Source organism: Actinophytocola algeriensis, from assembly GCF_014203735.1.
GTDB classification, from domain to species: domain Bacteria; phylum Actinomycetota; class Actinomycetes; order Mycobacteriales; family Pseudonocardiaceae; genus Actinophytocola; species Actinophytocola algeriensis.
Genome location: NZ_JACHJQ010000001.1, coordinates 115,344 through 342,553 on the forward strand (window position 1 = coordinate 115,344; position 227,210 = coordinate 342,553).

The 227,210-nt window shown below is 70.2% G+C and carries 215 protein-coding genes (1 of these 215 only partly in view); 98 read left to right on the plus strand and 117 right to left on the minus strand.

From position 1 onward, the window contains the following. Window positions 1-321: 321 nt before the first annotated feature. The 5 genes from FHR82_RS00555 to FHR82_RS00575 form a co-directional block, all read right to left on the minus strand. A complete protein-coding gene (locus tag FHR82_RS00555) occupies window positions 322-498 on the minus strand; it encodes a hypothetical protein (protein ID WP_184808226.1) in 177 nt (58 codons plus the stop codon). Window positions 499-559: 61 nt separating this feature from the next. Next, a complete protein-coding gene (locus FHR82_RS00560; protein ID WP_184808227.1) occupies window positions 560-1,165 on the minus strand; it encodes a hypothetical protein in 606 nt (201 codons plus the stop codon). Then, the gene (locus tag FHR82_RS00565; protein WP_184808228.1) at window positions 1,162-1,842 is read right to left on the minus strand and encodes a TIGR03089 family protein; all 681 of its coding nucleotides are present in this window, start codon (window positions 1,840-1,842) and stop codon (window positions 1,162-1,164) included. The genes FHR82_RS00560 and FHR82_RS00565 overlap by 4 nt, the downstream gene beginning before the upstream one ends. 10 nt (window positions 1,843-1,852) lie before the next feature. Beyond that, on the minus strand, window positions 1,853-3,265 hold the full coding sequence (locus FHR82_RS00570; RefSeq protein WP_225943985.1) for an LCP family protein: 1,413 nt from the start codon (window positions 3,263-3,265) through the stop codon (window positions 1,853-1,855). Window positions 3,266-3,363: 98 nt separating this feature from the next. Next, window positions 3,364-4,854, minus strand: a complete 1,491-nt coding sequence (locus FHR82_RS00575) for an LCP family protein (RefSeq protein WP_184808229.1) — start codon at window positions 4,852-4,854, stop codon at window positions 3,364-3,366. A gap of 237 nt (window positions 4,855-5,091) precedes the next feature. Here FHR82_RS00575 and rfbB point away from each other — a divergent pair, with 237 nt between their 5' ends. Next, window positions 5,092-6,084 carry a dTDP-glucose 4,6-dehydratase gene (rfbB, locus tag FHR82_RS00580; RefSeq protein ID WP_184808230.1) on the plus strand — a complete coding sequence of 331 codons (993 nt, stop codon included), beginning with the start codon at window positions 5,092-5,094 and terminating at the stop codon, window positions 6,082-6,084. After that, window positions 6,084-6,980, plus strand: a complete 897-nt coding sequence (gene rfbD, locus FHR82_RS00585; protein ID WP_184808231.1) for a dTDP-4-dehydrorhamnose reductase — start codon at window positions 6,084-6,086, stop codon at window positions 6,978-6,980. Before rfbB ends, rfbD begins: the two co-directional genes overlap by 1 nt. Before the next feature lie 12 nt (window positions 6,981-6,992). On the opposite strand, the gene FHR82_RS00590 is transcribed toward rfbD, so the two are convergent. Together FHR82_RS00590 and FHR82_RS00595 are read right to left on the minus strand one after the other, a co-directional pair. Then, complete coding sequence (locus FHR82_RS00590) at window positions 6,993-7,919, minus strand: hypothetical protein (RefSeq protein WP_221463236.1); 927 nt, start codon at window positions 7,917-7,919, stop codon at window positions 6,993-6,995. Further along, on the minus strand, window positions 7,903-8,460 hold the full coding sequence (locus FHR82_RS00595) for a TetR/AcrR family transcriptional regulator (protein WP_225943984.1): 558 nt from the start codon (window positions 8,458-8,460) through the stop codon (window positions 7,903-7,905). Before FHR82_RS00595 ends, FHR82_RS00590 begins: the two co-directional genes overlap by 17 nt. Window positions 8,461-8,514: 54 nt before the next feature. Here FHR82_RS00595 and FHR82_RS00600 point away from each other — a divergent pair, with 54 nt between their 5' ends. Together FHR82_RS00600 and FHR82_RS00605 are read left to right on the plus strand one after the other, a co-directional pair. Further along, a complete protein-coding gene (locus tag FHR82_RS00600; protein WP_184809221.1) occupies window positions 8,515-9,156 on the plus strand; it encodes an FMN-dependent NADH-azoreductase in 642 nt (213 codons plus the stop codon). Next, window positions 9,153-9,467 carry a DMT family transporter gene (locus FHR82_RS00605; protein ID WP_184808233.1) on the plus strand — a complete coding sequence of 105 codons (315 nt, stop codon included), beginning with the start codon at window positions 9,153-9,155 and terminating at the stop codon, window positions 9,465-9,467. Before FHR82_RS00600 ends, FHR82_RS00605 begins: the two co-directional genes overlap by 4 nt. Window positions 9,468-9,497: 30 nt before the next feature. Here FHR82_RS00605 and FHR82_RS00610 read toward each other — a convergent pair whose 3' ends face one another. From FHR82_RS00610 to FHR82_RS00620, 3 genes are all read right to left on the minus strand, one after another. Beyond that, window positions 9,498-10,577 (minus strand): glycosyltransferase family 4 protein, encoded by a 1,080-nt coding sequence (locus FHR82_RS00610; protein WP_184808234.1) that lies wholly within the window; start codon window positions 10,575-10,577, stop codon window positions 9,498-9,500. After that, window positions 10,570-13,092: a glycosyltransferase gene (locus tag FHR82_RS00615; protein ID WP_184808235.1), complete on the minus strand. Its 2,523-nt coding sequence runs from the start codon at window positions 13,090-13,092 to the stop codon at window positions 10,570-10,572. Before FHR82_RS00615 ends, FHR82_RS00610 begins: the two co-directional genes overlap by 8 nt. 63 nt (window positions 13,093-13,155) lie before the next feature. Continuing rightward, on the minus strand, window positions 13,156-14,121 hold the full coding sequence (locus tag FHR82_RS00620) for a glycosyltransferase family 2 protein (RefSeq protein WP_184808236.1): 966 nt from the start codon (window positions 14,119-14,121) through the stop codon (window positions 13,156-13,158). A 36-nt stretch (window positions 14,122-14,157) separates the two neighbouring features. Between FHR82_RS00620 and FHR82_RS00625 the strand changes: the two genes are divergently transcribed. The 3 genes from FHR82_RS00625 to FHR82_RS00635 all read left to right on the plus strand — a co-directional run bounded on the left by FHR82_RS00625 (window position 14,158) and on the right by FHR82_RS00635 (window position 17,385). Further along, complete coding sequence (locus FHR82_RS00625; protein WP_311770810.1) at window positions 14,158-15,288, plus strand: glycosyltransferase family 4 protein; 1,131 nt, start codon at window positions 14,158-14,160, stop codon at window positions 15,286-15,288. 69 nt (window positions 15,289-15,357) lie between these two features. Continuing rightward, window positions 15,358-16,506 carry a glycosyltransferase family 4 protein gene (locus FHR82_RS00630; RefSeq protein ID WP_184808238.1) on the plus strand — a complete coding sequence of 383 codons (1,149 nt, stop codon included), beginning with the start codon at window positions 15,358-15,360 and terminating at the stop codon, window positions 16,504-16,506. Window positions 16,507-16,524: 18 nt separating this feature from the next. Beyond that, window positions 16,525-17,385 (plus strand): glycosyltransferase family 2 protein, encoded by an 861-nt coding sequence (locus FHR82_RS00635; protein WP_184808239.1) that lies wholly within the window; start codon window positions 16,525-16,527, stop codon window positions 17,383-17,385. 76 nt (window positions 17,386-17,461) lie between these two features. On the opposite strand, the gene FHR82_RS00640 is transcribed toward FHR82_RS00635, so the two are convergent. Both FHR82_RS00640 and FHR82_RS00645 read right to left on the minus strand, forming a co-directional pair. Continuing rightward, window positions 17,462-17,857, minus strand: coding sequence for a hypothetical protein (locus FHR82_RS00640; protein WP_184808240.1), 396 nt, complete (start codon window positions 17,855-17,857; stop codon window positions 17,462-17,464). 85 nt (window positions 17,858-17,942) lie between these two features. Then, window positions 17,943-19,046, minus strand: a complete 1,104-nt coding sequence (locus FHR82_RS00645) for a mannose-1-phosphate guanylyltransferase (RefSeq protein ID WP_184808241.1) — start codon at window positions 19,044-19,046, stop codon at window positions 17,943-17,945. Window positions 19,047-19,079: 33 nt separating this feature from the next. Here FHR82_RS00645 and FHR82_RS00650 point away from each other — a divergent pair, with 33 nt between their 5' ends. Continuing rightward, window positions 19,080-19,991: a DNA-3-methyladenine glycosylase family protein gene (locus tag FHR82_RS00650; protein ID WP_184808242.1), complete on the plus strand. Its 912-nt coding sequence runs from the start codon at window positions 19,080-19,082 to the stop codon at window positions 19,989-19,991. Between the two features lie 373 nt (window positions 19,992-20,364). Here FHR82_RS00650 and FHR82_RS00655 read toward each other — a convergent pair whose 3' ends face one another. Genes FHR82_RS00655 through FHR82_RS00670 form a run of 4 tightly spaced genes read right to left on the minus strand, consistent with a single transcriptional unit; the run spans window position 20,365 to window position 23,872 of the window. Then, window positions 20,365-20,901 (minus strand): NUDIX hydrolase, encoded by a 537-nt coding sequence (locus FHR82_RS00655; protein ID WP_184808243.1) that lies wholly within the window; start codon window positions 20,899-20,901, stop codon window positions 20,365-20,367. Continuing rightward, window positions 20,898-22,067, minus strand: a complete 1,170-nt coding sequence (locus FHR82_RS00660; RefSeq protein WP_184808244.1) for a coenzyme F420-0:L-glutamate ligase — start codon at window positions 22,065-22,067, stop codon at window positions 20,898-20,900. The genes FHR82_RS00655 and FHR82_RS00660 overlap by 4 nt, the downstream gene beginning before the upstream one ends. Beyond that, window positions 22,064-23,050, minus strand: coding sequence for a 2-phospho-L-lactate transferase (gene cofD, locus FHR82_RS00665; protein ID WP_184808245.1), 987 nt, complete (start codon window positions 23,048-23,050; stop codon window positions 22,064-22,066). Before cofD ends, FHR82_RS00660 begins: the two co-directional genes overlap by 4 nt. Before the next feature lie 15 nt (window positions 23,051-23,065). Continuing rightward, window positions 23,066-23,872: a site-2 protease family protein gene (locus tag FHR82_RS00670; RefSeq protein ID WP_184808246.1), complete on the minus strand. Its 807-nt coding sequence runs from the start codon at window positions 23,870-23,872 to the stop codon at window positions 23,066-23,068. Window positions 23,873-24,158: 286 nt separating this feature from the next. Between FHR82_RS00670 and FHR82_RS00675 the strand changes: the two genes are divergently transcribed. Further along, entirely contained in the window at window positions 24,159-24,491 is a 333-nt protein-coding gene (locus tag FHR82_RS00675; RefSeq protein WP_184808247.1) for a WhiB family transcriptional regulator, read from the plus strand. 36 nt (window positions 24,492-24,527) lie between these two features. Beyond that, window positions 24,528-27,902, plus strand: a complete 3,375-nt coding sequence (locus FHR82_RS00680; protein ID WP_184808248.1) for a glycosyltransferase — start codon at window positions 24,528-24,530, stop codon at window positions 27,900-27,902. On the opposite strand, the gene FHR82_RS00685 is transcribed toward FHR82_RS00680, so the two are convergent. Then, entirely contained in the window at window positions 27,860-28,333 is a 474-nt protein-coding gene (locus FHR82_RS00685; protein ID WP_311770811.1) for a metallopeptidase family protein, read from the minus strand. The two genes, FHR82_RS00680 and FHR82_RS00685, sit on opposite strands and share 43 nt — an antisense overlap. A gap of 148 nt (window positions 28,334-28,481) precedes the next feature. Between FHR82_RS00685 and FHR82_RS00690 the strand changes: the two genes are divergently transcribed. The 8 genes from FHR82_RS00690 (at window position 28,482) to FHR82_RS00725 (ending at window position 36,819) form a co-directional block, all read left to right on the plus strand. Continuing rightward, a complete protein-coding gene (locus FHR82_RS00690; protein WP_184808249.1) occupies window positions 28,482-28,847 on the plus strand; it encodes a DUF3499 domain-containing protein in 366 nt (121 codons plus the stop codon). A gap of 205 nt (window positions 28,848-29,052) precedes the next feature. Next, on the plus strand, window positions 29,053-30,408 hold the full coding sequence (locus tag FHR82_RS00695) for a phosphomannomutase/phosphoglucomutase (RefSeq protein WP_184808250.1): 1,356 nt from the start codon (window positions 29,053-29,055) through the stop codon (window positions 30,406-30,408). A gap of 12 nt (window positions 30,409-30,420) precedes the next feature. Further along, window positions 30,421-30,648, plus strand: a complete 228-nt coding sequence (locus FHR82_RS00700) for a Trm112 family protein (RefSeq protein WP_184808251.1) — start codon at window positions 30,421-30,423, stop codon at window positions 30,646-30,648. Then, window positions 30,645-31,745: a phosphoheptose isomerase family protein gene (locus FHR82_RS00705; protein ID WP_184808252.1), complete on the plus strand. Its 1,101-nt coding sequence runs from the start codon at window positions 30,645-30,647 to the stop codon at window positions 31,743-31,745. The genes FHR82_RS00700 and FHR82_RS00705 overlap by 4 nt, the downstream gene beginning before the upstream one ends. A gap of 2 nt (window positions 31,746-31,747) precedes the next feature. Further along, window positions 31,748-32,950 (plus strand): mannose-6-phosphate isomerase, class I, encoded by a 1,203-nt coding sequence (gene manA / locus FHR82_RS00710; protein ID WP_184808253.1) that lies wholly within the window; start codon window positions 31,748-31,750, stop codon window positions 32,948-32,950. Window positions 32,951-33,106: 156 nt separating this feature from the next. Then, window positions 33,107-34,027, plus strand: coding sequence for a cation diffusion facilitator family transporter (locus FHR82_RS00715; protein WP_184808254.1), 921 nt, complete (start codon window positions 33,107-33,109; stop codon window positions 34,025-34,027). A 57-nt stretch (window positions 34,028-34,084) separates the two neighbouring features. After that, entirely contained in the window at window positions 34,085-35,569 is a 1,485-nt protein-coding gene (locus FHR82_RS00720) for an amino acid permease (RefSeq protein WP_184808255.1), read from the plus strand. Continuing rightward, complete coding sequence (locus FHR82_RS00725) at window positions 35,566-36,819, plus strand: glutamate mutase L (protein WP_184808256.1); 1,254 nt, start codon at window positions 35,566-35,568, stop codon at window positions 36,817-36,819. Before FHR82_RS00720 ends, FHR82_RS00725 begins: the two co-directional genes overlap by 4 nt. A 299-nt stretch (window positions 36,820-37,118) precedes the next feature. Here the strand turns inward: FHR82_RS00725 and FHR82_RS00730 are convergent, their stop codons facing one another. Beyond that, window positions 37,119-39,422 (minus strand): hypothetical protein, encoded by a 2,304-nt coding sequence (locus FHR82_RS00730; protein ID WP_225943983.1) that lies wholly within the window; start codon window positions 39,420-39,422, stop codon window positions 37,119-37,121. A gap of 95 nt (window positions 39,423-39,517) precedes the next feature. On the opposite strand from FHR82_RS00730, the gene ahcY reads away from it, so the two are divergent. Then, on the plus strand, window positions 39,518-41,008 hold the full coding sequence (gene ahcY, locus FHR82_RS00735; protein WP_184808257.1) for an adenosylhomocysteinase: 1,491 nt from the start codon (window positions 39,518-39,520) through the stop codon (window positions 41,006-41,008). 360 nt (window positions 41,009-41,368) lie between these two features. Here the strand turns inward: ahcY and FHR82_RS00740 are convergent, their stop codons facing one another. Both FHR82_RS00740 and FHR82_RS00745 read right to left on the minus strand, forming a co-directional pair. Continuing rightward, entirely contained in the window at window positions 41,369-41,938 is a 570-nt protein-coding gene (locus FHR82_RS00740; RefSeq protein ID WP_184808258.1) for a YdeI/OmpD-associated family protein, read from the minus strand. Then, window positions 41,928-42,713 carry an META domain-containing protein gene (locus FHR82_RS00745; RefSeq protein ID WP_184808259.1) on the minus strand — a complete coding sequence of 262 codons (786 nt, stop codon included), beginning with the start codon at window positions 42,711-42,713 and terminating at the stop codon, window positions 41,928-41,930. The genes FHR82_RS00740 and FHR82_RS00745 overlap by 11 nt, the downstream gene beginning before the upstream one ends. Window positions 42,714-42,796: 83 nt before the next feature. Between FHR82_RS00745 and FHR82_RS00750 the strand changes: the two genes are divergently transcribed. Further along, window positions 42,797-43,522, plus strand: coding sequence for a DUF1266 domain-containing protein (locus FHR82_RS00750; protein WP_192772870.1), 726 nt, complete (start codon window positions 42,797-42,799; stop codon window positions 43,520-43,522). Between the two features lie 10 nt (window positions 43,523-43,532). Next, window positions 43,533-44,165: a dTMP kinase gene (locus FHR82_RS00755; protein ID WP_184808261.1), complete on the plus strand. Its 633-nt coding sequence runs from the start codon at window positions 43,533-43,535 to the stop codon at window positions 44,163-44,165. A gap of 322 nt (window positions 44,166-44,487) precedes the next feature. Here FHR82_RS00755 and FHR82_RS00760 read toward each other — a convergent pair whose 3' ends face one another. After that, window positions 44,488-44,967: a VOC family protein gene (locus tag FHR82_RS00760; RefSeq protein ID WP_184808262.1), complete on the minus strand. Its 480-nt coding sequence runs from the start codon at window positions 44,965-44,967 to the stop codon at window positions 44,488-44,490. Between the two features lie 155 nt (window positions 44,968-45,122). Here FHR82_RS00760 and mtrA point away from each other — a divergent pair, with 155 nt between their 5' ends. The 3 genes from mtrA to FHR82_RS00775 are packed head-to-tail and all read left to right on the plus strand — an operon-like array spanning window position 45,123 to window position 49,304. After that, complete coding sequence (gene mtrA, locus FHR82_RS00765) at window positions 45,123-45,800, plus strand: MtrAB system response regulator MtrA (RefSeq protein WP_075123969.1); 678 nt, start codon at window positions 45,123-45,125, stop codon at window positions 45,798-45,800. A 13-nt stretch (window positions 45,801-45,813) separates the two neighbouring features. After that, window positions 45,814-47,556 (plus strand): MtrAB system histidine kinase MtrB, encoded by a 1,743-nt coding sequence (gene mtrB / locus FHR82_RS00770; RefSeq protein ID WP_184808263.1) that lies wholly within the window; start codon window positions 45,814-45,816, stop codon window positions 47,554-47,556. After that, window positions 47,553-49,304: an LpqB family beta-propeller domain-containing protein gene (locus FHR82_RS00775; protein ID WP_184808264.1), complete on the plus strand. Its 1,752-nt coding sequence runs from the start codon at window positions 47,553-47,555 to the stop codon at window positions 49,302-49,304. Before mtrB ends, FHR82_RS00775 begins: the two co-directional genes overlap by 4 nt. 150 nt (window positions 49,305-49,454) lie before the next feature. Here the strand turns inward: FHR82_RS00775 and FHR82_RS00780 are convergent, their stop codons facing one another. Continuing rightward, on the minus strand, window positions 49,455-50,072 hold the full coding sequence (locus FHR82_RS00780; protein ID WP_225943982.1) for a ComF family protein: 618 nt from the start codon (window positions 50,070-50,072) through the stop codon (window positions 49,455-49,457). A gap of 529 nt (window positions 50,073-50,601) precedes the next feature. Between FHR82_RS00780 and hpf the strand changes: the two genes are divergently transcribed. From hpf to secA, 3 genes are all read left to right on the plus strand, one after another. Then, window positions 50,602-51,267: a ribosome hibernation-promoting factor, HPF/YfiA family gene (hpf, locus tag FHR82_RS00785; protein ID WP_184808266.1), complete on the plus strand. Its 666-nt coding sequence runs from the start codon at window positions 50,602-50,604 to the stop codon at window positions 51,265-51,267. Window positions 51,268-51,364: 97 nt separating this feature from the next. Beyond that, window positions 51,365-51,829, plus strand: a complete 465-nt coding sequence (locus FHR82_RS00790; RefSeq protein WP_184808267.1) for a hypothetical protein — start codon at window positions 51,365-51,367, stop codon at window positions 51,827-51,829. A gap of 98 nt (window positions 51,830-51,927) precedes the next feature. Continuing rightward, on the plus strand, window positions 51,928-54,831 hold the full coding sequence (gene secA / locus FHR82_RS00795; protein ID WP_184808268.1) for a preprotein translocase subunit SecA: 2,904 nt from the start codon (window positions 51,928-51,930) through the stop codon (window positions 54,829-54,831). A gap of 96 nt (window positions 54,832-54,927) precedes the next feature. Here the strand turns inward: secA and FHR82_RS00800 are convergent, their stop codons facing one another. Continuing rightward, window positions 54,928-55,434 carry a DUF6912 family protein gene (locus FHR82_RS00800; RefSeq protein ID WP_184808269.1) on the minus strand — a complete coding sequence of 169 codons (507 nt, stop codon included), beginning with the start codon at window positions 55,432-55,434 and terminating at the stop codon, window positions 54,928-54,930. Window positions 55,435-55,505: 71 nt separating this feature from the next. Between FHR82_RS00800 and FHR82_RS00805 the strand changes: the two genes are divergently transcribed. Both FHR82_RS00805 and FHR82_RS00810 read left to right on the plus strand, forming a co-directional pair. Further along, window positions 55,506-56,255, plus strand: a complete 750-nt coding sequence (locus FHR82_RS00805; RefSeq protein ID WP_184808270.1) for a TrmH family RNA methyltransferase — start codon at window positions 55,506-55,508, stop codon at window positions 56,253-56,255. A gap of 60 nt (window positions 56,256-56,315) precedes the next feature. Then, window positions 56,316-56,813: an Rv3235 family protein gene (locus FHR82_RS00810; RefSeq protein ID WP_184808271.1), complete on the plus strand. Its 498-nt coding sequence runs from the start codon at window positions 56,316-56,318 to the stop codon at window positions 56,811-56,813. A gap of 271 nt (window positions 56,814-57,084) precedes the next feature. Here the strand turns inward: FHR82_RS00810 and FHR82_RS00815 are convergent, their stop codons facing one another. Continuing rightward, entirely contained in the window at window positions 57,085-58,086 is a 1,002-nt protein-coding gene (locus FHR82_RS00815; RefSeq protein ID WP_184808272.1) for a medium chain dehydrogenase/reductase family protein, read from the minus strand. Between the two features lie 158 nt (window positions 58,087-58,244). On the opposite strand from FHR82_RS00815, the gene pruA reads away from it, so the two are divergent. After that, window positions 58,245-59,873 carry an L-glutamate gamma-semialdehyde dehydrogenase gene (gene pruA, locus FHR82_RS00820; RefSeq protein ID WP_184808273.1) on the plus strand — a complete coding sequence of 543 codons (1,629 nt, stop codon included), beginning with the start codon at window positions 58,245-58,247 and terminating at the stop codon, window positions 59,871-59,873. Here pruA and FHR82_RS00825 read toward each other — a convergent pair whose 3' ends face one another. The 3 genes from FHR82_RS00825 to FHR82_RS00835 all read right to left on the minus strand — a co-directional run bounded on the left by FHR82_RS00825 (window position 59,874) and on the right by FHR82_RS00835 (window position 64,810). Further along, on the minus strand, window positions 59,874-60,842 hold the full coding sequence (locus tag FHR82_RS00825; protein WP_184808274.1) for an LCP family protein: 969 nt from the start codon (window positions 60,840-60,842) through the stop codon (window positions 59,874-59,876). Beyond that, complete coding sequence (locus FHR82_RS00830; RefSeq protein ID WP_376706388.1) at window positions 60,839-61,273, minus strand: sigma-70 family RNA polymerase sigma factor; 435 nt, start codon at window positions 61,271-61,273, stop codon at window positions 60,839-60,841. The genes FHR82_RS00825 and FHR82_RS00830 overlap by 4 nt, the downstream gene beginning before the upstream one ends. Before the next feature lie 150 nt (window positions 61,274-61,423). Next, the gene (locus FHR82_RS00835) at window positions 61,424-64,810 is read right to left on the minus strand and encodes an NACHT domain-containing protein (RefSeq protein WP_184808276.1); all 3,387 of its coding nucleotides are present in this window, start codon (window positions 64,808-64,810) and stop codon (window positions 61,424-61,426) included. Window positions 64,811-64,941: 131 nt separating this feature from the next. On the opposite strand from FHR82_RS00835, the gene FHR82_RS00840 reads away from it, so the two are divergent. From FHR82_RS00840 to FHR82_RS00850, 3 genes are all read left to right on the plus strand, one after another. Next, entirely contained in the window at window positions 64,942-68,187 is a 3,246-nt protein-coding gene (locus FHR82_RS00840; protein WP_184808277.1) for a S8 family serine peptidase, read from the plus strand. Between the two features lie 61 nt (window positions 68,188-68,248). Further along, window positions 68,249-71,443 (plus strand): S8 family serine peptidase, encoded by a 3,195-nt coding sequence (locus FHR82_RS00845; protein ID WP_184808278.1) that lies wholly within the window; start codon window positions 68,249-68,251, stop codon window positions 71,441-71,443. A gap of 59 nt (window positions 71,444-71,502) precedes the next feature. After that, window positions 71,503-72,285, plus strand: coding sequence for an alpha/beta fold hydrolase (locus FHR82_RS00850; RefSeq protein WP_221463240.1), 783 nt, complete (start codon window positions 71,503-71,505; stop codon window positions 72,283-72,285). Window positions 72,286-72,357: 72 nt separating this feature from the next. Here the strand turns inward: FHR82_RS00850 and FHR82_RS00855 are convergent, their stop codons facing one another. From FHR82_RS00855 to aroA, 3 genes are all read right to left on the minus strand, one after another. Then, a complete protein-coding gene (locus tag FHR82_RS00855; RefSeq protein WP_184808279.1) occupies window positions 72,358-73,200 on the minus strand; it encodes an SCO4651 family lipoprotein in 843 nt (280 codons plus the stop codon). A 424-nt stretch (window positions 73,201-73,624) separates the two neighbouring features. Beyond that, a complete protein-coding gene (gene rsgA / locus FHR82_RS00860) occupies window positions 73,625-74,650 on the minus strand; it encodes a ribosome small subunit-dependent GTPase A (RefSeq protein ID WP_184808280.1) in 1,026 nt (341 codons plus the stop codon). Window positions 74,651-74,654: 4 nt separating this feature from the next. Further along, window positions 74,655-75,944: a 3-phosphoshikimate 1-carboxyvinyltransferase gene (gene aroA, locus FHR82_RS00865; RefSeq protein ID WP_184808281.1), complete on the minus strand. Its 1,290-nt coding sequence runs from the start codon at window positions 75,942-75,944 to the stop codon at window positions 74,655-74,657. 82 nt (window positions 75,945-76,026) lie between these two features. Between aroA and FHR82_RS00870 the strand changes: the two genes are divergently transcribed. The 5 genes from FHR82_RS00870 to FHR82_RS00890 all read left to right on the plus strand — a co-directional run bounded on the left by FHR82_RS00870 (window position 76,027) and on the right by FHR82_RS00890 (window position 79,914). Then, window positions 76,027-76,785: an SOS response-associated peptidase gene (locus tag FHR82_RS00870; RefSeq protein WP_184808282.1), complete on the plus strand. Its 759-nt coding sequence runs from the start codon at window positions 76,027-76,029 to the stop codon at window positions 76,783-76,785. Then, window positions 76,782-77,393, plus strand: coding sequence for an alpha/beta hydrolase family protein (locus tag FHR82_RS00875; protein ID WP_184808283.1), 612 nt, complete (start codon window positions 76,782-76,784; stop codon window positions 77,391-77,393). Before FHR82_RS00870 ends, FHR82_RS00875 begins: the two co-directional genes overlap by 4 nt. Before the next feature lie 89 nt (window positions 77,394-77,482). Further along, window positions 77,483-78,139, plus strand: a complete 657-nt coding sequence (locus FHR82_RS00880; protein WP_184808284.1) for a sigma-70 family RNA polymerase sigma factor — start codon at window positions 77,483-77,485, stop codon at window positions 78,137-78,139. Continuing rightward, complete coding sequence (gene rsrA / locus FHR82_RS00885; protein ID WP_184808285.1) at window positions 78,136-78,420, plus strand: mycothiol system anti-sigma-R factor; 285 nt, start codon at window positions 78,136-78,138, stop codon at window positions 78,418-78,420. The genes FHR82_RS00880 and rsrA overlap by 4 nt, the downstream gene beginning before the upstream one ends. Before the next feature lie 3 nt (window positions 78,421-78,423). Beyond that, window positions 78,424-79,914 carry a sensor histidine kinase gene (locus tag FHR82_RS00890; protein ID WP_184808286.1) on the plus strand — a complete coding sequence of 497 codons (1,491 nt, stop codon included), beginning with the start codon at window positions 78,424-78,426 and terminating at the stop codon, window positions 79,912-79,914. A 275-nt stretch (window positions 79,915-80,189) separates the two neighbouring features. Here FHR82_RS00890 and FHR82_RS00895 read toward each other — a convergent pair whose 3' ends face one another. After that, window positions 80,190-80,444, minus strand: a complete 255-nt coding sequence (locus FHR82_RS00895; protein WP_184808287.1) for a WhiB family transcriptional regulator — start codon at window positions 80,442-80,444, stop codon at window positions 80,190-80,192. Window positions 80,445-80,672: 228 nt separating this feature from the next. After that, window positions 80,673-81,608 carry a diacylglycerol/lipid kinase family protein gene (locus FHR82_RS00900; RefSeq protein ID WP_184808288.1) on the minus strand — a complete coding sequence of 312 codons (936 nt, stop codon included), beginning with the start codon at window positions 81,606-81,608 and terminating at the stop codon, window positions 80,673-80,675. 60 nt (window positions 81,609-81,668) lie between these two features. Here FHR82_RS00900 and FHR82_RS00905 point away from each other — a divergent pair, with 60 nt between their 5' ends. Next, window positions 81,669-82,079: a hypothetical protein gene (locus tag FHR82_RS00905; RefSeq protein ID WP_184808289.1), complete on the plus strand. Its 411-nt coding sequence runs from the start codon at window positions 81,669-81,671 to the stop codon at window positions 82,077-82,079. A gap of 95 nt (window positions 82,080-82,174) precedes the next feature. After that, window positions 82,175-82,909, plus strand: coding sequence for a S1 family peptidase (locus tag FHR82_RS00910; RefSeq protein ID WP_184808290.1), 735 nt, complete (start codon window positions 82,175-82,177; stop codon window positions 82,907-82,909). A gap of 71 nt (window positions 82,910-82,980) precedes the next feature. Here FHR82_RS00910 and FHR82_RS00915 read toward each other — a convergent pair whose 3' ends face one another. Genes FHR82_RS00915 through FHR82_RS00925 form a run of 3 tightly spaced genes read right to left on the minus strand, consistent with a single transcriptional unit; the run spans window position 82,981 to window position 84,406 of the window. Continuing rightward, window positions 82,981-83,454, minus strand: a complete 474-nt coding sequence (locus tag FHR82_RS00915) for a GNAT family N-acetyltransferase (RefSeq protein ID WP_184808291.1) — start codon at window positions 83,452-83,454, stop codon at window positions 82,981-82,983. Continuing rightward, the gene (locus FHR82_RS00920) at window positions 83,447-84,058 is read right to left on the minus strand and encodes an acid phosphatase (RefSeq protein WP_184808292.1); all 612 of its coding nucleotides are present in this window, start codon (window positions 84,056-84,058) and stop codon (window positions 83,447-83,449) included. The genes FHR82_RS00915 and FHR82_RS00920 overlap by 8 nt, the downstream gene beginning before the upstream one ends. Window positions 84,059-84,061: 3 nt before the next feature. Beyond that, window positions 84,062-84,406, minus strand: a complete 345-nt coding sequence (locus tag FHR82_RS00925) for a winged helix-turn-helix transcriptional regulator (RefSeq protein WP_184808293.1) — start codon at window positions 84,404-84,406, stop codon at window positions 84,062-84,064. Between the two features lie 83 nt (window positions 84,407-84,489). On the opposite strand from FHR82_RS00925, the gene FHR82_RS00930 reads away from it, so the two are divergent. The 4 genes from FHR82_RS00930 to FHR82_RS47215 are packed head-to-tail and all read left to right on the plus strand — an operon-like array spanning window position 84,490 to window position 87,151. Beyond that, on the plus strand, window positions 84,490-85,326 hold the full coding sequence (locus FHR82_RS00930) for an NAD(P)-dependent oxidoreductase (protein WP_311770814.1): 837 nt from the start codon (window positions 84,490-84,492) through the stop codon (window positions 85,324-85,326). Next, window positions 85,323-86,195: an LLM class flavin-dependent oxidoreductase gene (locus FHR82_RS00935; RefSeq protein WP_184808294.1), complete on the plus strand. Its 873-nt coding sequence runs from the start codon at window positions 85,323-85,325 to the stop codon at window positions 86,193-86,195. The genes FHR82_RS00930 and FHR82_RS00935 overlap by 4 nt, the downstream gene beginning before the upstream one ends. A 36-nt stretch (window positions 86,196-86,231) precedes the next feature. Continuing rightward, window positions 86,232-86,666: an SRPBCC domain-containing protein gene (locus FHR82_RS00940; protein ID WP_184808295.1), complete on the plus strand. Its 435-nt coding sequence runs from the start codon at window positions 86,232-86,234 to the stop codon at window positions 86,664-86,666. Further along, on the plus strand, window positions 86,663-87,151 hold the full coding sequence (locus tag FHR82_RS47215) for a TetR/AcrR family transcriptional regulator (protein WP_184808296.1): 489 nt from the start codon (window positions 86,663-86,665) through the stop codon (window positions 87,149-87,151). The genes FHR82_RS00940 and FHR82_RS47215 overlap by 4 nt, the downstream gene beginning before the upstream one ends. Before the next feature lie 65 nt (window positions 87,152-87,216). Here FHR82_RS47215 and FHR82_RS00950 read toward each other — a convergent pair whose 3' ends face one another. The 11 genes from FHR82_RS00950 to FHR82_RS01000 form a co-directional block, all read right to left on the minus strand. Continuing rightward, entirely contained in the window at window positions 87,217-87,795 is a 579-nt protein-coding gene (locus FHR82_RS00950; protein ID WP_221463241.1) for an AAA family ATPase, read from the minus strand. Between the two features lie 130 nt (window positions 87,796-87,925). After that, the gene (locus FHR82_RS00955; RefSeq protein WP_311770815.1) at window positions 87,926-89,113 is read right to left on the minus strand and encodes a tyrosine-type recombinase/integrase; all 1,188 of its coding nucleotides are present in this window, start codon (window positions 89,111-89,113) and stop codon (window positions 87,926-87,928) included. Between the two features lie 105 nt (window positions 89,114-89,218). After that, the gene (locus FHR82_RS00960) at window positions 89,219-89,401 is read right to left on the minus strand and encodes a helix-turn-helix domain-containing protein (protein WP_184808298.1); all 183 of its coding nucleotides are present in this window, start codon (window positions 89,399-89,401) and stop codon (window positions 89,219-89,221) included. Next, the gene (locus tag FHR82_RS00965; protein WP_184808299.1) at window positions 89,398-91,008 is read right to left on the minus strand and encodes a replication initiator; all 1,611 of its coding nucleotides are present in this window, start codon (window positions 91,006-91,008) and stop codon (window positions 89,398-89,400) included. The genes FHR82_RS00960 and FHR82_RS00965 overlap by 4 nt, the downstream gene beginning before the upstream one ends. After that, window positions 91,008-91,439, minus strand: coding sequence for a hypothetical protein (locus FHR82_RS00970; RefSeq protein ID WP_184808300.1), 432 nt, complete (start codon window positions 91,437-91,439; stop codon window positions 91,008-91,010). Before FHR82_RS00970 ends, FHR82_RS00965 begins: the two co-directional genes overlap by 1 nt. 28 nt (window positions 91,440-91,467) lie before the next feature. Next, entirely contained in the window at window positions 91,468-93,066 is a 1,599-nt protein-coding gene (locus FHR82_RS00975) for an FtsK/SpoIIIE domain-containing protein (protein WP_184808301.1), read from the minus strand. Window positions 93,067-93,390: 324 nt separating this feature from the next. Continuing rightward, complete coding sequence (locus FHR82_RS00980; protein ID WP_184808302.1) at window positions 93,391-93,930, minus strand: helix-turn-helix domain-containing protein; 540 nt, start codon at window positions 93,928-93,930, stop codon at window positions 93,391-93,393. Window positions 93,931-93,948: 18 nt separating this feature from the next. Next, entirely contained in the window at window positions 93,949-94,200 is a 252-nt protein-coding gene (locus FHR82_RS00985; protein WP_184808303.1) for an AMED_5909 family protein, read from the minus strand. Beyond that, window positions 94,200-94,493 (minus strand): hypothetical protein, encoded by a 294-nt coding sequence (locus FHR82_RS00990; RefSeq protein ID WP_184808304.1) that lies wholly within the window; start codon window positions 94,491-94,493, stop codon window positions 94,200-94,202. Before FHR82_RS00990 ends, FHR82_RS00985 begins: the two co-directional genes overlap by 1 nt. Before the next feature lie 3 nt (window positions 94,494-94,496). After that, window positions 94,497-94,706 (minus strand): hypothetical protein, encoded by a 210-nt coding sequence (locus tag FHR82_RS00995; protein WP_184808305.1) that lies wholly within the window; start codon window positions 94,704-94,706, stop codon window positions 94,497-94,499. Between the two features lie 17 nt (window positions 94,707-94,723). Then, entirely contained in the window at window positions 94,724-95,140 is a 417-nt protein-coding gene (locus FHR82_RS01000; protein ID WP_184808306.1) for a plasmid replication, integration and excision activator, read from the minus strand. A gap of 154 nt (window positions 95,141-95,294) precedes the next feature. Here FHR82_RS01000 and FHR82_RS01005 point away from each other — a divergent pair, with 154 nt between their 5' ends. Then, window positions 95,295-96,038 (plus strand): DUF5919 domain-containing protein, encoded by a 744-nt coding sequence (locus tag FHR82_RS01005; RefSeq protein WP_184808307.1) that lies wholly within the window; start codon window positions 95,295-95,297, stop codon window positions 96,036-96,038. A 9-nt stretch (window positions 96,039-96,047) separates the two neighbouring features. Next, window positions 96,048-96,518 carry an NUDIX hydrolase gene (locus FHR82_RS01010; protein ID WP_184808308.1) on the plus strand — a complete coding sequence of 157 codons (471 nt, stop codon included), beginning with the start codon at window positions 96,048-96,050 and terminating at the stop codon, window positions 96,516-96,518. Here the strand turns inward: FHR82_RS01010 and FHR82_RS01015 are convergent. The 5 genes from FHR82_RS01015 to sodN form a co-directional block, all read right to left on the minus strand. Next, window positions 96,509-97,072: an HD domain-containing protein gene (locus FHR82_RS01015; RefSeq protein ID WP_184808309.1), complete on the minus strand. Its 564-nt coding sequence runs from the start codon at window positions 97,070-97,072 to the stop codon at window positions 96,509-96,511. The two genes, FHR82_RS01010 and FHR82_RS01015, sit on opposite strands and share 10 nt — an antisense overlap. Window positions 97,073-97,104: 32 nt before the next feature. Further along, on the minus strand, window positions 97,105-98,145 hold the full coding sequence (locus FHR82_RS01020; RefSeq protein ID WP_184808310.1) for a HEPN domain-containing protein: 1,041 nt from the start codon (window positions 98,143-98,145) through the stop codon (window positions 97,105-97,107). 11 nt (window positions 98,146-98,156) lie between these two features. Further along, entirely contained in the window at window positions 98,157-99,458 is a 1,302-nt protein-coding gene (locus FHR82_RS01025; protein ID WP_221463242.1) for a DUF262 domain-containing protein, read from the minus strand. A 12-nt stretch (window positions 99,459-99,470) separates the two neighbouring features. After that, the gene (locus FHR82_RS01030; RefSeq protein ID WP_221463243.1) at window positions 99,471-100,640 is read right to left on the minus strand and encodes a DNA methyltransferase; all 1,170 of its coding nucleotides are present in this window, start codon (window positions 100,638-100,640) and stop codon (window positions 99,471-99,473) included. 558 nt (window positions 100,641-101,198) lie between these two features. Further along, window positions 101,199-101,606 carry a superoxide dismutase, Ni gene (gene sodN / locus FHR82_RS01035; RefSeq protein ID WP_184808311.1) on the minus strand — a complete coding sequence of 136 codons (408 nt, stop codon included), beginning with the start codon at window positions 101,604-101,606 and terminating at the stop codon, window positions 101,199-101,201. An 83-nt stretch (window positions 101,607-101,689) separates the two neighbouring features. Between sodN and FHR82_RS01040 the strand changes: the two genes are divergently transcribed. Beyond that, window positions 101,690-102,010: a S26 family signal peptidase gene (locus FHR82_RS01040; RefSeq protein ID WP_184808312.1), complete on the plus strand. Its 321-nt coding sequence runs from the start codon at window positions 101,690-101,692 to the stop codon at window positions 102,008-102,010. Here the strand turns inward: FHR82_RS01040 and FHR82_RS01045 are convergent. Next, on the minus strand, window positions 101,983-102,588 hold the full coding sequence (locus FHR82_RS01045; protein ID WP_184808313.1) for a dTDP-4-dehydrorhamnose 3,5-epimerase family protein: 606 nt from the start codon (window positions 102,586-102,588) through the stop codon (window positions 101,983-101,985). The two genes, FHR82_RS01040 and FHR82_RS01045, sit on opposite strands and share 28 nt — an antisense overlap. 215 nt (window positions 102,589-102,803) lie before the next feature. Between FHR82_RS01045 and FHR82_RS01050 the strand changes: the two genes are divergently transcribed. From FHR82_RS01050 to FHR82_RS01080, 7 genes are all read left to right on the plus strand, one after another. Further along, window positions 102,804-103,997, plus strand: coding sequence for an NAD(P)-dependent malic enzyme (locus tag FHR82_RS01050; RefSeq protein ID WP_184808314.1), 1,194 nt, complete (start codon window positions 102,804-102,806; stop codon window positions 103,995-103,997). A gap of 55 nt (window positions 103,998-104,052) precedes the next feature. Continuing rightward, window positions 104,053-106,611, plus strand: coding sequence for a sensor domain-containing protein (locus tag FHR82_RS01055; RefSeq protein ID WP_184808315.1), 2,559 nt, complete (start codon window positions 104,053-104,055; stop codon window positions 106,609-106,611). A gap of 168 nt (window positions 106,612-106,779) precedes the next feature. Further along, window positions 106,780-107,886 carry an ABC transporter ATP-binding protein gene (locus FHR82_RS01060; protein ID WP_184808316.1) on the plus strand — a complete coding sequence of 369 codons (1,107 nt, stop codon included), beginning with the start codon at window positions 106,780-106,782 and terminating at the stop codon, window positions 107,884-107,886. Continuing rightward, window positions 107,883-108,551: an ABC transporter permease gene (locus FHR82_RS01065; RefSeq protein WP_184808317.1), complete on the plus strand. Its 669-nt coding sequence runs from the start codon at window positions 107,883-107,885 to the stop codon at window positions 108,549-108,551. Before FHR82_RS01060 ends, FHR82_RS01065 begins: the two co-directional genes overlap by 4 nt. After that, a complete protein-coding gene (locus FHR82_RS01070; RefSeq protein ID WP_184808318.1) occupies window positions 108,548-109,285 on the plus strand; it encodes an ABC transporter permease in 738 nt (245 codons plus the stop codon). Before FHR82_RS01065 ends, FHR82_RS01070 begins: the two co-directional genes overlap by 4 nt. A gap of 13 nt (window positions 109,286-109,298) precedes the next feature. Next, window positions 109,299-110,210: an ABC transporter substrate-binding protein gene (locus FHR82_RS01075; RefSeq protein WP_184808319.1), complete on the plus strand. Its 912-nt coding sequence runs from the start codon at window positions 109,299-109,301 to the stop codon at window positions 110,208-110,210. 142 nt (window positions 110,211-110,352) lie between these two features. Beyond that, window positions 110,353-111,012, plus strand: coding sequence for a hypothetical protein (locus FHR82_RS01080; RefSeq protein WP_184808320.1), 660 nt, complete (start codon window positions 110,353-110,355; stop codon window positions 111,010-111,012). Here FHR82_RS01080 and FHR82_RS01085 read toward each other — a convergent pair. Then, on the minus strand, window positions 111,001-111,777 hold the full coding sequence (locus FHR82_RS01085) for an IclR family transcriptional regulator (protein ID WP_184808321.1): 777 nt from the start codon (window positions 111,775-111,777) through the stop codon (window positions 111,001-111,003). The genes FHR82_RS01080 and FHR82_RS01085 overlap by 12 nt on opposite strands. Window positions 111,778-111,850: 73 nt before the next feature. Here FHR82_RS01085 and hutH point away from each other — a divergent pair, with 73 nt between their 5' ends. From hutH to hutI, 5 genes are all read left to right on the plus strand, one after another. Continuing rightward, entirely contained in the window at window positions 111,851-113,347 is a 1,497-nt protein-coding gene (gene hutH, locus FHR82_RS01090; RefSeq protein ID WP_376706376.1) for a histidine ammonia-lyase, read from the plus strand. Between the two features lie 133 nt (window positions 113,348-113,480). After that, the gene (gene hutU / locus FHR82_RS01095) at window positions 113,481-115,133 is read left to right on the plus strand and encodes a urocanate hydratase (protein WP_184808323.1); all 1,653 of its coding nucleotides are present in this window, start codon (window positions 113,481-113,483) and stop codon (window positions 115,131-115,133) included. 116 nt (window positions 115,134-115,249) lie between these two features. After that, window positions 115,250-116,422, plus strand: a complete 1,173-nt coding sequence (locus tag FHR82_RS01100; RefSeq protein WP_311770906.1) for an allantoate amidohydrolase — start codon at window positions 115,250-115,252, stop codon at window positions 116,420-116,422. Continuing rightward, the gene (locus FHR82_RS01105; protein ID WP_184808325.1) at window positions 116,419-117,762 is read left to right on the plus strand and encodes a formimidoylglutamate deiminase; all 1,344 of its coding nucleotides are present in this window, start codon (window positions 116,419-116,421) and stop codon (window positions 117,760-117,762) included. The genes FHR82_RS01100 and FHR82_RS01105 overlap by 4 nt, the downstream gene beginning before the upstream one ends. Then, window positions 117,759-118,898 carry an imidazolonepropionase gene (hutI, locus tag FHR82_RS01110; protein WP_184808326.1) on the plus strand — a complete coding sequence of 380 codons (1,140 nt, stop codon included), beginning with the start codon at window positions 117,759-117,761 and terminating at the stop codon, window positions 118,896-118,898. Before FHR82_RS01105 ends, hutI begins: the two co-directional genes overlap by 4 nt. Here hutI and FHR82_RS01115 read toward each other — a convergent pair. From FHR82_RS01115 to FHR82_RS01125, 3 genes are all read right to left on the minus strand, one after another. Beyond that, window positions 118,895-119,080, minus strand: a complete 186-nt coding sequence (locus FHR82_RS01115; protein WP_184808327.1) for a hypothetical protein — start codon at window positions 119,078-119,080, stop codon at window positions 118,895-118,897. The two genes, hutI and FHR82_RS01115, sit on opposite strands and share 4 nt — an antisense overlap. Window positions 119,081-119,180: 100 nt before the next feature. After that, complete coding sequence (locus FHR82_RS01120) at window positions 119,181-119,360, minus strand: hypothetical protein (RefSeq protein WP_184808328.1); 180 nt, start codon at window positions 119,358-119,360, stop codon at window positions 119,181-119,183. A 17-nt stretch (window positions 119,361-119,377) separates the two neighbouring features. Next, entirely contained in the window at window positions 119,378-121,402 is a 2,025-nt protein-coding gene (locus FHR82_RS01125) for a glycogen debranching N-terminal domain-containing protein (protein ID WP_184808329.1), read from the minus strand. Here FHR82_RS01125 and FHR82_RS01130 point away from each other — a divergent pair. After that, window positions 121,401-122,393, plus strand: coding sequence for an aldo/keto reductase (locus tag FHR82_RS01130; protein ID WP_184808330.1), 993 nt, complete (start codon window positions 121,401-121,403; stop codon window positions 122,391-122,393). The two genes, FHR82_RS01125 and FHR82_RS01130, sit on opposite strands and share 2 nt — an antisense overlap. 63 nt (window positions 122,394-122,456) lie before the next feature. Here the strand turns inward: FHR82_RS01130 and FHR82_RS01135 are convergent, their stop codons facing one another. From FHR82_RS01135 to FHR82_RS01190, 12 genes are all read right to left on the minus strand, one after another. Then, entirely contained in the window at window positions 122,457-123,422 is a 966-nt protein-coding gene (locus FHR82_RS01135; RefSeq protein ID WP_184808331.1) for a hypothetical protein, read from the minus strand. Window positions 123,423-123,453: 31 nt separating this feature from the next. Beyond that, complete coding sequence (locus FHR82_RS01140) at window positions 123,454-123,813, minus strand: hypothetical protein (RefSeq protein WP_184808332.1); 360 nt, start codon at window positions 123,811-123,813, stop codon at window positions 123,454-123,456. Window positions 123,814-124,881: 1,068 nt separating this feature from the next. Continuing rightward, window positions 124,882-125,058 (minus strand): DUF6104 family protein, encoded by a 177-nt coding sequence (locus FHR82_RS01145; RefSeq protein WP_184808333.1) that lies wholly within the window; start codon window positions 125,056-125,058, stop codon window positions 124,882-124,884. A 4-nt stretch (window positions 125,059-125,062) separates the two neighbouring features. After that, complete coding sequence (locus FHR82_RS01150; protein WP_184808334.1) at window positions 125,063-128,788, minus strand: multifunctional oxoglutarate decarboxylase/oxoglutarate dehydrogenase thiamine pyrophosphate-binding subunit/dihydrolipoyllysine-residue succinyltransferase subunit; 3,726 nt, start codon at window positions 128,786-128,788, stop codon at window positions 125,063-125,065. A 679-nt stretch (window positions 128,789-129,467) separates the two neighbouring features. Further along, complete coding sequence (locus FHR82_RS01155) at window positions 129,468-133,238, minus strand: ABC transporter ATP-binding protein (protein WP_311770907.1); 3,771 nt, start codon at window positions 133,236-133,238, stop codon at window positions 129,468-129,470. Window positions 133,239-133,411: 173 nt separating this feature from the next. After that, entirely contained in the window at window positions 133,412-134,314 is a 903-nt protein-coding gene (locus FHR82_RS01160; RefSeq protein ID WP_184808336.1) for an ABC transporter permease, read from the minus strand. Next, a complete protein-coding gene (locus FHR82_RS01165) occupies window positions 134,314-135,681 on the minus strand; it encodes an ABC transporter ATP-binding protein (protein ID WP_184808337.1) in 1,368 nt (455 codons plus the stop codon). Before FHR82_RS01165 ends, FHR82_RS01160 begins: the two co-directional genes overlap by 1 nt. Before the next feature lie 88 nt (window positions 135,682-135,769). Continuing rightward, window positions 135,770-136,105 carry a hypothetical protein gene (locus FHR82_RS01170; RefSeq protein WP_184808338.1) on the minus strand — a complete coding sequence of 112 codons (336 nt, stop codon included), beginning with the start codon at window positions 136,103-136,105 and terminating at the stop codon, window positions 135,770-135,772. After that, window positions 136,105-136,227, minus strand: a complete 123-nt coding sequence (locus tag FHR82_RS45590; protein ID WP_260417850.1) for a hypothetical protein — start codon at window positions 136,225-136,227, stop codon at window positions 136,105-136,107. The genes FHR82_RS01170 and FHR82_RS45590 overlap by 1 nt, the downstream gene beginning before the upstream one ends. A gap of 647 nt (window positions 136,228-136,874) precedes the next feature. After that, window positions 136,875-137,990, minus strand: coding sequence for an alanine dehydrogenase (ald, locus tag FHR82_RS01180; protein WP_184808340.1), 1,116 nt, complete (start codon window positions 137,988-137,990; stop codon window positions 136,875-136,877). A 125-nt stretch (window positions 137,991-138,115) separates the two neighbouring features. Then, on the minus strand, window positions 138,116-139,651 hold the full coding sequence (locus tag FHR82_RS01185) for a PucR family transcriptional regulator (RefSeq protein ID WP_184808341.1): 1,536 nt from the start codon (window positions 139,649-139,651) through the stop codon (window positions 138,116-138,118). Between the two features lie 22 nt (window positions 139,652-139,673). Continuing rightward, on the minus strand, window positions 139,674-140,045 hold the full coding sequence (locus tag FHR82_RS01190) for a transcriptional regulator (protein ID WP_225943980.1): 372 nt from the start codon (window positions 140,043-140,045) through the stop codon (window positions 139,674-139,676). Window positions 140,046-140,322: 277 nt separating this feature from the next. On the opposite strand from FHR82_RS01190, the gene FHR82_RS01195 reads away from it, so the two are divergent. Beyond that, window positions 140,323-140,718, plus strand: a complete 396-nt coding sequence (locus FHR82_RS01195) for a glyoxalase superfamily protein (protein ID WP_184808342.1) — start codon at window positions 140,323-140,325, stop codon at window positions 140,716-140,718. Here FHR82_RS01195 and FHR82_RS01200 read toward each other — a convergent pair. From FHR82_RS01200 to FHR82_RS01215, 4 genes are all read right to left on the minus strand, one after another. Then, window positions 140,715-141,113, minus strand: coding sequence for a hypothetical protein (locus tag FHR82_RS01200; RefSeq protein ID WP_184809230.1), 399 nt, complete (start codon window positions 141,111-141,113; stop codon window positions 140,715-140,717). The two genes, FHR82_RS01195 and FHR82_RS01200, sit on opposite strands and share 4 nt — an antisense overlap. Window positions 141,114-141,147: 34 nt before the next feature. Further along, complete coding sequence (locus FHR82_RS01205; RefSeq protein WP_184808343.1) at window positions 141,148-143,169, minus strand: diguanylate cyclase domain-containing protein; 2,022 nt, start codon at window positions 143,167-143,169, stop codon at window positions 141,148-141,150. A 102-nt stretch (window positions 143,170-143,271) separates the two neighbouring features. After that, the gene (locus tag FHR82_RS01210) at window positions 143,272-144,069 is read right to left on the minus strand and encodes an SAM-dependent methyltransferase (protein ID WP_184808344.1); all 798 of its coding nucleotides are present in this window, start codon (window positions 144,067-144,069) and stop codon (window positions 143,272-143,274) included. 125 nt (window positions 144,070-144,194) lie between these two features. Next, window positions 144,195-144,764: an SACE_7040 family transcriptional regulator gene (locus FHR82_RS01215; RefSeq protein WP_184808345.1), complete on the minus strand. Its 570-nt coding sequence runs from the start codon at window positions 144,762-144,764 to the stop codon at window positions 144,195-144,197. A 169-nt stretch (window positions 144,765-144,933) separates the two neighbouring features. Between FHR82_RS01215 and FHR82_RS01220 the strand changes: the two genes are divergently transcribed. The 8 genes from FHR82_RS01220 to FHR82_RS01255 all read left to right on the plus strand — a co-directional run bounded on the left by FHR82_RS01220 (window position 144,934) and on the right by FHR82_RS01255 (window position 156,345). After that, window positions 144,934-145,746 carry an SGNH/GDSL hydrolase family protein gene (locus FHR82_RS01220; protein ID WP_184808346.1) on the plus strand — a complete coding sequence of 271 codons (813 nt, stop codon included), beginning with the start codon at window positions 144,934-144,936 and terminating at the stop codon, window positions 145,744-145,746. Between the two features lie 144 nt (window positions 145,747-145,890). Further along, on the plus strand, window positions 145,891-147,495 hold the full coding sequence (locus FHR82_RS01225) for a carboxyl transferase domain-containing protein (RefSeq protein WP_184808347.1): 1,605 nt from the start codon (window positions 145,891-145,893) through the stop codon (window positions 147,493-147,495). 35 nt (window positions 147,496-147,530) lie between these two features. Then, on the plus strand, window positions 147,531-149,492 hold the full coding sequence (locus FHR82_RS01230; RefSeq protein WP_184808348.1) for an acetyl/propionyl/methylcrotonyl-CoA carboxylase subunit alpha: 1,962 nt from the start codon (window positions 147,531-147,533) through the stop codon (window positions 149,490-149,492). Then, entirely contained in the window at window positions 149,492-150,646 is a 1,155-nt protein-coding gene (locus tag FHR82_RS01235; RefSeq protein ID WP_184808349.1) for an acyl-CoA dehydrogenase family protein, read from the plus strand. The genes FHR82_RS01230 and FHR82_RS01235 overlap by 1 nt, the downstream gene beginning before the upstream one ends. 54 nt (window positions 150,647-150,700) lie before the next feature. Beyond that, window positions 150,701-152,542 (plus strand): Xaa-Pro dipeptidyl-peptidase, encoded by a 1,842-nt coding sequence (locus FHR82_RS01240; RefSeq protein WP_184808350.1) that lies wholly within the window; start codon window positions 150,701-150,703, stop codon window positions 152,540-152,542. Then, complete coding sequence (locus FHR82_RS01245; RefSeq protein ID WP_184808351.1) at window positions 152,539-153,342, plus strand: hypothetical protein; 804 nt, start codon at window positions 152,539-152,541, stop codon at window positions 153,340-153,342. The genes FHR82_RS01240 and FHR82_RS01245 overlap by 4 nt, the downstream gene beginning before the upstream one ends. A 391-nt stretch (window positions 153,343-153,733) precedes the next feature. Continuing rightward, window positions 153,734-155,101, plus strand: a complete 1,368-nt coding sequence (locus FHR82_RS01250; RefSeq protein WP_184808352.1) for an FAD-binding oxidoreductase — start codon at window positions 153,734-153,736, stop codon at window positions 155,099-155,101. 14 nt (window positions 155,102-155,115) lie between these two features. Then, a complete protein-coding gene (locus FHR82_RS01255) occupies window positions 155,116-156,345 on the plus strand; it encodes an SAM-dependent methyltransferase (protein WP_184808353.1) in 1,230 nt (409 codons plus the stop codon). An 11-nt stretch (window positions 156,346-156,356) separates the two neighbouring features. Here FHR82_RS01255 and FHR82_RS01260 read toward each other — a convergent pair whose 3' ends face one another. After that, window positions 156,357-157,157 (minus strand): SAM-dependent methyltransferase, encoded by an 801-nt coding sequence (locus FHR82_RS01260; protein ID WP_184808354.1) that lies wholly within the window; start codon window positions 157,155-157,157, stop codon window positions 156,357-156,359. Window positions 157,158-157,206: 49 nt separating this feature from the next. On the opposite strand from FHR82_RS01260, the gene FHR82_RS01265 reads away from it, so the two are divergent. Continuing rightward, the gene (locus FHR82_RS01265) at window positions 157,207-158,238 is read left to right on the plus strand and encodes a polyhydroxyalkanoate synthase family protein (protein ID WP_184809231.1); all 1,032 of its coding nucleotides are present in this window, start codon (window positions 157,207-157,209) and stop codon (window positions 158,236-158,238) included. A gap of 143 nt (window positions 158,239-158,381) precedes the next feature. Here FHR82_RS01265 and FHR82_RS01270 read toward each other — a convergent pair whose 3' ends face one another. The 9 genes from FHR82_RS01270 to FHR82_RS01310 form a co-directional block, all read right to left on the minus strand. Beyond that, window positions 158,382-158,939 carry an SMI1/KNR4 family protein gene (locus tag FHR82_RS01270; protein ID WP_184808355.1) on the minus strand — a complete coding sequence of 186 codons (558 nt, stop codon included), beginning with the start codon at window positions 158,937-158,939 and terminating at the stop codon, window positions 158,382-158,384. A gap of 124 nt (window positions 158,940-159,063) precedes the next feature. Next, a complete protein-coding gene (locus tag FHR82_RS01275; protein ID WP_184808356.1) occupies window positions 159,064-159,549 on the minus strand; it encodes a nuclear transport factor 2 family protein in 486 nt (161 codons plus the stop codon). After that, a complete protein-coding gene (locus tag FHR82_RS01280) occupies window positions 159,536-160,168 on the minus strand; it encodes a TetR/AcrR family transcriptional regulator (RefSeq protein WP_184808357.1) in 633 nt (210 codons plus the stop codon). Before FHR82_RS01280 ends, FHR82_RS01275 begins: the two co-directional genes overlap by 14 nt. 33 nt (window positions 160,169-160,201) lie before the next feature. Further along, window positions 160,202-161,359 (minus strand): lipid-transfer protein, encoded by a 1,158-nt coding sequence (locus FHR82_RS01285; protein ID WP_184808358.1) that lies wholly within the window; start codon window positions 161,357-161,359, stop codon window positions 160,202-160,204. Next, window positions 161,359-161,742, minus strand: coding sequence for a MaoC family dehydratase (locus FHR82_RS01290; RefSeq protein WP_184809232.1), 384 nt, complete (start codon window positions 161,740-161,742; stop codon window positions 161,359-161,361). The genes FHR82_RS01285 and FHR82_RS01290 overlap by 1 nt, the downstream gene beginning before the upstream one ends. Beyond that, entirely contained in the window at window positions 161,739-162,611 is an 873-nt protein-coding gene (locus tag FHR82_RS01295) for a bifunctional MaoC family dehydratase N-terminal/OB-fold nucleic acid binding domain-containing protein (protein ID WP_184808359.1), read from the minus strand. Before FHR82_RS01295 ends, FHR82_RS01290 begins: the two co-directional genes overlap by 4 nt. Further along, on the minus strand, window positions 162,608-163,777 hold the full coding sequence (locus tag FHR82_RS01300; protein WP_184808360.1) for an acyl-CoA dehydrogenase family protein: 1,170 nt from the start codon (window positions 163,775-163,777) through the stop codon (window positions 162,608-162,610). Before FHR82_RS01300 ends, FHR82_RS01295 begins: the two co-directional genes overlap by 4 nt. A 1-nt stretch (window position 163,778) precedes the next feature. Beyond that, window positions 163,779-164,717, minus strand: coding sequence for an acyl-CoA dehydrogenase family protein (locus FHR82_RS01305; RefSeq protein ID WP_184808361.1), 939 nt, complete (start codon window positions 164,715-164,717; stop codon window positions 163,779-163,781). A 2-nt stretch (window positions 164,718-164,719) separates the two neighbouring features. Further along, a complete protein-coding gene (locus FHR82_RS01310; protein ID WP_184809233.1) occupies window positions 164,720-166,774 on the minus strand; it encodes an acyl-CoA dehydrogenase family protein in 2,055 nt (684 codons plus the stop codon). Window positions 166,775-166,977: 203 nt separating this feature from the next. On the opposite strand from FHR82_RS01310, the gene kstR reads away from it, so the two are divergent. After that, complete coding sequence (kstR, locus tag FHR82_RS01315; RefSeq protein WP_184808362.1) at window positions 166,978-167,616, plus strand: cholesterol catabolism transcriptional regulator KstR; 639 nt, start codon at window positions 166,978-166,980, stop codon at window positions 167,614-167,616. Between the two features lie 46 nt (window positions 167,617-167,662). Beyond that, on the plus strand, window positions 167,663-168,268 hold the full coding sequence (locus tag FHR82_RS01320) for a class I SAM-dependent DNA methyltransferase (protein ID WP_184808363.1): 606 nt from the start codon (window positions 167,663-167,665) through the stop codon (window positions 168,266-168,268). Between the two features lie 13 nt (window positions 168,269-168,281). Here the strand turns inward: FHR82_RS01320 and shbA are convergent, their stop codons facing one another. After that, window positions 168,282-168,881 (minus strand): RNA polymerase sigma factor ShbA, encoded by a 600-nt coding sequence (shbA, locus tag FHR82_RS01325; protein ID WP_184809234.1) that lies wholly within the window; start codon window positions 168,879-168,881, stop codon window positions 168,282-168,284. 322 nt (window positions 168,882-169,203) lie between these two features. On the opposite strand from shbA, the gene FHR82_RS01330 reads away from it, so the two are divergent. Further along, the gene (locus FHR82_RS01330; protein ID WP_184808364.1) at window positions 169,204-169,890 is read left to right on the plus strand and encodes a GAF and ANTAR domain-containing protein; all 687 of its coding nucleotides are present in this window, start codon (window positions 169,204-169,206) and stop codon (window positions 169,888-169,890) included. Here FHR82_RS01330 and FHR82_RS01335 read toward each other — a convergent pair. From FHR82_RS01335 to FHR82_RS01350, 4 genes are read right to left on the minus strand one after another with little or no spacing between them, the layout of a single operon-like run. Continuing rightward, the gene (locus tag FHR82_RS01335; RefSeq protein ID WP_184808365.1) at window positions 169,880-170,545 is read right to left on the minus strand and encodes a GntR family transcriptional regulator; all 666 of its coding nucleotides are present in this window, start codon (window positions 170,543-170,545) and stop codon (window positions 169,880-169,882) included. The genes FHR82_RS01330 and FHR82_RS01335 overlap by 11 nt on opposite strands. Before the next feature lie 2 nt (window positions 170,546-170,547). Continuing rightward, a complete protein-coding gene (locus FHR82_RS01340; protein ID WP_184808366.1) occupies window positions 170,548-171,273 on the minus strand; it encodes a maleate cis-trans isomerase family protein in 726 nt (241 codons plus the stop codon). A gap of 16 nt (window positions 171,274-171,289) precedes the next feature. Then, window positions 171,290-172,057, minus strand: coding sequence for a maleate cis-trans isomerase family protein (locus tag FHR82_RS01345; RefSeq protein WP_184808367.1), 768 nt, complete (start codon window positions 172,055-172,057; stop codon window positions 171,290-171,292). A gap of 10 nt (window positions 172,058-172,067) precedes the next feature. Continuing rightward, on the minus strand, window positions 172,068-172,562 hold the full coding sequence (locus FHR82_RS01350; RefSeq protein WP_221463248.1) for a DUF3830 family protein: 495 nt from the start codon (window positions 172,560-172,562) through the stop codon (window positions 172,068-172,070). Window positions 172,563-172,674: 112 nt separating this feature from the next. Between FHR82_RS01350 and FHR82_RS01355 the strand changes: the two genes are divergently transcribed. The 6 genes from FHR82_RS01355 (at window position 172,675) to FHR82_RS01380 (ending at window position 178,806) form a co-directional block, all read left to right on the plus strand. Then, window positions 172,675-173,670, plus strand: a complete 996-nt coding sequence (locus tag FHR82_RS01355) for a D-2-hydroxyacid dehydrogenase (protein ID WP_184808368.1) — start codon at window positions 172,675-172,677, stop codon at window positions 173,668-173,670. Then, window positions 173,667-175,064 (plus strand): amidase, encoded by a 1,398-nt coding sequence (locus tag FHR82_RS01360; RefSeq protein WP_184808369.1) that lies wholly within the window; start codon window positions 173,667-173,669, stop codon window positions 175,062-175,064. The genes FHR82_RS01355 and FHR82_RS01360 overlap by 4 nt, the downstream gene beginning before the upstream one ends. Before the next feature lie 140 nt (window positions 175,065-175,204). After that, entirely contained in the window at window positions 175,205-176,470 is a 1,266-nt protein-coding gene (locus tag FHR82_RS01365; protein WP_376706389.1) for an acyl-CoA dehydrogenase family protein, read from the plus strand. Further along, window positions 176,467-177,657, plus strand: coding sequence for an acyl-CoA dehydrogenase family protein (locus FHR82_RS01370; protein ID WP_184808370.1), 1,191 nt, complete (start codon window positions 176,467-176,469; stop codon window positions 177,655-177,657). Before FHR82_RS01365 ends, FHR82_RS01370 begins: the two co-directional genes overlap by 4 nt. Before the next feature lie 33 nt (window positions 177,658-177,690). Then, window positions 177,691-178,386 carry a hypothetical protein gene (locus FHR82_RS01375; RefSeq protein WP_184808371.1) on the plus strand — a complete coding sequence of 232 codons (696 nt, stop codon included), beginning with the start codon at window positions 177,691-177,693 and terminating at the stop codon, window positions 178,384-178,386. A gap of 9 nt (window positions 178,387-178,395) precedes the next feature. Next, a complete protein-coding gene (locus FHR82_RS01380) occupies window positions 178,396-178,806 on the plus strand; it encodes an Imm10 family immunity protein (protein ID WP_184808372.1) in 411 nt (136 codons plus the stop codon). 120 nt (window positions 178,807-178,926) lie between these two features. Here the strand turns inward: FHR82_RS01380 and FHR82_RS01385 are convergent, their stop codons facing one another. The 6 genes from FHR82_RS01385 to kstD are packed head-to-tail and all read right to left on the minus strand — an operon-like array spanning window position 178,927 to window position 184,396. Further along, window positions 178,927-179,400, minus strand: a complete 474-nt coding sequence (locus tag FHR82_RS01385; protein WP_184808373.1) for a hypothetical protein — start codon at window positions 179,398-179,400, stop codon at window positions 178,927-178,929. Continuing rightward, complete coding sequence (gene chsH3 / locus FHR82_RS01390) at window positions 179,397-180,257, minus strand: enoyl-CoA hydratase ChsH3 (RefSeq protein ID WP_184808374.1); 861 nt, start codon at window positions 180,255-180,257, stop codon at window positions 179,397-179,399. Before chsH3 ends, FHR82_RS01385 begins: the two co-directional genes overlap by 4 nt. 7 nt (window positions 180,258-180,264) lie before the next feature. Further along, the gene (locus tag FHR82_RS01395; RefSeq protein WP_376706377.1) at window positions 180,265-181,275 is read right to left on the minus strand and encodes a 2Fe-2S iron-sulfur cluster-binding protein; all 1,011 of its coding nucleotides are present in this window, start codon (window positions 181,273-181,275) and stop codon (window positions 180,265-180,267) included. A 54-nt stretch (window positions 181,276-181,329) separates the two neighbouring features. Beyond that, on the minus strand, window positions 181,330-181,647 hold the full coding sequence (locus FHR82_RS01400; RefSeq protein WP_184808376.1) for a hypothetical protein: 318 nt from the start codon (window positions 181,645-181,647) through the stop codon (window positions 181,330-181,332). Then, on the minus strand, window positions 181,644-182,768 hold the full coding sequence (locus tag FHR82_RS01405; protein ID WP_184808377.1) for a 3-ketosteroid-9-alpha-monooxygenase, oxygenase component: 1,125 nt from the start codon (window positions 182,766-182,768) through the stop codon (window positions 181,644-181,646). Before FHR82_RS01405 ends, FHR82_RS01400 begins: the two co-directional genes overlap by 4 nt. Further along, window positions 182,765-184,396 (minus strand): 3-oxosteroid 1-dehydrogenase, encoded by a 1,632-nt coding sequence (gene kstD / locus FHR82_RS01410; protein ID WP_184808378.1) that lies wholly within the window; start codon window positions 184,394-184,396, stop codon window positions 182,765-182,767. The genes FHR82_RS01405 and kstD overlap by 4 nt, the downstream gene beginning before the upstream one ends. Before the next feature lie 25 nt (window positions 184,397-184,421). Between kstD and FHR82_RS01415 the strand changes: the two genes are divergently transcribed. Continuing rightward, entirely contained in the window at window positions 184,422-185,963 is a 1,542-nt protein-coding gene (locus FHR82_RS01415) for an FAD-binding protein (protein ID WP_184808379.1), read from the plus strand. On the opposite strand, the gene FHR82_RS01420 is transcribed toward FHR82_RS01415, so the two are convergent. After that, window positions 185,960-186,268: a hypothetical protein gene (locus FHR82_RS01420; RefSeq protein WP_184808380.1), complete on the minus strand. Its 309-nt coding sequence runs from the start codon at window positions 186,266-186,268 to the stop codon at window positions 185,960-185,962. The genes FHR82_RS01415 and FHR82_RS01420 overlap by 4 nt on opposite strands. A gap of 152 nt (window positions 186,269-186,420) precedes the next feature. On the opposite strand from FHR82_RS01420, the gene hsaA reads away from it, so the two are divergent. Genes hsaA through FHR82_RS01445 form a run of 5 tightly spaced genes read left to right on the plus strand, consistent with a single transcriptional unit; the run spans window position 186,421 to window position 190,762 of the window. Beyond that, a complete protein-coding gene (gene hsaA / locus FHR82_RS01425) occupies window positions 186,421-187,584 on the plus strand; it encodes a 3-hydroxy-9,10-secoandrosta-1,3,5(10)-triene-9,17-dione monooxygenase oxygenase subunit (protein ID WP_184808381.1) in 1,164 nt (387 codons plus the stop codon). After that, window positions 187,581-188,408, plus strand: coding sequence for a 4,5:9,10-diseco-3-hydroxy-5,9,17-trioxoandrosta-1(10),2-diene-4-oate hydrolase (gene hsaD, locus FHR82_RS01430; RefSeq protein WP_184808382.1), 828 nt, complete (start codon window positions 187,581-187,583; stop codon window positions 188,406-188,408). Before hsaA ends, hsaD begins: the two co-directional genes overlap by 4 nt. After that, window positions 188,408-189,307, plus strand: a complete 900-nt coding sequence (gene hsaC, locus FHR82_RS01435) for an iron-dependent extradiol dioxygenase HsaC (RefSeq protein ID WP_184808383.1) — start codon at window positions 188,408-188,410, stop codon at window positions 189,305-189,307. The genes hsaD and hsaC overlap by 1 nt, the downstream gene beginning before the upstream one ends. A 2-nt stretch (window positions 189,308-189,309) precedes the next feature. After that, window positions 189,310-189,885: a 3-hydroxy-9,10-secoandrosta-1,3,5(10)-triene-9,17-dione monooxygenase reductase subunit gene (hsaB, locus tag FHR82_RS01440; RefSeq protein WP_376706378.1), complete on the plus strand. Its 576-nt coding sequence runs from the start codon at window positions 189,310-189,312 to the stop codon at window positions 189,883-189,885. A gap of 10 nt (window positions 189,886-189,895) precedes the next feature. Further along, on the plus strand, window positions 189,896-190,762 hold the full coding sequence (locus FHR82_RS01445; protein WP_184808384.1) for an alpha/beta fold hydrolase: 867 nt from the start codon (window positions 189,896-189,898) through the stop codon (window positions 190,760-190,762). On the opposite strand, the gene FHR82_RS01450 is transcribed toward FHR82_RS01445, so the two are convergent. From FHR82_RS01450 to FHR82_RS01460, 3 genes are all read right to left on the minus strand, one after another. Continuing rightward, a complete protein-coding gene (locus FHR82_RS01450) occupies window positions 190,752-191,504 on the minus strand; it encodes a hypothetical protein (protein ID WP_184808385.1) in 753 nt (250 codons plus the stop codon). The two genes, FHR82_RS01445 and FHR82_RS01450, sit on opposite strands and share 11 nt — an antisense overlap. Next, window positions 191,501-192,037 carry a SigE family RNA polymerase sigma factor gene (locus FHR82_RS01455; protein WP_184808386.1) on the minus strand — a complete coding sequence of 179 codons (537 nt, stop codon included), beginning with the start codon at window positions 192,035-192,037 and terminating at the stop codon, window positions 191,501-191,503. Before FHR82_RS01455 ends, FHR82_RS01450 begins: the two co-directional genes overlap by 4 nt. 98 nt (window positions 192,038-192,135) lie before the next feature. Then, window positions 192,136-193,077, minus strand: coding sequence for an acyl-CoA dehydrogenase family protein (locus FHR82_RS01460; protein WP_311770817.1), 942 nt, complete (start codon window positions 193,075-193,077; stop codon window positions 192,136-192,138). Between the two features lie 113 nt (window positions 193,078-193,190). Between FHR82_RS01460 and FHR82_RS01465 the strand changes: the two genes are divergently transcribed. Next, a complete protein-coding gene (locus tag FHR82_RS01465; RefSeq protein WP_225943979.1) occupies window positions 193,191-194,735 on the plus strand; it encodes a serine/threonine-protein kinase in 1,545 nt (514 codons plus the stop codon). Here the strand turns inward: FHR82_RS01465 and FHR82_RS01470 are convergent. The 3 genes from FHR82_RS01470 to FHR82_RS01480 are packed head-to-tail and all read right to left on the minus strand — an operon-like array spanning window position 194,713 to window position 197,565. Further along, complete coding sequence (locus FHR82_RS01470; RefSeq protein ID WP_184808387.1) at window positions 194,713-195,594, minus strand: acyl-CoA dehydrogenase family protein; 882 nt, start codon at window positions 195,592-195,594, stop codon at window positions 194,713-194,715. The two genes, FHR82_RS01465 and FHR82_RS01470, sit on opposite strands and share 23 nt — an antisense overlap. Continuing rightward, window positions 195,591-196,733 (minus strand): acyl-CoA dehydrogenase family protein, encoded by a 1,143-nt coding sequence (locus FHR82_RS01475; RefSeq protein WP_184808388.1) that lies wholly within the window; start codon window positions 196,731-196,733, stop codon window positions 195,591-195,593. Before FHR82_RS01475 ends, FHR82_RS01470 begins: the two co-directional genes overlap by 4 nt. Beyond that, entirely contained in the window at window positions 196,723-197,565 is an 843-nt protein-coding gene (locus tag FHR82_RS01480; RefSeq protein WP_184808389.1) for an enoyl-CoA hydratase, read from the minus strand. The genes FHR82_RS01475 and FHR82_RS01480 overlap by 11 nt, the downstream gene beginning before the upstream one ends. A 41-nt stretch (window positions 197,566-197,606) precedes the next feature. Between FHR82_RS01480 and FHR82_RS01485 the strand changes: the two genes are divergently transcribed. Together FHR82_RS01485 and FHR82_RS01490 are read left to right on the plus strand one after the other, a co-directional pair. Beyond that, window positions 197,607-198,737 carry an acyl-CoA dehydrogenase family protein gene (locus tag FHR82_RS01485; RefSeq protein ID WP_184808390.1) on the plus strand — a complete coding sequence of 377 codons (1,131 nt, stop codon included), beginning with the start codon at window positions 197,607-197,609 and terminating at the stop codon, window positions 198,735-198,737. Further along, window positions 198,734-199,474: an SDR family oxidoreductase gene (locus FHR82_RS01490; RefSeq protein WP_184808391.1), complete on the plus strand. Its 741-nt coding sequence runs from the start codon at window positions 198,734-198,736 to the stop codon at window positions 199,472-199,474. The genes FHR82_RS01485 and FHR82_RS01490 overlap by 4 nt, the downstream gene beginning before the upstream one ends. 63 nt (window positions 199,475-199,537) lie before the next feature. Here FHR82_RS01490 and FHR82_RS01495 read toward each other — a convergent pair whose 3' ends face one another. Then, on the minus strand, window positions 199,538-200,641 hold the full coding sequence (locus tag FHR82_RS01495; RefSeq protein ID WP_184808392.1) for a glycosyltransferase: 1,104 nt from the start codon (window positions 200,639-200,641) through the stop codon (window positions 199,538-199,540). A gap of 43 nt (window positions 200,642-200,684) precedes the next feature. On the opposite strand from FHR82_RS01495, the gene FHR82_RS01500 reads away from it, so the two are divergent. After that, a complete protein-coding gene (locus FHR82_RS01500; RefSeq protein ID WP_184808393.1) occupies window positions 200,685-202,058 on the plus strand; it encodes a WS/DGAT/MGAT family O-acyltransferase in 1,374 nt (457 codons plus the stop codon). A gap of 59 nt (window positions 202,059-202,117) precedes the next feature. Here the strand turns inward: FHR82_RS01500 and FHR82_RS01505 are convergent, their stop codons facing one another. From FHR82_RS01505 to FHR82_RS01540, 8 genes are all read right to left on the minus strand, one after another. Next, window positions 202,118-202,732, minus strand: a complete 615-nt coding sequence (locus tag FHR82_RS01505) for an 8-oxoguanine DNA glycosylase OGG fold protein (RefSeq protein WP_184808394.1) — start codon at window positions 202,730-202,732, stop codon at window positions 202,118-202,120. Window positions 202,733-202,814: 82 nt separating this feature from the next. Beyond that, on the minus strand, window positions 202,815-205,454 hold the full coding sequence (locus tag FHR82_RS01510; RefSeq protein ID WP_184808395.1) for a poly(A) polymerase: 2,640 nt from the start codon (window positions 205,452-205,454) through the stop codon (window positions 202,815-202,817). Then, complete coding sequence (locus FHR82_RS01515; protein WP_184808396.1) at window positions 205,454-207,058, minus strand: RNA ligase family protein; 1,605 nt, start codon at window positions 207,056-207,058, stop codon at window positions 205,454-205,456. Before FHR82_RS01515 ends, FHR82_RS01510 begins: the two co-directional genes overlap by 1 nt. Before the next feature lie 193 nt (window positions 207,059-207,251). Further along, on the minus strand, window positions 207,252-208,295 hold the full coding sequence (locus tag FHR82_RS01520; protein ID WP_184808397.1) for an NAD(P)H-dependent flavin oxidoreductase: 1,044 nt from the start codon (window positions 208,293-208,295) through the stop codon (window positions 207,252-207,254). Then, window positions 208,295-208,972 carry a CoA-transferase subunit beta gene (locus tag FHR82_RS01525; RefSeq protein ID WP_184808398.1) on the minus strand — a complete coding sequence of 226 codons (678 nt, stop codon included), beginning with the start codon at window positions 208,970-208,972 and terminating at the stop codon, window positions 208,295-208,297. Before FHR82_RS01525 ends, FHR82_RS01520 begins: the two co-directional genes overlap by 1 nt. Beyond that, window positions 208,969-209,775 (minus strand): CoA transferase subunit A, encoded by an 807-nt coding sequence (locus FHR82_RS01530; RefSeq protein ID WP_184808399.1) that lies wholly within the window; start codon window positions 209,773-209,775, stop codon window positions 208,969-208,971. The genes FHR82_RS01525 and FHR82_RS01530 overlap by 4 nt, the downstream gene beginning before the upstream one ends. Window positions 209,776-209,787: 12 nt before the next feature. After that, a complete protein-coding gene (locus FHR82_RS01535; protein ID WP_184808400.1) occupies window positions 209,788-210,528 on the minus strand; it encodes an enoyl-CoA hydratase family protein in 741 nt (246 codons plus the stop codon). Window position 210,529: 1 nt separating this feature from the next. Continuing rightward, on the minus strand, window positions 210,530-211,648 hold the full coding sequence (locus FHR82_RS01540; protein ID WP_184808401.1) for a steroid 3-ketoacyl-CoA thiolase: 1,119 nt from the start codon (window positions 211,646-211,648) through the stop codon (window positions 210,530-210,532). Between the two features lie 106 nt (window positions 211,649-211,754). On the opposite strand from FHR82_RS01540, the gene FHR82_RS01545 reads away from it, so the two are divergent. Beyond that, window positions 211,755-212,972 (plus strand): cytochrome P450, encoded by a 1,218-nt coding sequence (locus tag FHR82_RS01545; RefSeq protein ID WP_184808402.1) that lies wholly within the window; start codon window positions 211,755-211,757, stop codon window positions 212,970-212,972. Window positions 212,973-213,512: 540 nt separating this feature from the next. Here FHR82_RS01545 and FHR82_RS01550 read toward each other — a convergent pair. Next, on the minus strand, window positions 213,513-213,995 hold the full coding sequence (locus FHR82_RS01550; RefSeq protein ID WP_184808403.1) for a MarR family transcriptional regulator: 483 nt from the start codon (window positions 213,993-213,995) through the stop codon (window positions 213,513-213,515). Between the two features lie 55 nt (window positions 213,996-214,050). Between FHR82_RS01550 and FHR82_RS01555 the strand changes: the two genes are divergently transcribed. Next, on the plus strand, window positions 214,051-214,683 hold the full coding sequence (locus FHR82_RS01555; protein ID WP_184808404.1) for an NAD(P)-dependent oxidoreductase: 633 nt from the start codon (window positions 214,051-214,053) through the stop codon (window positions 214,681-214,683). 85 nt (window positions 214,684-214,768) lie between these two features. Further along, a complete protein-coding gene (locus FHR82_RS01560; protein ID WP_184808405.1) occupies window positions 214,769-215,149 on the plus strand; it encodes a hypothetical protein in 381 nt (126 codons plus the stop codon). Here the strand turns inward: FHR82_RS01560 and FHR82_RS01565 are convergent. From FHR82_RS01565 to FHR82_RS01585, 5 genes are all read right to left on the minus strand, one after another. Continuing rightward, complete coding sequence (locus FHR82_RS01565) at window positions 215,130-215,567, minus strand: nuclear transport factor 2 family protein (protein WP_184808406.1); 438 nt, start codon at window positions 215,565-215,567, stop codon at window positions 215,130-215,132. The two genes, FHR82_RS01560 and FHR82_RS01565, sit on opposite strands and share 20 nt — an antisense overlap. Beyond that, window positions 215,564-216,430 carry a TIGR03619 family F420-dependent LLM class oxidoreductase gene (locus FHR82_RS01570; protein ID WP_184808407.1) on the minus strand — a complete coding sequence of 289 codons (867 nt, stop codon included), beginning with the start codon at window positions 216,428-216,430 and terminating at the stop codon, window positions 215,564-215,566. The genes FHR82_RS01565 and FHR82_RS01570 overlap by 4 nt, the downstream gene beginning before the upstream one ends. A gap of 73 nt (window positions 216,431-216,503) precedes the next feature. Next, a complete protein-coding gene (locus FHR82_RS01575) occupies window positions 216,504-217,658 on the minus strand; it encodes a thiolase family protein (RefSeq protein WP_184808408.1) in 1,155 nt (384 codons plus the stop codon). Continuing rightward, a complete protein-coding gene (locus FHR82_RS01580; protein ID WP_184808409.1) occupies window positions 217,658-218,668 on the minus strand; it encodes a thiolase family protein in 1,011 nt (336 codons plus the stop codon). Before FHR82_RS01580 ends, FHR82_RS01575 begins: the two co-directional genes overlap by 1 nt. Further along, window positions 218,665-219,606 carry a Zn-ribbon domain-containing OB-fold protein gene (locus FHR82_RS01585; RefSeq protein WP_184808410.1) on the minus strand — a complete coding sequence of 314 codons (942 nt, stop codon included), beginning with the start codon at window positions 219,604-219,606 and terminating at the stop codon, window positions 218,665-218,667. Before FHR82_RS01585 ends, FHR82_RS01580 begins: the two co-directional genes overlap by 4 nt. A gap of 252 nt (window positions 219,607-219,858) precedes the next feature. Here FHR82_RS01585 and FHR82_RS01590 point away from each other — a divergent pair, with 252 nt between their 5' ends. The 3 genes from FHR82_RS01590 to FHR82_RS01600 are packed head-to-tail and all read left to right on the plus strand — an operon-like array spanning window position 219,859 to window position 222,856. Beyond that, window positions 219,859-220,224, plus strand: coding sequence for a hypothetical protein (locus FHR82_RS01590; protein ID WP_184808411.1), 366 nt, complete (start codon window positions 219,859-219,861; stop codon window positions 220,222-220,224). Window positions 220,225-220,255: 31 nt separating this feature from the next. Beyond that, window positions 220,256-221,296, plus strand: a complete 1,041-nt coding sequence (locus tag FHR82_RS01595) for an LLM class F420-dependent oxidoreductase (RefSeq protein ID WP_184808412.1) — start codon at window positions 220,256-220,258, stop codon at window positions 221,294-221,296. A 21-nt stretch (window positions 221,297-221,317) separates the two neighbouring features. Next, window positions 221,318-222,856, plus strand: a complete 1,539-nt coding sequence (locus tag FHR82_RS01600; protein ID WP_184808413.1) for an acyl-CoA synthetase — start codon at window positions 221,318-221,320, stop codon at window positions 222,854-222,856. On the opposite strand, the gene FHR82_RS01605 is transcribed toward FHR82_RS01600, so the two are convergent. Further along, window positions 222,857-223,315 carry a hypothetical protein gene (locus tag FHR82_RS01605; RefSeq protein WP_184808414.1) on the minus strand — a complete coding sequence of 153 codons (459 nt, stop codon included), beginning with the start codon at window positions 223,313-223,315 and terminating at the stop codon, window positions 222,857-222,859. Between the two features lie 19 nt (window positions 223,316-223,334). Beyond that, window positions 223,335-224,105: a crotonase/enoyl-CoA hydratase family protein gene (locus FHR82_RS01610; RefSeq protein ID WP_184808415.1), complete on the minus strand. Its 771-nt coding sequence runs from the start codon at window positions 224,103-224,105 to the stop codon at window positions 223,335-223,337. 57 nt (window positions 224,106-224,162) lie between these two features. Between FHR82_RS01610 and FHR82_RS01615 the strand changes: the two genes are divergently transcribed. The 3 genes in view from FHR82_RS01615 to FHR82_RS01625 are tightly spaced (each overlapping or abutting the next) and all read left to right on the plus strand, a layout consistent with a single transcriptional unit that may run on beyond the window. Next, window positions 224,163-225,779, plus strand: a complete 1,617-nt coding sequence (locus FHR82_RS01615; protein WP_184808416.1) for an acyl-CoA synthetase — start codon at window positions 224,163-224,165, stop codon at window positions 225,777-225,779. Beyond that, window positions 225,766-226,863 carry an NAD(P)H-dependent flavin oxidoreductase gene (locus FHR82_RS01620; RefSeq protein WP_184808417.1) on the plus strand — a complete coding sequence of 366 codons (1,098 nt, stop codon included), beginning with the start codon at window positions 225,766-225,768 and terminating at the stop codon, window positions 226,861-226,863. Before FHR82_RS01615 ends, FHR82_RS01620 begins: the two co-directional genes overlap by 14 nt. After that, window positions 226,860-227,210, plus strand: the 5' portion of a protein-coding gene (locus FHR82_RS01625) for an NUDIX domain-containing protein (RefSeq protein WP_311770818.1). The gene runs 180 nt beyond the window's last position; the window shows 351 of its 531 coding nt (coding positions 1-351); it begins with the start codon at window positions 226,860-226,862; the stop codon falls past the right edge of the window. Before FHR82_RS01620 ends, FHR82_RS01625 begins: the two co-directional genes overlap by 4 nt.

The window sequence follows — 227,210 nt, forward strand, 5'->3', positions numbered from 1 at the left end:
CCGCGGCCGTATGGTCGGCGGATTCGGGCGGGGTTGCTTTGAGACGCTTCGGGTCACTCGGCCTGTGTGGTTTGTCCTCGCCGGACGGGCAGGTCTCTCCGGGGTGGCGGGGGCGTTGTTTGGCTGCGGTTGGGTGCGGGTCTGCCTGCCATCCCGTCGACCTCCCTACGGGCTATCACACCGGCTCAAGGGGGCGGTTCCGAGTTTTGCCGCCGGTTCCGTTGGTGGTGCCCCCTTGATCCGGTGTGATCGGGCTTCGCCAGGTCGACGGGATGGCAGGGAGCCCCTTGTGGCGGGCTTCCGCCTTTGCTCGGTTGGCCTTCATGCCGTGAGAGGCGCCTTCGGGACGTCGCCCGGTGTCATGAAGGGGCCCTTCGTCACGCCGGGTGTTACGAAGGGGTCCTTCATCGCACCGAGCGCAATGAAGGGGTCCTTCATCGCACCGGGCGCAATGAGGGGGCCCTTCATCACGGTGAGCGCAACGAAGGGGTCCTTCATCACGCCGGGCGTTACGAAAGGGTCCTTTGGGACGTTGAGGGTGTCCGCGGGTGTGGCGAGTTCACCGTGTTCGGGCGGTCGTCGCGAGGGTGATAAAACGTGTGAGCCGGTGTAGTTCCGTCGAGTGCATCAGGGTTTCGCCGCGGGTGGTGCGGATTCTCCGGCGTAGTTCGGCGGTCAGGTCTGCCAGCAGGGAACGCTGGTCCTCCGTCAGGGCCCGGGTTTTCAGCGTGATCGTCACCAGGGTCAGCACATCCGATGCCACGTCGTCCGACAACGGGGGGAACAGGCCTCGGGTCTGGCGGAACGACAGGGCGTGCACGGCCGCGGTCTGGGAGGCGCCGTACCACTGGTCCGGGGCGTGGCTGGGGTTCGGGTCCTGGGGGCGCGGGGTGCGTTCACCGCGGGACTTGGCTTCGCGGCGGGTCGACGCGTAGTCGGTCACCGCGGTCTTCCACAGTTCGCGGCTTTCCGTCAGGCAGTCGACCGCGCGTAGCAGCGCGGAGGAGTCCGAGCGGTAGGGGCCCGCGAGGTGTTCCAGGAAACTCAGCGTCGCCAGGAAGCCCAGTGGGTGGTAGCGCTGCACGCACGAATGCAGTCCGGCCACCCTGCGGCCGTGCGGCAACTCGGTGTTCCTGGCTTTCCTTGCGTCTACCGCGAAGCTCACGACAGTACGACAGAAGTGCGTTCTGTTTCCGCGTGCTTGCGCAGCTTCTCCGAGTCGGCGTTCGTGACCTGTACGAGGCTGGCGCCCGCGGCCAGGACCGTTACCAGGCCCTCCATGGCGCCGGCCGGCCAGTCCAGTGTGGACAGGACGCGGGTGCCGGAGGCGATGCCCAGGGTTTCCGCGTGGGACACCGCCTTCTCCGTCACCTCGTCCACTGTGGCGCCCAGGAAGCACGGGGTGTCGCCGGGGACCGAAGAGGCGTAGTCGTCGCCGAAGAGGCGGGCGTCGCCGATGTAGTCCAGGGTGCCGGGCGGCACGTCACCGCGTAGGTCTCGGCCCATCGGGTCCAGTGAGGCGATCGCCGTGAAGTCGGCGCCCGGGGCCGTCGCGCCCGGCGGGATGAAGGCGACCTTCGCGTCGCCCGTGGTCACGACCTCGGCGCCGCACCACCACGCGCCCAGGAACACCGCCGCCGTCTGCCAGTGTGCGGGCAGCAGCACCGCAACGCGGTCACCCGGTTCGACGTCCAGCTCGTCCACCAGCCAGTTCGCGGTCTTCGCCGCCCAGTTGCGCATCGTCGCCACGGACAGCTCAACGCGGGTGTCCTCGGCGTCGTCGTAGTGGGTGATCAGCGGTTGGGCAGGCGCGCCGCGCAGAAGGCGGTCCGTGAGACTCACGGGGAGCACGCTAGTCCACGCACGGCACCGTCGGTTGCGCGGCTTTCGCGGCCGCGGGCGCGGTCCGGCCGAACTCCTCCGGCGCGACCATTCCCGCTGGTTGCGGCGGCTGCGGGGTCAGCAGGTCCGTCACGAACCGGTGCACCTTCGGCAGGTCGACCACGATGATGCTCTGCCCCCGGTCGTTGCGGGCGCCGACGGCCTCGACCGGGATGGTGACGAACTGGACGTTGCCCGACGCGAGCGCCTGCGCCTGGTTCACCAGCTCCAGGAAGTGCAGCCCGTCGTCCATGACCACGGTCTTCGACACCGCGTCCTCGAGCGCGTTCAGCTTCGCGTTGTCGGTCAGCAACCCGCCGGACAGCACCTTCTGCATCGCCGACGACAGGAACGTCTGCTGCCGCACGATGCGGTCCAGGTCGCCGCGCGGCAGGTTCTTGCGCTGCCGCACGAACGCGACCGCGTCCCCGCCCCGCACGGTCTGCGGGCCCTTCGCGAACGAGGCACCCGAGTCGGGATCGCTCGTCGAGTGGTTCAGGCACACGTCGACACCGTCGATGACCTCGGTCAACAGGTAGAACCCGTACAGGCTGACCTCGGTGTAGTGGTCGATCCGCACGCCGGTCAGCACCTGCACCGCCTGGATCAGCGACGCGCGGCCCGCGTCGTCGGAGTCGCGGTTGATCTTGGCGCGGTCCTTCTCGCCCTCGCCGACCATCTTCTCCATCACGCCGGCCTTGGTGATGCCGAAGGCGCCGTTGATCTTCTCCTCGCGGCCCAGGTTCGGCACCATCACCGACGTGTCGCGCGGGATGGAGATGGCCGAGCCGCGGCTGCCGTCGCGGGGGATCCGCAGCAGGATCAGCGTGTCGGTGTTCAGCGTCTCCGTCGCCTCGGTGCGCAGCTCACGCAGCAGTTTCTCCGACAGCGGGCGGCCCTGCATGTCGGTGCGGCTGTCGTTGCCGACGATCAGGATGTCGTTGGCGCCGTCGTCCTCGGCCGCGGCCGGGCCCGAGTCCTCCTGCGCTGCCGAGATCGCGTCGGTGGTGTTCTTGCTGTCGTCGAGCGCGTCGACCCGCAGCCACACGAGCGACATGGCCGCCAGCGCCGCCGCCGACACCAGGCCCATGACCACGCGGCCCGCGATCAGCAGGCCGGACGTCCTGCGCCGCGCCCTGGTCGGGCCCGTCGGCTCCGTCGACTCGGTCGGTTCGTCGTCGTCCACGGCGAGGTCGTCCGGGAACGCGCCGGACTCCGGTGACGCGGCCGGTGGCACCGGCGACCGCACCGCGGGGGACACGTCCACCGTGCCCACCGCCGGGGCGTACGTCGTCGGCTCGTCGACATCACTACCGTCGGTGTCCACGACGTTGCCGTCATCGCCGCCGTCATCGTCGTCGGGCTTCCCGTGTTTCCCGGCCATCGGTCACCTCCCCCTGCGCGGCCCCGGACAAGGCTAACCGCTCCCACCGACAGATCCGGCCAGTCCGCCCTGATCAACCCGCATGGAGGAGGTGTCGGCTAGTTCACACAGTTCAGGCCTTCGGCGTTGATCTGCGGGACCGGTTTGCCCGGCGTGGACGAGGAGCCCGCAAACCCGGACGGCCCGGACGGCTCGGAAGGCCCGGACGGCCCTGTGGGCTGCGCACGCAGCCTGTTGGCCGCGCCCGGCTGGTAGTCGGTGCCGACCACGACCGTCAGCTCGTTCGCGGTGAGCGAGCTGTCCTCCAGGAACGCGAACTGCCCACCCAGCTCACCCGCCGCGTGCTCGGCGAGGTTCCGCTCGCCTGGCGCGTGCCGGATCGTCGACCCGGCCTGCACCGACGGGGCGTCACCGATGTCGCCGCCCTGGAAACCCCGGTCCACCAACATGTCCCGCACCGTCGACGCCAGGCCGCCCGTGGTCGAGCCGTTGAGCACGTCGACGCTGACGAGGCCGAGCGCGGGCCGGTCGCCCTCGTCGGGGGGTGTGGTGGTGGTCGTCGTGGTCTCGCCCGGTACCGGTGAGCCGGACGTGGGCTCCGGTGTGCCCTGTTCGTCGGTGACCAGCGACGACACGAACGAGGCGACCTGTGCCGGGTCGACCCGCAGCACGTCCGCGCCGCCGATGTTCGCGTCGCCGAGCGTGGGGATCGTGTAGAAGTCGATACCGTCCGTGGTCAGGCCGGACATCTGCGACGCGAACGTCGAGAGCTGCCAGCCATCGGACAGGATCACCGACCGCTGCACCGCGCTGATCAGCTGCTGCACCTTCGACGGGCTGGTCAGCATGTCCGCGGACAGCACCTTGTCCGCGAGCGCGCCGAGGAAGACCTGCTGCCGCACGATCCGGTCCAGGTCGCCGTTGGGCAGCTCGTGGCGCTGGCGGACGAACGCGAGCGCGTCCCGGCCCGCCACCGTCTGCCGCCCGGCGGGGAAGCGCGCGCCGGACAGCCGCTCGTCCACCGGGTTGTTCAGGCACACCTCGACGCCGCCGATGGCGTTGGTGACCTCGAAGAACGACAGGAGGTTGACCTCGGCGTACCGGTCGATGGTGACCGATTCGCCGATCAGGTTCTGGATGGTCGCGATCAGGTTCTTTCTGCCCTCGACCTTGGCCAGGTTGTCGAGCGTGCGCTCGTCGGGGGCGGTGTCGACGTTCTCCTCGCGCGCGTTGTTGTACGCGTAGGCGAACGCCGAGTTGAGCCGGTGGTTGCCGAAGTCGCCGGCGAGCTCGACCCACGAGTCGCGCGGGAAGGAGATCGCGACCGCGCGGGTGCCGTCCACCGGGATGTGGACGAGGATCATGGTGTCGGTGTTGCGCTCGCCGTCGCTCACGCCCCCGTTGAGCATGTCCATGACCTCTTGCGGCAGCGGGTTGCCGTACGCGTCGGTGCGGCTGTCTATGCCGACCAGCAGCAGGTCCACTGCTCCATCGAGGGGAATGCGCTGGTCCTCGACGTCCTGCGCGATCACGTCCGTGGTGACGGTGTCGTCGTCGACCTCACCGAACGCCCACCAGCCGTAACCCATTGTGCCCAGAGTGATGGCAGAGACGAGTGCGACAAGAGCCCGTCCTGTCGCCAGGCCGGCCTTCTGCCAGCCAGAACGACCTTGCGCACGCCCCGTCACGGACGCTCCTCCCCAACCCCCGTCAGAACTGCCCGTTAGGATACCGAGTCGTGACCTCGCCGGACGGGGTCTTGTTTATCGATTAGGACGCAATAGTGTCCGTCCCGGGTTGACTTCCCCGTGAGGAATGGGAGCTACATGCGAGTGCTGGTCACCGGCGGTGCCGGGTTCATCGGATCGCACTACGTCCGCAAGGCACTCGGTGGTGCGTACGCGTCGCTGTCCGACGCCGAGATCGTCGTGTTCGACAAGCTCACCTACGCGGGCAACGAAGCCAACCTGGCGCCGGTCAGGGACGACCCCCGGCTGCGGTTCGTCCGCGGTGACATCTGCGACGCCGACGCGGTCCGGCAGGTCATGGCGGGCGTCGACCTGGTCGTGCACTTCGCCGCCGAGTCGCATGTGGACCGCTCGATCCTCGGCGCGGCCGACTTCGTGATGACGAACGTGGTCGGCACGCAGAACCTGTTGCAGGCGGCGGTCGACGCGGGCGTCGGCAAGTTCGTGCACGTCTCCACCGACGAGGTGTACGGCTCGATCGAGTCGGGCTCGTGGCCGGAGACCCACCCGCTGGAGCCGAACTCGCCGTACTCGGCGTCGAAGGCGTCCTCGGACCTGCTGGCGCGGTCGTTCTACCGCACGCACGGGCTGCCGGTGTGCATCACGCGCTGCTCCAACAACTACGGGCCGTACCAGTTCCCGGAGAAGGTCATCCCGCTGTTCGTCACGAACCTGATGGACGGCAAGAAGGTCCCGCTGTACGGCGACGGTCTCAACGTGCGCGACTGGCTGCACGTCGACGACCACTGCCACGGCATCCAGCTGGTCGCCGACGGCGGCAGGGCGGGTGAGGTCTACAACATCGGCGGCGGCACCGAGCTGACCAACCTCGAGCTGACCAACCGGCTGCTGGTCGCGTTCGGTGTCGGCGACGAGATGGTCGAGCCCGTCGAGGACCGCAAGGCCCACGACCGCCGCTACTCCGTGGACATCACGAAGATCGCCGACGAGCTGGGTTACCAGCCGCTGATGTCGTTCGAGGAGGGGCTCGCGGGCACCATCGAGTGGTACCAGGAGAACCGCTCGTGGTGGGAGCCGCTGAAGGACCGCGCGAGGCTGCCCGGTAACTGATGCTGTCGCTACTGGTGCCCGGCGGGCACGGTCAGTTGGGTCGGGAGCTGGCGGCGCGCGCCGAGGTCGTGCGCGCGCCCGGCTCGGCGGAGCTGGATGTCACGAACGCGGGCGCGGTCGTCGAGGCGGTGAAGACACTCGCGTCCTCGGCCGCCGACAACGGCCTGTCACCGGTGGTGGTGAACTGCGCCGCCTACAACGCGGTCGACGCCGCGGAGACCGACGCGTCCCGGGCGTTCGCGATCAACGGCGACGGTCCCCGGCTGCTGGCGGCCGCGTGTGCCGCGCACAACGTGCCGCTGATCCACGTGTCGACCGACTACGTGTTCCCCGGCGACGGCGACCGCCCGTACGAGGTGACGGACCCCGTCCGGCCGAAATCCGCTTATGGCGCAACGAAAGCGGCCGGTGAGGACGCCGTACTCGGGTCCGGTGCGCGGGCCTGGGTCGTGCGGACGTCGTGGGTGTACGGCGCGTTCGGCGGCAACTTCGTGAAGACCATGGCGAAGCTGGCCGCGTCCCGCGACACGCTGTCCGTTGTGGACGACCAGCGCGGGTGCCCGACGTGGACCGGTGACCTGGCGAACGGGTTGCTGGAGCTGGCTTCCCTGGCGGGGACGGACAAGGCGCCGTCGTCCCGGCTGCTGCACTGCACGGGTACCGGTGACACCACGTGGTGCGCTTTCGCGCGCGCCGTGTTCGAGGAGCTGGGGCTCGACCCGGAGCGCGTGCACCCGTGCACGACCGAGGAGTTCCCCCGGCCTGCGCCGCGGCCCGCGTACTCCGTGCTGTCCGACCGCGCGTGGCGGGAGGCCGGGCTGACACCGATGCGTCCGTGGCGCGAGGCACTGGCCGTCGCCTTCACCGAGCACGGCGACCACTTCCGCAACCCGTAGGAACCGGTCGGCTCAGCGCCAGCCCTGCGGCGGGTAGCCCTGCTGCGGATACCCGTACGGCTGGGGATGTCCGTACGGCTGCTGGGGGTACGGCTGCGGTGGGTACGGCTGCTGCGGGTAGTACGGCTGCTGCGGCTGCGGATAGTAGGGCTGCGGCTGTGGTGGATAGCCCTGCTGCGGGTAAGGCTGCTGGTACTGCGGTTGTGGGTACTGCGGTTGCTGGTACTGCGGCTGGGGTTGCTGCTGCGGCGCGGGTGCCTGCTGCTGGACCTGCTGCTGTGGTGCCGGTGCCGGGTTGCCGGTGCCCCACAGGTGCGGCGGGATCACGGACATCAGCCGGCCCAGCTCACCGACCTTCGCCGACAGCTCCTCCGGCTTCACGCGGCCGAAGATCGGGTGCTTCACACACACGAGCTGGTCGCCCCACGTGGCCCAGTTGTGCAGCTTGTACTGCTTCATGACCGCGGTGATCTGCGGCGTCAACAGCTGCGTCGCGACCTGCGGGTCCGTGTCGACCAGCAGGTACGAGCGGTTCACCTTCTGGTCCGCGGTCTGCGGCGGCAGCGCGCCGTCCTTGTCGAAGTTCGGCTCGGCGTTGTCGAAGACCTGGAACTTCGGCAGCGTCGCCGGCAGCGTCAGCACCCACACGGTGTCGATGAGGATCGTGTCGACCGACATCGTGGTGACACCGAGCGACTTGTAGTTCGTCACCCTCGGCCGCCGGTGGTAGTCGAACGCGGTGAACGCGACCCCACCGGCCAGCCCGGACACGACGCCGAACGCCATGCGCTTGTCGCCGACCTCCGTGAACGGCTTCAGCGGCCATTTGTCCAGCAGCTCCGGCGCGTCCTGCGCGAAGCCCCACCCCTGGCTCGACGCGAGCGCCTGGCGCTCGTAGTTCGTCGCCTGGATCCGTTTCGCCTCATGGGTGTCCACCACGCCCGGAGAGTACCCCGGCCGCCAGCGCCGCCAGTGCGGAACGCTGCCGTTCGAGATCGACACCGAGGGATCGCTGGTGTGCGAACACATCCGGGGCCAGCGGGGCGAGCAGCACGTCGACGAGCGCGTCCGGATCCGGCAGGTCCGTGATCAGCGACCGCACGTGCGCGCGCCAGAACCCGTACGCCCCGGTCGCGAACCGGGACGCGCCGACCTCCGTGCCGAGGACGAGGTGCACGTGCCGGTCGAGCAGGCCGAGCATCGCGTCGTAGAAGGCGGCCAGTCGCTCGGCGCCCGGCGCGCCGGGCCCGAGCGGTGGCGGCCCCTCGATGAGCTGGGCCTGGAGGTCCTTCTCGTGCTGGTCGAGCAGGGCCACCGCGATCGACGCGCGGTCGGGGAAGCGCCGGTAGAGCGTGCCGCGGCCGACGCCTGCGGCCTTGGCGATGTCGTCCATGGTGACGTCGGCGGCGCCGCGGGTGGCGAACAGCTCCTGCGCCGCGGCGAGCACCTTCGCCTGGTTCCTGGCGGCATCGGCTCTCATGGCGGCCAGCCTAGGGGAATAAGCGGACATCGTGCCCGGTTCGAACTGGACATGATGTCCACTTTGCTGCACCTCGACGCCAGCGCGCGTACCCGTTCCTTCTCCCGCCGCCTCTCCGCGCGGTTCGCGTCGTCCTGGCGCACCGCCCATCCGTCCGGCCGGTACCTGTACCGCGACCTCGCCGCCGAGCCGGTCCCGCACGTCACCGAGGCGTGGACCGAGCTGTGCGACGCCGTGCTCGGCGCCGGGATCACCGACATCGGCCGCTACCGGGAGGTCGTCCGCACCCCCGCGCAGCGGGCGGCGTGGGCGGTCCTGGCGCCGCTGCTCGACGAGCTGGTCGCCGCCGACACCGTGCTGATCGGCACGCCCATGTACAACTTCTCCGTGCCCGCCGCGCTGAAGGCGTGGATCGACCAGGTGACGTTCCCGAGGATGTCCTTGCGGGGCAAGCGGTTCGTGGTCGCGGGTGCGCGCGGTGGGACGTACCTGCCCGGTACGCCGCGGGCACCGTTCGACCACGAGGAGCGCTACCTGCGCGACTTCTTCGCGGGCCACTTCGACGTGCCGGACGTGGAGTTCGTGCACGCCGAACTGACCAACGCGCTCGTCGACCCACGGCTGGCCTCGCGGCGGGACGAGCAGGAGGCCTCCCTCGCGGCCGCGCTGGCCCGCATGGACGAGGTGGCGACGTGAACTGGCTGCTGCTCCTCAGCGCCGGGGTCGTGGAGGTCGCGTGGGCGCAGAGCATCAGGCCGACGGAGAACTTCACGCGGCCGCTGCCGACGCTCGTGTGCTTCGTGCTGTGCGCGGCCGCGGTGTACCTGCTGTCGCTCGCGATGCGGACCGTGCCAGTGGGCACGGCGTACGCGGTGTTCACCGGCATCGGCGCCGTCGGCGCGGTCGCGCTCGGGGTGGTGCTGTACCGCGATCCGCTGACGTGGAGCCGGCTCCTCGCGCTCGCGCTGATCGTGGGCGGAGTCGTGCTGACCCGCGCGACGGGGTGAGGGAGGCGAGGACCCGGCGGAGGGCGCGGCTCAGCCGATGGCTTGGCGGTACGCCGCGACCGTCAGTTCCGCGGTGCGCCGCCACGTGAAGCCGGCGGCATGGGTGCGGCGTGCGGTGAGGGCAGTCGGGGACAGGGGCTCGGCCAGTGCCTCGGTGAGGGCCGAGCCCATCGCCTCCACGTTCCCGAACGGCACGAGCGTCGCGTGCCCGCCCGCCACCTCACGCAGCGCGGGCACGTCCGAGCACACCACCGGCACGTCGCACGCCAGCGCCTCCAGCACCGGCAACCCGAAGCCTTCGTCCCGTGACGGCAGGACCAGCGCCGACGCGCCCGCCACGACGCTCCGCAGGTCCACATCGGACAGGTAGCCGATCGTCGTCACCGTGCTGTCGGCCCGGTTGTGACCCGGTCCGGCGAGCACGAGCGGCGGCAGGTCCGGGGTGTTCTCGTGTGCCTTCTGCAGCCAGTCCAGCGCCTTGCGCGGCCCGGCGGCCCCGACGAACAGCAGGTACTCCTTCGGCAGCCCGACCCGGCGCCGCAGCGCCTCGCTCGGCGGCCGGGCGGTGAACCACGCCAGGTCGATGCCCAGCGGGGTCACCACCACCTTGTCCGTCGCCAGCCCGAACCGGTCGATCACCACGTCGGCGACGGCCCTCGTCGGCGTGCACACGACGTCCGCGCGGGCGGCCGACTTCGCCACCAGCAGCGGCAGCTGCTCGTCCGACGGCGGCAGGTCGCCGGGGGAGTCCAGGAAGTCGAGGTCGTGGATCGTCAGCACCCCGGCGGCCCGCAACGCGGGCGGGAGCACGAAGTTGGTGCCGTGCACGACATCCGTCAGTCCGGCGAACAGCTCGATCGGCGGGAACGGGGCCCGCAGCCAGCAGCGCCGCAGCAGCCGCGCCGACACCGGCATGCCCCGCGACCGGGCGCCGTGCGGGAGGACCTTGCGCAGCTTCCGCCAGCCCCGCAACGTGAACGCCACCGCCCGCATGTCCACTTCGGACATCGACGCCAGCTCCTCCGCCAGCGCGGCCGTGTACCGGCCGATGCCGGTCCGGGAACCGAGAAGCGGGGTGCCGTCCAGCAGCACCTTGACGGGCCTAGTCATCGCCGCGGCCCTTCCGCAGGCGTTCCGCCGCGAGGCGTTTCACCCGGCCCGCCGCGCGGCGGGTCAGCTCCGCCGGGCCGCCGTTGTCCAGGTAGGACCGCACCAGGTCCAGGTCCCGGCGGAACGTGCCGCCCACGCCCAGCGGCTTGTTGCGCACCAGCGGGGCCGTGCCCGGCAGCCGGTCCGCCGACGGGGACGGGTTGCGGCAGAACGACACCAGCGGCGCCAGTGCCGTCTCCCACGTGAAGCGCTCCCGCACGACGGCGATCCGCATCCGGGCGGCGTCCGCGAACTCCTTGTCGTACAACACCTTCTCCAGCGCGTCCGCCAGTGCGTCCGGGTCCTCGGCGGGCACCACCACACCGAGCTGCTCGGTGCGGACCAGGTCGGCGAACGCGTCGCCGTCGGTCGTCACGATCGGCAGGCCGGTCCACAGGTAGTCGAGGACCCTGGTGCGGAACGCGAACGTCGTCTCGACGTGCTCGTAGTGCGTGGTGACCCCGCAGTCCGAGTCCAGCAGCCAGTTCTGCCGTTCCGCGTAGGGGACCCACGTCTCGTTGAAGAACACGTGCTTGCCGGTCAGGTCGAGCCGCCCGGCCAGCGCCCTGGTCCGGGCGCCGATGTCCATGTCCGGCACCTCGGGGTTCGGGTGTTTCATGCCGAGGAACAGCAGCCGCACGTCCGGTTGCCGCCGCGACAGCCGGTCCACGGCGTGCAGCAGCGTCAGCGGGTCGAACCAGCTGTACACCCCGCCCGCCCAGATGATCACCTTGTCGGCGTCGCCGACGAGCCTGCCGCGGATCGGGGACGCCGTGCGCTGCGGTGGCTTGCCCGGCAGCCCGAACGGCGCCACCGCCAGCAGCGACCGGACCGTCGGGTCGCTGTCGTACAGCGACGGGGTCAGCCTGCCCAGCGCGGTCAGGTGGCCGAGCCAGAAGTGCCGCTGCCGCTCCGACGCGCACAGGAAGAAGTCGCCGCGCTCCAGCTGCGCGTTGAGGACGTTCGTGACACCGATGAGGTCCAGCTCGCGCTGCTCGTCGGTGTCGTCCTTGCCCTGTTCGAGCAGCTCGAGGTGCATCGGGTCGTACATGTCGCAGACCACGATCTTGGTGTTGGCGGCCTTCTTCAGCTCCGGCACCATCTCCAGCGCGTGGCCCTGGAGCACCACGACGTCGGCCCACGCGACGTGCGGGGACAGGTCGCGCTGCTTCGCCTGCGCCACCGCGAACGGCGCCTCGGGCGGCGCGAACAGCGGGTTGACCGTGACGAGCCGGACCTCGTGCTCCCCGGCGAGCACGTCGGCCATGTTCCACGCGCGGATCGCCGGGCCCGCCATGCGTTCGGTGAGCGCGTCACCGGTGACGACGAGGACCTTCCGCCGCGCGCCGAACGCCTCCTCCAGGCCGAACACCTCGACGAGCACGTCGTGCGCGGCGAGGTAGCGCGGCAGCGGGTAGGCGGGCTCCATCGCCCTGCGCATCAACGGGATCAGGTCCGCGTCGGACCGCACGCGGGCGGCCTGCTCGGTCTGCCGCGACGCCGCCAGTGACGGCAGCAGCTCCACGAACTGATCGATGGCGAGGATCCCGGCGAGGGTGGTGCGGGGGATCTCGACGGTGGCCGACCCTGTGTCCGGCTTGCCGATCTCGAGCTGGGTCGGGTCGATGTCGCCGCGGGCGGTCGCGCGGCGGACCGCGAGCGCGAGGGCCGCGGGCAGGGCCTTCGCGAGCGTCGAGTCGGAGACGTTCTTGTACAGGGCCGCGAGCGCGTTGCGCTCCAGCAGGTACAGCTCCCGCGCGTTGTCCGGGGAGTCCACTTTGGACATCGAGGCGTGGTGGCGGTGGAAGGTGAGCGAACGGGGCTCGTAGCGCACCCGCCAGCCCCGCAGGTTCAGCCGCCAGCCGAGGTCGACGTCCTCGTAGAACATGAAGAACCGCTCGTCGAACCCGCCGAGCCGCCGGTACACCTCGGCCCGCACGAACATCGCGGAGCCGGTCGCGAACAGGACGTCCTTCGCGACGTCGTGCGAGCCGGCCGGGAAATCGCTGACCGGCTGGCCCGCGTGCCGCTTGTAGCCCATGCCGAACCAGGTCAGCCCGGCGTCGACGAAGTCGATGTGCTCGCCGTCCCAGTCGAGGACCTTGCTGGCGACGGCGGCGACGGTCGGCTCGGCCTTCAGCACGTCGACGGCCGCGGTCACCCAGTCGCGGTGCGGGCGGGCGTCGTTGTTGAGGAACGCGAGGACGGTGCCGGTCGCGTGCCGCGCGCCGACGTTGCAGCCGCCCGCGAAGCCCAGGTTGGCGCCCGACTCGACGACCTCGACGCCGGGCACCTGTTGCCTGATCCGCTCCGCGCTGCCGTCGCCGGACGCGTTGTCCACGCAGACGAGCTGCAGCCGCTCCGCGGGGTAGTCCAGTTCCTCGCGCAGGGCGCGCAGGCAGGTGATCGTGTCCTCGGCGCCGCGGTAGTTCACGACGATGACCGAGACGACGGGTCGTAGCGCCGGATCGGGCACTCGTGCTCCTCGGGGTTTGTGCAGTGGGGTCCAGCCTGCCCCATCACACCATGTGACGAGCGGTCAACCGGGCGAGTTCAACGATCTTGCTACCCGCCACACCGCCGAACGGGGGATTTCGGCGAGGTCGGTGACGGCCTTGCGTTCGCGAAGAAGTTGCGGGAGCGAACCGGCGAGCTCCCCGAGCACCCGCAGCCGCAACCGGACCCGGAAGTTCCACGGCGTCCCCGGCCGTCTTTCCGGGCGTCGGGCCAGCCTGCGGAGCGGGAGCAGGGCGGTGATGGCCGCGAACCGCGCGACCTCGCGCACCGCGACGCCGCCGGGCGCGCAGCGGATGAGCATGGCGAGCCGGTTGCGTTCGTTCCACAGGTGGAACAGCCGCGACCCCGGCTGTGTGCTCGCGCCGTGCCGGTGGGTCACCCGCGCGGTGGGTACCGACACGATCGTGTGATTCGCCAGCCGCAGTCGCCACGCGGTGTCGGTGTCCTCGTAGTAGCAGAAGAACCGGGCCGGTACGCCACCCGCGTGCCGCAGCGCCTCGGTCCGCAACAGCACCGCGCCACCGCAGAACCCGAACACCGGCCTGGGCCCGGCTGCCTCGTCGACCAGGTCCACGCCGTGCCCGTCCGCCGTGAGCCCGACGCCGATCGAGAGCACCGCGCCGTCGAGCCCGGCCATCCGCGACCCGGCCGCCGCGGCCTGTTCGTCCTGGTCGAGCGCGTCCTCGAGGGCCGCGAGCCAGTCCGGCGCGGGCTCGGCGTCGTCGTTGAGCCACGCCGTGAACTCGGTGCCGACCGCGGCGTGCCGGTCGACCGCGGCGAGCGCGCCCGCGTACCCGGTGTTGGTCGGCAGCCGCAGCACCTCGGGCCTGGCCGGGTGGGCCGCGAGGATCTCCTCGGTGCCGTCGTCGGAGGCGTTGTCGACCACCAGCAGCCGGTGCGGCCGGGTCTGTGCGGCCACGGCGTCCAGACAGGCGCTGACATGGCCCTTCCCCCGCCAGGTGACGACCACGATCGTGCTGCGTGTCATCGGGCCGGTCACAGCGCGAAACCGTACCCTGAGCCGGTGCCAGAGCTCGTCGTGCTCACCGAGCAGCTCCTCGCGCCCGTCCCCGGCGGGACCGGGCGCTACACCCGCGAGCTGCTCACCGCGATGGCTGTCGCCGCGCCGTCCGACTGGACCGTGGCGACGGTGACCGCGACGCACCGCGACCTCGCGCCCGCGGTGGTGCCGAACATCGCGGGCCCGCGTGCGCTGCCGCTGCCGCGCCGCGGCCTCACCGCCCTGTGGGAACGCGGCGTGCACCTGTGGCCCGGCGGCGATGCCGTCCACGCGCCGACCCCGCTGGCCCCGCCTGCCGTCAAACGCGGCCGCAGCCTCATCGTGACCGTCCACGACACCGTGCCGTTCACCCATCCGGAGACGCTGACCCGCCGCGGCGCGGCGTGGCACCAGGCCGCCATCCGTCGCGCCGCGGAACGCGCGAACGCGATCGTCGTGCCGACCGCCGCGGTCGCCGAGGAGCTGCACGAGTACGCGCCGGGCCCGGCGACGGTCGCGGTCGTCGGCCACGGCGTGCCGGAGGTGTTCCGCCAGCACATGGACCCGGGCCTGGCCGCGCTGAAGACCGGCAGGCTGCGGCTGCCGGAGAACTACGTGCTCGCGGTCGGCACGGTCGAGCCCCGCAAGGGCCTCGACGTGCTGGTCCGCGCGATGGCGCGGTCGCACGCGCCGGACCTGCCGCTCGTGGTGGTCGGCCCGCGCGGCTGGGGCGAGGTGAACCTGGTGGAGCTGGCCGCCGAACACGGCCTCCCCGCCAACCGCCTGTACGTGCTGGGCCGCGTCGACGACGAGGACCTGTCGGCGATCCTGCGGCGCGCGAGCGTGCTGGCGGTGCCGAGCCGCGCCGAGGGCTTCGGCCTGCCGGTGCTGGAGGCCATGGCGGTGGGGACGCCGGTGGTGCACACGGACGTGCCGGCGCTGGTCGAGGTGGCGGGTGGCACCGGCCTGACCGTGCCGAGGGGGAACGCGGACGCGCTCGCGAGTGCGCTGCGGGAGGTCGTGGACTCGTCGGTGGCGACGTCCGAGCGGGTCACGCAGGGGTTGCTCCGGGCCGCCGCGTTCACGTGGGAGCACGCCGCGGCCGAGCTGTGGCGGTTGCACGTGCGATTTTTCGACATGGCCAACGCACGGTGACCATGACGTCGGTGGGTTTTTCACCCAGTCGTGATAGCTGGCGGTGGCGGCAGTCGTAGTCTGCTACCCGTGGCTGATCCCCGCGTACTGATCGACGCGACCGCTGTGCCCGCGGATCGTGGTGGCGTCGGCAGGTACGTGGACTCGCTCGTGTACGCCCTCGACTCGGACGGCGCGCCGATCACCGTCGTCTGCCAGCCGAGGGACGTCGAGCTGTACGGCAGGCTGGCGCCGCACTCGCGGATCGTGCCGACGTCGGAGTCCAACGCGACGCGTACCGCACGGCTGACGTGGGAGCAGACGACGCTGCCGAGGCTCGTGCGCAGGCTGGGTGTCGACGTGCTGCACTCCCCGCACTACACGACCGCCCTGGCCAACCCGGTGGCGTCGGTGGTCACCCTGCACGACGCGACGTTCTTCACCGACGCGGTGCTGCACCACTCGATCAAGGCCCGCTTCTTCCGCGCGTGGACCCGCACGGCGCTCGCGAGGGCGTCCCTGTGCGTGGTCCCGTCCGCCGCGACCGCCGCCGAGCTGGGCCGCGTCGCGAGCGCGAAGCCGGACCGACTGGAGATCATCCAGCACGGTGTCGACAACGACAGGTTCCACGTGCCGACGCTGGAGGAGGTGTCGGCGGCGCGGCGCCTGGTCGGGCTGGGTCCGGACACCCCGTACGTGGCCTTCCTCGGCGCGCTGGAGCCGCGCAAGAACGTCCCGTCCCTGATCCGCGGCTTCGCGGCCGCGTGCCGGGGCAGGTCTGAGCCGCCCGCGCTGGTCCTGGCAGGTCAGCCGGGCTGGGACCGCCAGGTGGAGCGCGCGCTGGACGACGTGCCGCACCGGTTGCGGGTCATCCGGGCCGGGTATCTGCCGTTCGACAACCTGGCGGGTTTCCTGGGCGGCGCGACCCTGGTGGCGTACCCGTCGCTCGGCGAGGGCTTCGGCCTGCCGGTCCTGGAAGCCATGGCGTGCGGCGCGTGCGTGCTGACCACCCGCAGGCTGGCGCTGCCGGAGGTGGGTGGCGACGCGGTGGCGTACTGCGGCGTCGGCGCGGGCGACATCGCGGCGGCCCTGACAGAACTGCTGGACGACGCCGCTCTCCGGGCCAGTCTCGCCACCGCGGCGCAGCGGCGGGCGAAGGAGTTCTCGTGGCTGACGAGCGCCGAGGGACACCGGGTGGCGTACGAGAAGGCGTACCGGGCGCACCGCCGTTCGCGGTGACGGGCAGAATGTTCCGGCGTGTCTGAGGATTATGGCCAGGAGCTGGCAGTCGTCATCGTGACCTACTCGCCGGGCGAGACGCTCGAGCGGTGCCTCGACACGCTGGAGAAGGCCACGACCAGGCCGTATCAGGTCATCCTGGCGGACAACGGCTCGGTCGACGGCGCGCCGGAGAAGGCCGCGTCCCGGTCGAACGTGACGTTGCTCCACACCGGCGGCAACCTCGGGTACGGCACCGCGGCCAACCGCGGCGTCGAGACCCTGGGCCCGGAGTACGGGTGGATCGTGGTGGCGAACCCGGACCTGGAGTTCGGCGCCGGGTCGCTGGACGAGTTGTTCTCCGCCGCTTCCCGCTGGCCTCGCGGCGGGGCGTTCGGGCCGTTGATCCGGGAGCCGTCCGGGAAGGTCTACCCGTCGGCGCGGCTGGTGCCGTCCATCGGCAAGGGGATCGGGCACGCCGTGGTCGGCCGGGTGTGGGCCGCCAACCCGTGGACCAGGGCGTACAAGCAGTCGTCGGAGTCAGTGGTGGAGCGGGAAGCCGGGTGGCTGTCCGGGTCCTGCCTGCTGATGCGACGCGCGGCGTTCGATTCCGTCGACGGGTTCGACCCCCGGTACTTCATGTACTTCGAGGACGTGGACCTCGGGGACCGGCTGGGGCGGGCCGGGTGGCAGAACGTGTACGTGCCGTCGGCCGAGGTGGTGCACATTCAGGGGCACTCGACCGCGCGCGCTTCCGAGCGGATGTTGGCTGTGCACCACGAGAGTGCGTACCGGTTCATCGCCGACCGGCACCAGGGGGCGCGGTGGGCGCCGGTCCGGGCCGGGGTCAAGGCCGGTTTGGCGCTGCGGTTGAAGGCGGAGACCCGCAAGAAGGCCTGACGCCCGCCACCTGACAATTGGCCTTACCAGACAACAAAAGGCACACCCGTCCCGGCCCAGCCCGGCCAGCCGGACCTCAGCCCTCGAGCCGCTGGGACAGGCTCCCAGTCGTCGGCGGCTCCTTGAGCGTGGGCACGAGCCCTTCAACCTCTTCGGGCTCTCTCGTGGCGGCCTCCCGGGCAGCCAGCATGTTCTGGTGCTGCTCCAGCCGCCGCTGCCGGGACCGAGGCCCGGGATGCGGCACGGCAACCACGTCGGTCAGTGCTTCTTGCGCGATCGCAGGCAGCTCAGCCGCGGGGACGACCATCGTCTGCTCGGGGTCCCGCTCGTCGGCCGCTGCTACCACGGCTCGCGGGATCTGCAGCGTGTTCGCGGCGTCCATCGGCGATACGGCGCTCTCCGGAGTCACCACGAAGGCGCCTCGCGCTCGGGCCCGCGCCAGGATGGCGTCGGCCCGCTCACGGGGGTCCATACGTCGACCTCATCCCTGTCGCGTCGTCGATGTTGGGGTCCAGGGTATTCCTAATTCGGCTCCGCGTCAGCGAAGATCCGGGAAATCACACGTGGGCGGCGTGACCCTTTTCCCTTAGCAACTCTGTGAGCTTCTTGATGTCCTGCGCCCGGTCGCGCCGGCAGACCAGCACGGCGTCGGCCGTGTCGACCACGATCAGGTCCCGTACGCCCAGCGTGGCGATCACCCTGGACGAGCACGGGACCGCGATGACCCCGTCGCCGTCGATGACCACGACCGGGGGCCGGTCGCCCTGGACGTCGACCACGCGGGCGCCGCCGTCGATGTCCCGGCCCAGCAGTTCACCGAGCGTCTCGAAGTCACCGATGTCGTTCCAGCCGAAGTCACCGGGAACCGTGGCGACCTTGCCCTCCGCCGCGGCCGGTTCCATCACCGCGTACTCGACCGCCACCTTCGGGATCGTGGGCCACAGCTCGCCCAGCACCGCCTCCTGCGCGTCGGTGTCCCACGCGCGGGCGATCTCGCGGACCGGGTCGTGCACGTCCGGGCGCCGCGCCGCCAGCTCGGCCAGGAAGACCTCGGTGCGCCACAGGAACATGCTCGCGTTCCACAGGTACTCGCCCGACGCGACGTACTCCGTGGCCACCTGGTGGGTCGGCTTCTCCTTGAACTCCAGCACCCGCTGCCGCTGCCCGGCCACCGAGGGCGCCGACAGCTGCAGGTAGCCGTAGCCGGTCTCCGGCCTGGTCGGGGTGATGCCGATGGTCATCAGCTTGCCGTCGCGCGCACCGGCGATGGCGTCCCGCACGACGTCGGAGAACGCGGCGGTGTCGGCGATGAGGTGGTCCGCGGCGAACGACGCCATCACGCCACCCGGCGCGCGCTGTTCGATCACGGCCGCGGCCAGTGCGATCGCGGCGCAGGAGTCGCGGGCGAAGGGCTCGACGAGGATGTTGCGCTCCGGCAGCTCCGGCAGCTGTCGCGCCACCGAGGTCGCGTGCGCGACACCCGTCACCACCAGCAGGTTCTGCGCCGTGCACAGCGGGGCGAGCCGGTCGAAGGTCGCCTGCAGCAGTGAGCGGTCGGTGCCCGTCAGCGCGTGCAGGAACTTCGGGTTCGCGGCTCGGGACAGCGGCCACAGCCGGGTGCCGCTGCCGCCCGCGGGCACCACCATGTGCAGGTCGCTCATCTGTCCAACATAACGGGGGTACCGTGGCGGCTCGTGCAGGCATCTCGTGAGCGCACCTGGCGGCCGGACTTCCCGCTGGACCTGGGTGCCGTGCTGCGCCCGCTGCGCAGGGGCGTCTCCGACCCGGCGTTCTGCACCACACCGACGGGCGTGACCTGGATGGCCGCCAACACCCCGGCGGGCGTCGGCACGCTCGCGCTGCGCTGGGTGGGCGGCGCGGTCCGCGCGACCGCGTGGGGCGACGGTGCACAGGTCCTCCTCGACGGCGTGCCCGCGATGCTCGGCGCCGAGGACGACGACTCCGACTTCGAGGCCCACCACCCGCTGATCCGCGAACTGCGGCGGCGGATGCCCGCGCTGCGGCTCGGCGCGACCGGCCGGGTGTGGGACCTGGTGGTGCCGTCCGTGCTGGAACAGCGGGTCACCAGCACCGAGGCCCGCCGCTCGTGGCGCGACCTGTGCCGCCGCTACGGCACCCCGGCACCCGGCCCCGCCCCGAAGGGCATGTACGCGCCCCCGCTCCCGCGGACCATCGACGACATCCCGGACTGGGTGTGGCACCGGGCGGGCGTGGACCTGTCCCGCCGCAAGGCGATCGTGGCCGCGGCCCGCGTGGCGCACCGCCTGGAGAAGGCCGCCGAACTACGCGGCCGAGCGGGCCGCGACCTGCTGCGCACGGTGCCGGGCATCGGTTTCTGGACCGCCGCCGAGATCGCACAACGCGCCTGGGGCGACGCGGACGCGGTCAGCGTCGGCGACTTCCACATCCCGGGGCTGGTCGGCCACGCACTGCTGGGCCGCAAGGTCGACGACGAGGGCATGCTCGAGGTGCTGCGCCCGTACGCCCCGCACCGGCACCGCGTCGTCCGCTACATCGAGGCCGGCGGCCCCGGCAAACCCCGCTACGGCCCACGCTTCGCGCCGACGGACTACCGCGATATCTGATGAGCCTGGATCCATCTCTGGTCTCGGTTGCTTCGGCGGGTGGGTGTGCCCTCCGGGGGCTCCTCGCCGGAGGGGCACGTCTCTGGGATCGCAGGGAGCCCCTTGGTGGCGGGCTTCCGCCGCGTGCTCGGTTGGCCTTCGTGCCGTGAAAGGCGCTTTCGGGACGTGGACCGTTGTGATGAAGGGGTCCTTCATCGCGCCGGGCGTTACGAAGGGGCCCTTCATCGCAGTGAGCGCAATGAAGGGGTCCTTCGTCACACCGGGCGCAATGAAGGGGTCCTTCGTCACGGTGAGCGCAATGAAGGGGTCCTTCATCACGCCGGGCGTTACGAAGGGGTCCTTCGTGGCATCGCTGCTGTCTCGACAGCGGCTTTCAGGGTATTGCCGCCAGCATCGCGTCCAAGCCCGTCGTGCCCGTGGGGTCCGGCGGCAGCGCGTGCACCGGCCACCAGCGCAGGTCGAGTGACTCGTCACTGCGGACCGTCACCGCGCCCTCGGGTGCGGTGACGACGAACCGTACGTCGAAGTGCCTGGTCGGCACGCCAAGCGAGCACGTGATCGGGTGGACGTCCACGTGCAGCGGCGTCTTCTCGATCACCAGGCCCTCGATGCCCGACTCCTCCGAGGCCTCCCGCAGGGCGGCGCCCACCAGCGTCTCATCGGTCTCCTCGCAGTGGCCGCCCAGCTGCAGCCACGCGCCGACGCGCGGGTGCAACGTCAGCAGCACCTCGGATCCCGTCGAGTCGAGGACCAGCGCCGACGCGGTGATGTGCCCTGGTTCGCAGGAGCGCATGCAGGCGTCCGGTCGGGCCGCAAGGAAACCGAGGAACGCCTCCCGCAGCGACCGCTGACCGGGATTTCCCGGCCGCCAGTCGGTCAATGTGGTGAACGCGTCGTCGTGCAGGGTCATCGCTGAATGAACCGTTCGTCGAGGTCGGCGGGTGGCTGGGGAACGAGCGGGTCGACCGGGTGGCCCAGCGCGACCGCGCCGAGCGGCGCCCACGGCAGGTCCAGCATCGACCGCACCGGCTCCGGGTCCGGGATCGGCACCCAGTACGCGCCGAGGCCCGCCGCGGCGAGCGCCACCAGGAGGCCACGCACCGCGGCACCCGCCTCGAACGCGGCACCGGACACGAGCACGACCTCCGGCGCGTCGATCGCCAGCTCGTCCAGCAGCCGCTTGCGCTGCTCGGCGACGTGCGCGAACCGGACCGGCCCGGCTGTGGTGAGCGCCGCTGCCACCGCGTCCCGCAGCACGTCCTCTGCCACGGGCTCGTCGGAGAACGACCGCGTGCCCGCCAGCAGCACCGCCTCGCGCCTGCCCTGTGCGATGGCCTCCTCGGTGCCCAGGCGGAACAGGTCCTCGTCGACCGGGCGGATCAGGTCGCGGGCCGTGGACGTCTCCGAGCCGATCGTCAGCCCGCGCACGACCGCGACCGGCAGCGCACCGAGCTTGCCCTTCACCAGGTCCGCGGCCGCCGCGACCTCGTCCGCCACCGCGATCTCGGTGACCGCCAGCTCGTTGCCCTGCCGGTCGACCTGCCCCCGGTAGCCGTGCAGCACCCGCAGGCCCGACGACCCGATCGCGGCGTCGGTCTGCCCGACCCGCCACGCGCGGCCCATCGTGTCGGTGATCACGACCGCCACCTCGACCCCGAGCCGCTCGGCCAGCCCGCGCCGCAGCGCGAGCGCCGACGCGTCCGGGTCGGCGGGCAGCAGCGCCAGCTCGTCGGTCGCCACGTTGGACGCGTCGATGCCGGATGCGGCCTGGACGATGCCGAGGCGGTTCTCGGTGATGAGCGTCCGCGCCTTGCGCGCGATGATCCGCACCGACTCCTCGAACACCAGCCGGCGCCGGATCCGGTCCCGCTCATCGGGATCGGCGGGCACCCGCACCAGCCGTCCCTCCACTTTGGACACGACCTTGCTCGTCACGACGACGATGTCGCCGGACCGCAACCAGCGCGCCGCGTTCGCGATCGCACCGGAGAGGTCGTCCCCCGGCCGGAACTCCGGCAGTCCCGCGACCGGCAGGATCTCGACCTTGCCCTCGGCGGCGTGATCACCCGCGATCATGGTTCGCTCCGCGAGCTCCGCTCACCGGAGACCCCGGCGAGGTCGAAGGCGGCACGCACCATCGCGGCCGTGGCGTCCACATCGGACATCAGGAGCGGCACCGCGCGCACCTCGACGTCCGGCACGGACGCGGTGTCACCGGTGTGCACGAGCCAGCCGTCGAGGATCCCGTCCGCGCCGGACCGGGCGCCGTAGTGCCGCCCGACCGCCTCGGCGGTGGTCGCCACGCCGATCGCGGTGAGGCACGCGTCGGCCATGCCGCGCACCGGCTTGTCGTTCACGATCGGCGAGATCCCGACGACCTTCGCGCCCGCCTTGACCAGCGCGGTCCGCACGCCCGGCACGGCGAGGATCGTGCCGACGCTCACCACCGGGTTCGACGGCGCGAGCAGGATCACGTCCGCCTGCGCGATGGCGTCCAGCACACCCGGCGCGGGCGTCGCCTCGTCGGCGCCGATCGGCGCGATCGAGTGCGCGGGCAGCGCGGCCCGGTGCCTGATCCACCACTCCTGGAAGTGCACGGCCGCGCGCTCACCGGTGTCCGGGTCGTCGATCACGACGTGCGTCTCGACCCGGTCGTCGGTCATCGGCAGCAGCCGCACCCCGGGCTGCCACCGGGCACACAGGGCCTCGGTGACCTGCGACAACGGGTAGCCCGCGCGCAGCATCCGCGAGCGGACCAGGTGGGTGGCGATGTCCTTGTCGCCCAGCCCGAACCACTCCGAGCCCGCGTCGTAGGCCGCCAGCTCGTCCTTGACGGTCCACGTCTCGCCGACCCGGCCCCAGCCGCGTTCGGTGTCGATCCCGCCGCCGAGGGTGTACATGCAGGTGTCCAGGTCCGGGCAGATCCGCAGGCCGTGCAGCCACACGTCGTCACCGGTGTTCACGATCGCCGTGATCTCGTGCCCGGGTCCGAGCGCGTGCTTCACCCCCTGCAGGAATCGCGCCCCACCGACACCACCGACCAGCACCACAACATTCACGGTGCCAATCGTGCCTCACGACCAGAAACGGAACGCGTCCGATCCGAATGCCGGGAGGTTGAAGAGGTAGCCGAAGGCGGCGTACTGCTCGTTGATGGCGTCGCCGCCGATGGCCCCGTACAGGCTGTAGGCCACGTCGAAGAAGGCCCTGCCGACCGTGGGCAGCCCGATCAGCACGGCGAACAGGATCAGCGGCGCCCACGGCCGGGCCTTCGCGCCGAACCGCTGCGCCTGTGGCGAGAGCCACGGCTCGAGCGCGCCCCAGCCGTCCAGGCCCGGGATCGGGAGGATGTTCAGCACGAACGCGATGATCTGCAGCATCGCCAGGTAGGACAGCGCGGCGGCGAGCCAGAACGTGGGCTGGAACACGGCCACGGCGATCATCAACAGGATCCCGAGCAGCAGGTTGAAGAACGGGCCCGCGAGCGACACGGCGGATTCGACGCGCTTGTTCCGCAACGAGTGGTGGTTGATGAACACCGCACCGCCCGGCAGCGGGATGCCGCCGATCGCGAGGATCAGCAACGGCAGCACGATGCTGAACACCGGGTCGGTGTACTTGCGGGGGTCCAGGGTCAGGTAGCCCTTGAAGTAGACCTCGCGGTCGCCGCCCCGGTACGCGACGTAGGCGTGGCCGAACTCGTGGAGGCACAGGGAGACACCCCAGCCCGCGAGCACCAGCAGGAAGGTGCCCGCGCTCACCGTCACATCCGGTTGGCCGTACGGTTCCGCGTTGCTGAACGCGACGAGCACCCCGCCGCCGATGGTGAGGGCGAGGATGGCGAGGAACACGGGCGAAGGCCGGACCGATGATCGCTGCACACCACGAGTCTGCCAGTACCCGTTTCGGCCCCTGCGCTCCTCCGCGTCGCTACGCTCCCCAAAGCGCGGTGTCCGGTCGCCGTGCGGGTGTTGGGTTTTCCTGATATTGCGACATCTTGTCGAGCGATTTCCGTTTGCCCCATAGGGCATCACCCGCCCGGGTGCTTCGCTTGACGCGCCGCGATTACACGGGTGTAATCACATCGATGTCATTCGCCACGAGTGGAGTAGTGGTGGGTGGTGTCCGCCAACCCGGGGAGCGCGAAAGGCGAGGAGGCGGACGGGCATGCAGGGAATCGAACTGAACGATCTGACCAGTGGGAGTGGTGGCGTCGTGGAGTGGGGGGAACGCCCGTCGGAGGAGTTGGGCGTGCTCGCCGAGTTGTTCGACGACGCGGACGAGCAGGAGTGGCAGGAGCGCGCACTGTGCGCGCAGACAGACCCGGAGGCGTTCTTCCCGGAGAAGGGTGGGTCAACCCGGGAAGCCAAGCGCATCTGCCAGGGATGTGACGTCCGCGCGGAGTGCCTCGAGTACGCACTCGGGCACGACGAGCGGTTCGGCATCTGGGGCGGACTGTCGGAGCGGGAGCGGCGCAAGCTGAAGAAACGCGCGGTGTAGCGGCAAAACCGAACCGGTTCATGGCATCTTGTGCGAATGCCACGAATCGGCTCTCGGGGGACCACCCCGGTGCTGCGCACCGCACCAGTGCTCGCGGTACTCGTCTGCCATGACGGCGAGGAGTGGCTGCCGACGGCTCTGTCGGCGTTGCGTGCGTCGGCGCCGAGGCCACGGCATGTGCTTGCCGTGGACACGGGCTCGGTCGACGGCACGCCACGCCTGCTGAGCGACGCCGCGCGCGGTGAGGACCGCGTCCTCGACGGGGTGCTCACACGCGACCGCGAAACCGGTTTCGCGGCGGCCGTCCAGGACGCGGTGTCCGCCGCGATCGAACGCTGGGGCGACCCCGGCGGCTGGATCTGGGTGCTGCACGACGACTGCGCGCCGGACCCGGAGTGCCTCGCGACGTTGCTGACCGCGGCCGAGGCGTCGCCGTCGGCCGGCGTGCTCGGTCCGCTGGCGCTCGACTGGGACGACCCCCGGCTGGTGGTGGAGGCGGGCCTGTCGACCGACGCGTCCGGGCACCGGCAGACCGGGCTCGGACCGTCCGAAGTGGACTGGGCGCGGCTGGGGCAGGAGATCAGGCAGAGCACCGAGGTGCTCGCCGTGCCGTCCGCGGGGATGCTGGTGCGGCGCGAGCTGTGGGAGCGGCTCGGCGGGTTCGACGCGGAAATCACGTTGCTGCGTGAGGACATCGACTTCGGCTGGCGTGCCAACCGCGCCGACAGCGTGGTGCTGTGCGTGCCCGCCGCGCGGATGCGGCACGCGCGTGCGGTGACCACCGGGCTGCGGCGGGTCGACGCGCCACGCGCGTCCGTGGCGGCCGTCGAACGGGCACAGGCGGTGCGGACGTTCCTCGTGAACTGCTCGCTGCCGTCGTTCCTCATCGGCGTGCCGCGGCTGGTGCTGCTGTCGCTCGTGCGCGCGCTCGGGTTCGGCATGCAGCGGCGGCTCGTCGAGGCGCGTGCCGAACTCGGCGCGGCCGGGTTCCTGCTGAGCGGCGCCGCCGGGCTGCTCGAAGGCAGAACGCTGCGGCGCGCCACCGTGCGGATCCGCGGTGTGCACGGACTGTTCACCTCCCGGTTGACCCGACTGCGCAACGGGATGCGGGCGACGGTCGCGCACCTCGTGCGGCGGCGGCTGCAGGCGGACGCGGCGCTCGGGCGGCTGCCGGACGCGGTGGTGGTGCCCGCGGAAGCACCGGTGGCGCCCACGCACATCGAGTCGATCCGGTTACCGGTCGGGCCCGCCGCGCTGCCGGCGGGCGCGACCGGACGCATGCGCAGACCGGCCGGGCTGCGCCGACCGCCGACCGCGGTGGCCGTGGCGCTGACCGTGCCGGACGCGGAGACGCCGTACGGGTTGCGGCCCAGCCCGCACCGGCGGCCGTCGCCGGTCCCGCGCGACGGGTCCGGTGTGCGGAAGCCGGACCTGGTGCTCGTGGAGGTGGACCGGGCGCGGCTCGCGCGGCAGGTGTTCCTCGCGCCGCCGGTCCTGCTGTTCTTCGGGCTGCTCGCGGTGGCCCTGTACGTCAACTGGGGGCGGCTCGGGCTCGACCTCGCCGGCGGGCGGCTGCTCCCGGTGCCGGACCTCGCCGCGACCTGGTCGTCCTACCTCGCGACCTGGCACCCGGTGGCCGGCGGCACCGCGTCGCCAGCGCCGGCCGCGCTCGCGATCATCGGCGGTCTGGGCGCGCTGCTCGCGCCCGTTGGCGGCACACCGGCGGCCGTCGCGGTGCTCCTGCTCGGCAGCATGCCGCTGTCGGGTCTGCTCGCCTATGTCGCCACGCGGCGGCTGCCGGTGCACCGCTGGGTGCGGGCGCTGGTGGCGGCCGCGTACGCGTTGCTGCCGCCCGCGACCGCCGCGGTCGCGCAGGGCAGGCTCGACGTGGTCGTCGCGCACCTGCTGGTGCCGCCGGTGACGGCCGGGATCGTCGCGCTGCTCGGGCGGTCGCGGACGAACTCGTCCGCGTGGCTGTCGACGGCCGCGTCCTCGGCGTTCGGGCTCGCGGTCATCGGCGCGTTCTCCCCGCTCGTGCACCTGCTGCTGCTCGCGTACGCGCTGGCGGGGTTCGTGGTCGTGCCCGGCTACCGGGGGACCGGCAAGCGGCGCGTCGCCGCGTTGTTCGTGGTGGTGCTGATGCCGCTCGCGCTGCTGCTGCCGTGGCCGGCGGTGGTGATCCAGCACCCGGGTGTCGTAGTGCACGGGCTCGGCGCGCTCGTGCCGACCCCGGTCGCGTCGCTCGTGGACCTGATGGCGCTCAACCCCGGCGGGCCCGGCGCGTGGCCCGTGGTCGGGCTGGTCGTCGCGGTGTTCGCGGTGGTCGGGATCGTGGTGCGGCCGCGGCGGACGGCCATCCCCGGGATGGCGCTGGCGGTGCTCGGCGGCTGCGCGGTGGCGCTGGTGCACTTCATGGGCGCGACCCCGATCACCGGCGGGACCGCCATGTTCGGGTGGACGGGCGCCGCGCTGGTGGTGGCCGGGTGGGGACTGCTGAGCGCGCTGCTCGGGGTGTGCCGGACCGGTGGGCCGGTGATCTCATGGGTGCGGCCCGCGGCGGTGCTGGGCGTGCTGGGCGTGCTCGGCCTCGCGGTCGGCGCGGTCGGCGCGGGCCCGGCAGGCCCGCTGACGGCGGACGCGCCGCGCCTGGCGAGCACGCTGCAGCGGGAGCTGGCGGACACCGGCCGGTGGGTGCTGGTGCTGGCCGACGGCGATCCCCTCGAACCGCGCATGACGGCCGGGCGCATGCCGTCGTTCGGCGACGACGACCTCGCGCCGGTCGACGACGCGAGCGGGATCCGGGGCCTGTCGGAGGTGCTGCGCGCGGACCCGAAGGTGGGTGTCGCGCAGGCGGCGGCGTCGGGTGTGCTGTTCGTGGTGGTGCCGACCGAGGCCGAGGCGACCCAGCTGCGTGAGTCGGCGGGTGACCTGGTGGCGGAGGCGCCGCCGATGTCCGACGGCAGGCCGGTGCTGCGGCTGCAGCCCGCGGCAGGACAGGTGACGCTGCTGTCGCCGGAGCTGGCGCGGCGGGCGGTCACCGGCGGCGAGCCGCCGACGGACCTCGGCGCGGCGGGCATCGTGCCGGTGGAGGCGGCGCCGCCGTCGGTGGCGGTGCGGGTGTCGGACGGCCCGGCCGGGCGGCTGCTGGTGCTCGCCGCGGAGGAGGAACCGGGCTGGAAGGCGACGATCGACGGCGAGCCGGTGCCGATCGTCCGCGCGTGGAACCACCTGGTGGCGGTGTCACTGCCGACGAGGTCGGCGGAGGTGCGGCTGGAACAGCCGACGGCGCTGCGCAGCGTGCTGCTGCTGACCCAGGCGGCGATGGTCTTGTTCACGGTGCTGACGGCGATCCCGAGCCGCCAGGGCCGTCAGGGCCCGCCCTCGATGATGGTCGGGTCGACGCCGAGGTAGTTCGCCACCTGGTCGACGAGGACGTGGTGGACGAGGTCGGCGAGGTCGCCGCCGTCGCGAGCCCTGGCCTCGAGCGGGCGGCGGAACAGCACGATCCGCGCCTTCGTCGGCATGCCGCGGCGGTCCATGCCGGCCGGGACCAGCCGGGCGAGCGGCACGCCGGCGTCGGTGAGCGTGCCGTCGGACTCGATGTCCGGGTCGTCACCGCGGACGTCCGGGACGTCGTCGACGGCGATGTCGAGCTTCGTCAGCTCGGTCCGCCAGCGGGCCTCGATCGGCTCCAGCGCGGCGAGCACGAGCGCGTCGAACCGCTCGGCCCGCGTGGACGCGGCGGGCAGCGTCGAGGGGTACAACGCCCCGCGCAGCCCGCGGCCGTGACGGTCCCGGTTGGGGCGCCGCCGCCGCTTCAGCCTGCCGCGAGTCGAGGTCACGGAGTCGAGCGTATCGAGAGCGTGAAGACACGCGGGAGCGGAGGGAGCGAAGCGACCCGTCCAACGCGAAGCGCAGGAGCGAAGCGACCCGATCAAACACGGTGTGGCGAGGGGCCTTTTCCATCCGGACGCGCTATCGTCCACCTTCGTGCGGAGCGTGCGGAAGTGTTCGCGAACCGGGTGCGGCCACCCGGCAGTGGCGACGCTGACCTACGCGTACGCCGACTCGACCGCCGTCGTCGGACCGCTCGCCACCTACTCCGAACCGCACAGCTACGACCTGTGCGAGGAGCACGCGCTGCGCCTCACCGTCCCCCGCGGCTGGGAGGTCGTCCGCCACGACGGCGAGTTCGCCGTCCCCGAGCCGTCGGTCGACGACCTGACCGCGCTCGCCGAGGCCGTCCGCGAGGCCGGCCGCCCGGACCGGCCGATCGAGCCGCCCGAGCCGGAGCGCCAGAACACCGGCGGCCGCCGCGGCCACCTGCGCGTGCTGCCGAACCCGGTCACCGAGTAACGCCGCCGGGTCCGCCACCCACGGGTGCTGCCCGGTCTTGGATCGACCAGCGGAGCGTGACGGCAGCCAGCTCTCCGCGACTGGTCGCTCGGTACGCGACCAGCACTTTTGAATTCGGGGAGGCGGGCTGGCAACACCTCACTCCCACATACGGCCGGACCAGTAGGCTCGCCTGAGGCAATCCGCAGACCTCTCGGGAGCACTGGTGCGTGACCTGTCCGGCGTCTTCAAGGCCTACGACATCCGTGGTGTTGTCGGCGAACAGCTCGACGCGGACCTGGTCCGTGACATCGGCGCGGCGTTCGCCCGCCAGGTGACCGATGCGGGCGGGATCGTGATCGGGCACGACATGCGTGCCTCCTCGCCCGGCCTCGCGAGCGCGTTCGCCGAAGGCGCGACCAGGGAGGGCGTCGACGTCGTGATGATCGGCCTCGCGTCCACCGACATGCTGTACTTCGCCTCCGGGCACCTGAACCTGCCGGGCGCGATGTTCACCGCGAGCCACAACCCGGCCAAGTACAACGGGATCAAGCTGTGCCGCGCCGGGGCCGCGCCCGTCGGCCAGGACACCGGGCTGACCGAGATCCAGCGCGAGGTGGAGGCGGAGACGCCGCCGACGGAGGGCGGGACCGCGGGCAGGCTCGAGACCCGCGACATGCTCACCGAGTACGTCGCGTACCTGCGGGGCCTGGTGGACCTGTCCGCCAGCCGTCCGCTGAAGGTCGTCGTCGACGCGGGCAACGGCATGGGCGGCCACACCGTGCCCGCCATGTTCGACGGCCTGCCGATCGACGTCGTGCCGATGTACTTCGAGCTCGACGGCAGCTTCCCCAACCACGAGGCCAACCCGCTGGACCCGAAGAACATCGTCGACCTGCAGGCGAAGGTCCGCGAGGTCGACGCCGACGCGGGGCTGGCGTTCGACGGGGACGCCGACCGCTGCTTCGTCGTCGACGAGCGGGGTGAGCCGGTGCCGCCGAGCGCGGTGACCGCGCTGGTCGCGGTGCGCGAGCTGAAGAAGGACCCTGGCGGGGCCGTGATCCACAACCTGATCACGTCCAAGGCGGTGCCGGAGATCGTCGCCGAGCACGGCGGCAAGCCGGTCCGCACCCGCGTCGGCCACTCGTTCATCAAGGCCGAGATGGCGAAGACGGACGCGATCTTCGGCGGCGAGCACTCGGCCCACTACTACTTCCGCGACTTCTGGCGCGCCGACACCGGCATGCTCGCCGCGCTGCACGTGCTCGCCGCGCTCGGTGAGCAGGAGCGGCCGCTGTCCGAGCTGACCGCCGAGTACTCGCGCTACGCCGCGTCCGGCGAGATCAACTCGACGGTCGATGACCAGGCCGGCCGCATGGCCGCGGTCAAGGAGACGTTCGCGAGCCGTGACGGCGTCACCATCGACGAGCTGGACGGTCTCACCGTCGAGTTGCCGAGCGGCGGCTGGTTCAACATCCGGCCGTCCAACACCGAGCCGTTGCTGCGCCTGAACATCGAGGCCGTGGACGAGGCGGCCGTCGCGGCCATCCGCGACGAGGTCCTCGCGATCGTCCGCGCCTGAGGAGGGACCGACATGGCGGTAGAGCTGGACCCGAGGCTCCTGGAGATCCTCGCGTGCCCGTCCGACGACCACGCGCCGCTGCGCCCCGGCACGCCGACCGACCCGGAGGCCGACATGCTCACGTGCACGTCGTGCGGCCGCCAGTACCGGGTCGAGGACGGCATCCCGGTGCTGCTGCTGGACGAGGCGATCGAGCCGGGGGCGGAGGCACCGGACAAGGAAGAGGGCGCCGACACGTGAGTGCCGCTGTCGACGACACCCTGCTGGACGACACCGGCAGGCTGTCCGACGTCGACGTCGAAGGGCTCCTGCCCGCGGCCGCGCGGGCGGGCGCCCAGGTGCGTGCCACGCTCGAGGCGGGTCGCGACGCGGGCATCGCGCGGCTCGCCGGGAACCGGCCGCGCGCGCTCGTGCTGCTCACCCGGCCCGGTCTCGGCCCGCACGCCGCCAAGCTGCTGATGCTGCTGCTGGGCCGCGCGTGCCCGGTGCCGGTGGTGCTGACCGACACCGCGCCGCCGTGGCTCGGCCCGCTCGACGTCGTGGTGGCGCACACCGACGACGCGGGCGACACCGAGCTGGCCGAGTCGATCGCCCGCGCGGGCCGCTACGGCGCGGGGGTCGTGCTGACCGCGCCGGAGGACGGCCCGGTCGCCGCCGCGGCCGCGGGCAAGGCCGTGCTGATCACGCCGCGGGTGCCGGTGCCACCCGGTTTCGGGTTCCCGCGCGCGCTCGCCGCCGGGCTGCTGGCCGCCACCACCCTCGAACTGCTGCGCACGGACCTCGACATGGTCGCCGACGAGCTGGACCGCGAGGCCGAGCGCGACCACATGCAGCACGAGTCGTTCGTCAACCCGGCCAAGGCGCTCGCGCTGCGGCTGGCCGAGCGCACGCCGTTGCTGTGGGGCCTGGACGACGTGGCGACCGGTGTCGCCTGGTACGCGGCGCAGGTGCTCGCCACGCACACCGACGTGGTGTGCGACGTGGCCGCCTACCAGCAGGCCGCGAGCCGCACCGCGCTGCACCGGGCCGCCGCGCAGGCCGCGTCGGGCACCGACATCTTCGCCGACCCGGACGACCTCGACCCGTCGGCGGCGACGCCGCTGCGGGCGTTCCTGCTGGCCGTCAGCGCGCAGCAGACCGATCCGATGCGCAGGATGGCCGCCGACATGCTGCCGGACGCGGACCTGATCACCCCCGCCGAGGAGATCACCGCGGACGTGACCGCGTGCGCCGCCGTGCTCGCACTGCGGTTCGAGATGGCCGCCCTGTACCTGGGGTTCGCGGCGGGCACGATCGGCGGCGCCACCCGCTACGCACCCGCGCGGCCGAGGGAGTGAGCGTGGAACTGCTGGAAAACCCCATCCGGCCCTACGCGTGGGGCTCGCGGACCACCATCGCCGACCTCGTCGGCAGGCCGGTGCCCGCGCCGCACCCGGAGGCCGAGCTGTGGATGGGCGCCCACCCCGGCGACCCGTCGCGCATCGGGGCGACCCCGCTGGTGGACGTCCTGGCAAGGGACCCGGCCGGTCAGCTGGGCGCGGAGATCGCCGAGCGCTGGGCGGGCAGGCTGCCGTTCCTGATGAAGGTGCTGGCCGCCGAGGAGCCGCTCAGCCTGCAGGCGCACCCGTCGGCAGAGCAGGCCGCCGAGGGCTACGCGCGCGAGGAGAGGCAGGGCATCCCCCGCGACGCGGCCACCCGCAACTACCCGGACCCGACGCCCAAGCCCGAACTGCTCTGCGCGCTGACGGAGTTCCACGCGCTGGCCGGTTTCCGCGACCCGCACCGCACGGTCGAGCTGCTGCGCGCGGTCGAGACGCCGGGCTTGTCGCCGTACGTCGAGCTGCTGGCCGCGGACCCGAACCGCGAAGGCCTGCGCGCACTGTTCACGACGTGGATCACGCTGCCGCAGCCCGCGATCGACGCGCTGATGCCGGAGCTGCTCGACGAGTGCGTGCGGCACGTGAAGGACCACGGCCCGTTCGAGCTGGAGTGCCGGACGGCGCTGGAGCTGGGCGAGAGCTACCCGGGCGACGCGGGCGTGCTGGCGGGGCTGCTGCTGAACCGGCTGGTCCTCGGCCCCGGCGAAGCGATCTTCCTGCCTGCCGGCAACCTGCACGCATACCTGCGCGGCACCGCACTCGAGGTGCTGGCGAACTCGGACAACGTGCTGCGCGGCGGTCTCACCCCCAAGCACGTCGACGTCCCGGAACTGTTGCGCGTACTGGACTTCAGCTACGGCGACATGACCGTCACGACCGGCGAGCCGGCGGGCGCCCGCCACGTGTACCGGACGACCGCCGCGGAGTTCGAACTGTCCCGCCTGGAATGGCACGGCGACGCCACCCCGGCCCGCCTGCCGGGCGGCACCCCACGCATCCTCGCGACACTCGACGGCGAGCTGACCGTGGCGGCCGCGGAGGAGAAGGTCGTCCTGCCGAGGGGCCGCGCGATGTGGATCCCGGCGAGCGACCCGGAGGTCACGCTCACCCCGGCGGACACGTGGACGCGTGCCTTCGCCGCCACTCCGGGCCACGCCCGCTGACATCTCATTGAGGCGGATTGTCCGTTTCGCGTTGTTTAATCCTATTTGCGCGAAATGACATGCCCGCAATTGTGGGCGGGTGAGACAACACCGCCCATGATTCTCTAGGCTGCTCTCGGATTTCCGGCAATACCGACATGGCATGAGGAGCGAGCGGTGAGCGCAGGGGGCGGTACCAAGGCGATTCTCGCGGCGTTGGTGGCGAACGCGGGTATCGCGGTGGCCAAGTTCGTCGGGTTCGCGATCACCGGCGCGTCGTCGATGCTCGCCGAGGCGGTGCACTCGGTCGCGGACACCTCGAACCAGGGTCTGCTGCTGCTCGGTCAGAAGACGTCGAAGCGCAAGGCCACCAAGGAGCACCCGTTCGGCTTCGGCCGCGACCGGTACTTCTACTCGTTCATCGTCGCGCTGATGCTGTTCACGCTCGGGGCGGCCTTCGCGTTCTACGAGGGCATCCACAAGCTGCAGCACCCCGAGCCGCTGACCTCGCCGATGGTCGCGGTGGTCATCCTGGTGGTCGCGATCGGGCTGGAGATCTACAGCTTCCGCACGGCCATCGTCGAGTCGCGCAAGATCAAGGGCGACGCCAGCTGGTGGGGCTTCATCCGCCAGTCGCGCACCCCCGAGCTGCCGGTCGTCCTGCTGGAGGACGCGGGCGCGCTGTTCGGCCTGGTGTTCGCGTTGTTCGGCGTCGGCCTCGCGGTCATCACCGGCGACCCGGTGTTCGACGCCATCGGCACGCTGATGATCGGTGCGCTGCTCGGTGTGATCGCCATCATCCTGATCATCGAGATGAAGAGCCTGCTGATCGGTGAGGGCGCCACGAGCCCCGAGCTGGACCGCATCGAGAAGGCCGTCGTCGCGGGCCGGGTGCAGCGCCTGATCCACATCCGCACCCAGTACATCGGACCGGACGAGCTGCTGGTCGCGGCGAAGATCGCGCTCGAGCCGGGGCTGTCGCTCGCGGACGTGGCGGCCGAGATCGACGCGGTGGAGAAGCGCATCCGCGAGGACGTGCCCGCAGCCCGCCTGATCTACCTCGAGCCGGATCTGGACCGCACGCCCGCCAACACCTGAGCCCGTTCCGGCGTTATCGTCAGCTGGCATTGTTGACGTGACGGGGAGGGGTGTGGCGTGCCGGGGTCGGGGTTGGCGCGAACCAAGTCGGTCGAGCAATCCATCAAGGACACCGATGAGCCGGGCGCACGGCTGAGGAAGAACCTCAGCGCGTGGGACCTGACGGTGTTCGGGGTCGCGGTCGTCATCGGCGCGGGCATCTTCACGCTCACCGCGCGCACCGCGGGTGACCTCACAGGTCCGTCGGTGTCGCTCGCGTTCGTGCTGGCGGCGATCGCCTGCGGCCTCGCGGGGTTGTGCTACGCGGAGTTCGCGTCGACGGTGCCGGTCGCGGGCAGCGCGTACACGTTCTCCTACGCCACGTTCGGCGAGTTCGTCGCGTGGATCATCGGCTGGGACCTGGTGCTGGAGTTCGCGGTCGGCTCGGCCGCGGTCGCCACCGGCTGGTCGGAGTACCTCAAGACGGTGCTCGCGTACATGTATGGCGACGGGGTGTCGACGTCGTTCGACATCGGCGGCGTGACGGTCAACTGGGGCGCGCTGCTGCTGGTGGCCGTGCTGACGGTGCTGCTGGCGGTGGGCACGAAGCTGTCGTCGCGGGTCAGCATGGTGATCACCGGCATCAAGGTCGCGATCGTGCTGTTCGTGATCATCTTCGGCTTCTTCTTCATCAAGGCGGCGAACTACAGCCCGTACGTGCCACCGGGTGAGACCGGTGGCGACGCCGCGTCGACCGGCGTCGACCAGACGGTCTTCTCGTGGCTCGCAGGCGGCACCAGCTCGGCGTTCGGCGTGTTCGGGCTCCTGGCCGGCGCGTCGCTGGTGTTCTTCGCGTTCATCGGCTTCGACGTGGTCGCGACGACGGCCGAGGAGACGAGGAACCCGAAGCGCGCCATCCCGCGCGGCATCCTCGGCTCGCTCGCGATCGTCACCGTGCTGTACGTGCTGGTGTCGCTGGTGCTGACGGGCATGGTCAACTACACGGAGCTGGCGAGCGAGGACGGCGAGCACAAGACTCTCGCGACGGCGTTCGCGCTGAACGACGTGGACTGGGCCGCGAACGTCATCTCGATCGGCGCGCTCGCCGGTCTGACGACGGTCGTGATGGTGCTGATGCTGGGCCAGATCCGCGTCCTGTTCGCGATGTCCCGCGACGGCCTCCTGCCTCGGGCGCTGTCCCGCACCGGTGAGCGCGGCACCCCGGTCCGCGCGACGATCCTGGTCGGTGGCCTGGTCGCGGCGGCCGCGACGTTCTTCCCGGCGGGCAAGCTGGAGGAGATGGTGAACGTGGGCACGCTGTTCGCGTTCATCCTGGTGTCGGCGGGGGTGATGGTGCTGCGCCGCACGCGTCCTGACCTGGAGCGTTCGTTCAAGGTGCCCGCACTGCCGGTGATCGGTGTGCTGGCGATCCTCGCGTGCCTGTGGCTGATGCTGAACCTGACCATCCTGACGTGGGTGCGGTTCTTCGCGTGGATGGCGATCGGGGTCATCGTGTACTTCGTGTACGGCAGGAGGCACTCGTTGCTGGGCAAGGAGAAGTGACGTTCCTCTGCCTGGACGTCGGTTCCACGTGGACGAAGGGCGCGCTGGTGGCCGCCGACGGTTCGCTGGTGGGCACCGCCCAGCACGAGACGACGCCGCCGGAGGTCCTGGACGGGGTGGCGGCGGTGACCGCCGCCCTGTCCGCCTCTTCCGCCGAGGTCCTGGCGTGCTCGTCGGCGGGCGGCGGACTGCGGCTCGCGGTGGTGGGCCAGGAACGCCTGGTCAGCACGGAAGCCGGGCACCGGGTGGCCCTGTCGGCGGGCGCCAAGGTGGTACACGTGTCGGCAGGCGAGATACCGAACGTGCACGCGGTCCGCGCCGCCCGCCCGGACGTGGTGCTGCTGGTGGGCGGCACGGACGGCGGCGACGAGAAAGTGTTGCTGCACAACGCGACGAAGCTGGCCCTGGCCCGGGTTAAGGTGCCGATAGTGCTGGCGGGCAACACCTCCGCCCGTTCGGCCGCGCTGTCCATACTGGACGGCAGAACGGTGGTGCCGACGGACAACGTGCTGCCGGACGTGGGTGAGCTGGCGCCGGGCCCGGCGCGAGCGGCGATCCGCGAGGTGTTCCTGTCCCACGTGATCGGCGGCAAGGGGCTGTCGAGAGGCCCACGGTTCCGGGAGCTGGTACGCACGGTCACGCCGGACGCGGTGCTGTCCGGGGTGGCGGTACTGGCGGCGCAAGAGGAGGACGGCGCGGTCCTGGTGGTGGACGTGGGCGGCGCCACGACGGATGTCTACTCTGCGGTGTCCATATTGGACGACACGCCGGCGGCCACGGTGGCCCTGCCACCCGACCGCAGGACGGTCGAGGGCGACATCGGCATGCGGGTGAGCGCCCCGGGCGTGATCGCGGAGGCGATCACCGAACGCCTGCTGCCGGCGGACACGAACCTGACGGAGAAGGCACGCGACCGCAACGAGAACGTCGACTTCATCCCGACGACGGACGAGGAGCGGGAAACGGACCTGCGCATCGCGGAACTGGCGGCGACCATCGCGATCCGCCGCCACCTCCGCATGATCGGCGGCCGCCTCGGCCCGAAGGGCGCGGCCACCCTGGTCCTGTCAGGAGGCGTGTTCCGCCACGCACCCTCGACGGCCCGAACGGAAAAGTCGCTGCGCGAAACCCTGGGCCCCATCCTCCGCGACGCCCGAGTGGTGGTGGACCACGAAGGTCGCCTTGGCCCGGCAGGGCTGCTGGCACAGGCAGGCCACCAAGCCACGGCGGCGGCCTTGCTGAGACTCTGAACCGAGCGCACCAGGCCCCCGGCGAGGCACCTCCGGAACGGCAAACCCGGGAGCAGCCGAGTGCGGTGTCCACCAACGTCGCCGATGCCCTGGAAGACGCTTTCGGGGCGTTGAGCGTCCTGAAAGCGCCTTTCGAGACGCCAACCGCCGCCCCACGGCCAGCTCAGAACCGAAACCGGCCGGAACGCAACCCCCACCCTGTCCCGGGGGCGTCCCGCCTTGCCAGTCTACCAGGTGGGGTGGATAAAGCAAAGGCGCGGGTGCCCAGCTGTGGATAACTCACCCTGCTGTGGACAACTTCACCGATCGCCCAGCGTGAAGAGCGCCTGCGGCTCCGCCGGATCCAGGCCCGCCGCCATGGCGACGGCGCGATCCCACTCCGGGTCGGCCGAATAGTTCCCATGCCGCTGCAAACCGGGCGTCCACCGCCGCCCCGGCAGCGGCCCGGGCTGCGGATCCGGCAGCCAGTGGTCGAGCCCCAGTACCAGCGCGCCATGCGGGCTCCGCGTCGCCGCCGCCAGTGGCCCCGGCGTCCCGTCGGCGCGGAAACCCATGCCCAGCAACGAATCCTCGAACACCTGCCGCCGCCACGTGGTCACCGCGCCGCCCAGCGCGTCCGTGCCCCGGCACAGCGACCGCCACCGGGTGCCCAGCTCACCGGCGAACGCGCCCATCGCCGAGAACGGCAGCACCGCCGGGAACGCCCGCGTGTACGCCCACTGCAGCTGCGACCCGACCGTCACGATCCCGATCCGCCGCCGCTCCGGCTCGTTCAGCGAGTTCAGCAGCCGCGCCACCGCGACCGTCGCCAGCAGGCTCCCGTGGCTCTCGCCGATCACCACCACCCGCGTCCCCGGCTCCGCCAGGTGCGTCATCGCGCGCGCCGCCACCTCGGGCGCCACCTTCACCGCGTAGCACGGCGGCACGATCGGGTGCGCCTCCCTCGGCCAGAAACATGCCAGGTCCGCCAGCACGCCCAGCTGCCGCCCCGACTCCGGCGCCCGCGCCGCGTTGTACACCGCCCGCAGCAGCCCGCCCGCCAGCGCGCCCAGCGCGAGCACCCCGACGGCCGACAGCGGCATCAGCCAGTCCGGCGTGCCGACGAACCGCAGGTAGATCGCCACCGCCGCACCCGCCGACAGCGCGCCGGAGCAGGTCAGCACGACGTGGTGCAGGTGCTGCCGGAACCATCCGGCTACTCGCCACTCCCGCGCCGGCGACCCCAGCAGCCGCGCCTCCGCCGAGTCGATCGACCGCAGCCTGACCAGCGCGAACGGGCCGGCCACGACCGCGACGACCGCACCGAGCACCGCGCCTGCGCCCCACAGCAACGTCACCGGCAGGTACCCGGGCGGCACCTGCATGCCCTCGGTCCCGAGCGGCTTGCGCACCGCGATGCCCAGCCCGGCGCCGAACCCGCCGCCGAGCAGCGCCGCCACCGCGAGCACGGGCGCCGCCATCCAGCCACCCGCCCACGGCCGCAGCTCCCTGGGTCGCGACCGCCACTCCCGCCGCGCGATCCGCGCCGCGGGCACCAGCAGCACCGCGAACACCGCGACGACCACGATCAACGCGGCCGCGATCGCCTCCACCGTCTGCTCGGTGCCGGTCAGCCGCAGCGGGTCCAGGCTCACCCCGGCCGCGGCCACCAGCGCCACACCCACCAGGTACAGCGCCCGGCGGGTCCACGGCCCGAGCGCCCTGCGCAGCCACGCACCCGCGCGCCCTGGCACCGCACCCCGCGGGTCGTCCAGCGCCAGGACCCCCGTGATCGCCACCGCCAGCAGGATCAACGCGAGCGTCCACAGCGCGGCGGGCAGCGGCTCGCCGGGCATGGCGAACGGGCCGCCGAGGGGGAGCAGGGCGACCGTCGCGAGCGCCGCCACCAGGTGCAGTGCACGCAGCGTCGGCGTGTCGGGGTCGGCGACCAGGTTCGTGCCCGGCAGGTGGACCCGTGCGTTCGGTGGCGTCGGCGGCGGGTTGCCCGGCGTGGCGCCCGCGTCCACCTCCCACGCGACGCACGAGATGCGGTGCAGCACGTAGATCGTCAGGAGAACCGGTAGAAGACCGATGGTGGGCCGCACCAGGTATGTCTCCCGCAGCCAGTCCGGCACCGTGTCCGCGAGACACGGCGAACCGGGCGCGAGGCACTGTGCCGCGACCAGGTCGAGACTCACGACCGCGGCCTGCGTGACGAGCAGCACGGTGAGGAGTACCGCCGCGAGCCGCAGCAGCGTCCGGCACGCGACGCTCAGCCTGCGTGCCAGGCCGTGCCCGGCGGGGACCGGCGGCAGCATCCAGTGCGCGACGTTCGCGAGTGCGAACGGGAAAAGCACAGCCCAGGCGGCCTTTGCCCAGCCGCCGGAGGTCATCCCGCCCCACGAGTAACCCTCGACGACTCTCGGTATCGACTGCCCCTCGGCCCGCAACATCGGTCCCGGCGCGGGGCGCAGCAGCCGGTCGGCGGGCTGGACGATCCGCCCGAGACCGTCCCCGGCGACGTCGACGGCGGCGACCGCCGAGACCAGCGTCTCCGGCCTGGTGCCCATCACGCCGTGGACACGTAGTTCGACCACGCGGGTGTCCGGCCCAGGCGGGAACAACCGACCCCTCCTTCTCTGCTCGACGACCACTCCAGTCGATCAACTGGTGGCAACGGTAGTGTTCTGGAGGCAATTGAGTCTGGAGGATGTACGGGATGACCGCAGTAAACAGCCAGGACGAGACCGTTAGCCGATACCTGCGCACGGTTGGCAACCTGGACTTCGCGGTGGCAGATCTGTCGCTGGCCGAGTTCGGGCGCAAGGAGATTCGCCTCGCGGAGCACGAGATGCCGGGTCTGATGGCCTTCCGGCGTGAGTACGCCGAGGTCTACCCGCTTCGTGGTGCGCGGGTCTCCGGCTCATTGCACATGACCGTGCAGACCGCGGTGCTGATCGAGACGTTGGTCGAGTTGGGCGCCGAGGTGCGTTGGGCGTCCTGCAACATCTTCTCGACCCAGGACCACGCGGCGGCCGCGGTCGTCGTCGGTCCGCACGGAACGCCGGAGGAGCCCAAGGGCGTCCCGGTGTTCGCGTGGAAGGGCGAGACGCTCGACGAGTACTGGTGGTGCACCGAGAAGATGCTCACCTGGGCCGCCGGTGCGGCGCCGAACATGCTGCTGGACGACGGCGGCGACGCGACCCTGCTGGTGCACAAGGGCACCCAGTACGAGGCCGCGGGTGTCGTGCCTCAGCCGGACGACAACGACTCCGAGGAATGGAAGATCATCCTCGAGACGCTGCGTAACTCGCTCGCTGCCGACAAGCAGAAGTGGACGCGCACCGGCAAGGAGATCATGGGCGTCACCGAGGAGACCACCACCGGTGTCCTGCGCCTGTACCAGCTGGCCGCCGCGGGTGAGCTCCTCTTCCCGGCGATCAACGTCAACGACTCGGTCACCAAGTCGAAGTTCGACAACCGCTACGGCATCCGCCACTCCCTGGTGGACGGCATCAACCGCGGCACCGATGTCCTCATCGGTGGCAAGGTCGCGGTCGTCTGCGGCTACGGCGACGTCGGCAAGGGTTCCGCGGAGTCGCTGCGTGGTCAGGGTGCCCGCGTCATCGTCACCGAGATCGACCCGATCTGCGCCCTGCAGGCCGCGATGGACGGGTACGACGTCCAGCGCCTCGAGGACGTGCTCAACAGGGCCGACATCATCATCACCACGACGGGTAACAAGGACGTCGTGATGGCCGAGCACATGGCGAAGATGAAGCACCAGGCGATCCTGGGCAACGTCGGCCACTTCGACAACGAGCTCGACATGGCGGGCCTCGCGCGCTACCCGGGTATCCGGCGGATCAACATCAAGCCGCAGGTCGACGAGTGGGTCTTCCCGGACGGGCACTCGATCATCGTGCTCTCCGAGGGCAGGCTCATGAACCTCGGCAACGCGACCGGCCACCCGTCGTTCGTGATGTCGAACTCGTTCTCCAACCAGGTGATCGCACAGATCGAGCTGTTCACCAAGAACGAGGAGTACGACAAGGAGGTGTACCGGCTGCCGAAGAAGCTCGACGAGAAGGTCGCCCGGATCCACCTCGAGGCTCTCGGCGGTCAGCTGACGAAGCTGTCCAAGGAGCAGGCCGAGTACATCGACGTCGACGTCGACGGCCCGTACAAGTCGGACCACTACCGGTACTGATCGTTCGCCAAAGGCCGGCTCCCGCTTCGGCGGGGGCCGGCCTTTGTGGCCTCCGGCCCCCGGATTCCAGCGTACGGGGTGGGGGCGACGGTTCTCGGCTCGTTATGGCGTGCTGTGGACAACCGGCGGTGCTGTGGACAAGTCGTGGTCCGCGCCGCGTTGTCGTCGGTGGCCCGGACTACGCTGGATTCCGGGGGGCCGACGGCCACCGTTGATCTTGCCTGTGGACAACCGCGGCTGGTTGTCGGTGCCGGCGGCCAGGCTGGATGTCGGGGGCCGACGGCCTTCGAGGGGTCTCACCGCGTTCGCGCGGAGCGCGGGGCGTCTGTGCGTGCGCTTCGGTCCGCCATCGTCGCGGGGCTAGTGCAGTGTCTCGCCGCGTTCCAGCATGCCCACGAACTTCTCGATTCTCCGCGCGCGGGTTTCCGGGCGTTTCGCCTCCTCCACCCGGTAGAGAATGGCGTAGCGGTTCTGGCTCGTCAGCGTCGTGAAGAACTCCGCCGCCTTCGGGGACGCCGCCAGCGCCGCCGCCAGGTCCGCGGGCACCGTCGAGCTTGCCGGGCCCGCGTACGCGGCCTCCCAGCGGCCGTCCGCCTCCGCCGCCTCCACTTCGCGCAGGCCGCGGGGGAACATGCGGCCCTCCGCGATCAGGCGTTCCGCCGACGCCCGGTTGATCTTCGACCAGCGGGAGCGGCGGGTGCGTGGCGTGAACTTCTGCGCGAACCACTGGTCGTCGACGCGGCGGGCGGTGCCGTCGATCCAGCCGTGGCGCAGGGCCTCCTCCAGTGCCTGGTCGTGGTCGACCGACTCGAGGCCGGTGCCCTTCTTCGCTATGCGCAGCCACACGCCCTGGGTCTCCGCGTGGTCCGCCAGCCACGCCGCGAACTCCGCCTGACCGGCGAAGGTCAGCTCGGGCAACTCACTGGGCATGCAATCCGATCCCCTTGCCGGACGGGTGCGTGAACGTCAGCCGGTCGGCGGTCAGCTCGTACGTCACCTCGTCCCGCAGTGCGTCCGCTACCGCCTTCTCGCCCTGCATGATCTCAGGTGCGCACGCCATCAGCGTGGACATGCCCGGCGTGAAAGTGACTGTGTCGCCCGCGATCACGTACTCGGCCGTGTAGCCGTTGCAGTGGGTCTCCGCCACGACCTTCGTGCCGTCGAACACCAGCGTCACCTCCGGGGCACCAGCGGGCATGCTCGACGCGGTCTGGCCGTCGACCAGCGTGTCCAGCACCCACGTGGTGCCCTTCAGGTCGCGTGTGGTCTCGGCCTCGGCCGCCATGTCGAACACCGTAGTTCCCGTGCGGATCGTCAGGCGGCCGTCGGTCAGCTCCCACTTCGGGTTCGCCGACAGCACGCCCGCGACGAACTCGTCCTGGTCGTGGCGAGCTGTGTCGCAGCCCATCTCCGTCATCGACAGGCCGCCGTCGACGGTCAGCGTGCCGTCCGCCGTGTCGACCTGGCCCTGCATGATGTTGCAGCCCGCCCGCGCGATCAGCCTGCCGTCGTCGGTGAACTCGACCGACAGTTCGGTCTCCGGCGCCAGCTGCCTCGGCTCGCCGGACTCGGTCACCGCCATGGCGAGAAACGTCTTGCCGCGCAACGGATCCGGCTGCTGCTGCCCAGCCGGTTCTTCCTGGGCGGCGCCTCGCGCGCCGCACCCCGCGAGGACCAGCAACATCAGCACCGCGACGATTCTCATACCTCCAGGACGGAGTCGGCCACCTGTCGCGTTGCACGTCGCTACACTCCGGCCGCGTGGTGGTCTGTGATCACGTGGAGGGGATGGTCAGCGCCCCACAGGGACCGTTCTACGGACCGCTGGCCCACGGCTACGCCTGCGGCGCCCACATTCCCGTGCACGTCTCGAGCCCGTGGAACGCGCTGGACGACCCCGTCCGCGACTACGCCGCGAACCGCGAGTCGCTCGCCGACAACTGGGGCGTGACGACGGCGGAGGACTGGTCCCGCCAGGTCGACTACCTGCTCGGCGGCATGAACATCGGACCTGAGGTGGACGCCGTGCTGAACGTGCGGCGCACGCTGCTGCGCCAGCAGGGCCACTACGACCTGTTCACCTGGCAGAACGCCGTCGGCGAGTGGGCCAGGCGACAGCGGAAGGAACCCGCCGAGGTCGAGGAGATGGTCCACCTCGCAGGCGTGGTCACCCGCTACGAGTCGCGGTTCCGCACCGACGGTCTTCTGCCGCACCACGGCCTCGTCACCAGCCTCTTCGGCTACGACTTCGGTCGCGCCGTCAACATGGCCCGGTGGGGTTTCGGCGGCCGTTTCTGCGACTACCGGACCGCTGAGCGGATCGTGCTGCGTGCCGGGGAGCTGTGCCGCCAGCACTACACGTCGTGGGCCGATTTCAGCGCGGGCTACGCGCTCGGCCGGGTGATCCGGTTCGACAAGGAGGAGTACGGACACATGTACGTCTCCGTGCTCGGCCCGCACCGGCTGCTGATGACCGACCGGACCAGCCCGTGGTGGCACGTGCCGTTCGCATAGGGTGCCCCGCGTGGGACGACTGATCGTGATCGAGGGCATCGACGGCGCGGGCAAGCGCACCCTCGCCGACGCCCTGGACCGTGCGCTCGCCGGGAAGGTCGCGCGGCTCGCGTTCCCGCGCTACGGCGTGGACGTGCACGCGGACCTGATCCGCGACGGCCTGCACGGGCGGCTGGGCCCGTTCGGTGACGAGGTGTACGGCATGGCGATGCTGTACGCGCTCGACCGCAGGGCCGCCGCCGCCGACCTGCGCGCCGCGCTCGACGCGCACGAGTACGTCCTGCTGGACCGGTACGTGGCGTCCAACGCGGCGTTCGGCTCGGCCCGCCTGCACCAGGACGCCCGAGGTGAGTTCGTGCGCTGGGTCCACGCGATCGAGATCGAACGGTTCGGGCTGCCGCTGCCGCACGCCCACCTGCTGCTGCGGGTCGCCCCGTCGGTGGCGGCGGAACGTTCGACGCGCCGCGCGCTGACCGACGCCGAGCGCGGCCGCGACACCTGGGAGTCCGACGACGCACTGCAGGCCCGGGTGGCAGCGGTGTACGACGGGCTGGCCACCGACAGCTGGCTGGCCCCCTGGCACGTCGTGGACGGCACGACAACCCCCGACGCGGACGAGCTGGCCAAGAGACTCGCCGAGTAGTTGTCCACAGCAGGGTGAGTTATCCACAGCTGGACCAACGTGCCTTTGCTTTGTCCACCCCACCTGATAGACTGGCAAGGCGGGACGCCCCCGGGACAGGGTGGGGGTTGCGTTCCGGCCGGTTTCGGTTCTGAGCTGGTGGCGGTTGGCGTCTCGAAAGGCGCTTTCAGGACACTCAACGCCCGGAAGCGTCTTTCAGGGCGTCGCGGCGGCGCGAAGGCACCTTTGAGGCCTCGCCGTTCGGGGGCCGCGACCGGCTCCGGTCAGGAACCATCGGCTTTACCGATTGCGGTCCGGCCGGGTTTGCCGGGGTGGTCGTTGCTTACGGTGCGCCGACCAGGTCCGCGCCCCAGTGGGCTATCTCCGCGTTGATGTCCAGGCGGGCGATGGTCGGGTTCGCCGCCATTTCCGCTGTCACCCGGTCGCGGGGGACGAACCACGAGATCTCGAACTCGATGCCGTCGGGGTCCTTGGCGTACAGGGACTTCGAGACCGCGTGGTCCGACGAGCCGACCAGGGCGCCCACCTTCGTGAGCTTCTCTTCGAAGGCCGCCAGTTCCGGCAACGTGTTGACCGACCACGCCAGGTGGTACAGGCCGACGCCGCTGCCCGGTTTGGTCCCGTTGCCGCGGACGCCGAAAAGGCCGAGGTCGTGGTCGTTGTCGGAGTCGGCGGCGCGCAGGAAGGCCGCGGCCGGCCTGCGGTGGACCACCGTGAAACCGAGGATGTCCGTGTAGAACGTGACGCTGCGGTCCACGTCGCGCACGTACAGCACGGCGTGGTTCAGCCTGCGGATGCCCATAGCGGCCGCGCACCTCCGTGCGTCCCTGTTCAACCTTCAACAGATAGATTGCCGGTACACCCTGAAGCGTTACAACCGATCACCCGGAGTGCGGAAACCGGATGAACCGACCGGGTCTCGCGCGAATGAGCTTCACGAAGTGCGACGATGTAACCATGAAGGCACGTGTGCTGGTAGTGGACGACGACCCGGCCCTGGCCGAGATGCTGACCATCGTGCTGCGGGGCGAGGGCTTCGACACCGCGGTGGTCGCTGAAGGCAACCGGGCGTTGCCCGCGCTGCGCGAGCTCAGGCCGGACCTGGTCCTGCTCGACCTGATGTTGCCCGGGATCAACGGGATCGACGTGTGCAAGGCGATCCGCGCCGAGTCCGGCGTGCCGATCGTCATGCTGACGGCGAAGAGCGACACCGTCGACATAGTGCTGGGCCTCGAGTCCGGCGCCGACGACTACGTCGTGAAACCGTTCAAGCCGAAGGAGCTGGTCGCCAGAGTGCGCGCGCGGTTGCGCCGCACCGACTCCGAGCCTGCCGAGATGCTGTCCATCGGCGACCTCACGATCGACGTGCCCGGCCATGAGGTCACCCGTGACGGTGTCGCCATCCAGCTCACGCCGCTCGAGTTCGACCTGCTCGTGGCGCTGGCCCGCAAGCCGCGCCAGGTGTTCACGCGCGAGGTGCTGCTCGAGCAGGTCTGGGGCTACCGGCACGCGGCGGACACCCGGCTGGTGAACGTCCACGTGCAGCGGCTGCGTTCCAAGGTCGAGACCGACCCGGAACACCCCGAGGTGGTGTTGACGGTGCGTGGGGTGGGCTACAAGGCTGGTCCACCGTGATCGGACGGTCTCGGTGAAGCGGTCCTTCCGCGCGGTCGCCCGCCACGGCGCCCGCGCGGTCGCGTTCGGCCAGCAGCGCGCGGTGTACTTCGGAGAGCTGTGGCGCCGCTCCCTCCAGGTGCGGGTTGTGGTGTCCACGCTCGCGCTGTCCTCCGCCGTGGTGTTCGTGCTGGGCATGGTTCTGCAGAACCAGATCACCGACCGCCTGCTGGAGACCAAGGAGGAAGCGGCGATCGCCGCCACCCGCGACGCGGTCGTGGTGGCGCAGCGCGAGCTGACCGGCGTGAACTCCGCCGTCGACGACGTGCGGCCGCGCCTCACCCAGGCCCTGAACAAGCTCACCAGCTCGACGCCGAACACCGACACCGCCAGCTCGTCGGCGGGCACGTTCGAGCCGGTGCTCGCGAGCGCCCCGCCGATCGCGGCCGACGACGCCAGCATGATCAGCGCGGGCCCGTACAGCGACGTGCCCGACAGCCTCCGGCACTTCGTGGAGAACCGCAGGCTCGCGGTGCAGATCCACACGGTCGACCGGTCGTCGGGGCGCACCACGTTCCTGATCGTCGGCGCGCCGTTCGGGTCCGGCCAGGAGCCGATGCAGCTGTACATGCTGTACCCGCTGACCGCGGAGCAGTCCACGATCGGCGTCGTGCAGAGCACGCTGCTCGTCGGCGGCCTCGTGCTGCTGTTGCTGCTCGCGGGCATCGCGAACCTCGTGACGCGCCAGGTCGTCCGCCCGGTCCGCAGCGCCGCGCAGGCCGCGGAACGGTTCGCGGGCGGTGAGCTGGACGAACGGATGGTCGTCGTCGGCGAGGACGACGTCGCGCGGCTCGCCCAGTCGTACAACGAGATGGCCGAGAGCATCGAGAGACAGATCCGCCAGCTCGAGGAGTTCGGCACCCTGCAGCGCCGCTTCACCTCCGACGTGTCCCACGAGCTGCGCACGCCGCTGACCACCGTGCGGATGGCCGCGGACGTGCTGCACGCGTCGCGCGAGCAGTTCCCACCCGGCCTCGCCCGCTCCACCGAGCTGCTGGTCGACGAGCTGGACCGGTTCGAGTCGCTGCTCGGCGACCTGCTCGAGATCAGCCGCCTGGACGCCGGTGTCGAGGAGCTCGTCGCCGAGTACATCGACGTGCGGCCCATCGCCGTGCGCGCCGCGCAGGCCGTCGCCACGATCGCGCGCAACGCGGGCACCGAGATCATCCTCGACCTGCCGGACGAGGAGGCCTCCGCCGAGGTCGACTCGCGCCGCATCGAGCGGGTCATGCGCAACCTGCTCGCGAACGCGGTCGACCACGGCGACGGGCACCCCGTGCGGCTGCGCATGGCCGTCGACGACAAGGCGCTGGCCGTGACCGTCCGCGACTACGGCGTCGGCCTGCGCACCGGCGAGGCCGACCTCGTGTTCAACCGCTTCTGGCGCGCCGACCCGTCCCGCAACCGCCACACCGGCGGCACCGGGCTGGGGCTCGCCATCAGCCTCGAGGACGCCCGCCTGCACGGCGGTGGCCTCGACGCGTGGGGCGGGCCGGGCAAGGGCGCGTGCTTCCGGCTCACGTTGCCGCGCCGACAGGGCGTCCCCTACACCGACAACCCGCTGCCGCTCCCGCCGCCGGACGCCGACGTGCCGTCCGCGGACGTCGAGCCCCGGGAAGGCGACGCCGTCCGGGTCACCGTCGCGAGCGCCACCGAGCCCGAGAGCCCCGAGCCGGAACTCGAGCCGCCCACCCCGGTATGGGAGGAGGCCAGATGAGACGGCGCCTCTCGGTCACGCTGCTCGCGATCGCGGTGCTGGTGCTCGCCGGCTGCGCCAACATCCCGGAGGAGTCGACACCGCACGCGGTCCGCGACGAGCAGCAGATCGTGCCGGAGGCCGCCGAACGGCCACCGACGCCGAACCTCAACGCGTTCGACCTCGTGCGCGAGTTCGTCAAGCGCTCGGGCAACCCCGAGGCCGCCTCGATGTACCTGACGGACAAGGCCAAGGAGCAGTGGCCGGCCGACAGCAAGCCGTACGTCATCCACGACACGTTCAGCACCGTGCCCATGTCCAACGACGACCAGAAGCAGTCCGGTGAGGACCAGGGCGGCGTCGAGTCGGGACGTGTCGTCGTGGTGCTGCGCGTGACGCAGATCGGCACGCTCGGCCAGGACAACGCGTTCATCCCGCGGATCGGCAACCCCGAGTTCCGGGTCGGTGTGGTGCGCGAGAACGGCCAGTGGCGCATCGACGCGCCGCCAGAGCACGTGTACGTGCCGTACTCGTACTTCAAGACCAGCTACCGCGCCGTCACCGTGTACTACTTCGACCCGGACCTGCGCATCACCGTCCCCGACCAGCGCTACGTGCCCGCGGCGCCCGCCGCAGGGCTGCCTGCCCGCGTGATCAAGGTCCTGCTGTCCGGCCCGTCCGACTCGATCCGCCGGTCGGTGGTGTCCCCGCTCGAGGGCGTCGGTGCCCGCACCAACGTGGTGCCCGACGCCGACGGCACGCTCGTCGTCGACCTCAATCCGCTCGGCGACAAGAGCGAGGAGCAACGCGAGAAGATCGCTGCCCAGATCGTCCTGTCGCTGCAGACCGTCACGTCCAGCCGCCTCCGCATCAAGGGCGACAACGTGGACCTGATCCAGGGCCACGGCGACTGGCGCCTGTCCGACATCAAGCAGTACGACACCGCCACCAAGCCCGGCCCCGACCAGCAGGGCCTGCTCGTGTCCGGTGGCAGGCTCCGCATGCTCCAGGACGGCAAGGCGGCCCCCGGCCCCGCCGGTGAGGGTGCGTACGACGTCGTCAGCGCCGCCCAGTCCATCGACGGTGAGCAGCTCGCGGTCGTCACCCAGGTCGACGGCAGGCTGCGCCTGCGCGTCGGCCGCTACGGCGAGGCACTGCAGGAGGTCGCGCTGGACGCCACGACCATGTCGAGACCGACCTGGCGGGTGTCCACCGGCGACGACCAGGACGCCGGCGAGGTGTGGACCGTCGAGGACGGCAACGTCGTCCGCGTCGTCCGGGCGGGCGACGAGACGTGGCGGTCGGTCGAGGTCAACGCGTCGGCGCTGAACGAGAACTTCGGCTCGATCACCGAGCTTCGCCTGTCCCGCGACGGCACGAGGGCCGCGATCGTCACCAGCAGGGGCTGGGTCGTCCTCGCCGCCGTGGTGCGCGACAAGGACTCGGTCAGCCTCGCACTGCCCCGCACGCTGTCCCCGACCATGATCGTCAACGCCGTCGGCGTCGACTGGCTGAACCAGCACACCCTCGTGGTCGCCACCCGGCAACCGCAGATGCCGGTGATCAACCTGTCGCTGGACGGCCTCACGATCGACCACTACGACCCGAACAACCTCCAGTTACCGGTCCGCGCGATCACCGCCGCTCCCGACCGCGAGGTCGTCGTCACGGACAGCGCCGCTGTCTCGGTCGTGTCCGGCCTCGGCCAGGTGTGGCACCGTCTGCAGAACGGCCAGGGCCCGAGCTCGATCCCGTTCTACCCGGGCTGACGGCTGTCCATCGGCTCCCTCCTTTCGTGGATGGGCAAGGGTTCTGGTGGTGTCGGGTTGGTCGAGGGACGTGTCAGGTGGCGCCTGGGGCGACCGGCCGGTTGCCCACGTAGTCGGCGCTGGCTTCGCCTCGACAGGCTCAGCGAGCCCTCACGTGGCCGTGAACGCCAGTACCGTCACCTCCTCCGTTCCGCCGTGGCGCAGCGCCGCCACGCAGGCGGCGGCTGTCGCGCCGGTTGTGATCACGTCGTCGATCAGGACAGCGGACCGGGGCGCCCGCCCCGCGCACCGCAGCCGGCCGCTCAGGTTCGCCACCCGGGCGTCCTGGTCGAGGCCCACCGAGTCCCGTGCCCGGCCGGACAGGCGCAGCACCGGCGACACCGATGCCCGGTGTCCCGCGTGGACCAACGCGGTGGCACAGGCGCGGGCCACCGCCGTCATGTGCTGGCCGTACCGGGCGCGGGCCGCGGACGGCCGGGACGGTGCGGGCACCACGACATATGGCCCTGCCCGGATCGTCGGCAGTGCGTGTGCGAACGCCCGTCCCAACGGCACGGACAGCTCGTGCCGCCCCTTCTCCTTGTACGCCAGCACAAGCCTGCGCGGGGCGCCCTCGTAGCCCGCGAGGGCGTACGCGGCCGCGCCGAGGTCGGGCCGGGGCACCGGGCGCACCTTCAGCGCGCCCGCGCACTCGGCGCACCAGGCGGTCGCGGGGGCGTCGCAGCCCGCGCAGCGGTTGGGCAGGACCAGATCCAGAATCGAACGCATGGTCGACATGATGCACCACGACACCGACAAAAGCCCAAGTCCCGGAAGGAGGAACCTTCGTCGCTGGGAGTTGCGTCAGAACGTGTGTTTCAAGGACTGGGAGACGGCGCATACCTCCTTCTGAGTGAACTTGTTCGGGGAACCTTGATCACTCGAAGACCGTTGAAGGGTTATGGAAGGCGCGATCAGTCGATCATCGCGGAAGGCAGCCGTGCCTGGTCCGGCTGGCCGAGCGCCACGCGCGCGGCCGGCGGGCGGGCCCTCGTGCGCGAAGGGGGGCCACGTTGCGCTCAGTCACCCGGGCGGGACGTACAAGTTCCCCCGCCGAGGGGGCTTTTGCAAAGGCACAACGCGAGATAACGTCTCGGCATCAGCTTTCCCGGTTTTCGCAGGGAGGAGGCGAGTAGCCATGACCCTGGCGCCGGTGGGGCCCTGAGGTAGGGGAGCCCCTCAAGCCCCCTGGAGAGTCCAGATTTTCCCGGCGCCGCCGTTAGTTCACTATCTCGCTGACAGGCGAGGGAGGTTGTGTATGGACATCGTCGTTAAAGGCCGCAACGTCGAGGTGCCCGATCACTACCGAGTGCACGTCGAGGAAAAGCTCACCAGGCTCGAACGCTATGACCGCAAGGTAATCCGGTTCGACGTGGAGCTGTTCCACGAGCCCAACCGCAGGCAGTCGAAGAACTGCCAGCGCGTCGAGATCACCGGCAAGGGCAGGGGCCCCGCCGTACGCGCTGAAGCGTGTGCAGGCGACTTCTACGCCGCGCTCGACGCCGCCGTCACAAAACTCGAGAACCGCCTCCGCAGGCTGCACGACCGCAGGCGCGTGCACTACGGACGCAGGGGCCAGACCTCCGTCGCGGAGGCCACCGCGCACGCCTCCACCGAGCTTTCCGCGCTGCCCGCCACGAACGGTCGCGCGCAGACCGCGGTGCTGCCCGCGAGAACCGAGCAGGCCGTAGGCCTTCCCGAGGTGCCGTCCCAGCGCTGGGAAAGCGCTGAGGAGGACAACCTTCCTGGCAAGATCGTCCGGGAGAAGGAGCACCCGGCCAAGCCGATGACCGTCGACCAGGCTCTCTACCAGATGGAGCTGGTCGGACACGACTTCTTCCTCTTCCATGACGCCGATGCCGACAAGCCGAGCGTCGTCTACCGCAGGAGGGGCTTCGACTACGGCGTGATCAGGCTGGTCTGACACGAAACGCGACAAGCCCCTGGGAGACAGCCCGGGGGCTTTCGCATGTGCGCGGCCGGTGCACGCGTTGTGCCCGGTGCCGGTACGGTGCGGGCCCATGCGCACTGCCAAGATCATCGCTGTTCTGTTCGCCGCCACCGCCGCGCTGGGGGTCAGTGCCTGTGGCAGCGACGAGCCGCAGGACTCCGGACAAGCACAGCAGGAGACCGCGGCACAGGACGCCGAGGAGAAGGACACCGCGGAGAAGGACGCCGAGACCAAGGCGAAGTCAGCCGACGAGCTGGCCAAGGACGTCGAGATCGTGACGTGCGAGAGCGGCACCGGTGCCGGCGTGAGCGCGACCGTCGAGGTCACGAACTCGCTGGACGAGCCCATGGAGTACATCGGCACCATCAACTTCCTGGACGCCGCGGGAACCCTGCTCACCGAGGGCTACTTCAACACCGGCACCCTCGAGCCCGGCGCCAAGTCGACCGAGGAGGTACCCGGGGCCAACGTCTACGAAGTGGTCCAGGGTGCGACCTGTGAGCTGGTCGAGGTGAAGATCGACGAACCGGTCTAGGCAGCCCGGTTCGAGGACGGCCTACGATGGGGGCAGGGTGAGGCAGCTCTCTCCCTGTCATAGGCGCGCACACGATCCAGCTAGCGAGGTTGAACCTGATGGTGCTGTCCCGGATTCTTCGAGCGGGCGAGGGCAAGACGCTCAAGCATCTGAAGCGGATCGTCGAAGAGGTCAACGGCCTGGAGGACACGGTCCTCGACCTGACCGACGCCCAGCTGCGAGCGAAGACCGACGAGTTCCGCAAGCGCTACGAGGAGAGCCGCGACCCGGACCTCCCGGACGGCGAGACCGACGAGGACGCGCTCGGTGACCTGCTGCCGGAGGCGTTCGCGGTCATCAGGGAGGCCGCCAAGCGGGTCCTGGGCCAGCGGCCCTTCGACGTGCAGATCATGGGTGGCGCCGCGCTCCACCTGGGCAAGGTCTCCGAGATGCGCACCGGTGAGGGCAAGACCCTGACCGCGGTGCTGCCGTCGTACCTCAACGCGATCTCCGGCAACGGCGTCCACCTCGTCACCGTCAACGACTACCTGGCGAAACGTGACGCCGAGTGGATGGGCCGCGTGCACCGCTTCCTCGGTCTCGAGGTCGGCGCGATCCTGTCCGAGATGACGCCGCAGCAGCGCAGGTCCGCCTACCGCGCCGACGTCACCTACGGCACGAACAACGAGTTCGGCTTCGACTACCTGCGCGACAACATGGCGTGGAGCCTGGACGACATGGTCCAGCGCGGCCACAGCTTCGCCATCGTCGACGAGGTGGACTCGATCCTCATCGACGAGGCGCGGACCCCGCTGATCATCTCCGGTCCCACCGACCAGAACTCCCGCTGGTACCAGGAGTTCGCGCGGATGGTGCCGAACATGAAGAAGGACGTCCACTACGAGGTCGACGAGCGCAAGCGCACCGTCGGCGTCACCGAGCCGGGCGTCGCCTACATCGAGGACCAGCTGGGCATCGAGAACCTGTACGAGGCGGCCAACACGCCGCTCGTCGGCTACCTCAACAACGCGCTCAAGGCCAAGGAGCTGTTCAAGCTCGACAAGGACTACATCGTCCGCAACGGCGAGGTCCTGATCGTCGACGAGTTCACCGGCCGCATCCTGGCCGGCCGCCGCTACAACGAGGGCATGCACCAGGCCATCGAGGCCAAGGAGAAGGTGGAGATCAAGGCCGAGAACCAGACGCTCGCCACGATCACCCTCCAGAACTACTTCCGGCTCTACCACAAGCTGTCCGGCATGACCGGTACGGCCGAGACCGAGGCCGCCGAGTTCCAGGGCACCTACAAGCTGGGCGTCGTGCCGATCCCGACGAACCGGCCCATGGTCCGCATGGACCGCTCCGACCTCATCTACAAGACCGAGGAGGCGAAGTTCGAGGCGGTCGCCGACGACATCGCCGAGCGCCACGAGAAGGGCCAGCCGGTGCTGATCGGCACCACGTCCGTCGAGCGGTCCGAGTACCTGTCGAAGCTGCTGGTCAAGCGCCGGATCCCGCACAACGTGCTGAACGCGAAGCACCACGAGAAGGAGTCGGCCATCGTCGCCGAGGCCGGCCACCGCGGCGCGGTCACGGTCGCGACCAACATGGCCGGTCGTGGTACCGACATCGTGCTCGGCGGCAACCCCGACCACCTGGCGGAGGAGGCCCTGCGGGCACGTGGCCTCGACCCGCTGGAGACGCCGGACGAGTGGAAGGCCGCGCTGCCGGGGGCGCTGGAGAAGGCACGTGCGGAGGTCCACGCGGAGGCCGAGGAGGTCCGCGAGGCAGGTGGCCTGTACGTGCTCGGCACCGAGCGGCACGAGTCGCGGCGCATCGACAACCAGCTGCGTGGTCGTTCCGGCCGTCAGGGTGACCCGGGCGAGTCGCGGTTCTACCTGTCGCTCGGCGACGAGCTGATGCGCCGGTTCAACGCCGCGTTCGTCGAGCGCGTCATGGTGACGATGCGGGTGCCGGACGACCAGCCGATCGAGGCGAAGATGGTCACCCGCGCGATCAAGAGCGCGCAGACGCAGGTCGAGCAGCAGAACTTCGAGATCCGCAAGGACGTCCTCAAGTACGACGAGGTCATGAACCGGCAGCGCAAGGTCATCTACGGCGAGCGCAGCCGCGTCCTGAAGGGCGAGGACCTGCACGACCAGGTCGAGAACATGATCGTCGACGTGGTGACCGACTACGTGCGCGCCGAGACCGGTGGCGGCTACGCGGAGGACTGGGACCACGAGAAGCTGTGGACGGCGCTGAAGACGTTGTACCCGATCTCGCTGAAGTTCGACGACCTCGTCGAGGAGGCCGAGGCGGAGGGCAAGGACCTGACCTCGGAGTTCCTCGAGGAGGCCATCGTCGCCGACGCGAAGCGCGCGTACCGCGACCGCGAGGCGGACATCGACGCGAAGGCGGGCCCGGACGCCATGCGGCGGCTGGAGCGTCAGGTCATGCTGTCGGTGCTGGACCGCAAGTGGCGCGAGCACCTGTACGAGATGGACTACCTCAAGCAGGGCATCGGCCTGCGGGCCATGGCGCAGCGCGACCCGCTGATCGAGTACCAGCGCGAGGGCTTCGACATGTTCGCGACCATGCTCGAGGCGCTGAAGGAGGAATGCGTCGGCTACCTGTTCAACCTGCAGGTCGAGCAGCCGGAGCCGGAGCCGTCGGACGCCGCCTCGCTGCCGTCGGCCGCTGACCGGGTGGTGCGGGCACAGCGCGCGGTCGCCGCGGCACAGGCCGCGCAGCAGGCTCAGGCCGAGCGGGTCGCTGCCGCCGAGGAGAAGATCCCGCCCGCGCTGCGTGGGAAGGGCCTCGGGGCGCCTCCCGGTGGACCGCAGAAGCTGACGTACAGCGGACCTGCCGAGGGTGGCGGCGTCGAGTCGCGGAGCAACAGCTCGAACAACGGGCGTGACGGTGGCAGCGCTGACGGCAGCGGTGGCAGTGGCACGCGCCGGGAGCGTCGTGCGGCTGAGCGGGCCGCGCAGAAGAAGGGCAAGAAGGGCCCTCGTCGGTAGTTTGCCCGGGCTGGCCATGCCCTGAAAGACGCTTTTCGGGACGTTGAGTGTCCTGAAAGCGTCTTTCGAGGCATCAGCCTTCGGTCGGGGGCTGGGTCAGAGCAGTTCCAGCAGGAACGGCAGCTCTTCCGGGGAGTACCACGCCAGTTCGTGGTCCTCGGCCTCGCCGAGGGTGAACTCCGCGTCGCCGTCGCCCAGGTCTGCCTGGTCGATCACCGCGGCCGCGGCACGGACGGCTGGTTCGGCGTCCGAGGTGTCCAGGTGTACCGCCGCGACCTGCTTCAGCTGCACCGGCCCGGACAGGCGCACCACCGAGTAGTCCAGGTCGGGTCGGAGGGTGGCGCCGTCGACGTCCGCCGAGACCACGGCGCGCCTCGGCAACACCAGTTCCGGATCCTCTTCGAGCTCGGCCGCCAGCAGGCGCAGGGACGCGCGGGACGCCTCCAGCATGGCCGCGTACTCCAGCTCCTCGGACGACCCCGATGCGTAGGACTCCCGCAGCATCGGGGTCAGCGCGAACGCCGTGCCGCTCACCGCGGACAGCTCGCCTGCGGCGTTCAGCGTCCGCAGCATCAACACCGTTGCCGGTATGTAGACCCTCACCGTGCTCCCGTTCCCTCTGCGGCGGGCAAGGCCTAGATCCTGGCACACCGGCGACGTGCGATGCTCTCGCCGTGGACGGCCAATCACCCAAGGACCGGTTCGTGACCGTGTTCGGTCGCAAGCCCGTACTGGAGGCGCTCGCCGATCGGCGGCTCGACGTGGACAAGGTCATTCTCGCCGACAACGCCCGCGGCGGCGCCGCCAAGGAGATCATCGACGCCGCTGGCGCGCGTTCCGTGCGGGTCGAGCGGGCCAGTGCGCACCGCGTGAAGGTGCTGGCGGGTAACGGGAAGCAGGACCAGGGGGTGCTCGCCGACGTCGTCGCGCCGCGGATGCGGCGGCTGGTCGACGGGCTCGCCGCGCGGCCCGCGACCGTGCTCGTGCTCGACGGGATCACCACCCCGGCCAACGTCGGGATGATCCTGCGGACCGCCACCGCCGCCGGGATCGAAGGGATCGTCGTGCCCCGGCGTGGCGTGGCGGGCATCGACCCGCTGGTCGTGAAGGCCTCCGCCGGAGTCGCGTTCCACGCGCCGGTGCTGCGCTGCTACACGGCCGAGGAGGCGTGCGCCGCGCTCCGCGACGCCGGTTACCCGCTGTACGCGCTGGACGGTGCCGCCCGCCAGTCGTTGTTCGACGCCACGCTGCCGCGCCGGGCCGCCTATGTGCTCGGCGGGGAGACGGCCGGGGTGAGTCCCGAGGTCCGCAAGCACGTCACGGGCCTGGCCTCGATCCCGATGGCGGGCGGGGTCGAGTCGCTGAACGTCGCCAGTGCGGCTGCCGTGCTGTGCTTCGAGCTGGTTCGTCGGCACGGTCAGTAACCGGACCATCCCATGGGGTGGTCTTTGTCCGGAATGGACGGTCCCTCAGCTCAGTAGGGCATGACCGTTCCAGCTCTACCTGACGAGCCGTGCCATCTCCAGTTCCGGCGGCTGCCGGACTACGAACCGGACTGCGATCCGGACGGGATCGGGCCACCCATGCGGTGGTCGAGCCTGCGTCCCGCGACCGGCCCGCAGCTGCGCCTGGTGCCGCCCGCGCCGGAGCCTGACGGACCGCCCGTGGCTCCTGCCGCGTTGGCGCAGGTGCTGCGGCGGGTGCTGGAGGTGCTGGACGGGCGGCGGCCGGTGAACCAACTGCGGACGTTGTTGCCGGATGTGGCGTTCGAGGCGCTGCTCACGAGGTTGCGGACCGTGCGGCCGGGGGGTCGGCACGTGCTGCGGAAGCTGCGGACGTGTTACCCGACGAGGTCCGCGGTCGAGGTGAGCGCGGTGATCGGGATCAGCTCGCCCGCCGGGCGGGAGCGGGTGGTGGCGGCCGCGGCACGGTTCGAGCGCCACGGCGACCGGTGGCTGTGCGCGGTGCTGCGCATTCTGTGACGGGTTTGGCCTCCGGCCCCCGGTTTCCACGCTACGGCGCACCACCGACCAAACCGCCCGCCGCGCACCTGCCGGCGGGCGGTTTGTCCACAGGTCGATGAGTTGTCCACAGTTGGGCCGGCGCGCCTTGCTTTATCCACCCCACCTGGTAGACTGGCAAGGCGGGACGCCCCCGGGACAGGGTGGGGGTTGCGTTCCGGCCGGTTTCGGTTCTGAGCTGGCCGTGGGGTGGCGGTCGGCGTCTCGGAAGGCGCTTTCGGGGCATCGGGCTTCACGCCTCCAGGACGATCTTGCCCGTCGCCTTGCCGTTCATCAGCAGGCGCAGGCCTTCCGCCGCTTCCTTCATCGGCAGGCGCTGGTCGATCGGGGGGACCAGTTTTCCCTCGGCGACCAGTTGGTAGACCTCCACCAGCGCGCGGTTGAACGACGCTCCCGGCTTCACGTAGTAGAACGACGCCCGGCGGCCCCGCGCCCTGCCCAGTGGCTTGCCCAGCCACCACGACGCGAACCTCCGGATGGTCCGCAGGTACGGCACGACCCAGTGGTTGTTGTCGTTCAGCGTGCTGGCACTGCCGTAGTTCACCAGGATCCCGCCGTCGGCCAGCAGGTCGTACGACACCCGCAGGCTGTCGCCGCCGAGGTGGTCGAACACCGCGTCCACGCCGCCCGGCGCCAGTTCGCGCACCCGCGCCGCCACGTCCTCCGTGCGGTAGTCGATCGGGGTCGCGCCCAGGGTCCGGACCGCGTCGTGCTTCGACTGCGACGCCGTGCCCAGGACTTTCGCGCCCGCCGCCACCGTCAACTGCACCAGCAGCGTGCCCACGCCGCCCGACGCGCCGTGCACGAGCACCGTCTGGCCGGGCCGGACCGCCGCGGTCTGGTGGACCATCTGCCACGCCGTGACGCCGTTCATCGTCGCCGCCGCGGCCACGCCCGCGTCCAGGCCGTCCGGGACCGGCACCAGGCGGTCGGCCTTCACGGCCACGTGGGTGCGCCACGCGCCGGTCACCATCAGCGCCGCCACCCGGTCGCCGACGGCCACGCCCGTCACGTCCTCCCCGAGTGACGTGACCTCGCCGACCAGGTCGTAGCCCGGCACGAACGGGTACTTCGGCTGCATCGGGTAGCGGTGGCTCAGCATCTGCACCTCCGCGAAGCTCACGCCGCTCGCCAGCACCCGCACCAGTGCCTCGCCGCGACCGGGCGCGGGCGAGTCGGTGTCGGCGACCCGCAGCTTCTCCGGGCCGCCGCGGTCGGTCAGGACGATCTCCATGTCAGCTCCTTGGTTAGATGTTCTAACACAAATTAGAGCCTCTCAAAGTCACGCTGTCAAGCGGACGGCGCGCACCCCGGGGAAGGCGTGACACTATGGCGGTACATCAGCCGAGAACGGTCACAAACCGTCCGACTTCCGAGGAGGCGAGCCAACCCATGGACGCCGTTTCGTCTGTGCCCGAGCCGGTCAACGAGCCGGTGCGCGGCTATGCGCCGGGCAGTGCCGAGCGCGAGTCACTGCAGCGCAGGATCGCCGAGCTGGAGGGTGAGCGGCACGAGCTCACGATGACGATCGGCGGGGAGCGGCGGATGGCGGGCGGCGACCCCATCGACGTCGTCCAGCCGCACGACCACCGGCACGTCCTCGGTGTGTCCGGGCAGGCCACCGGCAAGGACGTCGCGGACGCCGTCGCCGCCGCGAAGCAGGCCGCCCCGGCCTGGCGCGACCTGCCGTTCGACGAGCGGGCCGCCGTGCTGCTGCGCGCCGCCGACCTGCTGTCCGGCCCCTGGCGCGACACGATCAACGCCGCGACGGTCCTCGGCCAGTCCAAGTCCGCCCAGCAGGCCGAGATCGACAGCGCGTGCGAGCTGATCGACTTCTGGCGGTTCAACGTCTCCTACGCGCGCCGCGTGCTCGCCGAGCAGCCCGCGTCCAGCCCCGGTGTGTGGAACCGGTTCGACCACCGGCCGCTCGACGGGTTCGTCACCGCGATCACCCCGTTCAACTTCACCGCCATCGCGGGCAACCTGCCGACCGCGCCCGCGCTCATGGGCAACACGGTCGTCTGGAAGCCGTCGCCCACCCAGCAGCTCGCCGCGCACTACACGATGCGCCTGCTCGAGGCCGCGGGCCTGCCACCCGGTGTGATCAACATGGTGACCGGCGACGGCGCCGCGGTCAGCGAGGTCGCGATGACCGACCCGGACTTCGCCGGCCTGCACTTCACCGGCTCCACCAAGACGTTCCGGCACCTGTGGCGCCTGATGGGCGAGCAGCTGGACACCTACCGCTCGTACCCGAGGATCGTCGGCGAGACCGGCGGCAAGGACTTCGTCGTCGCGCACCGCTCCGCGGACCCGGCCGCGGTCGCGATCGGCCTCGTGCGCGGTGCTTTCGAGTACCAGGGCCAGAAGTGCTCGGCCGCGTCCCGCGCGTACATCTCGCGGTCGCTGTGGGAGGGCGGCCTGCGGGAGCAGCTGGTCGACCTGACGACGTCGCTGTCCTACGGCGATGTCACCGACTTCAGCCACTTCGGTGGCGCGGTGATCGACTCGCGGGCCTTCGCCAAGCACAAGGACGTCCTCGCCCGCGCGGCGAACACGGCCACGCTCGAGGTCCTGGCCGGCGGCACCTGCGACGACTCGGTCGGCTACTTCGTGCAGCCCACCGTCCTGCTCGGCTCCGACCCGACCGACGAGGTGTTCACCACCGAGTGGTTCGGCCCGATCCTCGCGGTCACGGTGTTCGACGACAGCGACTACGGCAAGGTCCTCGAGCTGGTCGACACGTCCACGCCGTACGCGCTCACCGGGGCGGTGTTCGCCACCGACCGCGCCGCCATCGAGGAGGCGCACCGGACGCTGCGCTTCGCGGCGGGCAACTTCTACGTCAACGACAAGCCGACCGGCGCGGTCGTCGGCCAGCAGCCGTTCGGCGGCAGCCGTGGCTCCGGCACCAACGACAAGGCGGGCTCGATCTACAACCTGCAGCGGTGGGTGAGCCCGCGCTCGGTCAAGGAGACGTTCGTCCCCGCGACCGAGCACGGCTACCCGCACATGGGCTGATCAGTTCACGCAGGGCACGCCGTCCACGGGCGGCGTGCCCTTGATCCCGCCCACGTACTCCGTGACCTGGGCGGGGTCGACGGCGACGACCGAGCCGGCGCCGGGGACCTCGTGTGCACCGTCGGTGATCGGGATCGTGCCGACGTGCAGCGACGGTGCCGCGGCCAGCTGCCCGGCGAGGCCGAGGAGGTCGAGCCCGGGGTCGGTCTGGAGCCTGCCCGCCACGGCGTCGACGAGCTCGGTGAGGTCGGCGTCGCCGAGCTTGGCCACCACACCCTGCAGGAACACCTGCGCGCGCTTGACCCGGTCGAAGTCGCCGTTCGGCAGGCCGTGGCGCTGGCGGACGAACCCGAGCGCCGCGTCGCCGGTGACCACCTGCTCACCGGCGGGCAGGTCGACGCCCGCGTAGGGGTCCTCGGCGGGTGCGTTCAGGCACACCCGCACCCCGCCGACCGCGTCGGCGAGGTCGGCGAACGCGGCCATGTCGACGAACGCGTAGTGCTCGGGCTGCACCCCGGTCAGGTCGCGGACCACGTCGAGCAGCTTGTCGGTGTCGAAGAACTTCCTGACCTGGCTGATCCTGAGCGGCGGGCCCTCCGGCAGGTGGACCCAGGAGTCGCGTGGCAGTGACACCAGGCTCACGGCGCCGTCCTCGTGGACCTGCGCGAGCGCGAGCGTGTCGGTGCGGCCCTCGGCGTCGAGCCCGCCCACCAGGACGCTCGTCGGCTGGACCGTGTTCTGCTGCGGCTGGTCGGCGGCGGGCGGGGCGCTGCGGCGGAACACCTCGGGGATCACGAACGTGGCCACCGCGGCGATGACCACCACCACGGCCGCGGTGGCGAGCACCAGCCCGTACCGGCGCCGCGGCTTGCCGCGCAGGGTGTCGAGGACCTCGCGGCCGTCGACGGCGCGGGCCGCCTGGTCGGCGAACACGTCCCGGATGAGCTGTTCTGTGCGGTCCTCGGTCATGAGTAGGCCTCGCTCACGTGGTGCTGGTGTGCGGCGCGCAGGGTCGACAGGGCGCGCGAGATGTGGCTGCGGACCGTGCCAGCCGAGCAGCCGAGCAGGTCGGCGATCTCGGCGTCGGTGCGGTCCTCGTAGTAGCGGAGCACGAGTGCGGCGCGTTGTTTGCGGGGCAGGGTCGCGATCCTGCCCCGCATGGCGTCGCGTTCCGCGTAGCCCGTGGCGTGGTCGGCGGTCGGGGTCCCGAGCGCGTCCAGCGTGCTGTGCGAAACGGCGCGAGCCGCCCTGCGCCGCCGCCACGACAGGTACTCGTTGATGATCATGCGGCGCACGTAGGAGTCCCGCGCCTGCAACTGGCCGATGTGCGACCACTTCCGCTGCGCCCGCAGGAGCACCTCCTGGACCACGTCCTGCGCGAGGTGGGGATCGCAGGTCATGGCGGTCGCGAACCGCAGGAGGCGGTCGAGCCGGTCGACCACGTACTGGTCGAAGCTGTCCAGCACCACGACTCCGTTCTGTGTCGGTGAGGGTCGCCCGTAGAACGTGGCCGGGTGGTCGTTTTGTTGAGTCCGTTCGCAGACTCCTGGTCAGGCGGTCATCCAGGCGCGCAGCGCGCGCAGGCTGTTCTTCGCCGGCCGGGCGAGCCGGTCGTCGGCGAGGGCGGTGTCGAGGGTGGCGATCGCGGTGTCCCGGTTGCCGCACCCGATCAGACGAGACGCGGCCTCGACACCGTGTGCGATCTCGTCGCCGTGGTGGCGGACCACGTCCAGCCACACCGCGACCGCCGCGTCGAGCAGCCCTTCCTTCGCGAACGCCTCGGCGACCTCGAGCCGGTACTTCGCGAGGACGTCGCGGGTGAGGACTTCGGTGAGGATCTCGTCGGCAGCCGCCGCGCCGCCGATGGCGAGCCACGCTTCGACGGCGGTGTCCAGCCAGGTCCGGTCGATGTTGGTGCGGACCGCCCTGCGTGCGGCGGCGATCGCTTCCTCGGTCCGCCCGATCCTGCTCAGGCCCTCGATGAGGTGCACGTGTTGGTAGCCGGCCACGTCGGGCAGCACGTCGGCGATGGCGGCCAGCAGCTCGTCCGTCAGCCCGATCTTCTCGTTGCCGAGGATCTCCTCGACGAGGAGATCGGAGAACACCTCCATCCGCACGCCCTTGACCAGCATGTCCACGATCAGGCCGCGCCCCAGGTCCACGTGGCCTGCCCGGCACAGGATCTCCGCGGCTTCCGTCTGGTGGCGTGGGTCGAGCCCCGCCGCGAGGCGGTGCACCTCCTCGGCCGTGCCGTGATCGCCGGACGCCAGCAGCACCTCGGCGATGAGGGCGAAGTCGTACGGGCCGATCAACGGCTCCGCGAGCGCGGCGCGGAGGCGCTCGGCGATCGCCGGCACTTCGCCGAGCCCGGTCAACAGCCGCGCGAGCTGCGCGAGATGTTCTGCCCTGAGGTGGTTCGCTTCCTCGACGGTCCGGAGCAGCTCGGCTTTGGCGCCGCATTCGGTCAGCACGTACGCGGCGCTGTGGAACTCGCTCCCGTCGATCGTCGAGCGGGCCAGGGCGCGTCGTGCCAGGTCGACCGCGAAGGTCTGGTGTCCGCGCTCGTGGAGCCGCTTGGCCGCCCACGTCAGGTGCGATGTCGAGAAGACCTCCGCCGAGGACAGGATGTCGGCCGCGCGTCCGCGGTCCGCCGCGGCCGCGACAGCGAGGACGAAGTCCTCCTCCGGCACGTTGGGCACGGCCAGGACCAGCGTGATCGCCCAGTCAGCGTCGTCAGCACGGCCGGAGCGCACGGCGAGGTCGGCGAGTACACCCCAGCCCACCGCGCTGTCGCCGACGGTGTCGGCGATCCGGGCGGCACCGGGCGGCAGGGGCAGGTCCGCGCCGGGCCGCACTGCCGGGTCGGCACGCAACGTCGTGCACAACGCGCCGACGAGCCGGGCCGCCGCGTCGGTCATCTCGTGCTCGAGCATGAGCTGGGCGACGGCCATGACCGTCAGATGGTCGTTTCGGTGTTCTGCCGTGCGCACGAGCACCCGTTCCGCACGTGCCAGGCCGTCGGGCACCAGCTCACCCAGCGCCGACACGGATCGCCGGATCGCCGTGAGCCCGGCGTCCTCGGCGAACCGGGTCAGCCACTCGGCAGCCTCCTCCGGCGCCACCAGCTTCCCCAGCGCGACCGCGCACTCGATCCGGACGGTCTCGGCCAGGTGCGGGTCGTCGCGCATGGTCCGCAAGCGGTTCAGCACGGGATCGCCGAGGGACGCGGAGGAAAGCCCGCCGAGCACCTCGCCGACCTCCTCGGCGTCGTCCCAGGCGTCGGCGAGCGCGCCAGTGCACAGCAGCAGGTCCACCAAGCGGTCCACGACCGACGCGGCCAGCTCGGGATCCGCTTCGATGTCCTCGGCGAGCAGCCGCCCGGCGAGCAGCACCTTCTCCTTCGTCCCGGCGAGCAGTGTGCGCAGCACCCGGCCGATGTCGTGGTTGTTCCTGCCCCACAACACGAACGTGAACAAGGCGTACGCGCGGCCCGCGTCCGAGAGGCCACGCTCGATCCACTCGTCGAGATCCGGGAAGTCCGAGGGGATCGCGCCCGCGCTGTACCGCGCCGCCAGGAACTCCGCGAACGAGTGGTGCCGGAACTCGAGGTCCTTCTCCGTGCGGGTGAAGACACCGGTGCCCGCGAGCACCTCCGCCAGGTCGGACTGCCACGCGGCGGGCAACGCGTCCCGGCGGGTCCGCACCCAGTCGTACGCGGCGTCCAGCAGCGACTCCGCGTGCATCCGGCCGGCCGCCATGTGCTCGATGATCTCGACGCGGTGCTGGTGCGCCCACTCCACCAGCGCGAGCCGGTCCGGTGTCGTGTGCAGCGACCGGCGCAGGTCGGCCAACGTGTCGCGCCTGCGCGGGTGGTCGTCCAGCAGGTAGGTCATGAACCGCTCGTACAGGCGCATGCGGCTGTTCGGCAGCGGGCGGCCGGGTTCCAGCGTCTTGGCGATGGCCGCGATCGTCGCGAGCAGCGGGTTGCGGAGGAGATCGCGCAGCCTGCTGTCGTGGGCCTGGCTGAGGAAGTCCTCTGCGCGGCCGGTGTAGTCGATGGGGCTCTGCGCCCGGAACCAGTGGTTGGCGAACTCCGCCAGCCCGGACCTGCCGAACGGCTGGATCACCACGGTCGCCACGCCCGCCTTGTCCAGCGGATCCATCTCGGCCTTCGGCAGCTGCCGGGTGGTGATCACCAGCCGCTGGTCGGTGTTCCTCCGGATCTGGTGGACGAGCGTGGTGATGAGCCGCGCACGGGCTTCGGGCTCGGTGATCTCGTCGAGGCCGTCGATGAAGACCAGCCAGCGTGCGCCGAGGGAGCGGCGGGCCAGCACCTCCGGTTTCGGCCGTTGCGAGAGCAACCCGCCGAGGGTTTCTTCCGTACCGGCCGCGAGGAGTTCGGCCCACGCCTTGTTCTCCACCAGCGCCCGCGCGGGAATCCGCAGCGGCAGGACCGGCTCGGCGAGCGGCGGCGGCCCCGGATGCCCGTCGGTGAGCCACAGTTCGGCGATCTGGCGGACGTACATGTAGCCGACCGTCGACTTGCCGCTGCCGGGGTCACCCGTGATCAGCAGGTGCCCGCTGCCGTTCAGCGCGTCGGTGACGTTCAGGATGCGTTCTTCGTGCTGCGGCTTGTGGTCGGACTCCTGCGAACGCTCGGTCTGGGTGGTGCGTACGTACTGCCGGACGTACACCTCGGTGAGCGTGGGCTGCTTCACCCCCAACAGCCGGTACGGCAACGGTTCTGTGGCTTGGAGCTGGGCTTCCAGCAGGTCACGCAGTGCGGGTGTCAGCGGCGGCCGGTCCGCCCACGACGTCAGTGGCGGCACGTTTTGTTCTTCGGCGGTACCCATGTGCAGGGTCACCTGGTCGATGCTGCCCGCCTGGACGACCGGGCCTGTGACGTGCCCGCTGATCTCGTTGCGCCAATCGACCATGTGACAGTTCTACGCGGGTCCAGCGGATCCCGTGAACGCGGACGAGGCAACCGGGCAACAGTAGGTGGCGTACTGATCACTAGCTGGAGCGGCAACCGGTGAGGTGTTGCCGTGTTCATCCTGGAGGGCTGATGATCCACAAACGGGCTCGGGTGGGCCTGCTCGCCGCGGCGGTCGCCGCGGGCGTGGCGGTACCCGCTCTGGGGGCGCCCGGTGCCACCGCGGCACCCGGCACAGCGGCACCTGGCGCGGCACCGGGCGGACCGACGGTCACGCTGCTGACCGGCGACAAGGTGACCATCGGCGGGACGCACGGGGTGCGGGTGCGTGCCGCGGAGGGGCGCGAGCACATCTCCTTCTACACGCGCAAGGACGAGCGGGGCGACACGCACGTCATCCCGGAGGACGCGGTTTCCCTGCTGTCGCAGGGGAAGCTGGACCCTCGGCTGTTCGACGTGACCGAGCTGGCCCGCATCGGCTACGACGACGCGTCCCGGAAGTCCCTGCCGCTGATCGTGGACTACGCGGGTGCCACCCCGCGGGCGGCGGGGGCGCAGGCGAGCCGGGAGCTTCCGACGATGAGCGCGGCGGCGGTGTCCGTCGACCGGTCCGCCGCCTACTGGCCGACCGCGCGGCAGGCCAACAAGGTCTGGCTCGACGGTCCGGTCACGGCGAGCCTCGACCACTCCGTGCCGCAGATCGGCGCGCCGGACGCGTGGGCCGCGGGCCACACAGGTGCGGGCGCGACCGTCGCCGTGCTGGACACCGGCATCGACACCACGCACGCGGACCTGAGCGACGCGGTGACGGGAGGCAAGAACTTCACCGACAGCGACACCGATGACGATCGCTTCGGGCACGGCACGCACGTCGCCTCGATCATCACCGGCAACGGCGCCGCGAGCGGCGGCAAGTACCAGGGTGTCGCGCCGGATGCCAAGCTGCTCAACGGGAAGGTGCTCGGCGACTTCGGCGGCGGTCAGGAGTCGTGGATCATCGCCGGCATGGAGTGGGCGGCCCAGAGCGGCGCCGACGTCATCAACATGAGCCTCGGCAGCTCGATGCCCAGCGACGGGACCGACCCGATGTCGCAGGCCGTCAACCGGATCACCGCCGACACCGGCGCGTTGTTCGTGATCTCCTCGGGCAACTCCGGGCCCGGTGACGAGTCCATCGGCAGCCCGGCCGCGGCCGACGCGGCGCTGACCGTCGGTGCCGTGGACCGCGAGGACCGGCTGGCCGAGTTCTCCAGCCGGGGCCCCCGCTGGGAGGACGGCGCGATCAAGCCGGACATCACCGCACCGGGCGTGGACATCGTGGCCGCCAAGGCCGCGAACGGTGTGATCGGTGACCCCGCGCCCGAGGGCTACGTGTCGCTCTCGGGCACGTCCATGGCCGCGCCGCACGTCGCCGGTGCCGCCGCGATCGTCGCCGCGCAGCACCCCGACTGGGCCGCTGACCAGCTCAAGGCGACCCTCATGGGCAGCGCGGCGCCGAACGCCGAACTGAGTGTGTTCGAGCAGGGCGCGGGGCGCGTCGACGTCGCGGCCGCCACCACGGCCACGGTCTTCGCGAGTCCCGCGAGCGTGAACAACGGCACCGCACAGTGGCCGCACGACGACGACCAGCCGATCGCCAAGACCCTGACCTACACCAACACCGGCACCGAGCCGGTCACGCTGGACCTCGCCGCCGACATCACCGGACCGGCCGGATCGCCCGCGCCGCAAGGGATGTTCACGCTCGGGGCCACCCAGCTGACCGTCCCGGCCGGCGGGCAGGCGAGCACGACCGTCACCACCGACACGAAGGTCGACACCGCGGACAGCCTGTACAGCGGCGTGATCACCGCGACCGGTGGCGGAGCCGAGGTGCGCACGCCGGTGGCCGTGAACCGCGAGGTCGAGAGCTACGACGTCACGGTGAACTTCCTCGACCACGACGGCAAGCCGACCGACCAGTACTTCTACCGGTTCGTGGACGTCAACAACCCCAAGGCGTACCTGCCCTTCGACCCGTCCGGCACGGTCGTCGTGCGGCTGCCCAAGGGCGAGTTCTACTTCGAGGCCTCGGTCCAGAAGGAGATCGGCGAGTACGACTACCTCAACGCCCAGTTCGCCGAGCCCGCGTTCACCGTCACCGGCGACGCCGAGCTGACCGTCGACGCGCGCGAGGCGAAGCCGTTCGGGTTCACCATCGACAAGCCGAACGCGGGTCAGGGCGCCGGGATCTTCCAGTTCGCGCTGGAGACCGCGTGGGGCCACACGGGCACGACCGCGTTCGTCGGCAGCTTCGACGACTTCACCATCAAACCCGCCACGACCACGAAGGAGGACAAGTTCTCCTTCATGGCCGAAGCCCGCATGGCGGAGGAGAACGGCGAGTCGTTCGAGGGCAGCCCGTACCTGTACAACCTGCGGCACACCGAGAACGGCACCGTGCCGGAGGTCCTGGAGTGGCGCGTCCGCGACCGGCAGCTGGCGAAGGTCAAGGGTGAGTACGCGGTGGCCACGCCGGGCATGATCGGCGTGCGGGAACAGTTCCTGCCCGTCCCGCTGCCGTCCACGCTCACCGAGTACTACACGCCGGGCGTGCCGTGGGACGCCACGTTCTTCGAGACGCCCGACATGGAGACCTTCCCGCCGATGGCGATGGCGTTCCAGATCGAGCCGAAGACCTACCGGCCCGGCCGCACCACGACCGAGCAGTGGAACCTCGGCGTGTTCTCACCCGCGTTCCCGACGAGCCCGTACGCGGGTGACTTCGCGGGCAGGCTCGGCGACGACACCCGGTTCGACCTGCCGTTGTTCAGCGACCAGGACGGCGCGCGGGCCGGGTACTCGCCCAGCGACGGCAGCACCACGCTCCTGCGGGACGGCGAGGAGGTCGCCGAGGAGCCGTACCCGGGTTCCCTGCGGACGATCCTGCCGCCGGAGCGGGCCGAGTACACGCTGCACACCACCGCGACACGGCCCGCGCCCGCTCGTCTGTCCACTCAGGTCAGTGCGGAGTGGACGTTCGCGTCGGAGCACAACGGCGGTGTGGACCCGGTGTTCCTGCCGCTGCTGGCGCTGCGGTTCGCGCCGGAGCTGGACGACCACAACGCGGCACCGGCCGGGAAGCGGTTCACCATCCCGGTGTCCGTGCAGCGCAACGGCACGCACGAGGTCGGCCGCGTGGACACGCCGGTCGTCGAGGTCTCCTACGACGACGGCAAGACGTGGCAGAAGGCCAAGGTCAGCCGTGACCACGGCCAGTGGAAGGCGAAGGTCGAGCACCCGGACGACGCGCGGTTCGTGTCGCTGCGCGCGAGCGTCGCGGACGGGGACGGCAACAGCCACAGCCAGACCGTCATCCGCGCGTATGCGCTGAAGTAAGCAACCTGACGCCCGTCAGCCGGCGTTTTGATCACGGTCGAAACGTCCATCTGGAGGGCAGATGATCCACAAACGGGCTCCGTTGAGCCTGCTCGCCGCGGCGGTCGCCGCGAGCGTGGTCGTACCGGCGGCGGCAGCCGCCCCGGGTGCCGTGGCGGCACCCGCCGCCGGTACGACCGTCACGTTGCTGACCGGGGACAAGGTCGTCGTCGGCGGGATGTACGGGGCGCGGGTGCTCCCGGCCAAGGGCCGGGAGCACATCGCGTTCCAGGTCCGCCGGGACACCGACGGCGACACGCACGTCGTCCCGTCCGACGCGGTTCCCCTGCTGGCACGGGGGAAGCTCGATCCCCGGCTGTTCGACGTCACCGAGCTGGTCCGTGCCGGCTACGACGACGCGTCCAGGAAGATGTTGCCGCTGATCGTGGACTACGCGGGCGCGACGCCACGCGCCGCGGGCGCGCGGGTCAGCCGGGAACTCCACACCATGGGCGCGTCAGCGGTGTCCGTCGACCGCTCCGCCGCCTACTGGCCGACCGCGCGGCGGGCCGACAAGGTCTGGCTGGACGGTCCGGTGAAGGCGAACCTCGACCACTCCGTGCCGCGGATCGGCGCGCCGGACGCGTGGGCCGCCGGGCACGCGGGCGATGGCGCGACCGTCGCCGTGCTGGACACCGGCATCGACGTCACGCACCCCGACCTGTCCGACGCCGTGGTCGGCGCGCGGAACTTCACCGACAGCGACACTGAAGACGACCGCCTTGGCCACGGCACGCACGTCGCGTCGATCATCACCGGTGCGGGCGACCCGCACCGCGGCGTCGCGCCGGATGCCAAGCTGCTCAACGGGAAGGTGCTCGGCGACTTCGGCGGCGGTCAGGAGTCCTGGATCATCGCCGGCATGGAGTGGGCCGCGGGAAGCGGTGCCGACGTGGTGAACATGAGCCTCGGCTCGTTCTTCGGCAGCGACGGCACCGACCCGATGTCCCAGGCCGTCAACCGGATCACCGCCGAGACCGGCACGCTGTTCGTGATCTCCTCCGGCAACAGCGGTCCCGGCGAGGGCAGCGTCGGCAGTCCTGGCGCCGCGGACGCCGCGCTGACCGTCGGCGCGGTCGACCGCGAGGACCAGCTGGCCGACTTCTCCAGCCGCGGCCCGCGCCTCGGGGACAACGGCCTGAAGCCGGACATCACCGCGCCCGGCGTGGACATCGTCGCCGCGAAGGCGAAGAACGGCGTGATCGGCGACCCCGCGGCCGACGGGTACGTGTCGATGTCGGGTACCTCGATGGCCGCGCCGCACGTCGCGGGTGCGGCGGCGATCCTCGCCGCGCAGCACCCGGACTGGGCCGCGGACCAGCTCAAGGGCACCCTCATGGGCTCCGCGGCGCCGAACGACGCGCTGACCGTGTTCGAGCAGGGCGCGGGCCGCGTCGATGTCGCGGCCGCCACGACGGCCACGGTCTTCGCGCACCCCGCGAGCATCGACAACGGGATCGCGCAGTGGCCGCACGACGACGACCAGCCGATCACGAAGACGGTGACCTACACCAACTCCGGCACCGAGCCGCGCACGCTCGACCTCGCGGCCGACGTCGACGGGCCCGGATCCGCCGCCCCGCAAGGGATGTTCACGATCGAACCCGCGCGGCTGACCGTCCCGGCCGGTGGGCAGGCCAGCGCGACCGTCACCACCGACACCCGCGTGGCGGCGGCCGACGGCCGGTACACCGGCGTGGTCACCGCGACCGGCGACGGCCAGGAGGTCCGCACCCCGATCGCGGTCGAACGCGAGGTCGAGAGCTACTCGGTGACCGTGGACGTGTTCGGCTTCGACGGCGCGCCCACCGACACGTACCTCCTGTCGTTCGTGGGACTCGACCAGCAGGTCGCGGTCGCGCCGTGGGAGGAGGACGGCACGGTCGCGGCCCGCCTGCCGAAGGGCCGGTACAGCCTGTCGGCCAGCGTCTACACGCCGAGGGACGCCCAGGACTTCCGCTTCGCCGACATCCTCGAACCCGCGTTCGTCGTCGACGGCGACACGTCGTTCACCGTCGACGCGCGGGAGGCGAAACCCGTCGGGTTCACCGTCGACGAGCCGACCGCCACGTCCGCGCTGTCGGTGATCGCGGCGTCCAACCGCACCGCCTGGGGCGAGAGCACGTCGTCGTTGCACCTGTCGTCGCTCGACGACTACTTCGTCCGCCCGTCCACCACCTCCGACGACGGGTTCGGCATCTCCTTCGACACCCACCTCGCCAAGCCGAACGGGCCGTACTACAACGACAGCCCGTACCTGTACCACCTGCGGCACAGCGAGACCGGCCGGGTTCCGGAGAACCTGCGGTGGCGTGTCAAGGACCATGCCCTCGCGACCGTGCGGACGTCGTACGCGCAGGGCACACCCGGCCTGCTGGGGCTGCGCGAAGGCATGTTCGCCATGGCACTGCCCGCGACGGTCACCGAGTACTACACGCCCGGTGTGCCGTGGGAGAACGTCTTCTACGAGGTCGTCGACCTGGAAATACTGCAGATCGCGTCGGACAGCTTCCAGCTGGACCCGAAGGTCTACCGGGCGGGCCGCACGACGGAACGCTGGAACGTCGGCGTCCGCGGCCCCGCCATGCCTCGGAACCCGTACGGCGCCCACCACACCGCGGGTCGCACGGGTGACGAACTGGCGGTCGAGCTGCCGCTGCTGGCCGACCAGGACCCCGGCCGGATCGGGTACCCGGCGGGCGGGGGCAGCCTGACGTTGCTGCGGGACGGCGAGGTCGTCGACGAGCAGCCGTCCGCGTCGTACGGGGTGTTCGACGTCGGACCCGGGCAGGCGGTGTACACGTTGCGCGCCAACCACGAGCGGACCGGCGCCCGACTGTCCACACAGGTCAGTGCCGAGTGGACGTTCACCTCCGGGCACACGGCGGAGCCGACCGCGCTGCCACTGCTCGCGGTGCGGTTCGCGCCGGACCTGGACGACCGCAACGCGGCACCGGCCGGGAAGCGGTTCGCCATCCCGGTGTACGTGCAGCGCAACGGATCCGGTGTGGCCGGCGTCGGCGCCCCGGCGGTCGAGGTGTCCTACGACGACGGCAGGACGTGGCGGAAGGCCAAGGTCAGCCGTGACCACGGCCGGTGGCGGGCGACCGTCGACCACCCGGCGGGAGCCGAGTTCGTGTCGCTGCGGTCGAGTGTGTCCGACCGGGACGGCAACGCGCAGCGCCAGACCGTGATCAGGGCGTACGCGCTGAAGTGAGACGAGTGGCGCCGCCGCCCGCCATACTGGGAAGGTCACCGACCAGGAGGAGGGCGGCGTTGCCCACCATCGACGTCAACGGCACAATGCTCGGCTACGACGACACCGGCGGCCCCGGCCCCGCGGTCCTGCTGAGCCACTCGCTGTTCTTCGACCGCACGATGTTCGCCGCGCAGGTGGCCGAGTTCGGGCGCCGCTACCGCGTCGTCACCTACGACCACCGAGGGCAGGGCGAGAGCGCCCGGTCCCCGTATGTCGACATGGACACCCTCGCGGACGACGCCGCCTCGCTGGTCACCGCACTGGACCTCGGGCCCGCGCACGTCGTCGGCCACTCGATGGGCGGGTTCGTCGCACTGCGGATCGCCGCACGGCACCCGGAGCTGCTGCGGTCCGCCGTGGTCCTGTCCTCGTCCGCCGACGAGGAGGGGCAGGTCGAGAACTTCCAGGCACTGCTGGAGTACGCGCGCACCGCCGGTATCCCGGAGGCCGTGGATGCCCTGGCGCACACCATGTTCGGCGACACCACGATCGCGGCACGGGTCGCGCTGCTGCAACGCTGGCGGCGCCACTTCGCCGCACTGGACGAGTCGATCCTCACCGCCGCCGAGGGCGTGGTGCACCGCAAGGCGGTCGTCGGTGAGCTGGTCGGCTGCACCGTGCCCATGCTGGTGTTGTCCGGCGCCGAGGACCACGCCTACCCACCGGAACTGTCCCGCCGGATCGCCGACACCGCCGCGAACGCCCAGCACCTCACGGTCCGCGGCGCAGGGCACTCGCTGGCGGTCGAGCGACCGGACGTGGTCAACGACCTCATGGCCGCACACTTCGCGGCCACATAGCCGGGACACCGCAAGCCGGGACACAGAAACGCCCCCGCGTCGTCGCGGGGGCGCTTCTGTGTTCGTGCTGCGTCAGCTGCCCGGGAACTCGGCGATCTCGTCCGCGGCGGGCGCGGTGATGTCCACCGGCTTGCCCCAGTCCGTGTAGTCGATCTGCATCTTGACCGACTCGGTCTTGCCGGAGGCCGGGTTCGGCGTCGGCATGTCCATCGTGAAGCGGACCGGCAGGTCGTCCTCGTCGATCCACACGTCGACCGGGAAGTCCTTCAGACCGGACTGGATCGCCTGGTCCATGGCGGACTTCATCGTCGGGTCTTCCTGGTTCGCGGCCAGTTTCTCGACGTCGACGGTGATCGTGTAGTGCGTGGTCTGCTTGCCGTCGAGCTCTTCTTCCTTGGTGTCGGTGATCTCACCGGCCTTCTCGAACTGCTCGAGCGTCGCACGCGGGTCCGCGTTCTTGCTCATCTGCTCGGTCATGCCGCCGAGGGCCTGCGCCATCGGGTTGCTCTTGTCGTTGGCGTCGATCTTCAGCCACGACTTGCCCGGCTCCAGCTCCTGCGGGAGCTTGATGTAGAAGATGTTGTCCAGCAACACCATCGACATCGTGCCTTCGGGCGTGGTCATGTCCATGGACATGGCCGCGTTGTCGGCGGACATGCGGAGGTCGCCCTCGCCGGTCAGCTGCTGACCAGCAGCGTCCGCCGAGATCTTCATGTGGGCGGTGCTCGTCTCGGACGTCTGCTCGCCGATCGACTTGGCGAGGTCGGCGAGACTCGCCGCCGCCACCGAACCGCCGCCTGAGCTGTCCCCGCCAGAGTTGTTCGACGACGAATCGCCGGATCCCCCGTTGTCCCCGCACGCGCCCAGCGTCAACGCCAACGCGAACGCGGACAGCGCGATGCCTGCCTTGCGCATAGCCTGTTCTCCCTTGGTGAATGTGCGGACAGAGTAGCCCGGACGGCCGCGTCCTATACGCCGGGTGCGCAAGGTTTGTCCGTCCTGATCGGTGAAGTAGTCCCCTGCCTCGCGTTCCTGAGACGGACGCGGCGCGGTTCGGTTCCCGGCTTCGGTCCTTCGTCGGGAAGGAAGTGAGCTAGTGCTGTGTCCACCGACGTCTGCCGGGTCCTGCGGCGGGTCCGGCCAAGCTGACGGTGATCGCCCGTGCCGGGGTGGGCTGGCACAACGGACGTCGTGAGGGCGCCGAGGGGCGCGAGCCCTCACACCACACCGACCCATGCCAAGCCACCGAAGATGCCAACCCAGGGAGCCATCCCGGAGGCCTGCCCCTCCGGCGAGGACAAACCACGAACCCAACACGGCCAACGTAAGTGGACAGCAACTAGTCCACGTGCTCGTCGAGGCGGGCGCGGGAGGTGAGGAGCCTGCGGAGCGACTCGAGCCTGCCCGGCCGGGCCAGGCCCGCCTCGGTGACCACGTCGAGCATGCAGTCCGGGTCCTCGGGCGGGCCGAGGTGACCGCAGTTCGACGGGCACTCCTCCACGGGCTCCACGAACTCGGGGAACGCGGCCACGATGTCGTCCGGCTCGATGTGGGCCAGGCCGAACGAGCGGATGCCCGGCGTGTCCACCACCCAGCCGCCTGCCGGGAGTGGCAGTGCGACGGCCGTGGTCGACGTGTGCCTGCCCTTGCCGACGGCGCTCACGGCGCTCACCGCGCGGAACGCGTCCGGCACCAGCTTGTTGACCAGCGTCGACTTGCCGACACCGGAGTGGCCGACGAGCGCGGACACCTGGTCGGTCAGCCGTTCGCGCACCTCGTCCGGCTCCTGGTCGCTACGCGTGATCAGCATGGGCAGCTCCAGGTCCGCGTACGCCTCGACGATGTCGTCCGCACTCGCGAGGTCAGACTTCGTCAGGCACAGCACCGGTTTCAGGCCACCCGCGTACGCGGCGACGAGGCAGCGGTCGATGAACCCGGTGCGCGGCGGGGGATCGGCGAGCGAGCACACGATCAGCAGCTGCTGCGCGTTCGCCACGACCACCCGCTCGTACGGGTCGTTGTCGTCGGCGGTGCGGCGCAGGACGCTGCTGCGGTCGGCCACCCGCACGACCCGCGCGAGCGTGTCCGGCCGCCCGGACGTGTCACCCACCAGGTCGACGAGGTCGCCGACGACGATCGGGGTACGGCCCAGCTCGCGGGCACGCATCGCGACGACCTCGTGGTCCGGTTTGCCGTCCAGCGCGCACGTCCACCGGCCGCGGTCGACGCCGACGACCATCGCCATGCGCGCGTCGGCGTGCTCCGGCCTGATCTTGCTGCGCGGCCGGGTGCCCTTGCCGGGGCGCACCCGGACATCCGACTCGTCCAGGCGATCCCAGTCCGACTTCCGGCCGCGTCTGCTCATGCCGTCACCGCTCGTCGGAGAGCATGTCCGCCCACATGGCGGGGAAGTCCGGCAGTGTCTTCGCCGTGGTCGCGATGTCGTCGACCTCCATGCCGGGCACGGCGAGGCCGACGATCGCGCCCGCGGTCGCCATCCGGTGGTCGGCGTAGGCGTGCCACAGGCCCGCGTGCAGCGGTTTGGGCCGGATCTCCAGGCCGTCCTCGGTCTCGGTCGCGCCGCCGCCGAGCGCGTTGATCTCGGTGACCAGCGCGGCGAGCCGGTCGGTCTCGTGGCCGCGCAGGTGGGCGATGCCGCGCAGCACGCTCGGGCTGTGCGCCAGCACGGCCAGCGCGGCGACGGTCGGGGTCAGCTCGCCGACGTCGCGCAGGTCGACGTCGATGCCCTGCAGCTGGTCGGGGCCGTGCACGGTCAGCCCGGCGGCGTCGCGGGTGACCGTGCAGCCCATGCGGGACGCGATCTCGCCGAACGCGTCACCCGGTTGGGTGGTGTTCTCCGGCCAGCCGGGCACCGTGACGGAGCCGCCGGTGGCGGCCGCGGCGGCCAGGAACGGTGTCGCGTTCGACAGGTCCGGCTCGACGGCCCATTCGCGGGCGGCGATCGGGCCGGGCTCGACGCGCCACGTGTTCGGCTCGCTGTCGTCGACGGTCACGCCCGCGTCGCGCAGCATCCGCACGGTCATGTCGATGTGGGGGAGTGAGGGGACGGGCTTGCCTGCTGTGGTGTCCCTGTGGTGGACGGTCACGCCTGCCTCGTACCGCGCCCCGGCCAGCAGCAGGCCCGACACGAACTGTGAGGACGCGGACGCGTCGATCGTGACGGCACCACCCGGGAGACCGCCCTTGCCGTGCAGCGTGAACGGCAGCGCGTCGCCGTCGATGTCGGTGCCCAGGGCACGCAGCGCGTCGAGCACGGTGCGCATGGGCCGCTCACGGGCTCGTGCGTCGCCGTCGAAGTGGATGTCGCCGTCGGCGATCGCGGCGGCGGGCGGCACGAACCGCATGACCGTGCCCGCGAGCCCGCAGTCGACCCGCGCGGGCCCGCGCAGCCCGCGGTGCGCGGCGACGATCACCTGGTCACCGCCGTCCCCGGCGTCACTGACAGGCACGCCGAGGGCCTGCAGCGCGTCGATCATGAGGCGGCTGTCGCGGCTGCGCAGCGCACCGGTCAGCGTGCCGCCGCCGTCGCTCAGCGCGGCCAGCAGCAGCGCCCGGTTCGTGATCGACTTCGAACCCGGCACGGCCACGGTGGCGCGCACGGGCGCGGTCGCGGACGGTGCGGCCCAGGGCTGTGTCATACCCGCATGATCCCGCATGGTCCCGCACGCGGTGCAGACTGTCGGTGGGCCATGACACGATCCTGGCCAGGAGGTGATCGAGGTGTGCGGGAGATACGCCGCCACGAAGGACCCGGCCACGCTGGCCGCGGAGTTCGACGCGCTCGACGCGATGGACGACCACGCGCCCGCCACGGACTACAACGTGGCGCCCACCAAGGACGTGGTGGCCGTCGTGCAGCGGCACCCGCGGGACGAGGAGGGCAACCCGGACCCGTCGACCACCGTGCGCAGCCTGCGGGTGATGCGCTGGGGCCTGATCCCGGTGTGGGCGAAGGACATGTCCATCGGCGCCCGGATGATCAACGCGCGTGCCGAGAAAGCCGCGACGACCTCGGCGTTCCGCACGTCGGTGGCCAAGCGCCGCTGCCTCATCCCGGCTGACGGCTGGTACGAGTGGCGCCGGGAGGGCAAGGTCAAGCAGCCGTTCTTCATGACCAGGCCGGACGGGCACAGCCTCGCCATGGCCGGTCTGTGGTCGGTGTGGCGGGATCCGGCGGTCGAGGACGGGCCACCGGTCGTGAGCGCGTCCGTGCTGACCACCGACGCGGTCGGCAGGCTCAGCGACATCCACGACCGGATGCCCCTGCTCATGACGCCGGACAAGTGGGCGGCCTGGCTCGACCCCGACGTGGACGAGGTCGACGAGCTGCTGGCCACGCCGCCGCCCGAGCACTTCGTGGCGGCGCTGGAGGTGCGACCGGTGTCCACCAAGGTCAACAACGTCCGCAACAACGGCCCCGAGTTACTCGAACAGGACGAGGAGAGCACCGACCTCACCCTGTTCGACAACCCGTCATGACCACGCTGAGCATCGACACGCCACACGGGCCCGCCCGCGCGGAGCTGCACTGCGCGCCGGAGGGCCGCGCCGGGCTGCTCCTCGGGCACGGTGCGGGCGGCGGTGTCGGTGCGCCCGACCTGGTCGCGGCCACCCGGGGCGCGACCGCCGCCGGTGTGCACGTGGCGCTGGTCGAGCAGCCCTACCGGGTCGCCGGCCGCCGCGCGCCCGCCCCGGCCGGACAGCTCGACACGGCGTGGCTGGCGGTGGTGGAGCGGCTGTCACGCGAGTGGTTCCACGAGTTACCCCTCGTGTTCGGCGGCCGGTCGTCGGGCGCCAGGGTGGCCTGCCGCACCTCCGAGGAAGGGCAGGCCGTGGCTGTCCTGTGCCTGGCGTTCCCCGTGCACCCGCCGGGTAGGCCGGAAAAGTCCCGTATGTCCGAGCTGGCTGGCGTGACAGTGCCCACGCTGGTGGTCCAGGGCGAGTCGGACCCGTTCGGCATGCCGGGCCCCGGTCACCACAGGGAGATCGTCGTCATGCCGGGTGACCACTCGCTGAAACGCGATGCCACAGGCATTTCCCGGACCGTGGAGGAGTGGCTGGGCCGGATCCTGCGGCCCCTCGACTAGGGAATTCGCACGGGTGAGTCCGCGTTGTGCATGACGTGCTGACTCAGACTCGCCGCGTATCCTCACAGGGGTCCTATGCCATTCCGATGATGGGACAGTTCCGACTGGAAGGGAGCACGGTGCCGAGCACCGAAACCCAGCCAACCCCCCAGGCTGAGACCGAGCAGGAGCGGGCAGAGCGCTTCGAGCGCGACGCCATGCCGCTGCTCGACCAGCTGTACTCCGCCGCGCTGCGCATGACGCGCAACCCGGCCGACGCCGAAGACCTGGTCCAGGAGACCTACCTCAAGGCCTACGCCGCGTTCGCGTCGTTCTCGGCGGGCACCAACCTGAAGGCCTGGCTCTACCGCATCCTCACCAATACCTACATCAACGGGTACCGGAAGCGGCAGCGCCAGCCCCTGCAGTCCCCGACAGACGAGATCACGGACTGGCAGCTCGCGCAGGCCGAGTCCCACACGTCGTCCGGGCTGCGGTCCGCCGAGATCGAGGCGATGGACCGCCTGCCCGACAACGACGTGAAGGAGGCCCTGCAGCAGCTGCCGGAGGATTTCCGGCTCGCCGTCTACCTGGCCGATGTCGAGGGCTTCGCTTACAAGGAGATCGCGGAGATAATGCACACGCCGATCGGAACGGTGATGTCTCGACTGCACCGTGGCCGGCGGCAGCTCCGTGACCTGCTGGCCGGGGTCGCACGTGACCGCGGGTTCCTGCGGTCGGCGAAGCATGAGGTGACCGGATCATGAGCTGCGGCGAACCACATGAGACCGATTGCTCGGAGGTGCTGTCCGAAGTGTGGCTCTTCCTTGACCACGAGTGCGACGGCAAACGCCGTCAGCTGCTGGAACAGCACCTCGACGAGTGCAGCCCGTGCCTCGAGCAGTTCGGCATCGAGGAACACCTGAAGGTGTTGCTCGCCCGCAAGTGCGGCGGCGAACACGCCCCCGACTCCCTGAAGCAGCGGCTCCGCGCCGAGATCAGGAGAACGGTCATCGATCAGGGTGGCGTGCCCGTGCAGGACAAGTAGCACTTGTCGACTCTTTCCGATCTCCTCGCGGAGCACACCAAGCTGTCCGGTGGCGAGGTCGACCACCTCCAGATGGTCGTCGCCGAGTGGCAGCTCCTGTCCGACCTGTCCTTCGCCGACCTGCTGATGTGGGTTCCGGTCGGCGAAGGCCGTGAGCTGGACGAGTTCCTGTGCGTGGCCCAGGCCCGCGCGACGACGGCACCGACCGCGCACCCCGAGGACGTGGTCGGCAGCCGGGTCGCCGTCGGGGAGCACCCCCAGCTGCGCAGGGCGATCCTCGACGCCAGGGTGTGCCGCGAGGAGGACCCGTCCTGGTACCTGGGCGTACCGGTCCGCCGCGAGACGATCCCGGTCACCTACGACGACCGGGTCATCGCCGTGCTGTCCCGCGAAACGGACCTGGCGGTGCCGAGGGTGCCGTCGTCGCTGGAGATCGCGTACCTGGGCATCGCCGCGGATCTGTGCCAGATGGTGGCGGACGGCAGCTTCCCAACTTCCGAGCCCGCGGCGGACGTGCACACGTCCCCTCGCGTTGGCGACGGCCTGATCCGCCTGGACCCGACGGGCGCGGTGGTGTTCGCGTCCCCGAACGCGCAGTCGGCGTACCACCGCATGGGTCATCCCGCGGAACTCGTCGGCGTCCGCCTGGCGCCGTTGACGAGAGGCCTGATCGCGGACCCGTTCGACGCGACGGAAATAGCGCAAAGAATCCTGGCGGCACTGGACGGCCAGCCGTCCATGCGAGCGGAAGCGGAATCGGGCCGGGGCGCGGCGGTGCTCTTCCGGGCCCTGCCGTTGCGTCCCGGCGGCAAGGCGGCGGGTGCGCTGGTACTGGTCCGCGACGTGACCGAGGTCCGGCGCCGGGACCGCGCCCTGATGTCCAAGGACGCGACGATCCGCGAGATCCACCACCGCGTGAAGAACAACCTCCAGACCGTCGCCGCGTTGCTGCGCCTGCAGTCCCGCCGCACGGCGAGCGAGGAGGCCAGAGCCGCTCTTGGCGAGTCGGTGCGCCGCGTGGCCGCGATCGCGATGGTCCACGAAGCCCTGTCCACCTCGGTCGACGAACGCGTGGACCTGAACTCGTTGGTGGACAAGGTGATCCCGGTGGTCGGCGATGTGGCTGTGGCGGAGAACCACGTCCGCGTCCGCCGCACCGGATCGTTCGGCGTGGTGGCGGCGGAGGTCGCCACCCCACTGGTCATGGTGCTGACCGAACTGGTCCAGAACGCGGTGGAACACGCCTACCCCCCGGGCGCGAGCGGCGAGGTGGTCGTCTCGGCGGAACGCTCGGCCCGCTGGCTGGACGTGCTGGTCACCGACGACGGGCGAGGCCTGCCAAGGGGTTTCTCCCTGGAACGTTCGAACGGCCTTGGCCTGCAGATCGTGCGCACCCTGGTGGAGTCCGAGCTGCGCGGCTCACTGTCACTGCGCAGCAGGCAAAGAGGCGGCACGGAAGCGTCGCTGAGGGTTCCGCTGTCTCACCGCCGCTGAGGACGGGCGGCCTCCGGCCCCCCAATCACCAGCGTAGCGACGAGCACCGACATTTCCGTCGCGCGGAAGCGCGGTTGTCCACAGCGGAACCAGTTGTCCCCAGGCGCGACTGCCTCCGCCGGAATTGTCGGTACCTTGCCGTAGCGTGGAATCCGGGGGCCGGAGGCCAACCCCGGACCGCACGGCCCGGCACCTGATCCCGGACACCTGATCCCGGACACACAAAGGCCCGGTACCTGTTCGGCACCGGGCCTTGGCGGCTTTTGAACTGCGTTTCAGACGTTGCTGCGAGTGCGGGTGCGCGCGTTGCGGCGCTTGAGCGCGCGGCGCTCGTCCTCACTCATCCCGCCCCAGACCCCTGCGTCCTGACCGCTCTGAAGCGCCCAGGTCAGGCAGTCGGAAGCGACGGGGCAGCGATGGCAAACGGCCTTCGCCTGAGCAACCTGCAGAATCGCCGGACCGCTGGTTCCCACGGGGAAGAACAGCTCGGGGTCCTCGTCACGGCAGGCAGCGTTGTGGCGCCAGTCCATTTCTACGTGCTCCTCGCTTGGGCGCGTTCCGGTGCGCCTCTAGTCGTCAACCGGTCGTTGGGGTGCTTGTGAATGCTTTCACGAACCAGCCATATGTCAAGACCTCTTCATCACCGAGTGCCTGAACTCACCCGAAAGCTCGACGTCAGAGCCCTATCGCTTCGGAGAGCAACAATCAGGTCACAGCTGGATCTCGCGGTCGGCCACTCGGTGCCGCTCTCACAAGGGCTACCCGACAACCGTCAGAGCATGCTTTACAGACGCAATTTCCACGCTGGTCCGCTCCCCTATGAGGTCGCCGTCGCATTGCACGCGGACCGGGGTCTCGCTCGTGATCCGCATGCCGGGGACGTCGTCGTGCCGGAGCAGTTTCCGTCCGCGCGTCTCACCCTTCTGGCTGATCGCCTGACGGAGGTGTCGGACCACTGTCGGTAAAGCCAGGCTGTGCAACGCGAAAACACCCAGTCCCGCGTCGAACCCCGTGCCGCGGTTGAGGTGGATCGGCCGCGCCCCGAGATAGGTCCACGGGTCCGTGTTGGACACGAACACGAGCCGCAGCCCGGCGACCGGCGCCATGCCGGGAATCTCCACGGTCAGCTGCGGCTGTCCGTGCGCCGGTTTGAGGTACTGCGTGAGCGCCACCCGCGTGTACAGCGCGGGACTCGCCTTCTTGCCCCGCTTGCGGTCCACCTCGGCGACGACGTCGGCGTCCCACCCGACACCCGCGCTGAACGTGAACCAGCGCGGCGCCTCACCGGGCGAGGTCGGCTCGACCCGCCCCAGCCCGACCCGCCTGCGCTTGCCGTTCTCGACCGCGTGCAACAGCTGGTAGGTCGCGTCGACGGGGTCGCGCGGCAGCCCGAGCGAGCGGGCGAAGACGTTCGCCGACCCGCCGGGCACGATGCCGAGCATCGGCACCGACCCGCCGGGGCCGCTCGCGAGGAGGCCGTTGACCACCTCGTTGACCGTGCCGTCACCCCCATGGGCGACGACCAGGTCGGCGCCGTCGACCGCGGCCTGCGCGGCCGCCGCCATGGCGTGGCCGCGGTAGTCGGTCTCGAGCACGTCGAGCTTCACCTGGCTGGCCAGTGCGTGCGCCAGCACGTCCCGGCCGGCCGCGGTCGTCGCGGTCGCCTTGGGGTTCACCACCAGCACTGCACGCATAACCGCAGGGTAGCTACGATCCAGTGCGTCTGTCCGTCCCCGCCCCTGGAAGGCCTCCCCGTGCGCATCGAGACCGACGCCCCGAAGACCGTCCGCGGTGCCGGTCTGCTGGTCGTCCTGCAGGGTCTGGTCGGCGTCGTCTTCGCGGTGGCGCTGCTGATCAGGGCGTTCTCGGGGGCGCGGACCATCGGCAACCTGTACGGCGAGGCCGCGTACTTCGCGGTGCTCGGCGGTGCCGTTCTGGGCTGCGGCATCGCGCTCTTCCTGGGCAAACGCGGTGTGCGCGGGCCGATCACGGTCATCCAGATCCTGCTGCTCGGCGTCGCCTGGTACGCGATGGGCCCGTCCGGCAGGCCCGAGTACGGCATCCCGCTCGGCGCGCTGTGCGTGCTGGTGCTGTACCTGCTGTTCAACGTCAGGGCGCGGGTGTGGGCCGAGGACCGCGCGGGACTGGACGAGGATCCAGACTAACGGCGGGTAGTGGATCTAACTCGAACGAGTGACCCTTCTAGGGTCCTTGTCAGCCCTGCTCCGCGACGTTGTGTCGCGGTTTCGAGGTGATCTGCATGCGTATCGGTCGTGTCGGGGCGGCCCTCGCGGGTGCGGCTTTGGCCGCGCTCGGTGTTCTCGGTGGTGCGACGGCGAACGCCGAAGTGCCACCGGGCAACGTGGGCCCGGCGATCATTGATGGCGGTAACGCCACATCCGGTCCGTGGGCGGCACGTTTGTTCGTGGACGGCCAGGAGAACTGCTCGGCGACGATCATCGCGCCGACCTGGATCCTGACCGCCGAGCACTGCGTGGCCGGCAGCGGTACCTACACGTTCAACATCGGAAACCTGGACCAGACGCAGGGTGAGCAGGCGACGGGTGTCGCGATCCACACGCACCCGGACGCGGACCTGGCACTGGTCGAGCTGGACCACGCGGTGAACGCGACGTACTCGCCGCTGGGCAACCAGGACGCCGTCGAGGTCGGCGAGACCGTCCAGGTGTACGGCTGGGGTGCGACGTGCACCGACCGGCCGGAGATCGAGTGCCAGTCGCAGCTGCTGAAGGTCGCGAACGTCGAGGTCAGCTCGGTGAGCTGCACCGACTACCGCGGCGGCACGGCGGTGTGCGCGAACCGCGTCGACGGCATCACCGCGGGCGGCGACTCGGGCGGCCCGATGTTCGCCACCGCGCCGGACGGTTCGTACGTGCAGGTCGGCGTCGCGTCCACCAGTGACCGGCAGACCTTCACCGCCTACGGCAACATCACCGTGTACCGCGACTGGATCGCCGGTATCGCGGGAGTCTGAGAAAGCACGCGAGGGCAACAGAACGCCGCGCCGGGAGCCCACCCGGCGCGGCGTTTTCCCATGTGGACGAGTCAGCTGCCCAGCGTGCGCAGTGGCTCATCCGTGAGGCGGAAGATCTTCCACTCGTCCATGGGCACCGCGCCGATGGACTTGTAGAACTCGATCGTCGGGGTCAGCCATTCCAGCACCACCCATTCCAGGCGCGCGTACCCCTGCCGCACGCATTCCCGCGCGAGCGCCTTCAGCAGCGCGATGCCCAGCCCCGACCCGCGGTGCTCCGGGCGCACGTACAGGTCCTCAAGGTAGATCCCATGCGTGCCGCGCCACGTCGAGAAGTTCAGGAACCACAACGCGAATCCCACGACCTCCCCGTCGACCGACGCCACGTGGCCATAGAGCGACGGCGTGGGACCGAACAACGCGGCGTGCAGTTGCGCGGACGTCAGCTGACACTCGTCAGGTGCGTTCTCGTGTGCCGCCAGGTCGTACACCAACCCGACCACCGCGTCCACATCGGACGGACGGACCCGGCGCACCTCAGTCATGGGGAAAACCGCGCTCCGGCAACGGAGGCACGTTCAGCCGCTTGATCTGCGGCACCCCGCGCTCATCGCCCAGCACGGAGATCGCCGCCGCGTCGAGTGCGAAGTGGACACCCGACGTCGGTGGCAGACCCAGCCACGTCGCGACAAGGACGCGGCTGAAATGCCCGTGCCCCACCAGAACCACGTCTCCGTCCGGCAGCACCGCGCGCACCCGCGCCACGACGGACGCCGCCCGCGCGCCCACGTCGTCAGCCGTCTCGCCGCCCGGCGACTCGTGCGTCCACACCGTCCAACCCGGCACGGTCTCGCGGATCTTCGGCGTCGACAGGCCTTCGTAGGAACCGTAGTCCCACTCCGCGACGTCCTCCGTCACCTCCGTGACCGTCAGTCCCGCCAGCTCGGCCGTCCGCACCGCGCGCTGCCTCGGCGAGGACACCACCAGCGCCAGCGGCCGGTCCTCGCGCAGACCAGCGAGCATCGAGCCCGCGTCCCGCGCGCGCTGCTCACCGTTGGGAGTCAACGGAATGTCGGTGTGGCTGGTGTGCTGCCCGCTGCGCGACCACTCGGTCTCGCCGTGGCGGAGCAGGTACAGGAGTCCGGTCATGATCTACAGTCTCACCTCCCGGTTGGCGATCCGCTGCATGTGCCGCTCGCCCCAGTCACCCAGCGGCGTCAGCGCCTCGTTGAGCGACCGGCCGAACTCGGTCACCGAGTACTCGACCTTCGGCGGCACCTCCCGGTACACCTCGCGGTGGATCAGGCCGTCCGCCTCCATCTGCCGCAGCTGCTGGATCAGCATCTTCTCCGTGATGCCGACGACTTCGCGCCGCAGCTCGCCGAACCGCATCGTGGGGGTCTCGGCCAGCGCCCACAGGATGAGCGACTTCCACTTGCCGCCGACGACGTCGAGTGCCGCGTCGAGACCGCACGTGTACGGGCCATGTGCCGTCATGCTGGATCCTTACCTCCGGGTGAGTACCTGACTCTAAGGTAGGTACTTGCCCAACCTTAGGGCATGGCCGCAGAGTGTCCGGCGTGCAGACAACTGTCATCGGACTAGGAAAGATGGGGCGCGCGCTCGCCACCGCCCTCGTGGAACGCGGTCACGACACGACCGTCTGGAACCGAACACCGGGTAGGTCCGGCGACCTCGCGGTCACCCACGCGGCCACCGCCGCGGACGCCTTCGCCGCCAACGAGTTGGTCATCCTGTGCCTGCTCGACTCCGAGTCGGTCGTGGCCGTGCTCGACGGCGTGGACGTGCGCGACCGAACGATCGTCAACCTGACCACCAGCACGCCGGCAGAGGCCGCGAAGCTGTCGGCACTCGTCGCCGAACGCGGCGGGGACTACCTCGACGGCGGGATCATGGCCATCCCGTCCATGATCGGCACGCCGGCCGCCGTCGTCCTCTACAGCGGCAGTGAGCAGGCGTTCCGCCGCGCGGAGGACGTGCTCGCGGCGTTCGGCGACCGTCGGTACCTCGGCGCGGAGCCGGGGCTCGCGGCACTGAACGACATCGCGATGCTCACCGGCATGTACGGCATGTTCGGCGGCTTCGTGCACGCGGCGGCCATGGTGCGCACGGAGGGGGTGCCGGTCGTCGAGTTCACCGAGACGCTGCTGATCCCGTGGCTGCGCGGCTTGTTCCCGGCGCTCGTGGGCATGGCGGCCCAGATCGACTCCGGCGACTACACCGCGAAGGAGTCGGACCTGTCGATGCAGGTCGCGAACGACGGGATCGCCGAGGTCAGCCGTGCGCAGGGGGTGAGCACGGAGCTGTCGGAGCCGTTGTTCACGCTGATGCGCCGCCGGGTCGAACAGGGCTTCGGCGGCGACGACTTCCCGAGCGTCATCGAACTGCTGTCATGACGCGCTTCGGGGTGATCCTCATGCAGGACGCGCCGGCCGACGAGCTGCTGGCGCGGTTCCGGCGGATCGAGGAGCTGGGGTTCGACCAGGTCTACATCGCCGACCACATCGGTGACTTCCGCGCCGTCGACGGCCCGTTCCTCGACGGCTGGAGCCTGCTGGCCGCCGCGGCCGTCACGACGTCGCGGATCGCGCTCGGGCCACTGGTGAACAACCCGATCCTGCGCGAGCCCGCGGTGGTCGCGAAACAGGCCATGACCGTCGACCAGCTCTCCGGCGGGCGGCTCGAGCTGGGCATGGGTGCCGGCGTGTTCGAGATGGACCACCAGGCGGTCGGCACGTCGCCGTGGCCGGTGCGCGAACGGGTGCGGCGCTTCGCCGAGTACGTCGAGATCGTCGACGGCGCGCTGCGCGCGCACGGCAAGCCGTTCACGTTCGAGGGCGAGTGGTACTCGGTGACCGATCTCCCGACCGCCCCGGGCCCGGTGCGCAAGCCGCCGATCATCGTGGGTGGTCAGGCGCCGACGATGCTGCGGACCGCGGTCGCGCACGCCGATGTCTGGAACACGAACGGCCAGTTCGGCGCGCCCGTCGCCGACATCGTGGCCCGCACCCGCGAGCAGAACGACAAGCTCGACGAGCTGTGCCTCGCGGCCGGCCGCGACCCGGCGACGCTGCGGCGGCAGTTCCTGCTGTGGGACACGACCGCCCCGCTCGCGCCGGGTGCGTCGTTCGCGGAGCTGGTGGCGCGGCTGTCGGCGGTCGGGATCGAGGACTTCGTGTTGGAGTGGCCCGCTGACCAGGCAGAACAGGACAAGTTCGATGAGGAGGTGCTCCCGGCCTTGACGCGGCTAACGGCGTTAGCTTAATGTTGTGGCTAACGACGTTAGCCACAGGAGGACGACATGCGCCGGATCAGCGTCACCACCGAGATCAACGCCCCCGCCGAGGCCGTGTGGGCCCAGCTCACCGACACCGCCGCCTTCGCGGAGTGGAACCCGTTCATGCCGTCGCTGGCCGGTTCCCTGGCGGAGGGCGAGCGCCTGGAAGTCCGGATCACCCCGCCGGGCGCGAAGGGCATGACGTTCCGGCCGACGGTGACGGCCGTCGAGGAGAACCACGAACTGGAATGGCTTGGCAGATTCCTGGTCCGCGGCCTGTTCGACGGCCGTCACACGTTCGTGCTGGAGCCGGTCCCCGGTGGCACGCGGCTCACGCAGGAGGAGACGTTCACCGGTGTGCTCGTGCCGGTGCTGGCGTCGACCCTCGCGAAGACGGAGGACGGCTTCCGGCAGATGAACGAGGCACTGAAGGCGCGGGCGGAGCGGGTCGCGGCGTGACGCGCCGGGAGGAGATCCTCGATGTGGCGGAGTCCCTCCTGGAGTCGGAGGGCGCGGAGGCGCTGACGATGCGCCGGGTCGCGCAGGAGATGGGGATCCGGGCGCCGTCGCTGTACAAGCACGTCCCGAGCAAGGACGACATCGAGGCGGGGCTGCAGGAGCGGGCGCTGCGGGTGATGGCTTCTGCGCTCGCGCCCGCCGGGGCCGACCTGCTCGCGATCATGGCGGCGTACCGGGAGTGGGCTCTCGCGCATCGGGGGTTGTACGAGCTGGCCACGCGGCGGCCGCTGCGCCGGGACGTGATCCCGGCGTCGGTGGAGGCGGCCGCCGCCGCGCAGATCGTGGCCGTCGCCGGCGGCGAGCACCGGGCGCGGGCGTTGTGGGCGCTGGCGCACGGGCTGGTGGACCTGGAGATGGCGGACCGCTTCCCGCCGGACGCGGACCTCGACGAGACCTGGCGCGCGGCGTTCACGCCGTTCCGGTAGCGCGCGCCATCGCAGTGTCCGCGCTCGCGGATCCGTCGTGTTACCTGTGACTGTCCAGTCGGAACTCATGACCGCGGCAGAGCCGTGGTGAGCACGAGGTCGGCGAGTTCGGCAACGGACCGGCCGGTCCCGTCGATGCGGGTGAGACCCAACCGTTCGACGTCGGCGAGCACCAGTTGCTGGAACCGTTCCGTGCGAGCGGCGAACTTGTCCATGAGCGCGCGTTCGCCGGCTGTCGCGCCCGCGTAGTCGCCCGCGGTACGGATCCGGTCGCGGACCTCGGTGGTGTCCACGGTGAGCCACACGGCGGCGGTGTCCGAGGGCGCCAGCGTCGCGACGCGGGCGGGCCAGAGCGCGGAACCCTCGAGGACGAGGCGCTCGTGGTCGCGGACCAGCTCCTCGATGCGTGGCCAGAGCCGCTCGTAGTGCGCGAGCACCGACGCGATCAGCTCGTCGACGGAGAGCGCCGAGTAATGCTCGGCCACGTGCGGCGGCACCTCCCGTTCCGGTGTCCGCCACGGTCGCCCGGGATGACGCGCGAGGTAGTCGGTCGACCGGTGTTCGAACCCGAGCCGCGACGCCACCTCCCGTGCCACGGTCGACTTCCCGACATTCGACGTCCCGCCGATCAACAACACCCGCACGCGGCCGAACCTACGACAAACGGCGCCGACCCCGTAGGAGTCAGCGCCGTCTCGACGAAGTCGGGCTCAGCCCTGCTTGGTCTCCCAGAAGATCTTGTCAATCTGTCCAGAAGCCCGCTCTGACCTGCCACTACTCAGCTTGTTGATCATCCTGGGCCGTGCCCGGGCCGTCTGAGTCCGTCTCAGGCCGTCGCCCGTAGAGGTTCCCGATCACGTTCTTGGTCCGGTCCGCGCTGCTCGGCATCAGGTGCGTGTAGATCTTGAGCGTGAACGATGGATCGGCGTGCCCGAGCCATTCAGCGACGGCCTTGATCGACTCGCCCTGGTCGAGAAGCACCGAGGCGAAGAAGTGCCGCAGCTCGTGCATGCCGTTCTCGTACCGCCCGAACGGCACATCAGCCGCCTTGAGTGCCACCTTCCAGTAGTTGCGGTTGAAGTCGTTCGCCGCCACCGCCAGGCCCCGCACGGACGTGACGATCAGCCGGGCCATGGTCGGCTTGCCGTCCGGCGTGTCCCACGGGAGCGTGATCTCCCTCGGCGGGAACCTCCGGATGTGCTCGGCCAGTGCCAGCTTGACCGGCTCGGGTAGCGGCACGTCCCGCGTCTTGTCGTACTTGGGCAACGCGAACACGTGCTTGTAGCGGACCGTCTTCACCTGCCGTCGGACGTGCACGACACCCCGCAGGAAGTCCACGTCTTCGACGGCCAGGCCGAAGACCTCACCCTGCCGCAGCCCAATCCCCGCGGCCATGTCCACGGTCACCCGGAACCGCTCCTTGAGCTTGCGTTGCACGGTCCACACGCGCGCCTCCGGCCACGGAATGATCTTCTTCTGGGCCGCCTTCGGCTGCTTGACGGACTTCCCACGGCATGGGTGCTTGCTGATCAGCCCGTCTTCCATCGCGGCCGTGAACATCGCCGACACGTTGCCGAAGAGCGTGTGCCGGTACCGGTCCGATAGCCCGTCCTCCCGCAGCAGCCGATCCCAGTTTCGGATGGCTGACGGCTTCACACTGCCGATCTCGGCCTTGCCAAGGCAGGGGATCACTCGTTTTCGGAATCGCATCTCCATGTTCTGGCGGGACAGCTCGTCGACATCGAGGTCAGCGAGCCAGCTCTTGGCGAAGGCCGCGACTGTGACCTTGCCAGCCTTCGGGTCGATGTAGTCACCAAGCGCCATGTCGACTTCCTGCTTCGACCGGAAGTCACGCGCCGCCTTGAGCTGTCCGTCCGGAAAGGACTTCGAGCGCTCCGCTCCCTCCGGGTCGAGCCAGCGCACCTTGTACCGCAGGCCCTTGCCGTGCTGAGCGGTCTTCACCCGCTTGCTCTTTTCGGGATCTGCCGGGTCGGGAACCTCGTTGTACCAACGGTCTTGAATGTGTGCCATGGACAGGCTTCTCCCTCAGTAGGAATTGCCGAAAGTTCAAGCGGCGAGATCTTGCTCAAGCCAGTCGCGCACCTTGGCCGGGTCGTATCGAAGGTGCTTACCGATCTTGCGAGCCGGTGGCCCGTAGTTCTTCGTGCGCCATCCACGGATCGTCTGGACCGGGATGCCGAGGTACTCGGACAGTTCTTCCACGCCCCACAAGGGCTCGAACTTGGTCATGCGGCCACCACCCGCCGAGTTGCCGAAAGATCGGCCGATGGTTCGGCCGCCGCGAGTAGCGCCTTGTCGTACTCGGCTCTCCACTTGATTCGTTCGGCGATTGCGTGCATGAGCAGGTGGTCGCGGGGCGGGAGGTTGGGGTCGCCGGGTTGGACCTTGTGCCAGACCTGCCGTGACGAGTCTGGTTCTTCCTTGGTGATGCCCACGGCTGCGAGCGATTCCAGGACGAATGCCTTGCGGGCTGCTCGGTGGTCGGCGAGCGTCTTGCCGGACCACTTCCGGGACACGAGGACGCGCCGCCCTGGGAGTCCGAGGGTGGTGCTTCGGTGTGCCCGCCCCTTGCAGTGGCCCGGGTGGGTGCGGGAGTTGGTGCCCATCGGCTCGACGCCATATAGCAGCCAGACCGCGCAGCGCGGTGAGCACGGTGTGACCCGCAGCTCGTCATGCAGCCGGTCGTGATGCTGGCGTTGACGTTCGGTGGTGGCTTCGATGACCTCACCGGTGGATTTGGTGAGGTACTTGGTGAGGTAGCCGATGTGTCGTCCGGCTTCATCTGAGCCGCCGAGGATGCCTTTGGAGTGGACCTGCTGCCCGAACGAGACGACGTGTGCGGGCTCGTCCAGCTCGTCCACCGCATCGGTCCAAGCGGTGAGCGGTTGTCGGGTGCCGGGGTCGACGAACCGTTCGCCGTCCCACACAGGCAGGTGGTTGCCGTCGTAGACCAGCTCGTCATGCGCAGGCCACCACACCTGGTGATAGGTGGCTGCGGTGACCTGCCTCAGTACTTCATGAGGTACTGATCCACGGAGAGCCGCGTGCAGGTGCGGTGTGCAGCGTTTCTGAGGTTCAACCGTGGCGAAGTACTGCACGTCCCAGCCGACGACGCGGCGGAGGTTCTGCCACCACCGGTCGACGAGTGCGGCGAAGTGGACCGCGTCCCGAGCCGCGCGCCGGTAGTCGTAGGTCGATGGGTCGACGGGGGTGCCGTCGTCGCGGACGCGGACGCGGCCGTAGCTGTCGAGGGTGAGCGTGACGAACATGGACGGCCGGAACCGTCCCGCGTACTCACGGCCCACGGTCCGCTTCTCCACCCGACGCCGAGGCAGCTCGGGAGCGTCCTGCCGTCGCTTGGTGGACCGCTTCGGCGACCTCTGCTGCGGCCCGTCGGGATTGGGCAGCCGACCCCGCATCCCGAGTTGCCGAAGTTCCTCGTCGACCGAGCGGATCTCGTCGCGCAGCTCGTCGGCTTCGACCTCACCGGTCACCGCGGCTTGCTGGTAAGCGACCACCAGGTCCGCGCGCAGTTCGAGGAGCGCTGTGTGGTCGTCGCTGGGCTCGTCCGGGGTGAAGTCCGGCTCGTCAGCCATGTGCCAGCCTTCGCGGCACTGGGCCATCCGCAGCGCCCGAGCTTTCCGAGCGCATGGTCCGCAGACCGACTCCACGGTCGAGCCGCACGGGACGGGGACGTAGCGGAGTTCGCCGGTGTCCAGGTCGCCGACTTCCATGGTGAAGGGCCGGACACAGACGCCGTGCTGCTCAGCGGTCGCGGTGATCACGTCGGCTGCGAGGGGTTGTTTCATCCGCTCCGCGCGGGTGACTGCGGTCATCAGGCCACCTCCCGTTCGTGCTGCCCGTGCTCACGGAGCAGGCCGACGAGGGTGTACAGCTCGTCGAGGGACACGCCTTCGCGCTGGTCGTGGGCGAGAGGAACGAGCCCACAACATTCGGCGAAGGGGCCGCCGCTGTAGACCGTGATGCGGGCGCCGCCGGCGGTTCGGCCGTTCACACCGACGTGCAGGCGGTCATCCGCGGTGTGTGTCCACGAGGCGGTCAGGTCGGTCAGGGTGTAGGCCCAGACGAGGAGGCCGCCGAGCCGGGAGGACAGGTCGAGGCCGCCGGAGGGCTGCACCATGATCAACCGCGTCGATGGCGTGAAGTCGAGGGATGCGGGGTCGGGCAGGTTGCGGCCGAGGACGTGGGACCGGTATGCGCCGATCAACGAGTCCATGGTGGACGGCTTGGTCAGGGCAGCGTTCATTGCGAGAAGTCCTTTCAGGACAAGGGGGTTAGGCCGCGCCGCCGGGCGCGTTGTCGCGTGCGCTACGTACGTTGGGGAAGGTGTGGATCGTGCCGGGTCGACTGGGCGGAGTGGTGCCGGTGACGAAGGCTTCGAGGTCTTTGATCGTCTCGTCGGGTACCCAGCCGCCGCGTATGCGCAGGGGTTCGCGGATGCCTTCGCCGAACAGGTAACCGACACCGGGTTCGTTCTCGCCGATGCGGTTGGCCCACGCGCCGCGTTCGTAGGCTTGGTCGCCGAGGACCATGCCGACATGGGACTTGGTCGCCACCCGGAGGCAGATGCGGCGGGGGAACAGTTCCCGTACCGGGACGGTGTCTTTGGTGGGTTCCTGGACGTAGCCGCGGACGGTGCAGCCCAGCGCCCGCCCTTGGGTGGTCAGGAGCGCTACCCGTTCGGTGATCGCTTCGCGTAGTTTGCGGTCGCCGATGTAGCGGATCAACGCGCCGATCTCGTCGAACTCCACGATCTCTAGCGGGTGTTCCCGCGAGATCGGCACGGACCGCAGCCGTCCGGCGAACTCGGCCTTGCGCCGGTCCATCACGCCGATGAGGTCGTCCAGCAGGGCCAGGGCGTCTTTGCCGGTGACGGCGTAGCGGTGGAAGATCCGGCGGCCGTACGCCAGCTCCATCCCCTTGGGGTCGATGCCGGAGACCCGGACCAGGCCGTCCCGGATGGCGGGGGCGATCGAGACGAGCGGGCACCACATCTGCGCGCCCTTGCCCGCACCTGTCACCCCGGCGTGGAGGGTGTGTGAGCCGGTGAGGGACTGGTGCCAGTCCACGCCGTAATCGGTCCGCCCGCTCCACACCTTCGCCAGGTCGACGTCGGTGCCGGGCATGGCGGTCAGGTCGGCGAGGTCGAGGCAGTCCACGGTGTCCGCGAGGAGATTGCGGCGCTGGAAGTCGATCGACACCACGTTCGGTGACAGTTCCCGCACCTGGCACCGCGCCACCCCGCGAGCCACCGCCAGCGCACGAGCGGCGTCGTCGAAGTCCTCGGGTTTCTGACCGGGCACGAGCCGCACCCGCACCTCATCCCACGACGCCCCCGACCGCACCCGCAACACACGCGGTACTTGATCGGCCCGCTGTTTGGGCTGACGCCGGACCTTGTTGCGGCCCAACGGGTTCGCGGTGACCACGATCGGCCGGTCCGCATCCGAAACTGTTAGCCCGCAGGCCCGCAACCAGCCCGGCAGCTTCCGCGCGTACACCGCCCAGCGCTGCCACCACGACCGCAACCACCGACCAACCCGCGTCTCGAACGAGAGACGATGACGCCACCGCCACACTGCCAGAATCCCCGCGACGGCGACGATCGCGCCAACAACCGGAATCCAGCCCCACCACCACAAGCACAGGGTGAGAAGGGCTCCGCCGAGCGTGGTCCGCCAGTGGGTCACCGCGGCTTTGACTGCCACATAGACGGTCTTGACCAGCAGCCACACAGCCACGAGCACCATCGTGACCGTTGCGAGGGCTTCCAGTACCGCCGTCAGTGCACGACCGATCTTGTTCACCAGCCAGACGAGGACCCCGATCGCGCCACCGGCCAAGACGAGCGTTCCGAGCGCCTGCGCGGTCATCGACGCTCACCCCGCCCGAAGTCGAGCGGCAGGGTTCCGGCGCAGCGGCCGCAGAGTGTGTCGCTGGGCAGCAGCCGGGCGAACCGGCGGCACTTCTGGCAGCGCGTTCGGGTGACCCCTACTGGCGCCTGGATATGGGTTGGTTCTAGCCTGGTCATTGCTTACCTTCCGGGGTGAGCAGCGCAGGAGCGGAAACAGGTTGGTAGCCAGAAGTTCCGCTTCTGCGTCTATACGAAGTCATTGCGGCACAATGAATGCGCGCGTCATCGCCGCACCGGACATGTGCCCGGTGCGTTCAGATTTGTGACAGCTGCGTGTATGCCCCTATATGGGGAGGGACATCACCTCCTCGACGGGGACGTCGGGTGTGAACTGTGAGAGGTGGGTCGCCAGCTCCGCTGGTGTGCGGCCGATGAACGCGGCTAGCTCCTGGACACCTGTCGGTGTCACCTCGATCACGCCGTTCGTGCTGCTGTTGAGCCGGTTACGCGCCCAGGGGAACAGCACCCGGTAGTTGTTGTTGTCACCCTGGAGCAGCTGCCGCAGATCCACCCGCAGCACCAGGTTGTGCAGAGTGAGCCGCGCCCGCTGCAACGCCTGCCCGAGAATCACCGACGCGGGCACCTCCAGCCCCTCAGCCAACTCCACCAACCGCAACACGGTGAGCTGCCGCATCCCATGCTCATACGCCAGCAACGTCCGATCACCGATCCGCGACGGCAGACGCTTCACGAACCACGCCCGCGACCATCCCCGCGCCTCACGCCCACGACGCAACTCATCACCCAACGCCCGAGCGATCGCATTAGCAGTCGCCTCATCCTCAATATCCAGAAGGTCGACGACCGTCCCCTGAGACTCCACCAACAACCCCCGCCTGCCTCAGGGCTCATCGTCGAGCGCCGGGTCGAGACGGTCCTCGATCTCCCGCGCACGACGGATCGCGAACGCCGCGTACTGCGACGCCTCCCCCCGATTCGGGACATCGACCTTCGCCGCCGCCGCGTACACCTCCGCACTGCGCCGGTGAAACGCGATCCACTCAGCCGGAGCAGCGTCGTGGCTGGGCCGCCGCTGCCACAACGCCTCATGCGCCTCAAACAACGACAACGGCGCTACCTGCTGGCAGCCCATCAGAACCCACCACCCGAGTCACCGAAGTCGCCGGTCACCAACCGATGCCGAGGACCACGCTCCGGCGGAGCCGCCTCACCATCCGGGTCGATCTCAGCGGCTAGCTTGGCGGCCTCGCGTGCCAGCTCGCGGCAGAAGTTCGCCAGGACCACGTCTCCGCCGGGGAAGGGCGGCAGCTGGATGGCGACGTTGACCGGGTCCAGGTATACGACCAAGGCTGGCAGGTGCTCGGTCACCCGCATAAACGCAGCCGCGGCCTTCTTGCCCGGGGTGCACGTCACGTTGAATCCCATGACTCAGCCCTGCTCTTTCTTCTTGTCGGCTTGTTCCAGCTCCGCCCGACCGGCTGCGAGCGCGTCACTGAGCTGGGCCAATACGGGCCGGTCGATGATGAGCGCGACGGGGAACGCCTTGCCCAGGCGGATCTCGACCCGGTCCGCGTAGGCGAGTGTCCGTGAGCGGATCGGCAGGTCAGCGGTGATGTGTACCTGCACGACGTCGCGCACCGCGGTTCCTCCGGCGCTCACGCCGCGGACTTCTCGGCCGCAGGCTTGCCGCGTCCCGCACCTGCCGGTGCGCGCAGGCCCGAGGCGCGGAAGCTGTGCGCGATCCGGCCCTTGTTGTTCGCGTACGGGGTGATGGTCAACCCGTCGAACTCGACCGGTGCGAACGGGAACCCGGCGAGCTTCGCGGGCGGCACCGGCTGGTGATCGGCCGCGATCTTGACCTTGAACTCGGCGCCGAACCGGGCGGCTTCCTCGTTGGCGTCCAGCGCGCGGACTGTCCACACGAGCTGTCCGGTCTCCTTGTCTCGCTCCTGCTGCTTCGGTGCGGAGGGGTCGGCCGAGAACGCCATGGACGGTTCGACGCCGAGCACGAACGCCCCGAACGGGAAGACCTCACCGAACTCGACCGGGAAGCGGGTCGGGATGAGTGGCATGTCTGCCTCCTGTGTAGAGCCCGGCGTGTTCCGGGCACTACCCAATGTCGTCAAAACGGGAGGACGGGCACACCGCACAGCAGGACATCTGCGGACGTCCCTGCTACCTTGAAGACGTCCCTAGCCGTCAACTCACCTGGGAAAACCGGCCAGAATGACGAACGAACGCCTCCGCGACGCGCTACTACGCAACGGTCTGGACCTCGACCAGGTCGCCAAGGTGACCACTGTCGACCCCAAGACCGTCGAGCGCTGGATCACCAAAGGCCGCCTGCCCTACCCCCGCCACCGCCGAGCCATCGCCGTCATGGTCCGCGAGTCCGAGAACTACCTGTGGCCCGACGCCATCGCGCCGGAACGCAAGGCCGAGATCGCCGAGTCCGAGGTGGTCAAGGTCTACCCACACCGCCACTCAGTGCCTGCTGACCTGTGGGAACGCCTCCTCGATGGGGCCATGGAGCACATCGAGATGCTGAACTACTCGGGCATGTTCCTGACCGACAACCCGACCCTGATCAAGAAGCTGCGGGCGAAGGCCGAACAGGGCGTGAAGGTCCGGATTCTGACCGGCGACCCGGCCAGCCGAGCAGTAGCCCGCCGCAGCGATGAAGAAGGCATCGGCAAGGGCACCCTCGCGGCCAAGGTCCGCAACGGGCTGGCGTTCTTCAAACCGCTGGACGGCGTACCCAACGTGACGATCCGCAGCCACGGCACCACGCTGTACAACTCGATCTACCGCTACGACGACGACATGCTCGTCAACACCCACGTCTACGGCTTCATGGCAGCTCACGCCCCGCTGCTGCACCTGCGCAGGCTGGCGGGTGGCGACCTGTTCGAGACGTACTCGGAGAGCTTCGACGCCGTGTGGAACGCAGCCAAGCCGCCGAAGTGGTAGGCAGGGACCATGGCCCGCATCGACCATTACCGCAGCTCAGAAGCGCCAGCCGCGAACAGCATCGTGGTAGCCGTAACCGCGTTCATCCAGGACGAGTCCGGCCGGCTACTGCTCATCCGCCGCACCGACAACGACCTGTACGCCATCCCCGGCGGAGCACTGGAGCTGGGTGAGACGCTGACCCAGACAGTGCAGCGCGAGGTCATGGAAGAGACCGGCATCGCGGTCGAGGTCACGGGCCTAATCGGCGTCTACAGCGACCCCGAGCACGTCATCGAGTTCACCGACGGCGAGGTCCGCCAAGAGTTCTCGATCTGCTTCCGAGCCGACCCAACAGGCGGCGAGCTACGGACGAGCAACGAGTCCAAAGAGGTGCTGTGGGTAGCACCCGCGGACCTGGACGGCCTGAACATCCACCCGTCCATCCGACGGCGCATCCAGCACGGCCTGGACAACCGCAGCGAGCCCTACTACTCGTAGGAGATCCCCGCAGCCCGCAACCGCGTCTCCGTCCGCTCCACCGCACCACGCAACTCAGGCTCGGCCTGTCGGATGAAGAACGTCACCACATCCTGCGGCCCATACCGCTCTTGGATCTCCTTGAGCCGCTCATCAAAAGCGACTGGTTTACCGTCGGGCGATGTGGTCATGTCAGCCCACCACAACGCATCCCGGAGGGGCGTTTCTTCGTCAATCCATTCCGCCAACTCGGCCGACAGGCCGCGCAACTCGGCCTCTCGATATGCGCAGGAATGGTGGGCTACTAATGCGACGAGACGCTTGTCGACGGCGGAGTCACGCAGGGCCCGGGCCCCGTCGAGCGGGTGAAACCCGGTTTTGGCGATCTCAGGGGAGTAGCCGATGTCGTGGAGAACGGCAGATGCTGTCAGCAGTTGGCCGTCGAGGTCGGTGAACGTAGGTGCTGCGACACAAGCGCGGTCGGCGACGCCCTGAACATGTGACCACCGACGTGGAAGTTCTGGCTCTAGCAAGGTCAACGCTTGCTTGCGGGCCCACGCCACAAGATCACCCATGGCGCTACCTTATCGGTGCTGCAGCTTGATCACTACGAGCCCGGCTGCAAGGGACCCCACTTGCCGAAGAGTTCCGCAGGCGGATCGCTCAGGCTCGGGTCAGGAGTGTTCCAAACATGCAACGGCGTCCCGTTCCATGCTGCGAAATCAAGAAGAAGACCGACTTCGGTTCCCTTCTCGGCTCGCGGCACGCGTTGGTCGTCTACCTTGACCGTTAATACTCGACCCCAACGAGTGGCGTGTACCCCCGGGAGTAAAATAGAGTCGCCTTCGGCAACAGCTGATTCGAGTGATGGGATTATCACCACTCTTTTTTTCTTAAAGTATTCACGAGGGGTGCCCAATAGGCTGCTCTTTCCATTTTCGATCGCAGTCGCCAGTAAGGGTCTAGCCAGACTTGCCACTAGTCCCAGGGAAATGGCTTCCACGTAGTTGACCTTATCGCGTAGTCGATCATAAGATATGATCTCGCCGGGTATGCCCCGATGGGCAACCTCGTTGCGCCGTTCGACCAAGTCGCTCAGTTCACTTTTGAGTACCTCCGTGAGCGTGTCGTCAGTTGCGTCCGAATTGAGTGACATCCACTTTTTCACGGCGTCCGAATTTATAATATTGCTCGGCAAATCTGCTGCCGCCCACCGAAACAGTTCAAGGAAGGCATCCCAGCGAAGGTTCGAGTTGTGAAGCGCGATAAGCTCAAGTCTTAGGTCAAGTGACTGACTCGAATTATTCAAAAAGGACGTTAGACTCTTTGCGACGTCTAGCTCGGTGACCTCCTGATATCTTCCGGTTCCCAAGGCCTGCCCAAGGAGCACCGAGGCATTTCTAACGTAGCGTTTACGCAAGGTCAAGAACTGCTCATTTGAAATGTTGGAGGGGTTGGCCAGTATCAGCTTGCCGAATTCGAAAGCTGTGCGCTCGGCGAAACGCTCAAACGACGAGTATAAGGCGGAGATGCACGCGATGTAGGCAAATCTACGCTGATCAACCGTCTGCTGTTCCTCGGGAGTGGCCGAGAGAAACCGCCGAATCCGATCGAGATCTGCGGCGAGGACGCTGTATTGCGGCAACATGAGATCGCTGCCTAACTCTGAGCTGCCAGAGCTGCAGTGAGGGCATCTATCGCGTACCTGTTCCTTGCGTGAGCGTCTGTTGTATTAGTCCTTCGCCCGCCAAAAGTTGCGCCGTGTTCGTCATACATCGTTTCTAATGCGGTGCGAACACGATCAGGTTCGCCCAAAAGCGTGGCCCTCTGACTATCGTCAAGGGCAGAGCTTGCGTACATAAGCGCGTCGAATGCAATTTTGCTAAAGTGGCGTTTGCTGCCCTCGACTCGGAACGCACTTGCTCCGCCGATCTGATGCCAAAATCTGATGTTGACTAGGAACAGTCCGCGGTAAGATTCGAGGGTTGCGGGAGGGAAGTTGTTTCCCTTTATTAAGAACTCATCGAGAAAATCAGTGATGCGATTGAGGCCTTGGGAGAATTTGTCAAGATGTCGATAGGCAAAGAATCGAAGCACCAGCTCCACGTCTTCCATTGATTCGTACATCTTGCGGCCGAGAGGTGTAACTTTGACTCCGTCAGAGTCAGGCTCAAGGTCTGTTAATTCTGGGTCGTCAACATCTTCTGTCCGAGTCGAAGCGATAAGCTCCTCCGATTTTCGCGGAGTTCCTAGCATTGTTCGCAGTTCTATAGTTTCAGATAGTTCGATACAGAGATTGTTTAGTGGTCCATCGTAGACGGCATTGCGCGTTTCTTGTCCGCTAAGCCGAACTCCGCCGGAGTTCAACCTTTCAAAGACTAGTTTCTTTAGAAAGGCGGCCTGCTCGTCTGTCGCGGCGGTTTCGTTCAAAAGGATAATTGATGATAGATAACGCCGGTCGATGCCGTCACGAATTGAAGCAGGAAGAGTGGAGTATGTCCGACCGTTGAGTTGTGGCCAGTGCTGGAGCTCTGTCAGTGCTAGTTTATTGCTGTAGAAGTCCATCAGGGCTGTCAAGCGCTGACGACCGTCCATAACCTCGAAGCGGGCAAGTTCGTACTCATACAGAAACACCGGCGGCACTGGGACGTTCATTAAGAATGATTCAATCAGGCGGGACTTGCGGCCATTGTCCCAGCGGTGACGACGCTGGTACTCCGGATCCCGTCTGTACTTCGCTACTGTCTTCCCTGATTCTGTTTCGAACGTGTCCGTGAACATGCCCAAGATTTGATTCAGCGGATACCGTGCCTGTTCAACGACGATGCGAACGCCCTCTGAGACGTACCGCTTATTTAATTCCGCATCAGACATGGATGGGAAGTCATTCGGCTTCAGTGCATCAATTGTCTCTCCGGGTAGAGGAGACACCTTCAGTTTATCCGGATCCTCAGACTCCATGCCGTCCTCTGTTCACGTTCGGATATCGAGAACTTCCTGGGCTCCCAGGGTGCGTGAGCGTCGACCAGTCAGTTCCGCAACTATATCGACCTCATCAATAGCCGACCCGGCTCTGCCGAACTGTTCAGCCTGCCTTGCGCGTTTTGGTGAGATGCCAGCTGGTCGAATATCCTTAATTTCCCACGCAGCTTCTGAGCGTGCGATAGTTTCAGAGATCATTTCTTCGGGATCCGTGCGCGCTGATGGTATGGCGCCAAATCGTATTGCTAATCTAGCGTTCGGTTTGCAGCGGCGAGCAGTTGCGGACCATACGTCAGCCAGAGCTTGGATGAATGAGTCCTTATTCGGCTGACGGGCAATCTGTCCGTTGGTGCCGTATGCCACCTCTGATGGTCCGCCTATGAACCAGGATCGCAACCATTGATCCGCGACGTAGGTGCGCATACCGTAATAAGGAGGCGATGTGACCACTAGGTCAAACTTCTGTTGCAGTTCGCCGAGTTTCTCGACGGAATCTCCTAGGTGTACTCGACCGCCGCTTGCAATCGGTGATGCTTCCAGTAGTCGGTTAACGCGCCTTGTGATCACGTCCAATGTGGGTATGCGTACCGGAGTCATATTTCGAGTCTTCCAAAACTTCACGGCATACGCTGGCTTTGACGCGTAAGTTCGTGGCATCTGATTGGAAAGATAAGATGGAAGCCCCTTGTTTTGTGGGCCATGCAGAATGCCGAGAATGACGGCTCGGAGCATTGCGGCAGTTGGAGTAGCTAGACTCATAAGTCGCGTTCGCAATGTGACGATCTCGCGGAGAGTTTCGCGTTCGTAGCACCATTGCCAGAATTCACCCGTCGGCACGTTGTCGTGCTCTTCTGTACGAAGAATTTGACGAGCCAAACGTATGACAGCCTGAGGTGTCACTTGAGTAAGCTTCGCCTGCGTTATCGCTACAGCCACCGGATTAATGTCAATCCCCACTGATGGTATTCCCAGTAGGCGGGCAGCGTAGAGTGTCGTACCTCTGCCGCAGAAAGGGTCGAGTACACGAGTAGTGTCCGGTTTTGCGGCGAGCTGTTCGAGGGGGAAATCGATTGGAAACATGGTGTAATACGGACAGATGGCATTGAGTCGGAGTGCATTCTCCGACATCTTTTGGGCATAAGGCACCATCGTCGCGTTCACGAGGTTTATGCTACAACGATGGAGCCTTGCTCGGCGTCGGCCCCGATCAGCCTGTGTGCGATCACCAGCTTGCGTGGCTGCGAAGAGCATCCCGTCTCGTTTGCCTGTTGCTGAACTTGGCTCTATGGGATCAAGGCGCCGCCGGTGGCGGCGCGCGCTGCCTGTCCCGTTGGCGACGTGGCCCGTATCCATCGCGGCTCAGGCGGCTGCCGCTCCGCTCACGCCGCCCGGCCTGCGCGGCGCAGCCCACGGCCACGGGTCGGCAGCGCCACCACCGGCGGCGCAATGGGCCACAGGGCAGCTCCCTCGGCCTCCATGATCGAACGCCGGGCCGACGGCATCAAGAGCGCTCCGCGTCGCTGACGCGATGGCCGCGAGCGACCACTCTTGACACCGCCGACCCGGCGCACGAGACGGCCTGTACGAGGGAGCGGGGGAGGTCTAGGCAGACCAAGATCAGGCCGTCTCCAGGCCGTCAGAGGTCACCCAACAACGAGAAACGACGCCAACCGACGGAACGTGTTTCCGCTGGTCAGCGCCGTTTCGGCGTGGTGGAGATCAGCCCTGCTTGGTCTCCCAGAAGATCTTGTCGATCTCGGCGATGTAGTCCAGGAGTTCCTGGCCCTTGGCGGGGTCCATGGAGCCCTTGGTGCCCGCGGCGCCGGCGGCCTTGGTCGCCTTGTTGACCAGCTCGTGGAGCTGCGGGTACTTCTCGAAGTGCGGCGGCTTGAAGTAGTCGGTCCACAGGACCCACAGGTGGTGCTTCACGAGCTCGCTGCGCTGCTCGGCGATGAGGATCGCGCGCGTGCGGAACTCCGGGTCCTCGTTGTCCTGGTATTTCTGCTGGATGGCCTTCACCGACTCGGCCTCGATGCGGGCCTGCGCCGGGTCGTACACGCCACACGGAAGGTCGCAGTGTGCGGTGGCCTCCAGGCGTGGGCCGAGAATGCGCGACAGGAGTCGCATCTTTCCTCCTGAAACAGGTTGACGCTCCGACGACCGCGACACTACTCCCGGCACGCTGGGCCGACACGACGGAGGTGATCGAAATGAACCCGCTCGGGCGGCTTCCCTACCGGCGCATTCGGGTGCGGGGGGCCTCCATGGCGCCCACGCTGAAGGACGGGGACGTCATCCTCGCGCGGAACCGCCGGGCTCCTCGGACGGGTGATGTGGTGGTGGTCACGTGGGTGACGCGGCCAGGACAGTTGTCGATCAAGCGAGCCGCGGGCCCCGACGGGACGGGCTGGCACGTCGAAGGGGACAACAACGTGGCCAGCACCGACTCACGGGAGCTGGGGCCCGCCCTGGTCCACGGGGTGGTCGTGGCCCGCCTGTGGCCTCAGCCCAGGCTCCTCAGCTCGCGGTAGCGCGCCTGGCAGTCGTCGTAGCGGGGGAGCAGGCCGATCTGTTCCGCTTCGGCGAGCGACGGGGCGGCGGTGTCCTTCTCCGACAGCAGCAGCTCGATGTCCGTCGGCCAGGGGAGGGCCAGTGCCGGGTCCACGGGGGTGATGCCGTGCTCGGCCGGCGGGTTGTACGGGGTGGAGCACAGGTAGGAGATCACTGTGTCGTCCTGGAGGGCGACGAACGCGTGACCCACGCCCTCCGGCACGTAGACGGCCCGGAAGTCCACGGGGTCCAGGCGGACCGCGTCCCACACGCCGAAGGTGGGCGAGCCGGCCCGGATGTCGACGACGACGTCGAGGAGTGCACCGGCGGGGCAGTACACGTACTTGGCCTGCCCGGGCGGTACGTCCGCGAAGTGCAGACCGCGCACGCTGCCGCGTCGTGACCTGCTGTGGTTGCTCTGCGCGAGTCGCAGCGGGTGCCCGACGGCCTTGACGAACGGCTCCTCCTGGTACGGCGACACGAACACACCGCGCTCGTCCGGGAAGGACCGTGGGGTGAACTCGAAACAGCCGGGGATCTTGAGCTCGCGAACCTCCATGTGACGGAGGGTACGCGACAGCCGACAGGCGCCCTGTCTACACTGTGGGACACCGCAGCGTCCGCGGTCGCCCGTCCTACAAGCGTCTGGTGGCCGACGTGCCCGGCCTGGTCTCGCCGCATCGGTGCACCCAACCGATGCTCGACCACGCCGCGATCGAGCGGAGCCAACCTTCCCAGAACCCTGGCTTCCGCACGCCCCGCAGGAGGGACGCAATGACTGCCGTGAACGACCCGCTGGCCACCGACCTTTCCACTCCCGTCACCGACGACGAGATCTTCCTGGCCCACGAGGGCGGCAAGCTGGACATCTCGGTACCGCGTTCGATCACCGACTCGCGTGCGCTGTCCATCGCCTACACGCCCGGCGTGGCGAAGGTGAGCCGGGCGATCGCGCAGGACGCGTCGCTGGTCACCAAGTACACCTGGACCTCCCGCCTGGTCGCCGTCGTGAGCGACGGAACCGCCGTGCTCGGCCTCGGCGACATCGGCCCGCGCGCGTCGCTGCCGGTGATGGAGGGCAAGGCCGCGCTGTTCAAGACCTTCGGCGGCCTGAACTCCATCCCGCTGGTGCTGGACACGACCGATGTGGACGAGATCGTCGAGACGCTGGTGCGCCTGCGCCCGTCGTTCGGCGCCGTGAACCTCGAGGACGTGGCCGCGCCGCGCTGCTTCGAGCTGGAGAAGCGGCTGATCGAGGCGCTGGACTGCCCGGTCATGCACGACGACCAGCACGGCACCGCGATCATCCTGCTCGCCGCGCTGCGCGGCGCGAACGCCGTGCGCGACAAGGCGATGGCCGACCAGCGGATCGTCATCGCGGGCGCGGGCGCGTCCGGGGTGGCGTGCGCGAACATCCTGCTGTCGGCGGGTGCGGGCGACGTGACCGTGCTCGACTCGCGCGGCATCCTGCACGACGGCCGCGACGGCATGAACCCGGTGAAGGCCGAGCTGGCCACCCGCACCAACAAGGCCGGGCTGCGTGGCGGCATCGCCGAGGCCATGAAGGGCGCCGACGTGTTCGTCGGGCTGTCCGGCTCGACGATCGCCGAGGACCTGGTCGCCACCATGGCAGGCGACTCGGCGGTGTTCGCGCTGTCGAACCCGGACCCGGAGATCCTCCCCGACGTGGCACGCAGGCACGCCGCGGTCGTGGCCACCGGGCGCAGCGACTACCCCAACCAGATCAACAACTCACTGGCGTTCCCGGGTGTGTTCCGCGGCGCGCTGGACGCGGGTGCGCGGCGCATCACCGAGCACATGAAGCTGGCGGCGGCGGAGGCCATCGCGGCGGTCGCCGCCGAGGACCTGTCGGCCGACTACATCGTGCCCAGTGCGGTCGACCCGAGGGTCGCGCCGGAGGTGGCGGCGGCTGTCGCCCGTGCGGCGAAGGAAGACGGGGTAGCCTGAGCACCGGCGGGAAGATCGGCGACTACGCCCGACCCGCCGGCATGCGGGCGAGAGGATGGGCGTGGTGGCCGAGCATGTCGTGCGTGCCGGCCCGCTCTCGAATGAGCGGCTGACCGGCGGCTCGGCCCTGCCCTCGGACGCGCTACCGCTCGTGGACCTGGTCACGCCGAGCCGGGAGGACGCCGCGCAGCTGCTGGACGGCGCGGAGCGGATCGCCGAGCTCGGTGTGTGGAGCGTGGATGTCGCCGCGAACCGCGCGTTCTTCTCCGAAGGCCTGCGGAAGCTGTGTGACCTGCCGGAGGACTGCACGGTCTCCGACGTGATGGGCCTGGTGCACCCCGACGACCAGGCGGTGCTCGGTGAGTTCCGGGCCCGCCTGGTCGCGGGCGGGCCACCGGTGCCGATCGAGGCCGAGGTGCGGGACCCCGCCGGTGAGCGCGTCTTCCAGATCCGCGCGCACGCGGAGTTCGACTCGGCGGGTGCGCTCGCGCGCGCCACCGGCACCGTCCAGGACGTCACCAAGCTCCGGGTCGCCGAACAGCGGGCCAGCCAGGACCGCCGCCTGTTCGGTGACGCGCAGCGGGTGGCCAGGATGGGCACCTGGGAGTGGAACACCGAGACCGGCGAGTGCATCTGGTCGACGATGCTCTACGAGCTGTTCGGCGTGGAGCCGAGCACGCCGATCTCCTACAACGAGTACCTGAGCCTCGTGCACCCGGACGACCGCGCCTGGGTGGACCGGCGGTGGCGGGACCTCGCGGCGAGCGGGCGGCCGATCGAGTGCGAGCACCGCGCGGTGCTGCCGGACGGCTCGCGGCGGGTGTTCCGCTGCCGCGGCGACGCGCTCGACGCAGAGCAGCGGCCGTCGATCATGATCGGCACCGCGCAGGACGTCACCGAGCAGCGGTCCACCGAGACCCGCATGATGCGCTCGTCGCAGCGCTTCACCGACCTGGTCTCGATCGCGCCGGTCGGCATCGGCCTGTTCGACGAGGCCGAGCGGCTCGTCGACGCCAACGACGCGCTGTGCAGGCTGCTGCAGATGGACCTGGAACGGTTGCGGGGCACCGCGGCCGTCGACCTCACCCACCCGACCGACCGCGGCGAGTCGCTGCTCGCCGGCGCGTCCCGGCGCAACGGCGACACCCGCGCCGGGCAGCGGGTGCTGGTGACGGCGTCCGGCAAGGCCGTGTACTGCGAGCTGAACGTGACCGTGTCGGTGGCCGACGACGGCAACCGGTTCTGGCTCGTGGTGTTCTCCGACGTGACCGAGCGGCGCAGGACCGCGGAACGGCTGCGCTACCAGGCGACGCACGACGAGCTGACCGGGCTGCCCGGCCGCGCCGCGGTCAACGAGCTGCTCAACCAGCTGCTCGGCGGGCCGGACGCGGACAAGGTCGCGCTGCTGTTCTGCGACGTCGACAACTTCAAGCGGGTCAACGACTCGCTGGGCCACGACGTCGGCGACGAGCTGATCACGGCACTCGCGCGGCGGCTGGAGCGCGGGCTGCCGCCGTCGTGCACCGCCGGGCGCATGTCCGGCGACGAGTACGTGGTGATCTGCTCGGACGTCGAGGAGGTCGGCGGGGTCGAGGCCCTCGCCAACCGCGTCGCACAGCTCTTACGCGCGGCGGTGCCGGTACGCGGGCAGTTGCTGCGGGTGTCGGCCACGATCGGCGCCGCGACGCCGACCGGGCCCGAGACGTCCGCCGCGGATCTCCTGCGGTTCGCCGACGCCGCCATGTTCAACGCGAAACGCCAGGGCACGGGCCGGGTGCAGCTGGCGAGCGAGGCGCTGATCGCGTCGGCCAACAGCCAGATGATGCTGGAGGGCCAGCTCCGCGACGCGATCACGAACGACGGCCTGGTCCTGCACTACCAGCCGGTGGTCGGTCCGGACGGGACGATCCTGTCCGCCGAGGCGCTGGTCCGGTGGCCGCACCCGGAGCGCGGGATGCTGCCGCCCGGCGAGTTCCTCCCGGTCGCCGAACAGGGCGACCTGCTGCGCGAGCTGGACCGGTGGGTCCTGCGGACCGCGCTGTGCGAGGCGTCGAAGTGGCCGATGATGGCAGGTGCGGTGCTGGGCGCCGAGGTCGGCGTCGCCGTGAACCTCGCCGGGCTCGTGCCGGGCGACCCGGAGTTCACCGAGATCGTGTCCGCGGCGGTCGCGGAGACCGGCATCGAATGGGACCGCGTGGTCCTGGAGCTCGTCGAGACCTCGCTGATCGACCTCCCCTCCCGCACCCGCAAGGCGATGGCGGAGCTCGCCGACCGCGGCGTCCGGTTCGCTGTGGACGATTTCGGCACCGGGTACTCGTCGCTGGCGCGGTTGAAGGAACTGCCCGCGCAGATCATCAAGATCGACCGCGCGTTCGTGTCCGGTGTGGCCACTGAGGCCGCGGACTTCGCGGTGGTGCGCGCACTCGTCGACATGGCGCGCGCCATGGGCCGCACCTGTGTGGCGGAAGGTGTGGAGGTCGACTCGCAGTTCCACGTGCTGCGCAGCTTCGGCGTCGAGGCCTACCAGGGCTGGCTGTTGTCCAAACCCCTGCCCGCGAAGGAGTTCCGCGAACTGCTCCGCATGGGACCGGTCCACATCCCGCGTGGCTCCTGAGTCACCCTCAGGTGACGATCTGGTCACGCTGCGCCGAACGGGCTAGAACTGTTGGTCCGGGTGGAGTCGCCAGATCGTGAGATGGCCTGCCGCTGTCGGTGGATCGGGCTAAGGTCGGGCGACCTACGGCCGGATGGTGGCCGTCTCGACCTGAGGAGTCTCGGGGCAGTGATCGAGTTCCAGGCCGTGACCAAGAAGTATCCCGACGGGACGGTCGCGGTCGACGGTCTCGACCTCGTCGTGGATGCCGGGAAGATCACGGTGTTCGTCGGGCCGTCCGGCTGCGGCAAGACGACCTCGCTGCGCATGATCAACCGCATGATCGACCCGACCAGCGGCACGATCCTGTTGGACGGCAAGGACATTCGCGAGTCCGACCCGCCGCTGCTGCGGCGCGGCATCGGTTATGTCATCCAGCACGCGGGTTTGTTCCCGCACCGCACGGTGCTCGACAACGTGGCGACCGTGCCCATGTTGACCGGCAAGAACAAGCGTGCGGCCCGGTCCCGTGCCGCTGAGCTGCTGGAGCTGGTCGGCCTGCCCACGGAGATGGGCAAGCGGTACCCCGCGCAGCTCTCGGGTGGTCAGCAGCAGCGGGTCGGCGTGGCCCGCGCCCTCGCCGCCGACCCGCCGGTGTTGCTCATGGACGAGCCGTTCTCCGCGGTCGACCCGATCGTGCGGGACGACCTGCAGCAGCAGCTGCTGCGCCTGCAGTCCGAACTGGACAAGACGATCGTGTTCGTCACCCACGACATCGACGAGGCCATCAAGCTGGGCGACCGGGTCGCGGTGTTCCGCGTGGGCGGCAGGCTCGCGCAGTACGCGACCCCGTCGGAGCTGCTCGCCAAGCCCGCCGACGACTTCGTGTCCTCCTTCGTCGGCCGCGACCGCGGCTACCGCGCGCTCGGCTTCCTCACCGCCACCGGTGTCCCGGTCGGTCCGGTCGCGACGGTCAAGATCGGCGAGACGGCGGCGGAGCCCGGTTGGGTCGTCGTGGTGGACGAGCGGAACCGCCCGCTCGGCTGGCTCGACCAGGGGTCCACATCGGACGCCGCGAGCGCCGACGACGTCGTGTCCGGCGGTTCGCTGTACGAAGTGGACGGTGCGGCGGGCACCGCGGGGTCACTGCGCAACGCGCTCGACGCCGCGCTCAGCTCACCCGCCGGGGTCGGCATCGCCGTCGACGCGGACGGCGCGGTCGCGGGCAGTGTCAAGGCGGAGGCCGTGCTCGAGGCGCTCGCCACGGCGCGACGGACCGGTGAGGTGCCGGCGTGAACGTCGACTGGCCGTGGCCGTGGCTACCGCGCAACGTCGACAAGATCGTCGAGGCCACCGGCGAGCACCTGTACCTGGCGCTGCTCCCGGTCCTGGCCGGACTGGTCATCTCGGTCCCGCTCGGCTGGGCCGCGAGCCGGTGGCCCGCGGTGCGGCTGGTGCTCGTGCCGCTCGCCGGCGTGCTGTACACGATCCCGTCGCTGGCGCTGATCACGCTGGTGCCGCTGCTGCTCGGCACGAAGATCATCGACCCGCTGAACGTCCAGGTGCCGCTCGCCATCTACACGATCGCGCTGCTGGTCCGGTCGGTCACCGACGCGCTGCTCGCCGTGCCGGGTGAGGTCACCGCGGCCGCGACCGCCATCGGATTCCGCCCTGCCAAACGGTTCCTGGCGGTCGAGCTGCCGCTCGCGGTGCCGGTGATCGTGGCGGGCCTGCGGGTGGCGGCCGTGTCGGCGATGAGCCTGACCGCGGTCGGCGCGCTGATCGGCATCGGCGGGCTCGGCGGTCTGATCACCGAGGGCTTCCGGCGCAACAACGCGGTCGAGATGGTCGTCGCGATCGCGCTGATCCTCGTCATCGCGCTGATCATCGACGCACTGCTGCTGTTGGCGGGCAAGGTCATCACGCCGTGGACGCGTGTGCGGCAGGGGGCGGCCAAGTGAACTCGACTCTGAACTGGCTGTTCGACCCGGCGCACTGGAGCGGGCCGACCGGCATCCCGGCGCGCATCCTGGAGCACCTCGGGTACACGGCGCTGACCGTGCTCATCGCCGCGGCGATCGCGGTGCCGCTCGGCGCGATCATCGGCCACACCGGACGCGGCACGTTCCTCGTCGCCGGCCTGTCCAACGGGCTGCGCGCGCTGCCCGAGCTGGGTCTGCTGACGCTGCTGGTGCTGCTGACCTACGTCGGGCTGCTGCCGGTGGTGGTCGCGCTGGTCATCCTGGCGCTGCCGCCGATCCTGGCGGGCACGTACGCGGGCATCCGCAACGTCGACGCGTCCGTTGTGGACGCCGCGCGCGGGATGGGCATGCGCGGCTCGACGGTGCTGTGGAAGGTGGAGCTGCCCAACGCGCTCCCGCTGATCCTCGGCGGCATCCGCTCCGCGACGCTGCAGGTGATCGCGACCGCCACGATCGCGGCGTACGTCGCGCTCGGCGGCCTCGGCCGGTTCGTCATCGACGGCAACAACGCGGGCGCGGGCTCGCCCAACGGCTACCCGCAGATGGCGGCCGGCGCGATCGTGATCGCGGTGCTCGCGCTGGTGGTCGAGGGTGTGCTGGAGATCGTGCAGCGGGTGGCGGTGTCACCGGGCCTGCGCAACGTTGCCACGAGGAAGCGCACCGCGCGCATCTGGCGCAAGCCGACCCCGGATTTGGTAGGTAGGTCCACGTGAGGAGACACAGAGGATGAAGCGCGTTATCGCCGGAGTGGCGACGGCCCTGGCGGCGACGCTGGCCGTTTCCGCGTGCGGCGGCTCCGAAGACCCGCTGGCCGAGGACCAGCCCACGGGCGGCTCCGGCGACACCATCACGGTCGGTTCGGCGAACTTCCCGGAGAGCCAGCTGCTCGCCGAGATCTACGCCCAGGCCCTCGAAGCCAAGGGCGTCACGGTCGAGCGGCAGCACGACCTCGGCAGCCGCGAGAAGTACATGGACGGCCTCAAGGACGGGTCGATCGACCTGATCCCGGAGTACACCGGTGTGCTGCTGCAGTTCTTCGACAAGTCGGCCCCGCAGGTCGAGGCCGAGGAGGTGTACGCGGCGCTGCCCGCGGCCCTGCCGGAGAACCTCACGGTGCTCGACAAGGCGGCGGCCGAGGACAAGGACGCCATCGTCGTCACCAGGGAGACGGCGGACAAGTGGGACCTGAAGTCCATCGAGGACCTGGTGCCGCACTGCGGTGAGGTCGTGTTCGGCGGGCCGCCGGAGATCCAGGAGCGCGCGGACGGCATCCCGGGCATCAAGGAGACCTACAACTGCACGTTCAAGAGCTTCAGCTCGCTGGAGCCGGGCGCCATCACCACGAAGGCGCTGCTCGACGGCACCGTGCAGGCCGCCGACATCTTCACCACGGACGCCGCCATCGAGGCGAACGACCTGGTGGTGCTGGAGGACCCGAAGAACAACTTCGCCGCCCAGAACGTCGTCCCGCTGATCAACAAGGACAAGGCGAGCGACACGGTCAAGGAGACCCTGAACGCGGTCTCGGCGAAGCTGGACACGGAGACGCTGCTCGACCTGAACGCCCGCCTGAACGCCCCGGACAAGCCGGAGTACGCGGACGTGGCCAAGGAGTGGCTGGGCGAGGTCGGCCTCTGACCCGCTGACCCACTGATGAAGGGCACCGCCGCGGCGGTGCCCTTCATGGCGTTCTGGCCGGTTGTTGCCGGGAGGGGCCGGGGGCCGGCGCCGGCTGGTTACCGTCCTGGCGTCGCCAGCGGGGCGAGCAATGGAGGACGCCGTGGAGTGGAACACCGAGCGCGGGCTGCGAGTCGCCAGGGTGGTCATGTTCGCGCAGGCCGCGGCGTCGATCGCGATCTGGGTCGTGCAGCTGCTGACGATCGCGGGCAGGCTCGACCACAACCAGGAGGTGCCCGGGTCGGTGTGGCTCGTGGCCGTCGCCAACCCGGTGATCGCCGTGCTCGTCGGGGTCGCGGCGGTGTTCCTGTGCACCCGCGCGTGGGCACGGGTGCTCGGCGTCGTCATGGAGTGCATCGGGATCGTGGGTGCGCTGATCAGCGTGCTCACCGGCTTCTACCAGGCGCTGGCGGCGATGGCGGTGGCCATCGTGGTGATCGCGCTGATCCACCGGTACCGGGTCCGTTCGGTCGCGGACGCGGGCAGCCACCGGTCGGTCCGGCAGCCACCGGAAGGGCCGGTCACGTTCCGCCTCCGGCTGGGTGTCGCGGCTGTCGCCCTGGTGGCGTCGGGGTGTTCCAGCCCGGAACCCATGGTGTGCCAGGGCGGGTTCTGCAGCGGTCCCGCCTACTCGCCGTCCACCGGCCAGCAGGTCGAGAACGGCGTGGTCGCCGTGGCCAGCGTCATCGGCCTGGTCCCCATCGTGCCCCGCAGCGCGGCGGGTCCCGCGCGGCGGACGACAGGGCCGTTCTCAGGCTCCTGACCGCGCGCCACCGATCCGCGTGGTCAGCTCCTCCGCCGCCCGCCGGGTCTCCTCGGCCAGGTCAGGCCAGGTCTCGCCGCACTCGGGGTCGCACTCGTGGCGGAACGTGGTCGAGATGGCCGCGATCGGATGCCCGCTGTGGTCCAGAACCGGCGCCGCCACCGACGCGAACCCGGCGGTCACGTACCCGTCCTCCACCGTCCAGCCGCGCTGCCGGGCCGCCGTGAGCGCCCGCCGCAGCGACGGCAGGTCGGCCGGGCCCCGCCCGGTCCGGTCCACGAACGCCGACCGCCCGGGGAACAACGCCCTGACCTGCGCGGCAGGCAGCGCACCCAGCATCGCGCGCCCCGAAGCGGGCAAGTGCGCGGGCAGCCGCACGCCGACGTCCGTCACCACCGTCGCGTGGAACGACGGCTGTTCCCGCACCACGTACAGCGCCTCCCGCCCGTGCAGCACACCCAGCTGCGCCACGTGCCCGGTCCGGCCGATCAGCGCACGCAGCACCGGCCTGGCCAGCCGCTCCAGGGGGTCGTGCCGCAGGTACGCCGAGCCCAGTTCGAACGCGGCCAGCCCCAGCCCGTAGCGCCGCTCCTCCGGCAGGTGCGTCACGAACCCGGCCGCCGTCAGCTCCGCCAGCAGGTGGTACGTCGTCGAGCGGGGTAACCCCAGCTCACGGGCCACATAACCGGCCGTCACCGGGCCCGCGCGGCCCGCCAGCAGCCGCAGCACCGCCAGGCCGCGGCGCAGGGCAGGCACATCCGTCATGTGTCTGGGATACCAGACCGCTATCGCCGACCTCGGGTCGTGCGGACGGCGGAACAGCGCTGAGATGTACCCCATGGTCGTGATCGATGGCGGGCCGCTCACCCGCGAACAGGTGGTCGCCGTCGTGCGGGGGCACGCGCCGGTCGAGGTCGGGGACACCGCACTCGCCGAGGTGGCCAAGACCCGTGAGCACGTCGAGCGGCTCGCCGAGGCCGCCACCCCCACCTACGGCGTCTCCACCGGATTCGGTGCGCTCGCCACCCGCCACATCCCGCTCGACCGCCGCGCCGCGCTGCAGCGGTCGCTGATCCGTTCGCACGCCGCGGGCGCGGGTGACCCGGTCGAGGTCGAGGTGGTGCGCGGGCTGATGCTCCTGCGCCTGCGCACCCTCGCCTCCGGCCGCACCGGGGTCCGCCCGGAGATCGTCGACGCCCTGACCGGCCTGCTCAACGCCGGCATCACGCCGGTCGTCCACGAGTACGGCTCGCTCGGCTGCTCCGGTGACCTCGCGCCGCTGTCGGCGGTCGCGCTGGCGCTCATGGGCGAGGGCGACGTGTTCGTGGAGAACCGGCTGCTGCCCGCGAAGGACGCGCTCTACGAGGCGGGCATCAGCCCCGTGACGCTCGCCGAGAAGGAGGGTCTCGCGCTCATCAACGGCACCGACGGCATGCTCGGCATGCTGGTGCTCGCCCTCGACGACCTGCGGAAACTCCTCGACGTCGCCGACCTGACCGCCGCCATGTCCGTCGAGGCGCTGCTCGGCACCGACCGCGTGTTCGCGCCCGAGCTGCAGGCGCTGCGCCCGCACCCCGGCCAGGCCCTCTCCGCCGCGCGCATGACCGCGCTGTTAGCGGGGTCCGCGATCATGGAGAGCCACCGCGGCCCGCACTGCAACCGCGTGCAGGACGCCTACTCGCTGCGCTGTGCACCGCAGGTCCACGGCGCGGCGCGCGACACCGTCGCCTACGTGGAGACCGTCGCGGACCGCGAGCTGGCCGCCGCCATCGACAACCCCGTCGTGCTGCCGGACGGGCGGGTCGAGTCCAACGGCAACTTCCACGGCGCCCCGGTCGCCTACCCGCTGGACTTCCTCGCGATCCCGGCCGCGGACGTCGCCAGCATGGCCGAGCGCCGCACCGACCGGATGCTCGACGCGACCCGCAGCCACGGCCTGCCGCCGTTCCTCGCCGCCGATCCCGGCGTCGACTCCGGCCACATGATCGCCCAGTACACGCAGGCCGCGGTGGTGTCGGAGATGAAACGCCTCGCGGTCCCGGCGTCGGTCGACTCGATCCCGTCGTCGGCGATGCAGGAGGACCACGTCTCGATGGGCTGGTCGGCCGCCCGCAAGCTCCGCAAGTCGATCGACGGGCTCACGACCGTGCTCGCCGTCGAGCTGCTCACCGCCGCCCGCGCGCTCGACCTGCGCGCCCCGCTCACCCCCGCACCCGCGACCGCCCAGGCCATCGCGGCACTGCGCCGCACCGTGCCCGGGCCCGGCCCGGACCGCCACCTCGCCCCGGAGATCGCCGCCGCCGAAAATCTGATCCGATCAGGAGAGCTGCCATGACGTCGCACGACCCGAGCGGCCGCCAACCGCACCTAAGGGGAACGGAACGCAACCCAGCCACAAGTACGTCCCTGACAGGACATGATCAGCCCACGGCGACCAACACATCGAAATTCGGGGAGGCGGAACAGTCATGACCGCTGGACCCCGCCCCGTGCGTGCCGCCCGGGGCACGACCCTGACCGCGCGCAGCTGGCAGACCGAGGCCGCGCTGCGGATGTTCCACAACAACCTCGACCCCGAGGTCGCCGAGCGGCCCGACGACCTCGTCGTCTACGGCGGCACCGGCAAGGCCGCCCGCAACTGGGGCAGCTTCGAAGCCATCACCCGCGAGCTGACCGCGCTGCGTGAGGACGAGACCCTCCTCGTCCAGTCCGGGAAACCGGTCGGCGTGATGCGCACGCACGAGTGGGCGCCCCGGGTGCTGATCGCGAACTCGAACCTCGTCGGCGACTGGGCGACGTGGCCGGAGTTCCGGCGCCTCGAGTCGCTGGGCCTGACGATGTACGGCCAGATGACGGCCGGGTCGTGGATCTACATCGGCACGCAGGGCATTCTGCAGGGCACCTACGAGACGTTCGCCGCCATCGCGCGCAAGCGGTTCGGCGGCAGTCTCAAGGGGACGATCACGCTCACCGCCGGGCTCGGTGGCATGGGTGGTGCGCAACCGCTCGCCGTCACCATGAACGAGGGTGTCGCGCTGTGCGTCGAGGTCGACCCGGCCCGTGCGCACCGCCGCGTCGAGACCCGCTACCTCGACGAGGTCGCCTCCGACCTGGACGACGCGGTCCGCCGTGTCGAGGCCGCCAAGAAGGAAGGCCGCGCGCTGTCGGTCGGCGTCATCGGCAACGCGGCCGAGGTCCTGCCCGAACTGCTGCGCCGCGGTGTCGACATCGACATCGTCACCGACCAGACCTCCGCCCACGACCCGCTGGCCTACCTGCCGAAGGGCATCGCGCTCGACGACTGGTCCGACTACGCGGCCAAGAAGCCCGACGAGTTCACCGACCGCGCCCGCGACTCGATGGCAGACCACGTCGACGCCATGATCGGGTTCATGGACGCGGGTGCCGAGGTGTTCGACTACGGCAACTCCATCCGCGGCGAGGCCAAGCTCGGCGGCTGCGACCGCGCGTTCGACTTCCCCGGGTTCGTGCCCGCCTACATCCGGCCGATGTTCTGCGAGGGCATGGGCCCGTTCCGGTGGGCCGCGCTCTCCGGTGACCCGGCCGACATCGCCGCCACCGACCGCGCGATCCTAAACCTGTTCCCGGAGAAGGAATCCCTCGCCCGCTGGATCCGCATGGCCGGTGAAAGGGTTGCCTTCCAAGGGCTTCCCGCGCGCATCTGCTGGCTCGGCTACGGCGAGCGGCACCTCGCGGGCGAGCGGTTCAACGAGATGGTCGCGAGCGGTGAGCTGTCCGCGCCGGTCGTGATCGGCCGCGACCACCTCGACTGCGGGTCGGTCGCCTCCCCGTACCGCGAGACCGAGGCGATGGCCGACGGCTCCGACGCGATCGCCGACTGGCCGCTGCTCAACGCCATGATCAACACGGCGTCGGGGGCCAGCTGGGTGTCGATCCACCACGGCGGTGGCGTCGGCATCGGGCGGTCCATCCACGCCGGTCAGGTCACGGTCGCCGACGGCACCGCCCTCGCCGGTGAGAAGATCAGCCGCGTGCTGACCAACGACCCGGGCATGGGCGTCATCCGCCACGTCGACGCGGGCTACGACGAGGCCCGCCACGTCGCCGTCGAGCGCGGCGTGACTGTGCCGATGCCATGAGCGGAGCTTGCGGAGCGAATCATCAGGCACCGGGCGGAGCTTGCGGAGCGAATCATCAGGCACCGGGCGGAGCTTGCGGAGCGAATCATCAGGCACCGGGCGGGCTCCTCGCGGCCATCGAGGGGGTCGGCCGCGATCGCAAGCGCGGCGGCTACTCCCGGCACGTCTTCGAACCTGCCGAACGTGAGCTTCGCGAGTGGTTCGTCGAGGAGGCGGAACGCCGCGACCTCGCCGTGCGCACCGACCGCAACGGCAACATCTGGGCGTGGTGGGGTGAGCCGGGGACCGACGCGGTCGTCACCGGCAGCCACCTCGACTCGGTGCCCGGCGGTGGCGCGTTCGACGGGCCGCTCGGCGTGGTGTCCGCGCTGGCCGCCGTGGACGCGTTGCGGGCACAGGACTTCACCCCGATCCGCCCGCTCGCGATCGTCGTGTTCGCCGAGGAGGAGGGCGGCCGGTTCGGGGTGCCGTGCCTCGGGTCGCGGCTGATGTCCGGCGCGATCGACCCGGACGTCGCGCGCCGCCTGACCGATCCGGCGGGCATCACGTTCGCCGAGGCGGCGGCCGAGGCCGGGCTCGACCCGGCGCGCGTCGGCCGGGACGACGAGGCACTCGCGGCCGTGCACACGTTCGTCGAGCTGCACGTCGAGCAGGGCCGCGGCCTGATCGACCTCGGTGCGCCGGTCGGGGTGGCGTCGTCGATCCTCGCGCACGGCCGCTGGCGGTTCGGGTTCGCGGGCGAGGGCAACCACGCGGGCGCCACGCTGCTCGGCGACCGCCGCGACCCGATGGTCCCGGCCGCGGAGATGGTGCTGGCGGCCAGGATCGCGGCGTCCGAAGTGGACGACGGGCGCGCGACCGTCGGCCGGATCGTGCCGAACCCCGGTGGCACCAACGTGATCGCGTCCACGGTCGACGTGTGGCTCGACGCGCGGGCGGGCGACGACGCGAGCACGCGCGAGATCGTCGAACGGGTCCGGGCGATGGCCGCCGACGCCGCCGAGCGCGAGAACTGCGTGCTGACGGTCGTCGAGGAGTCCTACGGTGACACCGTCGTGTTCGACAGCGAGCTGCGGGATCAGGTGTCACGGGCGCTGGGCGGGGTGCCCGCGCTGCCGACCGGCGCCGGGCACGACGCGGGCATCCTCGCCGCGCACCTGTCGACCGCGATGCTGTTCGTGCGCAACCCGACCGGTATCTCGCACGCCCCGGAGGAGTTCGCCGAAGCTGACGACTGTCAGGCCGGGGTGACCGCACTCGCGACCGTGCTGGAACGGCTCACCGGATGACCACCTTCTGGTGCGAGCACGCGTGGGTGGACGGCGCGGTCGCGCCCGGGGTGGTGGTCGGCGCCGGCGACGGCCGGATCACCGCGGTGTCCCGTTCGGACAGCCCGCCACCGGGGGCGCACGTGTTGCGCGGCATGGTCTTCCCCGGGTTCGCGAATGTGCACTCGCACGCGTTCCACCGCGCGCTGCGCGGCCGCACCCACGCCGGCGGCGGCACGTTCTGGACGTGGCGGCGTGGCATGTACCAGCTGGCGTCCCGGCTCGACCCGGAGAGCTATCTGAAACTCGCCACCGCGGTCTACGCGGAGATGGCGGTCACGGGCGTGACCGCGGTCGGCGAGTTCCACTACCTGCACCACCCACCGGGCGGCGGCCGCTACGCCTCACCGAACGCGATGGGCGACGCGCTGCGGGAGGCCGCGCGCGCGGCCGGGATCCGTCTCACACTGCTCGACACCCTGTACCTGACAGGCGGTATCGACACCGCTGCTTCGCGAAGCTTGCGGAGCGATCACCAAACACTGTCATTGGAGCAGCAACAGTTCTCCGACGGCAGTGTCGACGCGTGGGCGGACCGCGCGCTGCCAGGTCACGACGACGCCACCACCCGCGCCGGGGCCGCCATCCATTCGGTGCGTGCCGTGCCCCGGGACGCGATCGCCGACCTTGCGTCCATTGTGGAGGAACGAGCGCTGCACGTCCACGTGTCCGAGCAGCCCGCGGAGAACGAGGCGTGTCTCGCCGCGTACGGCCTGACGCCTGTCAGGTTGCTGGCGGAGTCCGGCGCGCTCGGCCCGAACACGACTGCCGTGCACGCCACGCACCTGACCGGTGCGGACATCGAGACTCTCGGCTCGTCGCACACCGCGGTTTGCTTCTGCCCGACCACGGAGGCGGACCTCGCCGACGGCATCGGCCCGGCGCGTGAGCTGGTCGACGCCGGCGCCCCGCTGTCGCTCGGCAGCGACCAGCACGCGATCGTGGACCCGCTGGCCGAGGTGCGCGCACTGGAGCACGGCGAGCGGCTGCGCACCGGGCAGCGCGGCCGGTTCACGCCGGTCGAGCTGATCACCGCGCTGACCTCCGCCGGCAACGCGGCGCTGGGCTGGCCGGACGCCGGGACGATCCGCGCCGGCGCGCCCGCGGACCTGACAGCCGTTCGGCTCGACAGCATCCGCACCGCGGGCAGCCGCCCCGACCAGGTGCAGTACGCGGCGACCGCGTCCGACGTGCACACGGTCGTGTCGGGCGGCGTTGTCATCGCCGAGAACGGACAACACGCACGGCTGGGTGACGTGGGCAGGCTGCTCACCGACGCGATCGAGGAGTTGTGGACGTGAGTGTGCTCATCACCGGCATCGGCGAGCTGACCACCAACGACGGCCCGGCCCGGACCGACGCCGCGCTGGTGCTCGACGGTGACCGGATCGCGTGGGTCGGCGCGGCGGCGGAGGCACCCGACGCGGACGAACGCGTCGACGTCGAGGGCCGCGCCGTCCTGCCGGGCTGGGTCGACAGCCACACCCACCTGGTGTTCGCGGGGGACCGGACGGCCGAGTTCGCCGCACGCATGTCAGGTCAGCCGTACACGGCGGGCGGGATCGCCGTGACCGTGGCGGCGACCAGGGCCGCCGCCGACGACGAGCTTCGGCAGGTGCTGCGCAGGCACGTCGCCGAAGCGGTGGCTCAGGGCACGACGTGCGTGGAGACCAAGACCGGCTACGGACTGACGGTCGCGGACGAGCTGCGGTCGGCGCGCCTCGCCGCCGAGGAGGTGGACGAGGTCACGTTCCTCGGCGCGCACCTCGTCCCGGCCGAGGTGTCCACGGAGGACTACGTCGCCCTGGTGACCGGCGAGATGCTCGACGCGGTCGCTCCGCACGTGCGGTGGGCGGACGTGTTCTGCGAGACCGGCGCGTTCGACGAGGACGCCTCCCGTGCCGTGCTGGCGGCGGCCTCGGCGAAAGGCCTCGGCCTGCGCGTGCACGGCAACCAGCTGGGCTACGGCCCCGGCGTGCGGCTGGCGGTGGAGATGAACGCCGCGAGCGTCGACCACTGCACCTACCTGACCCGGTCCGACGTGGACGCGCTGGCGCAGTCGGACACGGTGGCGACGGTGCTGCCCGCGTGCGACCTGTCGACCCGCCAGCCGCTACCTGACGCGCGTCAGCTACTGGACACCGGCGCGACGGTGGCGCTGGCGACGAACTGCAACCCCGGCTCGTCGTACACGTCGTCGATGGCGTACTGCGTGGCGACGGCTGTGCTGCAGATGCGGATGTCGGTCGAGGAGGCGGTGCGCGCGGCGACGTGGGGCGGCGCGCGGGCGCTGCGGCGCGACGACGTCGGGGTGCTGCGGGTGGGTGCGCGCGCGGACGTGCACGTACTTGACGCCCCGTCGGTGACGCACCTGGCGTACCGGCCGGGGGTGCCGTTGACGTGGGCGGTGTGGCGAGCCGGCGTGCGGGCGCGTTAGAGCACCCAGAGGCCGACGGCGCCGACGAGGACCACGACGACGAACAGGATCACGATGATGAACGCCCAGCGGGTGGGTGGGCGGTAGGTCGGTTTGTCCTCGTCCTCGATGGGTGGCCGTTCGTGCGTGAACGGGTCACCGCCGAAGATGACGGGGTCGTGCTGCGTGTCTTCGCCTGCCATGGCGCCCTCCCGAGGGTTGGCCTCCGGCCCCCGGGTTCCATGCTACGGCGCGGGACCGACAACCGCCCGGCGCCGAGGGCGAGTTGTCCACAGGCCGGGGTCAGACCAGCCAGATCACCAGCGCGACCACCACCACGCCGATGCCCAGGCCGATGAAGATGAGCCGTTTGAACGGCGTCTCCTCACCGGACGGGTCGAGCACGTCGCGCTTGTCGTCCGCGTGGGGGTTCTGGTCCAGCGGGATCCAGTCCGGGTCGTCGGTGGGCTGTTCGTCGGCCATGCGCGCATTCTCCACGGTCAGGACACGGTCGCCACGCTCGCCGTGCCTGCCTCGTCCACGGTGATCCGCAGGCGGCGGCCCGCGACCTCGACGCCGTCGACCGTCAGCGGGAACCACGCCGCAAACGCTTGCGACGGGCGCACCTCGACCGTGCCGTTCGCGGCGTCCGGGGACAGGCCGAGCGCCGCCCGCACGAACACCAGCGCCGACGCCGCCGACCACGCCTGCGGTCGGCACGTCGACGGGTAGTCCAGCAGCGGGCCGTCCTCCTCGGCCCAGCCGCCGTACAGCTCGGGCAGGCGGTGCGCGAACCGGGCCCCGGCCCGCACCACACCCGTCGCGAGCGCCGCCGCCACCGCCGCGTGCCCGGTCCTCGCCAGCCCGTCGACCGCGATCGCCGTGTCGTGCGGCCACACCGAACCCGTGTGGTAGCCAACCGGGTTGAAGAACGGGTGCGTGCCGTCGAAGGTCCGCAGCCCGGAACCGCTGTCCAGGCGTTCGCTGCCCAGCCGTGCCGCCACCAGCGCGGACTCCTCCTCGGTCAGCAGTCCGGAGTCCAGCAGGTGCCCCATGTTCGACGCGAGTGCGTCGACCGGTGCGCCGTGTGCGTCCAGCGCCAGCGCGGGGAACGGACCGCCGGCGTCCCGCACCCAGAACTTCGCGCGGAAGCGGGTGTTCAGGTCCGCCGCCCATGCCCGCGCCTCGGCCGCGCCCGGCTGCCCGAACGTGTCGAGCAGCGTCGCCGCGTCCAGTGCCGCGCGGTGCGCGTACGCCTGCGCCTCCGACAGCGCGACCGGCGCGGCGGCGATGTTCCCCGCACTGTCCTGAATGGAGTCCGGGGAGTCCTTCCAGCCCTGGTTGGCGAGGCCGGTGCCCGTGCTGTCCTGGTAGGCCAGGAAGTCGTCGTGCGACAGGACCCAGTCCAGTGCGCGGCGCAGCGGGCCGAGCAGGTCCGTGACGTCCGCGCCCCAGCGCCACGCGTCGTGCAGCAGCGAGATCCACAGCGGGGTGGCGTCGATCGTCCCGTAGTAGACCGGCGGCAGGCCCACCGCACTGTCCACACCGGACGGAACACGACGGATCTCGTGGGCGATCTTGCCTGGCTCCTCCTCGGTCACCGGGTCGTGCTTCGTGCCCTGCCTGCGGGCCAGTGTGCGCAGCGTGCCCATGGCGAGGTCCGTGCCGAACGGCAGCGCGAACCGGGCCGTCCACAGCGAGTCGCGGCCGAACAGCGTCAGGTACCACGGGGCACCCGCCGCCGCGAACAGGTCGTCAGGTGCGGTGGCGTCCGCGAGGAGCAGGTGGCGCAGGTCGTCGAGCCCGGTGCGAAAAACGGCTGTCAGGTTAGCGTCCGCGCTGGTCAGGGCTGCGGTGAGCGCGCCGGCGCGGGGTGCGGTGAACACGGCGTCGTCGCTCGCGGACGCCGCGGTCAGGGTCACCGTCCAGGTCACGCGGGTGCGGGCCGGGAGGGTCAGGTGCCAGTCGAGGCGTGCGTGGTCGGCCAGTTCCACGTGGTCGGGGGCCCGGTCGGTGGTCGCGACCGTGACACGGCCGCCGACCGCCCACTCGACCGCGCCAGTAGGAGCCACCAGCGCGGGCCGCTCCCCGCCGCGGAACGCCAGGATCGGAGCCAGGTCGGCGGCCAGCCGGACGCTCACCGTCGTCGTGACCTCTCGGCGCGAGTCGTTGACCAGGGTGATCGTCTCCCGCAGCGTGTCCGGTGCGGTGCGGCGGAGCCGTTCGACCCGGACCGTCGGCTCGGTGAGCTCGTCGCCGAGATGCCGCGCGGCGGACACGAACCGCAGTGTCGCGGGATCCTCCTGCCGGTGGCCCAGCGCGACGGGCTGACGGTCGTCGACCACGACGGTCAATTCGGCGAGGTGCCGGACGTCGGCGACGATCCAGCCCTGCGCGCCGTCGCGCCTGACCTGGCCGTCCGGCGCGGACAGCACGGAGGCGGGCGCGGCGACCGCGGTGACGAGTTCGTGCAGGAACGGCTGGTTGTGCATCTGGAGTAACTCCGGGCGTAGGTTGGCTTTCATGGAGTACACACAGCTCGGCCGCAGTGGCCTCTCCGTGTCCCGGCTCGTGCTCGGCACCATGAACTTCGGTCCCGAGACGTCCGAAGAGGACAGTCACGGGATCATGGACCGCGCGCACGAGCACGGCATCAACTTCTTCGACACCGCCAACGTATACGGCTGGCAGAAGGGGGAGGGGATCACCGAGCAGATCATCGGCCGGTGGTTCGAGAAGGGCGGCGGCAGGCGTGAGAAGACCGTGCTGGCCACGAAGCTGTACGGCTCGATGGGTGACTGGCCGAACGAGACCTTCCTGTCGGCGCTGAACATCCGCCGCGCGGCGGACGAGTCGCTGCGCAGGCTGAAGACCGACCACATCGACCTGTACCAGATGCACCACGTCGACCGGAACACGCCGTGGGACGAGATCTGGGAGGCGTTCTCCACGCTGCGGCAGCAGGGGAAGGTCCTGTACTTCGGGTCGTCGAACTTCGCGGGCTGGCACCTCGCGCAGGCGCAGGAAGCCGCGCGGTCCCGGCACTTCCTCGGCCTGGTCAGCGAGCAGTCGATCTACAACCTGATGACCCGGTGGGCCGAACTGGAGGTGCTGCCCGCAGCGCGGCACTACGGCATCGGCGTGATCCCGTGGTCGCCGCTGCACGGCGGGCTGCTCGGTGGCGTGCTGCGCAAACAGCGCGAGGGCTCGGCGTCCCGGTCCGCCTCGGGCCGCTCGTCGGACGCGCTCGAGAAGTACCGCGACCGCATCGAGGCGTACGAGAAGCTGTCGGCCGACCTCGGTGCCGACCCCGCGGACGTCGGCGTCGCGTGGCTGCTGCACCAGGAGGGCGTGACCGCGCCGATCATCGGCCCGAGGACGCAGGCGCAGCTGGACGGCTCACTGCGTGCCGTGGAGCTGAAGCTGGACGCGGACACGCTCGCCAAACTGGACGAGCTGTTCCCGGCCCCGGGCCCGAACGGCTCGAAATCGGCCCCGGAGGCCTACGCCTGGTGACCGGACGACGCCCCGGGTGCCGATGGACCCGGGGCGTCGCTCACTGGGCTCTGGACACAGTCGTCACGGCCCGCCGAGGTAGTCCTTCAACCAGATGCCGTCCTGGTACTCGAGCGCCTCCATGAATACGTTGTCGTTGTGGTTGTGGGGTTGGCAGATCGGCATGATGTATACCGAGTCGGACCCCTTCGGCATCGTGTGCGCCACCGTGCCCGTGATGATGTGGCCGCCGACGAACGAGGTGCCGCAGTTGAACCCGTTGAAGTGGTAGGACGTGCAAATGTTCGGGTACACCCCGAACTGATCGGCCCACAGGTTGATCCACGTCTTGCCGGCGATCCTCGGATCGTTCGTACTGCCGATCACGTTCGCGAATGCTTCACCGACGCTGAAATGCACCGTGCCGCCCCATACGGACTCGATCGTCACCACCTCGTCCTGCGGGCCCAGTTCGGCCCCGGGCTCGTACAGGCCCTGAAACACCCCGTCCCGGTAGACGACCAGCAACTTCTGGTAGTCGTCCGGCGAAATCTCGGGCGGTGTCGTACGAACCCGGACGATCAGGCCGGGGAGGCTCTTCAGCGCGGCGATCAGGGACTCGTTCGCGGCACGTGCCATCCCGCGCAGCACCTCGTCGACTCCGACGGTCAACGGGGTACGGCAGTTCCAGTGCCGGTTCCCCATGAGATCGTCGGCCAAGAACCCCGCCGATCCGGCGGCCCGGTGGTAGCAGCACTCCTCGGTCCCCGCCGGGAACGTGACGAGGCGGAGACCGTCCGCCGAGGCGAAGTCGGTACCGCAGACCGTCACCGTGTGCCGAGCCTCGTCATAGACGTAGCCGAACACGAGCCGCCCCAGGAGCCGCCGGTTCCCGAACGCGGTGAACTTGCCGACGTCGACGTCCTCCGACTGGAACGTGTGGGCACCGTCCTCGAGTGAGATCTCGACCGTCGAAGGAGTTTCGACCAGCTCGACGAGTGGTGTTTGGTGACCGACGTGGGGGGCGAACGAAATCTTGACCGAAAGCATGAGACCTCGATCCGTCGTGGGTGCCCGGCGATCAGGACGTCGGATCGTAGTTGTAGTTCACGACCGTGAACTTGTAGTCGTAGGAGTAGTGCTCGACGCTGCCGCACGTGACGCTGGTGAACCAGTCCGCGGTTTCCGCCGAGGAGTACGCGTACTGGAAGGTCGTCACCACGACGTTGAGAACCGGCATCACCGAGATGAGACCGATCACCGTGCCGAACTCGGAGGTGACCTTGCTCTTCTTGGTCTGCACCTGGATGTTGGCCATCTCCTGGTTGAGGTAGCCGAGAATGGGCGCGACATCACCGCTCAGGCCGGCCAGGATCGCAGCGAAGAACTGCTCGTTGATGCTCGCGGCGGTCCCGTCGCCGGACTCCTCCTGCTGGGACACCGAGGTCTCCCCATCCCTGGGATGGCGTTCATGGCCGTCGTCATCGCGGACTGGTTCAGGAGGTAAAGACCGTTCACGACCTCCTGCCCCGACGTGTCCAGGACGGCCTTCTTGATCACGTTCGACATCTGGAGCGCGTTCACGAACGCGTGGGACACGGCGTCCTTCAGTGTTTGCGACCAGGAATCCTCGATGTAGGCGAAGAGGAAGTCGGTACCCGGCGCGTGGAGCCACTGGCCCGAATCGGTCATCGTCACCATATACGTCACTGGGCGCGTCGCGACAGCAGTCATTTCTCCTCCTGGAAAGGATGTGATCGAAAAGTTCAAACGTCTGCTTCCAGGAGCATGTCCAAAAAGGTGTCAGAGGCCCAGGTGTAAATAGCGGGTTCAATCCTCCGGGGTGGCCATCTCACCCGGTCAGCCCACTTGAGCCGCGTCCTGGAAGATCGAAATTGCGTATAGCTGTCGTCGATCTTGAGATTGCGACCGCGATCGTCCACGATTGTGCGACCAATATTTCACGATGGGGTTCAACCAAATAGTTTGTTGTAGTCGCGGGCGTGGGGAACGCCGTCGAGCAGCGCGAGGAAGTCGTCGTGCAGCGTGCCGTTGGTGGCCAGGACAGTGCCGTTTCCGCTCAGTACCGGGCCCCGGTGAGGTCGGTGACGCGCCCGCCCGCCTCGCCATGATGACTGGCAGCGGCGCCATGTTTTCGTGGCCCATCGGAACCCGGCCACGACCATCGCGTCCAGTTCGCCGGTTGACCAGGCCGGTCATGTCGCCGGACGTGCTGAGGTAGACCGTCCGGTGCAGGGTGGCCAGCAGGTCCTCCGACCACGTGCCCGGGTTGCCCATCGCGGTGCGGGCGCACGGTGCCGTCCGGTTTGCGCGTGGTGGCCACGTCACCGGCGAAGAACCGTTCGGCGGCGAGGGCGCCCGCGCGCCGGGCGAGGCCCACCGCGAAGTCGAGGAGGCTCTGGTCCATGACGTGGGGACGTCCGGCACGACCGCGTGGTTGCCGGACGCGACGAAGCGCCCCGGGCGGGGCCCGGGGCGCTTCGGTCGGTCACTCGTCGTCTTCGTCGTCTCTCGCCAGGTAGGTCGCCAGGCGTTCTACCGCGTTCTCGAACTCCGGGTTCGCGTCGACGAAGGCACGCATCTTGGCCGCCAGCCAGGACAGCGTGACCTCCTCGTCGCCCCGTCGTTCCTCCAGCTCCTCGAGGCCTCGGTCGGTGAAGTACATCGGCTCAGCTGAACGCCTTCTCGATGATCTCCCGCTGCTCGACCTCGTGCACCTTGCCCGAGCCCGCCGACGGCGCGGACATCACGCGACGGGAGACGCGGACCAGGCGAGGCAGGTCCGGGTACAGCTCGCGCAGGTGCAGCCCGTAGAACGGCCACGAACCCTGGTTCGCGGGCTCCTCCTGGACCCAGCGCACCTCCTCGACCCCGCTGTACTTCTCGAAGATCGCACCGAGGCGCTTCACCGGCACCGGGTACAGCTGCTCTAGCCGGACGATCGCGACGTCCGACGCACCGCGGGCCTCGCGTTCGTGGGCCAGCTCGTAGTACAGCTTGCCCGACACCAGCAGCAGCTTCCGCACGTCCTTCGGGTTCGGGGCCGCCGGGTCGTCGAAGACCGAGTTGAACCTGGCCTCCTCGGTGAAGTCCGCGACGCTGGACACCGCCGCCTTGTTGCGCAGCATCGACTTCGGCGTGAACACCACCAGCGGGCGCTGCACACCGTCGAGCGCGTGGCGGCGCAGCAGGTGGAAGTAGTTCGCGGGCGTCGACGGGACCGCCACCGTCATCGAACCCTCCGCGCACAGCTGCAGCCAGCGCTCGATGCGGCCCGACGTGTGGTCCGGGCCCTGGCCCTCGTGGCCGTGTGGCAGCAGCATCACCACATCGGAACGCTGGCCCCACTTGGCCTCGGACGACGAGATGTACTCGTCGATCACCGACTGGGCGCCGTTGACGAAGTCACCGAACTGCGCCTCCCACAGCACCAGCGCGTCCGGGTTCGCGACCGAGTAGCCGTACTCGAAGCCGACGGCCGCGTACTCCGACAGCGCCGAGTCGTACGCCAGGAACCGGCCCTGCTCCTCGGCCAGGTTCTGCAGCGGCACGTACTCCTTGCCGGTCTTGCGGTCCACGATCACCGCGTGTCGCTGCACGAACGTGCCGCGCCGCGAATCCTGGCCCGCGAGCCGGACCATGTGGCCCTCGATGTTCAGCGAACCGAACGCCACCAGCTCCGCGAACGCCCAGTCGATGCCGCCCTCGCGGGCCATCTTCGCGCGCCGCTCCAGCACCGGCTTGACGCGCGGGTGCGGCGTGAAGCCCTCGGGCAGGTTGATGTGCGCGTCCGCGATCCGCTCCAGCACGTCGGCGGTGATCGCCGTCGACAGCTTCGCCGGGATCTGCTGCTCCGACTCGACCGACGGGCTCGGCGCCACCGGGTGCTTCTCCAGCTCGCGCACCTCGTTGAAGACGTGCTCGAGCTGCGAGGAGAAGTCCCGCAGCGCCTTCTCCGCCTCGTCGACGGAGATGTCGCCGCGGCCGATCAGCGCCTCGGTGTAGGTTTTCCGCACGCTGCGCTTCGTGTCGATGATGTCGTACATCGCGGGCTGCGTCATCGAGGGGTCGTCGCCCTCGTTGTGGCCGCGGCGCCGGTAGCAGACCATGTCGATCACGACGTCCTTGTTGAACGCCTGGCGGTAGTCCATCGCCAGCTGCGCGACCCAGTAGCACGCCTCCGGGTCGTCGCCGTTCACGTGGAAAACCGGCGCCTGGATCATCTTCGCCACGTCCGTCGCGTACTGCGACGACCGCGAGTGCTCGGGTGCGGTGGTGAAGCCGACCTGGTTGTTGATGATCACGTGCACGGTGCCGCCGGTGCGGTAGCCGCGCAGCAGCGCCAGGTTCAGCGTCTCCGCGACCACGCCCTGGCCCGCGAACGCCGCGTCGCCGTGCAGCGCGACCGGCAGCACGGTGAAGCCGCCCTCGGAACCCTTGTCGAGCAGGTCCTGCTTGGCGCGGACGATGCCCTCCAGGACCGGGTCGACGGTCTCCAGGTGCGACGGGTTCGCCGTCAGCGTCACCTTGGTCTCGCCGTCGCCGAACATCCGGAAGTACTTGCCCTCGGCGCCGAGGTGGTACTTCACGTCGCCGGAGCCGTGCGCCTGGCCCGGGTCGAGGTTGCCCTCGAACTCCTGGAAGATCTGGCTGATCGGCTTGCCGACGATGTTGGCGAGCACGTTCAGGCGGCCGCGGTGCGGCATGCCGATGACGACCTCGTCCAGCTCGTACTCGGCCGCCTTGTCGAGGACCGTGTCCAGCAGCGCGATGACCGACTCGCCGCCCTCGAGCGAGAACCGCTTCTGGCCGACGTACTTGGTCTGCAGGAACGTCTCGAACGCCTCGGCCGCGTTCAGCTTCGACAGGATGTACTTCTGCACGGCCTGCGGCGGCTTCTCGTGCTTGATCTCGACGCGCTCCTGGATCCAGCGGCGCTCCGACGGGTCGAGGATGTAGGTGTACTCGACGCCGACCGTGCGGCAGTAGCTATCGCGCAGCACGCCGAGCACGTCCCGCAGCTTCATCCGGTTCTTGCCCGCGAAGCCGCCGACGGGGAACTCGCGGTCCAGGTCCCACAGCGTGAGGCCGTGGGACAGGATGTCGAGGTCCTCGTGCTTGCGCTGGCGGTAGTTCAGCGGGTCGACGTCGGACATCAGGTGCCCGCGCGTGCGGTAGGTGTCGATCAGGCCGAGGAGCCGGGCGGTCTTGTCGATCTCGCCCTCGGGGATGTCCTCGACCCAGCGGACCGGCTCGTACGGCAGCCGCAGCGACGTGAAGATGTCGTCGTAGAAGCCGTCCTCGCCCAGCAGCAGCTGGTGCACGCGGCGCAGGAACTCGCCGGACTCCGCGCCCTGGATGATGCGGTGGTCGTACGTGGAGGTCAGCGTGATGATCTTGCTGACGCCCAGCTCGACCAGCGTCCGCTCGCTCGTGCCCTGGTACTGCGCCGGGTACTCCATGGCGCCGACGCCGATGATCGCGCCCTGGTTCTTGGTCAGGCGCGGCATCGAGTGGTTCGTGCCGATGGTGCCCGGGTTGGTCAGGGAGATCGTGGTGCCCGCGAAGTCCTCGGTGGTCAGCGCGCCGTTGCGGGCCTTGCGGATGATCTCCTCGTAGGCCTGCCAGAACCGCGTGAAGGTCATGCCCTCGCAGTTCTTGATGGACGCGACGACCAGCGTGCGGCCACCGTCCTTGGTCGGCAGGTCGATCGCGAGCCCGAGGTTGATGTGCTCGGGCGTGACCACGTTCGGCTTGCCGTTGACCTCGGCGTAGTGCCGGTTCATGTTCGGGTAGTCGGCCAGCGCCCGGATCAGCGCGTACCCGATGAGGTGCGTGAACGACACCTTCCCGCCGCGCGTGCGCTTCAGGTGGTTGTTGATCACGATGCGGTTGTCGAACAGCAGCTTGGCCGGCACGGCGCGGACGCTGGTCGCGGTCGGGATCGTCAGCGAGACGTCCATGTTCTTCGCGATCATGGCCGCGGCGCCGCGCAGCGGCTTGACCTCTTCGCCCTCGGCCTTCGCGGCGGCGGGCCTGGTCTCGGGCTTGGCCTTGCTCTCGGCCTTGGGGGCCGCCTTGGCCTGCGGCTTCGCCTCCGGCCTCGGCTTCTGCGCAGCCGGGGCCTGGCCGTTCGGGGACTCGGCCTTCGCGGGCGCCGAGGCGGCAGCCTTGGGTGGTGTCGGCGTTGTGGTCTTGGCCACGGTCGCCGTCCCGGTGTTGCTCTTCGTGTCGCCCGCGGCCTTGTTCGCCACGCGCTGTGTCGGCTTGTAGTCGGCGAAGAAGTCATGCCACGCTGAGTCCACTGACGACGGGTCAGCGAGGAACTGCTCGTACATCTCTTCTACGAGCCACTCATTGGGGCCGAACTGCGACGCAGGGCTGCTGCTGGACACGGCAGGCACTCGCCTCTATCTATCTCGATCTGTTAGTGGTACGGACTGCACCCCAAGGCTAGTCCTCCAAGCGAGGTGCGTGGTGCCGACTCGGGAGAAGGACCGCAGGTCACGTAGGTGATCGAAGATCGCCCCCAGGTGCCGCTGCCGCTGATACTCGCATTGTCTCCCAGCGGGTCCGCACCCGGTCCGCCCGCCGATCGGCCGTCGAGTTCGTCCCTTTCGGGCCGTTCGACTGTGGTGAATGCCTCATGCTTCTCTCCTAGGACGTGGGACAGCAGCGGCGGCGGTCACAAACGGATCGGCCGACGGTCGGTCCGCAGCGCTCAGTGGTCGAGGATTTCGGTGGGCTTCGAGGCTGGATCGATCATGTGAATCGGTTGTGAGAGTTGGGTTTCTGGCTGCGGGGTGTCCTCGCCGGAGGTTCTTGCCCGCGGGGTGTTGTCCTCGCCGGACGGGCGTCCTGCCGGACGGGCCTCCTCGCCGGAGGGGCAGGTCTCCGGGATGGCCTCGCGGGTTGGCATCTTCGGTGGCTTGGGATGGCAGGCAGCCTCGGGTGTGGTGTGTGGGGCTTGCGCCCCTCGATTGTGCGCGGGCTTGCGCGCCCGCGCCTTTCGTGCTGATTCGGCCCCAGCCGAATCGCCGAAGGGGCCGGGCAACGTTGGTTGGTGGTGTGGCACTAGCTCGGTTGTGGGGTCGGCGTCGGGCTTGGTGCCGGGGTTGGGGGCAGGCCGTTTTCCGCGGTGCCGTGGTGCCACAGGGTGGCGTAGTGGCCGCCCTGTGCCAGTAGTTCCTCGTGGGGGCCTTGTTCGACGATGCGGCCGTCGGACAGGACCAGGATTCGGTCGGCTCTGGCGGCGGTGGCCAGGCGGTGGGCCACCACGAACGTGGTGCGGGGGTGGGCGAGGCGTTCGCTCGCGGCCAGGACCACTGACTCCGTTGCCGGGTCCAGGGCGGCGGTCGCCTCGTCCAGCAGGAGGATGTTCGGGGCCACGAGTTCCGCTCTGGCCAGGGCGATCAGTTGGCGTTGGCCCGCCGACAGGCCCTGGCCGCGTTCACCGACCTGCTGGTGGAAGCCGTCCGGGAGGGTGGCCACCATCGGCAGCGCGCCGACCGAGCGGACCGCCGACTCGATGGCCGCACGGTCGCCGTTCACGCCGTCCAGTGCGGCGCCGTAGCCCACGTTGCCTGCCACGTCGCCGCTGAACAGGTGTGCCTCCTGCGGGACGACGCCGAGGCGCTGCCGGTACTCCGACGGGTCGTAGTCGCGCAGGTTCACGCCGTCCACCAGCACCTGGCCCTCGGTCGGGTCGTAGAAGCGGGCGATCAGCTTCACCACCGTCGACTTGCCCGCGCCGGTCGCGCCGACCAGGGCCACCGTCTCGCCGGCGGCGACCGTCAGGGTCAGGTCCGCCACCGCGGGGCGGTTGGTGCCCGGGTAGCTGAACGAGACGTTCCTCAGCTCCACGTCGCCGCGCAGGGTCGCCGGGACGGGGATCGGGTTCGCCGGTGGCTCCACCGAGGTCGGGGTGCGCAGCAGGTCCGCGATGCGCCGCAGGCCCACCCGGGCCTGCTGGTAGCCGTCGAAGACGTTCGACAGCTGCTGCACCGGCGAGAAGAACAGGTTCAGGTACAGCATGAACGCCAGCAGCACGCCCACCGACAGGTCGCCGGACGCCACGCGGCTCGCGCCCACCACCAGGACCGCCGCCTGTGCGAAGCCGGCCAGCAGTGACACGAACGGGAAGTACGTCGCCACGTAGCGCTGTGCGCGCAGCCTCGTGCGGCGGTACGTGTCGCTGCGCTCGGCGAACTCGCGGGCCGAGTGCTCCTCCCGCGTGAACGCCTGTGCGACCCGCAGCCCGGACACGTTCTCCTGCATGTCCGCGTTCACCGCGCTGACCTGCTCGCGGGCCTGCGAGTACGCGGCCGACGACAGGCGCTGGAAGATCACCGTCGCCACGATCAGGATCGGCAGCGCCGACAACGCGACCAGCGCCAGCTCCGGATCGGTCACCACGAGTGCGGCCGTGATCGTGACGACCGTCAGCAGGCTCGCCATGGCACTCGTCAGCCCGGTCTGCAGGAACGTCGACAGCGCGTCGACGTCCGTGGTCATCCTGGTCATGATGCGGCCCGCCATCTCGCGCTCGAAGTAGTCGAGGCCGAGCCGCTGCAGGTGGGCGTAGCTGCGCACCCGCAGCAGGTACAGCAGGCGCTCGCCGACCCGCGCGGTCAGCACCGTGTTCACGGCGTTGTCCGCGAAGCTCACCACCACCAGCACCGCCGCGATCGCCGTGACCACCCACAGCGCGTCCGTGTTGCCGGTGACCACACCCTTGTCGACGCCCTGCTGGATCAGCATCGGCAGCGCCATCGTCAGCACCGCGTCACCGATCACCAGGCCCGCCACCACGGCCAGCATCAGCCGCACCGGCTTCAGCAGGCGGCGCAGGCGGAAGCCGGGGTCGGGCGCGGTGGGGTCCTCGCCACGCAGCACCGGGACCTCCCCGGCAGGCGGCAGCGCGGACACCCGCTCGAGCAGCTCCGGCGTCGGCGGGGAACCGCTCAACGCGCCGGAGATCCGGCCGCCGCCGATGCCGCCGCGGCCGACCGGGGCGGTGGCCACCTGCCCGGCGCGGGTGGCGGCGACCTCCTCCGTGACCTCCCCGGGCCACAGCGAAGGTGTCCAGCCGTCCGGTCCCGGCTCCAGCACGGCCACGTCCCGGGCGGTCTCCTCCTCGATCTCCTCGCCTGGCCCGGCCAGCAGCGACCGGTACAGCGCGCACCGCGCGGTCAGCTCCTCGTGCGTGCCGATGTCGACGACCTCGCCCTTGTCGAGCACCGCGATCCGGTCGGCCAGCGACAGCGTCGACCTGCGGTGCGCGATCAAGATCGTCGTGCGGTCGCGGGTGACCGACCGGAGCGTGTCGTGGATCGCGGCCTCGGTGGCCGTGTCGACCGCGGACGTCGCGTCGTCCAGCACCAGCACCCGGGGGTTCGACAGCAGCGCCCGCGCGAGCGCGATCCGCTGCCGTTGCCCGCCGGACAGCGTGAGCCCGCGCTCGCCGACCACGGTGTCGTACCCGTCGGGCAGGGCGGTGATGAAACCGTCCGCCTGCGCGGCCCGCGCGGCCGCCCGCACCTCCTCGTCGGTCGCGTCCGGCCTGCCGTAGCGGAGGTTGGCGCGCACGGTGTCGGAGAACAGGAACGCCTCCTCGAACACCACGCCGACCGTCGACCGCAGCGACGCGAGCCGCAGCTGCCGGATGTCCACGCCCGCCACGGAGATCGTGCCCTCGTGCACGTCGTAGAAGCGGGGTAGGAGCAGCGACACCGTCGACTTCCCGGAGCCCGCCGTGCCCACGAGCGCGAGCGTCTCGCCCGGCTGGACCGCCAGCGACACCCCGTCGAGCACCGGCTCGCTGCGCGTGTACCCGAACGTCACCCCGGACAGCCGCACGTCGACCGGCCCGGCCGGCACGTCGACCGCGTCCGGCGCGTCGACCACCGTGGGGTGCGAGTCGATCAGCTCGTACACCCGCTCGACACCGGCCCGCGCCAGCTGCACGTTCACGAGCAGGCTCGACAGCAGCCTGGTCGGGCCGACGAGGTTCGCCACGTAGCTCGCGAACGCCAGGAACGTGCCCAGCGTGACCTCGCCCCGCAGCGCCATGTACCCGCCGAGCGCGAGTACCGCGACCTGCCCGGCGGCCGGCATCGCGACCAGCGTCGCGGCGGGCCGGGACGTCAGCTTCGCCGTGCGCATCCGCTCGCCGAACAGCGTCCGCGCCGCCCTGTCGAGCCGCGCGATCTCCCTGGCCTCCTGGCCGAACCCCTTGACCACGCGCACGCCGGTGACGGTCTCCTCGACGTGCTGCGCGAGGTCGGCCGCCTTCTGCTGCGCCGACCAGGACGCCGGGAACAGCACCCGTCTGCTGCGGACCGCGACCACCGCCACGATCGGTGTGATCACCAGCGCGATCAGGGTGAGGAACGGCGACAGCCACATCATCGCGCCCAGCGCGAGCAGCGCGAACACCACGGTGCCGATCGACAGCGGCACCATCATCAGCATGCCCTGCACGACCTGCAGGTCGGTGATCGACCGGGACACCACCTGGCCGGTACGTAACGCGTCCTGCTTCGCGCCGTCGAGCCGGGCCACCGCGGCGAACACCTGCTGGCGCAGGTCGTGCTGCACGTCGAGCGCGAGGCGGCCGCCGAGGTAGCGGCGCACGAACGCGGTGCCGAACGTGGACAGCTCCATCAGCACGAGCGCGCCGACCAGCCACATGAGCCGCTCGGTCGTGCCGGCCACGGCGTCGTCGACGACGAGCTTCACCAGCACCGGGCCCGCGGCCTGGAAACCGACACCGACGACCGAGGACACGACGGAGAGCACGACAAGCCGCCGGTGCCGCCAGCAGGCGGCACTCAACCGGCGGATCCAGCCTTGCGGGGTCGCTCCGCGGGCTCCGCTGTGGCTAGGGGAGGACTTCGACACAAATCCACATTAGGCGCGCCCACCGACAGTCCCGGTCGAGAAACGACAGCGGGACCTGCCAATGGCAGGTCCCGCTGTCCGATTCGCCCTGTCCGATTCGCCCTATCGGGTGACGATCAGGTGATGTCCCGCGTCCGGTTGCGCAGGATGCCCAGCACGAAGAAGATGCCCGTCCACACCAGGAACACCAGGCCGGACAGCCAGAGCGTCAGCGCGCCCGGCGCACCCGCGATACCGCGCACGACCTGCTCGAACTGCTCGCGGCCCTCGGTGTCGACGGTGCCGCCCGCGTTCTGCACGAGGTCGATGACCTGTGTCGCGAGCACCTGGCTCGCGGTCGCGCCGGTCAGCCCGTTCGCGGACCCGTTCGGCAGGAAGCCCGCGAGGTAGGAGCCCTCTGTGAGACCGGTCATGACCAGGTCGCCGATCGGGCCGACGATCAGCGAGTAGATCAGCAGGATCACCAGCGCGCCGACGGGTGAGCCCATCAGCGCGCCGACACCGAGGCCGAGCAGCGTCCACAGCAGGCAGCCGAGGATGCCGGACAGCGCGATCATCATCCACTGGCCCGCGTCGGGCAGGTACTCGCTCTTGGACCCGAGCGCGGTGCCGATGCTCGCGCCCAGCGCGATCACGACGCCGTACAGCAGGCCCCAGATCACGTACGTGATGGCCTTGGCCGACAGCAGCGCACCGCGGTTCGGCGCGGTCAGGAAGCTCGTCGTGATCGTGCGGCGCGACAGCTCGCTCGCCAGCGCCAGCGTCCCGAAGATCAACGGGAAGATCGTCGCGATGTTCATGCTGCGCGTCAGCGCGATCACCGACCAGGACAGGTCGTCGAAGGAGATGTTGAACTCCTCGATGATGTCCACGTCGGAGATGTCGCTGACGATCGACGTGATCAGCGCCGACACGCCCCACGCCCAGCCCAGCGCGAGCAGCACGGCCGGGATCATCATCGCCCACCACATCTTGGTGGTGAGGATCTTGCGGAACTCCGCCTTGATCAGGTTGCCCATCAGTTGTTGCCTCCGTCCGGGTCGCCGGAGTTCGGGTTCTGGTCACTGGGTGGTGGCGGTGGTGCCACCGGTGCCTGCACCGGCTGCGGTGCGCTGGGCGGCTGCCCCCAGTCCTGCGGTGGCTGGGGCGGTTGCGGAGCCTGGTGCGGCTGCGGCGGCGCCACCGGCGGCGGCTGTTGCTGCCAGCCACCCGGCGGGGTCTGCTGCGGCGGCGCGTAGCCCTGCTGCGGTTGCTGCTGGTACTGCTGCGGTTGCTGGGGCTGCTGCCAGCCGCCCGGTGGCGTGCCCTGCGGCGGTTGCTGCCACCCACCGGGCGGGGTCTGCTGTGGCGGCGCGTAGCCCTGCTGCGGTTGCTGCTGGTAGCCCTGCGGCGGGGTCTGCTGGTACCCCTGCGGCGGGCCGGGTTGCTGGTAGCCCTGCGGGACCGGCGGCAGCTGGCCGTGCGGGACCTGGCCGGGTGCCGCGTACTGACCGCTCGTCAGCGCGAAGAACATCTGCTCGAGGTCGGCCCGCTCCTCCTGCACGCCGTACAGCGCGACACCGGCCTGCGCGGCGATGTCACCGATCTGCTGGACGGTCGCGCCGACCACGGCGAGCCTGCCGTCCGGCGTCGGCGTGACCTCGGTGATCTTCATTTCCTGCAGGGCCACCGCGAGCTTCTGCGGGTCGGCGGGCTGGACGAGCACCCTGCTCTTCTGTGAATTGCGCAGGTCGTCGAGCATGCCGTAGTACATCGTCTGCCCACGGCTGATGATCACGACCTGGTCGATGGTCTGCTCGACCTCGGCCAGCAGGTGGCTGGAGATCAGCACCGTCCTGCCGCTCTGCGCGAACGCCTTGAGGAACGTGCGCAGCCACGCGATGCCCTCGGGGTCCAGGCCGTTCGCTGGCTCGTCGAGCACCAGCACCTGCGGGTCGCCGAGCAGCGCGGTGGCCAGCGCGAGGCGCTGCTTCATGCCCAGCGAGAAGCCACCCGCCGCGCGGCCGCCCGCCTGGCCGAGCCCGACCAGGTTCAGCACCTCGTCGGCGCGCTGGTCGGGCACGCCCATGGCCGCCCCGTACACGCGCAGGTGGTCCCGTGCCGTGCGGCCAGGGTGGAAGCCCTGCGCCTCCAGCACGCCGCCCACGATGCGACCGGGGTTGCCCAGCCGGTGGAACGGCTGCCCGTTGATCGTCGCGAAGCCGGCGGTCGGGGTCACCAGACCGAGCAGCATGCGCAGCGTGGTGGTCTTCCCCGATCCGTTGGGACCGAGGAATCCGGTCACCGATCCAGGTTCCACCTGGAAACTCAGGTTCTGTACCGCGGCGACCTGACCGAAGTTCTTGCTCAGGTTCTGCACCACGATGCGGCCGCTGCCGTCCGACACGTGTCCTCCTGCCTCGCCTGCGGGTTTCGTGCGGGTCATCTTGCCGCATGGCGTCGGCGGGGTTGTGCCGAACGGGGGAGTTGTGGGATCAGCGACTGTTCTGGCGGGTGAACGGGTTACGCAGCGGGTACGTGCGCTGCCGGTGCGGCACACCGTCTCCGATGAGCTGCTCGTGCGCGGCCCGCCACACCTGGCACGGCCAGCGACGTGCGCGGATACGGGTGCGGCAGGCCTCGCAGCGGCCGTCGGGACCGGCTTGGTGGGCGGTCAGCAGGCGGCGCCAGCCGTCGGCGAGGCGGCGCAGCTCGGTGCGGGCCAGCGGGAGCAGTGTCGACGGGTCGGCCTTGTCCGCCACCTCGTCGAGCGCGGCGAGCCGGGCCAGCACGGCACGGCGGGTGTCGTCCTTGGCGGGCCACACTGGCATCAACCTGCCTGACGGTCTGGTTGGTCGTCGGTGCGGACGGCGGCCTGGTCGAGAGCGAGGCCCAGACCCCTGGCCTGCTGCGCGGACAGCACCGCGGCGGCACCCGGAGGGGGGACAAGCACGACTCTCTCGTTTTCGACCAGCACCATCAACGCCCGGTCCCGACCGAACGGATCGATACAACGTACGGACCAGCGGGGTTCAGTCACGCATCCGACATCGGCGGCGGAATGGCCGGACCGAAGTGGTAATCGGGGTACTTCACTCCATTGCCACCATTCTCACTCGATCGAGCGTTCCGGTCGGGTGACCAGTCGCCGTATGGGTAGTCACCGTCGCTGTGCGCACCGTGAAGGGTGTTCGGGATACAGACGGTGTCGAGTTGAGAACTAATGAAACTCACCGACCCCCTAGTGCACCGTTCCGATGCCCATACCCTTAAGCTTGCACGTGGCGGCCCGCTCCCAGTGACCCCCAGGCTGGTTGAGCGGGCCGCCCTCAATCCTCCTGTTCGGCGCTCCCGCGTCTCCCCTGCCTCCCCGTTCGACCTGCGGACGACCCCGGACCCCCCGCCGTGCGGTCCCTTCCGGCCCGGCGTCGTTCCGTTCCTCGGGACGGGGTTCCCCAGGACCCTTCCTTGTGCTTTTCGATCTCGTGTGCGCAAAGACGAACACCCTGCCGGGATATGCGACAGGGTGTTCGGTTTCTGCGGGGGTCTACGCCTTTTCGGGTTCTGGCCGTCGTTTCCGCATTCCGGCCAGGGTGTTGATTAGTTGACGATTTTGGTCAACGGTGTGTGGGGCAGGTTGTGGGCCTCCGCGACCGGGCCATTGGTCAGCGCTCCGGCATGCGTGTTCAGGCCCAGCGCCAGCGCCGGGTCGGTCGCCAAGGCCGCTTCCCAGCCCTTGTTCGCCAGCGCCGTCGCGTACGGCAGCGTCACGTTGGTGAGCGCGTACGTGGACGTCCTCGGCACCGCACCCGGCATGTTCGCCACGCAGTAGAAGACCGACTGGTGCACCTCGTAGGTCGGCTCGGCGTGGGTGGTCGGGCGCGAGTCGGTGAAGCAGCCGCCCTGGTCGATCGCGATGTCGACCAGCACAGAGCCCGGCTTCATGTCGGCCACCAGCTCGTTCGTGATCAGCTTCGGCGCGCGGGCGCCCGGCACCAGCACCGCGCCGATGACCAGGTCCGCCTCCTTCGCGGCCTGCTCCACCGCGTACCGATTGGACGTGATGGTCCGCAGCCGTCCCTGGAACTGGGCGTCGACCTGCCGCAACCGGTCCACGTTGGTGTCCAGGACCTGCACGTCCGCGCCCATGCCGGCGGCGATCGTCGCCGCGTTCAGGCCCGCGACACCGCCACCGATCACGACGACCCGCGCCGGCGCCACACCCGGCACGCCACCGGGCAGCACGCCCCGGCCGCCGGACGGCTTCATCATCGCGTACGCGCCCACCTGCGGCGCCAGCCTGCCCGCCACCTCGGACATCGGCGCGAGCAGCGGCAGCGCACCGTTCGCGGTCTGCACCGTCTCGTAGGCGATCGCGGTGGTGCCCGCGTCCATCAGCGCCCTGGTCAGCGGCTCGTCGGCGGCGAGGTGCAGGTAGGTGAACAGCACCTGGCCGCTGCGCAGCAGCGGGTACTCCGAGGCGATGGGCTCCTTGACCTTCATGACCATGTCGCCCTCGGCCCACACGTCCTCGGCCTTGGCCAGGATCTTCGCGCCCGCGGCGAGGTACTCCTCGTCGGCGATCGCGGAGCCGAGCCCCGCGCCGGCCTCGACGAAGACGTCGTGCCCGTGCGCAGTCAGCTCGTGCACGCCTGCCGGGGTCAGTGCGACCCGGTACTCGTGGTTCTTGATCTCCCGGGGGACGGCGATCTTCACGGCGTTGTGATCCTTCCGGCGACTGGGCCAACTGGGTGTTGTACACCACGATGCGGTAACAATAAGTAAGTGTCATCGTGTCGGTAGAACCAGACTTGAGGACTGGTGTAGTGCTCACGGCACAGTCAGGCCCAGCGGATCGTCGCCAGTTGGACCAGTAGCGCCATGCGCGTGTCCGGGTCGTCGAGATCGGCCTCCACCAGGTCGACCAGCTTGCCCATCCGGTACCGCAGCGTGTTCGGGTGGATCCGGAGCGCCTTGCTCGCCGCCCTCGGGTCGCCGGGGTGCCGCAGCCACTCGTACAGCGTGTCCACATAGGACGTGCCGCTCTGCTCGTCCTGCGCGCGCAGCACCGACAGCGGGCCGAACTCGGTGGCACCCGCGCCGAGCGCACCCGTGGCCGACCGGTGCAGCACCAGGACCTGCCACGCGTCCTCGTGGCTGACCATGGGCCCGGTGATCAGGCCGGTGCGCAGCAGGTTCAGCATCTCCTCGGCCAGCGCCCGCGACCGGGCCAGCTCGTTCAGCGGCACCGGCGGACCGGCCGCGACCAGCGGTTCCTCCTCGCCTGCCAGGGCCTGGCGCAGCGCGGGCCAGCCGCTGCGGTCCGGCACCACCGCGTACAGCACGTCCCGCAGCTCAGCCACGGCAGGCCGTCTGCCGACCCCTGCGGTGATCCGCTCCCACAGCGCGAGCCGCATGCCCTCGGCGCCCAGCGGGTCCGGCGTGCGGATCGCCATCGCCACCACGCGGTGCGCCTCGTCGGGCAGGTCCAGCTCGGCGGCCGCCAGCCGGACGCTGCCGGTGCCCTCGAGGACCGTGCGGACCAGCTCGGCGGACCGGCGGCGCTCGGCGTCCTCGCGGGCGCGGCGGCGCAGCAGGTGCAGCGCGACGACCGGTGCGGTGTCGGCGAACGCGGCCGCCCGCTCGTCGGACACCGGCCCCGCGACCACCGCCCACATCGAACCGAGCAGCTCGCCGCCCATGCGGATCGGCACGATCAGGCGCGGCAGCGTGCCGTCGGCCTGCCTCGGCACGAAGATCGTGGTCCGGCCGCGGGACAGCTCGCGGAACACGCCCCGCGAGCGGAAACGGGCGAGCACGTCGTCCGGCACCCGCCGCCCCATGATCGTCGACACGCGGGCCGGGTCGGTGCGGTCCTGGCGGGCCGAGTAGGCGAGCACGCGGGAGTTCGCGTCCTCGATGGTGACCGGCGCGTCGACCACCGCCGCGGCCGCGTCGGCCAGCCGGAACAGGTCGCCGAGGCCGGGTTCGCCGCCGGGCGAGTCGTCGGACTCGTCGGCCGCCGCGTCCAGCACGGACCGCAGGAGCCACACGATCTGTGCCCAGGACGCGGCGGCGTGGACCTCCACCAACGCCGTCCCGTGCGCCTGCGCGGCCGACCGGACCGCCGCGCGCACCGGCAGCGGCGGCTTGAGCAGCACCGCGGCCGCGCCCTGGCTGCCGCAGTACCGCACCAGCTCGGCGGCGTCCTTGGTGGCGTGCACGGCGATACCGAGCACCAGGTCGCCGTCGCCGACCTGGTCGCGCCGCCCGGCCTCGGCGATCACGACGTCGGTGACGTGCCCGCCCCGGCCCGCGAACCGCGTGTGCAGCAGCGTCGGCCCGACCCGGTCGACGACGCCCTGCACGGTGATCACGGCAGCAAGTATGCGGGGACGGTCACTCGCCGTGCCGGTCGACGAGCGCACGCAGCGCCGCGATCTCGTCGGCCAGCGCCTTCCGGCCTGCGCGCGTGATGCTCACCCACGTCTTGGGCCGCTTGCCGTCGTAGCCCTTCTCCATGTCGAGGAGCCCGGCGTCGACCAGCACCGTCAGGTGGCGTGACAGGTTCCCGCCGGTCAGGTCGAGCGCCTCCTTGAGGTAGCCGAACTCGACCCGCCTCGACTCGGCGGCGATCGTCAGGATGCCGAGCCGGTGCCGCTGGTGGACGACGTCGTTCAGACCGTTCGTCGGGTGCTCGCCGATGACCCCTCCTCGCAGGCTCCGAGCGGCCGCGGGCGGCCCCTCTGTGTCCGGCGGTTCGCTCTGCAAGCTCCGCTCGGTATCCGATGGTTCGCTTCGCAAGCTCCGCGTAGAGCAGTGGCGCGGCCAGGATCAGCGCTCCGAACAGGAGCAGGGAGAACGCGTAGCCGTGACGGTCCTCCCTGGCGCGGTGGCGCAGTGTCTCGAGATCGGCGAGCAGGCTCGCGTTGTCGTTCATGTTCGGAACCCCCAACATGATTGCGATGCACATCGATTTGCATCGCAAACTTAAGGCGTCAAGCCCCTGAGGCGCTACGGTGCTGGTCTCACCGGAGCGGAGGCGGTCATGATCCGAGGCGTCAACCAGGTCGTGCTCTACGTCGAGGACCAGGAGGTCGCGAAGCGGTTCTGGGTGGAAACGCTCGGCTTCGCGCTCGACCAGGACGAGCCGTACGGCGACGAGCGGTGGCTGTCGGTCGTCTCGCCGGACGGGGCCACGAAGCTCGTGCTCAGCAAGCGGCAACCGGGCTGGACGGCGCCGGAAGTCCGCGACGGGATCCCCCACTCGAACGTGTTCTTCTACACCGACGACGTCGAGAAGACCTACCGCGAACTGACCGAGAAGGGCGTCGACTTCCCGGAACCGCCGTCCAAGCAGTTCTTCGGCTGGTGGTCGATGTTCTCCGACCCGGACGGCACGCGGTACGCGCTCGGCCAGCGGTGGGGCACCAGCCAGGGCTAGGACAGCGCCTCGGTGATCCAGTCCGTGACCGGCAGGTCGCGGCTGTGGCACTCGTCGGACAGCCGCATGGTCCAGCGCAGTGCCTGCACCATCAGCGTGTCCATCTCCTCCGGCGCGGCGTTGGCCAGCGCGATCTCGATGTGCGTGCGCGCCGCCTCGCTGTCGCCGTGCACCTCCGCGAGCAGCACCCGCACCGCGGTGCGGACCGGCGGGTCGGCCTCGTCGATCGGCACCTCGTTGCCCGCGTTGTCGAAGACCTGCATCTTCACCGGTGCGGTGCCGCCGCTGCCGAGTGTCGCCACCATGGCGCTGCACTCGTGGAACAGCAACGACATCACGTCCCTGGCGTCCTCCTCCGGCACCCCGGGCTCCGCCACCCCCGACTGCATCGCCATGAGCGCGGCCTGCGCCGCGGTCACCACGCGTGACTCACGATCCACCGAACACACCACCCTGCGCGGTGGCTACCCCGATCGACGCCCACCAGTCCGCCGTCTCGGCCGTCCGCACGTCGAGCACCGAGCAGGCCGCCCCGAGCTCGTCGAACATCCGCACCGTGCGGGCGGTCTCGTCGGCCAGCACCTTGCTGCCCGCGCCGAGCGCCCCGGACAGCGTCACCGACCGCACCCCGGTGCTGCTGACCAGTTCGAAGTCCAGCGGTCCTCCGGTGACCCCGCACAACCCGACCCGCACGCCGATGTCGTCGAGCACCTCGAGGTTGTCCCGCGCGTCACCGAAGTCGTCGAGCAGCGCGCCGACGTCGAGCGACAGCTCCAGCCGGTCGGCGGTGAGGCCGCTCTCCTCGAGCGCCCGGTGCACGGCCCGCACGAGGTCGGCGTCGCCGGACTGGTTGCGGGTCAGCTGTACCGAGAGCACCCCCTCCGAGCCAGCGAACCGCTTGCACGCCTCCAGCAACAGCAACGGTCCTACGTGGACGGACCAGCCGGTGCGTTCGGCCAGCTGGAGGCAGGTCACGTGATCGACCGCGTCCCACGACAGAACCGCCCGCGCGCCAACGGGTTTCCGGTCCGCGAGCCGCACGACCGGGGTGAAGTCCACGGACAGGTCGCCGACCTCCCACGCGGCGGGCAGTGACGCGGCGAGCCGGTCGAGCTCGAGTGCCGTGCGGTCCTCGCCCTCGTGGAACCCGGCCCACTGCCTGCGCCCGGTCCGCTTCGCCTTGCGCAGCGCGGTGTCCGCGGCGCGGAACAGCGCGATCGCGTCGCCATCACCGGCGTTCCTGCGCACGGCACCGACGCTCGCGCCGACCGCGACCCCGATGCCGTCGATGTACTCCGGGTCCACCAGCTCCGCCGTGAGCTTGCCGATCAGGTCACCGATGTCCGGTGTGGTGGCGGAATCCTCGATGAGCACGGCGAACTCGTCACCCGCGATGCGTGCCACGAGCGCGTTCTCGTCCGACACCGCCTCCTCGAGCCTGCGGCCGACGGTCTGCAGCAGCCGGTCGCCCACCGCGTGGCCGAAGCTGTTGTTCACCAGCGCGAACGCGTCGAGGTTCACGCAACACAGCGTGATCGGGCTGCGCGGGTCGGCGCGTTCGAGCATGCTCTCCAGCTTGGTGTGGAAGCACTGCCGGTTCGGCAGGCCGGTCAGCGCGTCGTACAGCAGCTGGTGGCCGAGCCGGTCCTGCAACAGGTGCAGCTCGGTGACGTCCTGCACCATCGTGACGAAGTAGGCCGGCGCACCGGCACCGTCTCTCAGGAGCGAGATCGCGAGCAGGACCCAGGCGATCTCACCGTCCTCCTTGCGGAGCCTGCGTTGCTCGTGCACGCGTGCCTGCTCCCCGTCGAGGAGGCGGTGGTAGGACGACATCACGTCGCCCGCGCCCTCGTCGCGGAAGATGTCGGCCAGCATCCGGCCGGGCAGCCGGTCCGGCACCGTGGCGAGGATGCCCGCCAGCGCCGGGTTCGCCTCGATGCACATGCCGGACAGATCGGTGATCGCGATGCCGGTCGCGGACGAGGTGAACACCTCGTGGAAGCGGTTCTCGATGCCCCGCAGGTTGTGCTCGGCGCGCAGGACCGCGTTGAACAGCGCCTGTTTGACGTCTTCCTGCTGGGTGAGCGTGTAGTCCCGCAGCCCGTCCGCGTAGCCGGCGGACATCGCGCCGAGCAGTGCGACCGTGCGCCGTGCCAGCTCGGTGTCGGGGGTCGACACGAGGTCGGCGAGCAGCTCGTGGGACAGCACGTTGATGGTCGCCGCGAGCGCGTGCGGGTCGACGAAGCCCTCGGAGACGAGCCGTGCGCCGATGCGGTTGCCCGCCGCCGAGGAGAACTCGTCGGCGCCGAGGCTCGCCAGCACCTCGTCGACCAGTTCGAGGAGGACACCCTCGATGTCGTCGGGCGACCGCGGGATGTACGTCGCGGCGGTTGTCGACCGGGTCCAGGCGCGCGCCAGCTGCTCCCGGCGGTGCACCGGCGGAGCGGTCACGCGTGGGTCCGGCATTACGGGATGTCCATGGTTGTGTGGGTCGTTGCTCCTGCATGGTGCCCGGGGACGGGGCGTCACCGCCACCCGACCATCCCGACCGTGTTAACGCTTTCGGGCGACCCCGGCGTACAGACCGTCGTTGTCGTTGTCCGCATCCCGCTCCGGCCGCCACTGCGACGTGCCCACCAGACCAGGCTCGACCAGCTCGAAGTCGCCGAAGAACGACCGGATCTCCGACTTCGTCCTGGACATGACCGTGTTCTGCGACTTCTTCAGCTTCTCGATGATCTCCTCGCTGGTGTCCTCGGCGAAGTCGTCGGTGAGGTGGGTGAGGGCGAGGTAGCTGCCGGGAGCCAGTGCGTCGCGGTAGGTCGCGAAGACACCGTCCGGGTCGTGCTCGGGCAGGATGTAGTGACCGATGGTGATCGCCAGCAATCCGATGGGCTGGTCGAAGTCCAGCACGCGCCGCGTGGTGTCGTCGTTGAGCACGAGGTTGGGCTTGGTGATGTCGGCGTGCACCATCGCCGTGGTCGTGTTGTTCTCCAGCAGGAGCTGGCTGTGCGCGACGGCGACGTGCTCGTTGTCGACGTAGACCACCCTGGACGTGGGGTCCACCGCCTGGGCGATCTCGTGCACGTTGCCCACGGTGGGGATGCCGGACCCGAGGTCGAGGAACTGCCGGATGCCCTGCTCGACGAGGAACAGCACAGCGCGCCGCATGAACGCCCTGTTCTGGATCACGAATCGCTTGACCTCGGGCTGGATCTTGAGCAGCTCCTCGGCCAGCGCGCGGTCGACAGCGAAGTTGTGGTTGCCGCCCAGGACGTAGTCGTACATCCTTGCCGCACTGGCCTTTTCGAGGTCAACCGAGGTCGGAACCCAGTTGGTCTGCTGTGACACCGTCCACCTCTTGGTCTGATTGATCGGTGACCGAAACCCTACCGAGACGTGGCCGTGCTGTGGCGGGCGGTCACCCGGATGGCCCACGGTGAGAAAACGTTTGCCGAGGTCGTCGTGTCCCAGCGTCAGCGGCGTGTCTCGCCCCCGGCGCCCGCGAGCGCCGCGGCGGCCATCTCGCGCAGCATGGTCGCCATCCCGTCCCGGCCGAGGTGACGGCTGTGCGGGGTCGAGTTGATCAGGCCGAACACGGCGTGCGCGGCCGCGCGGGCCGTCGGCTCGTCGAGGTCCGGTGCGGTGTCGCGGACGGCCTGCACCCACACCTCCACGTAACGGCGCTGCAGCGCTCGCACCCGGCGGCGGTCCGGATCGGTGAGGTTGCCGAGGTTGCGCTCCTGCACGGTGATCAGCGAGGGGTTGTCGAGCGCGAAGTCGACCTGGAAGGCGATCAGCTCGCCGAGCAGCTTCGCCGGGTCCTCCGTGCGTTCGCGGCGGTCGAGCCCGCCGGTGAGCAGCACCTCGCTGATGGAGGTCAGCATCTCGCCGAGCATCGCGTCCTTGCTGCGGAAGTGCCGGTAGAGCGCGGGCCCGGAAACCCCGACGGCGGCGCCGATCTCGTCGATGCCCACCCCGTGGAACCCGTGGCGCGCGAACAACTCCGCTGCTGCGGCGAGTATCTGCTCACGGCGGGTGGACACGTCGCCATGCTACCGACCCGACGTTAGCGTCCGCTAACACGTGTTCCGTTTGCCGGTGCTAATAGATGTCCTACTGGCAACCGTTAACGACTAACGACGTGATCCGGCATCTGGTTACCTGCTGGTAGGGATGGTGACGTCGGGAATCCCTCCACCGGAGGTTAAACACATGCGTCTCCGTTCCATTGCCATTTCCCTCTTCGCGGCCGTGGCCGCGACCGGCGTGGCGTTGTCGCCCGCGTCGGCTGATCCTGTTGCCGCGGCGGGAAAATACGTCGCACTCGGTGACTCGTACGCGTCGGGCACGGGCGCGGGCGACTACGGCGACAGCGGTGGCTGCAAACGCAGCGCCAACTCCTACGCACAGTTGTGGGCGAACGCCAACGCCCCGTCCGCGTTCGACTTCGTCGCCTGTTCCGGCGCGGTCACCTCGGACGTGCTCGCCAACCAGGTCGGCGCCCTCACCGCGGACACCGAGCTGGTCACGATCTCCATCGGCGGCAACGACGCCGGCTTCGCGGACGTCATGACGGACTGCAACCTCGGTTCGGACGACAGTTGCGTGGCGCGCAACCAGGAGGCGCAGAACTTCGCGCGTGCCGAGCTGCCCGGCCGTCTGGACAGCGTGTACACCGAGATCAGCGGCCGGGCGCCGGGCGCGCAGGTGGTCGTGCTCGGGTATCCGCACATCTACCAGCTGGAGGGGGACTGCAACGTCGGTCTGAGCGAGACCAAGCGTGCGGCCATCAACGGCTCGGCGGACGTGCTGGCCGAGGTCGTCTCCGCGCGTGCGGGTGCGTTCGGCTTCACCTTCGTCGACGGTCGCTCGGCGTTCGCGGGTCACGAGATCTGCTCGTCCGGCGACTGGTGGCTGAACAGCGTCACCTTCCCGATCGACGAGTCGTACCACCCGAACGCGGCCGGTCACAGCGGGGGCTACTACGCGGCGTTGTCCGCAGTCGCACAGCCCGCAGTCGCATAGTTCAGTCATCGAGGGCGGGGTCCGGCGTCGCGCGTTCGCCGGGCCCCGTTCTCGCGCCGGAGGCTCGGTGGAGCCGGGTGGACGAGTCCGCGAGGCGGGGATAACATCGCTCATGTTAACGATGACTAACCTGAGCGGAGTGAGATGGACGCGCCCGTTCTCGACAGCGGCGCCGACCAGGGCGACCCCACGTACCAGCGGTACGTGAAGGAACACGTCGCGCTGGTCGACGACCTGCGTGCCCGCACGGCCACCGCGGCTCGTGGTGGTGGCGAGCGGGCCAGGCAGCGGCACCTCGACCGGGGAAAGCTCCTGCCGCGCGACCGGGTGGAGTCGCTGGTCGACCCCGGCTCGCCGTTCCTCGAGCTGTCCCCGCTGGCCGCGACCGGCATGTACGACGACGAGGCACCCGCGGGCGGCATCATCACCGGCGTCGGCCGCGTCTCCGGCCGCGAGTGCGTGATCGTCGCCAACGACGCCACGGTCAAGGGCGGCACGTACTACCCGGTCACGGTCAAGAAACACCTCCGTGCGCAGGAAGTCGCGCTGCACAACAACCTGCCGTGCGTGTACCTCGTCGACTCCGGCGGCGCGTTCCTGCCCCGCCAGGACGAGGTGTTCCCCGACCGCGATCACTTCGGGCGCATCTTCTTCAACCAGGCCACCATGTCCGCACGCGGCATCCCGCAGATCGCGGCCGTGCTCGGCTCGTGCACCGCGGGCGGCGCGTACGTGCCCGCCATGAGCGACGAGGCCGTGATCGTCCGCAACCAGGGCACGATCTTCCTCGGTGGCCCGCCGCTGGTGAAGGCGGCGACCGGCGAGGTGGTCACCGCCGAGGAGCTCGGCGGCGGTGATGTCCACTCGCGACAGTCCGGTGTCACCGACCACCTCGCCGAGGACGACGGGCACGCGCTGCGGATCGTCCGTTCCATCGTGTCCACGCTCGGCCCGCGCGCGCCGCGGCCGTGGGAGGTCGCGCCGGTGGAAGAGCCCGCCGTCGACCCGGCCGGGCTGTACGGCGTCGTGCCGACCGACTCCCGCACCCCCTACGACGTGCGCGAGGTCATCGCGCGGGTGGTCGACGGCAGCCGGTTCCGGGAGTTCAAGAAGGAGTACGGCACCACGCTCGTCACCGGGTTCGCCCGCATCCACGGTCACCCGGTCGGGATCATCGCGAACAACGGCGTGCTGTTCGGCGAGTCCGCGGTCAAGGGCGCGCACTTCATCGAGCTGTGCGACCAGCGCTCGACCCCGTTGGTGTTCCTGCAGAACATCACCGGCTTCATGGTCGGCCGCGACTACGAGACCTCCGGCATCGCCAAGCACGGCGCCAAGATGGTGACCGCGGTGGCGTGCGCGCGGGTGCCGAAGTTCACCGTGATCATCGGCGGCTCGTTCGGCGCGGGCAACTACTCGATGTGCGGGCGGGCCTACGAGCCGAGGTTCCTGTGGATGTGGCCAAACGCGCGGATCTCCGTGATGGGCGGCGAGCAGGCGGCGTCCGTGCTCGCGACCGTGCGTCGCGACCAGCTCGGCGACGAGTGGTCCACGTCGGACGAGGAGGCGTTCAAGGCGCCCATCCGCGCGCAGTACGAGGACCAGGGCCACCCGTACTACTCGACCGCCCGCCTCTGGGACGACGGCGTGATCGACCCGGCCGACACACGGATGGTGCTCGGGCTTGGCCTGTCCGCCGCGGCGAACAAGCCCCTGGAACCGGTCCGCTACGGCGTCTTCAGGATGTGACGGTACTGATGCTCGATCCGGCAAGCAGATCTTCGATGTTCCACACAGTGCTGATCGCCAACCGCGGTGAGATCGCGATCCGGGTGTGCACCACGTTGTCCCGCATGGGCATCCGCTCGGTCGCGGTGTACACCGACGCCGACGCGGGTGCCCGGCACGTGTCCGAGGCCGACGAGGCGGTGCGGGTCGGCAGCTATCTGTCCATCGAGGACATCGTGGCCGCCGCACAGTCGTCTGGTGCTGAGGCCGTGCACCCCGGATATGGCTTCCTGGCTGAGAACGCGGCGTTCGCGCGGGCCTGCGCCGACGCGGGGATCGTGTTCATCGGCCCGCCGCCGTCGGCGATCGAGGCGATGGGCGACAAGATCCGAGCGAAGCAGACCGTGAGCGCGGCCGGGGTGCCGGTCGTGCCGGGCCGGACCGAGCTGGGCATGACCGACGAGCAGCTGGTCGCGGCCGCCGCCGAGGTCGGCTTCCCGGTGCTGGTCAAGCCGTCGGCCGGTGGCGGCGGCAAGGGTATGCGCCGGGTCGAGCAGCCCGGCGACCTGCCTGCCGCGCTGGAGTCCGCGCGCCGCGAGGCCCGTGGCGCGTTCGGTGACGACACCCTGTTGGTGGAACGCTTCGTCGCCAACCCGCGGCACATCGAGATCCAGGTGATGGCCGACGCGCACGGCACCGTGCTCCACCTCGGTGAGCGCGAGTGCAGCCTGCAGCGACGGCACCAGAAGATTATCGAGGAGGCGCCGTCGCCGCTGCTCACTCCCGAACAGCGGGCCCGGATGGGTACGTCGGCCGCCGATGCGGCCCGCTCGGTCGGTTACACCGGCGCGGGCACGGTCGAGTTCATCGTGTCGACGGACCGGCCGGACGAGTTCTTCTTCATGGAGATGAACACGCGGCTGCAGGTCGAGCACCCGGTGACCGAGATGGTGACCGGGATCGACCTGGTGGAGCAGCAGCTCCGGGTCGCGGCGGGTGCGGCGCTGGGGATCGCGCAGTCCGATGTGGAGCTGACCGGGCACGCGGTCGAGGCCCGGGTGTACGCCGAGGACCCGGCGCGCGGCTTCCTGCCTACCGGCGGTCAGGTACTCGCGCTCGGCGAGCCTGCCGGTGACCACGTGCGCGTGGACTCCGCGCTGCGCGCGGGGACCGTGGTCGGCTCGGACTACGACCCGATGCTGGCCAAGGTGATCGCCTGGGCCCCCGACCGCGAGTCGGCCCTCCGGCGCCTGCGCGTCGCGCTCGGCGAGACCGCCGTGCTCGGCGTCGGCTCGAACGTGGCCTTCCTGCGTGCGCTGCTGTCCGATGTGGACGTGGTGGCCGGACGGCTGGACACCGGGCTGGTGGAACGCAAGCTCGACGCGCTCGTCGCCGCCGACATACCTGACGTGGTGTTCGCCGCGGCCGCGCTCGACGAGCTGCTCGACCTGCAGCCGGGCGGTGCCGTGGTCGACCCGTGGGACCTCGCAGGCGGGTGGCGGCTCGGCGGGCCGGCCGCGACCCCGTTCCGGCTGGTCAGCGGCGACCGCGAGGAGACCGTGCGGGTCACCGGCACCCCGGCCGCGGCGACCGTCGCGATCGGTGACGCCGAGCCCGTGCGCGCGACCGCGTACCGGGAGCCCGGGCGGCTGGTCGTGACGTTCGGTGGTCGCCGGAGGTCGTTCCGGCGTGCGCAGGACGGCGACACGCTGTGGCTGGCCGCCGACGGGCGGACCTGGTCGGTCGACGAGCACTCGCTGCTGGAGAGCAGTGGTGCCTCGGTCCTGGATGGCGGGCCGGTGACCAGCCCGATGCCCGGCACCGTGCTGGTCGTGAAGGCCGCCGAGGGTGACGTCGTGGCGGCGGGGGCGCCGCTGGTCGTCGTCGAGGCGATGAAGATGGAGCACACCGTGACGGCACCGGTCGACGGCGTGGTCACGGAACTGCACGTCCGCGCGGGCCAACAGGTCGCGCTGAACCAACCCCTTGCCGTGGTGACCCCACAAGAGGAGCAGTAATGATCGACTTCCGGCTCACCGAAGAGCACGAGGCCCTGCGCAAGACCGTCGAGGAGTTCGCGCGCGAGGAGGTCGCGCCGGTCATCGGCGAGCTGTACGAGAAGGCCGAGTTCCCGTACGAGATCGTGGCGAAGATGGGCCGCATGGGCCTGTTCGGCCTGCCGTTCCCCGAGGAGCACGGCGGCATGGGCGGCGACTTCCTCGCTGTGTGCGTCGCGCTGGAGGAGCTGGCCAGGGTCGACTCGTCGGTCGCGATCACGCTCGAGGCAGGGGTGTCGCTCGGCGCCATGCCGATCTACCGCTTCGGCACCGAGGAGCAGAAGCAGGAGTGGCTGCCCAGGCTGTGCAGCGGCGAGATGCTGGGTGCGTTCGGGCTCACCGAGCCGGGCGGCGGTTCCGACGCGGGCGCGACGCTGACCACCGCCGTCGAGCGCGACGGCACGTGGGTGCTCAACGGCTCCAAGGCGTTCATCACGAACTCCGGCACGAGGATCACCGGCCTGGTCACCGCGACCGCGGTCACCGGCAAGTCACCTGACGGCCGTAAGGAGATCTCCGCGATCATCGTGCCGGCCGGCACGCCGGGGTTCTCGGTGTCCAAGAGCTACTCGAAGGTCGGCTGGAACTCCTCCGACACGCACGAGCTGTCCTTCGTGGACTGCCAGGTGCCGGTGGCGAACCTGCTCGGGCAGCGCGGCAGAGGGTACGCGCAGTTCCTGTCCATTCTGGACGAGGGCCGCATCGCCATCGCCGCGGTTTCCGTCGGTCTCGCACAGGGTTGCGTCGACGAGAGCGTGCGGTACGCGCACGAGCGGCGCGCGTTCGGGCACGCGATCGGTGAGTACCAGGCGATCCAGTTCAAGATCGCCGACATGGAGGCCCGCGCGCACACCGCACGGCTCGCCTACTACGCGGCAGCTTCGAAGATGTTGCGTGGTGAGCCGTTCAAGAAGGAGGCGGCGATCGCGAAGCTCGTCAGCTCCAACGCGGCCATGGACAACGCCCGGGACGCGACGCAGATCTTCGGTGGCTACGGGTTCATGAACGAGTACCCGGTCGGCCGTTTCTACCGCGACGCGAAGATCCTCGAGATCGGCGAGGGCACGAGCGAGGTGCAGCGGATGTTGATCGCTCGGGAGCTGGGTTTGCGCTGATCGCGGCGGTACGATGACGGCGCTTTCCGCCCTGCTGCGTCGTACGGAGGCCTGATGCGCACGTCCCGTCGGCTCGCCCTGCTCGTGCTCACGGCGGCGTTGCCGCTCAGTGTGGTCACGCCCGCGGTGGCGGCCCCCGCTCCGAGATCGGACCGTCCCACCCCGCCGCCCTGGCTGAAGATCGAGAACGGGGTCAGCGTGCCCCAGTTCGACCTGGCGAACGCGGTCGAGGAGACGCTGTTCGTGCAGACGGAGGTCGACAGCGACCTCGACGGGGTGAAGGACCGGGTGCGCGTGCGCCTGTCGCGCCCGGGGGAGACGGAGACGCAGGGCATCAAGGTGCCGGTGGTCTTCGAGCACAGCCCGTACCGCTACAACACCGGCGGCGGCGTGAACCACAACGTGGACTTCTCGGTGCTGCCGCAGGAAGGCGTCCAGCGGTCGGCGGCGGACGCGGGCGGGACCGCGGCCGCCCCGCGCGCCGACCTGCCCGGCTCGCTGGACAACTACTGGGTGCCGCGCGGGTACGCGGTCGTGCTGGGCGAGTCGATCGGCACCGGCTTCTCGGACGGGTGTCCCACGGTCGGTGACATGAAGGAGACGCTCGGTACGAAGGCCGTCATCGACTGGCTGAACGGCCGGGCGAAGGCGTACGACGAGGCGGGCGCGCCGGTCGCGGCGGACTGGACCACCGGCGACGTGGGCATGACCGGCGTGTCGTACAACGGCACGCTCCCCAACCAGGTGGCCACGACCGGTGTCGAGGGGCTGCGCACGATCGTGCCGGTCTCGGCGATCGCGAGCTGGTACGACTACTACCGGGCGAACGGCCTGGTCCGCGCGCCGCACTCGAACACCTCAGGGCGGGGCGAGAACGCCTTCCAGGGCGAGGACCTGGACGTGCTGGGGTACTACGTCGAGGGCCCTGGCCGCGTGGAGAAGTGCGCGCACATCACCGACGCCCTGTTGCAGTACGCCGACCGGACGACCGGTGACTACAACGCGTACTGGCACGAGCGGGACTACCTGCACCGCGCCCGCGGCGTCAAGGCGAGCGTGTTCGTGGTGCACGGGCTCGAGGACTACAACGTCATGCCGACGGCGTACTCGTCGTGGTGGTCGCAGCTGGAGCGGTACGACGTGCCGCGCAAGATCTGGCTGCACAAGGGCGGCCACGGCGGCCCGGGTAGCGCGTCCGACTATCAGCGGACCCTCAACCGGTGGATGGACTACTGGCTGTTCGGGGTGCGGAACGGAGTCATGTCCGAGCCGCGCGCGGACGTGCAGCGGCCGGACGGCACCTACGAGAAGTACGCGGACTGGCCGGCGCCGGGTGCGCGGGACACGAAGCTCCGCCTGTCGTCGACGGACGCCACGACCCCGGGTGGTCTTGGCCGTTCCGGTGGTGGCCCTCGGCAGTCGTTCGTCGACTCGGGCCGCACGCTCGACACCGATGTGTCGCTGCTCCCGAACCCCGACGCGGCGAACCCCAACCGGCTGGCCTACCTGTCCGCGCCGCTCGCTCGTGACACGCACCTGAGCGGCACCCCGTCGGTGTCGCTGCGCGCGTCGGTCGACAACCGGTACGCGGCCAACCTGACAGCTGTTCTGGTCGACTACGGCCCCGACGGTCAGACGATGGTGACCCGGGGGTGGACGGATGTGCAGAACCGCAAGGACGTCGACCGCAGCACCCCGGTCGAGCAGGGCAAGGAGTACACGTTCGAGTGGCCCCTGGAGTCGGACGACTACGTCTTCCCGGCCGGGCACCGGATCGGCCTGGTGATCGTGTCCACGGACATGCACTTCACGCTGCGGCCGCTGCCGGGTACGCAGCTGACGGTGAACCCGGGCAAGAGCGCGGTGACCCTGCCGGTCGTGGGCGGCCGGCTGTGAGGCGGCTCCTGGTTCTGCTGGTGTCACTGGCGACACTGACGGGCCTCGCTCCGGCGGCCGTCGCGGCACCGTCGTGCACGTCCACATTGGACTGCTCGGTCGCGGAGATCAACGAGATGTCGATGGCGGAGCGGCTCGACTTCGTGCGGGACATGCAGTCCGGCCCGGCGGCGGCCCTCGGCGCGACCGACCGGTGGCGGAACATCGAAGGCGTGATCACGTTCTTCCGCGACCGGGGCCTCGGCGCTCCAGGCACCTGGGTGTCCTATGTGGACGCCGGGATCGTGGAGGGGATCCAGCGCGGCATCGCGATCGCGCTGGGCTGGTCGGCGGAGACCGGCGGCAACCCGGGGTCGGCGAAGTGGGCGAGTTACCTGACGCGCCTGTCCGGTGGCGAGCTGACCTCCCGGTCGGCCCACGACCGGGCGTGGAGCGAGGCGGAACAGGCGTCCACGGAGTACGGCAACGCCCTGGCCGAGGCGAACGGCGTGCCGGCGACGGCGGTGGAGTGGCGGTTCTACCAGTTCTCGGAGATGTACCGGTGGGCGCTGCGGAACCGGCCGTTCGCACTCGACCTGCTGGCGGTGTACGGCCCGCTGATCCACCCGGGCCTGGCCACCGCGCGGGTCCCGTTCTACGACTGGTTCACCGACGTCAGCGAGTCGGCCCCGTCGCACCGGAGCTGCGAGATGGCGTACGGGTTCGCGGAACTGAACCCGATCACGGGCGTGTTCGGCATGGCAGGCCTGTTCCTGGCCTACACCAAGGAACTTTTCGAGGAATACCAGTCCCAGGCGTGAGGTGGCCGGCCTCCGGCCCCCTCGAACCACGCTACCGGACGGCACCGACAGAAACGTGATCCGAAGCCCGGGTTGTCCACAGGCCGTCGCCGCTGTGGACAACCCGGGCTTGGCCGTCCGGAACTGTCGGTGTTCGCGTTTACGCTGGATTCCGGGGGCCGGCGGCCGCGCGGCGGTGCTGAGCGGGCGGCCGCACACAGCCCCCGGCTCCGGCTTCACCTCGCCGCGATCCTCCGGCGCCGCGGGGCGCGTGGCACCTCGGTGAGCTTCACCACGACGGAGCCGCCAGCAGGGGCTTTGTGGAGGGACTGTCCGGTTTTGGGGTAGTGGCGGGGTCGAGTCGCGAAAAGCCATCCGGTCCAGCGACCCGATCAGGGCTAGCATCGAAAACGTGACCCGCTCACCTGCACGGATCTCCCACGAGCACGCGGTGGACGCGCTCCGCGCGCAGCTAGTCGCCCATCCGGCCGGCGCGCCGATCCGGCTGGCCAAGCCCACCTCGAACCTCTTCCGGTTCCGGGAGCCACCCGGCCGGGAGGCACTCGACGTCAGCGCCTTCGCCGGGGTCATCGAGATCGACGGCACGACCGCCGACGTCGGGGGCATGACCACCTACGAGGACCTCGTCGACGCGACGCTCCCGCACGGCCTCATCCCGCACGTCGTGCCGCAGCTGAAGACGATCACGCTGGGCGGGGCCGTCGCGGGCCTGGGTATCGAGTCGACGTCGTTCCGGAACGGGATGCCGCACGAGTCCGTGCTGGAGATGGACATCCTCACCCCGGACGGCGACGTCGTCACCGCCACCCCGGACAACGAGCACGCCGACCTCTTCCGCGGCTTCCCCAACTCCTACGGCACCCTCGGCTACGCGCTGCGCCTGCGCATCGAGCTGGAACGTGTCACACCGTTCGTCCGGTTGCGGCACGTCAGGTTCACCGACGCCGCCGCCTGCGCCCGCGCCATCGAGGAGATCTGCGCCGCGGGCGGCTACCGGGACGAACCGGTCGACTTCCTCGACGGCGTGATGTTCGGCAGCACCGAGCTGTACCTGACGCTCGGCAGGTACGTCGACTCGGCGCCGTCGCTGTCCGACTACACCGGGCAGCGGATCTTCTACAGGTCCATCCGCGACCGGGTCACCGACCACCTCACGATCCGCGACTACCTGTGGCGCTGGGACACCGACTGGTTCTGGTGCTCCCAGGCCCTCGGCGCGCAGCACCCGCTGGTCCGCCGCGTGTGGCCGCGCCGGTACCTGCGTTCCGACGTGTACCGCAGGATCGTCGCGCTCGACCGGCGGCACGACCTGTCCGGCCGGGTGTACAAACTGCTCGGCAAACCGGCGCGTGAACCGGTGATCCAGGACGTGGAGATCCCGGTCGAGCGGATCGCCGACTTCCTGCGCTTCTTCGCCGACGAGATCCGCATCAGCCCGGTCTGGTTGTGCCCGCTGAAGCTGCGGGAGCAGACCGGCTGGCCGCTGTACCCCATGAAGCCGGGCCGGCTGTACGTGAACGCCGGGTTCTGGGCAACTGTCCCTTTGGGACCGGGCGAGGAGGACGGCACCTACAACCGGCTCATCGAGAACAAGGTCACCGAGCTGGGCGGGCACAAGTCGCTGTACTCCACGTCGTACTTCGATGAGGAGGAGTTCTGGTTGGCGTACGACGGCGAGACCTACCGGAAGCTCAAGAGCACCTACGACCCGAACGGCAGGCTTCCCGACCTCTACTCGAAGGTCGTGCGGAACAGATGAAGGGGAGGAGTGGCATGCGGCTGGCGGAAATCATCGAGCGTGCGTTGGGGCGGAACGCACCGCTGGAGATCACCGGTTACGACGGCAGCCGGGCGGGGGACCGGGACGCACCCGTGCGGATCGAGGTCAAGTCGCCGATCGCGTTGTCCCACATCGCGTCGGCGCCCGGCGAGCTGGGGCTCGCGCGCGCGTACGTGAGCGGCGCGCTCGACATCCACGGCGACATGTACACCGCGCTGCGGAACATGGCGGCGCTCACGCTGGACTCGGTCCCGCCGAAGATCCAGGCCGAGATGCTGCTGCGGCTGGGCTGGTCGCGCCTGTGGTGGCCGGTGCCGCACCCGTCGGTGGAGGCGAGGGTGCACGGGCGACGGCACTCCAAGCGCCGCGACCAGGAAGCGATCTCGCACCACTACGACGTGTCCAACCGCTTCTACGAGTGGGTGCTCGGCCCGTCGATGGCGTACACGTGCGCCGTCTACCCGGACACCGACTCCACGCTCGAGGAAGCGCAGTGGACCAAGCACGACCTGGTGGCGCGCAAGCTCGGCCTGAAGGAAGGCATGCGGCTGCTGGACGTCGGCTGTGGCTGGGGTGGCATGGTCATCCACGCCGCCAAGCACTACGGCGTGCGGGCGCTGGGTGTCACGCTGTCCCGCAAGCAGGCGGAGTGGGGCCAGAAGAAGATCGCCGAGCTGGGGCTCGGTGACCTCGCCGAGATCCGGCACCTCGACTACCGCGACGTGGCCGAGTCGGGCTTCGACGCGATCAGCTCCATCGGCCTCACCGAGCACATCGGCGAGGCGGAGCTGCCCGCGTACGTGCGGTCGCTGCACGACAAGCTGCGCCCTGGCGGGCGGCTGCTCAACCACTGCATCACCCGCCCGGACAACACGCAGGGCGCCAGGGTGAGGGGCTTCTTCGGCCGGTACGTCTTCCCCGACGGCGAGCTGCTCGGCCCCGGCCACATCATCTCGGCCATCCACGACAACGGGTTCGAGGTCCGGCACGAGGAGAACCTGCGCGAGCACTACGCGAAGACGCTGACCGCGTGGTGCGCGAACCTCGACGAGCACTGGGACGAGGCGGTCCGCGAGGTCGGCGAGCCGAGGGCGCGGGTGTGGCGGCTGTACATGGCCGGCTCGCGGCTGGGGTTCGTCGAGAACAACATCCAGCTGCACCAGGTGCTCGCGGTGAAGCTGGACGGTGTCGACTCGCACATGCCGCTGCGCCCGGAGTGGTGACCTGACAGCTGTCAGGGTTTGCGGGCCACCCCCGCGAACACCAGCGACGACTCCGGGTGCGCGCCCACGTCCTCCGGGGACTCCGGGCGCCACTCGGGGGTCCACACCAGGCCGGGCTCGACGAAGTCCAGGCCCGAGAAGAAGCGCGTGATGTCGTCGGGGGTCCGGCGCACGCCCGGGTTGCTGGACTGCCGGTACAGCCGCTCGACCTCGTCGCGTCCTGCCAGCGACGGGTTCTCCACCCCGTGGGAGAGGACGAGGAAGCTGCCCGGCGCCATCGCCGAGACGTACTTGGCCACGGCGTCGTACGGTGCGGCCGAGTCCGGGATGAAGTGCAGCACCGCCACCATCAGCACGGCCACCGGCTGCGACCAGTCGATCAGTGGTGAGGCCAGCACCGGGTCGGGGTCGGTCAGGTCCCCGCGCATGGCCGCGGCGTGGGGGCTGTCGTTCAGCAGTAGCTCACTGTGCGTCACCGCGATGGGCTCGTTGTCGACGTACAGCACCCGCACGGCGGGGTCGACCGCCTGCGCGATCTCGTGCACGTTCCCGGCCGTCGGAATGCCCGATCCGACGTCGACGAACTGCCGGATCCCCGACTCCACGCAGAACCGGACCGCCCGCCGCAGGAACGCCCGGTTCAGCCGGGCCGCGGACCGCGCGAGTGGCATGACCTCCAGCAGCTTCTCGGCGAAGACCCGGTCCTGCTCGAAGTTCGCGGCGCCACCCAGCAGGTAGTCGTAGATCCGCGCGGCGTTGGGACGGTCAAGGTCGATCGACTCGGGGGCCCAACTCGGGCGGTCACCAGTCATGTACCCGATGCTATGCGACAACAGCGCGGTGACGAGGCAGTATGACGGCATGATGTCGCTGTCCGCCGCCTCGAACAACGTCATGGACATGGTGCTGCGCGGAGGCGTCGCCGACCTCCGCCCGATGCCCCGCGTCCTCATCGACAAGGGCCCGAACCGCTCGGTGTACCGGTTCGTGGCGAACGACCGTCAGCTTGCCGGTGAGCCGGTGCTGCTGGTGCCACCGCTCGCCGTGCCCGCGTTCTGCTTCGACCTGCGCCGCGGCTGCAGCCTCGCCGAGCACCTGGTGGAGCAGGGCAGGCGGCCGTACCTGGTCGACTACGGCACGGTGCGGTTCTCCGACCGCGGCCTCGGCCTGGAGCACTGGATCGACGAGGTCCTGCCGAGGACGATCCGCGCGGTCAGCAAGGACGCGGGCGGCGCACCCGTGCACGTGGTCGCGTGGTGCCTGGGCGGCATCCTGTCGCTGCTGACACACGCCGACCAGGCGGACCTCCCCATCGCCTCGATAGCGACGATCGCCGCGCCGATCGACATGACCGCCATCCCGCTGGTGGCCCCGATCAAACCGTTGGTGGACGTGACGAACGGCTGGATCCTGACACCTGTCTACCGGGCACTGGGCGGCGCGCCACGCGCGCTGGTGAAGCGGGTCTTCCAGCTGTCGGCCATGGACAAGGTGGTGACGAAGCCGTACGCCATCCTGTCCCATTTGGACGATCGGGACTTCCTGGCGCAGATCGAGGCGGTGGACCGCTTCACCGACAACATGATCGCCTATCCCGGACGCACGTTCGGCCAGATGTACCACCGCTTCTTCCGCTCCAACGACCTGTCGAACGGCGAGGTCGACTTCGGCGGCAGGCGGATCTCACTGCACGAGGTGAAGGCCCCGGTGCTGGTGGTCGCCGGGGAAGGCGACAGCATCGCACCGGAGCGGGCGGTACGCAGACTGGTCGACGTGCTCGACAACGCGGCAGAGGTCCGGTTCGAAACCGCGCCGGGCGGCCACCTGGGTGTGCTGGCCGGCCGCCGGGCTCGCAGCACGACGTGGGCTTATCTGGACGACTTCCTGGGCTGAACCGGCAGGTGGCGAGGCGCGGTCGCCTGGACGAACTCGGACGCGTCGCCGCACGGCGCGCGGCGCGTCGAACCGCGAGGTCGCCGGCCAGCTCTACCTGCCGAGACCATGGCGAAGCCCCGCGGACGAGGCCGCCGAACCTCTCACGCGAGCTTGGCTCGCCAGCCGATGTACGGCTTCCGCATGCCCCAGACGAGATCGTTGCTCGCGGGATTCTCAGGCAGGTCCCCGGTCGTCAGCCGACGGAGGAACTCGACCATGCCCATGTCGAAGCTGACGAAGTCCGGGTCCTCGTCCCGTCGCCACACCACGACCGGCCACTCGTCCGGCTCGGCGGAGGTCATGATCCAGCCATACAGGTCAGGAGCGCCGTGGCCCACACCCCAGGCCAGGAGTTGCTCCGGGACATCCAGTCCCGGGATGACGACGTCTTTGTCCCACCGGTCGTTCCACATCTCGCGGAGGTTCACCGACTCGTCGGCCATCCCGCCCCCGCGGTAGGGGTAGCCCTCCGGTGCCGTCGGGGACAGGACCGTCAGCCCTTCCGTCCCGACGGAGCCCGTGCCGTAGACCGACATGAACTCCTTGTAGTCGGATGGAAGCCGCATGCCGAGCTCGGCCTCCACGGCCTGCCAGTCGAACAGATCCCCGTCGGCCTGCTCGGCCGACATGACCTCACGGAGGTCGTTGAACTCCGACACGTGGCTACTCCTTTTGGATCCCGTCAGTACGTGCCCCGGATACTGCCCGCTGCGCGTCTCGACCTGTCTTCCGGAGCGTGCCCTCGGAGATCGATCGGTGATGCTGGATTCGGGGGCCGGGCGCTCAACGTTTCGGCAGTGCCAGGCCTACGCCGAACCTGTCACCTGAGCGCGTCGCAGCCACCAGCGGTGCGGTCAGTGCGCGTAACGCACCCGACGTCAGACGGGACCGGCCGTTGCGGCGGGCCAGCGCTGGTCCCAGTGCCGCCATCACCGCCGTCAGTCCTGGCAGCGGGCGGATGAACAGCGTGATCTCGGCGATCTTGTCCGCGTCGTCCAGTGTCAGCAGCAGGGTCTCCTCGAAGGGCTGGCCGTGTGCTGTCGCGCTGCCGACCAGCACGCGCTGCCTGCCTTCGCCGATCACCGTGTGGTAGTTCAGGCCCTCGAACTTTTCGTACGCCGTCGCGAACAGGCGGCCCACGTCTTCCTTGCCCTCGAACGTGAAGCGGTCCGTCAGCGGGGAGCGGACCACTATGTCGTCGGACAGGGTTGTCAGTGCCAGCTCGATGTCGTGGGTGGCCGCGGCCTGGCGGAAGTCATCGACGGTCATGGGGTTCTCCTGTTACGTGGCCGAGTCCGCGCCACAGCAAATCCGACGTCAACTCGACGATCTGGTCCTTTGACAGGTCTCGGTTCCCCCACCACCACGCGGCGATCGCGTTGACCGTCCACTTGGCCGCCTCGGCCAGGAAGTCGTTGGCACGCTCGCGGTCCAGGGGCACGGACAGGTAGAAGTGCGGCACCTTCGAGAACTGCGTCGCCAGGACCGACGTCGCTCGTTCCTGTCTGCGGCGGTGCGCCTCCGCCACCGCCGGATCGCTGGGTGCGTCCAGGAAGATGATCCGCCAGCCCGCCTCGTTGGCTGACACCCAGTCGAAGATCGTGACGATCGTTTCCCGGAACAGGTCTTCCGAAGAACCGTCGGGGATCTCGAAGCCGCTTTGCTCCCAGCGGGAGATCAACGCGTCCGCTTCCGATTCCACCAGTGCCGCGTACAGATCTGCTTTCGAGTCGAAGTGGTCGTACAGGACGGGTGTGGTGATCCCCGCGGCCTTGGCCACCGCTCGCATGGAGGCGCGGTCGTATCCCGCGTCGGCGAACACCGCGAGGGCTGCCGAGACGATCACCGCGCGCCGGTTTTCTGGCGTGAGCCGCTTCTTACCTGACATACGTCAGGTAGCGTAGTCCATACCTGACAGGTGTCAGGTAGCGGCCAGGACCAGTGCGCTTGTCGGGACACCGGTACCGGCTGTGACCAGCACGTTCTCCGCCGATGATACCTGGTTGGCCGCCGTGCCCCTGAGCTGGCGGACGGCCTCCGCGATGCCGTTCATGCCGTGGATGTACGCCTCGCCGAGCTGGCCACCGTGCGGGTTGGTCGGCAGGCGGCCGTCCAGCTCGAGCGCGCCGTCCGCGATGAAGTGGCGGGCCTCGCCTCGCGGGCAGAAGCCCAGCTCCTCGAGCTGAACCAGGACGAATGGGGTGAAGTGGTCATACAGGACCGCCACCGACATGTCCGACGGCCCCAGGCCGCTCTGTCGCCACAGTTGCTCTGCCACCACACCCATCTCCGGGAGGCCCGTCAGGTCCTCCCGGTAGTAGCTGTTCATGGTGAACTGGTCGCTCGCCGAGCCCTGTGCCGCCGCCGCGACCCGGGCCACCGGGTGGGGTAGGTCGGCGGCCCGCTCCAGCGATGTCACCACCAGTGCCACCGCGCCGTCGCTTTCCTGACAGCAGTCAAGTAGGCGCAGGGGTTCCGCGATCCACCGCGATGACTGGTGGTCCTCGAGGGTGATCGGACGGTTGTAGAACCACGCCTTGGGGTTCGTCGCCGCGTGGCGGCGGTCCGCCACCGCCACCCGGCCGAAGTCCTCGCTCGTCGCGCCGTAGGTGTGCATGTACCGGCGGGCGAACATCGCGACCGACGCCGCCGGCGTGCCAAGACCCATCGGGTAGTGCCAGCTGTTGTCCAGGCCGCCTGACGTCGGTGCGGTAGCCGCGGCCGTCTGCACCCGGCCGAACCGGCTGCCCGACCGCTCGTTGAACGCCCGGTAGCACACCACCACCGACGCCATGCCGGTCGCGACCGCCATCGCCGCCTGCTGCACCGTCGCGCACGCGGCGCCGCCGCCGTAGCCGACGCGCGAGAAGAACGACAGCGACGGGATGCCCAGTTCGCGGGCCACCGCCACCTCGGCGTTCGCGTCCATGGTGAACGTCGTCAGTCCGTCCACATCGGACGGTCGCAGGCCGGCGTCCGCCAGCGCGTCCTTCACCGCCTCCGCCGCCAGTTGCAGCTCGCTGCGGCCCGAGTCCTTCGAGAACTCCGTCGCCCCGATGCCCACGATCGCCGCGTCCATCACGGCACCTCGATCCGGACCGTGCCGGTCACGTGGTCGCCCAGGCTGTTGCGGCCCGCCACCGACACCACGTACTCGTTGCCGTCGTGTTCGGTGACCTGGCCGGTGAACGTCAACGTCTCGTAGGCGTAGCACGGCACCCCGAGCCGGATGGCGATCTTCTTGACCCGCACCGCAGGGCCTGCCCAGTCCGTCACGAACCGCTGCACCAGCCCGGTGTCGGTCAGGATGTTCAGGAAGATGTCCTTCGAACCGCGCTGCACCGCCAGGTCGCGGTCGTGGTGCACGTCCTGGAAGTCACGCGTCGCCAGCGCCGTGCTCACCACGAACGTGGGTGTCACGTCGATCGACAGCGGCGGGAGCTCCTCGCCCACGGTGATCATCGGCGCCGCCACACGGGCATGGTCAGCTCGTCGTCGACCGCCGCGAACGCGATCCGCACCGGGAGTCCGATGTGGACTTCGTCCGGCGGAGCGTCGAGTTCGGCCATCAGGCGCACGCCTTCATCCAGTTCCACCAGCGCGACCACGAACGGCAGCGTGCGCCCCGGCACCGGCGGGTGGTGGTGCACGACGTAGCTGTACACCTCGCCGAGTCCACTCGCGACAAGCCAGCCGGGCTTGGTCTCGTTGCAGGACGGGCACATCGGTCCTGGCGGGTGCCGCAGCTCACCGCACGCCTCGCACCGCTGGATCCGCAGCTCGCCCCGGGCGGTGCCCTCCCAGAAGTACGCCGTGTCCCGGTTGACGACCGGTCGGATCAGGGGCTCGACCGGCGGTTCCGCTGGCGCGGGCGCGAACTTGAGCACCCGGAACATCATCTCCGCGACCGGTTCGTCGCCGACGTACCAGATGTTGCGGGTCGTCACGAACCAGCCCTCGCCCAGCGCTGTCCTCTTCGGACCGACCACGCTCTCCAGGCGGGCCGCGAGCGCGACCTCCTCGCCGTACCGCAGGTAGCGGTGGTAGGTCTGCTCGCAGTCGGTCGCCACGATCGACGTGTAGCCCGCCTCGTCGAGCACGGCCAGCATCGCGCCGAGCGGGTCGTCGTCCGCGCGCGTGTGGTGCAGGCCGCCCATCGTCCACACCTGCGCCATCGCGGGCGGTGCTTCCTCCGCGTACGCGGAGCTGGCGTCCCCGAGCGCCTCGAGCCAGTTCCTGACCATCGGCAGGTTGACCGGATCGCGTCCCGGTCGTCGCGCGGACTCGCCCCAGCCCATTACCTGACGTGCGGCAGCTTCGACGTCCGTCATCGCGGCACCCGGGGCAGGTTCAGTCCGGCCATGGCGATCAGCTCGCGTTGCACCTCGTTCACGCCACCCCCGAAGGTCAGCACCAGATTGCGCTTCGCCTGCACGTCCAGCCAGCGCAGCAGCCGGCCCGTCTCGGGGTCGGCCGGGTCGCCGTGCACCCCGACCACCTCCTCCAGCGCGCGGCCGAGCCACTGCGTGCGGTCCGACGAGAACACCTTCGTCGCCGACGCGTCCGCGATCGACACGTCCGCACCCGCCGCCGCGACCTGCCAGTTCAGCAACTCGTTCACCCGCACGTGCGCACGTGCCCTCGCGAGTGCCTGACGCACGTCAGGTTCTGCGAGCAGGTCACGTGCCGCTGCCCAGTCCCGCACCCGCTCGTACAGCGCGGCCAGCCGTCCGGACGGACCGAGCATGACGCGCTCGTGGTTGAGCTGCGTCGTGATCAGCCGCCAGCCCGCGTTCTCCTCGCCCACCAGCATGTCCGAGGGCACCCGCACGTCGGCGTAGTAGGTCGCGTTCACGTGGTGCGCGCCGTCGCACGTGATGATCGGCGTCCACGTGAAGCCCGGGTCGCGGGTGTCGACGATCAGGATCGAGATGCCCTTGTGCCGCGGCGCGTCCGGGTCGGTGCGGCAGGCGAGCCAGATGTAGTCCGCGTCGTGCGCGCCGGTCGTGAAGATCTTCTGCCCGTTCACGACGTACGAGTCCCCGCCGGCCTCGCCGTCCCCCTTCTCGCGGACGGCGGTGGTGCGCAGTGACGCCAGGTCCGTACCTGCCGACGGTTCGGTGTAGCCGATCGCGAAGTGGAGCTCGCCCGCGAGGATCTTCGGCAGGAAGAAGTCCTTCTGTGCGGCCGTTCCGTACGTCTGGAGCGTCGGGCCGACGGTTTGCAGTGTGACGTACGGCAGCGGGACGTCCGCCCGGGACGCCTCGTTGACGAAGATCTGCTGCTCGACCGTGCCGAAGCCGCGGCCGCCGTACTCGGTCGGCCAGCCGACCCCGAGCCACCCGTCGTGGCCCATGCGCCTGACAAGCGTTCGGTACGTCTCGCCGTGCCGGTCGGTGAGCAGTGCCTCGCGCTCCCGGTCGGACAGCAGGTCGCGGAAGTACGCACGCAGTTCGGCCGCGAGTGCCTGCTGTGCGGGGGAGAGTTCGAGGTCCATGTCAGACCGCCGCCAGCCGGTGCTCGACGCCGCCGAGCAGGCGGACGAGATCCTTGGTCGCGGAGTAGTAGCGGTGCATGGAGTAGCTGTCGTCGACACCCAGGCCGCCGTGGAGGTGGTGGCAGGTGTGGAGTGCGGGCATGGCCTCGGCGGCCAGCCAGTAGGCGGCGATGGCGAGGTCCTCGTCGGGGTCGCGGTTCTCGGCGAGCCGCCAGATCGCCGACCACGCCGCGAGGTGCAGCGTGCGTGAGGCGATGTACACGTCGGCGATCTGCTGTGCGACGGCCTGGAACGTGGCGAGCGGCTTGCCGAACTGCTCGCGTGTGCGGACGTGCTCGGCGGTCAGCGACAGGGCGCCCGCCAGGAGCCCGTCGCCGTACGCGCAGGCCCCGGCGAGCGCGAACCGCCGCAGTTCAACGGTGTCGCACAGCCGGTCACCCCGGGCCCCGTCGAGGACCACGGTGTGCTCCGGCGCACCTGACGCCGAGTAGGTCTTGGTCAGGGCGACGTCGGAGGGCGCCACGAGGAACACCGTGTCGCCCGCCGGCACGAGGATCCGGTGCGCCCGCGCGGCGTCCGGCACGCCGACCGCGGTGCCGGTCAACCGGTCGCCGTCGGCGGTCACGTCACCGCGCAGCGCCGCGGTCAGGAACCGCTCCCCGGCCGCGACCGGCGGCAGCAGCGTGTGGTGGCTGGACGCGCCACAGTAGACGATCGGCAGCACGCCGAGTGCGAGCGTGCTCAGCGCCGGCAACGGTGCCGCGGCTCGCCCCACCTCGGTCAACACCAGTGAGGTTTCGAGCACGCCGAGGCCTTCGCCGGACAGCAGGCCAGCCTGCCCCAGCGCCTTCCACGCCGACTCCGGGTCGGGTTCACGGGCCAGCACGTCACGGGCCAGGTCCGCGACGGCCCGCTGGGTGTCGTCCAACGCGAAGTCCATCATCACTCCCTTGGCAGGCCGAGGATCCGTTCGCCGATGAGCGTGCGCAGCACCTGCGTGGTGCCGCCCGCGATGGACAGGCACCGGGTGAGCAGGAACTCGTGCAGCGCGGGCCCGGTGACCTCGTCGACGGCCGCGCCCGCCGGGCCGAGCAGGTCGAGGGCGGCCTCGGCGACGTCCTGCCGGTGCCGCACGCCGACGAGCTTGCACACGCTCGACTCCGGTCCCGGCCCGCGCCCGTCCAGCTGCCGCAGCGTCGCCCGCAGGTCCACAAGGGACACCGAAAGCCCTTGCGCCACCAGGGCGCCGATCCGCTCCCGGGCGCCGCCGCCCAGGCCGCCGCCCGAGTCGCTACCCGAGTCGCCGCTTGAGCCTCCGGCCGAGCCGCTGCCGAGACCGCCGTCCGGGCCGTTGCCGAAGCGGTTGTCCAGGTCGTTTGCCAGTGCGAGTAGCCGTTCCACGCCTTCGCCGAGGGCGGAGCCCGCACCGAGCGCCACCCGCTCGTTGGCGAGGGTCGTGCGGGCCAGCCGCCAGCCACCGTTCACCTCGCCCACCTGGCAGTCGTCAGGTACGAACACGTCGTCGAGGAACACCTCGTTGAACCGGGCCTCGCCGGTGATCTCCCGCAGCGGCCGCAGGGTGATGCCCGCCGAACGCATGTCAACCAGGAAGTAGGTGATGCCCTCGTGCTTCGGCGCGTCCGGGTCGGTGCGGGCCAGGCAGATGGCCCAGTCGGCCTCGACCGCCTGCGACGTCCACACCTTCTGCCCGTTCAGCACCCAGCCGCCGTCGGCGCGGGTGGCCTTGGTGCGGAGTGCTGCGAGATCGGATCCGGCGTCTGGCTCGGAGAACAGCTGACACCACGTCAGCTCACCGCGCAGGGTCGGTCCGGCGAAGCGTTTCTGCTGCTCCTCGGTGCCGTGCGCCAGGATCGTCGGCACGGCCCACGCGCCGATCACCAGGTCGGGACGGCGGATCCCGGCCCTGGCCAGCTCGTCGTCGATCACGACCTGCGCACGCGGTGAGGCGGTGAGCCCGTACGGGCGCGGCCAGTGCGGGGTGAGATAACCGCTGTCAGCCAGCCGGACGCGTTGCTCCGCGGTGGACAGTCCGGCGACCGGCCTCGCGAACTCCCGGACCGCGGCGCGGGTCTCCTCGTCGTCCGCGTCCACGGCGAGGCTGCGCCGGACCCCGGCCAGCGCGCGGCTGGCCACCTCCCGCCGCCAGCGCGCCGTGCCACCGAGCAGCTGCCGGTTCGCGAGCGCCCGCCGCAGGTACAGGTGCGCGTCGTGCTCCCACGTGAACCCGATGCCGCCGAGGACCTGGACGCAGTCCTTCGCGTTCTGGACCGCGGCGTCGACCGCGAGCGCCGCCGCCGAGGGCGCGGCCAGCTCACCGCCACGGGCCGCGTCCCACGCGAGCGCGGCGGCCTGCTCGGTGCGGCACAGCATCTCCGCGCACAGGTGCTTGATCGCCTGGAAGGACCCGATCGGCCTGCCGAACTGCGACCGGATCTTCGCGTAGGCCGCCGCGGTGTCGAGGCACCAGCGCGCGATGCCCGCGGCCTCGGCCGCGAACAGGGTCGCGGCGAGGTCGAGGACCCGGGTAGTGCCGAGGTCGGTCGCGGTGACCGGGACGTCGTCGAACCGCACGCGGCAGAGCGGCCGGGAGAAGTCGACGGGGGTCAGCGGCGTGACGGCACCCGTCCCGGTGAACCACGTGTCCCCGTCGCGGAACAGCACCGGCCCGTCGGCGAACATGACCGGCGTCAGGTTGCCGGTCGCACGCCCGTCGGTGACCGTCACATCGCCTGCCCCCAAGGCGATTCCCATCGGGGCGCCGAGTAGAACGGTCGTCAGGACAGAAGGCAGTACCGGGCCCGGCACCAGTCGATGAGCCGCCTCCTCGACCGCGGCAGCCTGGTCCGCGAGCGTCCCGCCGTCGGCCGTGATCGACAGCAGTCCCAGGTCGGTCACGGCGGGCCAGTGGCGCCGCCAGGCGTCCGGTGAGGCTTCCATGGCGCGCACCGTGGCGAGCGTGCCCGCGCGTTCGGCCATGTCCCGCACCGCGCGCTGGAGGTCCTCGGTCACCGACACGCTGCCGAGTATAGAACATGTTCTAGTTTTACGGCTGTGGACGGACGTAACATGTCCGGTACGTGGGTTCTGTAAGCTGATCGATGCAGGCAGGAACGCGTTTCGACTATGTCGGATGTTCGCTCCGCAAGCTCCGCAAGCTCCGCGAAATAGGGGAATGTTCGATGGCAAGACCGCGCACTTCCGGCGCCAACGCGCTGAACGTGCTCACCGACGACGAGCTCGGGTCAGCCGCCCAGCGCGACCGTCGCAAGAGGATTCTGGACGCGACGATCGCACTGGCGTCGAAGGGGGGCTTCGAGGCGGTGCAGATGCGTGCCGTCGCGGAGAAGGCCGACGTCGCGCTCGGCACGCTCTACCGGTACTTCCCGTCGAAGATCCACCTGCTGGTGTCCGGTCTCGCGCGGGAGCTGGAACGCGGCCAGGAGCGCGGCGGCGGGGCGATCCCCGGCGACACCGCGTACGACCGGCTGCTGTTCGTGCTGGGCCGCATCACCCGCGCCATGCAGCGCGATCCGAACCTCACCGAGGCGATGACCAGGGCGTTCATGTTCGCCGACGCGTCAGCGGCCGCCGAGGTCGACACCGTCGCGAAGCTGATCGAGCGCACCTTCACCCGCGCGCTGCACGACGACGACCCGGCGGGCGAGCCCACCGACGAGGACCGCGCGATCGCGCGGGTCATCGGTGACGTGTGGCTGTCGAACCTGGTCGCCTGGGTGACCCGCCGGTCGTCCGCTTCGGACGTCGGGGAGCGGCTCGAGCTGACCGTGCGGTTGCTGTTGACGCACAAGGCGGAGTAACCGGACGGCGGTGGACTGGCCCACCCGAGAACGGCATATTGGAGGGATGGTCAACCCCCCGCCGTTCGACCGGATCGGGAAGCGTTACGACGAGTCTTTCGTCGAACGAGATGCGCAAGTTGCAGAAGGCAATTGGCTGATCGGTCAGCTCGAACCACCCGCGCGTGTACTCGACCTCGGGTGCGGCAGCGGCCTGCCGACCTGCAAGCAGTTGGTCGACGCGGGCATCGACGTGGTCGGGGTCGACGAGTCGGCTGGCATGCTCGCGCTGGCGGAGGAACAGGCGCCCGGCGGTCAGTACCTGCACCGGGACCTGCGTGACATCGCGGATCTCGGCGAGTTCGACGCGGCTGTCGCCTTCTTCTCGCTGATCATGCTGCCGAAGGAGGACGTGCCGCCGCTGCTGGCCCAGCTGCGCAATCAGCTGCGCGGACCGAAGCTGCTGCAGATCGCGATGGTGCTCGGTGACTTCGACCAGTTCCCGATCGTCTTCATGGGCGAACCGATCGCGGTGACGGCCTACCCGCCCGACGACCTGACTCACGTCGTCGAGCGGGCCGGCTTCGAGTGCCTGGAGCTGAGTGAGGTCAAGGCGGAGGCCGAGCGGAACCGTCTGGAAGTACAGCTTTTCTTGCGCGCGAAGGGGAACTAGCGTCCTCGGGGTGCTAGACCCACTCGGCGGGCGTCAACGCGCCGCGGAGCTTGGCGAGGGCACGGTGCTGGGTCACGCGGACCGCGGTCGGGGTCAGGCCCACCGCGGTCGCGGTCTCCTGTGCCGACAGGCCCACGATCAGCCGCAGCACCAGGATCTCCCGCTGCCGGGGAGCGAGCGTGGCGAGGAGCCGCTCGAGGCGCTCACGCAGGTCCGCCGCCATGATCTGCTGCTCCGGGCTCGCGCCCAGGTCGATGCCGTCCGGCACGTCGGCCGCGGGGTCGGACCGGTCCCGGCCCGCTCGCCGGTAGTGGTCGGCGACCTTGTGGGCCGCGATGCCGTAGACGAAGGGGAGGAACGACTCGGGCTCGTCGCCGTAACGCGAGATGGCCCCCAGGACGGCCATGCAGATCTCCTGGGCCACGTCGTCGGCTGACGAGTAGGCCGATCCGCTGCGCCCGATGCGTGACCGACAGTAGCGAACGATCGCCGGCCTGATCCAGGTGAAGAGCGTCGCGACGGCTTCCTGGTCCCCCTGCATCGACGACGTCACGAGCTCATGGAACGCGGCGCTCTTGAGGCGAGCGAATATCTCAGTAGCATCCGATGACATAACCTGCGCACTCACGAGGCCTCCACGCACTTCTGCTCCCGCACGTGAGTGATACTCGTAAATTTCAATGGTCAACCAACAGAGTCGAATGGCCCTGTTCGCTGCCCGTACGTGCACGTGCAGGCCTGACTCTCCGTACCCGCCCTCGGACCGTGCGACGGCGGCTACAGAACGTGACGGCGAGGCATTAAATGATCTTGAAATTGCCGCCGAATCGAATTCGGTGGCACGTTGCCGCCAGGTGGACGAGATTCCTGTCAAATGCTGACAGGGTGTTGCATACCTGCCCCCGCGACTGATCACGCGGCCGTAGTCTTACCCCGTGACCAGCACGCCAGCCGAAGAACTGGCAGAAACGTTAGTCGAGCTCGCCGCCGCGATGGCGGAAGAGTGCGACCTCGACGGCTTTCTGCGGCTGCTGGTGAATCGGAGTGTGCACGTGCTCGACGTGCCCGCCGCGGGGGTGTTCATTGTCGATCATGGCGTGATCGCGTCGCACGAGTCATTGCTGCCGGTGCTGGGGTACGACGAGAGCCCGTTGCTGGACTGCTGCCGCGACGGCAGGGCGGTCGCGGTACCCCAGTTCACCGCAGGGTCCCGCTGGCAGGCGTTCACCGACGGCGCCCGGCGTGCGGGGTTCGCCTCGGTGCACGTGCTCCCGCTGCGCAGGCACGCGGAGACGGTCGGCGCGCTGGCGCTGTTCCGGGACACCGAGGGGACGGCGGACGCCCGCATCGCGCAGGCGGTCGCCGACATCGCGGCGTTGTGCATCCTGCAGGCCAGGGCGCTGCGGCGGTCCGAGGAGCTCGCGGGACAGCTGCAGCACGCGCTGGACAGCCGGGTGGTGATCGAGCAGGCCAAAGGCGTGCTCGCCGAACGGCTGGGGCTCGAGATGTCGGCCGCGTTCACCGCGCTGCGCAACTACGCGCGCAGCCACAACGCCAGGGTCGCCGAGCTCGCGTCATCCATAGTGGACGGCAAGTTCGACACGAACCTGCTCAGGAGCTAGGCGGTACCAGCCGGTCGATCGACTCGAGCATGTGCGACTCGATCAGGCTGATCAGCTGCTGCTCGTCACCGTCGGAGATCGCGTCGACCAGCGCGCGGTGCTCGGCCACCAGCTCGTCCGGTTCCGGGTAGTGCTCCTGCAGCGCGGCAAGGCACATCCGCGTCTCCACGAGCAGCGTCTGCGCCATCCGTTCCAGCCGCGTGTTGCCAGAGCAGCTGACCAGCGTCTGGTGGAACGCCTGGTCCGCGTCGCTCATCGCGTTGCGATCCCGGCTCTGTCCAGCGGCGACCAGGTTGTCCAGCGCCTCGGCCAGGCGCACGACGGCCTCGCCGCGGTTGCCCGACATGATCAGCTGGCACGACGTGCGTTCGATGGCCAGTCGCGCGAGGTAGACGTCCCGCACGTCCGACGCCGACAGATCGATCACGAACAGGCCCCGGTGCCGTTCGCCACGCAGCAATCCCTCCTGGACGAGTCGTTGCATCGCCTCTCGCAGTGGACCACGGCTCACTGCGAACCGCGCGGCGAGCTCGGCCTCGCCCAGCTGGGTACCCGGCGCGAAGACGCCGTACATGATCGCCGAACGCAGCTGCGCCGCGATCAGTTCCGCCGTCGACTGCCGTGCCACCGGCTCCAGCTCGCCCAGTTCACTCACGTTCACTCCCTGGCAAACAACGCCCCCAGCCCGGCCCTCGGCGCCGTCTCGCCGACCAGCCGCAGCCCTTCCCACACGCTGACCTGGTTCGCGGTCAGCACCGGCTTGCCCAGCCGCTCCTCCAGGTCCGTCAACCACGCGACGGTGTGCAGTGCCGTGTCCGGCACCAGGACCGCCTCGGCGTCGGCGTGGTCGTTGGACGCGACGAAGTCCAGCACCTCGTCCCGTCCCAGCGTGCCCACTTCGGCGGCGGTCACGATGCCCCGGCACGACAACGACACCACTTCGATACCGGCCGTGCCCAGGAACGCCGCGAACCGGTCCGCCACGTCCCTCGGATAGGTCGCCGCGACCGCCACGCGCCGCAGGCCGAGGTGCCGCACCGCGTTGACGAACGCGAAAGAGGTGCTCGACGCGGGTGCCGCCGCGGCCGACCGCACGCCTTCGACCTGCGCCGCCGCGCCGTCCCAGCCGAAGACGAAACTGCCGGAGGTGCACGCCCACACCGCCGCGTCCACGCCCTGGGCCTTCAGCGCCGCCGCCCCGTCGCCGAGGACGTCGTCGCCGCCGATGTCCAGCAGCGCGTCCACCCGGTGCGCGTCCTCCCGCATCAGCGTGTGCACCACCGGCAGCGAGATCGCCCGGCCGGACGCGGCGAGCAGCCGTTCCATGGCCGGATACTCGTCCTCCGCGCTGTAGCCGGGGTACAGGAAACCGATGACTGACATCAGCGAAACCCTATCGTCAGGCCGCGTGCGGCTGGGTGACCTGCGCGAGCCACTGACCGGTCGCCATCATCGGCGAACCGATCGCGTGGAGCGCCGACCACATGGTCACCTGGTTCGCCGTCAGCACCGGCTTGCCCAGCCAGCGCTCCAGCGGCCCGATGATGTCGTAGGTCGGCACGTTCGTGCAGGAGATGAACAGTCCGTCCGCTTCGGGGACGTCGACCGCGGTGACCGCCTGCACGATCTCCGCGTAGCCGACCTTCCAGATGTGGTCGAGCAGGCCGAGACCGACGCTCGACACCGCCTCGACCCCGTGCTCGGCGAGGAACGTCAGCAGCCGTTCGGTGACGCTGTCGATGTACGGGGTCACCACCGCGATCCGGTGCAGCCCCAGGATCCGCAGCGCCTCCACCAGCCCGCCGGACGTGGTGGTCGCCGCGGGCGCGCCCGCGGACATCATGCTGGCGTGCAGCACGCGCTCGCCGTCCGCGCCGCCGACGAAGCTGCCCGACGCGCACGCGTACGTCACCACCAGGGGTTCCGGCGCGAGCACGTCCTTGGTGGCGCGGCGGACCCGGTCGGAGTCGGACAGCTCGCTGGCCATCTCGACCGTCACCGGCACCGGCACGAACGGCAGGCGGGTCATGTACAGGGAGATGTCGTCCGGCGCCCAGCGCCAGAGCTCGCGGTCCAGTGCGAAGTCGAACGGCGCGACCACGCCGACGCCTCGCTGGGTGACGAGCTCGGGGCCGATGATCTCCAGTGCGCCTCTGTCAGGAAGCATGACGGCCCCGCTAGCCGTCGTGCCGTTGGTACACCAGCCGCTCACCGACGCTGCCCGACCGCCAGACGTCGTTGCACGCCTCCGCCATCACGTCGAGGCCCTCGACGATCGTGGCATAGACATTCCCTGGCACCCAGCCGACGTCGCCGTTCAGCAGGATGTTGTTCCGGCCGTAGAAGATCGCGAGGTCGATGACCCCGGACAGCTTCTCCAGCCCCTTCTCCTCCTTGAAGGCACGGTCGAGCATGCCCCCGTGGAAGTCGAAGAACACCACGTCGCCGGGGATGGGGGTGACGGTGGGGTTCTCGAGACCGATCGGCTCGTCGATGAACCGCTCCACCATCGTGTAGATCTCGTTCCGCGCGTACTTCGCGTGGTGTACCGGACCGGCGTGCGGCAGCGTCTCCCACACCGCGTCGCAGGTCCTGGGCGCGTCCTTGTCCAGGAGCTGGGCCACGCACGACACGCCACGGCGTTCGAGCGTGATCGTCATGAAACGTGCCATGGGCACCCCAATGCAGCACCGAGTAGGAGTGGGTTTGGTGTTTTCTCCGCGGGCTGCGACGGCCGCGCCGATTGTTGACAATCATACGAGCGGTACTTAGCGTGTCAATCCCATGCCAGCTCGTAAATCCGCGACGGTTGTCGTGCTCCACGCCCAGTCGGGTGACACCGCCCGTCCGACCGGGATGGCCGAGGTCGAAGCGGTCGCCGATGTCCGGTATGTAACGGAAAACGGCCTCGTCGAAGCGCTTCCCGGGGCGGACGTCCTCCTCGTGTGGAACTTCCGCGCGAGCACGTTGCCGGGTGCGTGGCCGGTTGCGGACATGTTGCGCTGGGTGCACGCCGCCAGCGCCGGCGTCAACCATGTGCTGACCCCCGAAGTGGTGGCGAGCGACGTCGTCGTCACCAACTCGCGTGGCGTGTTCGACGAACCCATGGCCGAGTACGTGCTGGCCATGACCCTCGCGCTCGCCAAGGACCTGCCGACGACGCTGAACCGGCAGCGGGAACGCCGCTGGCACCACCGCGAGACCGAGCGCATCGGCGGTAAGAAGGCGCTCGTCGCCGGTACCGGCCCGATCGGCCGTGCCATCGGCCGCAAGCTCGCCGCCGCGGGCATGACCGTCACCGGGCTCGGCCGCACCGCCCGGACCACGGACCCTGACCTGGGTGAAGTGCTACCCACTTCGTCACTTTCCGAGGCTCTTCCCGACATGGACTGGGTGGTGCTCGCCGCGCCGTTGACCGACGAGACCCGCGGCATGATCGACGCGAAGGCGCTCGCCGCGATGAAGCCGACCGCGCGGCTGGTCAACGTGGGCCGCGGCCCGCTGGTCGTGCAGGAGGACCTGGTGGCGGCCCTGGGCGCGGGCGCGCTCGCGGGTGCCGCGCTGGACGTGTTCGTCGACGAGCCGCTGCCCGGGTCGTCGCCGCTGTGGGAGATGCCGAACGTGATCGTGTCGCCGCACATGTCGGGGGACGTGGTGGGATGGCGGTCGGAACTGGTAGCACTGTTCCACGACAACCTCACGAGGTATCTGGACGGCGAGCCCTTGCGCAACGTGGTCGACAAAGCGCGGGGGTACGTCCGTGAGAAGGGATCTCCATGACCGCTGGGATGACCGCGACCGAGCTTCTCGCCGAGTACCGAGCCGGTCGGCTGTCCCCGGTGGAGGCGACCACCGACGCCCTCGAGCGCATCGAACAACGCGATGGCGACGTGAACGCGTTCTGCCTGGTGGACAAGGAGAAGGCGCTCGCGGAGGCCGCCGAGTCCGAGGCCCGCTGGCAGGCGGGTGAGCCGCGCGGCCTGCTCGACGGCGTGCCCGTGTCGGTCAAGGACATCCTGCTCACGCGCGGGTGGCCGACACTGCGCGGTTCCCATTCGATCGAGAAGGACCAGCTGTGGGACGTCGACGCGCCCGCGGTCGCCCGGCTGCGCGACCACCACGCGGTGATCATCGGCAAGACCACCACGCCCGAGCTGGGCTGGAAGGGCGTCACCGACAGCCCGCTCACCGGCGTCACCCGCAACCCGTGGGACACCACGAAGACCGCGGGCGGTTCGAGCGGCGGCGCGGCGGCGGCGGTCGCGACCGGCATGGGCACGGTCTCGCTCGGCACTGACGGTGGCGGCTCGATCCGGATCCCCGCGTCGTTCAGCGGCGTGTTCGGCATCAAGCCGACGTACGGTCTCGTGCCGATCTACCCGGCGAGCCCGTTCGGCACGCTCGCGCACGTCGGCCCGCTGTCCTGGAGCGTCGCCGACGCCGCGCTCGCGCTCGACGTGATCACGGGGCCGGACATCCGCGACTGGTCGGCGGGGCCGCGCCCGGAGCGGCCGTTCGCCTCGGCCGCCGAGTCGGGTGCGCTCTCCGGGGTCGCGGGCATGCGGATCGGGTACAGCCCGCGGCTCGGGTACGTGCCCGTGGACCGCGAGGTCGCGGCTCTGGTGGAGGCCGCGGTGAAGGTGTTCGCGGACCTCGGTGCCGTGGTGTCGGTGAGCGATCCCGGGTTCGCCGACCCGGTGGACGCGTTCCACGTGCTGTGGTTCTCTGGTGCCGCCGCGTCGACCGCCGCGCTCACCGACGCCCAGCGCGAGCGGCTGGACCCGGGCCTGCGTGAGGTGTGCGAGCAGGGCGCCAGGTACACGGCCATGGACTACCTGGAGGCGACCGCGACCCGTGCGGCCGTCGGCCGGACCATGGGTGAGTTCCACGAGCACTTCGACCTGCTGGTCACGCCGACCATGCCGATCCCCGCGTTCGAGGCGGGGGTCGAGGTGCCGCCGGGGTCGGACGCGACGCGGTGGACCGGGTGGACGCGGTTCACCTACCCGTTCAACATGACCCAGCAGCCGGCCGCGACCGTGCCGTGCGGGTTCACCGCCGCCGGGTTGCCGGTCGGGTTGCAGGTGGTCGGGCCGCGGCACGCGGACGCCAGGGTGCTGGCCGCCTGCGCTGCTTTCGAACAGGCCAAGCCGTGGCGGTCCCGGTTGCCGTGACCGGCTTCACCTGCGGGAGGCGGTGGCCTACTCTAGAGTAGGTACCGTTATTTAACTCCTGAGTAGGTAGGGGTGGTTCGGTGTCGGCCAGCGAGGGTCTTGGCGCCAAGCCGCACAGGCGTAGTGCCCTGGGCGCCGTGATGTCCGTGCTCAACCGCGTGGCCGGGGCGCCGGTCGTCGAGCGGCTGCGGCTCAAGAAGTCGGTCGACCGGGCGCTCTACGAGGCGACGAAGACCGGGTTCCGCACCGCGGGTGCCGCGACCCGCTCCTTCACGGCCGCCCGCAGGCTGGGCGCGCCCGCGCGGCCGCCCGCGGTGGCGGACAGCGGCGTGTTCGACCTGACGCCCACCGACGAGCAGCAGATGATCGTCGAGACGGTCGGCGAGTTCGCGGCCGAGCGCCTGCGCCCCGCCGCCGCGTCCGCCGACGACAAGTGCGCGCCGCCGGAGGAGCTGTTGTCGACGGCCGCGGAATTGGGCGTGACGCTGCTCGGGGTGCCGGAGGAGCTGGGTGGCGTGGCCACCGAACGGTCCACCGTGACGAACGTGCTGGTGGCCGAGGCCCTGGCCACCGGCGACATGGGGCTCGCGCTGGCGTGCCTGGCACCGGCCGCGGTGTCGAACGCGCTGGTGCAGTGGGGCAACGAGGAGCAGCAGGCGACGTACCTGCCCGCCTTCACAGGTGACAACGTGCCGGCCGCCGCGCTGGCGATCCAGGAGCCGGTGGCGCTGTTCGACCCGTTCTCCTTGCGCACCAAGGCCTATCGCACCGCGGGTGGCTTCCGCCTGACAGGTGTCAAGTCCCTGGTGCCGCGCGCGGCGGCCGCTGAGCTGTTCGTCGTGGCGGCCGATGTGGACGGTCGTGGGCCGGCGCTGTTCGTGGTGGAGTCGTCGTCGGTGGCGATCGAGTCCGAACCCGCGATGGGGTTGCGTGGCGCGGGAACCGGCCGGGTCGTGCTGGACCAGGTGAACGTGCCGGCCTCGGCCCTGCTGGACGCGGACTACGCGGAGTGCGTGCGGCTGGCGCGGCTCGGGTGGTGCGCGCTGGCGGTCGGCACCGGTCAGGCGGTGCTGGACTACGTGATCCCGTACGTGAACGAGCGGGTGGCGTTCGGTGAGCCGGTGTCGCACCGGCAGGGCGTGGCGTTCAAGGTGGCCGACATCGGCACCGAACTCGACGGGATGAGGTTGGTGACCTACCGGGCCGCCGCCCGCGCCGCGGCGGGACTGCCCAACGCCCGTGAGGTAGCACTGGCCAGGAAACTGTGCACCGACAAGGGCATGCAGATCGGCAGCGACGGTGTGCAGCTGCTCGGTGGGCACGGTTTCGTGAAGGAGCACCCGGTGGAGCGGTGGTACCGCGACCTGCGGGCCGTCGGCGTGATGGAAGGCGCGGTGCTGGTGTGATCAACCTCGAGGTTCCCCGCAAGCTGACCACGCTGGTCGACCAGGCCCGCCAGGCGGCGATGGCGTTCCTGCGCCCCAACTCGCGGAAGTACGACCAGGCGGAACACACCTACCCCAAGGAACTCGACACGCTGGCGTCCCTTTTGGACGGTCTGAGCGCGTCGGGCGGCGGCGCGGGTGCGGGTGGCGTACGCCGGTCAGGTTCCGGCAAGTCGACGGCGAACCTGTCCCTGGTACTGGGCACGATGGAGATGTGCTGGGGCGACGCGGGCCTGCTGCTGTCCATGCCTCGGCAAGGTCTTGGCAACGCGGCGATCGCGTCGGTGGCGTCGGAGGAGCAGCTGGCGCGGTACAAGGGCAAGTGGGCCGCGATGGCCATCACCGAACCTGACACCGGTTCGGACTCGGGCGCCATCAGGACCACAGCCGTCCGCGACGGCGACCACTATGTGCTCAACGGCGAGAAGATCTTCGTGACCTCGGGCGAACGCGCCGACTGCGTGGTCGTGTGGGCGACGCTCGACCGGTCGCTGGGCAAGGCCGCGATCAAGTCGTTCGTGGTCGACCGCGACACGCCGGGCTTCGAGTTGGTGCGGCTGGAACACAAGCTCGGCATCCGCGCGTCGGACACCGCGCACTTCCGCCTCGACAACTGCCGCGTACCGGCGTCGAACCTGCTGGGCACGCCGGAGATCAAGCCGGACCAGGGCTTCGCGGGCGTCATGCAGACGTTCGACAACACCAGGCCATTGGTGGCGGCGATGGCGGTGGGCATCACCCGCGCCGCGCTGGAGGAAACCCGCCGCCTGCTGACTTCCGCCGGCGTGGAGATCGACTACGACAAACCGGCGAACAACCAGCACGCGGCAGCGGCGGCGTTCCTGGACATGGAAGCCGACTACGAGTCGATGTACCTGCTGACACTGCAGGCCGCGTGGATGGCGGACAACCGCAAACCCAACTCCCTGCAGGCCTCGTACGCGAAGGCGAAGGCGGGCCGGTCGGCCACGGCGATCACGCTGAGGTGCGTGGAACTGTGCGGCTCGCTCGGCTACACGGAGCACGAGTTGCTGGAGAAGTGGTCCCGCGACGCCAAAATCATGGACATCTTCGAGGGCACCCAACAGATCCAGCAGCTCATCATCGCCCGCCGCCTGTTGGGGAAGACGAGCGCGCAGCTCAAATGAACGGTCGCCGCGGTGCGGTGCCATGATGGGCCGATGCTGACGATCCCCGGTTATGAAGGCGGCTCGCTGGTCGACGGGTCGAGTTTCCTCGGCGAGCCCTTGTTCTGGCCCAACCATCTTGGTTCCAGTCTGAGGGGTGCCGAGTCGCAGGCCATCGCTTTCGGGCCGGACTGGGACGCCGCCAAGGAGGTCTACCGGCGTGTCTCGGACGGGGAGTGCTGGCCGGTGTTCTCCGTGCGGCTTCTCTCGGGGCACGTGGTCCACGTCGTCTACCGGAACCTTGCGGACGACATCGGCGTCGACTACCTGGTCCACCACCCCGAATGGGGGGACGCCGTGTCGCTCGCTGTCGATGACGGCCACTTCATGGGGCCAGGGCTGTCCTGGCGGGAGCTGGTCGCCGTCGCCGGGCAGCCGGTTTCCGATGGCGTCGTCAACCCCGATGCGCGGCTTCTGCTGCTCTTCCCCATGCTCGGTGACACGGACGTGCCGGAGGACGCCGCGGCCCGCCTCGCCTCGGCGTTGTCGACACTGACCGTCGTCGAGGAACCTGCCGAGCTCGCTGTCCTGCTTCTGCGGCACCAAGGGCAGTGGGAGCCGGCGAACTGGAGCCAGGACGACGGTGTCTGGGTTTGCGACAGCTCGCACAGTTACCGCAACCCGCTGAACGGCTTCGCCCTGCCCGCACCACGCATGGCGGAGATCAGCGACGCACTGAACTCGCGGTAGGTGTCTCGCATGACATACCGGTTCATCGCCGACGTCGCCTGCGGATTCGACAACGCGGACGAGGACGACTGCGTGATGGCGGGCGTCGCCGAGTCCGACGGCGGCGGTTTCTCGCTGACCTTCATGTGCGACTTCGACGAGCCCGATGCCCAGGAGGTGTCCCTCGGCTTCGACACGCACTGTCTGGTCACCCCTGATCAGGGCACGGCCTACGGCTGCGTGCGCGAGGTCACGATCGCGGGCGACGTGCTGCGGGTGGTGCTCGACCCTGCCTCCCTTGCCGCCCTCAATCTGGAGGATCCGGTGGTCGAGGCGGTGTTGCGTGCGCCGGCGGCCGATGTTGCCCGGTTCCGGGAGGTGCTGTCGCGCGTCCTTGCCTTCGGCCGGTCCGAGGCGCGGCCCGCCGTCGCCGGCCTGTAGCGGTACCGGCAGCGGCCCGCGGGAATCGTGGTGCGTGGAGTGTCCGGTCCCCTCAAGCTGGCAGAAGGACGGCAACCCTCCGCGCCTGGTTCAGCCTTCATGCTCACCCTGCCCGAAGGCTCACCCGTCATCGATCCCTCGTTCGGCGGAACCGGCGGCTGAGCTGTGGAGGCCGTGCTTCTCCGGTAGGCGGTTCACCACCGCCGCCAGGTGGGCCGGGTAGTCGGTCAGGCTGGTACCTGACAGGGTGTCCACGAAGGCCTTGTCGTACTTGGCCAGCAGGATGCACAGGTCGTACACGAGCATGCCCTCGTACCCGAACAGTTCCTGCAGCACCCGGACCACCGACAGCATCGTCGGCAGTTGGGTCGGGCGGAACTTGCCGCCGGAGGTGAGGAGGGAGATCGAGTGGTTGTACGACTCGAAGTCCAGCGCGCCGTCGTTTTCCTCCTCGTACCGTTCCAGAGTCAGTCGGGTGCCCAGGAAGAGCCTGTCCTCCAGGGGCGGGCCGCAGCCCAGCGGCGCGCTCACCTTCTCGGTCAGTTCGGGTAGCGGTAGGTCCGACCAGAAGTAGTACTCGACGCTGACGCTCATCGGACCGTGAGCATCGTTTCGTCCAGTACTACCGCGTCGTTGCGGTTGATGGACGTTGTCGTGGCCTGGTAGCCCTTGTCCGTCTCCCACATGCGGACTCGCAGGGTCTCGCCGGGGAAGACCACCCCCGAGAAGCGTGCCGAGAACGAGCCGACGGCTGTCACGTCGCCCTTCAGCATCTCGTCCACCATGGCCTTGCAGACCATGCCGTACGTGCACAGGCCGTGCAGGATCGGGCGGTCGAAGCCCGCCTTCTCCGCGAACGACGGGTCCGCGTGCAGGGGGTTGCGGTCGCCGCACAGGCGGTACAGGAGCGCCTGCTGGGGCAGCGTCGGCAGCTCCACCACCATGTCCGGGGCGCCGACCGGCGGTGGGAGGCGTAGCGCGGGACCGCGTGAGCCGCCGAAACCGCCCTCGCCGCGGGCGAAGATGCCGGTTGTCGTTGTCCACAGTGGAGCGCCGGCCAGGTCGACGACCTCGGCCTCCTGGACGATCACCGCCGCCTTGCCCTTGTCCCACACGTCCGCGATGCGTGCGCGGGACGTGGCTCGCCCGGCTACGGGCAGGCGGGCGTGGACGGTGATCGACTGGGTGCCGTGCAGGACCTTCGACAGGTCGATGTCGATGCCGGGGAAGGACACCGCGGGCGGCTCGAACATCCGGAAGTTGGGGGCGACGACCCCGAACGTGGGGAGGACCTGGAGTCTGTCCTCGAGGACGTACTTCAGCTCGGACGCCTCCGTCGGGTGTCCGCCCGCGCCCACCGCCAGGTGGTACAGCAGCACGTCCGTGCTGGTCCACGCGAACTCGGTCTTCCCGAGGTCCGCGCCGACGGCGACGTCCGGGTCGATGGGCATCCGCACCTCATTCGTAGCTGATCTCGACCTCGTCCGTCACCGGCAGGGACTGGCACGCCAGCCGGATGCCGTCCGCGAGGTCCTCCTCCTCGAGAACGTCATTGTTCAGCATTTTGACCTCGCCCGACACCAGCCGGCACGCACACGCACTGCACGCACCCTCCCGGCACGAGTACGGCGCGTCCAGCCCGCGGTCCAGCAGCAGGTCCAGCAGCTTCGTGTCAGCAGGCCAGTCGAACTGGTGTTCGGTGCCGTCCAGTGTGACCTTCACCGCCGCGGTGCGGGCGGAGCCGGTGGTCACGGGCGCCGCTTTCTCGAAGGGGTTCGCGCCAAGTGACTTGAACCGTTCGAGGTGCACGCGCGTGCGTGGTACGTCCAGAGTGGACAGTGCGGACCTGACGGCTGTCATGTACGGGGCCGGGCCGCAGATGAACACCTCGTGCCCCGAGTACGGGCGGGCCAGTTCGGTCAGCGCGGCGGCCGTGGGCAGGCCCTGCACCGACTCCAGCCAGTGGTGCACCACCAGGCGGGACGGGTGCTCGGCCGCCAGCGCCGCCAGCGCACGGGCGAAGATCACCGACCGGTCGTCGCGGTTGGCGTACACGAGCACGACCCGGCCGCTACCTGACGCCAGTGCGGACTTCACGATCGACATCACCGGGGTGATGCCGCTGCCCGCCGCGAACAGCAACAGGTCCTCGTCCAGTGACGACGGGGTGAAGATCCCGGCGGGTGCCAGCGACTCCAGCTCGTCGCCCGCGGTGACCGAGTCGCAGATCCAGTTCGAGCCGTAACCGTCGGCGGTGCGCTTGACCGTGACCCGCAGTGCGTCGTCGGTGTGCGGGGAGCTGGACAGCGAGTAGCACCTGGCCACCGAGCCGCAGCGGTCGCTCGGGATCCGCAGCGTCAGGAACTGACCGGGACGGTAATCGAAGCCGGGCGAGTCGAAGACAACCGAACAGGCGTCAGGTGTCTCCTGGACGACCTCGCGGACCCGCAGCAGGTAGGACTCGGTCACGACGGCCCCTCGCTGGCTCCGGCCCGTCTCGGCCTCCATGGTTCGTTCGCGAGCTCACTCATCCGGCACCGCCACCACGCCTGCCGCGACGGCTTTCTCGATCGCCTCCCGCAGCGTGGGGCACGTGTCGATCCGTGCCGACAGCTCGCCCGCTGACACCCGTGAGGCGAACTCGGGACACGAGTCGGCAGGCGAGGACTGCCACTGGATGCTCATCTGCATCCGGCTCGCCTTGCGCACCAGGACCTCTGTCGTGCACGCCGCGCACCTGACGGGTGTCAGGCCCGAGTTCAGGAACTCGTGCTCGTCCGCGAGCGTGCCGATCGGGTCGGTGTGCGGAGGTGCCTTCGCCCACGACGAGGAGGAGGTCATCCCGCGGCCTCCTGACGTGCGAGGTTCTCCGCGACCTCCTGCTCCCAGACCTCGTTCGCGCGGGTCGTGTCCACCTCGAACTCGAAACGCCGTGTCATCTCCTCGGTCACGTCCGCGGCGTCGACGTAGAACTGCTCGTACCACCGCCGCAGCTGGTAGACCGGGCCGTCCTCCTCGCACAGCAGCGGGTTGTCGATGCGGGTCTTGTTCCGCCAGATCTCGACGTCCTGCAGGAACCCGACACCGAAGCTCTTCGCGAGCTTCGCGGCCACCTTGTCCGCCTTGTCCGCGGGCAGGCCGGGCAGCTTCTTCACGCTCACGCCCCACTGCAGGACGAACGAGTCGGCGCTGACCGGGTAGTGGCAGTTGATCAGCACGGTCTCGATGGTCGTGCCGTGGTAGTCCTGCCACAGGTCGTTGATCATGTAGGACGGCCCGAAGTACGACGCCTCCGACTTGAGCGTCACGTCGTCGGCCGAGTACGACCCGGCCGAGACGTCCGGCCTGCCGCGCGAGTTCAGGTACTGCGTGGCGACGTGGCCCTCGAACACGTTCTTGAAGTACGTCGGGAACGCGAAGTGGATGTAGAAGAAGTGGGCCATGTCGACCATGTTGTCGATGATCTCGCGGCAGTTGGAGCCGTCGATCCGCACGGTGTCCCAGGTCCACTCGCTCCACTCCGGGCCGGACGCGCCGCGTGCCTCGGGGATCACCACGTCCTCGGGTGGCGGGTTGCCTTCCGGGTCGTGCCACACGAACAGCTGCTTGTTGCGTTCGAGCGTCAGCCACGACCGGGTCCGCGCGCGCAGCGGAATCCGCTTGGCGTAAGGGATCTGCACGCACTTGCCGTTACCTGACCAGCGCCAGTCGTGGAACGGGCATGCGATGGCCTCGCCCTTCACCGTGCCCTGCGTCAGGTCGCCGCCCATGTGCCTGCAGTACGCGTCGAGCACGTTCAGCGTGCCGTCCCCGGTCGCGAACACGACGAGCTTGGTGCCGAACGCCTCGATCGCGTGCGGTTTGCCGTCGCGGAACGGTTCCGCGAGCCCGAGGCAGTGCCAGCCGCGGGCGAACCGCTCGCGCGGGGCGCCGACATCGATCGTGCGAAAACCACTTGTCATTGCTTCGCTCCCATGTCGAGTGCCGCCAGGTACCCGAACACCATCGCCGGGCCGAGTGTCGCGCCCGGTCCCGCGTACGTGCGTCCCATCACCGGCGCGCTCGCGTTGCCCGCCGCGTACAGTCCCTCGATCACCGTGCCGTCCTCACGCAGTACCCGCGCCGAGGTGTCCGTACGCAACCCGCCCTTCGTGCCGAGGTCACCGGGCACGATCCGGATCGCGTAGAACGGGGCCCTGGTCAGGGGCGCGAGGTTCGGGTTCGGCCGGTTGCGCGGGTCGCCGTAGTACCGGTCGTACGCGCTGTCGCCGCGGTGGAAGTCGCTGTCCACACCGGACTCCGCGAACCCGTTGAACCGGGTCACGGTGTCCAGCAACGCGTCCGGCGGCACCTCGATCTCCTTCGCCAGGTCCGCGAGCGTCGGCGCGCGCCGCACGGTGCCCGCCTTGTACCAGCGGCCCGGAAAGGGCTGCCGCGGCCCGAGGCCGGCGAAGATGTACCGGTTGCGGTAGGTCTGGTCGGCGATCAGCCACGCCGGGACGCTGCCGGTCTCGTACATCGCGTGCACGGCGTCCACGTAGGGCGCCGCCTCGTTGGCGAACCGCTCGCCCCGCTCGTTGACGAGGATGCAGCCGGGCAGGCTCCGTTCGGCCAGGCAGAAGTACGGTCCGCGCGGCAGCATGATCGACGGGCCCCACCACGCGTCGTCCATCAGCGCGATCGCGGCGCCCAGCCGCATGCCCGCCTCGATGCCGTCGCCGGTGTTGTCCTCCGCACCTACCGTCCATTCGGTACCGATGGGTGCCTGCTGGTACTCCTTGCGCATCCGCTCGTTGCGCTCGAAACCGCCGGACGCGAGCAGCACGCCCCTCGTCGCGCGGATCGGGCCCGACTCGGTCTCGATGCCGACGACGCGGTCGTGCTCCACGATCAGCCCGGTCATCGGTGTCGACAGGCGCACCGGTACGTCGAGAGTGGACAGACCGGCCCGGAGGCCGGCCGTCAGTGCCTGTCCCATCGTGAGCAGTCGCCTGCCCATGGCGAGCGAGAGCATGCGGCGACCAGCGACGCGGGCCGTGCGGAGCATCCCACGCGGGTGCCGGGCGACGAGGTTCATCCACCGGTAGTCGGCCTGCGTGACCGCGATTCCCGTTGGTGCCTTGAGGTAGGGGGGTTCGAGGTGTGCCAGCTCGTCGCCGAGCACGGCCGCGTTGAGCGGCCGTGGTTCCAGCGACCTACCCGTCGTCAGGCCCCCGGGTGCCTCGGGGTAGTAGTCGGCGTAGCCGTTCACCCAGCGCATGCGCAGCGGGGTGTTGGCGAGGACGAACCGCAGCATCACCGGGCCGTGTGCCAGGAACGCGGCGCGCATGGCGTCCTCGACGACGTCGCCGGTGATGTGGGCGAGGTACGCGCGGGCCTGCTCCGGCGTGTCGGGCACGCCCTCGGCGAGGAGCACGTCGTTGTTCGGGATCCAGACCCCGCCGCCGGAGCGGGCGGTCGAACCGCCGAAACGCGGCGCCTTCTCGATGAGCACGGTGCGCAGGCCGTGGTGGGCCGCGGTCAGCGCGGCGGTCATGCCGGCCGCTCCACTGCCGACAACGACCACGTCGTACTCGTTCATGGGACTCATACTAGAACAGGTTATAGTTTTTGCCATGCCCTTGGAGTGGGACGAGCACGCGGACGTGGTCGTGGTGGGTTTCGGCGGGGCCGGCGCGTGCGCCGCGCTGGAGGCCGCGCGGGCGGGTGCGTCCGTGCTGGCCATCGACCGGTTCACCGGCGGCGGCGCGACGGCGGTGTCAGGCGGGATCGTCTACGCGGGCGGCGGCACGTCGGTCCAGAAGGCGGCCGGCGTGGTCGACACGGTCGACGACATGGCCGTCTACCTGCGACAAGAGGTCGGCGACGTGGTGTCCGACGCGACGCTGCGGGAGTTCTGCGCGTCGAGCGCGGACATGGTCGACTGGCTGACCGAGGCGGGCGTGCCGTTCGACTCGACCGTCTGCCCCTACAAGACGTCGTACCCGACGAACGACTACTACCTGTACTACTCGGGCAGCGAGAACGCGTGGCCGTACCGGTCGTCCGCCGCACCCGCGCCGCGCGGGCACCGGACCCACGGCCGGGGGACCTCCGGCCGGGTGTTCTTCGCGGCGCTGGCCTCGGCGGCCAGGGCGGCCGGGGTCCGCGTGCTGCCGCAGACGACGGCGACGTCGCTGGTGGTCGAGGACGGCCGGGTGGTGGGGGTCGAGTGCCGGACGCTGCGGTCGCGGTGGCACGCGGTGCTGCACCGCTACGCCACCAAGCCCGGCCTGTACATCCCCGGTTTCGCGCGGAAACTGCACCGGCGGATCTCGGCGCTGGAGGACCGTCGCGGGCGGGTGGTCCGGATCCGGGCGCGGCGCGGGGTGGTGCTGTCGGCGGGCGGGTTCGTGAACAACCGGGCGATGGTGCGTGCGCACGCGCCCGAGTTCCGCGGTGGGCTTCCGCTCGGTACGCAGGGTGACGACGGCAGTGGCATCCGCCTGGGTGAGTCGGTCGGCGGCGTCACCGATCGGATGTCGACGGTGTCGGCCTGGCGTTTCCTGACCCCGCCGTCGGCGTTGCTGCGCGGGGCACTCGTGGACGCGTCGGGCTCCCGGTTCGTCGACGAGTCGTCGTACGGGGCGGCCATCGGGTCGCGGCTGGTGCGGGAGCGCGGTGGCAAGGCGTGGCTGCTGGTGGACGAGACGATCCTGCGGGACGCCCGGCGCCAGATCCGGCGGGAAACCCTGTGGTTCCAACGACTTTCGGCGCACTACCTCCTGCGAGTCGCGCTGGTTCGCGGACCATCGGTGGAGGAGGTGGCGCGCAGGTCGGGCGTCGATCCGGCCGGCCTGGCGGCGACGGTGGCCGCGTACGGGCGCGGGGAGGACGCGTTCGGAAAGTTGCCTGAACTGGTGGCGCCACTCGCGGCGCCGTATGCGTTGATCGACTGTTCGTACGGACCCCGGCTGGGCTATCCGTGCCCGATGCTCACCCTGGGCGGGCTGGTGGTCGACGAGAAGACGGGGCAGGTGCTGGACGTGCCGGGCCTCTACGCCGCGGGCCGCACCGCGGTCGGGATCTGTTCGAACTCCTACGTGAGCGGCTTGTCCCTGGCGGACTGCGTGTTCTCAGGCCGCAGGGCGGGCCGGCACGCAGCGAAGATCGTCTAGTTCGTCGGTTCGTCCCTCCCGATGGCGATGTTCAGCAAGGCCGTCATCTGGGACATGCCGAGATTGATCTTGGTGAAGCCTTCCCGCATCTCGGCTCGAACGTTCGCGAACTCGGTTCGCATCTCGGTTCGCACATTCGCGAACTCCCGATCCATCTTCGCGCCCATCTCGAGCTGGTTCTCGCGCAGGGCTTCGAGGGTCTTGATGTGCGCGCGCAGTTCCGTGCGGATGGTGCCGACCAGGTCCCTGCGTACTTCGACCATCTCACGCTCCAGCTTGGTGACGCGGTCTTCGAGCTTGATCACACACAGTCCGTCCTGTGGAGAGATCAGGTGTTGCCGCGCCAGCTTGCACCAGCCATGACCGGGTCGCCAAACGGTTGTCCACAGGGGCGTCACAGTTGTCCACAGGCAGTGTCAGGATCGACAGAAACGAGAACGTGTTCTAGTCTGGGCGCGTGAGCGAACAGGTGCTTGACGCTGTGCGGGAGCTCCTTCCGGTGTTCCGGGAGCGGGCTCAGGACACCGAGGACGCGCGCCGGATCTCCGAGGAGTCGATCAAGGCGCTCCAGGAGGCCGCGTTCTTCAAACTGTTGCAGCCCAGCCGCTACGGCGGGCTCGAGGCGCACCCCAACGACTTCTACCGGGCCGTCCGGATGATCGCGTCCGCCTGCGGGTCCACCGGGTGGGTGGCGGCCGTGCTCGGGTGCCACCCCTGGCAGCTGGGGCTGTTCGACGACCGCGCTCAGCAGGAGGTCTGGGGCGAGGACGACGACACGCGCGTCTCCTCGAGCTACGCGCCCATGGGGCGGGCGAAACCCGTGGACGGCGGGTTCGAGTTCACCGGGCGCTGGAGCTTCTCGTCCGGGTGCGACCACGCCACCTGGGTCTTCCTCGGTGGCCTGGTCCTCGGCGAGGACGGGACCCCGACGGACTTCCGCACGTTCCTGCTCCCGCGCTCGGACTACCGCATCGACGACGTCTGGGACACCATCGGGCTGCGCGGCACCGGCAGCAACGACATCATCGTCGAGAAGGTGTTCGTGCCCGAGTACCGGACGCTGAGCTTCATGGAGACCGGGAAGTGCCGGGGGCCGGGGCAGGAGGTCAACACCGGGCCGCTCTACAAGCTGCCGTTCGCGTCCGTGTTCTCCTGCTCCATCGCGGTGCCCGTCGTCGGGATGGCCACCGGCGCCTACGACGCCTACGTCACCCACACCCGGGAGCGGGTCAGGGCCTCCACTGGTGGGCGGGCCGCCGACGACTCGTTCAACCAGCTCCGCATCGCCGAGGCGGCCAGCAAGATCGACACGGCGGTGCTGCAGATCGAGCGGAACCTCGACGAGGAGATGCGGTACGCGACCGCGGGCGAGAAGATCCCGTTCCCGCTGCGAGTGCAGACCCGGCGCGACCAGGTCAACGCCACGAGCGCCGCGATCGCGGCCGTGGACCGGCTCTTCGAGAGCGCGGGCGGCCGCGCGCTGAAGGTCGGCACGCCGATCCAGCGCTTCTGGCGCGACGCGCACGCCGGCCGCGTGCACGCCATCAACGACCCGGAGAAAGCCCTCGTCATGTACGGGCAGGAGCAGCTCGGGCTCAAGGTGCAGGACGCCTGGATATGACCCAGCCGACAGAGGACACGCGCGCGGGTCTGCACTACTACGAGGCGGGCGAGGGCGAGACCGTCGTCATGTTGCACGGCGGCGGGCCGGGCGCGTCCGGGTGGAGCAACTTCGGGCGCAACCTCCCCGTGTTCGCCGGGAGGTACCGGACGGTCGTCGTGGACCAGCCGGGTTTCGGGGCGTCCGACAAACCGGAGATCACGAGCCAGTACTTCACGTTCTCGGCCGACGCGTTGCTGAAGTTCTTCGACGAGGTGGGCATCGAGAAGGCGCACTTCGTCGGGAACTCGCTCGGCGGCGGCACAGCCGTCAGGTTCGCGTTGCGCTACCCCGACCGCGCGGGACGGCTCGTGCTCATGGCGCCCGGCGGGCTGGGACTGAACGTGTTCGCGCCCGACCCGACCGAGGGGGTCAAGAAGCTGTACCGGTTCGGGGCGCCGCCCGGGCCGTCGAAGGAGAAGCTCGCGGACTTCCTGCGGACGCTGGTGTACGACCCGAAGCTCGTCACCGACGAGCTGGTCGACGAGCGTTATGCCGTGGCGAGCGACCCGGAGTCGTTGCGGGCCATGGCATCCATGGGTGCGTCGTTCGCGGCGGATCCCGAGGAGGGCATGCTCTGGCGGGAGGCACACCGGCTGCGGCAGCGCGTCCTGCTGGTGTGGGGCCGCGAGGACCGGGTCAACCCGCTCGACGGCGCGCTCACGGCGCTGAAACTGATCCCCCGGGCACAGCTGCACGTGTTCGGCCGATGTGGACACTGGGCGCAGCTCGAGAAGTTCGCCGAGTTCAACCGCATCGCCATGGACTTCATCGGGAGCGAGTGATGGGCATCCGGTCCCTTGCCTACCTGCGCGTCGAGGCCACCGACATCGAGGCGTGGCGGGTGTTCGGGCTCAAGGTCCTCGGCATGGTCGAGGGCAAGGGCACCCGCGACGACGCGCTCTACCTGCGCATGGACGACTTCCCGGCTCGACTGGTCATCGTACCCGGCGATGCCGACCGGCTGTCAGCTTCTGGCTGGGAGGTCGCGAACGTCGGCGAGCTGGGCGAGGTCTGCGGCCGTCTCGAGGCCGCCGGGGTGCCGTACAAGGAAGGCACGCCGGAGGAGAAAAGGGACCGGCGGGTCGACCAGCTGATCACGTTCGAGGACCCGTCCGGCAACACCCTCGAGGTCTTCCACGGCGCGGCGCTGGAACACCGGCGGGTCGTCAGCCCGTACGGGCACCGGTTCGTCACCGGAGAACAGGGCCTCGGCCACGTCGTGCTGTCCACACGGGACGATGCGGAGGCGCTCGCCTTCTACCGTGACGTCCTGGGGTTCCGGCTCCGCGACTCGATGCGCCTGCCACCGCAGCTGGTGGGCCGCCCGGCTGACGGCGACCCGGCGTGGCTGCGGTTCTTCGGTTGCAACCCGCGCCACCACAGCCTCGCGTTCCTGCCGATGCCAACACCGTCGGGGATCGTGCACCTCATGGTCGAGGTCGAGAACACCGACGACGTCGGCCTGTGCCACGACCGCGCGCTGCGTCGCAAGGTGCCCATGTCGGCCACGCTCGGCAGGCATGTCAACGACCTGATGCTGTCGTTCTACATGAAGACGCCCGGTGGGTTCGACGTCGAGTTCGGCTGCGAGGGCCGCCAGGTCGACGACGAGGCGTGGATCGCGCGGGAGAGCACCGCGGTCTCGTTGTGGGGCCACGACTTCTCGATCGGCGCGCGGTAGCGGTGCGCACGCCGGCCGGGGGCCCTGGGGATCGCTCCCCGGGGATTGCCGCTGCGCGGTTCCGCAAGGCGCTGGGCAACTTCTGCACCGGCGTCACGGTCGTGACCGCCATGCGCGACGCGGAACCGGTCGGGTTCGCGTGCCAGTCGTTCGCGGCGCTGTCGCTCGATCCGCCGCTCGTCCTGTTCTGCCCTGGGCGAACCTCACGCACGTGGCCGCACATCGAGGCGTACGGCTACTTCTGCGTGAACGTGCTCGCCCATGCGCAACAGGACGTGTCCGCCACGTTCGGGAAGGCGGGCGCCGACAAGTTCTCGTGCGTGCCCTGGGCGCCGGCACCGTCCGGCGCGCCGATCCTCGCGGGTGTCCTGACCTGGCTCGACTGCGCGGTCGAGGACGTGCACGAGGCGGGCGACCACTTCGTCGTCATCGGCCGGGTCACCACGCTCGGTGACCAGCGGGACGAGCGCCCGCTGCTGTTCCACCGCGGCGCGTACACCGTCACCGAGCCCGCCGAGCCGACGCCGGGCATCCTCGACAACCTCATCACCTGGTCCCGCCACGACGACTGGATCTAACCTCGGCGAGGTGGATATCCAGGAGATCGTGATCAGGACGGGCCGGTTGGACTTCCCCGCGCTCGCGGCCGGTGACGGCCCGGTCGTCGTGTGCTGGCACGGCTTCCCCGACCACCCCATGACGTTCGCGCCGCTGGCGCAGCACCTCGTGACGAGCGGCCGCCGCGTGATCATGCCGTTCCTGCGGGGTTTCCACCCGTCGACGGCCGACGCCTTGACCTACTCGGACAGCATCACGCTCGCCGCCGACGCGGCCGCGGTCGCCGACGCGCTGGGCGGGCCGGTCGACATGATCGGCCACGACATCGGCGCCGGCATGGTGGGCCGGGTCGCCGCCGCGTGGCCGGACCGGCTGAACCGCGGGGTCACGCTCGCCGTGCCGCCACCCGCGGCGCTCACGAAGCTCTTCCAGGACCCGGCACAGCTGCAGCGGTCGTTCTACCTGTTCCTGTTCGCGGTCGAGGGCGTCGCGGAGGCCGTCCTCAACACCGACCGCAAGCTCATCGACCACCTGTGGTCCACCTGGTCGCCGCGGCTGGTGCTCGACGCCGCGCACAAGGAACGGATCCACGAGATGTACGGCGACGAGAAGTACCTCGACAACGTGCTGAAGATCTACCGCGCGAACTTCGACCCGAGCCGGTTCGACCCGGCGCTCGTCGACCACGGCGGCCGCACCGAGGCGGCGGCGTCGAAACCGTTGCTGGTGCTGGGCGGTGGCGACGACGGCTGCATCGACCCGCGCTACTTCGTCGACATCCACGACGGGCTCGCGCCCGGGTCCGAGGTGGAGATCCTGCCCAGGGCCGGGCACTTCCTCCACCTCGAACAACCGGACGCGGTCGCGAAACTGGTCCTCGACTGGCTCAGTAGGTGAACACGGTCGCGAACTCGATCCATTCGTCGTCGGTCACCGCGGGGGCCTCCCTCGAGGTCGGCCATTCCGCGGTGAAGTGGACATCGGTGCCGTCGGGGCGTAAGGCGCTGAAGCCCCTGCGCTCCATGGGTTCCATGCCCGGGATGGGATCGTCGTCGGTGTTCTTGAAGAAGCTCACCTCGGTGCCGTCGGGCAGGGTTTCGCGCCGGACGCAGCTCGGTGCCATGCAGGGTGACTGGCCGAAGTCCTTGCCGACGTAGACGTGGATGTTGAAGTTGCCGATGTCGTCGATGATGTCGCCGTCGGTCCAGCAGCCGGTCTGGTCGCAGCCGAACCCGAAGGTGCTGTGGTCCCACCCGGCCGGGAGGATCCGGTCGAACGCCGCGATGATGTCGGCCTGGAGCCGCGGTTTGCGGACCGCGTTCTCCTCGGGGGTCGCGGGCTGGCGGATGCCCTCGTCCGACGTGGGGCTGGTCGGCTTCGTGGTCGGGGCGGGCGTCGAGGTCTTCGAGGTCGTCGAGGTCGTCGAGGTGGCCGGGCCGGTGGCGGTGGGGTCCCGCACCGCCCCGATAGCCACGGTGAGCGCGCCGATGGCGACGAGGGTGGCGAACGCGGCCGTGTAGACGGCGCGGCGGGCCCGGGTGTGCGCCGCCGCCAGTTGGATGACGGTGTGGGAGTCGACCGGGGCTGGATGTGCTTCGTCGGCCAGTGCGGCCAGGACGCGGGTGATGTCGTCGGTCATGAGTTCAGCTCCTCGAGCGCCTCGGCGTCCAGTCCGGCCAGCGCGGTGCGCAGCGCGGCGAGGCCTCGGGCGGACTGGCTCTTCACGTTCCCTTCCGAGCACCGCAGGATGGCGGCCGTTTCGGTCACGGTGTGCTGTGACCAGTAACGGAGGACCACCGCGGCGCGTTGGCGAGGCGGGAGCTTCGCGAGCGCGACCCGGATGACTTCCTTCAGGTGCACGACCCCGGCGGGGTCACGTTGCGGTGCCGGCGTGTCGGGGACGTAGCCGTCCCGCGCCTCGGCGCGGCGCCACGGGCGGCGCCGCTCGTTCAGCCAGCACCGCAGCAGCACCTTCCTGGCGTACGGGTCCGCGGCGTTCTTGTCCCGCACCTTCGGCCACGCCTGGTACAGCCTGATCAGGCAGGTCTGCACGAGGTCGTGCGCGAGGTGCTGGTCACCGCAGAGCAGGTAGGCCAGTCGTGTCAGCGACGCCGTCGACCGGGTCGCGAACACGTGGAAGCGCTCGTCGTCGCTTCTGTCGCGCGGGCTCATACCCCTCACACACGGCGCGGGCGCGGGAGGTTGCACCGGTCCGCCTCCCCGGATTCAGGCGTGTCACACCGAAGGGCGACCAGTGTGCCGCGGCACGACTAGCGACCCAGTTCGGCGCCGAGGCGTGCGGTGTGCTCGCGCGGCGAGCCGAACAGGTGCGTGTTGCCGTGCGCCCGCTTGAAGTACAGGTGCGCGTCGTGCTCCCACGTGATCGCGATGCCGCCGTGCAGCTGGATCATCTCCGCCGCGACCTGCGTGAACGCCTCCGTGCACCACACCGCCGCGGTCGCCGCGGTGTGCGCGAGGTCGTCGCCGGTCACCACGGCCCGCGCGGCAGCCACCGACGCCGACTCGGCGGTCTCCACCAGCACGTGCAGGTCGGCCATCCGGTGCTTCAGCGCCTGGAACGACCCGATCGGGCGGCCGAACTGGGTGCGCTGCTTCGTGTGGTCCACGGTCAGCTCCAGGCACCGCGCCGCCGCGCCTGCCGACTCGGCGCACAGGGCCGCACACGCCACGGCCCGCACCCGGTCCAGGTCCGGCACGCCGAGCAACCGGCCGGTGCCGACCGGGGACACGGTCGCCAGCCTGCGGGTCGGGTCCATGCCACCCGCGGCCGTGATCTCCACGTCCGAGCGGGACAGGGCGTACAGCCCGTCGTCGCCCGGCAGCAGGAAGACGTCCGCGACCTGCGCGTTCAACGCGTACGGGCCCCAGACGAGCGACGTGATCGCGCCCTCGGCGATGTCCGCCAGCAGCTCGCCCGCGCCTGCCGACTCGGCCGCCGCGGCCGCCACCACCGAGCCGAGGAACGGTCCCGGCGTGAGGCACCGGCCCAGCTCGGACAGCACGACCCTGGTGTCGAGGAACGTGGCGTCGCAGGTCGACGGGGCCGCCAGCGCGGTCAGCCCGAGTGCGGTCAGCCGTGCCCACAGCTTCTCGTCGTGACCGGACGACGACGTCATCGCCGCACGGGTGTCCGACTCGCGGGTGAGCAGCCGGCGGACGGTGTCGCGCAGCGCGTCCTGCTCGGAGGTCACCCGTTCATTCAACCAAACGATTGCTTGGTTGCCTAGGACGTAGCCCGATCAGGTGCATTCGATATCCTCAGGGCTCAGGTCGGGGGCCTGGTCCGAATCCATACAAGGAGTCGTTGGTCATCGAGAAGGGTGCACTGGTCGCCGGCCGCTACCGACTGATCGAACAGGTCGGCAGCGGCGCCATGGGCGTCGTGTGGAAGGCGCAGGACGAACGGCTCGGTCGCACGGTCGCGATCAAGAGGCTGGTCGTCCGCTACGCGCTGTCCGAGTCCATGACCGAGGAGACCCGCAGGCGGGCCATGCGCGAGGCCCGGATCGCCGCGCGCCTCCAGCACCGCAACGCGATCGCCCTGTTCGACGTGGCCGAGCACGAGGGCGACCCGATCCTCGTGATGGAGTTCCTGCCCTCCAAGAGCCTGTCGCTGGTCCTCGAGGAACGCGGCACGCTGACCCCGGCCGAGGCCGCGGAGATCGGTGCGCAGGTCGCGGAGGCCATCGCCGCCGCGCACGCGGTCGGCATCGCGCACCGCGACATCAAGCCGGGCAACATCCTGCTCGCCGAGAACGGCACGGTGAAGATCACCGACTTCGGCATCTCCCGCGCGCTGGACGACGGCACGGTCACCACGCAGACCGGCATGCTCGCGGGCACCCCCGCCTACCTCGCGCCGGAGATCGCCCGCGGCGACGAGTCGTCCCGCGCCTCCGACGTGTTCTCCCTCGGTTCGACGCTCTACCACGCGGTCGAGGGCCGGCCGCCGTTCGGCACCAACACCAACCCGCTCGCGCTGCTGCACGCGGTCGCGTCCGGCAACGTGCCGCCGCCCCGCAACGCGGGCCCGCTGGCGCCGACGCTCATGAGCCTCATGCGCGTGGACCCGACCGAGCGACCCAGCATGCAGGAGGCGGCGGCAGCGCTCGCGAGCACGACCACGGAGCCGCTGCCGGTGCCGGCCACCCGCCAGGCACCCAAGACGCCGCCGCGGCCGGTGATCGCCGCGAACCCGACGCCGCCGCGGCCGATCGTGCCCGCACAGCCGACCGCCGCGTTCACGAGGCCGCCCAGCGCGGCGCCGCAGGCCGGTCCGTCGCGGAAGAACCTGGTCATCGTGGGTGCGGTCGCCCTGGTCGTGCTGGCAGGGACGCTGTTCACGGTGCTCATGCTCACCAACAAGGACGAGCCTGGCGGCACCCGTCAGGCGGGCGGCGGCACGTCGCAGACCGGCGGCGGCACGTCGCGGTCCCAGACCCAGACCGAGGATCCGGACGAGACGACCGAGCCGTCCGACGACGCTTCGAACGCGTCGGACCCTGGCCCGCTCCCACCCGACCCGGCCGGTCCCATCGACTACTCCCAGGCCGGGCAACTGGTGATCAACTACTTCGGCGACGTCCAGAACGCCGCCGCGCGCTGGGCGATGCTGACCGCACACGGGCAGGCGCAGTTCGGCGGCCAGGACGCGTTCAACCAGTACTGGTCGCAGTTCACGGCGGTGTCCTCCGCCAACGCGAACGGGGTGACCCCCAACGCCGACGGTTCGGTGACCGTGCCGGTGGACGTCACCTACACCACCGCGGGCGGCCCGAAGACCGAGCACAGGACGATCCGCGTGACCAGGGTCGCGGGGACGCTGCTCATCGACTCCGCAGCGAAGTGAGCACCCGGCGCCGGTGCCAGGTCTGCGTGCCCCACGCCGAGCGCAGCGCCTTGACCTTCAGCAGCGCCCACGACATGGCGTGCTCGCGGGTGTAGCCGATCGCGCCGTGGACCTGCAGCGCCGCCCGCGCGGCGAGCCAGGCGGCGTCGGCCGCGGCGACCCTGGCCGCCGAGATGTCCCTGGTGTCGCCGGTGACCGCGGCCGCGTGCACGAGTGGGCGCGCGAACTCGAGCGCCACCAGCACGTTCGCGAGGTGGTGCTTGACCGCCTGGAACTCGCCGACCGGCCGGCCGAACTGCCGCCGCTGCGTGACGTACTCGCTCGCCCGGTCCAGCAGCCCGCGGCCGAGGCCGATCAGCTGGGCCGACTGGCACAGCATGCCGACGTCGAGCGCCTCGTCGCTCGCCGTGCCCACCCATTCGCCGGGCCGGACCTCGAACAGCCGCCGCGCCGGGTCGACCGAGGTGAGCGGGGCGCCGACCTCGGCGCGGCACACCGCGTCGCCGTCGACCACGTACGGGGCGGCGACATCCGCGTCCAGTGCGTACGGGACGTGCGGCGGCAGCGCGACGGTCGCGAGGTCGCCGGTGATGCCGAGGGCCGGGGCGACCGCGTAGGACTCGATCAGCGGGCCGGGCACCGCGTGCCTGCCCAGCTCCTCGAACACGACGACCAGCTCGACGGGGAACTCCGCCAGCTCGGTCACGCCGATCTTGGCGAGCCTGCCGAGCAGGTCGAGGCCGGGTTCGTGGTCCCCGGCCGCCCACCGCGCGGCGACCGCCTGCAGGTCCGCCGAGGACAGCAGCGCGTGCACGCTCGCGGCCAGCTCCTTCTGTTCGGTGCTCAGCGCGAACCTCATCGGTCACCTCTCGGCAGGCCGAGCACCCGCTCGGCGACGACGTTGCGCTGGATCTCGTTGGTGCCCGCGTAGATCGGGCCGGACAGGGCGAACAGGTGCCCGGACTGCCAGCCCGGCGGCCGGGGCCCGGCCAGTTCGCCGTCCGCGCCGAGCAGGTCGAGCGCGGTGTCGTGCAGCGCGACGTCCAGCTCGGACCAGAACAGCTTGTTCACGCTCGACTCGGCGCCGAGCGTGCCACCCTCGGCGAGGCGGCTGATCGTGCCGAGCGTGTACAGGCGGTAGGCCTGCGCGCCGATCCACGCGTCGGTCACCCGGTCGGCGACGCGCGGGTCGGGGTTCGCGTGCCACAGGTCGACGAGCCGCTCGGCGCCCGCCATGAACCGGCCGGGGCTGCGCAGTGTCAGGCCGCGTTCGTTGCCCGCCGTGGTCATCGCGACCCGCCAGCCCTCGCCAGGTGCGCCGAGCACGTCGTCGTCGGGGACGAACACGTCGTCGAGGAAGATCTCCGCGAAGCCGGGGACACCGTCGAGTTGCTGGATCGGACGGACCGTGACGCCGTCGGCGCGCAGGTCGAACATGAAGTACGTGAGTCCGCGGTGCCGTTGCGCCCCGGGGTCGCTGCGGAACAGGCCGAACGCGCGGTCGGCGTGGCTCGCGCGGCTGCTCCACGTCTTCTGGCCACTGAGCAGCCAGCCGCCGTCGGTCTTCGTGGCTCTGCTGCGCACCGCCGCCAGGTCACTGCCCGCCTCCGGCTCCGACCACGCCTGCGCCCAGATGTCGTCCGCGCGGGCCATGCGCGGCAGGACCCGGTCGCGTTGCTCGTCGGTGCCGAACGCGAACAACGTCGACGCGAGCAGCGCGATGCCGTTGGCGCTGACCCGCGACGGTGCGCCTGCCGCGTAGTACTCGTCCTCGAACACCAGCCACTCGAGCAGCGACGCGTCACGGCCGCCGTACTCGTACGGCCAGGTCACCGCGGACAGGCGGGCTTCCGCGAGCCCGCGTTCCCACTCCCGGTGCAGGGGGAAGCCCTCGTCGGAGTCCATGGGCGGCAGCGGGTCGCGGGGCACGTGCTCGGCGAGCCAGTCCCGCACCTCGTCGCGGAACTCGAGGGTCTTCGCGTCCAGGTCAAGATCCACTGGCGTTCCTCATCGACCGGGCGTCCAGGCCACCGAGCGAGTCCGTCGAGGTCTCCGCGTTGTGCGCGTGCGCGAAGTGGTGCAGGCCGAACACGGAGTCCATGCCCGCGCGCAGGCCCATCTGGTCCTCGGCCTGGTTCACCGCGCGCTTCGCCAGCGCGAGCCCGAACCGTGGCATGGCGGCGATCCGCCCTGCCACCTCTTCTGTCTCTTTGCGCAACTCGTCGCGCGGGACGACCTTGTTGACCATGCCGAGCTCGTACGCGCGGGCCGCGCCGAACCGGTCGCCGGTGAACAGGAACTCCTTGGCCGCGCGCGGGCCGAGCACCCACGGGTGCGCGAAGTACTCCACGCCCGGGATGCCCATGCGCACCACCGGGTCGGAGAAGAACGCGTCGTCGGACGCCACGATCAGGTCGCACACCCACGCGAGCATCAGCCCGCCCGCGATGCACGCGCCCTGCACCATCGCGATCGTCGGCTTGGGGATCTCCCGCCAGCGGCGGCACATCCCGAGGTAGACCTCCATCTCGCGGGCGTAGCGCCCGTCGCCGCCCGGCTTGCCGACGTGGTCCCACCACATCACGGCCTTGCGGTCGAACGTGGTGTCGACGTCGCGGCCCGGTGTGCCGATGTCGTGCCCGGCTGAGAAGTGCTTGCCCTCGCCCGCCAGCACGATGACCTTGACCTCGTCGTCGTCGACCGCGCGCGTGAACGCGGCGTCGAGCGCGTAGGTCATCGCCGAGTTCTGTGCGTTGCGGTACTCGGGACGGTTCATGGTCACGGTCGCCACGGGCCCGGCGACCTCGTAACGGACAACCCTGTCGGCCACGCTGCCTCCTACCAAAGCAATTGCTTGGTAGGCTAACACCCGTGACGCCGCTGGAGGAGTTCCGCGCGACGGTGCGCGAATGGCTGGCCGACAACCTGTCCGGCGACTTCGCCGCGCTCCGCGGACTGGGCGGGCCGGGCCGCGAACACGAGGCGTTCGACGAGCGCATCGAGTGGGACCGCCACCTGGCCGAGTCGGGCTGGACCTGCCTTGGCTGGCCGCCCGAGCACGGCGGCCGCGGCGCGTCGATCGAGGAGCGGGTCGTCTTCCACGAGGAGTACGCGCGGGCGGCCGCACCCGCGCGGGTGAGCCACTTCGGCGAGGAGTTGCTGGGGCCGACGCTGATCGCGCTGGGCACACCTGAGCAGCGGCAACGGTTCCTGCCGCCGATCAGGCAGGTGATCGAACTGTGGTGCCAGGGCTACTCGGAGCCGGGCGCGGGCTCGGACCTGGCGTCGGTGTCGACGTCCGCGGTGCGCGACGGGGACGAGTGGGTGATCACCGGGCAGAAGGTCTGGACGTCGCTCGCGCACCTGGCCCAGTGGTGCTTCGCGCTGGTCCGGACCGAACCGGGTTCGAAGCGGCACGCGGGTCTGTCGTACCTGCTGGTGCCGATGGACCAGCCCGGTGTCGAGGTACGTCCCATTGAGCAACTGACCGGCGGCTCGGAGTTCAACGAGGTGTTCTTCTCGTCGGCCCGCACGACACACCTGGTCGGCGAGGAAGGCGACGGCTGGCGGGTGGCGATGACGACGCTCGGCTTCGAACGCGGCGCCGCCATGCTCGGGCAGCAGGTCGGCTTCCGCCGCGAACTGGATGCCCTGATCACCCTGGCCCGGGACACCGGCGTGCTGGACGACCCGGTCATGCGGGAGAAGCTGACACGAGCCCGCATCGGCCTGGACGTCATGCGCTGGCACGCACTGCGCACCATCGACGGCGAGGGCGCCTCGGTCACGAAGCTGGTGTGGGCGAACTGGCACCGGGGCCTGGGCGAGCTGGCGATGGAGGTGCTGGGCGCGGCGGGCATGGCGACCGGCGACGACCTCTCCGAGTGGCAGCGGCTGTTCCTGTTCACCCGCGCGGACACCATCTACGGCGGTTCCAACGAGATCCAGCGCAACATCATCGCCGAGCGCGTGCTCGGCCTGCCGAGGGAGGCACGCGCGTGACGGGACACGACCTGTTGCGGGACAAGGTCGTGGTGGTCACGGCCGCCGCGGGCACGGGCATCGGCTCGGCCGTGGCCCGCCGGTGCGTCGAGGAGGGCGCGCGGGTGGTGATCAGCGACTGGCACGAGCGCAGGCTGGCGAAGACGGCGGCGGAACTGGGCACCCACGCGATCCCGTGCGACGTGACGGACGAGGACCAGGTACAGGCCCTGATCCACGGCACGGTGGCGGAGTACGGCCGCCTGGACGTGATGATCAACAACGCGGGTCTCGGCGGCACCAGCTCGATACTGGACATGACCGACGACGAATGGTCCCGCGTGCTGGACGTGACGCTGAACGGCACTTTTCGGTGCACCCGGGCGGCACTCAAACAGATGGTCGCGCAGGGCGGCGGCGCGGTGGTGAACAACGCGTCGGTGGTGGGCTGGCGAGCACAGGAGGGCCAGTCCCACTACGCGGCGGCGAAGGCGGGCGTGATGGCACTGACCCGCTGCGCGGCGATGGACGTCGCGTCGCACGGGATCCGCGTGAACGCGGTGGCACCGAGCCTGGCCGCACACCCGTTCCTGGCAAAGGTGACCAGCGAGGAGCTACTGGCGGAACTGGCGTCGAAGGAGGCGTTCGGCCGGGCGGCGGAACCGTGGGAGGTCGCGAACGTGATGGTCTTCCTGGCCAGCGACTACGCGTCCTACCTGACGGGCGAGGTGATCTCGGTGAGCAGCCAGCACCCGTGAGCTGTGGACCGAAACCGTCGGTGCCCCATGGGACCCCGGCAGCCGGGGGCCGGAGGCCAAGCCTCACGCACCACCCATGATCAACCCCACCGCCTCGTCCACCGGCGGCAGCGCGGCGATCTCGTCCCGGAACCGCGCTGCCGCCACCCGGTAGGAGTACCCGTCAAGAACCCTCTCCACGGCCGCCCGCACCTCGTCCGCCGTCGCGGGCCGGTCCTCACCCGCACCCACCACCAGCCCGGCCCCGGTCGCCGCCACCCGCGCGGCGTTGTCCGGCTGGTCCGCGAACTGCGGCACCACCACCATCGGCACCCCGGCGGCAAGTCCGCCGAGCACCGTCCCCGTCCCGCCGTGGCACACCATCGCCACCGCCGACGCCAGCACGTCGTGCTGCGGCACCCACCGCTCCACCCGCACGTTCGGCGGCACCGGTGACACCTCCCCGCCCGTCGCCAGCACCCGCACCGGCAGGTCCGCCACTGCCTCCACCACCGTCTGGAACGCGGCGGCCGCGAACGGTACCCGCGCGGCGACCGTTCCGAAGGTGACGTACACGAGCGGACCCCACTCCGACGTCGCCGCCGGCACCGGCGTACGGAACCGGTGCGCGGACGGCCCGCCCGGCTCCTCGAACGACTCCGGCAACAGGCTCAGCGACGGCACGTCGAACAGCCGCTCCCCGGGCCCGTCCAGCCCGAGCGACGACCGCAACCCGGCCAGCGCGGGCACGGCGAGCGACGCGGTGAACCCGAGGAACTTCGACAGCCCGATCAGCATCTGCACCGTCCGCACCCCGCGCAGCTCGGCCGCGACCGCCGACCCCAGCTCGCCGACCTCCCGCAACACGACATCCGGCCGCCACTCGTCGATCGCCGACAGCATCCCCGGCAGGATCGACCGGGCACCCATCTCCCCGCCCACGGTCACCGTGACGTCGTTCCGCTCCGCCGGTGGCGCCGCGAGAAACCGTTCCATGAACCTCGCTCGCTCGTCCGGGTCGACGTCCGGGCACGGCCAGCACGGGAAGCCCGCCCGCTCCACCGACTCCGCGAACGACGCGGGCGCGGCGACCAGCACCTCGTGCCCGGCGCGGCGGCAGGCGGACGCGAACGGGACCATCGGCCCGAAATGCCCGTCGTTGGCGGTGGTCGCGACGAGAAGGCGCATCTCGTTCCCCTTCAGGGACTAGGGTTCGGACAGGAGGTTCCCGATGGCCATCATGCCGGTGACGGATTCGATGTTCCTGCTCGCCGAGTCCCGCGAGCACCCGATGCACGTCGGCGGGCTGCAGCTGTTCGAGTTGCCGGACGGCGCGGGCCCCGACTACGTCAGCGAGTTCCACCGGCAACTGCTGTCGCTTGTGGACGTCAGCCCGCTGTTCCGCCGCCGCCCGCGCGGCCCGGTCGGCAGCGTCGGCCAGTTCGCGTGGACCGGCGACGACCACCTCGACCTCGAGTACCACGTCCGGCTGTCGGGCCTGCCGCGGCCCGGCCGGGTGCGTGAGCTGCTGGAGCTGACGTCGCGGCTGCACGGCTACCTGCTCGACCGGCACCGTCCCATGTGGGAGTTCACGGTGATGGACGGCTTGCAGGGCAACCGTTTCGCCACCTACACGAAGGCGCACCACGCGCTGCTCGACGGGGTGTCGGCGCTGCGGCTGCTGCAGAGCTCCCTGTCGGAGGACCCGTCGGACATGGCCGTCCGGCCGCCGTGGTCCCCGCGCGTGCGCACCGACGTGTTCGGCTCCGCGCCGCGCGACCGCGACCACGACTCGGCGTTCGACCCGGTCCGCGCCGTCACCGAGCTGGCCAAGGAGGTGCGCGGTTTCGGCGCCGCCACGGTCAAGCTGGTCAACGAGGCGTTCCGCGAACAGTCGGCGACGCTGTCGTTCCAGGCCCCGAGGTCGATGTTCAACGTGCCGATCACCGGCGCCCGCCGGTTCGCCGCGCAGGGCTGGCCGCTCGACCGCATCAAGGCGGTGCTCAAGGCCACGGGCACGACCATGAACGACGTCATGCTGGCCATGTGCTCCGGCGCGCTGCGGAAGTACATGCTCGACCTGGGCACGTTGCCGGAGAAACCGCTGGTGGCGGCCATCCCGATGTCTCTGCGCACCGACAGGTCCGTTGGCGGCAACGCGATCGGCCTCATCCTGTGCGACCTGGCGACGGACCGGGCCGAGCCGCTCGACCGCCTGACGACCATCCACGAGTCGATGCTCAGGGGCAAGGCGGTGTACCACGGGATGAGCCGCCTGCAGATCACCGCGCTGTCGGCACTGCCGCTGATCCCGCTCGCCGTGGGCACGATCCCGGGGATGATCCGGATCACCCCGCCCGCGTTCAACGTGCTGATCTCGAACGTCCCCGGCCCGCGCAAGCCGCTGTACTGGAACGGCGCCCGCATGCAGGGCGTGTACCCGCTGTCGATCCCGTACGAGGGCCAGGCGCTGAACATCACGGTGACGAGCTACGCGGGCAGCCTGGAGTTCGGCCTGACCGGCTGCCGCCGCACGGTGCCGCACCTGCAACGCCTGCTGGGACTGCTGGACGAGTCGCTCGAGGAACTGGAGAAGGCCGTCTGAGGCGCTGACCGGCGGCGCGGTGCTGGACCCGTCCGGTGACGCTTCCCGCGCGGCGCGGCCTACCTGCCGGACTGGTACCGCGACAACCTTCCGGAGCGGTAGGCCTTCCCCGCGCGGAAGAGCGCCAGTTCGACGGCGTCGGGTGCGGCGCCGGACTCGTGTGCCCACGCGTGGGCGTGGCGCAGGTACTCGCCGTACCGCGCGCCGGTCCACCCGGTTCTCGGCCAGCCGGCCGCCAGCCCCCTGGCGACGAACCGGTCGAGGATCAGCGGCCGCGGCTCGGATCCCGTGTCGTACCCGGCGAAGTAGAGGAACTTCGTGAAGAACGCCGGGCCGAGGTAGGCGATCCGGAAGCGGGTGCGGAGCGCGTCGTACGCGGCGACCGGGCCGCTCTCCCTGAGCAGTTCGAGTGCGGCCGCCAGCCGGAAGCCGAGTGCGTTCAGCTCGTTGTGGGTGAACACCTTGGCGCGCCGGTGCACCGACTGCGCGCCCGTGCCGGCACCCCACACGCACGCGGCGACCAGCCCGCGCGTCACGTCCCCGTTGCCGCAGACCGCGAACACGGTCTCGCGGGTGACGACGTTCGCGCCGTCGAGCTCGGCCGGCCACAGCGCGCTGTCCGGGAGCAGACGCCGCCACCTCGCGGGGTCGAACCGGATGCCCTGTGCCAGCACGTCGTCTCTGCTCGGGGGAGACAAGCCGGGTGGTCTGGTGAGCATGTCCGGGAAGTCGCCGGTGCGCGCCGGTGTGTTTCCGTCACGGCAGTGTCGGCACGCTGTCGGTCCGTTCCACGGTCACGCCGGGCAGTCGCCACGGTTCGGTGATCTCGGCCAGGTCGTCGGCGGTGGGCGGAGTCCGCCCCAGCCCGACAGCGAACCGGACCGGCTCCTCGGAGAACGGCCGCGGCCACGCGTGGACGTCCTCGACCCCTGCCGCTTCCAGCGACGTCAGCAAGGCCCGCACCCGGCCGCGCACCCGGCCGACGTCCTTGCCCGGCACGGTGATCACCGCCCACGCCGCGTGCCTGCGGTGTGGTGCCACGGCGGGCAGCGGATCGCCGCCCGCCAGCACCGTCTCCCACGACGCGTACAGCTCCGTCGTCACCAGGTCCCGCATACCCGGCCCGACCTGCTCCGTGCACGACCGGACCGGTTCCGTGGGCGTCATGATCGTCATGGCGCCGGTACCTGACGCCGGTCCGGTTCGCAGCAGCACCGGTTCCCGCCAGTCCCATGCCGCCCAGCCGCCGAAGAACTCCGCGAGCAGGTCGTCGCCACCGGCTCGCACGGTCCGTGCCGCGAGGATGGCCCACGCGATCCCCGGCAACCCGCCGAACGGCGCCGAGTCCAGTCCGCGCGCCGCCGCCCACGCCTTCACGTGCCGCGCCAGCCAGGTGAACTCCGCCCGCCGGTCGCCGACCGCGGCCAGCACCGCGTCCGCGTCGGTCACCGCACTGAGCGCCACCGCGGCACCCAGCGACGTGTCGTCGGACCTGACGAGCGTCAAGTCCACGCGTACGCCGTCCTGCCGGAACCGCAGCCCCGGCACCCGCGCTCCCACGACCGGCGTGGCGTCCGGCACCGTGACCGCCGACGGATCCGGTACCACCGCGACGAGGTCCAGGTCGGCGCCGGCCCGCGCGCAACCCATGCGCCGGGACCCCACCACGTGCACGACACCCGGTACCGACGGCATGTCAACTTCCGCGGCGGGTGCCACCGAAGGTGCGGGTTCGGGCAGCCCCCGCACGGCGCCGGTGCCCAGTTCGACGGTTGCTCGTGGCCGCATCGGCTCGTCACCGCGCCGGGACAGCAACACGAGCGCGCCGACGGACGCCGACATCGGCACGAGCCCGGCCGCCGCGGGTGCGGACCTGCCGACTGTCAGGTGCGGCGTGAACCGGTCCGACTTCTGGGGGAACCGCGCCACCAACGCCCGCCACAACGCCTCCCACGGTGTCGGGTCGGCGGGGCTCAACCACGCGGTGCCCTGCGGGAAGGTCCGCACCTCGTCGAACAGCACGCCGAACGGCGCGACAGTGCGAGCGGCGTCCGACAGCAGCGGCACCGCCTCGTCGAACAACACCTCCGGCACGAACCCGAACAACAGGTTGACGTGCGGCGGCCACCGCTCACGCACCCCGCGAACCGCGTCGATCCGCGGCCACGACGACTCCGGCGGCAGCCACGCCACCGCCGTCCGCGCGGTCGACGGCATCGCGGGCACATCAGCCCGCGCCCCACGAACCCCGACCCCGTCACCACCGAACCCAGACACGAGTTGCCCCGCGGAGCCCGACGGTTCCGCCGAGCGCGCGTTCGGGTGCGGCTCGATCGCGCCGCCGCGGTGGTCGGACGCGAGCCGCTGCGCCACCTCCGGCGGCCCCGCGTCGGGATGCAGTTCCACCGCCACGCCGTAGTGATCGGACACGAACGGTTCCTCCGTGCCCAGCAACTCCGCAGCCACCGGCCGCAGTCCGCGCACCAGCACCCGGTCCAGCCGTGCCGCCCGTCCGGTCAGCGACGAGACCGCCGCGAGCGGGTTGGCCACCGGGTCGAACGTGGGCTTCTCGTTGCCGCGCACAACCTGCCACGTGTCAACCAGCCCGAGCCGGTCGATCGCCCCGCCGTTGAAGTCGCCCAGCAGCACCACCGGGCAGTCCAGGTTCGCCAGCCCTTCCGCGAGCCGGGCCAGCTCGGCGGCTCGGCGGCGTGGCCCCTGCGGGTGGTGATCGCTCGTCAGGTGCGTGTTCAGCACCGCGACCGGGCCGTCCCCGGTCCGCACCACCGCCGCCACGACACCCTTGTGCCTGCTGAGCACGTGGTGCCCGCTCTCGACGACCGGCAACCGCGTGAGCAGCAACAGCCCGCAGGCCTCGACGTCGTCACCGCCGACGACCGTGTAACCGGTCTCCGCCAGCACCATCGCGAGCAGCGGCGGCTCGACCTCCTGCAACGCGACGACGTCCGCGGCGGCCCGTGCCAGCGCCGCGAGCAGCAACGGACGTCGGCGCGCGGTGTGGATGCGGTGGCTGTCGTACTTGTCCCACAACGTGTTCCACGTCAGCACCCGCAGCGATACCCCGGGTGCCACGGAATCCCGGACGACCGGCGTGCGCGCCGAGAAGAACGGCGCGCGCAACCGGCGCGGCTCGCGAACCCGGCCTGCCGTGGACGTGTCGATCCGGTCCACACCCGCGGCCCGGTCCCACACGACCTCGCCGTCCGCCTCGACGAACAGCACGCGGTGCCACGGGATGTCGCCGCCCGGCACGAACGTCGCCAGCGCCACCCGCTTCGGCGGCGCGCCTCGCACGAGGATCCCGAGCGTGAAGCGCGCCGGGTCGAACCGCTGGTCCCAGCGGACGCGGTGGTAGATCTGCTCACTGGTACGCATCAGCCCACCGCCACGTCGTCGATCGTGCCGCCCGCACCGACGTACCAGGTGCGGTGCGCCTCCCCGGGGTAGGGCGGCGCGAACCGCCGGAACTGCGCGGCAACCACGTCCGCGGGCACCGGGTGGCGCCGCGCCGCGTTGCGTCGGGCGGCCAGGTCCTCGCCGACGACCAGCACGGCGTGTGTGACGAGCGCGTCCCGGCCCGCCGCGACGGTCGCCACCACCGACCGCTGGTGCCGGTTGATCGCGGTGGCGTCCCACACGACGGTGCCGCCCCGGGCCAGTGCCTTGTCCAGCCGCTCAAGCCCTTCCCGCAGCACGTTCGCGTGCTCGCCGGTGCGCAACCCGTCGAGCGACACGACGTCGTCCGCGTCCACAGTGGACGTGAAGGTGCTCTTGCCGCTGCCTGCGGGGCCGACCATGACGACCAGTCGCGGGAACTCGCCGGACCGCCACCGCCAGGTCGCGGCCTCCGCTTCGGCCGGGGTGTGCAGGCGTCCCGTCGCGAAGGCCTCGCGGGCTTCGGACCAGCACCGGTCCCGCACGTCGACGTCCTGGTAGGGCAACGCGGCACGCAGAGGCAGCAGCGGGTCCTCGCCCATGAGCCCGGCTTCCTCGGCGACGAGCGCGGACCACTCCACCGCGGCCGACTCGCCCGCGACCGCGTGCAGCACGCCGAGGTCGGCGGCGACGGCGAGCCGGATGAGCCCCGCGCGACGTTCGTCGTCGGGGAAGTCCTCGCGCAGCAGGGGAGCCAACCCGACGAGGTCCGCGACGCGGCGGGCGAGCCGCATCCCGAGCGGCGCCACGAGGCGCGGCATGAGCCACGTCCGGGGCTTGTCCCGCAACAGGGTGGCGAGCACCCCGGTGAGCCGGGCGTCACCGGTGCGGTCGAACTCCGCGAGATCCGTGACCGCGCTGGTCATCCCGACCGCGTGCAGCACGGCGGGCACGTCGACGGGAAAGCCCGCCCGCACGTCCCACAGCGCGGCGTCCGGCCCGCGGCCGTTCACGACGACCGGCGCCTGCATCCAGTGCGTGCTGGTCTGGACGTGCCCTCGGCGCACCCACTTCGCGACGTGGCCGGGGAAGTCGGCACGGGAGAACCCCGCCACCGTGCGCACGACGAAGCCTTCCTGCCGCGTGAGGTCGAGCCGCAGCGCCCGCAGCGCGCGTTCGTCGAACACGCCGCGCCACAGGACCGGCGGCACCGGGACACCGAGCCGCCGCGCGAAGGCGACGGTGTCGTCCCAGCCGAGGCAGCGGTCCCCGTCCCACACGGAGAACGCGTAGAACCAGCTCGACAGGTCGTCATAGGGCAGCGAGTGCCGGGCGAACACGTTCTCGCCGCACACCCGCACACCCGGCGGGATCGCCAAGCGGCTCTGCAACGACTTCACCCAGGCGCGCGACGGGTGGTGGCCGGAGTCGAGTGACCGGGCGTGCAGCCCGTCGCGGTAGAGGGTGGTGTTCTCCCCGTCGAGCTTCTCGGTGACCACGACCTCGCGCCCGAGGAAGCCGGACAGGTCGGCGACCCGCACGTCGTCGGCCGAAACACCGGGAGACCACGGCAGGTGCGGCGTGCGGGGATAGTGCACCCGCATGACTGACCTCCCCCGGTAGTTGTCCACAGCCCACCCAGTTGTCCACAGTTGGATCAACGCGCCTTGTTTTCTCGCCCACAACTGGTAGACTGGCAAGGCGGGACGCCGCCGGCGTTCGGGTGGGGGTTGGGTACCGGCGGATTTGCGGATCTTGGTGTCAACGTAGAGGCGTTCGTGCGCGCTGGGCCAGCCATTAACGCGGCAGGCGGGCGATCACGTCCTCGGCCTCGGTGACGATGCGGGTGATCAGCTCCGCGCACGTCGGCAGGTCGGTCAGCGCGCCGACCACCTGACCGGACGCCAGCACCCCGGCGTCCGTGTTGCCCTTCACCAGGCCTTCGCGCAGCAGCATCGGTGTGTTCGCGGCCATGACCAGTTGTGACCACGTCAGCTTGCGGGTGCGCCGCATCGTGAGACCCTCGCGCACCACCGAACGCCACGAGAGCCCGGTCATCCTGCGGAAGCGGTTCGCGTTGCGAACCGCGCGTGCGAGGCCGGTCGCGCGGTTCGCCTTTTCCAGACCTGACACGAGTTCGGTACGCAGGACGCGGTGGGGCACACCGTCGACCGCTGTCGTCACCACCGTGTCCGACAGACCGCGTGTCAGGTACGCCTCCTTGACCGCGCGCGGCACCGTGCTCTCCTCGGTCAGCAGGAACCGGGTGCCCATCGCGACCCCGGCCGCGCCGTACGCGAGCGCGGCCGCCAGCCCGCGACCGTCGTAGAAGCCACCGGCCGCGATCACCGGGATGTCCACGGCGTCCACGACGGACGGCAGGAGGATCGTCGTCGCGACCTGACCGGTGTGACCGCCGCCCTCGCCGCCCTGCACCACCACGGCGTCCGCGCCCCGCGCGGCCACCTTCTCCGCGTGCCGCACCGCGCCCACCGACGGGATCACCACCACGCCGGCGTCCTTGAGCGTCTCGATCAACGCCTGCGACGGGGCCAGCGCGAACGACGCCACCTTGACCCGCGTCTCGATCAGCAGCCGCACCCGGTCGGCCGCGTCCACCGCGTCCGCCCGCAGGTTCACGCCGAACGGCTGGTCGGTCCGTTCCCGGACCTCGTCGATGGCGGCCCGCAGCTCGTCGAAAGTCATGGTCGCGGACGCGAGGATGCCCAGCCCGCCCGCGTTCGCCACCGCCGACACCAGCCGCGGCCCGGCGACCCAGCCCATCCCGGTCTGCACCACCGGGTGCCTGACACCCGTCAGCTTCGTGAGCGCGGTGTCCATCACCGGGCCGGGTCCAGCTCGCGGAGGACCGCCAGCTCCTCGGCGGTCGGCTCGCGGGTCACCGGCGGGTCGTCGATGGCCAGCGGGAACCCGGTCTGCTCGACGACCTCGTCGACGGTCACGCCCTGGTGCACGGACACCACGCGCATCGCGTGGCCGGGACCGCCGAAGTCGAGCACGCACAGGTTCGTGACGACCCGGTACACGTCGTGGAACGGCCCGCCGTCCCGGTCGTAGCCCACACCTGACACCACGTCGACCGCGGGCACGAACACGCGCGGCGAGTGCTTCGGCACCCAGTAGCTCGTGCGGTGGTTGACGGTGTTGCCCGGCGCCCCACGTACGCCCAGCAGCTGACGCTTGGGAGCCTGGTGCGGGCCGATGCAGGAGATGTTCTGGTTGCCGTACCGGTCGATCTGGTTCGCGCCCATCACCACGTGCCTGCGCCCGTGTGCGACCACGTCGAACACCGCGCGGTACGGCAGCCAGCCCTCCGGTTGCCCGTCCGCGGTGAGCAACGTCGCCTCGCCGTCCGACAGCACGAGGTCCGGCTCGAACGTCCGCCGCGCGAGCCGCGCGCCCAGCGACGGGACCGGCCCCATCGGACTCGCCAGGATCTCGCCGTCGCCGCGGAACAGCTCGGCGCAGGCCACCACGCACACGTCCATGCGACTCATGCGACCGCCTTCTGGTAAGCGGCTTCGTCGCCGGACAGGTACCGGTCGGCGAAGGACTCCCACTCGCCCTCGGCGTAGGTCTCCTGGAACTTCTCGTCCCGGCCGTAGTCCGGCACGCAGCTCGTGAAGTGCGCGCCGTGCGGGGTCGCCACCACGCCGTCGACCATCATCCGGTTCAGCAGCAACGTCTGCGGCGGCCCGCCGTCGGCGATGTCGTCCACAATGGACTCGCACGAAACATAACGCTTGTCAGCCGCGAGGCAGAACAGGTCGTCGAAGTACGGGTCCGGCCCGAGGTAGCGCGCGTTGCCCCGCCGGTCGGCGCGGTTGAGGTGCACGAGCGCGACGTCCAGGTGCAGTGCGGGCATCGCGACCAGCTCCTCGCCGTCCTCGTACGGCGACCGCACGGTCCGCAGCGACGGGTCGTTCGTGAGCACGTCCGAGCCGAGCCCGGCGCGGATCGGCAGGAACGGCAACCGGTGCGCCGCCGCGCGGAGCCCGGTCTGGAGCATGCCCTCGTCGAACTCCCGCACCTCGATGGCGCCGGACTCGCGGGCCCTGCGGAAGTACGGGTCGTACGGGATCGAGTCCAGCGACACGAACCCGTACACCGCCTTGCGCACCTTCCCCGCCGCGCACAGCAAACCCAGGTCCGGCCCGCCGTAGCTGACGACCGTCAGGTCCTTCAGGCCGGACCGCAGGATCGCGCGCACCAGCGCCATCGGCTTGCGCCGCGACCCCCACCCGCCGATCCCGATGGTCATCCCGTCGGACAGCGTGGACACCACCTCGTCGGCAGTCATCCGCTTGTCCATCTACTTCCCTTCCCCGAACGTGTTCCTGACCTCGTCCGCCACGCCGGTCAGGTTCAGCTCGAACGTGAAACCCTGCTCGTACCGGTAGCTGCGGTGCACGTCCTGCGGGTCGATCCCGTTGAGCGCCTTCTTCGCCGCCCGGATCACGCGCGGGTCCTTCGCCGCGATCTGCTTCGCGACCTCCAGGGCCGCGCCCGCCAGGTCGTCCGGCGGCACCACCCGGTACACCGACCCGAAGTGGTGCAGCTGCGCCGCGGTCACCGTCGACGCCGTGTAGTACATCGCGCGCATCAGGTGTTGCGGCACCAGCCGGGCCAGATGGGTGGCCGCGCCGAGCGCTCCTCTGTCCACTTCGGGCAGTCCGAACGTCGCGTCGTCCGCGGCCACGACCACGTCCGCGTTGCCGACCAGCCCGACGCCGCCGCCGAGGCAGAAGCCCTGCACGGCCGCGATCACCGGTACCTGACAGTCGTAAACCGCGCCGAACGCCGCGTGACAGCCGTGGTTCGCGCCGACCAGCGCCTCGTGCCCGTCGCGCTGGATCTCCTTGATGTCCACGCCGGCGCAGAACCCGCGCCCGGCGGCACGCAGCACCACGACGTGCGTGTCCGGGTCGCGGCCCGCCGCGGTGACCGCGTCCGCGAGCGCGAACCAGCCTGCGACCGGCAGCGCGTTGACCGGCGGGTGATCGATCGTCACCACGACCACGCCCGGCTCGGCGGTCCCGGTCGAGACGCTCATGTCAGACCCGCTCGATGATCGTGCCCGTGGAGAGCGCGCCACCAGCGCACATCGTGATCAGCGCGGTGGCGGCGTCGCGGCGTTCCAGCTCGTGCAGCGCGGTCGTGACCAGCCGTGCGCCGGTGCTGCCGACGGGGTGGCCGAGCGCGATCGCGCCGCCGTTGACGTTCACCAGGTCCGGGTCGGGTCCGTGCACCGACTGCCACGACAGCACGACCGACGCGAACGCCTCGTTGACCTCGAACAGGTCAAGGTCGCCGATCTTCATGCCGCTGCGCGCGAGCAGCCGCTCGGTGGCGTTGACCGGCCCGTCGAGGTGGTAGTACGGCTCGGCGCCGACCAGGCACTGCGTGACGATCCGGGCCCGCGGCGCGAGCCCCAGGGTATGCGCTTTCTCCGCGTCCATCAGCAGCACGGCCGCGGCACCGTCGGAGATCTGCGACGACGAGCCCGCGGTGTGCAGACCGTCCTCGAGCACGGGCTTCAGCTGTGCGAGCGCGTCCAGGCTGGTCTCGCGCAGGCCCTGGTCGCGGGTCACGCCGCCGACCGGCACGACCTCGCGGTCGAAGTGCCCGGCGTCCCACGCCTTGCGCGCCTTCTGCTGCGACAGCGCGCCGAACCGGTCGAGGTCCGCACGCGACAGTCCTCTCCGGACCGCGATCCGCTCGGCCGCGCCGAACTGGTTGGGCAGGTCGATGGCCCAGTCGCCGGGCCGGGGCGTGCCGACGTCGACGCCGACGTTCGACCGCAGCGGCACCCGGCTCATGGCCTCGACCCCGCAGGCGATGCCGGCGTCGATGGCGCCCGCCGAGATCTGCGCGGCGATCAGGTGCATGGCCTGCTGGGCGGAGCCGCACTGGGAGTCCAGTGTCAGGCAGCCGGTCTGGTAGGGGAGGCCGGCGTGGAGCCAGGCCGTGCGGGTGACGTTGTTGGACTGCTCGCCCGCCTGCGTGACACAGCCGCCGAACACCTGCTCGACGAGTTCGGCGTCGATGCCCGCGCGGTCGATCACCGCGCGCTGGGCCGCGCCCAGCAGTTCGGCCGCGTGCAGGCCGGCGAGGACGCCGCCGCGTTTGCCGATGGGGGTCCGCGCTGCCGCCACGATCACCGGGTTTCCCATGAACACAAACTAGAACGCGTTCCGCGCCCAGGCAAGCAGGCGCTTGGTTTGTTGGTCGGCGGTGTGCTTCAATCGACTAGAACGTGTTCCATATCTGCGGGAGGCAATGGTGATCCCGGACGGCTTCGACTTCACCGACCCCGACCTCTACCAGCAGCGGATCCCGGTACAGGAGTTCGCGGAGCTGCGCCGCACCGCGCCCGTGTGGTGGAACGCGCAGCCGCACAACCTCGCGGGCTTCGGTGACGACGGGTACTGGGTGGTGACCCGGCACGCGGAGGTCAAGGAGGTGTCGCGGAACAGCGAGGTCTTCTCGTCCTCGGAGAACACGGCGATCATCCGCTTCAACCCGGACATGACCCGCGAGAAGATCGAGGCCCAGCGCCTGATCATGCTGAACATCGACCCGCCGCAGCACTCGAAGGTGCGGGGCATCGTCTCCCGGGGTTTCACCCCCAAGGCGGTGAACCGCCTGCGCGAAGCACTCGCGGGCAGGGCGGAACGCATCGTGACGGACGCCAGGGAGAAGGGCGGCGGCGACTTCGTGACGCAGGTGGCGTGCGAACTCCCGCTGCAGGCCATCGCCGAACTGCTGGGCATCCCGCAGGCCGACCGGCACAAGGTCTTCGACTGGTCGAACCAGATGGTCGCGTACGACGACCCGGAGTACTCGGTCAACCCGGAGGCCGCGTCGGCCGAGTTGCTGGGTTATGCGTGGGCGATGTCGGAAGAGCGCAAGAAGTGCCCGATGAACGACATCGCGACGACGCTGGTCAACGCCGACATCGACGGTGAGGCACTGGGCTCGGACGAGTTCGGCTTCTTCGTGCTGCTGCTGGCGGTGGCGGGCAACGAGACGACGCGGAACGCGATCTCCCACGGCATGCACGCCTTCCTGAGCAACCCGGAACAGTGGGAGCTGTACAAGAAGGGCCGCCCGGTCACGACGGCCGACGAGATCGTCCGCTACTCGACCCCGGTGATGTCCTTCCAGCGAACCGCCTTGTCCGACACGGAGCTGGGTGGCGTCCACATCAAGAAGGGCGACCGGGTGGGCATGTTCTACAGCTCGGCGAACTTCGACACGGAGGTTTTCGAGTCCCCGGAACGCTTCGACATCCTCCGCGACCCCAACCCGCACCTGGGCTTCGGCGGCACGGGCGCGCACTACTGCGTGGGCGCGAACCTGGCCAAACTGGAAATAGACCTGATCTTCAACGCGATCGCCGACTACATGCCGGACATCAAGCAGGCACACGCCCCGAGGCGGCTGCGGTCCGGGTGGTTGAACGGGATCAAGGAGTTGCAGGTCACGTACGCGTGAGGGTGGCCGCCGGCCCCCGATATCCAGCGTAGCCGCGAGCACCGACATTCAGCGGGGTTCGCGGCCGCGGCCTGTGGACAAGTGTCGAGCTGTCCACAGGCGGTGGTGAGACGCGTCGTTTGTGTCGGTGTGGGCCTCTAATTAGTGCTGCGTCCACCAACGTTTGCCGGGTCCTGCGGCGGGTCCAGCCAAGCCACGGTGATCGCCCGCGCCGGGACGGGGCTGGTATGCCGTGAAAGGCGCGTTCAGGACATCGCCGGCGCCGTGAAAGGCGCGTTGAGGGCGCCCAGTGACCTGAAAGCGCCTTTCACAGCATGGCCTGTGCCGGCGAGGAGCCGCCGGAGGCAAAACCCGCCCGGCGACGACACCCGGCCGGCGAGAACGTCCGGCGAGGACGAACCACGAACCCACCCCGGCCAACGCAAGTGGACACAGCACTACGCTGGATACCGGGGGCCGGCGGCCGGCCCGCAGGCCGCGACAGCTGCTCGCCGCTGGTCGGTGCTGCCCGCTACGAGGCGTGGTCCGGCGATGGCCCCATCACGGGGACTCGTCCAGGTCGCGGGTCGCTGCGTGCCCTGCGGTGGCGGTCCGGTCCAGGAAGTCGGCGATCACCAGCAGGTCGGAGTCCGTGAAGGCGGCGCAGATCTCGTCCAGCGCCGCGTTCATGCCGCTGTACAGCGCGAACACCTCGCCCACCCGCTCCGGCCGTACCTTCAGCACCACGCTGCGCCGGTCGTTCGGGTCGCGTTCGCGGGTCAGCCAGCCGCCCTTTTCCAGGCGGTCCAGTACGCCGGTCATCGTCGCCGGGTGGACGCCTGCCGCTCTGGCCAGGGCCGACGGACCGACCGGGCCCAGCCTCGCCACCAGTTCCAGGCAGTCCAGGTCGCCGTCGCGTAGCTCAAGGCGGGCGCTGATCCTGCGGTTGAGCAGCGCCAGCTCGCTGCGCATGCCCCTCACCGAGTCCTTGACGGAGTTCGTGAGCTTGCGGCGTGCGCGCGCGTCCTGTGGTACCTTCGTCATATAATATGATTTCCGTATCGTACGTTGTGCGTACTTGAATATAGCGGAGGTGGCCGTGAAGCTCGCGGTCTTCGGTGCGACCGGTGGCATCGGGCGTCAGCTCGTCCGGCAAGCGCTCGAGCAGGGGCATGCCGTGACCGCTGTCGCGCGGCGGAACGCCGAGGACGCCGCGGCCGACGGGGCCCGGGTCGCGATCGTGCCCGACTTCTCCGAGGTCGACCGGCTTCGTGACGCCGTCGCCGGTTGTGACGCCGCGCTGTCCGGTGTCGGGCCGCGTACCCGGGCTGACGGCGCCGTCGCTTCCGGCGTCACCCGGCACATCCTCGCCGCTCTGACCGCCGCCGGCGTGCCTCGGTTCGAGGCGGTGTCCGCGGCGCCGGTCGGGCCTCGGCCGGCGGGGGACGGGTTCCTCGACCGGCGGGTGTTGCATCCGATCGTCAGTCGGGTGTTCGCCGCCAACTACGCCGATCTCGAGGTGATGGAGCGGGACATCGCCGCCAGCGGTCTCACGTGGACGGTTGTGCGGCCGCCTCGGCTCACCGATCAGCCGCGAGGGGAGTACCGGATCGCGATCGGCGGGAACCTGACGCGTGCTCGGTTCGTCTCGCGGGCCGACGTCGCCCACCTGATGCTCGCCCTTCTCGACGACGACCGGGCCCGGGACACCGTCGTCGGCGTCGCCCGCTGAGCCGCCCCATCGGGCGGCCGCCCCGGCCCGTTCTGCCGTCCGCCCGAGGCAGAGGGCCATGCCCCCGCCCGGGCACGCTGAGCACGTGTCCCGCCGCCTCGCTGCCATCGCCGTCCTGCTGGGCGGTGTGCTCGCGGCGTGTTCGGGCAACAACCCCGCCGTGCACTTCTGTGACGACTACGGCGACGCCGTCGGCAAGCTCTACTCCGCCGCCGGTGACTACGCCGTCGCGCCGGACCAGTTCCACGCCGTCGCGGCGTCCACAATGGACGAGCTGTCGCGGGTGCGGGCCGGTGCGCCCAACGACGAACTGCGCCGCGCGTTCGACTCCGCCTACTTCGCCATGACCGTCTTCAGTGAGGACGAAGGGCTGGCGGACTTCCTCGTGCGCACCGACTTCGCGCAGGACGACGTGGTGAAGGCCTGCGCCGAGTCCGGGGTCGAGCTCAAACCTGACGCAGGGTAGCCATCGCGCGTTCGGTTTCCCAGAACGCGCGCATCGACACGATGAGCCCCGCATCGTCGACCCGGTACACGAACACGCCCTCGGTGTCCACTCTGGACCCACCGGGCAGGATCGTGGTGATCGTGCCGACGTTCGCGACCTCGTTGCCCGCCGCGAACGAGTCGCGGATGTCGAAGTGGAAGCGCTCCACGTTCGCGATCGTCATGTCCCAGAACTTCGAGATGCCCTCGTGCCCGTGGTGGCCATCGCCCGTCGGGTCGAACATCGAGACGCCCACCGGGTCCTCGACCACGCCGTCCTCGGCGAACAGTGCCAGCCACTCCTCCTTGGCACCGCGCGACACCGCGTCCATCGACCGGCGCGACGCGGTGCGTGCGGGGTGGGTCGTATCCGGGCCACTCCAGGTAACGGCTGTCATAGCTGCCCCATGATCTCGTCGGCGAACCGCTTCATCCCGTCCTTCTTCGCCTGCAGCGGCCCGTCGAGGCCGACGCCGTAGAACACCCACGGCACGACGATCGCGTCGGTGACGCCCAGCTCGGCCTGCTGCCGGTAGCCGTCCAGCCCGAACCGGTCCACGCACACGGCCTGGATCTCGAACGGGCCGCTCCGGTCGTACTCCGCGCGCAGCTTGCCCAGCCGGCCGAGCACGTCCCGCAGGTCGTCGAACTTGATCATCGCCGACGTCCAGCCGTCCCCGACGCGGGCCGCGCGGCGCAGCGCGGCCTCGGTGTGCCCGCCGACGTACACCGGGACCGGCTCGGTCGGCGCAGGTGACATCCGCAGCTTCCCGAACTCGTAGTACGTGCCCTCGTAGGACACCATCCCGCCGCCGAGGATCAGCTTGATCACGTCGATGGCCTCGTCGGCGCGGGCGCCGCGGTGGTCGAAATGCCCGCCGCACCACCGGGACTCCTCCGGCGACCAGCCCAGCCCGACGCCGAGCCCGAACCGGTTGCCGGTCAGCACCGCGACCGAGCCGATCTGCCGGGCCAGCAGCACGGGATTACGCGGGTTGAGCTTCAGCACCTGTGTGTAGAAACGGATCCGGGACGTCACCGCGCCCATCGCGGCCGCCGCGACGAACGGGTCCACCCACGGCGTCTCCTCGTTCCAGAACCGGCTGCCGTCCGGGGTGTACGGGTAGGACGCCGACACCTCCTCGGAGAAGAACAGCGAGTCCGGCAACGCGATCGACGCGTAGCCGCACTCCTCCGCCGTCTTCGCCAGCTCGGGCAGCTGGTCGAGCGGACTGAGCGCGACGCCGACTGTGAACTTCATGGCCGCTCCTCGCAGGCTCCGGGCGGCCGCGGTCGCCGATGCTCTACTCGATGGTTGGCTCCGCAAGCTCCGCTCATGGTTTCTCCGCTCCCACGACCCACATCGAGAAGTACTGCGAGCCGCCGCCGTACGCGTGGCCCAGTGCGATCCGCGCGCCGTCGACCTGGTGCTCGCCCGCGCGGCCCATGACCTGCATGGCCGCCTCGCCGAACCGCAACATCCCGGACGCGCCGATGGGATTCGAGGACAGCACGCCACCTGACGGGTTGACAGGTAGCCGCCCGCCCAGCTCGGTCTCGCCCGCCTCGGTGAGCTTCCAGCCCTGGCCTTCCTCGGTGAACCCGAGGTTCTCGAGCCACATCGGCTCGAACCACGAGAACGGCACGTAGATCTCCGCGGCGTCCACTTGCGACAGCGGGTCGTCGATGCCCGCCTCCCGCCACAGCGCCGCGGCCGCGTCCCGGCCTGCTCTGGGGTTGACCTGGTCGCGGCCGGCGAACGTGGTCGGCTCGGTCCGCATCGCGGTGGCGTGGATCCACGCGGCGTCGCGGCCCTGCGCCGCGGACTCGTCACCGAGCACGATCGCGCACGCGCCGTCGGACGACGGGCACGTCTCGTCGTAGCGGATCGGGTCCCACAGCATCGCCGACGCCTGCACGGACTCCAGTGTGATGTCGGACTGGCGCAGGTGCGCGAACTGGTTCTTCGCGCCGTTGCGCCGGTCCTTGACCGCGACGAGCGCGCCGATGTGCGACGGCGCCCCGGAACGCCGGATGTAGGAGCGGACGTGCGGCGCGAAGTAGCCGCCGGCGCCCGCACCGACCGGCATGTGGAACGGCACCGAGATCGACAGCGCCCACATGGCGTTGGACTCCGACTGCTTCTCGAACGCCACCGCCAGCACCCGCGAGTGCTCGCCGCCGTGCACGAGGCTCGCCGCGACGTTCGCCGTCGAACCGCCGACCGACCCGGCGGTGTGCACGCGCAACAACGGTTTGCCGGTCGCGCCGAGCGCGTCGGCGAGCATCAGCTCGGGCATCATGACGCCCTCGAACAGGTCCGGCGCCTTGCCGAGCACGACCGCGTCGATGTCGGCGAACGTCAGGCCGGCGTCGGCGAGCGCGCGGTCGATGGCCTCCCGGCACAGCCCGGCCATGGTCACGTCGAGGCGCTTGCTGCGGTGGTGGGTCTGGCCGACGCCCAGGACGGCGGCGCGCTGCTTGCCCATCAGTCGGCCTCCAGTACGCAGACGAGGTTCTGCTGGAGCGCGGGCCCGCTGGTCGCGTGCGCTAGCGCACGCTCGCCCGGACGGATTCGAGTGGCCGCTTCACCGATGCGGGCGAGGCCCGCGGCGAACATCGGGTTACCTGACAGCGGTCCGCCGGACGGGTTCACGCGCACCTCGTCACCCAGTCCGAGCGCCTGCCGGAGCAGGATCTCCTGGTGGCTGAACGGGGTGTGCAGCTCGGCGAGCGTGACACCGTCCGCGCCCGCGGCCTTCGCGGCGGCCACTGTGGACGGTGAGGTGGTGAGGTCGCGGGCGCCGAGGTGCGGGGTCTCGACGCGGTGGTGGATGCTCGTGATCCGCGCCGGCCGCTCGGTGAGGTCGCGGGCCCGGTCGTCCCGGGCGAGGATGACGACCGCCGCGCCGTCCGTGATCGGCGCGCAGTCGTGCTTGCGGAGCGGGTCGGCGAAGTACGGCCGCCGCAGCAGTTCGTCCGGGTCGCCGCCGCGGCCGCGGGCGGCGACCTCGGCCATGTCGCGCTCGGTCCACAGACCCGCGTCGAGCCCGAACCTGGCCTGCAGGCCCGCGATGCTGACCGCGTCCGGCCACAGGGGACCGACGGTGTACGGGTCGAGCTGCATGGCGAGGACGCGCCGCAGCTGCCCGGCGGAGGACTTGCCGAAGCCGTACACGAGTGCGGTGTCGACCTCGCCGGTGCGGATCTTCACCCACGCCTCGTAGAGCGCCCAGGCCGCGTCGGCCTCGACGTGCGACTCGTGGATCGGGGGGAACGCGCCGATCGCGTCGACCGCGGCGATGAACGAGAACGCGCGGCCCGCCAGGTAGTCCGACGAGCCCGAGCACCAGAAGCCGATGTCCTCTTTGGACAGGCCGACGTTGTCGAGTGCTTCCTTGAAGATGGGCACGAGCATCTCGACGCCGTTGGTGGTGCCGTGGGTCTCGCGGACGTGCGGTGCCTGCGCGAAGGAAACGACGCTGACGTTGTCGGTCATAGGTGTCCCGCATAGGAGTCGTACGGCGCGTCGGGTTCGCCGGTGGGCCGGAAGTGGTCGATGTTCTCGAGCGTCGTGCCCCATTCGTCGCGGGGTTTCCAGGCCGCCTCGACCCGCATGCCCATGCGCACCTCGTCGGCGGCGCAGCCGAGGACGAGGTGGAGGAACGGGATGTCGGCGCCGTCCAGCAGGATGTACGCGGCCACGTACGGGGGCTTGATGCGCTGGCCGAGGAACGGGACGTTGACGATGCAGAACGTGGTGACGATGCCGCGGTCGGGGAGCTCGATCTCCTCCTCGGTCGGCACCCCGTCGGTCGGGCACGCCCCGCGCGGCGGGATGTAGACCTTGCCGCACGCGGGGCAGCGCTGACCGAGCAGCTTGCCGTCGGCCAGTCCGCGCAGGTACCGGCTTTCCTCCGGTGACGCGGAATGCCGGTAGCTCAGGTGGATCGGGGTCGTGAGCATGGTGAGGTCGTCGGCGGCGCGCGGTTCGACGGCAGGCTCGCTGTCCTCGGGGCCGAAGCAGACGATGTCCCGCACGCCGTTGCCGCCGGTGTCCGCCCAGCGCGCGCGGACCCGCATGCCGGTGTGCACGTCGTCGGCGTCGACGGCGTGCAGCATCGGCGTGTCCGCGCCGTCGAGCCTGATGAACGCCCACGTGAACGGACGCTGGAGCGGTTGCCCCGCAAGGGGTTCCGGTTGTCTGCACCAGGACGTGACGGTCCCGGTGTGCGCCACCTCGACCAGGTCGGTGAGTGGTTCGCCGGACACGGGGTCGTACTCGGGGGGTGGCACGTGGACGCGGCCGTCGGTGCCACGCGCGCCGTGAATCCGCCGCTGGGCGAGTCCGGTGACGAACCGGCTCAGCGTCGGACCGAGTGACCGGGTGTAGTCGAACCCGATGTCGAGCGGTGCGGACAGCGGCGCCTGGGTCACACCCAGAGTGAAACACGTTCTACTTTCCCCGGCAAGGTCCGCTCGTGAAAGCGGCTTGAAAGCGCGCTCGGACTCGAGTCCTCCCGCTCGACGAGGAGGGGGACACCGGACGGGTTCGGCACCGAGGAGACCTGCGGGCGCACGGCACGCTCGGCCTCGAGCACGGCGGCTGCGCGTTCCTGAACTGGTACGAGGACGGCGGATCGGGCAAGGTCGGGGACGTGTCCTGCCCCGGCACGATCTGGGTGCCCGGTGACCCCGAGACGACGGTCTACCGCGAGGGCGTCGACCAAACCGACGCTGTTCAGCCACGCCGTCATCGCGAACGGGCTCGGCACGCTCGTCAACGAGCGCGCCACGATCATCCACACCTATCGCGTGAACACGCTCGACCTGATCAGCGCCGCGAGCGCCGCGCTCAAGGAGACGTCCACCGAGACCACCGACCTCGTGCCAGGGTGGCGGGTCGTGCGGGGCATCGGCATGGCGCTCTCGATCCACCCGGAAGAGGCGTACGCGGCCGACGTCGCCGGCTTCCGCGCCGCGCTGAACGCGGTGCCGAGCACGTTCCCCGAGTTGTACGACCTCACCGGGAACAGTCCAACCGGGACACACTGATGCCGCTGAGAACCCGTTCTACTATCGGGTCATGAAACTTGGACTGCAGCTCGGGTACTGGGGCGCCGGCATGCCGCCCAACGCGGCGGAGATGGTCGTCGCCGCGGATGAGGCCGGGTATGACGCGGTGTTCACCGCCGAGTCGTGGGGGTCGGACGTGTTCACGCCGCTCGCCTGGTGGGGGTCGGCGACCCGGCACGTGCGGCTCGGGACGGCGGTCGCGCAGCTGTCGGCCCGCACGCCGACGGCGGCCGCCATGGCCGCGCTCACGCTCGACCACCTGTCCGGCGGGCGGGCGATCCTCGGGCTCGGGGTGTCGGGGCCGCAGGTCGTGGAGGGGTGGTACGGCGCGCCGTTCGGCAAGCCGCTCGCCCGCACCCGCGAATACGTGGACATCGTGCGCAAGGTGCTGGCCAGGGAGGCGCCCGTGACCAGTGCGGGGCCGCACTACCCGCTGCCTTACACCGGTCAGGGTGCGGACGGTTTGGGCAAGCCGCTGCGGCCGATCACCCATCCCCTCCGCGCGGAACTGCCCATCTGGCTCGGCGCGGAAGGGCCGAAGAACGTCGCGCTCGCCGCCGAGATCGCCGACGGCTGGCTCGCGGTGTACTACTCGGAGAAGCTCGCCGAGCAGTACAACTCCTGGCTGGACGAGGGGTTCAGGCGGCCCGGCGCGCGGCGGTCGCGGGCCGACTTCGAGGTCGCGGCGAACGTGTCGATCACGGTCACCGACGACGCGGCCGCCGCGTACGACCGGCACCGGCCGGTGATCGCGCTGTACGCGGGCGGCATGGGGGCCGAGCAGAAGAACTTCCACGCCGACCTGTTCCGCCGCATGGGGTACGGCGAGGTCGTGGACGAGGTCACCGCGCTGTTCCGGGCGGGCCGCAAGGCGGAGGCGGCGGCCGCGGTGCCGGATGAGCTGGTGGCCGAGACCGCGATGATCGGGACCGCCGAGCAGGTGCGTGCGCAGGTCAAGCAGTGGGGCGACCGCGGCGTGACGATGCTGATGGTGGGCGGTCAGGACGCCGCGCAGGTGCGCTCGGTCGCCTCGGTTCTTGCCGAGAACTGAAACACGTTCTAGATTGACGGGGTGGCCTCGACCGGACTGTGGAACATCGCCAGAGAGCAGCCTGACCTGACCGCCGTGGTCGATCCGGACGGCAGGGAGGTGACCTACGCCGAGCTGGCCGCCGCGGCCGACCGCTACGGCCGCGGCTTCCAGGCCATGGGCCTGTCGCCCGGTGACAGCGTGGTGCTGTTGCTGCCCAACGGCATCGACCTGGTGTCCGTCTACTTCGGAGCGTTCCAGACCGGGCTGTACGTGGTCATGGCGAACTGGCACCTGGTCGGCGCCGAGGTCGCGTACCTGGTCGAGGACAGCGGCGCGAAGGCGTTCATCGCGCACGAGCGCTTCGCCGACACGGCCGCCGACGCGTTGTCCCGCACCGGGGTCGCGGGGTTCGCGGTCGGCGACGTGCCGGGATTCTCGCCCTTGTCCTCGCTGGGGGCCGACGAGACCGGACGGCCGGACGTGCGGACGGCGGGGTCGCCGATGCTGTACACGTCCGGGACCACCGGCAGGCCGAAGGGCGTGCGGCGGCCGCTGACCGGCGCGGACCCGGACGTCGTACCGCCCGCCGCGTCGTGGTTCTTCGGGATCTTCGGGATCGGGCCGTTCGACGGGCACGTGCACATCTGCGGTTCGCCGCTGTACCACACGGCGGTGCTGAACTTCGTGGCCAACTCCGTCCAACTGGGACACACGGCGGTGCTGATGGACCGCTGGCGGCCCGAGGAGATGCTGCGGCTCATCGAGAAGTACCGCGTGACGCACAGCCACATGGTCCCGACCCAGTTCCACCGGTTGCTGGAACTTCCCGAGGACGTCCGGTCACGCTACGACGTCTCGTCGCTGCGGTGCATGATCCACGGCGCCGCACCGTGCCCGCAGGAGGTCAAGCGCCGGATGCTGGACTGGTGGGGTCCGGTGGTGACCGAGTACTACGCGGCGACCGAGGGCGGCGGGACGGCCATTTCCGCGCAGGAGTGGCTGGCGAAGCCGGGATCGGTCGGCCGCGCGTGGCCGGGGTCGGTGGTGGCGGTGCTGGACGAGTCCGGCGAGCCGGTGCCGGCGGGCACGCCCGGGCTGGTGTACATGCGGATGGGCGAGTCCACGTTCGAGTACCACAAGGACGCGGACAAGACGCGGGCCGCGCGGGTGGGGAACCTGTTCACGTTGGGGGACATCGGGTATCTGGACGAGGACGGGTACCTGTACCTGTGCGACCGGAAGGCCGATCTCATCATCTCCGGCGGCGTGAACATCTACCCGGCGGAGATCGAGAACGAGCTGGCGGTACACCCGAAGGTGGCGGACGTGGCGGTGTTCGGCGTGCCGAACGACGACTGGGGCGAGGAGATCAAGGCTGTCGTGCGGCCCGCTGCCGGGGTGTCGCCGGGACCGGAGCTGACGGCGGAGCTGCTGGCGTTCGCGGCGGGCAGGCTGGCGAAGTTCAAGCTGCCGCGGAGTGTCGACTACGCGGAGGAGCTGCCGCGCGACCCGAACGGCAAGCTGTACAAGCGAAAGCTGCGCGATCCCTACTGGGTGGGGCGGGAGCGCGCCATCTGATCACGTGGTCGGGACGCTCGGTTGCCTGGCCGCGAGCGCGACCACCGCGGGCTCGGCCTGCCCGCCGAGCGCCGGCGCGATGGTCTCGCAGATCTCGGACGAGACGCACACGATGTGCCACCGGTCGCCGATCACGACGGTCTGATCGTGCACCTGGACGCGCAGGTTGTTCACGAGCTGCTTGGACTCGCCCCAGGTCATGAGGATGACCTCGGTGTCCTCCACCCAGCAGCGGACGTTGTCGATGGCGTTCATGTCGCTGTAGACGTGGTCGTCGCACCGGGTCCACGTCAGCCCCGGCGTGGTCCGCGCCTGCTTCAGCAGGGCCATCGGATCGGCGTACGGTCTGCCGTCGTCGACGGTGGTCGTGGTCATCGGCGCGCTCGCCGTGTCGTCGCCGCTGGTACAGCCGACGCAGCACAGGGCAAGGACCGACAACACTCCTGCCAGTGATCGCACGCGAGGCAGCGTAGCGCGATCACCGGTCCTGGAATCGTGGCGGGCGCTTCTCGGCGAACGCCTTCGGGCCCTCCTTGGCGTCCTCGCTCGCGAAGACCTTCAGGCCGATCTCCGCGTCGAGGGTGAACGCCTCGTTCTCGTGCATGCCTTCGGTCTCGCGGATGGTGCGGAGGATCGCCCGCACCGCCACCGGGCCGTTCGCGGCGATCGCCTCCGCGAGTTCCATGGCCTTCGGCAGGGCCTCGCCGTCCGGCACCACGTGACCGATCAAGCCGATCCGCAGCGCCTCGGCCGCCCGGATGTGGCGGCCGGTCAGCAGCAGGTCCGCGGCCACCGTGTACGGGATCTGCCTCGGCAGCCGCACCGCCGAGCCGCCGAGCGGGTACAGGCCCCAGCGCGGTTCCGACACCCCGAAGCGGGCGCTTTCGCCTGCCACCCGGATGTCGGTCGCCTGCAGGATCTCCGTGCCGCCCGCGATGGCCGGGCCCTCCACCGCCGCGATCAGGGGCTTGGTCAGGCGGCGGCCCTTCAGCAGCGGCTCGATCACCGACGCGTCGAACGAGTTCTCGCTCGGGTGGTTCGTGGTCATGGCCTTCAGGTCGGCGCCCGCGCAGAAGACGCCGCCCGCGCCGGTCAGCACACACGCGCGCACCGCGGGGTCCTCGTCGACGCGGTCCCACGCCTCGCGCATGATCTTCAGCATCTCGGCCGAGAGCGCGTTGCGGGCCGCCGGGCGGTTCATCGTCACGACCAGTACCTGGCCGTTCAGTTCGACGAGGCAGTCCGCCATGAATTCACCTCCTGCTCAGGCATTGCCAGAAACGATAACACGTTCTAATTTAGTTCCGTGGCCCTCAACATCGCGGACCTCTTCGAGCATGCAGTCGACGCCTTTCCCGACCGGACCGCGATCGCATGCGGCGACCGCGCGGCGACCTTCGCCGAACTGGAAGGGCGTGCCAACCAACTGGCCCATCACCTGGCGGAACAGGGCATCGGGCGCGGCGACCACATCGGTCTCTACAGCCGCAACTCCATCGAGGCGATCGAAACCCTGCTCGCGGCGTACAAGCTGCGTGCGGTGACGGTCAACGTGAACTACCGCTACGTCGAGAACGAGTTGCGATACCTCTTCGACAACGCGGACCTCGTCGCCGTCGTCCACGAGCGGCGCTTCTCCGACCGGATGGCGGCGGTCCTGCCGGACACGCCCGGCGTGCGGCACACGCTCGTCATCGACGACGGCACCGACCTGCCCAGCGACAGCACCGGGTACGAGGACGCGCTCGCAGACCAGTCGACCGAGCGGGACTTCGGTGAACGCAGCCCCGACGACCTCTACATCCTCTTCACCGGCGGCACCACCGGTTACCCGAAGGGCGTGATGTGGCGGCACGAGGACGTGTGGCGCACCCTCGGCGGCGGCATCGACTTCTACACCGGCGAGGCGCTGCCCGACGAGTGGGCGCAGTCGCAGCGCGGCCGCGAGTCCGGCGGCATGACGCGGCTGCCGTGCGCGCCGCTCATCCACGGCGCCGCGCAGTGGGCCACGCTCCCTGCCCTGTTCGCCGGTGACACCGTGGTGCTGCTGCCGCAGTTCGACCCGCACGAGGTGTGGCAGGCGATTGACCGGCACCAGGTCCGCGTGGTCACGATCGTCGGTGACGCGATGGCGCGACCACTGCTCGCCGCCTACCAGGAGGGCGACTACGACGCCTCGTCGGTGATCGCGTTCTCCAGCCACGCCGCGCTGTTCTCGCCGTCGGTGAAGGAACAGATCCTCGAGGCGCTGCCGAACGCCGTCATCACCGACGCCATCGGGTCGTCGGAGAGCGGTTTCCAGGGCATGGGCGTGATCCTCAAGGGCTCGAAGCCGGGTGCGGGCGGGCCGAGGGTGAACGGCGGCCCGAAGACCATCGTGATCGATGATGACAACCGTCAGGTAGCGCCCGGGGAGACCGGCAGGCTCGCCCGCGGCGGGCACGTGCCGATCGGCTACTACAAGGACCCGGAGAAGACCGCGTCGATCTTCGTCGAGGTCGATGGCGAGCGGTACGTGGTCGCGGGCGACTACGCGCGGCTCGAGGAGGACGGCACGATCACGTTGCTCGGCCGCGGCAACGTCTCGATCAACACCGGCGGGGAGAAGGTGTTCCCGGAAGAGGTCGAGGCCGCGCTGAAATCCCACGCGGACGTCTTCGACGCGCTCGTCGTCGGCGTACCTGACGAACGTCTGGGACAGCGGGTCGCCGCGCTCGTGCAGCCGTGGGAGGGCCGCGATGTCGACTTCGTGGCGCTCGACACGCACGTGCGCGAACAACTCGCCGGGTACAAGACGCCGCGCAGCATCTGGACCGTCGAGCAGGTCGGCCGCGCGCCGAGCGGCAAACCCGACTACCGCTGGGCGAAGACCTACACCGAGGAGCACGATCCCACCTGGAAGGCGGCCAATGTCGGGGTCTGAGGCGCTGTGCGAACGGCTGGGCATCCAGCACCCGATCTTCGGCTTCACGCCGTCCGAGCACGTCGCGGCGGCGATCAGCCGCGCGGGCGGGCTCGGGGTGCTGGGCTGCGTGCGGTACAACGACCCGGCCGACCTCGACGCCGCACTGTCCTTCATGGACGAGAACACCGGTGGCCGTCCGTACGGTGTGGACATCGTGATGCCGGCCAAGATCCCGACCGAGGGCACGCCGAAGGACCTGTCCGCGCTGGTTCCCCAGGGGCACAAGGAGTTCGTCGAACGGACGCTGCTCAAGCTCGGCGTGCCGCCGCTCTCCGGTGGGTCTGCGGGCGACGCGGGTGTGCTCGGCTGGCTGCACTCGGTCGCCCGGTCGCATGTGGACGTCGCGCTGGGCCACCGGATCTCCCTGATCGCCAACGCGTTGGGTTCACCGCCGACGGACGTCATCGAGCGCGCGCACGAGGCCGGGGTGCCGGTCGCGGCGCTCGCCGGTACCGCGGAGCACGCCAGGCGACATGTCGACAACGGTGTGGACATCGTCGTGGCGCAGGGCTACGAGGCGGGCGGGCACACCGGCGAGATCGCGTCGATGGTGCTGGTCCCCGAGGTCGTCGACGCGGTCGGCGAGCGCGTTCCCGTGCTCGCCGCCGGCGGGATCGGCAGCGGCAGGCAGGTGCTGGCGGCGCACGCGCTCGGCGCGTCCGGCGTGTGGATGGGCTCGTACTGGCTCACCACCGCCGAGTACCAGCTGGGCGAGAGCGCGGTCCAGACCGCGCTCGTGCGGGCGACGTCGAGTGACACCGTCCGGTCGCGGATCTACACCGGCAAACCCGCGCGGCTGCTGAAGAACAAGTGGACGCAGGCGTGGACCGAGGCGGACGCCCCGGAGCCGCTGCCCATGCCGCTGCAGAACATGCTCGTCGGCGAGGCGCACCTCCGGATGTCGAAGGGCGGTGACCCGGACGTGGTCGCGATGCCCGTCGGCCAGATCGTGGGGCGGATGAACGAGGTCCGCCCGGTCGCGGAGGTCATGGCGAGCCTGCTCACCGAGGTCGAGGAGGCGCGGGCCAGACTGAAAGCGTGAGCATCAGGACGCTTTCTTCGCGGATCGTGTACGAGAACCCGTGGCTGACGCTGCGCGAGGACGAGATCGAGCTCGCCGACGGGACGCGCGGCATCTACTCGGTGATCGACAAACCGGACTTCGCGCTGGTCATCCCGTTCGAGAACGACGGCTTCCACCTGGTGGAGGAGTACCGGTACCCGCTCGGCGAGCGGCGCTGGTGCTTCCCGCAGGGCGCGTTCCCGCAGGGCGTCACGGGCACGCCGGAGGAGCTGGCGGCCGCCGAGCTGGGCGAGGAGACCGGCTTCACGGCGGGCCGCTTCGAGCGGCTCGGGTACCTCAACGGTGCGCACGGCATCACCGGCCAG

Bases quoted from the DNA above. Each gene is read 5' to 3' on its own strand.
- FHR82_RS01350 (WP_221463248.1), bottom strand. From the start codon at position 172,562: ATGGCACGTTTCATGACGATCACGCTCGAACGCCGTGGCGTGTCGTGC.
- FHR82_RS01225 (WP_184808347.1), top strand. From the start codon at position 145,891: ATGGACGCGCCCGTTCTCGACAGCGGCGCCGACCAGGGCGACCCCACG.
- FHR82_RS01230 (WP_184808348.1), top strand. From the start codon at position 147,531: ATGTTCCACACAGTGCTGATCGCCAACCGCGGTGAGATCGCGATCCGG.
- FHR82_RS00940 (WP_184808295.1), top strand. From the start codon at position 86,232: ATGCGCCGGATCAGCGTCACCACCGAGATCAACGCCCCCGCCGAGGCC.
- rfbB (WP_184808230.1), top strand. From the start codon at position 5,092: ATGCGAGTGCTGGTCACCGGCGGTGCCGGGTTCATCGGATCGCACTAC.
- FHR82_RS01450 (WP_184808385.1), bottom strand. From the start codon at position 191,504: ATGACCGACGACATCACCCGCGTCCTGGCCGCACTGGCCGACGAAGCA.
- FHR82_RS00555 (WP_184808226.1), bottom strand. From the start codon at position 498: ATGAAGGACCCCTTCGTTGCGCTCACCGTGATGAAGGGCCCCCTCATT.
- FHR82_RS00910 (WP_184808290.1), top strand. From the start codon at position 82,175: ATGCGTATCGGTCGTGTCGGGGCGGCCCTCGCGGGTGCGGCTTTGGCC.
- rsgA (WP_184808280.1), bottom strand. From the start codon at position 74,650: ATGAGCAGACGCGGCCGGAAGTCGGACTGGGATCGCCTGGACGAGTCG.
- FHR82_RS01130 (WP_184808330.1), top strand. From the start codon at position 121,401: ATGGAGTACACACAGCTCGGCCGCAGTGGCCTCTCCGTGTCCCGGCTC.
- FHR82_RS01550 (WP_184808403.1), bottom strand. From the start codon at position 213,995: ATGACGAAGGTACCACAGGACGCGCGCGCACGCCGCAAGCTCACGAAC.
- FHR82_RS01010 (WP_184808308.1), top strand. From the start codon at position 96,048: ATGGCCCGCATCGACCATTACCGCAGCTCAGAAGCGCCAGCCGCGAAC.
- shbA (WP_184809234.1), bottom strand. From the start codon at position 168,881: ATGTCATCGGATGCTACTGAGATATTCGCTCGCCTCAAGAGCGCCGCG.
- FHR82_RS01570 (WP_184808407.1), bottom strand. From the start codon at position 216,430: ATGAAGTTCACAGTCGGCGTCGCGCTCAGTCCGCTCGACCAGCTGCCC.
- FHR82_RS00935 (WP_184808294.1), top strand. From the start codon at position 85,323: ATGACGCGCTTCGGGGTGATCCTCATGCAGGACGCGCCGGCCGACGAG.
- FHR82_RS01360 (WP_184808369.1), top strand. From the start codon at position 173,667: ATGACCGCTGGGATGACCGCGACCGAGCTTCTCGCCGAGTACCGAGCC.
- FHR82_RS01020 (WP_184808310.1), bottom strand. From the start codon at position 98,145: ATGTTGCCGCAATACAGCGTCCTCGCCGCAGATCTCGATCGGATTCGG.
- FHR82_RS01300 (WP_184808360.1), bottom strand. From the start codon at position 163,777: ATGGACCTCGAACTCTCCCCCGCACAGCAGGCACTCGCGGCCGAACTG.
- FHR82_RS01000 (WP_184808306.1), bottom strand. From the start codon at position 95,140: ATGCCACTCATCCCGACCCGCTTCCCGGTCGAGTTCGGTGAGGTCTTC.
- kstR (WP_184808362.1), top strand. From the start codon at position 166,978: ATGGCAAGACCGCGCACTTCCGGCGCCAACGCGCTGAACGTGCTCACC.
- FHR82_RS01610 (WP_184808415.1), bottom strand. From the start codon at position 224,105: ATGGCGGACTGCCTCGTCGAACTGAACGGCCAGGTACTGGTCGTGACG.
- FHR82_RS01380 (WP_184808372.1), top strand. From the start codon at position 178,396: ATGACATACCGGTTCATCGCCGACGTCGCCTGCGGATTCGACAACGCG.
- FHR82_RS00830 (WP_376706388.1), bottom strand. From the start codon at position 61,273: ATGACCTGCGATCCCCACCTCGCGCAGGACGTGGTCCAGGAGGTGCTC.
- FHR82_RS01200 (WP_184809230.1), bottom strand. From the start codon at position 141,113: ATGGCGATGCAGTCGGGGGTGGCGGAGCCCGGGGTGCCGGAGGAGGAC.
- FHR82_RS00815 (WP_184808272.1), bottom strand. From the start codon at position 58,086: ATGGAGATCGTCCTGACCGACCGCGGCGGCCCGGAGAAGCTGCGGGTC.
- FHR82_RS00575 (WP_184808229.1), bottom strand. From the start codon at position 4,854: ATGGGTTACGGCTGGTGGGCGTTCGGTGAGGTCGACGACGACACCGTC.
- hutH (WP_376706376.1), top strand. From the start codon at position 111,851: ATGGTCGTGATCGATGGCGGGCCGCTCACCCGCGAACAGGTGGTCGCC.
- FHR82_RS01530 (WP_184808399.1), bottom strand. From the start codon at position 209,775: ATGACTGCCGACGAGGTGGTGTCCACGCTGTCCGACGGGATGACCATC.
- FHR82_RS00680 (WP_184808248.1), top strand. From the start codon at position 24,528: ATGCCACGAATCGGCTCTCGGGGGACCACCCCGGTGCTGCGCACCGCA.
- FHR82_RS01295 (WP_184808359.1), bottom strand. From the start codon at position 162,611: ATGACGGACGTCGAAGCTGCCGCACGTCAGGTAATGGGCTGGGGCGAG.
- FHR82_RS00660 (WP_184808244.1), bottom strand. From the start codon at position 22,067: ATGATCGCGGGTGATCACGCCGCCGAGGGCAAGGTCGAGATCCTGCCG.
- FHR82_RS01545 (WP_184808402.1), top strand. From the start codon at position 211,755: ATGGTGATCCCGGACGGCTTCGACTTCACCGACCCCGACCTCTACCAG.
- FHR82_RS01040 (WP_184808312.1), top strand. From the start codon at position 101,690: ATGAACCCGCTCGGGCGGCTTCCCTACCGGCGCATTCGGGTGCGGGGG.
- FHR82_RS01285 (WP_184808358.1), bottom strand. From the start codon at position 161,359: ATGGACGCGGCGATCGTGGGCATCGGGGCGACGGAGTTCTCGAAGGAC.
- ahcY (WP_184808257.1), top strand. From the start codon at position 39,518: ATGACCGCAGTAAACAGCCAGGACGAGACCGTTAGCCGATACCTGCGC.
- FHR82_RS01535 (WP_184808400.1), bottom strand. From the start codon at position 210,528: ATGAGCGTCTCGACCGGGACCGCCGAGCCGGGCGTGGTCGTGGTGACG.
- FHR82_RS01120 (WP_184808328.1), bottom strand. From the start codon at position 119,360: ATGGCCGACGAACAGCCCACCGACGACCCGGACTGGATCCCGCTGGAC.
- FHR82_RS00600 (WP_184809221.1), top strand. From the start codon at position 8,515: ATGTCCACTTTGCTGCACCTCGACGCCAGCGCGCGTACCCGTTCCTTC.
- FHR82_RS01495 (WP_184808392.1), bottom strand. From the start codon at position 200,641: ATGCGCCTTCTCGTCGCGACCACCGCCAACGACGGGCATTTCGGGCCG.
- FHR82_RS01075 (WP_184808319.1), top strand. From the start codon at position 109,299: ATGAAGCGCGTTATCGCCGGAGTGGCGACGGCCCTGGCGGCGACGCTG.
- FHR82_RS00880 (WP_184808284.1), top strand. From the start codon at position 77,483: ATGGGACAGTTCCGACTGGAAGGGAGCACGGTGCCGAGCACCGAAACC.
- FHR82_RS00990 (WP_184808304.1), bottom strand. From the start codon at position 94,493: ATGGGATTCAACGTGACGTGCACCCCGGGCAAGAAGGCCGCGGCTGCG.
- FHR82_RS01580 (WP_184808409.1), bottom strand. From the start codon at position 218,668: ATGACCGACAACGTCAGCGTCGTTTCCTTCGCGCAGGCACCGCACGTC.
- FHR82_RS00855 (WP_184808279.1), bottom strand. From the start codon at position 73,200: ATGCGCAAGGCAGGCATCGCGCTGTCCGCGTTCGCGTTGGCGTTGACG.
- FHR82_RS01135 (WP_184808331.1), bottom strand. From the start codon at position 123,422: ATGCTTTCGGTCAAGATTTCGTTCGCCCCCCACGTCGGTCACCAAACA.
- FHR82_RS00845 (WP_184808278.1), top strand. From the start codon at position 68,249: ATGATCCACAAACGGGCTCCGTTGAGCCTGCTCGCCGCGGCGGTCGCC.
- FHR82_RS01355 (WP_184808368.1), top strand. From the start codon at position 172,675: ATGCCAGCTCGTAAATCCGCGACGGTTGTCGTGCTCCACGCCCAGTCG.
- FHR82_RS01320 (WP_184808363.1), top strand. From the start codon at position 167,663: ATGGTCAACCCCCCGCCGTTCGACCGGATCGGGAAGCGTTACGACGAG.
- FHR82_RS00620 (WP_184808236.1), bottom strand. From the start codon at position 14,121: ATGACACGCAGCACGATCGTGGTCGTCACCTGGCGGGGGAAGGGCCAT.
- rsrA (WP_184808285.1), top strand. From the start codon at position 78,136: ATGAGCTGCGGCGAACCACATGAGACCGATTGCTCGGAGGTGCTGTCC.
- FHR82_RS01385 (WP_184808373.1), bottom strand. From the start codon at position 179,400: ATGAGCGTCAGCGTCGAGTACTACTTCTGGTCGGACCTACCGCTACCC.
- FHR82_RS01025 (WP_221463242.1), bottom strand. From the start codon at position 99,458: ATGGAGTCTGAGGATCCGGATAAACTGAAGGTGTCTCCTCTACCCGGA.
- FHR82_RS00920 (WP_184808292.1), bottom strand. From the start codon at position 84,058: ATGACCGGACTCCTGTACCTGCTCCGCCACGGCGAGACCGAGTGGTCG.
- FHR82_RS00975 (WP_184808301.1), bottom strand. From the start codon at position 93,066: ATGACCGCGCAGGCGCTCGGAACGCTCGTCTTGGCCGGTGGCGCGATC.
- FHR82_RS01345 (WP_184808367.1), bottom strand. From the start codon at position 172,057: ATGCTTCCTGACAGAGGCGCACTGGAGATCATCGGCCCCGAGCTCGTC.
- FHR82_RS00900 (WP_184808288.1), bottom strand. From the start codon at position 81,608: ATGCGTGCAGTGCTGGTGGTGAACCCCAAGGCGACCGCGACGACCGCG.
- FHR82_RS01520 (WP_184808397.1), bottom strand. From the start codon at position 208,295: ATGGACACCGCGCTCACGAAGCTGACGGGTGTCAGGCACCCGGTGGTG.
- FHR82_RS00675 (WP_184808247.1), top strand. From the start codon at position 24,159: ATGCAGGGAATCGAACTGAACGATCTGACCAGTGGGAGTGGTGGCGTC.
- aroA (WP_184808281.1), bottom strand. From the start codon at position 75,944: ATGACACAGCCCTGGGCCGCACCGTCCGCGACCGCGCCCGTGCGCGCC.
- FHR82_RS01405 (WP_184808377.1), bottom strand. From the start codon at position 182,768: ATGACAAGTGGTTTTCGCACGATCGATGTCGGCGCCCCGCGCGAGCGG.
- FHR82_RS01575 (WP_184808408.1), bottom strand. From the start codon at position 217,658: ATGGGCAAGCAGCGCGCCGCCGTCCTGGGCGTCGGCCAGACCCACCAC.
- chsH3 (WP_184808374.1), bottom strand. From the start codon at position 180,257: ATGCCCATCGACCCGGACGTCGCCGTCGGCGCGGACCTCGGGAAGACC.
- FHR82_RS01310 (WP_184809233.1), bottom strand. From the start codon at position 166,774: ATGGCCGAACGCGCGGGCACGCTCGCCACGGTGCGCGCCATGGAAGCC.
- FHR82_RS01510 (WP_184808395.1), bottom strand. From the start codon at position 205,454: ATGCGTACCAGTGAGCAGATCTACCACCGCGTCCGCTGGGACCAGCGG.
- hsaD (WP_184808382.1), top strand. From the start codon at position 187,581: ATGACCCAGCCGACAGAGGACACGCGCGCGGGTCTGCACTACTACGAG.
- FHR82_RS01260 (WP_184808354.1), bottom strand. From the start codon at position 157,157: ATGACTGGTGACCGCCCGAGTTGGGCCCCCGAGTCGATCGACCTTGAC.
- FHR82_RS00840 (WP_184808277.1), top strand. From the start codon at position 64,942: ATGATCCACAAACGGGCTCGGGTGGGCCTGCTCGCCGCGGCGGTCGCC.
- FHR82_RS01500 (WP_184808393.1), top strand. From the start codon at position 200,685: ATGGCCATCATGCCGGTGACGGATTCGATGTTCCTGCTCGCCGAGTCC.
- FHR82_RS00915 (WP_184808291.1), bottom strand. From the start codon at position 83,454: ATGACTGAGGTGCGCCGGGTCCGTCCGTCCGATGTGGACGCGGTGGTC.
- FHR82_RS01115 (WP_184808327.1), bottom strand. From the start codon at position 119,080: ATGGCAGGCGAAGACACGCAGCACGACCCCGTCATCTTCGGCGGTGAC.
- FHR82_RS00810 (WP_184808271.1), top strand. From the start codon at position 56,316: ATGACCGTTCCAGCTCTACCTGACGAGCCGTGCCATCTCCAGTTCCGG.
- sodN (WP_184808311.1), bottom strand. From the start codon at position 101,606: ATGCGACTCCTGTCGCGCATTCTCGGCCCACGCCTGGAGGCCACCGCA.
- FHR82_RS00925 (WP_184808293.1), bottom strand. From the start codon at position 84,406: ATGACGGCACATGGCCCGTACACGTGCGGTCTCGACGCGGCACTCGAC.
- FHR82_RS01365 (WP_376706389.1), top strand. From the start codon at position 175,205: ATGTCCGTGCTCAACCGCGTGGCCGGGGCGCCGGTCGTCGAGCGGCTG.
- FHR82_RS01145 (WP_184808333.1), bottom strand. From the start codon at position 125,058: ATGTACTTCACCGACCGAGGCCTCGAGGAGCTGGAGGAACGACGGGGC.
- FHR82_RS01055 (WP_184808315.1), top strand. From the start codon at position 104,053: ATGGGCGTGGTGGCCGAGCATGTCGTGCGTGCCGGCCCGCTCTCGAAT.
- FHR82_RS00825 (WP_184808274.1), bottom strand. From the start codon at position 60,842: ATGACCGAGGACCGCACAGAACAGCTCATCCGGGACGTGTTCGCCGAC.
- FHR82_RS01195 (WP_184808342.1), top strand. From the start codon at position 140,323: ATGATCCGAGGCGTCAACCAGGTCGTGCTCTACGTCGAGGACCAGGAG.
- hsaC (WP_184808383.1), top strand. From the start codon at position 188,408: ATGGGCATCCGGTCCCTTGCCTACCTGCGCGTCGAGGCCACCGACATC.
- FHR82_RS00610 (WP_184808234.1), bottom strand. From the start codon at position 10,577: ATGACTAGGCCCGTCAAGGTGCTGCTGGACGGCACCCCGCTTCTCGGT.
- FHR82_RS01160 (WP_184808336.1), bottom strand. From the start codon at position 134,314: ATGGGCAACCTGATCAAGGCGGAGTTCCGCAAGATCCTCACCACCAAG.
- FHR82_RS00570 (WP_225943985.1), bottom strand. From the start codon at position 3,265: ATGGCCGGGAAACACGGGAAGCCCGACGACGATGACGGCGGCGATGAC.
- FHR82_RS01525 (WP_184808398.1), bottom strand. From the start codon at position 208,972: ATGAGTCGCATGGACGTGTGCGTGGTGGCCTGCGCCGAGCTGTTCCGC.
- FHR82_RS00655 (WP_184808243.1), bottom strand. From the start codon at position 20,901: ATGACCCTGCACGACGACGCGTTCACCACATTGACCGACTGGCGGCCG.
- FHR82_RS01620 (WP_184808417.1), top strand. From the start codon at position 225,766: ATGTCGGGGTCTGAGGCGCTGTGCGAACGGCTGGGCATCCAGCACCCG.
- FHR82_RS00750 (WP_192772870.1), top strand. From the start codon at position 42,797: ATGGTCAGCGCCCCACAGGGACCGTTCTACGGACCGCTGGCCCACGGC.
- FHR82_RS01105 (WP_184808325.1), top strand. From the start codon at position 116,419: ATGACCACCTTCTGGTGCGAGCACGCGTGGGTGGACGGCGCGGTCGCG.
- FHR82_RS00960 (WP_184808298.1), bottom strand. From the start codon at position 89,401: ATGACCAAGTTCGAGCCCTTGTGGGGCGTGGAAGAACTGTCCGAGTAC.
- FHR82_RS00875 (WP_184808283.1), top strand. From the start codon at position 76,782: ATGACCACGCTGAGCATCGACACGCCACACGGGCCCGCCCGCGCGGAG.
- FHR82_RS01050 (WP_184808314.1), top strand. From the start codon at position 102,804: ATGACTGCCGTGAACGACCCGCTGGCCACCGACCTTTCCACTCCCGTC.
- FHR82_RS01170 (WP_184808338.1), bottom strand. From the start codon at position 136,105: ATGCCAGTGTGGCCCGCCAAGGACGACACCCGCCGTGCCGTGCTGGCC.
- FHR82_RS01470 (WP_184808387.1), bottom strand. From the start codon at position 195,594: ATGAGGTTCGCGCTGAGCACCGAACAGAAGGAGCTGGCCGCGAGCGTG.
- FHR82_RS00645 (WP_184808241.1), bottom strand. From the start codon at position 19,046: ATGAGCGACCTGCACATGGTGGTGCCCGCGGGCGGCAGCGGCACCCGG.
- FHR82_RS00965 (WP_184808299.1), bottom strand. From the start codon at position 91,008: ATGACCGCAGTCACCCGCGCGGAGCGGATGAAACAACCCCTCGCAGCC.
- FHR82_RS00835 (WP_184808276.1), bottom strand. From the start codon at position 64,810: ATGGTCGATTGGCGCAACGAGATCAGCGGGCACGTCACAGGCCCGGTC.
- FHR82_RS01290 (WP_184809232.1), bottom strand. From the start codon at position 161,742: ATGATCACCGTGGGCGAGGAGCTCCCGCCGCTGTCGATCGACGTGACA.
- FHR82_RS01540 (WP_184808401.1), bottom strand. From the start codon at position 211,648: ATGGGAAACCCGGTGATCGTGGCGGCAGCGCGGACCCCCATCGGCAAA.
- FHR82_RS01515 (WP_184808396.1), bottom strand. From the start codon at position 207,058: ATGCGGGTGCACTATCCCCGCACGCCGCACCTGCCGTGGTCTCCCGGT.
- rfbD (WP_184808231.1), top strand. From the start codon at position 6,084: ATGCTGTCGCTACTGGTGCCCGGCGGGCACGGTCAGTTGGGTCGGGAG.
- FHR82_RS01375 (WP_184808371.1), top strand. From the start codon at position 177,691: ATGCTGACGATCCCCGGTTATGAAGGCGGCTCGCTGGTCGACGGGTCG.
- FHR82_RS00700 (WP_184808251.1), top strand. From the start codon at position 30,421: ATGGCGGTAGAGCTGGACCCGAGGCTCCTGGAGATCCTCGCGTGCCCG.
- FHR82_RS01235 (WP_184808349.1), top strand. From the start codon at position 149,492: ATGATCGACTTCCGGCTCACCGAAGAGCACGAGGCCCTGCGCAAGACC.
- FHR82_RS01305 (WP_184808361.1), bottom strand. From the start codon at position 164,717: ATGGACTTCGCGTTGGACGACACCCAGCGGGCCGTCGCGGACCTGGCC.
- FHR82_RS01565 (WP_184808406.1), bottom strand. From the start codon at position 215,567: ATGACAGCCGTTACCTGGAGTGGCCCGGATACGACCCACCCCGCACGC.
- hutU (WP_184808323.1), top strand. From the start codon at position 113,481: ATGACCGCTGGACCCCGCCCCGTGCGTGCCGCCCGGGGCACGACCCTG.
- mtrA (WP_075123969.1), top strand. From the start codon at position 45,123: ATGAAGGCACGTGTGCTGGTAGTGGACGACGACCCGGCCCTGGCCGAG.
- FHR82_RS00745 (WP_184808259.1), bottom strand. From the start codon at position 42,713: ATGAGAATCGTCGCGGTGCTGATGTTGCTGGTCCTCGCGGGGTGCGGC.
- FHR82_RS00970 (WP_184808300.1), bottom strand. From the start codon at position 91,439: ATGAACGCTGCCCTGACCAAGCCGTCCACCATGGACTCGTTGATCGGC.
- FHR82_RS01595 (WP_184808412.1), top strand. From the start codon at position 220,256: ATGAAACTTGGACTGCAGCTCGGGTACTGGGGCGCCGGCATGCCGCCC.
- FHR82_RS01280 (WP_184808357.1), bottom strand. From the start codon at position 160,168: ATGTCAGGTAAGAAGCGGCTCACGCCAGAAAACCGGCGCGCGGTGATC.
- FHR82_RS01255 (WP_184808353.1), top strand. From the start codon at position 155,116: ATGCGGCTGGCGGAAATCATCGAGCGTGCGTTGGGGCGGAACGCACCG.
- kstD (WP_184808378.1), bottom strand. From the start codon at position 184,396: ATGAGTCCCATGAACGAGTACGACGTGGTCGTTGTCGGCAGTGGAGCG.
- FHR82_RS01400 (WP_184808376.1), bottom strand. From the start codon at position 181,647: ATGACCTCCTCCTCGTCGTGGGCGAAGGCACCTCCGCACACCGACCCG.
- FHR82_RS00640 (WP_184808240.1), bottom strand. From the start codon at position 17,857: ATGGACCCCCGTGAGCGGGCCGACGCCATCCTGGCGCGGGCCCGAGCG.
- FHR82_RS01265 (WP_184809231.1), top strand. From the start codon at position 157,207: ATGATGTCGCTGTCCGCCGCCTCGAACAACGTCATGGACATGGTGCTG.
- FHR82_RS01005 (WP_184808307.1), top strand. From the start codon at position 95,295: ATGACGAACGAACGCCTCCGCGACGCGCTACTACGCAACGGTCTGGAC.
- FHR82_RS00595 (WP_225943984.1), bottom strand. From the start codon at position 8,460: ATGAGAGCCGATGCCGCCAGGAACCAGGCGAAGGTGCTCGCCGCGGCG.
- FHR82_RS01275 (WP_184808356.1), bottom strand. From the start codon at position 159,549: ATGACCGTCGATGACTTCCGCCAGGCCGCGGCCACCCACGACATCGAG.
- FHR82_RS00985 (WP_184808303.1), bottom strand. From the start codon at position 94,200: ATGGGCTGCCAGCAGGTAGCGCCGTTGTCGTTGTTTGAGGCGCATGAG.
- FHR82_RS00895 (WP_184808287.1), bottom strand. From the start codon at position 80,444: ATGGACTGGCGCCACAACGCTGCCTGCCGTGACGAGGACCCCGAGCTG.
- FHR82_RS01045 (WP_184808313.1), bottom strand. From the start codon at position 102,588: ATGGAGGTTCGCGAGCTCAAGATCCCCGGCTGTTTCGAGTTCACCCCA.
- FHR82_RS00790 (WP_184808267.1), top strand. From the start codon at position 51,365: ATGCGCACTGCCAAGATCATCGCTGTTCTGTTCGCCGCCACCGCCGCG.
- FHR82_RS00760 (WP_184808262.1), bottom strand. From the start codon at position 44,967: ATGGGCATCCGCAGGCTGAACCACGCCGTGCTGTACGTGCGCGACGTG.
- FHR82_RS01125 (WP_184808329.1), bottom strand. From the start codon at position 121,402: ATGAAAGCCAACCTACGCCCGGAGTTACTCCAGATGCACAACCAGCCG.
- pruA (WP_184808273.1), top strand. From the start codon at position 58,245: ATGGACGCCGTTTCGTCTGTGCCCGAGCCGGTCAACGAGCCGGTGCGC.
- secA (WP_184808268.1), top strand. From the start codon at position 51,928: ATGGTGCTGTCCCGGATTCTTCGAGCGGGCGAGGGCAAGACGCTCAAG.
- FHR82_RS00780 (WP_225943982.1), bottom strand. From the start codon at position 50,072: ATGCGTTCGATTCTGGATCTGGTCCTGCCCAACCGCTGCGCGGGCTGC.
- FHR82_RS01220 (WP_184808346.1), top strand. From the start codon at position 144,934: ATGCGTCTCCGTTCCATTGCCATTTCCCTCTTCGCGGCCGTGGCCGCG.
- FHR82_RS01015 (WP_184808309.1), bottom strand. From the start codon at position 97,072: ATGGGTGATCTTGTGGCGTGGGCCCGCAAGCAAGCGTTGACCTTGCTA.
- FHR82_RS01340 (WP_184808366.1), bottom strand. From the start codon at position 171,273: ATGTCAGTCATCGGTTTCCTGTACCCCGGCTACAGCGCGGAGGACGAG.
- FHR82_RS01085 (WP_184808321.1), bottom strand. From the start codon at position 111,777: ATGACGGATGTGCCTGCCCTGCGCCGCGGCCTGGCGGTGCTGCGGCTG.
- FHR82_RS01455 (WP_184808386.1), bottom strand. From the start codon at position 192,037: ATGAGCCCGCGCGACAGAAGCGACGACGAGCGCTTCCACGTGTTCGCG.
- FHR82_RS00775 (WP_184808264.1), top strand. From the start codon at position 47,553: ATGAGACGGCGCCTCTCGGTCACGCTGCTCGCGATCGCGGTGCTGGTG.
- FHR82_RS01240 (WP_184808350.1), top strand. From the start codon at position 150,701: ATGCGCACGTCCCGTCGGCTCGCCCTGCTCGTGCTCACGGCGGCGTTG.
- hpf (WP_184808266.1), top strand. From the start codon at position 50,602: ATGGACATCGTCGTTAAAGGCCGCAACGTCGAGGTGCCCGATCACTAC.
- FHR82_RS01415 (WP_184808379.1), top strand. From the start codon at position 184,422: ATGCCCTTGGAGTGGGACGAGCACGCGGACGTGGTCGTGGTGGGTTTC.
- FHR82_RS00740 (WP_184808258.1), bottom strand. From the start codon at position 41,938: ATGCCCAGTGAGTTGCCCGAGCTGACCTTCGCCGGTCAGGCGGAGTTC.